The 230686-nt window shown below is 39.4% G+C and carries 212 protein-coding genes, 1 pseudogene, 1 CRISPR repeat array and 1 riboswitch (1 of these 215 cut by a window edge); of the genes and pseudogenes, 133 read left to right on the top strand and 80 right to left on the bottom strand.

The features are described 5' to 3' along the window. Nucleotides 1–991: alkyl hydroperoxide reductase subunit F (gene ahpF, locus IAE20_RS05655; protein WP_200529617.1), on the top strand; the 991-nt coding region annotated here is incomplete at its 5' end. 114 nt (nucleotides 992–1105) lie between these two features. On the opposite strand, the gene IAE20_RS05660 is transcribed toward ahpF, so the two are convergent. Together IAE20_RS05660 and yegQ are read right to left on the bottom strand one after the other, a co-directional pair. After that, on the bottom strand, nucleotides 1106–1360 hold the full coding sequence (locus tag IAE20_RS05660) for a YfhL family 4Fe-4S dicluster ferredoxin (RefSeq protein WP_200481817.1): 255 nt from the start codon (nucleotides 1358–1360) through the stop codon (nucleotides 1106–1108). A gap of 2 nt (nucleotides 1361–1362) precedes the next feature. Beyond that, the gene (gene yegQ, locus IAE20_RS05665; RefSeq protein ID WP_200481816.1) at nucleotides 1363–2730 is read right to left on the bottom strand and encodes a tRNA 5-hydroxyuridine modification protein YegQ; all 1368 of its coding nucleotides are present in this window, start codon (nucleotides 2728–2730) and stop codon (nucleotides 1363–1365) included. Between the two features lie 193 nt (nucleotides 2731–2923). Here yegQ and IAE20_RS05670 point away from each other — a divergent pair, with 193 nt between their 5' ends. Then, complete coding sequence (locus IAE20_RS05670; RefSeq protein WP_200459868.1) at nucleotides 2924–3745, top strand: DODA-type extradiol aromatic ring-opening family dioxygenase; 822 nt, start codon at nucleotides 2924–2926, stop codon at nucleotides 3743–3745. Between the two features lie 75 nt (nucleotides 3746–3820). Here the strand turns inward: IAE20_RS05670 and IAE20_RS05675 are convergent, their stop codons facing one another. Next, the gene (locus IAE20_RS05675; protein ID WP_004989772.1) at nucleotides 3821–4600 is read right to left on the bottom strand and encodes a ferredoxin--NADP reductase; all 780 of its coding nucleotides are present in this window, start codon (nucleotides 4598–4600) and stop codon (nucleotides 3821–3823) included. Between the two features lie 104 nt (nucleotides 4601–4704). On the opposite strand from IAE20_RS05675, the gene tsaA reads away from it, so the two are divergent. After that, complete coding sequence (gene tsaA, locus IAE20_RS05680) at nucleotides 4705–5427, top strand: tRNA (N6-threonylcarbamoyladenosine(37)-N6)-methyltransferase TrmO (RefSeq protein WP_200460267.1); 723 nt, start codon at nucleotides 4705–4707, stop codon at nucleotides 5425–5427. On the opposite strand, the gene IAE20_RS05685 is transcribed toward tsaA, so the two are convergent. Continuing rightward, nucleotides 5408–6367, bottom strand: a complete 960-nt coding sequence (locus IAE20_RS05685; RefSeq protein ID WP_200481815.1) for a sensor domain-containing diguanylate cyclase — start codon at nucleotides 6365–6367, stop codon at nucleotides 5408–5410. The genes tsaA and IAE20_RS05685 overlap by 20 nt on opposite strands. A gap of 146 nt (nucleotides 6368–6513) precedes the next feature. Between IAE20_RS05685 and IAE20_RS05690 the strand changes: the two genes are divergently transcribed. From IAE20_RS05690 to IAE20_RS05705, 4 genes are all read left to right on the top strand, one after another. Next, nucleotides 6514–8271: a GspE/PulE family protein gene (locus IAE20_RS05690; protein ID WP_200459870.1), complete on the top strand. Its 1758-nt coding sequence runs from the start codon at nucleotides 6514–6516 to the stop codon at nucleotides 8269–8271. Nucleotides 8272–8361: 90 nt separating this feature from the next. Further along, nucleotides 8362–8715 (top strand): NirD/YgiW/YdeI family stress tolerance protein, encoded by a 354-nt coding sequence (locus IAE20_RS05695; RefSeq protein WP_200459871.1) that lies wholly within the window; start codon nucleotides 8362–8364, stop codon nucleotides 8713–8715. 115 nt (nucleotides 8716–8830) lie between these two features. Continuing rightward, complete coding sequence (locus IAE20_RS05700) at nucleotides 8831–9487, top strand: response regulator transcription factor (RefSeq protein WP_200459872.1); 657 nt, start codon at nucleotides 8831–8833, stop codon at nucleotides 9485–9487. A gap of 3 nt (nucleotides 9488–9490) precedes the next feature. Next, complete coding sequence (locus IAE20_RS05705; RefSeq protein WP_200481814.1) at nucleotides 9491–10843, top strand: ATP-binding protein; 1353 nt, start codon at nucleotides 9491–9493, stop codon at nucleotides 10841–10843. 147 nt (nucleotides 10844–10990) lie between these two features. Here IAE20_RS05705 and hemP read toward each other — a convergent pair whose 3' ends face one another. Further along, a complete protein-coding gene (hemP, locus tag IAE20_RS05710) occupies nucleotides 10991–11161 on the bottom strand; it encodes a hemin uptake protein HemP (RefSeq protein WP_004989761.1) in 171 nt (56 codons plus the stop codon). Nucleotides 11162–11298: 137 nt separating this feature from the next. On the opposite strand from hemP, the gene IAE20_RS05715 reads away from it, so the two are divergent. After that, a complete protein-coding gene (locus tag IAE20_RS05715) occupies nucleotides 11299–12195 on the top strand; it encodes an NUDIX domain-containing protein (protein WP_200481813.1) in 897 nt (298 codons plus the stop codon). A 35-nt stretch (nucleotides 12196–12230) separates the two neighbouring features. On the opposite strand, the gene IAE20_RS05720 is transcribed toward IAE20_RS05715, so the two are convergent. The 3 genes from IAE20_RS05720 to IAE20_RS05730 form a co-directional block, all read right to left on the bottom strand. Beyond that, on the bottom strand, nucleotides 12231–12785 hold the full coding sequence (locus IAE20_RS05720; protein WP_200481812.1) for a tetratricopeptide repeat protein: 555 nt from the start codon (nucleotides 12783–12785) through the stop codon (nucleotides 12231–12233). Between the two features lie 29 nt (nucleotides 12786–12814). Beyond that, nucleotides 12815–15214, bottom strand: coding sequence for a penicillin-binding protein 1B (gene mrcB, locus IAE20_RS05725; RefSeq protein ID WP_200481811.1), 2400 nt, complete (start codon nucleotides 15212–15214; stop codon nucleotides 12815–12817). Between the two features lie 206 nt (nucleotides 15215–15420). After that, the gene (locus IAE20_RS05730; protein ID WP_200459877.1) at nucleotides 15421–16317 is read right to left on the bottom strand and encodes a LysR family transcriptional regulator; all 897 of its coding nucleotides are present in this window, start codon (nucleotides 16315–16317) and stop codon (nucleotides 15421–15423) included. Nucleotides 16318–16675: 358 nt separating this feature from the next. Between IAE20_RS05730 and IAE20_RS05735 the strand changes: the two genes are divergently transcribed. The 7 genes from IAE20_RS05735 (at nucleotide 16676) to IAE20_RS05765 (ending at nucleotide 23318) form a co-directional block, all read left to right on the top strand. Then, nucleotides 16676–17362 (top strand): hydrolase, encoded by a 687-nt coding sequence (locus IAE20_RS05735; RefSeq protein ID WP_200459878.1) that lies wholly within the window; start codon nucleotides 16676–16678, stop codon nucleotides 17360–17362. A gap of 68 nt (nucleotides 17363–17430) precedes the next feature. Continuing rightward, entirely contained in the window at nucleotides 17431–19305 is a 1875-nt protein-coding gene (locus IAE20_RS05740; protein ID WP_200459879.1) for an amidohydrolase, read from the top strand. Between the two features lie 50 nt (nucleotides 19306–19355). After that, the gene (locus IAE20_RS05745; protein WP_200459880.1) at nucleotides 19356–19520 is read left to right on the top strand and encodes a DUF1427 family protein; all 165 of its coding nucleotides are present in this window, start codon (nucleotides 19356–19358) and stop codon (nucleotides 19518–19520) included. Nucleotides 19521–19709: 189 nt separating this feature from the next. After that, nucleotides 19710–21062: a carbohydrate porin gene (locus IAE20_RS05750; RefSeq protein ID WP_200459881.1), complete on the top strand. Its 1353-nt coding sequence runs from the start codon at nucleotides 19710–19712 to the stop codon at nucleotides 21060–21062. 30 nt (nucleotides 21063–21092) lie between these two features. Further along, nucleotides 21093–21803, top strand: a complete 711-nt coding sequence (locus tag IAE20_RS05755) for a YoaK family protein (protein ID WP_200481810.1) — start codon at nucleotides 21093–21095, stop codon at nucleotides 21801–21803. A gap of 328 nt (nucleotides 21804–22131) precedes the next feature. Next, nucleotides 22132–23052 (top strand): NAD(+) kinase, encoded by a 921-nt coding sequence (locus tag IAE20_RS05760; RefSeq protein WP_200459883.1) that lies wholly within the window; start codon nucleotides 22132–22134, stop codon nucleotides 23050–23052. Then, nucleotides 23049–23318 carry a YeaC family protein gene (locus IAE20_RS05765; RefSeq protein WP_200459884.1) on the top strand — a complete coding sequence of 90 codons (270 nt, stop codon included), beginning with the start codon at nucleotides 23049–23051 and terminating at the stop codon, nucleotides 23316–23318. The genes IAE20_RS05760 and IAE20_RS05765 overlap by 4 nt, the downstream gene beginning before the upstream one ends. Before the next feature lie 21 nt (nucleotides 23319–23339). Here IAE20_RS05765 and IAE20_RS05770 read toward each other — a convergent pair whose 3' ends face one another. Continuing rightward, nucleotides 23340–24347, bottom strand: a complete 1008-nt coding sequence (locus IAE20_RS05770) for a glycosyl transferase family protein (protein WP_200481828.1) — start codon at nucleotides 24345–24347, stop codon at nucleotides 23340–23342. A gap of 442 nt (nucleotides 24348–24789) precedes the next feature. On the opposite strand from IAE20_RS05770, the gene IAE20_RS05775 reads away from it, so the two are divergent. Next, complete coding sequence (locus IAE20_RS05775; protein WP_200459885.1) at nucleotides 24790–26136, top strand: dicarboxylate/amino acid:cation symporter; 1347 nt, start codon at nucleotides 24790–24792, stop codon at nucleotides 26134–26136. A gap of 208 nt (nucleotides 26137–26344) precedes the next feature. On the opposite strand, the gene IAE20_RS05780 is transcribed toward IAE20_RS05775, so the two are convergent. After that, nucleotides 26345–27799: a SulP family inorganic anion transporter gene (locus IAE20_RS05780; RefSeq protein WP_200481809.1), complete on the bottom strand. Its 1455-nt coding sequence runs from the start codon at nucleotides 27797–27799 to the stop codon at nucleotides 26345–26347. Nucleotides 27800–28650: 851 nt separating this feature from the next. On the opposite strand from IAE20_RS05780, the gene IAE20_RS05785 reads away from it, so the two are divergent. The 4 genes from IAE20_RS05785 (at nucleotide 28651) to IAE20_RS05795 (ending at nucleotide 31647) form a co-directional block, all read left to right on the top strand. Beyond that, nucleotides 28651–28857 (top strand): hypothetical protein, encoded by a 207-nt coding sequence (locus IAE20_RS05785; protein WP_200459887.1) that lies wholly within the window; start codon nucleotides 28651–28653, stop codon nucleotides 28855–28857. A 250-nt stretch (nucleotides 28858–29107) separates the two neighbouring features. Further along, nucleotides 29108–29212 carry a hypothetical protein gene (locus IAE20_RS16915; protein WP_413784485.1) on the top strand — a complete coding sequence of 35 codons (105 nt, stop codon included), beginning with the start codon at nucleotides 29108–29110 and terminating at the stop codon, nucleotides 29210–29212. 54 nt (nucleotides 29213–29266) lie between these two features. After that, on the top strand, nucleotides 29267–30586 hold the full coding sequence (locus IAE20_RS05790; RefSeq protein WP_200481808.1) for an NCS2 family permease: 1320 nt from the start codon (nucleotides 29267–29269) through the stop codon (nucleotides 30584–30586). A gap of 62 nt (nucleotides 30587–30648) precedes the next feature. Next, a complete protein-coding gene (locus tag IAE20_RS05795) occupies nucleotides 30649–31647 on the top strand; it encodes an adenosine deaminase (protein WP_200459889.1) in 999 nt (332 codons plus the stop codon). A gap of 70 nt (nucleotides 31648–31717) precedes the next feature. Here IAE20_RS05795 and IAE20_RS05800 read toward each other — a convergent pair whose 3' ends face one another. Further along, nucleotides 31718–32272 carry a cytochrome b gene (locus IAE20_RS05800; protein ID WP_200459890.1) on the bottom strand — a complete coding sequence of 185 codons (555 nt, stop codon included), beginning with the start codon at nucleotides 32270–32272 and terminating at the stop codon, nucleotides 31718–31720. Between the two features lie 207 nt (nucleotides 32273–32479). Between IAE20_RS05800 and IAE20_RS05805 the strand changes: the two genes are divergently transcribed. Next, a complete protein-coding gene (locus IAE20_RS05805; protein ID WP_200459891.1) occupies nucleotides 32480–32869 on the top strand; it encodes a hypothetical protein in 390 nt (129 codons plus the stop codon). Between the two features lie 11 nt (nucleotides 32870–32880). Continuing rightward, on the top strand, nucleotides 32881–33450 hold the full coding sequence (gene rnhB / locus IAE20_RS05810; protein WP_200481807.1) for a ribonuclease HII: 570 nt from the start codon (nucleotides 32881–32883) through the stop codon (nucleotides 33448–33450). Between the two features lie 69 nt (nucleotides 33451–33519). On the opposite strand, the gene csrA is transcribed toward rnhB, so the two are convergent. From csrA to alaS, 3 genes are all read right to left on the bottom strand, one after another. Next, nucleotides 33520–33774, bottom strand: coding sequence for a carbon storage regulator CsrA (gene csrA, locus IAE20_RS05815; RefSeq protein WP_004989721.1), 255 nt, complete (start codon nucleotides 33772–33774; stop codon nucleotides 33520–33522). Nucleotides 33775–34021: 247 nt separating this feature from the next. Beyond that, complete coding sequence (locus tag IAE20_RS05820; RefSeq protein ID WP_200459893.1) at nucleotides 34022–35302, bottom strand: aspartate kinase; 1281 nt, start codon at nucleotides 35300–35302, stop codon at nucleotides 34022–34024. Between the two features lie 65 nt (nucleotides 35303–35367). After that, nucleotides 35368–38004 carry an alanine--tRNA ligase gene (gene alaS, locus IAE20_RS05825; protein WP_200481827.1) on the bottom strand — a complete coding sequence of 879 codons (2637 nt, stop codon included), beginning with the start codon at nucleotides 38002–38004 and terminating at the stop codon, nucleotides 35368–35370. A 410-nt stretch (nucleotides 38005–38414) separates the two neighbouring features. On the opposite strand from alaS, the gene IAE20_RS05830 reads away from it, so the two are divergent. The 6 genes from IAE20_RS05830 (at nucleotide 38415) to IAE20_RS05855 (ending at nucleotide 43902) form a co-directional block, all read left to right on the top strand. Then, nucleotides 38415–39440, top strand: a complete 1026-nt coding sequence (locus IAE20_RS05830; RefSeq protein WP_200459894.1) for a type I glyceraldehyde-3-phosphate dehydrogenase — start codon at nucleotides 38415–38417, stop codon at nucleotides 39438–39440. A gap of 122 nt (nucleotides 39441–39562) precedes the next feature. Next, the gene (locus IAE20_RS05835) at nucleotides 39563–39904 is read left to right on the top strand and encodes a hypothetical protein (RefSeq protein WP_200459895.1); all 342 of its coding nucleotides are present in this window, start codon (nucleotides 39563–39565) and stop codon (nucleotides 39902–39904) included. Nucleotides 39905–40056: 152 nt separating this feature from the next. Then, the gene (locus IAE20_RS05840; RefSeq protein WP_200459896.1) at nucleotides 40057–41223 is read left to right on the top strand and encodes an ATP phosphoribosyltransferase regulatory subunit; all 1167 of its coding nucleotides are present in this window, start codon (nucleotides 40057–40059) and stop codon (nucleotides 41221–41223) included. A gap of 69 nt (nucleotides 41224–41292) precedes the next feature. After that, nucleotides 41293–42612 (top strand): adenylosuccinate synthase, encoded by a 1320-nt coding sequence (locus IAE20_RS05845; RefSeq protein ID WP_200459897.1) that lies wholly within the window; start codon nucleotides 41293–41295, stop codon nucleotides 42610–42612. Nucleotides 42613–42706: 94 nt separating this feature from the next. After that, a complete protein-coding gene (locus IAE20_RS05850) occupies nucleotides 42707–43018 on the top strand; it encodes a hypothetical protein (protein WP_200459898.1) in 312 nt (103 codons plus the stop codon). A gap of 101 nt (nucleotides 43019–43119) precedes the next feature. Then, the gene (locus IAE20_RS05855) at nucleotides 43120–43902 is read left to right on the top strand and encodes a M48 family metallopeptidase (RefSeq protein ID WP_200481806.1); all 783 of its coding nucleotides are present in this window, start codon (nucleotides 43120–43122) and stop codon (nucleotides 43900–43902) included. Between the two features lie 60 nt (nucleotides 43903–43962). On the opposite strand, the gene IAE20_RS05860 is transcribed toward IAE20_RS05855, so the two are convergent. Continuing rightward, nucleotides 43963–45009, bottom strand: a complete 1047-nt coding sequence (locus IAE20_RS05860; RefSeq protein WP_200481805.1) for an NADP(H)-dependent aldo-keto reductase — start codon at nucleotides 45007–45009, stop codon at nucleotides 43963–43965. Nucleotides 45010–45157: 148 nt separating this feature from the next. Beyond that, a complete protein-coding gene (crp, locus tag IAE20_RS05865; protein WP_200459901.1) occupies nucleotides 45158–45865 on the bottom strand; it encodes a cAMP-activated global transcriptional regulator CRP in 708 nt (235 codons plus the stop codon). A 149-nt stretch (nucleotides 45866–46014) separates the two neighbouring features. On the opposite strand from crp, the gene IAE20_RS05870 reads away from it, so the two are divergent. After that, complete coding sequence (locus IAE20_RS05870; protein WP_200459902.1) at nucleotides 46015–46437, top strand: OsmC family protein; 423 nt, start codon at nucleotides 46015–46017, stop codon at nucleotides 46435–46437. Nucleotides 46438–46522: 85 nt separating this feature from the next. Then, nucleotides 46523–46966 carry a GNAT family N-acetyltransferase gene (locus IAE20_RS05875; protein ID WP_200481804.1) on the top strand — a complete coding sequence of 148 codons (444 nt, stop codon included), beginning with the start codon at nucleotides 46523–46525 and terminating at the stop codon, nucleotides 46964–46966. On the opposite strand, the gene IAE20_RS05880 is transcribed toward IAE20_RS05875, so the two are convergent. Continuing rightward, nucleotides 46952–47755: a peptidoglycan DD-metalloendopeptidase family protein gene (locus tag IAE20_RS05880; protein WP_200459904.1), complete on the bottom strand. Its 804-nt coding sequence runs from the start codon at nucleotides 47753–47755 to the stop codon at nucleotides 46952–46954. The two genes, IAE20_RS05875 and IAE20_RS05880, sit on opposite strands and share 15 nt — an antisense overlap. A gap of 309 nt (nucleotides 47756–48064) precedes the next feature. Here IAE20_RS05880 and clpB point away from each other — a divergent pair, with 309 nt between their 5' ends. Both clpB and IAE20_RS05890 read left to right on the top strand, forming a co-directional pair. Beyond that, on the top strand, nucleotides 48065–50644 hold the full coding sequence (gene clpB, locus IAE20_RS05885) for an ATP-dependent chaperone ClpB (protein ID WP_200459905.1): 2580 nt from the start codon (nucleotides 48065–48067) through the stop codon (nucleotides 50642–50644). 186 nt (nucleotides 50645–50830) lie between these two features. Then, nucleotides 50831–51274, top strand: a complete 444-nt coding sequence (locus tag IAE20_RS05890; RefSeq protein ID WP_200481826.1) for a hypothetical protein — start codon at nucleotides 50831–50833, stop codon at nucleotides 51272–51274. A gap of 59 nt (nucleotides 51275–51333) precedes the next feature. On the opposite strand, the gene rlmKL is transcribed toward IAE20_RS05890, so the two are convergent. Then, nucleotides 51334–53535, bottom strand: a complete 2202-nt coding sequence (gene rlmKL / locus IAE20_RS05895) for a bifunctional 23S rRNA (guanine(2069)-N(7))-methyltransferase RlmK/23S rRNA (guanine(2445)-N(2))-methyltransferase RlmL (RefSeq protein WP_200481803.1) — start codon at nucleotides 53533–53535, stop codon at nucleotides 51334–51336. A 143-nt stretch (nucleotides 53536–53678) separates the two neighbouring features. Here rlmKL and IAE20_RS05900 point away from each other — a divergent pair, with 143 nt between their 5' ends. Together IAE20_RS05900 and IAE20_RS05905 are read left to right on the top strand one after the other, a co-directional pair. Next, nucleotides 53679–54695 carry an aspartate carbamoyltransferase catalytic subunit gene (locus IAE20_RS05900; protein ID WP_200459907.1) on the top strand — a complete coding sequence of 339 codons (1017 nt, stop codon included), beginning with the start codon at nucleotides 53679–53681 and terminating at the stop codon, nucleotides 54693–54695. A 12-nt stretch (nucleotides 54696–54707) separates the two neighbouring features. Continuing rightward, nucleotides 54708–55943 carry a dihydroorotase gene (locus IAE20_RS05905; RefSeq protein WP_200459908.1) on the top strand — a complete coding sequence of 412 codons (1236 nt, stop codon included), beginning with the start codon at nucleotides 54708–54710 and terminating at the stop codon, nucleotides 55941–55943. Nucleotides 55944–56551: 608 nt separating this feature from the next. On the opposite strand, the gene IAE20_RS05910 is transcribed toward IAE20_RS05905, so the two are convergent. Next, complete coding sequence (locus IAE20_RS05910; RefSeq protein WP_227610871.1) at nucleotides 56552–56986, bottom strand: hypothetical protein; 435 nt, start codon at nucleotides 56984–56986, stop codon at nucleotides 56552–56554. A 229-nt stretch (nucleotides 56987–57215) separates the two neighbouring features. Between IAE20_RS05910 and IAE20_RS05915 the strand changes: the two genes are divergently transcribed. The 8 genes from IAE20_RS05915 to IAE20_RS05950 all read left to right on the top strand — a co-directional run bounded on the left by IAE20_RS05915 (nucleotide 57216) and on the right by IAE20_RS05950 (nucleotide 65659). After that, on the top strand, nucleotides 57216–58235 hold the full coding sequence (locus tag IAE20_RS05915; RefSeq protein ID WP_200459909.1) for a DUF1311 domain-containing protein: 1020 nt from the start codon (nucleotides 57216–57218) through the stop codon (nucleotides 58233–58235). Nucleotides 58236–58330: 95 nt separating this feature from the next. Continuing rightward, entirely contained in the window at nucleotides 58331–59113 is a 783-nt protein-coding gene (locus tag IAE20_RS05920; RefSeq protein ID WP_200481802.1) for a Rossmann-like and DUF2520 domain-containing protein, read from the top strand. A 23-nt stretch (nucleotides 59114–59136) separates the two neighbouring features. Further along, the gene (locus IAE20_RS05925; RefSeq protein WP_200481801.1) at nucleotides 59137–59811 is read left to right on the top strand and encodes a class I SAM-dependent methyltransferase; all 675 of its coding nucleotides are present in this window, start codon (nucleotides 59137–59139) and stop codon (nucleotides 59809–59811) included. A 228-nt stretch (nucleotides 59812–60039) separates the two neighbouring features. Continuing rightward, nucleotides 60040–60720, top strand: a complete 681-nt coding sequence (locus IAE20_RS05930; RefSeq protein WP_200481800.1) for a paraquat-inducible protein A — start codon at nucleotides 60040–60042, stop codon at nucleotides 60718–60720. After that, nucleotides 60717–61523 carry a paraquat-inducible protein A gene (locus tag IAE20_RS05935; protein WP_200481799.1) on the top strand — a complete coding sequence of 269 codons (807 nt, stop codon included), beginning with the start codon at nucleotides 60717–60719 and terminating at the stop codon, nucleotides 61521–61523. The genes IAE20_RS05930 and IAE20_RS05935 overlap by 4 nt, the downstream gene beginning before the upstream one ends. Nucleotides 61524–61537: 14 nt before the next feature. Continuing rightward, entirely contained in the window at nucleotides 61538–63190 is a 1653-nt protein-coding gene (locus tag IAE20_RS05940) for an intermembrane transport protein PqiB (RefSeq protein ID WP_200481825.1), read from the top strand. After that, on the top strand, nucleotides 63180–63878 hold the full coding sequence (locus tag IAE20_RS05945) for a membrane integrity-associated transporter subunit PqiC (RefSeq protein WP_200481798.1): 699 nt from the start codon (nucleotides 63180–63182) through the stop codon (nucleotides 63876–63878). Before IAE20_RS05940 ends, IAE20_RS05945 begins: the two co-directional genes overlap by 11 nt. Nucleotides 63879–64495: 617 nt before the next feature. Next, nucleotides 64496–65659, top strand: coding sequence for an acyl-CoA dehydrogenase family protein (locus IAE20_RS05950; RefSeq protein WP_200481797.1), 1164 nt, complete (start codon nucleotides 64496–64498; stop codon nucleotides 65657–65659). 59 nt (nucleotides 65660–65718) lie between these two features. On the opposite strand, the gene IAE20_RS05955 is transcribed toward IAE20_RS05950, so the two are convergent. From IAE20_RS05955 to IAE20_RS05970, 4 genes and pseudogenes are all read right to left on the bottom strand, one after another. Then, nucleotides 65719–66456 (bottom strand): hypothetical protein, encoded by a 738-nt coding sequence (locus IAE20_RS05955; RefSeq protein WP_200459916.1) that lies wholly within the window; start codon nucleotides 66454–66456, stop codon nucleotides 65719–65721. 17 nt (nucleotides 66457–66473) lie between these two features. Continuing rightward, nucleotides 66474–67091, bottom strand: coding sequence for a DUF6915 family protein (locus tag IAE20_RS05960; RefSeq protein WP_200481796.1), 618 nt, complete (start codon nucleotides 67089–67091; stop codon nucleotides 66474–66476). Between the two features lie 106 nt (nucleotides 67092–67197). Further along, nucleotides 67198–67430: pseudogene (locus IAE20_RS05965) on the bottom strand (GNAT family N-acetyltransferase); the annotation flags it as partial. Then, nucleotides 67427–68026: a TetR/AcrR family transcriptional regulator gene (locus tag IAE20_RS05970; RefSeq protein WP_200481795.1), complete on the bottom strand. Its 600-nt coding sequence runs from the start codon at nucleotides 68024–68026 to the stop codon at nucleotides 67427–67429. The pseudogene IAE20_RS05965 and the gene IAE20_RS05970, both read right to left, overlap by 4 nt. A 194-nt stretch (nucleotides 68027–68220) precedes the next feature. Here IAE20_RS05970 and IAE20_RS05975 point away from each other — a divergent pair, with 194 nt between their 5' ends. From IAE20_RS05975 to IAE20_RS06010, 9 genes are all read left to right on the top strand, one after another. Beyond that, nucleotides 68221–70026, top strand: coding sequence for an acyclic terpene utilization AtuA family protein (locus IAE20_RS05975; protein WP_200481794.1), 1806 nt, complete (start codon nucleotides 68221–68223; stop codon nucleotides 70024–70026). 15 nt (nucleotides 70027–70041) lie between these two features. Continuing rightward, the gene (locus tag IAE20_RS05980; RefSeq protein ID WP_200481793.1) at nucleotides 70042–70944 is read left to right on the top strand and encodes an SDR family oxidoreductase; all 903 of its coding nucleotides are present in this window, start codon (nucleotides 70042–70044) and stop codon (nucleotides 70942–70944) included. A 3-nt stretch (nucleotides 70945–70947) separates the two neighbouring features. Continuing rightward, nucleotides 70948–72561 (top strand): acyl-CoA carboxylase subunit beta, encoded by a 1614-nt coding sequence (locus IAE20_RS05985; RefSeq protein WP_200481792.1) that lies wholly within the window; start codon nucleotides 70948–70950, stop codon nucleotides 72559–72561. A 42-nt stretch (nucleotides 72562–72603) separates the two neighbouring features. Next, complete coding sequence (locus IAE20_RS05990; RefSeq protein ID WP_200481791.1) at nucleotides 72604–73761, top strand: acyl-CoA dehydrogenase family protein; 1158 nt, start codon at nucleotides 72604–72606, stop codon at nucleotides 73759–73761. A gap of 137 nt (nucleotides 73762–73898) precedes the next feature. Then, nucleotides 73899–74717, top strand: coding sequence for an enoyl-CoA hydratase/isomerase family protein (locus tag IAE20_RS05995; protein WP_200481790.1), 819 nt, complete (start codon nucleotides 73899–73901; stop codon nucleotides 74715–74717). After that, nucleotides 74717–76660, top strand: a complete 1944-nt coding sequence (locus IAE20_RS06000) for an acetyl/propionyl/methylcrotonyl-CoA carboxylase subunit alpha (protein WP_200481789.1) — start codon at nucleotides 74717–74719, stop codon at nucleotides 76658–76660. Before IAE20_RS05995 ends, IAE20_RS06000 begins: the two co-directional genes overlap by 1 nt. Before the next feature lie 389 nt (nucleotides 76661–77049). Further along, a complete protein-coding gene (purL, locus tag IAE20_RS06005; RefSeq protein ID WP_200481788.1) occupies nucleotides 77050–80886 on the top strand; it encodes a phosphoribosylformylglycinamidine synthase in 3837 nt (1278 codons plus the stop codon). Between the two features lie 289 nt (nucleotides 80887–81175). Further along, on the top strand, nucleotides 81176–81292 hold the full coding sequence (locus IAE20_RS16855) for a KGW motif small protein (protein WP_265092536.1): 117 nt from the start codon (nucleotides 81176–81178) through the stop codon (nucleotides 81290–81292). Between the two features lie 60 nt (nucleotides 81293–81352). Next, the gene (locus IAE20_RS06010) at nucleotides 81353–81673 is read left to right on the top strand and encodes an NGG1p interacting factor NIF3 (protein ID WP_200481787.1); all 321 of its coding nucleotides are present in this window, start codon (nucleotides 81353–81355) and stop codon (nucleotides 81671–81673) included. On the opposite strand, the gene IAE20_RS06015 is transcribed toward IAE20_RS06010, so the two are convergent. Both IAE20_RS06015 and IAE20_RS06020 read right to left on the bottom strand, forming a co-directional pair. Beyond that, complete coding sequence (locus IAE20_RS06015) at nucleotides 81670–82455, bottom strand: nitroreductase family protein (RefSeq protein ID WP_200481786.1); 786 nt, start codon at nucleotides 82453–82455, stop codon at nucleotides 81670–81672. The genes IAE20_RS06010 and IAE20_RS06015 overlap by 4 nt on opposite strands. 163 nt (nucleotides 82456–82618) lie before the next feature. Further along, nucleotides 82619–83419, bottom strand: coding sequence for an enoyl-CoA hydratase-related protein (locus IAE20_RS06020; protein WP_200459928.1), 801 nt, complete (start codon nucleotides 83417–83419; stop codon nucleotides 82619–82621). Nucleotides 83420–83521: 102 nt separating this feature from the next. Here IAE20_RS06020 and IAE20_RS06025 point away from each other — a divergent pair, with 102 nt between their 5' ends. Together IAE20_RS06025 and IAE20_RS06030 are read left to right on the top strand one after the other, a co-directional pair. Beyond that, nucleotides 83522–84088 (top strand): nicotinate-nicotinamide nucleotide adenylyltransferase, encoded by a 567-nt coding sequence (locus IAE20_RS06025; protein WP_200481785.1) that lies wholly within the window; start codon nucleotides 83522–83524, stop codon nucleotides 84086–84088. A 56-nt stretch (nucleotides 84089–84144) separates the two neighbouring features. Next, the gene (locus IAE20_RS06030) at nucleotides 84145–84717 is read left to right on the top strand and encodes a YceI family protein (protein ID WP_200481784.1); all 573 of its coding nucleotides are present in this window, start codon (nucleotides 84145–84147) and stop codon (nucleotides 84715–84717) included. Nucleotides 84718–84745: 28 nt separating this feature from the next. Here the strand turns inward: IAE20_RS06030 and IAE20_RS06035 are convergent, their stop codons facing one another. From IAE20_RS06035 to dapD, 5 genes are all read right to left on the bottom strand, one after another. Next, nucleotides 84746–85210, bottom strand: a complete 465-nt coding sequence (locus IAE20_RS06035; RefSeq protein ID WP_200481783.1) for a peroxiredoxin — start codon at nucleotides 85208–85210, stop codon at nucleotides 84746–84748. 68 nt (nucleotides 85211–85278) lie between these two features. Beyond that, entirely contained in the window at nucleotides 85279–85689 is a 411-nt protein-coding gene (locus IAE20_RS06040; protein WP_200459931.1) for a hypothetical protein, read from the bottom strand. A 16-nt stretch (nucleotides 85690–85705) separates the two neighbouring features. Further along, nucleotides 85706–86374 (bottom strand): 7-cyano-7-deazaguanine synthase QueC, encoded by a 669-nt coding sequence (gene queC / locus IAE20_RS06045; RefSeq protein WP_200481782.1) that lies wholly within the window; start codon nucleotides 86372–86374, stop codon nucleotides 85706–85708. 38 nt (nucleotides 86375–86412) lie between these two features. Continuing rightward, complete coding sequence (gene queE, locus IAE20_RS06050; RefSeq protein WP_200481781.1) at nucleotides 86413–87123, bottom strand: 7-carboxy-7-deazaguanine synthase QueE; 711 nt, start codon at nucleotides 87121–87123, stop codon at nucleotides 86413–86415. Nucleotides 87124–87220: 97 nt separating this feature from the next. Continuing rightward, nucleotides 87221–88042 (bottom strand): 2,3,4,5-tetrahydropyridine-2,6-dicarboxylate N-succinyltransferase, encoded by an 822-nt coding sequence (gene dapD / locus IAE20_RS06055; RefSeq protein WP_200481780.1) that lies wholly within the window; start codon nucleotides 88040–88042, stop codon nucleotides 87221–87223. A 278-nt stretch (nucleotides 88043–88320) separates the two neighbouring features. On the opposite strand from dapD, the gene carO reads away from it, so the two are divergent. Continuing rightward, nucleotides 88321–89073: an ornithine uptake porin CarO type 1 gene (gene carO / locus IAE20_RS06060; protein ID WP_200459935.1), complete on the top strand. Its 753-nt coding sequence runs from the start codon at nucleotides 88321–88323 to the stop codon at nucleotides 89071–89073. Between the two features lie 125 nt (nucleotides 89074–89198). Here the strand turns inward: carO and IAE20_RS06065 are convergent, their stop codons facing one another. From IAE20_RS06065 to epmB, 3 genes are read right to left on the bottom strand one after another with little or no spacing between them, the layout of a single operon-like run. Beyond that, entirely contained in the window at nucleotides 89199–91334 is a 2136-nt protein-coding gene (locus IAE20_RS06065) for an EAL domain-containing protein (RefSeq protein ID WP_200481779.1), read from the bottom strand. Continuing rightward, nucleotides 91316–93067, bottom strand: a complete 1752-nt coding sequence (locus IAE20_RS06070) for a GTPase (protein WP_200459937.1) — start codon at nucleotides 93065–93067, stop codon at nucleotides 91316–91318. The genes IAE20_RS06065 and IAE20_RS06070 overlap by 19 nt, the downstream gene beginning before the upstream one ends. Before the next feature lie 15 nt (nucleotides 93068–93082). After that, nucleotides 93083–94099, bottom strand: coding sequence for an EF-P beta-lysylation protein EpmB (gene epmB, locus IAE20_RS06075; protein ID WP_200481778.1), 1017 nt, complete (start codon nucleotides 94097–94099; stop codon nucleotides 93083–93085). A 70-nt stretch (nucleotides 94100–94169) separates the two neighbouring features. Here epmB and efp point away from each other — a divergent pair, with 70 nt between their 5' ends. From efp to IAE20_RS06125, 10 genes are all read left to right on the top strand, one after another. Then, complete coding sequence (efp, locus tag IAE20_RS06080; protein ID WP_200459939.1) at nucleotides 94170–94739, top strand: elongation factor P; 570 nt, start codon at nucleotides 94170–94172, stop codon at nucleotides 94737–94739. A gap of 166 nt (nucleotides 94740–94905) precedes the next feature. Then, nucleotides 94906–97017, top strand: a complete 2112-nt coding sequence (locus tag IAE20_RS06085; protein WP_200481777.1) for a carbon starvation CstA family protein — start codon at nucleotides 94906–94908, stop codon at nucleotides 97015–97017. Continuing rightward, nucleotides 97014–97313 (top strand): YbdD/YjiX family protein, encoded by a 300-nt coding sequence (locus IAE20_RS06090; protein ID WP_200459941.1) that lies wholly within the window; start codon nucleotides 97014–97016, stop codon nucleotides 97311–97313. The genes IAE20_RS06085 and IAE20_RS06090 overlap by 4 nt, the downstream gene beginning before the upstream one ends. Nucleotides 97314–97391: 78 nt before the next feature. Then, complete coding sequence (locus IAE20_RS06095) at nucleotides 97392–98351, top strand: AAA family ATPase (protein WP_200481776.1); 960 nt, start codon at nucleotides 97392–97394, stop codon at nucleotides 98349–98351. A 15-nt stretch (nucleotides 98352–98366) separates the two neighbouring features. Continuing rightward, complete coding sequence (locus IAE20_RS06100) at nucleotides 98367–99272, top strand: DUF58 domain-containing protein (RefSeq protein WP_200481775.1); 906 nt, start codon at nucleotides 98367–98369, stop codon at nucleotides 99270–99272. A gap of 551 nt (nucleotides 99273–99823) precedes the next feature. Further along, the gene (locus tag IAE20_RS06105) at nucleotides 99824–100810 is read left to right on the top strand and encodes an ABC transporter substrate-binding protein (RefSeq protein ID WP_200481774.1); all 987 of its coding nucleotides are present in this window, start codon (nucleotides 99824–99826) and stop codon (nucleotides 100808–100810) included. A gap of 49 nt (nucleotides 100811–100859) precedes the next feature. Next, nucleotides 100860–101681 (top strand): ABC transporter ATP-binding protein, encoded by an 822-nt coding sequence (locus IAE20_RS06110; RefSeq protein ID WP_200459945.1) that lies wholly within the window; start codon nucleotides 100860–100862, stop codon nucleotides 101679–101681. Then, on the top strand, nucleotides 101674–102468 hold the full coding sequence (locus IAE20_RS06115; protein ID WP_200481773.1) for an ABC transporter permease: 795 nt from the start codon (nucleotides 101674–101676) through the stop codon (nucleotides 102466–102468). Before IAE20_RS06110 ends, IAE20_RS06115 begins: the two co-directional genes overlap by 8 nt. After that, complete coding sequence (locus IAE20_RS06120; RefSeq protein WP_200481772.1) at nucleotides 102468–103904, top strand: amidohydrolase family protein; 1437 nt, start codon at nucleotides 102468–102470, stop codon at nucleotides 103902–103904. Before IAE20_RS06115 ends, IAE20_RS06120 begins: the two co-directional genes overlap by 1 nt. A 130-nt stretch (nucleotides 103905–104034) precedes the next feature. Next, the gene (locus IAE20_RS06125) at nucleotides 104035–104823 is read left to right on the top strand and encodes an alpha/beta fold hydrolase (RefSeq protein ID WP_200459948.1); all 789 of its coding nucleotides are present in this window, start codon (nucleotides 104035–104037) and stop codon (nucleotides 104821–104823) included. A gap of 62 nt (nucleotides 104824–104885) precedes the next feature. Here the strand turns inward: IAE20_RS06125 and IAE20_RS06130 are convergent, their stop codons facing one another. Continuing rightward, nucleotides 104886–105626, bottom strand: coding sequence for an SDR family NAD(P)-dependent oxidoreductase (locus IAE20_RS06130; RefSeq protein WP_200481771.1), 741 nt, complete (start codon nucleotides 105624–105626; stop codon nucleotides 104886–104888). A gap of 184 nt (nucleotides 105627–105810) precedes the next feature. Between IAE20_RS06130 and IAE20_RS06135 the strand changes: the two genes are divergently transcribed. The 5 genes from IAE20_RS06135 (at nucleotide 105811) to IAE20_RS06155 (ending at nucleotide 112014) form a co-directional block, all read left to right on the top strand. Next, nucleotides 105811–106617: an IclR family transcriptional regulator C-terminal domain-containing protein gene (locus IAE20_RS06135; protein ID WP_200459950.1), complete on the top strand. Its 807-nt coding sequence runs from the start codon at nucleotides 105811–105813 to the stop codon at nucleotides 106615–106617. 300 nt (nucleotides 106618–106917) lie between these two features. Beyond that, complete coding sequence (locus IAE20_RS06140; RefSeq protein WP_200481770.1) at nucleotides 106918–108702, top strand: FAD-dependent oxidoreductase; 1785 nt, start codon at nucleotides 106918–106920, stop codon at nucleotides 108700–108702. Then, nucleotides 108692–109024, top strand: a complete 333-nt coding sequence (locus tag IAE20_RS06145) for an NIPSNAP family protein (RefSeq protein ID WP_200481769.1) — start codon at nucleotides 108692–108694, stop codon at nucleotides 109022–109024. Before IAE20_RS06140 ends, IAE20_RS06145 begins: the two co-directional genes overlap by 11 nt. A 90-nt stretch (nucleotides 109025–109114) precedes the next feature. Continuing rightward, the gene (locus IAE20_RS06150; RefSeq protein WP_200481768.1) at nucleotides 109115–110479 is read left to right on the top strand and encodes an MFS transporter; all 1365 of its coding nucleotides are present in this window, start codon (nucleotides 109115–109117) and stop codon (nucleotides 110477–110479) included. Between the two features lie 188 nt (nucleotides 110480–110667). After that, complete coding sequence (locus tag IAE20_RS06155) at nucleotides 110668–112014, top strand: carbohydrate porin (protein ID WP_200481767.1); 1347 nt, start codon at nucleotides 110668–110670, stop codon at nucleotides 112012–112014. 47 nt (nucleotides 112015–112061) lie between these two features. On the opposite strand, the gene IAE20_RS06160 is transcribed toward IAE20_RS06155, so the two are convergent. Then, nucleotides 112062–112679 (bottom strand): TetR/AcrR family transcriptional regulator, encoded by a 618-nt coding sequence (locus IAE20_RS06160; protein ID WP_200481766.1) that lies wholly within the window; start codon nucleotides 112677–112679, stop codon nucleotides 112062–112064. Nucleotides 112680–112778: 99 nt separating this feature from the next. Here IAE20_RS06160 and IAE20_RS06165 point away from each other — a divergent pair, with 99 nt between their 5' ends. After that, the gene (locus tag IAE20_RS06165) at nucleotides 112779–113987 is read left to right on the top strand and encodes an MFS transporter (protein ID WP_200481765.1); all 1209 of its coding nucleotides are present in this window, start codon (nucleotides 112779–112781) and stop codon (nucleotides 113985–113987) included. Between the two features lie 99 nt (nucleotides 113988–114086). On the opposite strand, the gene IAE20_RS06170 is transcribed toward IAE20_RS06165, so the two are convergent. Further along, nucleotides 114087–114857: an IclR family transcriptional regulator gene (locus IAE20_RS06170; RefSeq protein WP_200459957.1), complete on the bottom strand. Its 771-nt coding sequence runs from the start codon at nucleotides 114855–114857 to the stop codon at nucleotides 114087–114089. 216 nt (nucleotides 114858–115073) lie between these two features. Between IAE20_RS06170 and IAE20_RS06175 the strand changes: the two genes are divergently transcribed. The 7 genes from IAE20_RS06175 to IAE20_RS06205 all read left to right on the top strand — a co-directional run bounded on the left by IAE20_RS06175 (nucleotide 115074) and on the right by IAE20_RS06205 (nucleotide 123293). Next, nucleotides 115074–116426 carry an MFS transporter gene (locus IAE20_RS06175; protein WP_200459958.1) on the top strand — a complete coding sequence of 451 codons (1353 nt, stop codon included), beginning with the start codon at nucleotides 115074–115076 and terminating at the stop codon, nucleotides 116424–116426. A gap of 61 nt (nucleotides 116427–116487) precedes the next feature. Then, nucleotides 116488–117303, top strand: coding sequence for a shikimate dehydrogenase family protein (locus IAE20_RS06180; protein ID WP_200459959.1), 816 nt, complete (start codon nucleotides 116488–116490; stop codon nucleotides 117301–117303). Then, nucleotides 117293–118120, top strand: coding sequence for a sugar phosphate isomerase/epimerase family protein (locus IAE20_RS06185; RefSeq protein ID WP_200459960.1), 828 nt, complete (start codon nucleotides 117293–117295; stop codon nucleotides 118118–118120). Before IAE20_RS06180 ends, IAE20_RS06185 begins: the two co-directional genes overlap by 11 nt. Nucleotides 118121–118126: 6 nt before the next feature. Continuing rightward, a complete protein-coding gene (locus IAE20_RS06190; RefSeq protein WP_200481764.1) occupies nucleotides 118127–119905 on the top strand; it encodes an FAD-dependent oxidoreductase in 1779 nt (592 codons plus the stop codon). Nucleotides 119906–119917: 12 nt separating this feature from the next. Beyond that, entirely contained in the window at nucleotides 119918–121654 is a 1737-nt protein-coding gene (locus IAE20_RS06195; protein ID WP_200459962.1) for an FAD-dependent oxidoreductase, read from the top strand. Continuing rightward, nucleotides 121651–122268, top strand: a complete 618-nt coding sequence (locus IAE20_RS06200; RefSeq protein WP_200481763.1) for an NIPSNAP family protein — start codon at nucleotides 121651–121653, stop codon at nucleotides 122266–122268. The genes IAE20_RS06195 and IAE20_RS06200 overlap by 4 nt, the downstream gene beginning before the upstream one ends. 86 nt (nucleotides 122269–122354) lie before the next feature. Continuing rightward, complete coding sequence (locus IAE20_RS06205) at nucleotides 122355–123293, top strand: aldo/keto reductase (RefSeq protein WP_265092537.1); 939 nt, start codon at nucleotides 122355–122357, stop codon at nucleotides 123291–123293. Nucleotides 123294–123374: 81 nt separating this feature from the next. Here the strand turns inward: IAE20_RS06205 and IAE20_RS06210 are convergent, their stop codons facing one another. From IAE20_RS06210 to IAE20_RS06220, 3 genes are all read right to left on the bottom strand, one after another. Continuing rightward, on the bottom strand, nucleotides 123375–124439 hold the full coding sequence (locus tag IAE20_RS06210) for a Gfo/Idh/MocA family protein (protein ID WP_200481762.1): 1065 nt from the start codon (nucleotides 124437–124439) through the stop codon (nucleotides 123375–123377). Beyond that, nucleotides 124440–125327, bottom strand: a complete 888-nt coding sequence (locus IAE20_RS06215; RefSeq protein ID WP_200481761.1) for a sugar phosphate isomerase/epimerase family protein — start codon at nucleotides 125325–125327, stop codon at nucleotides 124440–124442. Nucleotides 125328–125507: 180 nt separating this feature from the next. Then, entirely contained in the window at nucleotides 125508–126164 is a 657-nt protein-coding gene (locus IAE20_RS06220) for an epoxyqueuosine reductase QueH (protein WP_200481760.1), read from the bottom strand. A 398-nt stretch (nucleotides 126165–126562) separates the two neighbouring features. On the opposite strand from IAE20_RS06220, the gene IAE20_RS06225 reads away from it, so the two are divergent. Genes IAE20_RS06225 through IAE20_RS06235 form a run of 3 tightly spaced genes read left to right on the top strand, consistent with a single transcriptional unit; the run spans nucleotide 126563 to nucleotide 129068 of the window. Next, nucleotides 126563–126919, top strand: a complete 357-nt coding sequence (locus IAE20_RS06225; RefSeq protein ID WP_200481759.1) for a hypothetical protein — start codon at nucleotides 126563–126565, stop codon at nucleotides 126917–126919. Then, on the top strand, nucleotides 126919–128730 hold the full coding sequence (locus tag IAE20_RS06230) for a PepSY-associated TM helix domain-containing protein (RefSeq protein ID WP_200481758.1): 1812 nt from the start codon (nucleotides 126919–126921) through the stop codon (nucleotides 128728–128730). The genes IAE20_RS06225 and IAE20_RS06230 overlap by 1 nt, the downstream gene beginning before the upstream one ends. Then, a complete protein-coding gene (locus IAE20_RS06235; protein ID WP_200481757.1) occupies nucleotides 128730–129068 on the top strand; it encodes a DUF3325 domain-containing protein in 339 nt (112 codons plus the stop codon). Before IAE20_RS06230 ends, IAE20_RS06235 begins: the two co-directional genes overlap by 1 nt. A gap of 85 nt (nucleotides 129069–129153) precedes the next feature. Here the strand turns inward: IAE20_RS06235 and IAE20_RS06240 are convergent, their stop codons facing one another. Together IAE20_RS06240 and IAE20_RS06245 are read right to left on the bottom strand one after the other, a co-directional pair. Then, nucleotides 129154–129957: a DUF4198 domain-containing protein gene (locus IAE20_RS06240; RefSeq protein WP_200459970.1), complete on the bottom strand. Its 804-nt coding sequence runs from the start codon at nucleotides 129955–129957 to the stop codon at nucleotides 129154–129156. Nucleotides 129958–130106: 149 nt separating this feature from the next. Continuing rightward, nucleotides 130107–131333, bottom strand: a complete 1227-nt coding sequence (locus tag IAE20_RS06245) for a GGDEF domain-containing protein (RefSeq protein WP_200459971.1) — start codon at nucleotides 131331–131333, stop codon at nucleotides 130107–130109. A 658-nt stretch (nucleotides 131334–131991) separates the two neighbouring features. Here IAE20_RS06245 and IAE20_RS06250 point away from each other — a divergent pair. After that, a complete protein-coding gene (locus IAE20_RS06250) occupies nucleotides 131992–132729 on the top strand; it encodes a TenA family transcriptional regulator (RefSeq protein ID WP_200481756.1) in 738 nt (245 codons plus the stop codon). A 49-nt stretch (nucleotides 132730–132778) separates the two neighbouring features. Here the strand turns inward: IAE20_RS06250 and IAE20_RS06255 are convergent, their stop codons facing one another. The 7 genes from IAE20_RS06255 to IAE20_RS06285 form a co-directional block, all read right to left on the bottom strand. Then, nucleotides 132779–134788 carry an esterase/lipase family protein gene (locus IAE20_RS06255; protein ID WP_200481755.1) on the bottom strand — a complete coding sequence of 670 codons (2010 nt, stop codon included), beginning with the start codon at nucleotides 134786–134788 and terminating at the stop codon, nucleotides 132779–132781. A gap of 122 nt (nucleotides 134789–134910) precedes the next feature. After that, nucleotides 134911–135840, bottom strand: a complete 930-nt coding sequence (locus IAE20_RS06260) for an ABUW_2363 family tetratricopeptide repeat lipoprotein (protein ID WP_200459974.1) — start codon at nucleotides 135838–135840, stop codon at nucleotides 134911–134913. Nucleotides 135841–135951: 111 nt separating this feature from the next. Continuing rightward, a complete protein-coding gene (gene cysE / locus IAE20_RS06265) occupies nucleotides 135952–136767 on the bottom strand; it encodes a serine O-acetyltransferase (RefSeq protein ID WP_200481754.1) in 816 nt (271 codons plus the stop codon). Then, entirely contained in the window at nucleotides 136760–137620 is an 861-nt protein-coding gene (locus IAE20_RS06270; RefSeq protein WP_200459976.1) for an RNA methyltransferase, read from the bottom strand. The genes cysE and IAE20_RS06270 overlap by 8 nt, the downstream gene beginning before the upstream one ends. 21 nt (nucleotides 137621–137641) lie before the next feature. Next, complete coding sequence (gene dnaE / locus IAE20_RS06275) at nucleotides 137642–141205, bottom strand: DNA polymerase III subunit alpha (RefSeq protein ID WP_200481753.1); 3564 nt, start codon at nucleotides 141203–141205, stop codon at nucleotides 137642–137644. A gap of 186 nt (nucleotides 141206–141391) precedes the next feature. Next, nucleotides 141392–142459 (bottom strand): type II asparaginase, encoded by a 1068-nt coding sequence (locus IAE20_RS06280; RefSeq protein WP_200481752.1) that lies wholly within the window; start codon nucleotides 142457–142459, stop codon nucleotides 141392–141394. Between the two features lie 117 nt (nucleotides 142460–142576). Next, complete coding sequence (locus IAE20_RS06285) at nucleotides 142577–144007, bottom strand: pyridoxal phosphate-dependent aminotransferase (protein ID WP_200481751.1); 1431 nt, start codon at nucleotides 144005–144007, stop codon at nucleotides 142577–142579. A gap of 229 nt (nucleotides 144008–144236) precedes the next feature. On the opposite strand from IAE20_RS06285, the gene msrB reads away from it, so the two are divergent. From msrB to IAE20_RS06315, 6 genes are all read left to right on the top strand, one after another. Then, on the top strand, nucleotides 144237–144656 hold the full coding sequence (gene msrB / locus IAE20_RS06290) for a peptide-methionine (R)-S-oxide reductase MsrB (protein WP_200459980.1): 420 nt from the start codon (nucleotides 144237–144239) through the stop codon (nucleotides 144654–144656). Then, entirely contained in the window at nucleotides 144653–145138 is a 486-nt protein-coding gene (locus IAE20_RS06295) for a glutathione peroxidase (RefSeq protein ID WP_200481750.1), read from the top strand. The genes msrB and IAE20_RS06295 overlap by 4 nt, the downstream gene beginning before the upstream one ends. 20 nt (nucleotides 145139–145158) lie before the next feature. Further along, nucleotides 145159–145983, top strand: a complete 825-nt coding sequence (locus IAE20_RS06300; RefSeq protein ID WP_200481749.1) for an AraC family transcriptional regulator — start codon at nucleotides 145159–145161, stop codon at nucleotides 145981–145983. A 72-nt stretch (nucleotides 145984–146055) separates the two neighbouring features. Next, nucleotides 146056–146670 carry a LysE family translocator gene (locus tag IAE20_RS06305; RefSeq protein ID WP_200481748.1) on the top strand — a complete coding sequence of 205 codons (615 nt, stop codon included), beginning with the start codon at nucleotides 146056–146058 and terminating at the stop codon, nucleotides 146668–146670. A 226-nt stretch (nucleotides 146671–146896) separates the two neighbouring features. Next, nucleotides 146897–148201 (top strand): TonB-dependent siderophore receptor, encoded by a 1305-nt coding sequence (locus IAE20_RS06310; protein ID WP_200481747.1) that lies wholly within the window; start codon nucleotides 146897–146899, stop codon nucleotides 148199–148201. 151 nt (nucleotides 148202–148352) lie between these two features. Continuing rightward, on the top strand, nucleotides 148353–150575 hold the full coding sequence (locus tag IAE20_RS06315; RefSeq protein ID WP_200481746.1) for a TonB-dependent receptor: 2223 nt from the start codon (nucleotides 148353–148355) through the stop codon (nucleotides 150573–150575). A gap of 73 nt (nucleotides 150576–150648) precedes the next feature. Here the strand turns inward: IAE20_RS06315 and dapC are convergent, their stop codons facing one another. From dapC to purT, 3 genes are read right to left on the bottom strand one after another with little or no spacing between them, the layout of a single operon-like run. Continuing rightward, nucleotides 150649–151818: a succinyldiaminopimelate transaminase gene (dapC, locus tag IAE20_RS06320; RefSeq protein ID WP_200481745.1), complete on the bottom strand. Its 1170-nt coding sequence runs from the start codon at nucleotides 151816–151818 to the stop codon at nucleotides 150649–150651. A gap of 30 nt (nucleotides 151819–151848) precedes the next feature. Then, nucleotides 151849–154521 carry a [protein-PII] uridylyltransferase gene (glnD, locus tag IAE20_RS06325; protein ID WP_200459987.1) on the bottom strand — a complete coding sequence of 891 codons (2673 nt, stop codon included), beginning with the start codon at nucleotides 154519–154521 and terminating at the stop codon, nucleotides 151849–151851. Nucleotides 154522–154542: 21 nt separating this feature from the next. Next, on the bottom strand, nucleotides 154543–155760 hold the full coding sequence (gene purT, locus IAE20_RS06330) for a formate-dependent phosphoribosylglycinamide formyltransferase (RefSeq protein WP_200459988.1): 1218 nt from the start codon (nucleotides 155758–155760) through the stop codon (nucleotides 154543–154545). Nucleotides 155761–156044: 284 nt separating this feature from the next. On the opposite strand from purT, the gene IAE20_RS06335 reads away from it, so the two are divergent. Continuing rightward, nucleotides 156045–156518, top strand: coding sequence for a hypothetical protein (locus tag IAE20_RS06335; RefSeq protein WP_200459989.1), 474 nt, complete (start codon nucleotides 156045–156047; stop codon nucleotides 156516–156518). Between the two features lie 50 nt (nucleotides 156519–156568). On the opposite strand, the gene IAE20_RS06340 is transcribed toward IAE20_RS06335, so the two are convergent. From IAE20_RS06340 to IAE20_RS06380, 9 genes are all read right to left on the bottom strand, one after another. Then, nucleotides 156569–156856: a hypothetical protein gene (locus IAE20_RS06340; RefSeq protein WP_200481744.1), complete on the bottom strand. Its 288-nt coding sequence runs from the start codon at nucleotides 156854–156856 to the stop codon at nucleotides 156569–156571. 379 nt (nucleotides 156857–157235) lie between these two features. Next, nucleotides 157236–157847 (bottom strand): superoxide dismutase, encoded by a 612-nt coding sequence (locus tag IAE20_RS06345; protein ID WP_200481743.1) that lies wholly within the window; start codon nucleotides 157845–157847, stop codon nucleotides 157236–157238. Between the two features lie 174 nt (nucleotides 157848–158021). Next, a complete protein-coding gene (ychF, locus tag IAE20_RS06350) occupies nucleotides 158022–159113 on the bottom strand; it encodes a redox-regulated ATPase YchF (RefSeq protein ID WP_200459992.1) in 1092 nt (363 codons plus the stop codon). 98 nt (nucleotides 159114–159211) lie between these two features. After that, a complete protein-coding gene (locus IAE20_RS06355; protein WP_200481742.1) occupies nucleotides 159212–159871 on the bottom strand; it encodes a methionine ABC transporter permease in 660 nt (219 codons plus the stop codon). Beyond that, complete coding sequence (locus tag IAE20_RS06360) at nucleotides 159852–160922, bottom strand: methionine ABC transporter ATP-binding protein (RefSeq protein ID WP_200459994.1); 1071 nt, start codon at nucleotides 160920–160922, stop codon at nucleotides 159852–159854. Before IAE20_RS06360 ends, IAE20_RS06355 begins: the two co-directional genes overlap by 20 nt. 10 nt (nucleotides 160923–160932) lie before the next feature. Next, entirely contained in the window at nucleotides 160933–161781 is an 849-nt protein-coding gene (locus IAE20_RS06365) for a MetQ/NlpA family ABC transporter substrate-binding protein (protein WP_200481741.1), read from the bottom strand. A 15-nt stretch (nucleotides 161782–161796) separates the two neighbouring features. Then, nucleotides 161797–163209, bottom strand: a complete 1413-nt coding sequence (locus tag IAE20_RS06370) for an LLM class flavin-dependent oxidoreductase (RefSeq protein WP_200481740.1) — start codon at nucleotides 163207–163209, stop codon at nucleotides 161797–161799. Next, nucleotides 163209–164459 (bottom strand): SfnB family sulfur acquisition oxidoreductase, encoded by a 1251-nt coding sequence (locus tag IAE20_RS06375; RefSeq protein WP_227610868.1) that lies wholly within the window; start codon nucleotides 164457–164459, stop codon nucleotides 163209–163211. Before IAE20_RS06375 ends, IAE20_RS06370 begins: the two co-directional genes overlap by 1 nt. 12 nt (nucleotides 164460–164471) lie before the next feature. Continuing rightward, nucleotides 164472–165683: an SfnB family sulfur acquisition oxidoreductase gene (locus IAE20_RS06380; RefSeq protein WP_200481739.1), complete on the bottom strand. Its 1212-nt coding sequence runs from the start codon at nucleotides 165681–165683 to the stop codon at nucleotides 164472–164474. Between the two features lie 402 nt (nucleotides 165684–166085). On the opposite strand from IAE20_RS06380, the gene IAE20_RS06385 reads away from it, so the two are divergent. Together IAE20_RS06385 and IAE20_RS06390 are read left to right on the top strand one after the other, a co-directional pair. Further along, nucleotides 166086–166850, top strand: a complete 765-nt coding sequence (locus IAE20_RS06385) for a glutathione S-transferase family protein (protein ID WP_200459998.1) — start codon at nucleotides 166086–166088, stop codon at nucleotides 166848–166850. Nucleotides 166851–167193: 343 nt separating this feature from the next. Further along, nucleotides 167194–168564 (top strand): NAD-dependent succinate-semialdehyde dehydrogenase, encoded by a 1371-nt coding sequence (locus tag IAE20_RS06390; protein ID WP_200481738.1) that lies wholly within the window; start codon nucleotides 167194–167196, stop codon nucleotides 168562–168564. Between the two features lie 59 nt (nucleotides 168565–168623). On the opposite strand, the gene IAE20_RS06395 is transcribed toward IAE20_RS06390, so the two are convergent. Continuing rightward, the gene (locus IAE20_RS06395; RefSeq protein ID WP_200481737.1) at nucleotides 168624–170081 is read right to left on the bottom strand and encodes a DASS family sodium-coupled anion symporter; all 1458 of its coding nucleotides are present in this window, start codon (nucleotides 170079–170081) and stop codon (nucleotides 168624–168626) included. 241 nt (nucleotides 170082–170322) lie between these two features. Here IAE20_RS06395 and IAE20_RS06400 point away from each other — a divergent pair, with 241 nt between their 5' ends. Further along, on the top strand, nucleotides 170323–171309 hold the full coding sequence (locus tag IAE20_RS06400) for an ion transporter (RefSeq protein ID WP_200481823.1): 987 nt from the start codon (nucleotides 170323–170325) through the stop codon (nucleotides 171307–171309). Between the two features lie 33 nt (nucleotides 171310–171342). Here the strand turns inward: IAE20_RS06400 and IAE20_RS06405 are convergent, their stop codons facing one another. Next, on the bottom strand, nucleotides 171343–172539 hold the full coding sequence (locus tag IAE20_RS06405; protein ID WP_200481736.1) for an MFS transporter: 1197 nt from the start codon (nucleotides 172537–172539) through the stop codon (nucleotides 171343–171345). A 314-nt stretch (nucleotides 172540–172853) separates the two neighbouring features. Between IAE20_RS06405 and IAE20_RS06410 the strand changes: the two genes are divergently transcribed. Together IAE20_RS06410 and IAE20_RS06415 are read left to right on the top strand one after the other, a co-directional pair. Continuing rightward, nucleotides 172854–173774 carry a LysR family transcriptional regulator gene (locus IAE20_RS06410; RefSeq protein WP_200460002.1) on the top strand — a complete coding sequence of 307 codons (921 nt, stop codon included), beginning with the start codon at nucleotides 172854–172856 and terminating at the stop codon, nucleotides 173772–173774. A gap of 203 nt (nucleotides 173775–173977) precedes the next feature. Beyond that, nucleotides 173978–174973, top strand: a complete 996-nt coding sequence (locus IAE20_RS06415) for a sensor domain-containing diguanylate cyclase (protein ID WP_200481735.1) — start codon at nucleotides 173978–173980, stop codon at nucleotides 174971–174973. 31 nt (nucleotides 174974–175004) lie between these two features. Here IAE20_RS06415 and IAE20_RS06420 read toward each other — a convergent pair whose 3' ends face one another. Beyond that, on the bottom strand, nucleotides 175005–175460 hold the full coding sequence (locus IAE20_RS06420) for a DUF441 domain-containing protein (protein ID WP_200460277.1): 456 nt from the start codon (nucleotides 175458–175460) through the stop codon (nucleotides 175005–175007). A 258-nt stretch (nucleotides 175461–175718) separates the two neighbouring features. Next, nucleotides 175719–176708: a CRISPR direct-repeat array (repeat unit 28 nt; unit sequence CTTTACTACCGCATAGGTAGCTTAGAAA). Nucleotides 176709–176800: 92 nt separating this feature from the next. Between IAE20_RS06420 and IAE20_RS06425 the strand changes: the two genes are divergently transcribed. Further along, nucleotides 176801–177511, top strand: a complete 711-nt coding sequence (locus tag IAE20_RS06425; RefSeq protein ID WP_200481734.1) for a pseudouridine synthase — start codon at nucleotides 176801–176803, stop codon at nucleotides 177509–177511. Nucleotides 177512–177513: 2 nt separating this feature from the next. On the opposite strand, the gene IAE20_RS06430 is transcribed toward IAE20_RS06425, so the two are convergent. The 3 genes from IAE20_RS06430 to IAE20_RS06440 form a co-directional block, all read right to left on the bottom strand. Then, nucleotides 177514–177957, bottom strand: a complete 444-nt coding sequence (locus tag IAE20_RS06430; protein WP_200460005.1) for a GNAT family N-acetyltransferase — start codon at nucleotides 177955–177957, stop codon at nucleotides 177514–177516. A gap of 108 nt (nucleotides 177958–178065) precedes the next feature. Continuing rightward, complete coding sequence (locus IAE20_RS06435; protein WP_200481733.1) at nucleotides 178066–178374, bottom strand: type II toxin-antitoxin system RelB/DinJ family antitoxin; 309 nt, start codon at nucleotides 178372–178374, stop codon at nucleotides 178066–178068. Nucleotides 178375–178462: 88 nt separating this feature from the next. Then, nucleotides 178463–179395 (bottom strand): RluA family pseudouridine synthase, encoded by a 933-nt coding sequence (locus IAE20_RS06440; protein WP_200481732.1) that lies wholly within the window; start codon nucleotides 179393–179395, stop codon nucleotides 178463–178465. Nucleotides 179396–179521: 126 nt separating this feature from the next. Between IAE20_RS06440 and tsaE the strand changes: the two genes are divergently transcribed. The 4 genes from tsaE to hfq all read left to right on the top strand — a co-directional run bounded on the left by tsaE (nucleotide 179522) and on the right by hfq (nucleotide 183517). Then, entirely contained in the window at nucleotides 179522–179989 is a 468-nt protein-coding gene (gene tsaE / locus IAE20_RS06445) for a tRNA (adenosine(37)-N6)-threonylcarbamoyltransferase complex ATPase subunit type 1 TsaE (RefSeq protein WP_200481731.1), read from the top strand. A 2-nt stretch (nucleotides 179990–179991) separates the two neighbouring features. Continuing rightward, on the top strand, nucleotides 179992–181947 hold the full coding sequence (mutL, locus tag IAE20_RS06450; RefSeq protein WP_200481730.1) for a DNA mismatch repair endonuclease MutL: 1956 nt from the start codon (nucleotides 179992–179994) through the stop codon (nucleotides 181945–181947). Nucleotides 181948–181953: 6 nt separating this feature from the next. Beyond that, the gene (gene miaA, locus IAE20_RS06455; protein ID WP_200481729.1) at nucleotides 181954–182898 is read left to right on the top strand and encodes a tRNA (adenosine(37)-N6)-dimethylallyltransferase MiaA; all 945 of its coding nucleotides are present in this window, start codon (nucleotides 181954–181956) and stop codon (nucleotides 182896–182898) included. Nucleotides 182899–182989: 91 nt separating this feature from the next. Then, nucleotides 182990–183517, top strand: a complete 528-nt coding sequence (hfq, locus tag IAE20_RS06460; protein WP_200481728.1) for an RNA chaperone Hfq — start codon at nucleotides 182990–182992, stop codon at nucleotides 183515–183517. A gap of 121 nt (nucleotides 183518–183638) precedes the next feature. Here the strand turns inward: hfq and IAE20_RS06465 are convergent, their stop codons facing one another. Then, nucleotides 183639–184979 (bottom strand): peptidylprolyl isomerase, encoded by a 1341-nt coding sequence (locus IAE20_RS06465; RefSeq protein WP_200460012.1) that lies wholly within the window; start codon nucleotides 184977–184979, stop codon nucleotides 183639–183641. Next, nucleotides 184979–187438 (bottom strand): LPS-assembly protein LptD, encoded by a 2460-nt coding sequence (locus IAE20_RS06470; protein ID WP_200460013.1) that lies wholly within the window; start codon nucleotides 187436–187438, stop codon nucleotides 184979–184981. Before IAE20_RS06470 ends, IAE20_RS06465 begins: the two co-directional genes overlap by 1 nt. 119 nt (nucleotides 187439–187557) lie before the next feature. Here IAE20_RS06470 and IAE20_RS06475 point away from each other — a divergent pair, with 119 nt between their 5' ends. The 28 genes from IAE20_RS06475 to pyrF all read left to right on the top strand — a co-directional run bounded on the left by IAE20_RS06475 (nucleotide 187558) and on the right by pyrF (nucleotide 209730). Beyond that, nucleotides 187558–188571, top strand: a complete 1014-nt coding sequence (locus tag IAE20_RS06475) for an aminoglycoside phosphotransferase family protein (RefSeq protein WP_200481727.1) — start codon at nucleotides 187558–187560, stop codon at nucleotides 188569–188571. After that, complete coding sequence (gene murU, locus IAE20_RS06480) at nucleotides 188571–189260, top strand: N-acetylmuramate alpha-1-phosphate uridylyltransferase MurU (RefSeq protein ID WP_200460015.1); 690 nt, start codon at nucleotides 188571–188573, stop codon at nucleotides 189258–189260. The genes IAE20_RS06475 and murU overlap by 1 nt, the downstream gene beginning before the upstream one ends. 85 nt (nucleotides 189261–189345) lie before the next feature. Further along, nucleotides 189346–189984: a 16S rRNA (guanine(527)-N(7))-methyltransferase RsmG gene (gene rsmG, locus IAE20_RS06485; protein ID WP_200481726.1), complete on the top strand. Its 639-nt coding sequence runs from the start codon at nucleotides 189346–189348 to the stop codon at nucleotides 189982–189984. A gap of 12 nt (nucleotides 189985–189996) precedes the next feature. Then, on the top strand, nucleotides 189997–190773 hold the full coding sequence (locus tag IAE20_RS06490; RefSeq protein WP_200460017.1) for a ParA family protein: 777 nt from the start codon (nucleotides 189997–189999) through the stop codon (nucleotides 190771–190773). A gap of 3 nt (nucleotides 190774–190776) precedes the next feature. Then, entirely contained in the window at nucleotides 190777–191664 is an 888-nt protein-coding gene (locus IAE20_RS06495) for a ParB/RepB/Spo0J family partition protein (protein ID WP_200481725.1), read from the top strand. A 48-nt stretch (nucleotides 191665–191712) separates the two neighbouring features. Beyond that, nucleotides 191713–192351, top strand: coding sequence for a MotA/TolQ/ExbB proton channel family protein (locus tag IAE20_RS06500; protein ID WP_200460019.1), 639 nt, complete (start codon nucleotides 191713–191715; stop codon nucleotides 192349–192351). 10 nt (nucleotides 192352–192361) lie between these two features. Continuing rightward, entirely contained in the window at nucleotides 192362–192790 is a 429-nt protein-coding gene (locus tag IAE20_RS06505; protein ID WP_200460020.1) for an ExbD/TolR family protein, read from the top strand. After that, complete coding sequence (gene msbA / locus IAE20_RS06510; protein ID WP_200481724.1) at nucleotides 192787–194514, top strand: lipid A export permease/ATP-binding protein MsbA; 1728 nt, start codon at nucleotides 192787–192789, stop codon at nucleotides 194512–194514. Before IAE20_RS06505 ends, msbA begins: the two co-directional genes overlap by 4 nt. Before the next feature lie 5 nt (nucleotides 194515–194519). Next, nucleotides 194520–195539, top strand: a complete 1020-nt coding sequence (gene lpxK / locus IAE20_RS06515; RefSeq protein ID WP_200481723.1) for a tetraacyldisaccharide 4'-kinase — start codon at nucleotides 194520–194522, stop codon at nucleotides 195537–195539. After that, nucleotides 195540–196301 (top strand): 3-deoxy-manno-octulosonate cytidylyltransferase, encoded by a 762-nt coding sequence (kdsB, locus tag IAE20_RS06520; RefSeq protein WP_200481722.1) that lies wholly within the window; start codon nucleotides 195540–195542, stop codon nucleotides 196299–196301. Between the two features lie 14 nt (nucleotides 196302–196315). Then, nucleotides 196316–197284, top strand: coding sequence for a DNA polymerase III subunit delta' (locus IAE20_RS06525; protein WP_200481721.1), 969 nt, complete (start codon nucleotides 196316–196318; stop codon nucleotides 197282–197284). A gap of 10 nt (nucleotides 197285–197294) precedes the next feature. Next, nucleotides 197295–197636, top strand: a complete 342-nt coding sequence (locus IAE20_RS06530) for a PilZ domain-containing protein (RefSeq protein ID WP_200460025.1) — start codon at nucleotides 197295–197297, stop codon at nucleotides 197634–197636. Between the two features lie 15 nt (nucleotides 197637–197651). Beyond that, the gene (locus IAE20_RS06535; protein WP_200460026.1) at nucleotides 197652–198425 is read left to right on the top strand and encodes a TatD family hydrolase; all 774 of its coding nucleotides are present in this window, start codon (nucleotides 197652–197654) and stop codon (nucleotides 198423–198425) included. A gap of 43 nt (nucleotides 198426–198468) precedes the next feature. Further along, nucleotides 198469–199077 carry a TetR/AcrR family transcriptional regulator gene (locus IAE20_RS06540; protein ID WP_200481822.1) on the top strand — a complete coding sequence of 203 codons (609 nt, stop codon included), beginning with the start codon at nucleotides 198469–198471 and terminating at the stop codon, nucleotides 199075–199077. Then, nucleotides 199070–199609 (top strand): type II secretion system protein, encoded by a 540-nt coding sequence (locus tag IAE20_RS06545; protein WP_200481720.1) that lies wholly within the window; start codon nucleotides 199070–199072, stop codon nucleotides 199607–199609. Before IAE20_RS06540 ends, IAE20_RS06545 begins: the two co-directional genes overlap by 8 nt. 160 nt (nucleotides 199610–199769) lie before the next feature. After that, the gene (gene gspI / locus IAE20_RS06550; protein WP_227610883.1) at nucleotides 199770–200168 is read left to right on the top strand and encodes a type II secretion system minor pseudopilin GspI; all 399 of its coding nucleotides are present in this window, start codon (nucleotides 199770–199772) and stop codon (nucleotides 200166–200168) included. After that, on the top strand, nucleotides 200165–200998 hold the full coding sequence (locus tag IAE20_RS06555) for a type II secretion system protein GspJ (RefSeq protein ID WP_200481718.1): 834 nt from the start codon (nucleotides 200165–200167) through the stop codon (nucleotides 200996–200998). Before gspI ends, IAE20_RS06555 begins: the two co-directional genes overlap by 4 nt. A 5-nt stretch (nucleotides 200999–201003) precedes the next feature. Further along, nucleotides 201004–201969, top strand: a complete 966-nt coding sequence (gene gspK, locus IAE20_RS06560; protein ID WP_200481717.1) for a type II secretion system minor pseudopilin GspK — start codon at nucleotides 201004–201006, stop codon at nucleotides 201967–201969. A 151-nt stretch (nucleotides 201970–202120) separates the two neighbouring features. Continuing rightward, nucleotides 202121–202717, top strand: coding sequence for a 6-pyruvoyl trahydropterin synthase family protein (locus tag IAE20_RS06565; RefSeq protein ID WP_200460031.1), 597 nt, complete (start codon nucleotides 202121–202123; stop codon nucleotides 202715–202717). Between the two features lie 46 nt (nucleotides 202718–202763). Next, complete coding sequence (gene ung / locus IAE20_RS06570) at nucleotides 202764–203477, top strand: uracil-DNA glycosylase (protein ID WP_200481716.1); 714 nt, start codon at nucleotides 202764–202766, stop codon at nucleotides 203475–203477. Further along, the gene (locus IAE20_RS06575; RefSeq protein WP_200460033.1) at nucleotides 203474–204598 is read left to right on the top strand and encodes an enoyl-CoA hydratase/isomerase family protein; all 1125 of its coding nucleotides are present in this window, start codon (nucleotides 203474–203476) and stop codon (nucleotides 204596–204598) included. The genes ung and IAE20_RS06575 overlap by 4 nt, the downstream gene beginning before the upstream one ends. Before the next feature lie 4 nt (nucleotides 204599–204602). Further along, nucleotides 204603–205124, top strand: coding sequence for a tRNA adenosine(34) deaminase TadA (gene tadA / locus IAE20_RS06580; RefSeq protein WP_200460034.1), 522 nt, complete (start codon nucleotides 204603–204605; stop codon nucleotides 205122–205124). Between the two features lie 111 nt (nucleotides 205125–205235). Beyond that, nucleotides 205236–205673, top strand: a complete 438-nt coding sequence (locus IAE20_RS06585) for an SRPBCC family protein (RefSeq protein ID WP_200460279.1) — start codon at nucleotides 205236–205238, stop codon at nucleotides 205671–205673. A 10-nt stretch (nucleotides 205674–205683) separates the two neighbouring features. After that, entirely contained in the window at nucleotides 205684–206367 is a 684-nt protein-coding gene (gene cmk / locus IAE20_RS06590; RefSeq protein WP_200460035.1) for a (d)CMP kinase, read from the top strand. 113 nt (nucleotides 206368–206480) lie between these two features. Then, the gene (gene rpsA, locus IAE20_RS06595; protein WP_200460036.1) at nucleotides 206481–208160 is read left to right on the top strand and encodes a 30S ribosomal protein S1; all 1680 of its coding nucleotides are present in this window, start codon (nucleotides 206481–206483) and stop codon (nucleotides 208158–208160) included. Nucleotides 208161–208317: 157 nt separating this feature from the next. Next, entirely contained in the window at nucleotides 208318–208623 is a 306-nt protein-coding gene (locus IAE20_RS06600; RefSeq protein ID WP_200460037.1) for an integration host factor subunit beta, read from the top strand. Nucleotides 208624–208647: 24 nt separating this feature from the next. Then, a complete protein-coding gene (locus tag IAE20_RS06605) occupies nucleotides 208648–209013 on the top strand; it encodes a lipopolysaccharide assembly protein LapA domain-containing protein (RefSeq protein ID WP_200460038.1) in 366 nt (121 codons plus the stop codon). Between the two features lie 33 nt (nucleotides 209014–209046). Further along, on the top strand, nucleotides 209047–209730 hold the full coding sequence (gene pyrF / locus IAE20_RS06610) for an orotidine-5'-phosphate decarboxylase (protein ID WP_200460039.1): 684 nt from the start codon (nucleotides 209047–209049) through the stop codon (nucleotides 209728–209730). On the opposite strand, the gene IAE20_RS06615 is transcribed toward pyrF, so the two are convergent. Then, nucleotides 209727–210635 (bottom strand): lysine exporter LysO family protein, encoded by a 909-nt coding sequence (locus IAE20_RS06615; RefSeq protein WP_200481715.1) that lies wholly within the window; start codon nucleotides 210633–210635, stop codon nucleotides 209727–209729. The genes pyrF and IAE20_RS06615 overlap by 4 nt on opposite strands. 46 nt (nucleotides 210636–210681) lie before the next feature. Beyond that, entirely contained in the window at nucleotides 210682–212202 is a 1521-nt protein-coding gene (locus IAE20_RS06620; protein ID WP_200481714.1) for a flavin-containing monooxygenase, read from the bottom strand. Nucleotides 212203–212357: 155 nt separating this feature from the next. Here IAE20_RS06620 and IAE20_RS06625 point away from each other — a divergent pair, with 155 nt between their 5' ends. The 3 genes from IAE20_RS06625 to IAE20_RS06635 all read left to right on the top strand — a co-directional run bounded on the left by IAE20_RS06625 (nucleotide 212358) and on the right by IAE20_RS06635 (nucleotide 217133). Then, on the top strand, nucleotides 212358–213368 hold the full coding sequence (locus tag IAE20_RS06625; protein WP_200481713.1) for a helix-turn-helix domain-containing protein: 1011 nt from the start codon (nucleotides 212358–212360) through the stop codon (nucleotides 213366–213368). Nucleotides 213369–213454: 86 nt separating this feature from the next. Then, the gene (zapE, locus tag IAE20_RS06630) at nucleotides 213455–214600 is read left to right on the top strand and encodes a cell division protein ZapE (RefSeq protein ID WP_200460043.1); all 1146 of its coding nucleotides are present in this window, start codon (nucleotides 213455–213457) and stop codon (nucleotides 214598–214600) included. A gap of 367 nt (nucleotides 214601–214967) precedes the next feature. Beyond that, nucleotides 214968–217133 carry a malate synthase G gene (locus tag IAE20_RS06635; RefSeq protein WP_200481712.1) on the top strand — a complete coding sequence of 722 codons (2166 nt, stop codon included), beginning with the start codon at nucleotides 214968–214970 and terminating at the stop codon, nucleotides 217131–217133. A 68-nt stretch (nucleotides 217134–217201) separates the two neighbouring features. Here the strand turns inward: IAE20_RS06635 and IAE20_RS06640 are convergent, their stop codons facing one another. Beyond that, nucleotides 217202–217609 carry an RcnB family protein gene (locus IAE20_RS06640; RefSeq protein ID WP_200481711.1) on the bottom strand — a complete coding sequence of 136 codons (408 nt, stop codon included), beginning with the start codon at nucleotides 217607–217609 and terminating at the stop codon, nucleotides 217202–217204. Nucleotides 217610–217819: 210 nt separating this feature from the next. Here IAE20_RS06640 and IAE20_RS06645 point away from each other — a divergent pair, with 210 nt between their 5' ends. Next, nucleotides 217820–218479: an SOS response-associated peptidase gene (locus IAE20_RS06645; protein WP_200481821.1), complete on the top strand. Its 660-nt coding sequence runs from the start codon at nucleotides 217820–217822 to the stop codon at nucleotides 218477–218479. On the opposite strand, the gene IAE20_RS06650 is transcribed toward IAE20_RS06645, so the two are convergent. Next, nucleotides 218476–218940 (bottom strand): MarR family winged helix-turn-helix transcriptional regulator, encoded by a 465-nt coding sequence (locus IAE20_RS06650; protein WP_200460046.1) that lies wholly within the window; start codon nucleotides 218938–218940, stop codon nucleotides 218476–218478. The two genes, IAE20_RS06645 and IAE20_RS06650, sit on opposite strands and share 4 nt — an antisense overlap. Nucleotides 218941–219436: 496 nt before the next feature. Here IAE20_RS06650 and IAE20_RS06655 point away from each other — a divergent pair, with 496 nt between their 5' ends. Both IAE20_RS06655 and IAE20_RS06660 read left to right on the top strand, forming a co-directional pair. Next, nucleotides 219437–220969 carry a TerC family protein gene (locus tag IAE20_RS06655; protein ID WP_200460047.1) on the top strand — a complete coding sequence of 511 codons (1533 nt, stop codon included), beginning with the start codon at nucleotides 219437–219439 and terminating at the stop codon, nucleotides 220967–220969. A 124-nt stretch (nucleotides 220970–221093) separates the two neighbouring features. Next, a riboswitch (glycine riboswitch) is annotated at nucleotides 221094–221181 on the top strand. A 145-nt stretch (nucleotides 221182–221326) separates the two neighbouring features. Further along, entirely contained in the window at nucleotides 221327–222571 is a 1245-nt protein-coding gene (locus IAE20_RS06660) for a D-amino acid dehydrogenase (protein ID WP_200481710.1), read from the top strand. Between the two features lie 48 nt (nucleotides 222572–222619). Here the strand turns inward: IAE20_RS06660 and IAE20_RS06665 are convergent, their stop codons facing one another. Continuing rightward, nucleotides 222620–223273 carry a hypothetical protein gene (locus tag IAE20_RS06665; protein ID WP_200460049.1) on the bottom strand — a complete coding sequence of 218 codons (654 nt, stop codon included), beginning with the start codon at nucleotides 223271–223273 and terminating at the stop codon, nucleotides 222620–222622. Nucleotides 223274–223368: 95 nt separating this feature from the next. Here IAE20_RS06665 and ispF point away from each other — a divergent pair, with 95 nt between their 5' ends. Further along, on the top strand, nucleotides 223369–223860 hold the full coding sequence (ispF, locus tag IAE20_RS06670; RefSeq protein WP_200460050.1) for a 2-C-methyl-D-erythritol 2,4-cyclodiphosphate synthase: 492 nt from the start codon (nucleotides 223369–223371) through the stop codon (nucleotides 223858–223860). Here the strand turns inward: ispF and IAE20_RS06675 are convergent. From IAE20_RS06675 to IAE20_RS06705, 7 genes are all read right to left on the bottom strand, one after another. Further along, on the bottom strand, nucleotides 223848–224372 hold the full coding sequence (locus tag IAE20_RS06675) for a protein tyrosine phosphatase family protein (RefSeq protein WP_200460051.1): 525 nt from the start codon (nucleotides 224370–224372) through the stop codon (nucleotides 223848–223850). The genes ispF and IAE20_RS06675 overlap by 13 nt on opposite strands. 213 nt (nucleotides 224373–224585) lie before the next feature. Then, the gene (locus IAE20_RS06680) at nucleotides 224586–225677 is read right to left on the bottom strand and encodes a 3-deoxy-7-phosphoheptulonate synthase (RefSeq protein WP_200481709.1); all 1092 of its coding nucleotides are present in this window, start codon (nucleotides 225675–225677) and stop codon (nucleotides 224586–224588) included. Between the two features lie 126 nt (nucleotides 225678–225803). Then, nucleotides 225804–226685, bottom strand: coding sequence for a sulfite exporter TauE/SafE family protein (locus IAE20_RS06685; protein WP_200481820.1), 882 nt, complete (start codon nucleotides 226683–226685; stop codon nucleotides 225804–225806). Nucleotides 226686–226826: 141 nt separating this feature from the next. Beyond that, entirely contained in the window at nucleotides 226827–227144 is a 318-nt protein-coding gene (locus IAE20_RS06690) for a DUF1634 domain-containing protein (protein WP_200460053.1), read from the bottom strand. Next, complete coding sequence (locus tag IAE20_RS06695) at nucleotides 227141–228700, bottom strand: PepSY-associated TM helix domain-containing protein (protein ID WP_200460054.1); 1560 nt, start codon at nucleotides 228698–228700, stop codon at nucleotides 227141–227143. Before IAE20_RS06695 ends, IAE20_RS06690 begins: the two co-directional genes overlap by 4 nt. Before the next feature lie 3 nt (nucleotides 228701–228703). Then, nucleotides 228704–228997, bottom strand: coding sequence for a hypothetical protein (locus IAE20_RS06700; RefSeq protein ID WP_200460055.1), 294 nt, complete (start codon nucleotides 228995–228997; stop codon nucleotides 228704–228706). A 66-nt stretch (nucleotides 228998–229063) separates the two neighbouring features. After that, on the bottom strand, nucleotides 229064–230686 hold the 3' portion of the coding sequence (locus IAE20_RS06705; RefSeq protein WP_200481708.1) for a TonB-dependent siderophore receptor. Its footprint extends 540 nt past the window's final position; the window shows 1623 of its 2163 coding nt (coding positions 541–2163); its start codon lies off the right edge, out of view — the gene reads right to left on this strand; it ends in the stop codon at nucleotides 229064–229066.

The raw sequence follows: 230686 nt of genomic DNA on the forward strand, positions 1-230686 counted from the left end.
CGTGGCCAAACTGGACAGCAACTCGGCTGAAAAAGATGCAGCAGCAATCAGTGCTAAAGACGCGTTTGATGTATTGGTCGTGGGTGCTGGTCCTGCGGGCGGTACGGCAGCGATCTATGCGGCACGTAAAGGTATTCGTACGGGGATGATCGCAGAGCGTTTTGGTGGTCAGGTGATGGATACCATGGATATCGAAAACTTCACATCGGTACAAAAAACCATTGGTCCGAAGTTTGCTGCCGATATGGAAGCGCATATACGTGAATACGATGTAGATATAATGAATCTGCAACGTGTTCGTAAAATCACAGGAGCGGATCAAACGGCGACAGGTCGGGTTGAAGTTGAACTGGAAAATGGAGCAAAGGTTGAATCGAAAACCGTGATTTTATCGACGGGTGCACGCTGGAGAAAAATGGGGGTTCCTGGTGAACAAGAATATGCGACGCGTGGAGTCGCCTATTGCCCACACTGTGATGGTCCCTTATTTAAAGGCAAAAAAGTTGCGGTGATTGGCGGTGGTAACTCAGGTGTAGAAGCCGCGATTGATCTGGCAGGAATTGTAGAACATGTGACTTTGGTTGAGTTTAATACCAAATTACGTGCCGATCAAGTATTGCAGGATAAACTCAATAGTTTGCCAAATGCCACCATTATTACCCATGCTCTTTCAACGGAAGTGGTCGGTGATGGTCATCAGGTGACTGGTCTGAAATACAAAGATCGTGCTACGGATACAGAACAGACCCTTGAGCTGGCAGGAATCTTTGTCCAGATTGGTTTATTGCCTAATACAGATTTCTTAAAAGGTTCGGTTGAGTTAAGTGGACGTGGTGAGATCATCATTAACGAGCGGAATGAAACTAATGTCGCAGGTGTATTTGCGGCAGGTGACTGTACCACTGTACCTTATAAGCAGATTATTATTGCTACTGGTGAAGGTGCAAAGGCTTCTCTCTCTGCGTTTGATTATCTTATCCGGAATAGTTGATTCATAAAAAAGCAAAGGAATTTCGGTTCCTTTGCCTGCAAGTTTTGAAATGAGTTTATAGGAACTTGATCTTCTAACAGTCAGGTTCCTTTTTTTATGCGATGATTTATTGGTTTAACGACAAATGATATTGAGCTTTTCAAATTTATGCATTAACGTGACCTGATCTTCAATATGAGCTAAATCAAGTACAATACAGTTGATCGGACAGACAGCGATACAGGTCGGTTCAGGATAAAATCCCACGCATTCAGTACAACGATTTGGGTCAATTTCATAGACCTTTTTCCCTTCAAAAATGGCGCTATTAGGGCATTCAGGCAGACACATATCACAGTTGATACAATCTTTTGTAATGAGTAAGGCCATAATTACTCCGCAGTAAATGCCAATGCTGACGCAGAAAGTTGTTCAGTAGCATGGGGTAAATTACGAATGAGGAGGGCATATTCAACATTTATGGCAGGGTCAAGTGGAATGTCAACGATATGACCTGAGCCCTTGGCACTATTAATTTGATGGCCGTTACGATCCAGAATTTCATTCAGGATAAACGTAAAATTGCCTTGCGGAGTCATAAGTTCGAGTGAATCTCCTACATCAAAACGATTTTTTACATCAATTTTGATATAATCACCATTGCGTTCTAACACTTCACCACAAAACTGCTGATAATCAAAATGTGAAGAGCCATCATCATAGTTTTGATAGTCACTATGCACGTGACGACGCAGAAAACCTTCGGTATAACCACGATTAGCCAGCCCTTCGAGTAACTTCATTAAACTATTATCAAATGGTTTCCCCGCGATAGCATCATCAATGGCTTTACGATAAATTTGAGCAGTTCTAGCACAGTAAAAATAAGATTTAGTTCGACCTTCAATTTTTAAGGAACTGATTCCCATCTGGGTTAAGCGTTCCACATGTTGAACTGCTCTTAAATCTTTGGAGTTCATAAAATAAGTGCCGTGTTGATCTTCTTCGGCAGCAAACATACCTTCGTCATTGCGCTGTACTAAAACGGGTTGCATTCGCGGGATTTGAACATTTTGTGAATTACAACAGTTTTCCTTTTCATTAAATTGCTTAAGCGGAATAACTTCACCAGTCTCATTCTCAATCGCTTCATGAATTTTGTAATCCCAACGACAGGCATTTGTACACGCCCCTTGATTGGCATCGCGTTTATTCATATAACCAGAAAGCAGGCAACGCCCTGAATAGGCCATACATAATGCACCATGTACAAACACTTCAAGTTCAATATCTGGTACTTGTGTTTGTATTTCCGAAATTTCTTCAATAGAAAGTTCTCGTGAAAGAATGACACGTGTTAAGCCATAATCTTTCCAAAATTTGATTGTCGCCCAGTTAATCGCATTGGCTTGTACTGAAAGATGAATAGGCATCTCAGGAAAATGTTCGCGTACCAACATAATTAGACCAGGGTCAGACATGATTAAGGCATCGGGTCGCATTTTAATAATCGGGTGTAAGTCTGCAATAAAATTTTTTAGTTTGCTGTTATGTGGTTGAATATTGACGACCACATAAAATTTTTTCCCTAGAGTATGCGCTTCATTGATACCTATTTCTAAGTTGTCAGGATCGAATTCGTTATTACGCACGCGTAAACTATAACGTGGCTGGCCTGCATAAACCGCATCTGCGCCATAGGCAAAGGCATAACGCATATTTTTCAAGGATCCAGCAGGAGAGAGTAACTCAGTTTTCATAAAATATTATAAAGGCATAAAAAATATAAGTGATTATTTTAGTTTCTGTCCTGCTTTGGCTCAACCTAGTATTTTAGTCAGAATTGTCGTTCTAAAAATACGCAGATTTGTTCTATTTTTGCCCTTGTTGTTGCATCAGTAAATCTATTAAATAGAAAAATATTGCTAGAACACAGCATTTGAGGGGATTTTCATGACAACTGTTCATCAACGACAACCTGTTTTTTTTATTTCACATGGTGGGGGACCGTGGCCGTGGATGCCTGATTATCTCAATAGCGTTTATGCGAATCTGGCCCAGTCATTGCGTGGATTATTGAATACATTGCCTCAACGTCCAAAGGCCATTTTAATGATTTCGGCGCATTGGGAAGCTCCAGAATTTACAGTTCAAACAGCCTTGCAACCTGATATGATTTATGACTATGGAGGGTTCCCAGCGCATACGTATCAGGTGCATTATGAGTCCTCTGGTTCATTTGAATTGGCCAAACGTGTTGTGGAGCTATTGGAACAAGCGAACATTCAAGTCGCAACTGATGCACAGCGTGGCTACGATCATGGTATGTTTTCTCCTATGCAGGTCATCAATCCTGATGCGGATATTCCTGTAGTACAACTTTCTCTGAAAAAAGGACTTAATCCAGAGCAACATATTGCTTTAGGACGTGCCTTGGTAGCATTGCGTGATGAAAATATTTTGATCATTGGTAGTGGATTAAGCTATCACAATCTACGCATGTTTAATGCCCATGCTGCTGAACCATCACGTGCATTCGACCAATGGTTGTATGAAACTGTGGTTGAACATCAAGGCAATGAGCGTAATGAGCGCCTAAATAGGTGGGAACTTGCTCCTGCTGCACGTGTCGCACACCCACGTGAAGAACACTTATTACCCTTGATGGTTGCTGTTGGTGCGGCGGAAAATGAACAGGGGATTCGTAATTACCATGAAGATCACTTTATGGGTGGATTATCTGTTTCCAGTTTCGCATTGGGTGAAATAAATTAGAGGTTTAAAACGAAAAAGGTGCACTAAAGGCACCTTTTTGATTTATTGGGCTAACATTCGCTAGAGCAATTTTGATTATTTCTCAACAAAAGCACGTTCGATGACATAGTCACCTAAAACACCCATACGTGGAGATTCTTTCAAACCCGCTTTATCTAAAAGTGCAGCCACGTCAGTTAAGAAATGTGGGCTACCGCATAACATCGCACGGTCAGTTTCTGGATTAAATGGTGGTAAACCAATTTTTTCAAATAAAGCCCCCGTTTCAATTGCAGTTGTTACACGGCCTTCATTTTCAAATGGTTCACGGGTTACAGTTGGGTAATATATCAATTTATTTTTGATATCTAATTCTTCAAACCATTCATTATTTGGTAGTTCATTCAGAATTAAATCTTGATAAGCTAATTCGCTAATCCAGCGCGTACCATGCACTAAAATCACTTTTTCAAATTTTTCGTAAGTTTCAGGATCACGAATCAAAGATAAAAATGGTGCTAATCCTGTTCCTGAAGAAAGGAAATATAGGTTTTTACCCGGATTAATATCGTCATGAACCAAGGTGCCAGTAGGTTTTTTAGAAATCAGAATTTCATCACCAACTTGAACTTTTTGTAAAATAGACGTTAATGGACCGTCCTGAACTTTAATTGAGAAAAACTCTAGTTCTTCTTCGTAGTTGGCACTGGCAATCGAATAGGCGCGCATTAATGGTTTGCCATTGACCTCAAGCCCGATCATGACGAACTGACCATTTTTAAAACGTAGTGCGGTATCGCGTGTTGTTTTAAAACTAAAAAGAGTGTCATTCCAGTGGTGAACATGGGTGATGCGTTCAACATTAAAAGCAGCCATTAAAGATCTCAATCACGATCAAAAGAAAACAGGTTGCTATTCTAATCTAAAATCATTCTCGATAAACTGAATATATTTAATTGTGTTTATAAGAAAAAGTGATGATGACCTCTGTAAATTTGCCAATCATCGGCAGCATGCATTCACCTTATCGTGAAAAGTTTGGTATTCCACGCCAGCCTAATCTGGTACAGGTACAGTCTTATATTGAAATGTATGAACCGTACAATGTTAGATTGGCTTTTGATGGAATAGAGGAGTTTAGCCATTTATGGTTGATCTGGCAGTTTCATGAAAATAAAAACCAACATGAGACCGAAAAGTTTCGTCCGCAAGTGCGCCCACCGCGGTTGGGTGGAAATAAAAAAATAGGTGTGTTTGCAACGCGTAGTATGTATCGACCTGCACCTATTGGTTTATCTGTGGTGCAATTTAAATCTATTGAAAAAGTGGGCAAAGGACTTAGAATCTATGTCACAGGTAGTGATTTACTTGATGGAACTCCTATTTTGGATATTAAACCTTATATTCATTATTCGGATGCCATCGAAAATGCGCAAAGTGGCTATGCCCATCTTGAGCCTGAAAGAAAACAAGTATGTTGGAAGGCAGAGGCGTTACGACAGCAACAAATTTTTATGCAAACGCAGCAACTTACTCCGCAATTAATTGAGGAATTAGAGCAGGTTTTATCTTTGGATCCCCGTCCTGCTTATCAAGATGATATTTACCGAGTTTATAAGATGAAATTTGCTCAGTTTGATATCAGTTTTAGCGTAAATCAGGAATATATCGAAATTATCGATTTTAATCAGTTAGACCCTTAACTTGATTGGATTTTGCATGACGCTTATGAATATACATTTGCTGGTCGGCATCTTTACACGCGTGTTCCAGTCCGTGACTTGGGTGACGCAGGGCATAACCAATCGCAGCACTGATTTGAGCATTTGCCAAATGCTCAAGTAAGCGTTGTTTTAATTGTTCCAGATGCTCTTGATCATGACCGAGTATCAAGATTCCAAATTCATCGCCTCCTAAGCGGGCAAGTAAATCTTCCTGACGTAATGATTTTCTTAAAATAGACGCGGCCTGTTCAATAAAACGATCGCCCTCAGCGTGCCCTTGTTGATCATTAATTGCTTTTAATCCATTGAGATCAACGATCACAACGGCAGCAGGATGTCCATAGATTTTACAACGTTCTTCTTCAATGCAAATAAACTGATTCCAGCCGCGCCGATTATAGATACCTGTCATGGCATCAATTATGGCTTCATTTTGTAGGCGTTCATGCAAACGGATTTGTTCATTTTCACGAATCTCGCGTTGTAAAATATGGCTAAGTAAATTACCAAATAATTCGACTAATCCACCATCTTCAATAATCGCTTCAGATTTTGGTTCCGGATCAATCGCGCATAAGGTTCCAAAGAGAGTTCCATCTTCTTTAACCAAAGGTTGCCCAATATAGGATTTAATATTGACTTGTTGAGCAATGGGTGCAGAAGCATATAAAGGAATATCTTCTGAACGTGGTGCAATACGAGGAGCATGACCCAATACCATATGTGAACAGAATGAATCTGCCCAGTTAAAAACCCGCCCTGGTTTTACATCATAACCATGATCTTCAGATTGCAATACAATCCAGTCATTCCCCTCGACACGTGTGATCATCCATAAATCAAAACCAAATTTTTGATGTAAAAAATGCAGTACCGCATGTCCTGCGTCATGAAAGTTTTTAAATGCAATAGAACTCATTTAGCCGCCTATGATTTGGGTATTTTCCTGATACTGATGGCACTTTAAAACAAATTTTAGATGATGCATATCCCTAATTTCACGGACTAAAAAAATACATTGCAAATGAACTCTGCTATATTGGATAGAGTGTTTGGGGTAGAACAATGAAGTTTAATTTTGAAATCGATACGGTTTGGTGTTTAGAACAATTATTAAAAGACGGACGCATTACAGAGCGTGAAAAATTATTGATTCAAACGACACATCGACAAAAAGATCAATTGAAATGGCATCCTATTCAATGGATTGCGCAATTCAATCTGAAAGATCAGCAAGCGCCTGAGAAAATTTTAAATACCACTCGTTTGAGTCAGTGGCTTGCTGAAAAAGCAGGTTTGGCATTTTATGTGATTGATCCATTAAAAGCAGATGTAGGTAAACTGACATCGGTGATGTCACAGGAATTCGCTTTACGTAATAAAATCTTGGCTGTCGAAGTTAGGGCAGATTCGATTTTGATTGGAACCGATCAGCCGTTTATGACAGATTGGCAAGTCAATCTTGAGCGTAGTCTGAATCCAAAGAAAATTGAACGAGTGATTTTGAATCCCGAGCAATTGCATCGTTATCTGGTGGAATATTATCAGGTGAGTCGCGCGGTTAATTCATCGCAAAACTCAGGAAGTTATGAGCGGGAAAATAAAGGTGTGGAAGCACTTTTGCAACTCGGTGATACGCAAACGCCTGATGCCAATGACCAACATATCGTCAAGCTGGTCGATTGGGTGTTGCAGTTTGCCTTTGAACAGGGTGCAAGTGATATTCATCTTGAACCACGTAAGGATACAGGTAAGGTTCGTTTTCGTATTGATGGCGTGTTGCATACCATTTATAACATGCCGGCTAATACTTTAACCGCAGTGATCGCGCGTATTAAAATCTTGGGTCGGCTCAATGTTGCGGAAAAACGTAAACCACAAGACGGGCGCTTAAAAACTCGAACGCCTAAAGGACAAGAAACAGAACTGCGTCTATCGACTTTACCTACTGCATTTGGTGAAAAAATGGTGATGCGTATTTTTGATCCAGAAGTCTTGGTACGTAGTTTTCAGCAATTGGGTTTTGAAGGACGTTTACTCGATGACTGGAATACGCTGACGCAGCATAGTCATGGGATTATTTTGGTCACAGGCCCAACAGGTTCAGGTAAAACCACCACGCTCTATTCCTCTTTAAAGCAACTTGCTACCGAACAGGTCAATGTGTGTACTATTGAAGACCCGATTGAAATGCTAGAGCCTAGTTTTAACCAGATGCAAGTCAACCCAGCCATTGAGTTGGGTTTTGCCGATGGTGTTCGGGCTTTGATGCGTCAGGATCCAGACATTATTATGGTGGGTGAGGTACGTGATCAAGATACGGCCAATATGGCCATACAAGCCGCATTAACAGGTCATCTGGTGCTTTCTACTTTGCACACCAATGATGCACCATCAAGTTTGACCCGTTTACATGATCTAGGCGTTCAACCATTTTTAACGGCTGCCACCATCTTAGGGGTATTGGCACAGCGGCTAGTACGTAAGTTATGTCCACACTGCAAACAACAAACCCAGATTAATGAACAAGAATGGGAACATTTGACTTTTGACTATATTATGGATATGCCAGATACAGTATATCAGGCAGTTGGTTGTGAAGCCTGTCGTAATACAGGGTATAAAGGGCGAGTTGGCATTTATGAGTTTATGCCTGTGAGTACGGAAGTGAAGCATTTGATTAGTGCTCATGCCACCTTAAATGAATTACGTGCACAGACCAAGAAAGAAGGTGTAGAGCCACTACGGATTGCAGGTGCGCGTAAAGTGATAGAGGGTGTTACAACTTTGGAAGAAGTTCTGCGTGTAGTACCTTTAAGTTAAATCGCCTAATTATGTCTTTCCTAAGATTCACCTCATCTTGTTTGGTTAAATTATTTATAGCAAATAAACAACCTGAATGAGGGAATCAACATGATGCGTAATATCCTAATGGCAGCAGCTTTAATCACAACGGGTTATGTATCTGCTCAAGTGCCCGTAAATCAATCTGCTTTAGCACCTACAAAAATAAGTAGTGTAAAACAGGCTTTGAGTTTTAAAGATGATACCCCAGTTAAGCTCAAAGGGCAGGTCGTAAAATCTTTGGGAGATGAAAAATATCAATTCCGCGATTCGACAGGTACGATTACTATCGATGTCGATGATGAGTTATGGCAGGGACGTGCTATTTCTCCGACTACAACGGTAACTTTAATCGGAGAAGTGGATATTGATCATAAACCATTGAAACGGGTTGAAATTGATGTAGATGCGGTTGAATTTTAACTTTATATTTTAGGCAAATCTTCTTTTTCATAAACTGCATGTCTATTTGGATATGCAGTTTTTTATTTTATAGTGAAAAAAGACCCATTTACCTATTTCTTATTTGAGAAGCAGCATGCGTATATTAGTGGCAGAAGATGACCGTTCTCAGGCAGAGAGCATCCAATCGTGGTTAGAAATGGATGGTTATCATGTGGATTGGGTTGAGCGAGGAGATTACGCCATTGCAGCAATTGAACAGCACCAATATGACTGTATTTTGCTAGATCGGGGCTTACCTAACTCTACAGGCGATGAAGTGCTAATTGCTTTGCGTAAACACCAAGCTGCGACCCCTGTCATTTTTATTACCGCAAAAGATAGTATTCAGGATCGGGTTAAAGGACTTGATTTGGGAGCAAATGATTATTTGATTAAACCGTTTAGTCTGGAAGAGTTATCTGCCCGAATACGCGCCAAGTTGCGTACCCAACAACAGGTTAATAGCCATATTTTGGAGTGGAAGCAATTAACGCTAGATACAAAGGCCAAAACTGTACGCCGTGATCAAGATGTCATGGATTTAACGGCGAGGGAGTTTCAGATTTTATATAAATTGATGCAATATCCTGAGCGAATTGTAACGCGTGAGCAACTGGAAGAGTCACTTTATGCATGGGGTGAGGAAATCGAGAGTAATGCAATTGAAGTTTATATTTATCAGTTACGAAAAAAAATTGGTGCGACTTTAATTAAGACCATACGTGGTCTTGGTTATCGAATGGGCGAATAATTTATGAATCGACCAGTTTCTGTTTCGTTACAGTCAAAAATCATCAAAACAACCGTATGGAGTAGTGTTATCGCAGGCATAACTGCTTTTGCTTTGCTGATATTTCTAACGTGTTATCACAACATGAAAGTACAAGATGAAATCATGGATGAAGTGTCAGATATGTTGCTTCTTTCAGACCTACATTTACCTTCAGGTCAACAACTGGATGAATTAAGTGATGAATTTGATCTTCAATATGCGTTGTACTGGAATAATAAGCTGCTCACACAATCCAAAGAACATGATTCACTACCACTTCAGTGGAATTTTAAAACAGATTTTTCTCTGGTTTGGCAGGACGGACAGATTTGGCGTATTTATCGTCAGGACAAAACCCAAGCAGAACTTAAATCTGTCGTGATACAGCCGTTATCCACACGATTTGATGAAATTTGGCAAAGCCTAATGGGGTATTTTCTGGTTCTTATCGTTTTGTGGCTATTGCAATGGGGACTTATTCGTTGGGGGATTCGACGTGATTTAGCACCTTTACACCATTTATCTCATTCCATTGCGACAAAGTCTGCACATGATTTACAGCCAATTGGTATGATGCAAACTCCCTTAGAAATTGAACCTGTAATCGATTCTTTAAATCAATTATTGCAACGGCTGGAGCGGGCACTTTTGGCAGAGCAATCATTTACTGCTGATGCATCCCATGAATTACGTTCGCCTTTATCTGCAATACAAATGCGTTTACAGTTGATACAACGCAAATATAATGATAAACCTGCGCTGAAACAGGATTTGATCCAGATTCAAAATGATGTAAATCGAAGTACACAAGTTCTGGAAAATTTATTGCTTTTAGCGCGTCTTGACCCCGCCCAAGAACAAGGACTCACAACGCATCTGTTAATGCTGGATGAGATCATGCTTGAAGTGATAGAAGCATTATCTTTATTTGCACACGATAAAAATATTGAAATTATTTTGGATTGTAATGCGCAGCAAACACAGATAAAGGCAAATCATGAGCTTATATTTACCTGTCTACGCAATTTACTGGATAATGCGATTCGATATTCGCCTTATCACTCAAAAGTCTACATTCATCTGGAAAATGTGCAGCAGTATTCAGGAAAGCTATGTTTAAATATTCATAATGACGGTGAAAAAATTACTCCACAGGTTATGGAGCGTTTAGGCCAACGTTTTTTTAGAGGATTGGGAACAGGACAACAGGGGACAGGACTTGGACTTTCCATTACTCAAAAAATTGTGCTACTGCATCAGGCAAAGCTAAACTTCTATCCCAATCCAAATGGGGGACTCGAGGTTGAGTTAATTTTTGATATAGCAGAATGTTAAAGCTAATTTCTAAACAGCATAAATGATTTGGAAAATTTTATATCTCGAAATTCAGATCTAAGATTAAAGAAAAACAGTATGGTAAAACCATACTGTTTATATATTGTATTTGCCCACGAGTATTATTATTTTAGACGATTATTCTTATTATTTTGTCAAAATCAAACGGTTATTGCGGGTCAAACGTAAACGATATTCTTCACCTGCATGCATAATGCGAATTTCACGACCTAGGGCAAATAGATTGTTTGAATGCAACATTGGCAAAGATTGGGCTGTTTCGTTGCTACGGGTAAATAGGTTAAAAGGTGCGTTCATTTGTTGTGCTCCGTGGTGTTTTATTTAACGATTTAAATGATAATCATTATCGAATAGGCCTGTCAATCAAAATTTGAATATTTTATAAAAAATAAAATTTGCTTACACTTGAGTAAAATTAAGGAAGCTTTAAATCTATGTCAAAACCTGTGATCGACATCGCCATTGGATTACTACTGCATCATGGAAAAGTACTGGTGGGCTGGCGTGAAGCCAAACAACATCAGGGAAATAAATATGAATTTCCGGGTGGAAAGGTGGAATCAGGGGAAAGTCCTGAGGATGCGTGTCGTCGTGAGATTTATGAAGAAGTTGGAATTGGGATAAAGCAATGGTATGCCTTTGATCGTATTCAACATGAATATGAAGATATTATAGTTTGTCTCCATTTGTTTTATGCTTATGTTCCTGATGATTTACTTACTCTGATCCAGCAACCGTGGACATGGTATCATCGTGATCAACTCATGCAGCTCAATTTTCCTAAAGCCAATGATGCTATTCTTCAGCGTTTGTTTTGGTCACATTTTATCAAAATTGGCGATAAATTATCTGAATTTCAACTCCATACTGATTCACTTTTTTATTGGAGAGTGGATGAAGAGCAGTTTCAGGGGGATGTTTTACACACCTATTCAGCAGATGATTTAACAAAACTGATTTTAAATGATGAGCACTATCAGCAATTAAGTGACGATTTAAAGCCATTGATTAAAACGCTACATTTGAAGCAGCATCAACTTATGCAGTTTAAAAAAGGTGATTTAGAGTTAGGCAAACGTTATATTGCAGCCTGTCATGATTTAGTTGCCTTACAGCATGCTGAACAAATCGGCTGTGAAGCCGTGTTTGTGAGTCCGATTCAGCCAACACAAACCCATCCACATACTAAAGCACTTGGATGGACCCAGTTGGAAGAATGGAGCAAACAGAGCCAAGTATTGGTTTTTGCACTGGGCGGTTTACATCCCAATGATTTAGCTCAAGCACAGTTACATGGAGCTTATGGCATAGCAGGCATTCGAAATTTCTAATCATTGTAATAAGTAAGTTAAAGAACATCAGGGCCTTAAAGTGATTTTAAGGCCTGTTGAGCCTGTTGCACAGTTTGTGCATTATTTTGTTTTTGACCCGCGACTAAAATTGCCTGCCAAAGTTGCTTTTTCATTGGAGCAGATTGGGCATAACTTAAACCACGACGTGCCAGTGATTCAGCAGAATTATATTGTCCTTTTTGATTGGCAACTAAAGCCAGATACATAAAAGTTTCAGCCGCTTGAGGTGCTAAACGCTGAGCTTGTAAAGCAAAGCGCTCAGCATCATCCCATTTTATTTGGCTATAGGCTGTCTGGGTTTGCTGGATCAGATTTTTAAATGCAGGTAGTGATCGTCCATCATTAAATTGTTGTTTGGCCTTTTGTTCAGGAACTACGACTCGCATTTGCTTGCGTTTGATTTCTTCCTGCTCATAGGGGGTGATTTTAACGCCATCCGGAGTTTCTATGGTTTTTTTTGTGGGTTCAGCAGGCTTTGGCGGCACTTTCTTTGGTTCTTCATGTAAAGGGAATGTCGAGCATCCCACAAAAGAAACGACTGTTAATGCTAAAAAACCTTGCTTCCACATATCTTTAAAATCTCTTTGACCTATCCACATCATTGATTTGAATAACTACCACTTGAAATTACGCGATTATTCGAGAGATCATTTTGCATTTGATCTTCACTGTCACGAATATAGTTGTCGATGCTATCGTTTGATGATGGATTTGTATCACCATTTTCCGTATCAGAATTGTAAGCCGGTTCAACCTGATAATGCGGTAATCCACACATTGTTGCCTGACGAGGTACAGTATGGCGTAGCATAGGAATGTACATGGCACCTTCACATCCCTGAGCAGATAAGTTCCCCGTAGCTGAGTCAATCCATTGCCATTGCACATCATCCGTCTGACGTAAATTGACAGGTTGCTGACGCAATTGTTTCATGACATTGGTCCAGACAGGCAGGGCACCTGAGGAACCGGTTAAACCTGTGACTTTATTATCATCTAAACCTAACCAGACCACAGCAAGATGATTACCTGAATAGCCTGCAAACCATGAATCACGTGTATCATTGGTTGTGCCTGATTTACCTGCCAAATTTAGATCAGATGATAAGCTACTATAAGCTGCTTTACCTGTCCCAGAGCGCATAACTTGTTGTAAGCCGTAATTTAAAATATACGCAGCTGAAGGATCAATGGTTTGTTGAACATTTAAACCAAAACGTTCAAGGACATGACCGTTTGCATCGACTACTGAGCGAATGGCGCGGGTTGGATATTTAAAACCACCTGTCGCAAAGTTACCGTAAATACTCAACATTTCCATAGGCGACATATTTATAGCACCCAGAAATGCAGAAGGATAATTAGGAATATCTGAGGTTACGCCGAACTTTTTCAGATTATTAGTGAAAGCAGATAAACCAAATTCCTGACCTAAACGTACCGCCGAAAGGTTATACGAGTTCGCCAATGCCTGTTGTAAAGTGACTACGCCATGTTCGCCACCGCTATAATTTTTCGGTGTCCAGCTTTTATCACCGCCGACAGGGATATTGACGGCAGCATCCTGAATCTGACTGGCCCAATTATAACGTCCAGACTCAATCGCATTTAGATAAATTACAGGTTTAAGCAAAGAACCTACTTGTCGTTTTGCATCAACAGCACGGTTAAAACCCGTAAAGTCTTGGGTCGAACCTACAGCCGCAATCAGTTCTCCATTTTCAGGATGTTCCACCAAAACAGCGCCCTGTAGGTCTTTAAGACGTGCTGGATTACGTTTTGCAATTTGTTCAACACTGGATTTGAACGCATCCTGAATGCGCGTCTGTGCAATTGGATCAAGTGTGGTGAAAATGCGTAAGCCCTGATTGGTAAGGTCGTTTTCCTGATATTCTGAACGTAGCTGACGACGTACGATATCCAGAAAATCTGGAAATTTCGCTGGGCCAAGACTTGGTTTTGAAACCACGCCTAAAGGACGAGCACTCTCTTTTTTATATTGATCTTGAGTCAAATAGCCCATGACCAACATATTATTTAATACAATATTACGGCGTTTGAGTGCTGCCTCAGGATTACGCCAAGGATTATATAGAGATGGACCTTGTACCAGACCTACCAGATAGGCCTGTTGGGCAATATTTAGTTCACGTAATGGCAAACCAAAATAAAACTGTGAGGCCAGACCATACCCATTAATTGAGTAACTGCCATTTTGCCCGAGATTTACTTCGTTTAAATAAGCTTCCAAAATTTCATCTTTGCTATAATGTAACTCAAGCAACATCGCCATAAACGCTTCATTGGCTTTACGTTTTAGTGTGCGTTCAGGACTAAGATAGAAATTTTTAACCAATTGCTGGGTGAGGGTAGATCCGCCCTGACGTCTTCCGCCTGTTACGTTACTGACTAAAGCACGTGCAGTACCTCGTACAGAAATACCGTGGTGACTATAAAAATTACGATCTTCAGTTGCAACCAGTGCTTCAATTAATGTCTTTGGTACTTTGTCCAGTTTAATCAGTACCCGATCTTCATTATGTTGAGGATAGATTCCCCCAATTAATAACGGCTCAAGTCGAGCAATACCGGTGGAAGACGGTTTAGTTGCACGAATATCCGCAATTTGATCATTGGTGAATGACACCTGCAAAACTTGCTCAGGTTCAGTACTATCTCCAAAGTCAAAACCGCGCGTGTGAACATACATGGTATTGCCCTGAACCACGTAACTACCAGACTTGGTATAATTTTGGGCATTTTTATAGCCGAGTAATCCAAGTTCCTGACTAAAATCATTCTGGCTGACAGGGGCATTGGTATAAAGTTCTAAAGGCCGTGCAAAAACTTTGGCAGGGATATCCCAGCGTTGTCCTTCAAATTTATCGCGGATCACATTATCAAGGCGGATTAAATAGATACTAAAAGCTAAAAAAACACCAATAATGATGACTGAAAAAATAAGCGCAAAAAAGCCAATGCCACGTTCAAACTTCATAAATCTGTCATAAAAGCCAACAAAGTGTGCTAATCATGCGATAGCTTTCATATATTTTGCAATGATAAATCTGTGAATGAGCTAAAAAACTCATTATTTATGCAAAAGGCGATGATCTACTTCACTTTTTCAAAGACTTTACTCCAACTGGTGTGAAGATTTTAAAGATCGATTTTTAGCAGAATAACCACATTTTATTCATAAAGTTATTTTGGATAGTCTTCGAATTGGCTGGCTAGAAAATCTATAAAAAGTCGAACTTTTTTGGGAAGCAATTGTTGACTAGCAGGCCATAAAGCATGAAAACAAATGGGTTCACAGCTATAATCAAGGAAACAGCGAACTAATTGACCATTTTCCACATAAGATTGCACGATAAATTCGGGTAAAAAAGAAATTCCTTTATGCGCAAGACAGAGATCCAGTAAGAAATCGCCATTATTACAAATAAATGTAGGCAAGTATTCAACATTGATGTCCTGAGAATCTTTTTTAAATTTAAATTTGGGTAATTGTTCATTAATACTATAACTTAAAACTTTATGGTGCTTAAGATCTTCAATATGTGAGGGATAACCATAGGTTTTTAGATATTCGGGTGTGGCATAAAAGTATCGATCAATGGATAGAAAGTTTCTGCTTTTATATGAACTATCAATCTTTTCACTGATTCTCAAGGTTAAATCAAAATCGCCACTGGCCATATCCAGATGATGATCGGTCAGAGTTAAATTAATGCGTATTTCAGGATATTGATTTTGAAATTTGACAAATAAATCTTTTAAAATGAGATGACTAAACGAAAGCGGAGCATTAACTTTTAATTCTCCAGCGGGATATTGTTGGTTATAGGATAATTCGTATTTGACCCAATCCAGTTCGCTTATGATCACTTTACTATGTTTATATAAAGTTTCGCCCGATGGGGTAAGGCGCATCGTCCGGGTGGTGCGATGAAATAATGTTGCCTTTAAATTATTTTCAAGATAGGCGATGCGCTTGGCGACCATATCTCTGGATAGGTTCTGGTATTGGGCTGCTTTACTAAAATTGCCCTGTTCTACCACACTAACAAAGCTTAAAATACAATCGAGTCGGTCCATTTTAAAAATCTATAAAAGGCTAAAATAAAAACATTGAACGTACAAAAATTAAACATCATTCATAAGTAGGCAAATATAAATTATTTTACTTAGATACGGCGAATTTAAGTCTGCTGGTCAGTCTAATCAGATATCTGATGAATTAAATTGGCCGAGATTTGAGCGTGGCTAAAATAATTGAACAAAACTAACCTGCATTTGAACGTAAACATAAACTTAACAATGTCGCTAGATTACACCATAAATATATTTTGATTGTATGAGAAACAAATAAACACTTTCTTAAATTTGGACGTATGTTTTTACAGGTTTTTCTGAATTAATACACGTACAGAAACAATAACGGCGGTATAAACTGATGAATACATCTTTACTAGAACAACTTTCACCAAATAATTGTCAAGTTATTTTTATTGATCACCAGCCACAAATGGCTTTTGGCGTACAATCTATTGACCGTCAAGTTTTGAAAAATAATACCGTGGGTTTAGCTAAGGCTGTGAAAGTATTTAATATCCCAGTTACAATTACGACTGTAGAAACTGAAAGTTTTTCTGGGCACACTTATCCTGAATTACTGGATGTATTTCCAGATGCACCCCTATTAGAACGTACATCAATGAACTCGTGGGACGATCAGAAAGTTCGTGACTCACTTGCCAAAAATAATCGTAAAAAAATTGTGGTTTCTGGTTTATGGACAGAGGTGTGTAATAACACATTTGCTTTTGGTGCCATGCTTGAAGGGGGCTATGAAATTTATATGGTTGCAGATGCTTCAGGTGGCACATCTAAAGAAGCGCATGATTATTCAATGCAACGTATGATTCAGGCAGGTGTTGTCCCTGTGACTTGGCAACAAGTATTGCTTGAATGGCAACGTGACTGGGCACATCGTGATACTTATGATGCCGTTATGAATATTGTACGTGAGCATTCTGGTGCATATGGTATGGGTGTTGATTATGCTTATACAATGGTACATAAGACGCCTGAGCGCACTCAATCCAAGCATGAAGTACTTGCTCCAGTTCCTGCAAAATAATACGTTCCATATCAAATTAAGGGTAGAGTCGATCTACCCATTAAAATAAAAATGAACGGAGTACAGCGATGACTCAACTCGATTTAATCCTGAAAAATGGGAAAATTACCACTCTTAATACCCAACAACCAGAAGTTCAAGCCATTGGCATCGCTGACGGTAAAGTCATCATTACCGATAGCACCGATCAGGTAATGAAATTGGCAACAGCCAAGACGAAAGTCATTGATCTCAATGGAAGACGAGTGGTTCCAGGTTTAAATGACAGCCATTTGCATATTATTCGCGGTGGTCTAAATTATAATATGGAACTGCGTTGGGAAGGCGTACCTTCTGTTGCAGATGCTTTGAGATTACTTAAAGAACAAGCTGATCATACACCTGCACCGCAATGGGTGCGCGTAGTGGGTGGTTGGACAGAATTTCAGTTCGCCGAAAGACGATTGCCCACTTTAGAAGAAATTAATAAAGCTGCCCCAGATACGCCAGTTTTCGTATTACATTTATATGCCAGTGCTATGCTCAATCGGGCTGCACTGAATGTATTGGGTTTTAATAAAGACACCCAAGATCCACCTGGTGGCAAAATTGTTCGAGATGATAAAGGTGAGCCAACAGGATTATTATTGGCAACGCCTTCGGCGGCTATTTTATATTCTACTTTAGGTAAAGCACCAAAGTTACCAAAACAAGATCAGATCAATTCGACTCGTCACTTTATGCGGGAACTAAACCGTTTAGGTTTAACCTCTGCGATTGACGCTGGTGGTGGTGGTCAAAACTATCCTGATGATTATGAAGTCATTAAAGAGTTGCATGAAAATGAACAAATGACGGTCAGAATTGCCTATAACTTGTTTGCACAAAATGCTGGTTCTGAGCTAGAAGATTATAAAAAATGGACAGAAATGACCTTTCCAGGTGACGGTGATTCATTGTTTATGGTTAACGGAGCCGGCGAAAACCTGACATGGTCAGCAGGGGATTTTGAAGATTTCTATGAACCTCGACCAGATTTACCAGAAAAAATGGAAGCAGAGCTAGAAGCAATTGTTGAACTTTTAGCTGAGAAAAAATGGCCTTTTCGTTTGCATGCAACTTATGATGAAAGTATTGAACGCTTCCTGAATGTATTTGAGCGTGTAAATGCCAAGCAACCATTTCAAACCCGTTTTATTATTGACCATGCCGAGACAATTTCTGAGAAAAATATTGAGCGTATTGGGGCATTAGGCGGTGGTATTGCAATTCAGCATCGTATGGCTTATCAAGGTGAAATTTTTGTAAATCGCTATGGTGCAGAAGCAGCAAAATCGACTCCACCAGTGAAAAAAATGCTGGAATTGGGGGTTCCTGTGGGTGCTGGTACGGATGCTACACGGGTCGCTTCTTATAACCCTTGGGTATGTCTGGGTTGGTTAAGTACAGGGAAAACCGTAGGTGGTCTTTCTTTGTATGATGAAAAAGATTTACTTGATCGCCAGACAGCACTCAGACTATGGACTAAAGGATCGGCATGGTTTTCGGGTGAACAAAGTGATAAAGGTGCTTTGGTCGCAGGCGAACATGCAGATTTAGCCGTACTTTCAGATGATTATTTCAAAGTCGAAGGTGACGATATTCAGTGGATAGAATCTGTTCTGACAGTAATGAACGGTAATATCGTTTATGCAGGTGCAGAGTTTAAGCAGGAAGATCCACCATTACCGCCTGCTTCACCAGATTGGTCACCTGTAAAACGTTTCGGGGGACAGTGGCGACTGTCTGAAAATCGTAATGCACCATCTTTACAGCCACTTCAGTCAAATTCGACCATGTGTGCCTGCTCTAGCAGTTGTGGTATGCACGGACACAGTCATGCATGGATGCTAGATGTACCAGTCAATGACAAAGATAAAAAGTCATTTTGGGGTGCATTAGGTTGTTCATGTTTTGCATTCTAAACTGATGACGCGGGCTCTATCTTCTTCGGGATAGGGCCTTGAGATGAATTATGAAAGTGTATGTTTTATCTTTGGGCGTCGGTTTACTCGTGGGCGTACTTTATTATCTTTTAAATGTACGCTCGCCAGCACCTCCAATAGTTGCTCTTGTTGGGTTGCTTGGAATGGTTATTGGTGAAAAACTTATTCCGATGTTGAAAGCTTTTCTCAGTTAATCAACTGATATTTAACTCCAAATTTTAAGCTGTAATGAAGCAAATTTATATTGTTTGGCGTTCACCTACGATGATTTTGTAGGTGAGCTTTCAAAACATTTTAGGTCATATCGCAAATTTGCAAAATGACGATAAAAATAATTTTTAGATTGATACAGCCTGCATGTATTTTTTATTTTAGGTAGAACCATGATATCTGGTATTTCAACATTAGAATCTTACCTCGCTCGACAATGGATCATCATAGGTATCCTCTGCCTGTCAACACATACTTTTGCCAATGATGTTTTATCATCAGACCGTCAATATTTACTCGGTGACTGGAATGGTAAACGCACAGAACTTTCGGATAAAGGAATAGAGTTTAATGTTGCTTTTATTAATGAAGCTGCCACCAATTTGCATGGGGGGTATAACGATGATTCAGCTTTAAGAAGTGCTAATCAATGGACTTTTGGTTCAAGTTTTAACTTGGAAAAATTATGGGGCTGGGAAAATACTGTCGCAAAACTGGCAATATCAAAACGTGATGGACAAGGTCTTTCAGAAGATCGAATTGCAGATCCACGGGCAAAGCAATTTAGCAATGTACAAGAAATTAATGGTCGTGGGCAGGTTTGGCGCCTGAGTCAAATGTATTTACAAACATCTTCACTGGATAAGCATCTGGTTTTTAAAATAGGTCGTATGAACATGGGGGAAGATTTTAATTCGGCTCAATGCGAATTTCAGAATTTAACCTTATGCGGTGCGCAAGTGGGCAAAACAGTCGGCAATGTTTGGTATAATTGGCCCATTACAGTCTGGGCGACCAATATAAAATATAGTTTTAGTCCTGCATGGACATTAGGTATTGGGATATATGAGTCCAATGCAGAAAATACCAAAGAAAGTAAAGGGTTTAATTTAAGCACAGATGGGTCAAAAGGTGTCGTTATTCCTGTTGAATTGATCTGGAAAACCAAATTTAATGAGCTTGCTGGCACCTATCGTTTTGGTGGTTTTTATAGTACAGCAGATGCGAAAGATGTACTGACGGATAAAAATGGACAACTACAAACCATTGCCGCCAATCGAGAAATACATGATGGAAAATATAATCTGTGGTTAGTTGCTCAACAACAATTAACTCATCATGCTGGTGATGATCAACGTGGCTTAACCGCGTACCTGAGTTTAAATATGAATGATCAGGCGACGACTCAACTACGTGGTTCACAGCAGATTGCATTTATCTATAAAGGTGCATTTGATAGTCGTCCAAAAGATTCAATTGGTTTGGGCATTGCACGTAGTCAAATGAATAAACGTTTTCGAGAGCGTCAAAACGCATTGAATGAACAAAAACAGATTTTTAACTATGATGATCCTCAATTTACCCCTTTACAGTATAACGAAACCAATGTGGAGCTAAACTATACCTTGAATTGGTCCCCGAGCATTATGATTCGCCCAAATGTACAATTTGTTCATCAACCCGGCGGTGTTAAACAAGTGGATGATGCATGGGTACTCGGTTTAACAACCCGTTTTACTTTTTAAAATAGATTTAATTAAAACAATAGGTAAATTATGAATTTAACGACGACAAAAAATGAAGCAGAAGGGATTTGGAAAAGCTGTCGTGATCCAGTTATTTTAACGATTGTCGGTGGTGCGATTGATACGATTGGCTTTATTGCATTATTTGGTTTTTTTACTGCACATGTCACAGGTAACTTAGTGCTTGCTGGTGCGGCATGGGTGAAAGGTGGATCAGGAATCTGGATCAAGCTGGCAGCGATTCCACTTTTTATTCTGACAGTTGCGATAACCAAAGTCTTGATTGATCATAGTCAGAATAAAAGCAAAACTTTAGCTTTTCTATTTTATGGCGAAGCATTCTTTTTAACTGCTTTTATGGTGGCAGGTTTATATTTTGAACCCTTCAAAAACCCAGCAAGTATTACAGTTGCCATTACCGGTGGTTTAGGGCTAATTGCACTGGCGATTCGTAATACCTCTAGTAAAACCCTGATTAAGCATATCAGCCCAAGTACAATGATGACAGGTAACACGACACAACTTGGAATAGATCTGTCCGATTACATACGTAATAAAGGTGAAGCACATAAATTTTCATTAATTAAAAGTTTTTCGATCGTTTTAGGTTTTGTAATAGGTGCTTTTCTTGGCGCATTTTTATACGTTTACCTCAACTTTTGGAGTGTGGCTTTTTTTATATTGCCTATTATTTATCTGGGCTATTTAGCTTCTCAACATCGCTTTAAAGAACCTGAATAAAATTTGAAAAGATGACGGTGTAATAAGTTAGCAGGGTGAGTGCTGATTGAATGTTCACTATTTCGTCCAAAATAGATTGAAACCGTCGTGCATCAGAACGCACGATTTTAAATTTACTGTGTTATATTAGTTGCACAAATCGCATGTTATATGTTGATCTTAGAGTTCATCGTTATTTTGCTTTTCATGAGATTGATCTAAAGTCGATCTTTAAAAAGCGATAAATGCGTTGAAAGCGGGTCGCTTACATCCTGTGAAAATACATTGATAAAAGATGTGAGATAACTCACAGACCAACCCTATACTGGCTTTTACTTATAGGCATCCAATGCAGTCTGCAAATATTTCAGCCAAATCTTTTCGTAATATTGGTCTCATCGGCCGTCCTGATAAATCATCAGTGGTTGAAACTTTAAGTTTGATTCATGATCACCTTTTACATTTAGGCTTACATCCTATTTTCGATCAGGAAACAGCTGCGCTTGTACCTAACAACAATACACAAAGTGTAAGCCGTAGTTTACTTGGCGAAGTCGTCGATCTGGTTATTGTCGTTGGGGGAGATGGTTCCCTGCTACATGCTGCCCGTGCATTGGTTCGACATAATACGCCTGTGATTGGGGTAAACCGTGGACGTCTAGGATTTTTGACGGATATTACGCCATCTGAAGTTATCTTTAAGCTTGATCAGGTTTTGCAGGGACATTTTCAGCTTGATCGCCGTTTTTTACTGGAAATGGAAGTACGTTCAAAGGGTGAAACCATTTATGATGCAATTGCGTTGAATGATGTGGTTTTGCATTCAGGTCGGTCAGTTCATATGATCGATTTTGAACTCAATATTGATGGGCAATATGTCTATCGTCAGCATAGCGATGGCCTGATTGTGTCAACACCAACGGGTTCAACCGCTTATGCGTTATCTGGCGGCGGTCCAATTTTACATCCAGGAATGGACGCAATTGCACTGGTGCCTATGCACCCTCATACATTGTCTTCCCGCCCAATCGTCGTGAGTGGGCACAGTGAAATTAAACTCACAATTCGTGAAAATCGTGTTTTACCAATGGTCAGTGCGGATGGACAAAATAGTATTTCCCTCAATGTAGGTGATACGGTGCATATCCGAAAACATCCATTTAAGTTAAACTTATTACATCCACCCGGTTATGACTTTTATATGGCTTGCCGTACAAAGCTTGGCTGGAATCAGGATTTTGACTCATTTCAACAGCAGGATGACGCATGAATATTGAACAAATGCTTGCCGTTTTAGATCCAGATATCGTAGAGCGTTTAAAGACGGCAGTCGAAATTGGTAAATGGCCAAACGGTGTAGTATTAACTCCCGAACAACGTCAGATTTGTATGCAGGCAGTCATTGCATGGGAACACCAAAATGTCCCTGAAAAACAGCGTACAGGTTATATTGATAAAGGGCATAAAGAAGGGGATGAATGCGACACGCATGAACCCCAACATGATACAGAGTTTAAACCGATTCGTTTTATCTAAAAACGCAACGGATTTTTCTGGTTAAAGAGCTTTGTCGAATCGAGTATTCCAAAGTTCTTTGGCTTTTTGGATTGCCTGAGTGAAGTCATCGGCGGCCTTCATAGTATATAGAGCAATTCCCATAGTCTCAATAATCGCCATTTCACCATATTGATGATCAGTCTGGCCCAACCAGACTTTTTTAAACGTGTCTAAATCAAGTTCTTCTTCAATTGGACTACGTTCTGGTGTCAGTTTAGGGAGTTCATATTCATACATTTCGCCATTTTTAATTCCACAAATTAAAGTTTTGGCATCTGGATTACGTTCAAACTCACCTCCTTCACCTTTAATCACAGCACTGTTTTCATAGCCCAATTGATAAGCCGCTTGTTGATGTGAGCTTCGATAAGCAGGGTGAAAAATTGCCTGTAAAGTGGCTCTAGCATTAAAGGGATTAATTAAACGGGCTAAAGTATGAACGGGTGAACGTAGACCCATGACATTACGTAAAGAAATCATGTCGCTTAGTACAGGAGAAATAGCTTCTAGTGGCAAATAAGCAAAATGTTGTTGTTGTAATTGTTGTTTAACGTCTTGTTCAGACTCGCAAATGTGGTACCCCAAATATTCTAAGACTTGCTCGGTATAAACACGATTAATTGTATGACCAGCAGCACCATGCATGACGATATTATAACCATGTCTAGCGAGTGTTAATGCGGCCAATAAAAACCATGGATAATGTTTACGTTTACCTGCATAGGATGACCAATCCAAATCAACCTGCAAAGGTTGAAAGTCAAGTTGATCTTTAGTTGCCTGTACAAAACCTGTAAGTTCTTCAACAGACTCTTCCTTAACACGAAGCAACATTAAAAAAGCACCTAATTGAACGTCAAGTACCTCTCCCTTTAAAATCATGGTAAATGCTGCATAAGCTTCTTCATAACTTAGGGAACGTGAACCTGTTTTCCCTTTACCTAATATACGCACATATTGGGCAAACGGATGTTCACTGTCTTTATAGAGATTCTTTTTAGTGTTCATGTGCATTTAATATTTCGTGGAAAAATGAATATCATCACTATGACATAAAAATAAAATGAATGAATCAACCTTAAACATATTAGACTAATGTCTACACTATTTTTGATTAAAAAATAACCGAAAAATGGATTTTGTAACCGATAGAAAGTGGAATTGCAGTACACTCTCGACAGTTTTTAAACTGTTTAATTTTTATTAACGATTTATTCGTTGACTCCCATTTTTCTTTAAACAGATGAAGTTCCTCCTAATCGGAACGAGATAAGTCGTGAGACTATTTTTGAAAAACTTTTTGTTTTTCATCTTAAGGAATTTTTCTTTTAAGAAAACTTCCACCATGCGTCATTTAGACAAGTGGGCTAAAGGGCTGTCTATAAACTATTTATAGATATTTTTATGGATATATTTCTAAGGGCTTAGAAATATTTGTTGACGTAAAGTTATGGCTAAAAAACCGATTTATAAATCACTTTATTTTCAAGTGATCATTGCCATTATTGCGGGTGTCTTGGTCGGACATTTTTATCCGAGCACTACGCAAATCGTAGATGGTGTCAAAGAAAATATCCCAGGTTTAGGTGAGCAACTCAAACCATTAGGTGATGCATTCATTCGCCTGATTAAAATGATTATTGCGCCTGTTATTTTCTGTACTGTGGTCAGTGGTATCGCAGGCATGGAAAGTATGAAATCTGTTGGTAAGACAGGTGGGATTGCATTACTTTACTTTGAAATCGTTTCAACTATCGCCCTCATCGTGGGTCTTTTGGTCATTAATATTGCCAAACCTGGTGTGGGTATGAATGTTGATCCGGCGACACTCGATACAGCAGGGATTGCGAAATACGTTGCATCTGGTCAGTCCCAGTCTACTATCGAATTTTTCATGCATATCATTCCTGAAACGGTTGTAGGTGCATTTGCTAATGGTGAAATCTTACAGGTTTTACTATTTGCTATCTTGTTTGGCTTTGCACTTCATAAACTTGGAGATGCAGGGAAACCCGTTTTGAAACTAGTTGATCAGATTTCACATGTTTTCTTCAACATTGTGAATATGATTATGAAGCTGGCTCCGATTGGTGCTTTTGGCGCCATGGCATTTACCATTGGTAAATATGGTGTGGGTTCTTTGGTACAGTTAGGACAACTTATTCTGTGCTTCTATGTGACCTGTTTGCTCTTTATTTTCATCGTATTAGGTTCTATTAGTCGCTTCTGTGGTTTTAGCATTTTTAAAATGTTGCGCCTGATTCGTGAAGAGTTACTTATTGTCTTGGGGACATCGTCATCTGAATCGGTGTTGCCTCGTATGTTGAAGAAACTTGAAATTGCAGGTTGTGAAAAGTCTGTTGTTGGTTTAGTCATCCCTACAGGTTATTCATTTAATCTGGATGGCACATCAATTTACCTCACAATGGCGGCGATCTTTATTGCTCAGGCCACCAACACACAGCTTGATATTCAGCATCAGATTACTTTACTGGTCGTATTATTGATTTCATCGAAAGGTGCGGCAGGTGTAACGGGTTCTGGATTTATTGTAATGGCTGCAACTTTATCAGCAGTTGGGCATATTCCAGTCGCAGGCTTGGCACTGATTCTGGGTATTGATCGTTTCATGTCTGAAGCACGTGCTTTGACGAACCTTACGGGCAACAGTGTGGCAACTATAGTGGTTGCTAAATGGGTGGGGGCATTGGATATGCAAAAACTTCAAAATGCGCTCAATAACCCTGAAGACGTTGACCGCAAAATGCTGGAAGAGAATGAACGATCCGTTGCGTAATTAATCAAAGCGTGAAAAAAAGGGATGAACATTGTTCATCCCTTTTTTATTGTTATTACATTTTGCTTAAGCATATCTTATTAGAAATAAGCAAAATGAAGTGGAAGTATTATAGCAATCGTAAATAGTTCACTCTGATTTTGCTGTATTTTAACTTGAATGGATTTATAAAAACCCGTGCAAATCTACACGGGTTTTTATATGTAATTTAAATTTTGGCATGTTTACCATATTTATCAATCATGATAGAGCTAGCTTCATTTAACCCTTTCACCGTGACGTGTATTCCATTTTTCTGAAACTTTTCGACTATATGGTCTAGTGAAGCCACTGTCGTAACATCCCAAATATGAGAGTGGGTTAAGTTAATGATGATCTGCTCAACATTTTCCTGAAAATCAAAAGCGCGAGAAAAACGCTCTGAAGAGCTAAAAAACAACTGGCCACGTACATCATATACACGGGTATTGCCATGACGCGAAGTTTCTATGTGTACATCATTCTCAAGTTTTTGAGCTAGAAACAATGCAGAGAGCAAAACACCGACTAAAACACCTATGGCCAGATTGTGTGTAGCAACCACCACGATTACTGTGCTAATCATGACAATATTGCTACTTTGGGGATTGCGTTTAAAATTTTTAATAGATCCCCAGTCGAAGGTGCTAATTGAAACCATAATCATCACTGCTACAAGTGCAGCCATTGGTATCACACGTAACCAGTCGCTTATAAACACCACCAATATAAGCAAAAAAACGCCTGCCACTAATGTAGACAGGCGCTGACGAGCACCCGATTTCACATTAATCATGGATTGTCCAATCATGGCACAGCCCGCCATACCGCCCATAAAACCAGTCACGATATTGGCAAGACCTTGACCCTTACATTCACGATGTTTATCACTAGAGCTATCTGTAAGTTCATCTACAATCGTTGCAGTCATCATAGATTCTAATAATCCTACCGCTGCCAATGCACAAGAATAGGGCAAAATAATCCATAAGGTTTCAAGATTCCATGGGATATTTGGAATAAAAAAGTGGGGTAAGCTATTAGGCAAATGCCCCATATCGCCTACAGTCCTCACATTTGAACCTAAAAATAAAGCTAAAAATGTAATGACGATAATGCAGACCATAGGTGAGGGAATCAATTTTCCGACTTTTGGAATATAGGGAAAGAGATAGATAATCGCTAAACCTAAAATCACAAATAGATACACCTGAATAGATACATGGGTTAATTCAGGGAGTTGTGCCATAAAAATTAAAATCGCAAGTGCATTTACAAAACCAATCACAACTGATTTGGAAACAAAACGCATAAGCTTGGCGAGTTTCAGTTGACCCGCAATAATTTGAATAAAGCCAGTTAGAATCGTAGCTGCAAAAAGATAATCAAGACCATGTTCTTTTACAAGGGTGACCATAAGTAAAGCCATGGCACCTGTTGCAGCAGAAATCATGGCAGGGCGACCACCCATAAAGGCAATAATAACGGCCATAGAAAATGAAGCATATAATCCAACTTGGGGATCAACACCTGCAATAATGGAAAATGCAATTGCTTCTGGAATAAGGGCCAGTCCAACGACTAAACCGGCAAGAACATCTCCACGAATATTGGAAAACCATTCTTTGCGAATTTGCTGAAACATAAATAGCCTATAAAATTTATCTGTTATAAAAGGCTAGTGATGTGATATTTACACACACAACGACACCACATCACTAGACAGTGATGAATTGATATTTGAAAATAACTCAATTAATTAAGGTGGCGTGATCTGCATAAACTAAATAAATCTTGAAATGAGGCGCGAGCTTAACATTTTTACGCTTGAAAAACCATGTTTAGGCTGCTTAATTTCATGCCATAGGCCATTTGAAAAGCAAGTTTATCTTAAGATGAAGGATAATTTTTGCCAATCTTGAGAGGCATATAATTACATTGATAAAGATGTTGATTATTTATCATTTAATTGTGATAACAATGATAGAGTTCATCATTTTGTCATCAAAATACAATAGTTTATTTGCAAAATAACAAAAAAATAGACAGTGAATAGGTTCGTAGTTTTTGACTATAAATCTGAATAAAATTAATATTATGAGAGGTTTTTTTGCTCTCCAAAAATATCAAAAATGATATTTTTGATCCTTAAGTAACCTAACTGATACGAATATAATGGGTCATGAAACAATGTAGTGAAGTTTAGAAATGGTCTAAAGTCATTCAAGAGTCATTTGAATAGAACGATAGATTGATTCTGATGTTTTTAAATAATAATTTTTAAATCAATAACTTAACAATAATATGATAGGGTGAAATTTATTATTTTCCATATCATGGCGTGATGTAAAAAAGGGGCCAAAAATTTCAAAGAAGGCATAATCATTAATAGGTAAATGTTGTAAATACATGGTGCTATTAAGTGTTAAATATGTCGCATTTTTATTATTTTTGGTAAAATATATCACTTGTGGATGAATAACAAGAAAATCGTTTATGAGAAATATACTCGTTTTAGTTTTTGCGAGCTTAGTGATCCTGCTTGGTTATAGTATTTATCTTGATTCAAAGGTAAAGAAAAGAGAGCAAGTGAGTAAAGTGATCAATGACGCTGAGCATAGTCTTAAAGCCCTTGAAGCTAACCCGAATTACAATCAGCGTTCGTCGCTGTATCGGGTTCATCATCAAGATATTATTCAATAATCAGGAATTATTTATAGTAAAATTATGATTTTTATTCATTTTTCTTAGAACCACTATTTGCTTCTAAAAAGTAAAAGTAAAAAATATTATGTTATAATCCTCACAGGAGATGGCATTAAAAATATCAATTAATATTTTTAACATCATATTCCTTCAAGTATATGTAAAGCTGCATAGACCTATGCGGCTTTTTTGTGTTTTATCAGATGATTAAACCTTATCGCATATTACGTATAGTATTTATTTTGATATGGAGAAATGTCTTTTAATTGTGCTCATTGGCATAGTGATTGCTTTTTCTATTACAAAACCATATGCAGTCTTAAAAGTGTATTCAAATAAAAATTCACTTTAAGATTGTGTACAAATCGCAATATCGTATGCTCAAACTTTTTGTAGGGACTATGTTATGTCAACTCCTAACCCTTCAGCAGACTTGTTAGAGCGCTTATTTAAATTAAGCGAAAATAAGACAAGCTTTAGAACTGAAGTGCTTGCAGGTGTAACGACCTTTTTGACGATGTGTTATATCATCATTGTCAATCCACTTATTTTGTCTGAAACAGGCATGGATCATGGCGCTGTATTTGTAGCAACCTGTTTGGCTGCTGCGATAGGGTGTTTGGTCATGGGGCTGATTGCCAATTATCCGATTGCACTTGCGCCAGGTATGGGATTAAACGCCTATTTTACCTATTCAGTTTGTCTAGGCATGGGAGTGCCATGGCAAACCGCACTAGCCGCGGTTTTTATTTCAGGAATTATTTTCCTAGCGATTAGCTTTTTAAAAATTCGTGAAGCCATCGTAAATGCTATTCCGATGTCACTGAAGTTTGCGATTGGCGGGGGGATTGGTTTATTCCTTGCATTGGTGGCGCTCAAAAATTCAGGCATTATTGTGGCGAATCCTGCTACTTTAGTTGGACTGGGCGATATCAAGCAGCCTACAGTATTGTTATCTTTACTGGGTTTTTTAATGATTGTGGTGATGCATCATTTTAGAATTCGTGGTGCGATTATCATCAGTATTCTGGTAATCACAGCAATCGCGACTTTGATGGGGCTCAATCAATTTAAAGGTGTAGTCGGCGATATTCCATCTTTAGCCCCTACTTTTTTGCAAATGGATTTTGAAGGATTATTTACCGCAAGTTTGATTGGCGTAATTTTCGTTTTCTTTTTGGTCGATTTATTTGATAGTACAGGGACGTTGGTGGGAGTTTCCCATCGCGCTGGACTATTGGTCGATGGTAAATTGCCACGTTTGAAAAAAGCATTATTTGCGGATTCCACTGCTATTGTAGCGGGTGCAGCTTTAGGTACTTCATCAACTACTCCTTATATTGAGTCAGCTTCTGGTGTGGCCGCAGGTGGTCGTACTGGCTTAACTGCCGTAGTGGTGGCTTGCTTATTCCTTGCCTGTTTATTTTTGGCTCCGCTTGCTCAGTCTGTACCTGGTTTTGCAACTGCTCCAGCGCTTTTATTTGTTGGGGTGTTAATGATTCAGGGTATTACCAATATTGATTGGGAAGATATTACTGAAGCTGTTCCTGCATTTCTTACAATTGTATTCATGCCATTTGCTTATTCCATTGCGGACGGTATCGCGATGGGCTTTATTAGCTATGCCTTGATCAAGTTGTTTACAGGTAAGGCGAAGACTGTACCGTATATGGTCTGGATTGTAGCTGCGCTTTGGGCATTTAAGTTTGCTGTATTTGGCGGTTAATTTTTATTAAAGAAAAAGGGTGCAGATAGTGTTTCTGCACCCTTTATTATTTTGGAGTTGTTATGAACCAAGTTGAGTTAATTCGTGCTTTACCCAAAGCAGAGTTACATGTGCATATCGAAGGGACGTTTGAGCCTGAATTGATGTTTAAAATTGCACAGCGCAATCATATTCAGATTCCCTACCAGTCAATTGAAGAAATTAAGCAAGCTTATAATTTTCATAACTTGCAGTCTTTTCTAGACATTTATTATGCGGGTGCCAATGTGTTGGTGCATGAGCAGGATTTCTATGATTTGGCTTGGGCGTACTTTGAAAAATGTGCAGAAGATAAAGTGGTTCATACAGAAATGTTCTTCGATCCACAAACACATACTGAGCGTGGCGTTGAATTTGCGACCGTATTAAATGGCTTAAAACGCGCTTGTTTAGATGCAAAAGACCAATTGGGTATTAGCTCACAACTCATCATGTGCTTTTTGCGCCATTTAAGTGAAGAAGATGCATTTAAGACACTTGAGCAAGCTTTAGCTTTTAAAGACGATATTATTGCAGTTGGATTGGACTCGAGTGAAGTTGGACATCCGCCGTCCAAGTTTGAACGTGTTTTTGCAAAGGCACGTGAGGCAGGTTTTCTTATTGTAGCGCATGCTGGTGAAGAAGGCCCACCAGAATATGTATGGGAAGCGCTTGATTTACTTAAGGTTAACCGGGTTGATCATGGGGTTCGTTCAGATGAAGATCCAGATTTATTACAGCGTTTAATTGATGAAAAAATGCCTTTAACTGTATGTCCACTGAGTAATTTAAAGCTTTGTGTAGTGGATGATATGGCTGAACATAATATTCATCGTTTGCTTAAACAGGGTGTCCATGTCACTATTAATTCAGATGATCCCTCATATTTTGGTGGTTATATGAATGATAATTTTCTTGCAGTACACCATGCATTAAATTTATCGAATGATGAGCTTAAACAGTTGGCGATCAACTCATTTGAAGCCTCATTTATAGAGCAAGCTGAAAAACAAAAATGGATTGCTGCTATTCAGCAATTATAAATCTTCATGAAAAAACGCATCTAAATTTGATGCGTTTTTTTATAGGAAAATACTATTTTATGTCATAGAGCTATTTGGGTTGTCGACTCATGCTAATCAATACATGATCTTTATCAATAAAATGATGTTTCAATGCAGCTAGAATATGACCTAATACCAATAAGCCTGCAAACCATGACAGATAAATATGCAAGGGTTTAACTACAGCCATCACTTCAGGGTTTTCACCTATCAATTGCGGAATATTAAATAGATAAAGTACAGGGGCGGGATGTCCTGCGCTCCAGCTAAATAAACAGCCTGTAATTGGCAAAGCCAATAAAATAAAATACAGCGCTAAATGACCTGCATGTGCCAGTTTTTTCATGGAAGGTGACATGGTATCTGGTAGCTGAGGTGCGGGATGAGTGTAACGCCAAAAGATACGAATCATCACAAGGAAAATGATTGTTGTCGCAATATTTTTATGCAGGGTGATGACATCACCTTTAAAACTACCATCAGTCTCATAACTTAAAAAATTACCACTGTAGAAACCGATGATCCATGCAGTAATAAATATAAGAGCCATAATCCAGTGTAAATATTGTGCCGTTCTTGTGTAGTACTGGCTAGAACTAGACATGAAAAATGTCCTTTCAATTGCTAATTATCACGCGAGAATAGACTAGAAGAAGAACTTAAAAAATGGGGCTGTTGTAACGAAGCGTTTTTTAAATGAAACGATGTATGACCAGTAATTCGGCAAAATTCACCTATTTCTACAATTTACATATTTCATAGCAGTCTGGGTTTAGGCAAAATAGCGGAAAATTTTTAACAGGATAGATTCATGAATAAGTATTTTTTAAGCGCTGCTTTTTTAACACTTGGTTTGGCAGGTTGTGCTACAGATGGTTCAATGAACACCAATACAGCAAGTAGTACCACAGAACAGTTGGGGATGGCTGCTTTAAAAGTGGCAGTAAATGCAAAATGTGTCAATGAAATTAATACTATTCCTGCATGGCAAACAGCATCAAAATTGATGACGACTGAACAAAAGCAAAATATACAGACAGAAGTGTGTGGCTGCGTAAGTGAAAAAGCGCCTTATAGCGTGACGGCGGCAGATTTAGCGAATGCAACATTCGATCCGAATGCACGTGCAACCATGGTGGGGCAGGTCGTTTCTAAAACAGTGACAGCTTGTGTAAACGAAGCATTCAGCTCAAGTAAATAAAAGATATTAACATGATAATTGCTGGTGTAGATGAAGCTGGACGCGGGCCCTTGGTAGGCTCAGTGGTTGCGGCAGCTGTGATTTTGGATCCTGATAATCCAATCGATGGATTGAATGATTCAAAAAAGCTGACGGAAAAGAAACGTGAGAAATTGTTTGTTGAAATTCAGGAAAAAGCGTTGGCTTGGTCAATTGCAGAAGCGACGCATGTTGAAATCGATGAATTGAATATTTTGCAGGCTACTTTTCTCGCAATGAATCGTGCGGTAGAAAACCTGAAAATTCAACCCACTAAGGTTCTTGTCGATGGCAATCAGATTCCTAAAGGCATATGCATTAGCTGTGAGGCAATAGTGGGAGGCGATGCGACTCATGCACAAATCAGTGCTGCCAGTATCTTGGCAAAAGTCGCGCGAGATAGGCAAATGAAATTACTGGATGAAAAATATCCTGCATTTGGCTTTGCCAAGCATAAAGGTTATCCAACTAAGGCGCATTTTGAAGCAATTGCTCATCATGGGGTGATTGATGAACATCGACGCAGTTATGCACCCGTAAAAAAAGCATTAGGTCTGCTATAAAATAACGAAGACAGAAATATTTAAAGCGGCTTTGATAGCCGCTTTAATCATCAATACAATTATATATTCTTAACGATTAAAATTGTTTTGAGAGAAATTATCATCTTCAAATGAAGGCTGATAGTCTTGATCAAGATGCTGAAGGTGTTCATGCATGGCACGTTCGTGTTGAATACGCTGGTAGATTTCTTCACGGTGCACAGATACTTCTTTCGGTGCATTCACACCAATACGAACCTGATTACCTTTAACGCCAAGCACAGTTACACTGACTTGATCCCCAATCATTAATGTTTCTCCGACACGACGGGTCAGAATCAGCATGTTTATCTCCTTGCTAAAACGCTAAACCTGCGATAGTGGTTTAAGAAACCGAAATTACAACCTCAGAATTAGAGAAATGTTTAACAGAATCAATAAAAAAAGTGCTATATTTATTAAAACTGCTGAAATTTTCTAAATACATGGGTCTTAATATAACAGAGCCACTATAGAAAAAACTACAGTGGCTCTGCTTTTTTGACACAAATTGTTGAAAAGTGATCTATTTCACAGTTTGTTTGGTCAAAGTTTATGCGCGCGCACTACTTTCACCATGCTCACGATCCAAACCAAATGCAGTATGCAAAGTACGCACTGCAAGTTCTAAATAGTTCTCTTCAATCAATACTGAGATCTTGATTTCAGATGTTGAAATCATCAGGATATTGATGCCTTCATCTGCAAGTGCAATGAACATTTTGCTAGCAACACCTGCGTGTGAACGCATGCCTACACCCACAATGGATACTTTTACAATATCATCACGTGTTGCTACTTCACGTGCTCCAATGTTTGAAGCAGTTTCTTCAAGAATTTTCTTGGCTTTTACTAAATCTCCACGATTTACAGTAAAGGTGAAGTCAGTTGTACCATCTTCTTCGACATTCTGGATGATCATGTCGACTTCAATATTTGCGGCGCTAATTGGAGCTAAGATTTTGGCAGCAATACCTGGTTCATCAGGTACACCTAAAATAGTGAGTTTAGCTTCGTCACGGTTAAATGCGATACCAGAAATAATCGGTTGTTCCATGTCGTCTTCCGCCTCAGTGGTAATTAAAGTCCCAACGTTTTGTTTAAAGTCTTCATCAAATACGCCATCATTGTCATTATCAAAGCTTGATAATACGCGAAGCGGAACTTGATATTTTCCAGCAAATTCTACAGAACGAATCTGGAGGACTTTAGAACCCAGAGATGCCATTTCCAGCATTTCTTCAAATGAAATACGATCCACTTTTTTGGCTTTTGGTGCAACACGTGGGTCAGTGGTATAAACACCATCAACATCAGTATAGATCTGGCATTCATCCGCTTTTAAGGCTGCTGCAAGTGCCACGCCCGTGGTGTCAGAACCACCACGACCTAGTGTTGTGGTATTGCCGTGTTCATCTACACCCTGAAAACCGGCAACAACAAGTACACGACCTAAATCAAGGTCTGCACTCATAACATCGGTATCAATCGCTTCAATACGTGCCTTATTGTAGGCATTGTCAGTTCTAATTCCAACCTGACGACCTGTATAAGATTTAGCTTCTACACCAATTGAATTTAGTGCCATTGCTAACATTGAAATCGTTACCTGTTCACCTGTAGACACCATTTGGTCTAGTTCACGTGGATCAGGAGTTTCGGTAATGGCTTTAGCTAGTGCAAGTAAGCGGTTAGTTTCACCACTCATTGCTGAAACCACTACCACAACCTTGTGGCCATGATCATGCCAACGCTTCACACGACGAGCAACATTTAAAATGCGCTCGGGAGTCCCCATTGAGGTTCCGCCATATTTTTGAACGATTAATGCCATAGTTGTTCCATATAAGCCATGACCCTGAGAGGCTTATTCAAGGTCAGTTACACAAAAGTGAAGTCTTAGTGCTGTTCAAGCCAAGCAGGAAGGGCTGCCATCACTTGTTCAAACTTCTCGTTTAGTGGCGCGCCACCTTGTGCTAAGTCAGGTTTACCACCACCTTTACCACCAAGTTCGGTTGAAAGGTGTTTGATGATGTCACCTGCTTTTAGATGAGCTGTATATTGTTTTGCAACGGAAGCAATCAGGCTGACTTTGTCGCCCTCTATCCCTGCTAAAACAATAACCGCATCTTCTAATTTTGATTTCACACTGTCATGTAGGTTGCGAAGTGATTTTGCATCCATATTTTGAACAGTAGTGATCAGGGTAGAACGACCTGCAACGGTTTGAACTTGGCTTAGAAGTTCAGCCGCCTGAAAGTTCGCTAACTTTTGGTTAAGCTGCTCAATCTGCTTTTGCAATGCTGAAGTATGTTCTACTGCAGCCTGAACACGTTCTACGGTTTGATCTTTTTGTGCTTTTAACACGCTATTAATATGTTGAATATCAGTATCAGCTTTTTGGATCACTTCAAGTGCTTTTGTTCCAGTTACTGCTTCAATACGGCGAATACCCGCCGCAACGCCACCTTCGGAAGTAATCTTGAATAGACCAATATCACCCGTGCGCTGTACGTGAATACCACCACAAAGTTCAATGGAGAAATTACGCTCTTCAATTATTGAACCCATAGAAAGTACGCGAACTTCATCGCCATATTTTTCACCAAATAACATCATTGCGCCTTTGGCTTTGGCAGATTCAATATCCAGTACTTCAACACCAACTGACGTATTAGCAATGATTTCACGATTCACCAATTGCTCGACTTGTTGCAATTGTTCAAAGCTTACTGGCTGGTCATTGGCGAAGTCAAAACGCAAAATGTCACTGGCAACCAGTGAACCTTTTTGTTGAACATGTGTGCCTAGAATCTGACGCAGTGCTGCATGTAAAAGGTGAGTTGCAGAGTGATTACGGGCAGTCGCAGCACGAATGTCGGCTTTCACGATAGCTTCAACATTTTGTGTCGCTTTTAAGCTGCCCATGGTGACTATGCCTTGATGGACAAATGCACCACCCGATTTTTTGGTATCTTGAACTTCAAAAATACCTGTATCGTTTTTAAACAGACCCGTGTCACCAATCTGACCACCACTTTCTGCATAGAAAGGAGTTTGGTTAAGTACGATTAAGGCTTCATCACCTTCAACGACTTCTTCAACTTGTTCACCATCTTTATAGATCGCAACAATTTGACCTTGACCTGCAGTTGCATCGTAGCCATCAAATTGTGTTTCACCTTCAACTTTTACAATGCTGTTGTAATCGACTGCAAACTTTCCTGCATCACGAGCGCGGCGACGTTGAGCTTCCATTTCACGTTCAAAACCGATTTCATCGATTTCTAGATTACGCTCACGAGCAATATCAGCGGTCAAATCAGTAGGGAAACCATAAGTGTCATAGAGTTTAAATACGGTTTCGCCAGGAATGACTTTGCCTGAAAGTTGAGCAAGTTCGCCTTCAAGCAATTTTAGACCTTGCTCCAGAGTTTTAGCGAACTGTTCTTCTTCTTTGATTAAAGTAGCTTCAATACGTGCCTGATCATTTTTAAGTTCAGGATAGGCTTCGCCCATGACATCGATCAAAGGTTGGAGCATTTTATAGAAGAAAGTACCTGTTGCTCCAAGTTTATTGCCATGACGTACTGCACGACGAATAATACGACGTAATACATAGCCACGACCTTCATTGGAAGGATTTACACCGTCTGCGATCAAGAAGCAACAAGAACGGGCATGATCCGCCAAAACACGTAGCGAAGGTTGGCCTTCATCTTGAACACCAATAATTTCACATGCAGATTTGATAAGATGCTGAAACATGTCAATGTCATAGTTTGAATTGACATGTTGTAATACTGCGCTGATACGTTCTAAGCCCATGCCAGTATCCACTGAAGGGGCTGGAAGAGGATGCAATACACCGTCTGCGGTACGGTTAAATTGCATGAAAACGTTATTCCAGATTTCAATGAAACGGTCGCCATCTTCTTCAGGTGTACCCGGTAAGCCACCCCAGATATGGTCACCATGATCAAAGAAAATTTCAGAACAAGGGCCACAAGGACCAGTGTCACCCATTGCCCAGAAGTTATCCGATGCGTATTTCTCGCCTTTGTTGTCACCAATACGAATAATACGCTCAGGCGCTAAACCGATTTCTTTGTTCCAGATGTCGTATGCCTCGTCATCTGTATGGTAAACCGTGACATAAAGTTTATCTTTTGGTAAACCTAACCATTGTTCACTGGTTAAGAAATCCCATGCAAATTTAAGTGCATTTTGTTTGAAATAGTCGCCAAAAGAAAAATTACCCAGCATTTCAAAAAAAGTATGGTGACGTGCTGTATAGCCAACATTATCAAGATCGTTATGTTTACCGCCTGCACGGACGCACTTTTGTGATGAAACTGCGCGTACATAATCACGTTTTTCTAAACCAAGAAAACAGTCTTTGAACTGGTTCATGCCTGCATTGGTAAACAGCAAAGTAGGATCGTTGGCGGGTACAAGTGAACTCGACGCGACACGTGTGTGGCCTTGCGATTCAAAATAGCGCAAAAAAGCTTCACGAATTTCAGCAGATGTCATAAAACGAGTACTCACAACCAAGTCACTCCATAAATTCAATTAGGCTATATGCAGACAGCGATCGTTAAAACAAAAAACGATTTAGGATGAATGCGTGGCGTAGATTTCAAAAGTGCCAAATTATAACGGAAAAACCCCGTTCAACCAACGATTTTACCGAGAAATCATGACAATTCTATGCAATAGTGTTGTCAATGAATGGAGAGGCTTCATCAAAAAAGTAGTAATTTTACAGGAAGTCTATATTTGTAGAGGTACTCTGGGGTAAACCGATGAAAGTAGAAGGGCATTTATAAAGGATCTAATTGATCAAAAAATAACAAACTCGTCTAAACTCTCCATTCAATTGTATCATCGTGATAATCAATGTTTTAACATATAGTCAGATCGCTTCGATAAAAGGGTAAAGCATGCAACGTATCGCCATTAATGGATTTGGTCGGATTGGCCGAAATGTTTTACGTGCATGGTTTGAAAATCCAAAACAGTTTAACTTTGATATTGTGGCGATCAATGACATTGCTGATGTTGAGACGTTAGTGCATTTGTTTAAATATGATACGACACATGGTCGTTTTCATGGTGACGTGACGATCAATATCGAAAATGAACAGATTATCTTAACTATTCAAGCTTTTGGCCGTGAGCTTGCCGTACAGGTTTTTCGTGAAGAAGCGCCTGAAAACTTGCCGTGGAAAGCATTGAATATTGATGTGGTTTTAGAATGTACAGGATTATTCCGTTCGCATGCCGATGCAATTCGACACTTAGGGGCAGGCGCTAGACGTGTCATTATTGGCGCAGCACCATTTGATCAGGTGGATGCTGCTATTGTTTATGGTGTAAATCAGACTGAAGTTAAAGCTACAGACCGTATTATTTCAAGTGTATCGTGTACCACTCAGGCACTCGTTCCTTTAGTTAAAATTATTGATGATGCTTTTGGTATCGAAACAGCATTAATGACTGAAATTCATGCGGTAACTGCCGACCAATCGGTACTGGATCATGCGCATCGTGATTTGCGACGTGCTCGTGCTTCTGGTCAAAATATTATTCCGACTACATCCAGCGCATTAAATGCACTAAAAAGAGTCATGCCAAAAATGGAAAATCGAATCGATGGTTATTCGATTCGTGTTCCTACTATTAATGTCGCAGCCATTGATTTAAGTTTTGTTTCACAAAGTCCTATTCATCCACATCATTTAAATGAAGTGCTGATCAATGCTGCGAAATACGATTATTCAGAAATTATGTCTGTTACCGATGAGGCTTTGGTTTCTAGCGATTTTAATCATTCACCTTATTCATTGATTGTAGATTTGACCCAAACAATGGTGGTTGGGCGTCAAGCGAAAGTTTTTGCTTGGTATGACAATGAATGGGGATATGCAAATCGATTATTAGATTTATGCCAATCATTTAATCAATAAATTTTTAACCGTGTTACATTCATATTTTAAACATTGAAGTGGATAGTGTGTTAATAAAATAGAGACTTATATTTTAATATGCCTTTATAAACATAAATAACGTAAGAAATAAGGGGAACAAGATGCTCATGTGGCTATTTATCATTATTTTAATGATTGCAGTTTTAATTTTAATTGTCCTGCAATTTCGTAAAGAACAAAACTCGCTGCAAGAGGATAGCCAGCATCAGAAACTTGAAGAAAAAGTTATGACACTTGAAAGCAATCTCAAAAAAACCCTGGAAATTATGCAGGATTTAGCTAAGGGTGTTCAGGTTGATCGGGAATTGCTCAATCAAACAGTACAAAAATCAAAGCTTCTGGAGTTGCAAAATGCAGAGCTGATTGCTCTCATTAGTCAGTATGTGGGGCATGCCGAAGATTTTAAGCGTATTAATGAATTTGAAAAAGATGATCTAAAATAACAATGAAATGAACAGTAAAGTCATAAAATTAATTTTCGTAAAATTGTCAGGTGCATGGCAGCAACTATCGTGTTAGACTTGGAGAAATCGGGTGTGTTCCCGATTTTTTTATGCGGATTGATTCCGCCTTGAGCAAATTTTAGGTTTGAAACATGCCGATTTCAGAGACATGGTTGTTACCTGATGGGGTAGCAGATGTATTACCAGAACAAGCGCAAGTAGTAGAGACGCTTCGTCGACATGCACTGGATTTCCTCGCATCTCGGGGTTATCAGTTGGTGTACACACCTTTTATCGAATACATCGAATCGTTGTCTTTATTATCTGAATCAAATCATGATTTGGATCTAGTCACGTTTAAAGTTATTGATCAACTCTCTGGACGCTTACTTGGTGTCCGTGCAGATATGACTCCGCAGGTTGCTCGTATTGACGCACACGTTCGTTCTATCGAAGGTGTGGCACGTTATTGCTATGCAGGGACTGTTTTGCATACGAAACCCCAAAATTTTAACTCTTCCCGTGCACCGCTACAATTGGGTGCAGAGTTATATGGTCATGACAGTATCGAAGCAGATGTTGAAATGGTCGATGTAATGTTGGGCTTAATCAAACAAGCAAACGCACTGGATGGCGTCCATCTTGATTTGGGGCATGTTGGCTTGTTTCGTAGTCTGGTAGAACGTGCGGGTTTAAGCAAACAGACTGAGCAGGACTTATCTGATTTGTATCAGCGTAAGGCCTTGCCTGAGCTTGAAGAATTCACTCAAGACTTGTCTTTTGGATCAGATTTTTATGCACTGGGTCGTTATGCAAGTGATCTTGACGCACTACAAAGTCATTTAAGTGATGATGTGCTAAATGATATTGCATTCCAAAATGCATTAAATGCATTAAAAACTACGTTGATTCAAATACAGTCACGTTGGCCCGAGCTACATATTGGTATTGATGTCGTAGAACTACGCAGTTATCACTACCATACTGGTCTAATGTATGCCGTTTATGCCCCAAATCGTGCAGCACCACTGGCACAAGGTGGCCGTTACGATGGTATTGGCGAGCATTTTGGTCGTGCACGTCCTGCAACGGGATTTAGTTGTGATTTATATGCCCTTTGCGCAGGACAATTTAAACAGATTGAAACGGTTGTTGCGCCAAATAGTCAAGATGAAAGTCTACTTAAGGCGATTGATCATGCGCGTCAACAAGGTTTACCTGTGATTCAGTTATTAGGCAATGATGATTTAAGTTCTGTTCCTTACGCAACGCACCAAATGGTGAATGCAGACGGCAGATGGCAGATTGAAAAAATTTAAGGGTTTATTTGTCATACATGCATAGCAAATAAACATTCAATTTTAACAGCATGATGTAATGAGGCTATTATGGGCAAGAATGTTGTGGTACTTGGTACCCAATGGGGCGACGAAGGTAAAGGCAAAATCGTCGACCTGCTCACAGATCAGGCGGCAGCTGTAGTTCGCTATCAAGGCGGACACAATGCGGGGCATACTCTTGTCGTAGGTGGAAAGAAAACTGTTTTGCACCTCATTCCATCAGGTATTTTACGTGATAACGTATTGTGCTTAATTGGTAATGGTGTGGTGCTATCTCCAGCGGCTCTAATTGATGAAATGGATATTTTGGAAAAAGAAGGTGTTCCTGTAAAAGAACGTTTACGCATTTCCCCAAATTGTCCATTGATTTTGCCAAACCATATTGCACTGGATCAGGCGCGTGAGAAAAAACGTGGCAATGCCAAAATTGGTACAACTGGTCGTGGTATTGGCCCTGCTTACGAAGACAAAGTTGCACGTCGTGCAGTCCGTGTTGCAGATTTAGTCCGTGGTGGCGTTGCGCTTGAAGAAAAACTTCAGGAAATGCTTGAGTTACATAACTTCCAATTAACTCAATTTTATGGTGTAGAGGCTGTAAAATTTGAGGATGTTTTGGCACTTTGTAATCAATGGCGTGAAGTTCTGGCTCCATTAATCATTGATGTGACACAGGTTCTACATGACTATCGTAAAGATGGTAAAGCGATCATGTTTGAAGGCGCGCAAGGTTCTTTGCTCGACATCGATCATGGTACTTATCCATACGTTACTAGTTCAAATACCACTGCGGGTGGAGTAAGTTCTGGTTCTGGTATGGGGCCGTTGCATTTAGATTATGTGTTAGGAATTACCAAAGCCTACACTACACGTGTGGGTGCAGGTCCATTCCCAACCGAGTTGCACTATGATGCTTCTACTGATACAGGTGATGCGATTGGTCGCCATTTAGGTACAGTGGGTCATGAATTTGGCGCATCTACGGGCCGTCAACGTCGTTGTGGCTGGTTTGATGCTGAAATTTTACGTCGTTCAGTTGATGTAAACTCACTTTCAGGCATTTGCTTGACCAAACTGGATGTTTTAGACGGTTTGGAAGAAGTCAAAATTTGTGTAGGTTATGAAAATACTGACTCTGGTTGCATTGGTTCTTCAGACGCGATTTCATTTGAAAGCCTCAAACCAATTTATGAAAGCATGCCTGGCTGGAGTGATTCTACAGTGGGTCTGACCAGTGTTGATCAGCTTCCTGCAAATGCTTTGGCATACGTGAAACGTATCGAACAATTGATCGAATGTCCAATTGATATTATTTCAACAGGTCCAGATCGTGCTGAAACAATCGTGCTTCGTCATCCATTTTCAGCATAAACATTTAACTTTACGACTAAAGAGAGCACCTAAATAGGTGCTTTTCTTTTATCATTTATAAAATCCCGTATAAAAATAGTGAAATCAATTTGGCATGAAGCTTCAACCACAAATCGCACAAACGATTTTTTATTCTCTTTTGTTCGCCATGGGGGGTGCCCCAACCATCGCAATGTGGATTATTGTTTTACAAACGCAAGATCCAAATGTATTTATGGCGGCATTTATGGGCTTAACTGTAATTATAGCCTGTGTCATTGTGCCCATAATTTTGTTGCAAAATGCTTATTTATTATTTAAACGAAATGATTTAAATCTTGAAAATACAATCAAACCCTTGTTGCGGTTCTATTTTATTGTGAATGTAATTTGTTTAATTTCATGGATTTTATTTATTTTTAGATAGAATTACATAAATCTAATGATATTGATTTAATTTGTTTTTTACATTTATTTATAATGCACGTCAAAACAGCACGTTAAGTTGCTTTGAGAGGAGAGGTTTTGATGAATAAAAATATATTAATAAGTTTTTTGACCGCTAGTATGATTACACTTGGCGGCTGTGCAACATTTGCTGATATAGCGGGTGCGGACTCTGCAACTTTAAATGCAACAGCTGCTCAGGGCTTTAGTAAAATGACAACCGAAGCACAGCAAAAAGGGCAGTTGGATACATCTTCTGCGACTTATCGGCGTATTAATACCGTTATGCAGCGCTTAGTGCCTTATGCAAACCAAATGAACCAAACAGGTCAGCAGTTTCAGTGGCAACTTGCTGTAATCAAATCTGATACTGTCAATGCCTATGTTGCCCCCGGTGGTAAGGTTGTGTTTTACACAGGGATTGTCAATAAACTTAATTTAAGTGATGCAGAAATCGCTGCGGTCATGGGACATGAAATGACCCATGCTTTGGAAGAACATTCAAAAAGCAAGATTGGTGCAGAAGCCCTTACGGGTCTAGCGCTTAATATTGGTAAGGCGTATGCAGGTGACAGCATTGGTCAGTTGGGTTCTGCTGCTCTGGATCTAGGCAGTCAGGTGGGTGTAGGCTTGCCCTATTCACGTAGTCTGGAAAGTCGTGCGGATTATGGCGGTTTAATGTTAATGGCAAAAGCGGGTTATAACCCACAGGCCGCTATCACTCTATGGGAAAAAATGAATAAACTGGACGGTGCGGGTGCTGGGCCAGCTTTCCTGTCGACACATCCTTCAAATACGCAACGTATTAATGAAATGCGTAAAAACCTACCAGCAGCGATGGCAGTTTATAATAATCGTCGCTAATCTGGTTGAAATTGAATGAGATCAAACAGGATGCCCATTGGCATCCTGTTTTTTATTTCTTTAAGGAGCAGGGTTGGGCTGCTGGTTATGAATTTTTTCAATGCCTTGAAGTACAGCATCATTAAGAGTGATATCAAAGGCCTGAATGTCTTCTTTTAACTGATCCAAACTGGTAGCACCAATAATCGTACTGGTTACAAAAAATTGTTGCTTGATAAAGGCCAAAGCCATTTGAGTGAGCGTTAAACCATGTTGTTCAGCAAGTTGTGCATATTGCTCGGTTGCCCATTCACTTTGCGGATTGCTATAGCGGGTAAATCGTGAAAATAATGTCACTCGTGCATTGGCAGGTCGTGCGCCATGACGAAATTTACCTGTCAAATAACCAAAAGCGAGCGGTGAATAAGCCAACAAACCAATGCCTTCGTATTTGGCAATTTCGGACATGCCAATTTCATAGGTACGATTGAGTAGACTATAAGGGTTTTGCACACTTACAAATTTAGCAACACCTAGTTTCTGAGCGAGTTGCAAAAACTTCATGGTTCCCCATGGCGTTTCATTCGATAAACCAATATGGTGAATACGTCCACGATCAATTTCTTTTTGCAACGCTAATAATGTATTTTGCATGGCTTCAACTTCATAGTGAGTGGCAGCTTCAGCATTGCTGAATCCTAAACCCCCAAAGAAGTTAGTATGGCGTTCTGGCCAGTGCAATTGATAGAGATCAATATAATCGGTCTGTAATCGCTTTAAAGAGCTATCCAATGCTTGTTCGATGTGTTTGCCAAATTGGGTCTGACCCTCGCGAATATGGCTGCCACCAAAACCTGGTCCAGCGATTTTGGAAGCGAGAAACACTTTGTCACGCTGCCCATGTTGTGCAAACCAGTTGCCCAAAATAGTTTCGGTTGCGCCGTAGGTTTCAGGTTTTGGCGGAACAGAATACATTTCCGCTGTATCCCAAAAATGTAAGCCATTTTCAAGAGCATAGTTGAGTTGTTCAAATGCTTCTCGCTGGGAGTTTTGTTCTCCAAATGTCATGGTGCCTAAACAAATTTCAGGAACTTGAATGCCTGAATCACCCAATGCATGATATTGCATAACCTGATCCTTGATTTTGATTGAAAAGTGTCATTTCTGAACTTAAGTTATTTAGCATAAATGGTATGTATGTTTTTGTATCTTAAATATTTTTCATAAAAAAAAGCAAACTTTAAAGTTTGCTTTCCTTATAGAATAAAACGAAATCTTATTCTTCATCATCGAAATCAGTATCATTGAGAGATTTCTCTTCCAACGATGCGTCAAAAATAAGAATGGCTTTACCATCAGTTTCGATCATGCCTTGCTCTTCTAGGGTTTTAAGAACACGGCCCACCATTTCACGTGAACAGCCTACGATACGTCCAATTTCCTGACGGGTAATGCGGATCTGACGACCATTCGGCAAAATCATGGCTTCTGGTTGAGCAGATAAATCAATTAGACACCGTGCAATACGACCTGACACATCTATAAAAGCAAGATCTGTCACTTTACGGGTAGTATTTTTTAGGCGTCGTACCAGTTGGGCAAATACCGCATAGCTTAAATCTGGATATTGCTTGCTAAGTTCATGGAAATTGTCATATGAAATTTCAGCAATTTCACAGACATCACGCGTACGTACTTCTGCTGTACGTTGTGGATTTGCTTCAAAGAGACCCATTTCCCCAAAAAAGTCCCCAGGATTTAAGTAAGCAACCACGATTTCACGTTCATCATCTTCACGTAAAATAATTGAAACGGAGCCTTTCAAAATCAAATATAGTGATTTTGATTCAGTACCTGCGTCAACAATCGTCGTGCGTTTTGGATAGCGATTAATATGAGCACGTTTTAAAAGCGCCTTGACTGACTCTGGTAGTTGACCTGGAGACAAAGCATCGGTGCTGAGTTGTGAAAAGTTTGACGTCATGCTTAAGTTTTCCGATTAGGATATATAAAAAAGATCGCACAAGACCTAAATGAGCGTATTCACACACAAGAGATGAAATTCCTTATCAACTCATTTTATGCTAGTGTACAAGAACTATGTAAATTTATAATTTTTTTTGGGTAGTTGCAATGCAAACAAGTGTTCATTGGCTAGAGAATGTTGCTTTTGAAGCGAAATCTGAAAGTGGTCATCAAGTGGTGATGGATGGTTCTGCCGAGTATGGGGGTGAAAACCGTGGTCCACGTCCGATGGAACTGATTTTAATGGGACTTGGTGGGTGTGCTTCGTTCGATATTGTGACTATTTTAAAGAAAGCTCGTCAAGATGTGACCAATGTCGTATGTGAGCTAAAAGCAGATCGTGCAGATACGATTCCAGCAGTCTTTACCCACATCCATTTGCATTTTGTAGTGACTGGAAAAGCAGTAAAAGAAAAACAGGTGGCAAAGGCGGTTGAGCTTTCAGCAGAAAAATATTGTTCTGCCAGTAAAATGCTGTCGGATGGTGGTGTCAACATTACGCATGATTTTGAAATTATCGAAGCTGAATAATTTTGATGACCTGTAAAAGTTGAAGGCTGACGAAACGTCAGCCTTCAACTTTTACAGGTTTGAAAATTTAAATAGGAGGGTAAGGATGTTAAAAATACGTGAAGCAGAGCTCAAAGATGCTCAGATATTACAGGTGTTATTGGATCAATTGGGTTATGTTCAATCTGTTGAATTCATTATGAGCAAAATCAAAACATTTGCAGAAGATCCTCATCAATATATTTTTGTGGCTCAGATGGGTGCTGAAGTTGCAGGTTTTTTGTCTTTAAGCATGATTCCGCAAATTGCGGTAGCGGGTGATTTCGCTCGAGTCGCCTATTTGTGTGTGGAGAAAAAGTTTAGAGGACAAAAAGTTGGTCAGGCATTATTAGCCTATGCGGAAGAGATTGCACGACAGCGTGGCTGTGATCGGATGGAATTACATTCAAGTGATCATCGAAAGCTGGCGCATCAGTTTTACCTTGCTCAGGGATATGAAGATGCGCCAAAATATTTTCGTAAATTTCTTGATACCTCAGTGAAGAAATAACTGTGGATCTACGCGGGCATTATTCAAGCTCATTCCCCAATGTAAATGGGGGCCCGTCACTCGTCCAGTTTTTCCAACTAATCCTAGAACCTCTCCTTGGTGAATTTTCTGGCCTTGTTTTACTTCAATCTTACTTAAATGACAAAACATGCTGATTAAACCTTGCCCATGATCAATCAGTACCGTTTTCCCATTAAAAAAATAATCACCCATTTGCACCACTATGCCATCAGCAGGTGCGATAACTTTTTGCCCAATAGGTGCGGGAATATCTAGACCCGAATGCGGCGCACGTTCTTCACCATTAAAAAAACGTTTACGGCCAAAAGAATTACTAAATTGGCCTGAAGTAGGACGTATGAAGTGAGGCAGAGACTGCCATGTACTCGCTGTAAATGAATTATAGATATCATTTTGTGCTTTGGCTTCACTCGCATAACGTGTGAGTTGAGCTTCTGAAGGATTTACATAATCCTGATTTTTGACAGTAATACGCTGCTCTGCATATGCATAAGGTTGAATTTCTATTTGAATGGGTTGCTTATTGGTGTCTAGTTTTAGCAAACCTATTGGTGTATTTAAAGGAATACCTAAAATCGCATAACGTTGAGAGTTTTCCTGAGTAATGAGAACTTTTTCCTGATTAAAACGAACATATTCAATATCTGGACTGAGGGCAATAACAGCGATACCACCTGGACGTCGTGAGTCTTGAGGTAATTGCGCATACAAAACAGGAGATGCTAATAAAAATAAGGACAAAATAGAAAAAGTATACTTTTTAAACATGGAAATCAGTAATCAAGAAGATTTAGAACCATTTTTATCAGATGTGACATCGAAAATCTGTTGTTTTGATTTATGTATTTTAATTTGAATAGAGTGCCCATTACTTAATGCACGCTTATTAACAAAACTGCATACAGACTCACTTGAAAATGATTTGAAATGCACCCATATTAGAACTAAGTTTTATTTGCATAAATCTTATTATAACGCTATGAAAAATATGGTAAAAACTTATAAAAATATTTGAAATTTATAAAAGCGTTCCCATGTATTAAGCAAGTAACAAATTGATGATGAGGAATAACAATAATGCGTTTCGAAAAATTTACGAATCGATTGCAACAAGCTTTGTCAGATGCTCAATCATTGGCGACTGGCAAAGACCATACCGCTATTGATGGTATTCATATCCTTTCAGTTTTACTGGAAGAACCATCAAATTTAAGTCTGTTGCAGCAATCAGGTGCAAGATTACCCGAACTTAAACAAAAGCTAGAGCAGGCGATTAAAGATGCACCTACCATTTCCAATCCCACAGGTGATGTCAATCTGAACCCCGAGGCGGTTAAAGTTTTGAATCTGGCGGATCGTCATGCTCAAAAAGCGGGTGATGAGTTTCTATCAACAGATTGGGTGCTTCTGGCATTAACTGAAACTGGAAGTACCAAAAGTTTATTAAATAGCGTAGGCGTAACGACAGAGGCACTGCGTAAAGTTATTGAATCTATTCGAGGGGACGATAAAGTCATGAGTAATAATCACGAAGATCAACGTGACTCATTAAATAAATATACCATCGATTTAACCGAACGCGCGTTGGCAGGAAAACTTGATCCTGTCATTGGACGCGATGATGAAATTCGCCGGACGATTCAGGTGCTTTCACGTCGTACTAAAAACAATCCTGTTTTGATTGGTGAACCTGGTGTAGGTAAAACCGCAATTGTAGAGGGTCTGGCGCAACGTATCGTCAATGGTGAAGTACCAGAAAGTCTAAAAAATAAACGTGTATTGTCGCTAGATTTAGGTTCATTACTGGCTGGCGCGAAATATCGTGGTGAATTTGAAGAACGCCTAAAAGCGGTATTGAATGATTTGGCCAAACAAGATGGTAACGTCATTTTATTTATTGATGAATTACATACCTTAGTTGGCGCGGGTAAAACAGATGGTGCAATGGATGCCGGAAATATGTTGAAGCCTGCGTTGGCACGTGGTGAGTTACGTTGTGTAGGGGCAACCACACTCGATGAATATCGCCAGTATATTGAAAAAGATGCTGCACTTGAGCGTCGTTTCCAGAAAGTTCAGGTGGACGAACCTAGTGTTGAAGATACCATTGCGATTTTACGTGGATTAAAAGAGAAATATGCCGCGCATCATGGAGTACAAATCCTCGACTCCGCTATTATTGCGGCGGCAAAAATGTCGCATCGTTATATCACAGATCGCCAATTGCCTGATAAAGCCATTGACTTGATTGATGAAGCAGCATCACGTATCAAAATGGAGATTGATTCTAAACCAGAAGCTTTGGATCGTCTGGAACGTCGGATCATTCAACTCAAAATGCAGCTTGAAGCAGTAAAACGTGACGAAGATGCTGGAAGTAAAGCTGAAATTAATCACCTTGAAGAGCAGATTTCAATCATTGAGAAAGAATACAATGATATGGAAGAGATCTGGAAAGCCGAAAAAACATTGGTTGAAGGTGATAAAAAAGCTCAAATCGAACTTGACCAAGCTCGTATAGCTTTTGATAAGGCACAGCGTGAAGGCGATTTGGCAGAAGCTGCGCGATTACAATACGGTGTAATCCCAGAATTGCAAAAACGTCTTGAGCAAGCTGAGGTTGCCGAAGAAAATGAAGAGCCGAAACTGATTCGTACCAAAGTTACTGAAAATGAAATTGCAGAAGTGGTAAGTGCGGCAACTGGTATTCCTGTGGCGAAAATGCTGCAAGGCGAACGTGAAAAACTTCTAAATATGGAAGAATTTCTACATAACCGTGTGGTTGGTCAAAACGAAGCTGTGGTTGCAGTGTCTAATGCCGTTCGCCGTTCGCGTGCTGGTTTGTCCGATCCAAACCGTCCAAGTGGATCATTTCTATTCCTTGGGCCAACGGGGGTAGGTAAAACAGAGTTAACCAAAGCTTTGGCGAATTTCCTGTTTGATAGTGACGATGCCATGATTCGTATCGATATGAGTGAATTTATGGAGAAACATTCAGTCAGCCGTTTGGTTGGTGCACCTCCAGGTTATGTTGGTTACGAAGAAGGGGGTGTGCTTACAGAAGCTGTGCGTCGTAAGCCGTATAGTGTAGTGCTATTTGATGAAGTGGAAAAAGCACATCCAGATGTGTTTAATATCTTGCTACAGGTCTTGGATGATGGACGTTTAACGGATTCACAAGGTCGCGTAGTTGATTTTAAAAACACCGTGATTGTGATGACATCTAATCTTGGTTCGCAAGATGTGCGTGAATTGGGTGAAGGTGCGACAGATGATGAAGTTCGTGCCATAGTAATGGCTGCTGTAAGTCAACACTTCCGTCCTGAGTTTATTAACCGTATTGATGAACTGGTGGTATTCCATTCATTGCAGAAATCACAGATTCGTGGCATTGCCGATATTCAACTTGATCGTTTACGTTCACGTTTGGCAGATCGTGAAATTGGCTTGACCATTGATGATAGTGCCTTTGATATCTTGATTGATGCCGGATTTGATCCTGTTTATGGTGCGCGTCCGCTAAAACGTGCGATTCAGCAACAGGTGGAAAATACACTTGCTCAAAAAATTCTGGCAGGTGACTTTCAATCGGGAGACAACATTATTATCAAGGGCGACCATGGTCATTTGGTTTTTGATAAATTAAAACTCAGTTAATATTCGCTTGAATATTGATCCCATAAAGAGGACGTTTTAACAACGTCCTCTTTTTTTATCGCTAAATATGCTGAATCTAATCGACAGATTATCGGGAAGTTATTTCTAATCATTGCAGATTAAGCTAAATCTTGTTAGCGTCAAATCAAATAAGAAGAACTGATTGAATAAAGGAAGAATCACGTGATGGAATGTAAAGGATCTACACTTTCTACAATGTTTGTTTTGTTAGGAAGTTTGGGGTGTTCAGGCTACACCATTTCTGCCACTCCATTAAATGAAGGGGGATTGAGAAATGAAAGTGATTTACTGGAGCGTGTGACGCCACCCGTGGTGAAAGCTGTTGAACAGGATGTAAAAAAACCAGTTCCAGAGCAGAAAGATCTCAATCAAACGATTGCGAAGAAACATATCAAACAGCTCACGCAAGATAATTTGGATGCGAGCGTTTTGTCAGAACATGAAGAGCAAAAGAAAATCACCGAACCTACAAAAGTCAGTGTGTATTTGCAACAACAAATTCAGGAGCTACCACCTTACGAGGAAAAAATTCGTCTGGATAAACTGAATTTTAGTGGTCCTCAATTGGGAAATGCGAAGGGTGATGTCACGATTACCATTAATAAATAAAGCCTATTGAAATTTCAATAGGCTTTATTTAATCGATTACTCTTTTTCAAGGCATAATCTTAGTTCTGTAGATGTCGAATTTTCCATGCGCGATGAATTTTTTGATTCCGCTTAAAATCGGGTCCAATAGTGTCTTGGGTGATTTCTTGTGCATCAAATAAAGCGTCGATTTCTTCGTCTAGCTCGAAACCGCGATAGTTATTGGAAAAGTATAACGTTCCACCCGCGCTTAAACGATTCATAGCCCGTTTTAATAAAGAAACATGGTCGCGTTGAATGTCAAAAGTACCATAGAACTTTTTTGAGTTGGAGAAGGTTGGAGGATCAATAAAAATCAGATCATATTGTTCATGACCTTCTTTCAGCCATTCAAAGCAGTCACTGGCAAAAAACATATGTTGTTCATCTGCATGGTCAACAGTAAGACCATTTAAAACAAAGTTCTCTTTTGACCAGTTCAAATAAGTATTGGATAAATCTACGCTGGTCGTGCTGGCGGCACCGCCAAGTGCGGCATGTACGCTTGCCGTGGAGGTATAGCTGAATAGATTAAGGAAATGCTTGCCACGTGCTTCATTAGCAATACGCAAACGCATTTGACGATGATCTAAAAACAGACCTGTATCCAGATAGTCAGTCAAATTCACTAAAATTTTAGCTTGACCTTCCTGAACGATAAAACGTTTTGATACCGTACTTTGTTTGGTGTACTGACTTTTACCTTCTTGTCTTGCACGAGTCTTAATAAAAACTGCTTCACGAGGTAACCCCGTCACTGCACGAATGGCAGCTAAAGCCAGATTAAAACGTTTTTTGGCTTTTTCTGGATCAATTTTTTTCGGTGGTGCATATTCTTGCACATGCAATTTATCACCATACAAATCCACTGCGACATTAAAATCCGGTAAGTCTGCGTCATAAAGGCGTAGACAGAAAACTTGATCTTTAATTGCCCATTTCTTTAACGCCAGCATATTCTTTTGTAGGCGATTGGCAAAATCTTGTGCGCCTTCAATTTCAACAGGATCAGCATGCCAATGGGTCAAGAAAGGTTGATGATTCGTAATGGGTTTTACTTGACCAAAACGGATGTAAATCGGCAATTTACCATTCATCAAACGTAAGGTTTCAGGTTCACTGAATGCCAACACATCTGCCTGTTCAATTTGTGCGGCAATCACAGCAGCGTGTTGATTTGGAAAATGTTGTTGCAACAGGGCAGACAAACCTAAATATAAAGCACGATTTGAGGCTTTATCGCCTAGACGTTCACCATAAGGTGGATTAGTCACTACAAGTGCATTTTTATAAGTATTTTCAAAAGATGGCCAATCTGCAAGTGGGCGTTCCTCGATCTGAATCTGGTCGAGTAGTTTTTCAAAACCTGCTGCGATAATATTTTGACGAGTGGCTTTCACAGCTTCCCAGTCAGCATCGAATGCATAAAATTTTGGGAGTGGCTTTTCCAAAGCTGCTTCATGACGTTGCGCTGCTTCTGCTTTAAGCTCAAGCCATAATTCATGGTCATGGCCATGCCAACCATTAAATCCAAACCGACGAACAAGACCTGGAGCGCGATCCGTCAAAATCATTAAAGCTTCTATAATAAAAGTACCTGAACCACACATCGGATCAAGAATTAAATCAGGTTGCAATACTGACAATTTCGCTTTTTGTAAAATTGCAGCTGCCAGATTTTCCTTAATCGGTGCTTCAGTCATATAACGACGATAACCACGTTTATGTAGCGAATCGCCTGATAAATCTAGACAAAATGTATGTTCAGTTTTGCCTGCCAATACAAATAAAGTAATTTCGGGTTGTTTAGTATCAATACTCGGGCGACGACCAACAGCTTCCATAAAAGAATCTACTACGCCATCTTTGGCTCTAAGGGTAGCAAATTGAGTATTAACCTTGATATCACGTTCAACATGTAAACGAATGGCAAAAGTGCTTTGTGGAGCAAAAATAAGTGACCAGTCAAAGCTTAAAGCGCCCTCATATAGTTCTTCAGCCACATCCCGAGCATCGTGACTACGCTCTAGTTCATAGGTATGAATCGGCTTTAACACACGGGATGCCAAACGCGACCACATACAAATCCGATAAGCTTGCTCTAAAGTACCTTGAAAAATAAGACGACCCGCAAAACGTTCTGTCTGCTCAATACCTAAACCTTGTAATTCTTGTTGCAGTAAGGTTTCTAGTCCATCTGCACAGGTAACCCAATATGTAGAAAGACGTTGCGGTGAATTCATTCAATTTTCCAAGAGCAGCTAAAGCAATCGACTATTTTAACGTATTTTGAAGGGGAAAACTTGTTCATTTGCCTAAAACTTCAACTGCCCGATTGAGAAAAATATCTGTATAATGCGTTAACTTAACGTCTAAGGAATCTCTCATGCACTTGGCGGCATTGCATACACCGAGTCAGATTCAGCTCAATCAGCAGGGCAATTTAAAACACTTCCTGACCATCGAAGGTCTTTCTAAAGAAACGCTCATAAAAATTCTCGATACCGCACAATCTTTTATCAATGATCAAAATCAGTTGATCACAACGCCATTACTTGAAGGGCGTACCGTGATGAATTTATTTTTTGAAAATTCTACTCGTACTCGCACTACCTTTGAAGCTGCAGCGAAACGTCTGTCGGCCAATGTATTAAATATCGATATTGCGCGTTCGAGTACCTCTAAAGGAGAAACCTTACGGGATACTCTCTGGAACCTTGAGGCAATGGCAGCGGATATTTTTGTGGTACGCCATTCTTCTTCAGGCGCAGCACATTTCATTGCTAAAGATGTTTGCCCAAATCTAGCGATTATCAATGCAGGAGATGGTCGCCATGCGCACCCCACTCAGGCTATGCTGGATATGCTCACTATTCGTCGCGATACTCACAAACCATTTGAAGAACTCAGTGTGGCCATTATTGGGGATATTAAACATTCACGTGTTGCACGTTCTGATATTGCAGCTTTGCAAACGCTGGGCTGCAAAGATATTCGTGTCATTGCACCCAATACATTATTACCTGTCGGTTTTAGTGAATTTGGCGATCATGTCCGTTTGTTTAATAAAATGGATGAAGGAGTTCAGGATTGTGATGTGATTATTGCACTTCGGATTCAAAATGAACGGATTGATTCACCTGCTTTATCGTCTCAATCTGAATTTTATCGTATGTACGGATTAAATCAGGAACGTTTAGCTTTAGCCAAGCCCGACTGTATTGTGATGCATCCAGGCCCGATGAATCGAGGTGTTGAGATTGATTCCAGCATTGCCGATGGTCCTCGTTCTGTGATTTTACATCAGGTGACCAATGGCATTGCTGTGCGTATGGCAGTCTTGGCATTGACGATGCAAGGCCAGTTACAGGAACAAGGTTTAATCGAAGCAATTGCGGGATAAGAGATCGAAATCATGAGCAATGTAAAACTTGAAAATGTCCGTTTACTTGATCCTGTTGAGAAAATTGACCGCGTAACCACTGTTTTTTTACAAAATGGAAAAATGGTCAAATCACTTGATCAAATTGATCAGAGTATCGATGCACAAGGTAAATGGTTGATGCCAACCATGGTAGATTTGTGCGCGCGTGTAAGAGAGCCGGGACAACAACAGCATGGTACATTAAAGTCCGAAGGTCTGGCTGCACGTGAAAATGGCATTTTACATGTGATCACTCCACCTGATTCCAAACCAATTGTGCAGGATAACGGAGCTTTGATTCATGGCTTAATTGAAAAAGCATGGACCGATGGAAAGTTTCATTTGCATATTATTGGCGCACAGACTCAAGGGTTATGGGGTAAGCAACCTGCCAATATGGCAGCGTTGAAAAAGGGGGGATGTACTGCGGTTTCTAATGCCAATGCAGCCTTTGAAGACGATGATGTGGTCATTCGCACACTAGAATATGCAGCAGGTTTGGGTTTAACCGTGGTATTTTATCCAGAAGAGCCGCAAATTGCTAAAGATGGCTGTGTACATGAAGGGTTTATCGCTTCACGTCAGGGTTTGCCTATGATTCCTGCGATTGCAGAAACCATTGCGATTGCCAAATATTTAATTATGATTGAAGCTACGGGAGTGCGGGCACATTTTGGATTGTTGTCTTCTGGAAAATCAATTGAATTGATTGAAGCGGCTAAAGCCAAAGGTTTGCCAGTCACGGCTGACGTTGCGATGCATCAGTTACATTTAACAGAATCGTTGATTGATGGCTTTAATTCACTTGCCCATGTCCGTCCGCCCTTGCGTTCCGAGCAAGATAAAGAGCAATTACGTCAGGCTCTTAAGTCAGGCGTGATTGATGCAATTTGCACTCACCATGAGCCGTTGAGTAGTTCAGCGAAAATGATGCCATTTGCAGAAACCCTGCCGGGGATCAGTGCTTTTGATACTTATGTTGCATTAGGAGTACAACTGGTTAAAGAAGGTTTATTTGAACCACTTGAATGGGTTGAAAAAGTCACTTTAGCTCCTGCACAAGTGGCAAACATGCTGGAACGCTGGCAGGCAGAGAAAGGTTGGGTGCTAGTGGATCCTGATCTAGCATGGACAGTGGAAAAGAAAAGTATTCTTTCCAGTGGTAAAAATACGCCACTTTTAAACCAGAATTTGACTGGAAAAGTCATTCAAACTTTTCTAAGTTAAAAAATCTCCCCCACTGAGTTGGGGGGATTTATTTTAAATACATAAAAAAATTCATTATGAATTGTAATATATATTTTAATGAGATAGCTCAAGAACTAAAGATGTAATTTGATGTGTTAGTCTGGAGTCTTATTTTTTAGAGTAGTATGATGTCCTTTCAATAAGACAGAAAGACATATAAATAAAATATTTTATGAAAATTTAATTAAAAAACATGCAGTATCCATAAAAATTATACTAAGGATGCCAAAGAAGAATACAAAATATTGAATGTAAAAAAAGTATGGATTTTGGTGAAGTAGCTTATTTAACTGATGTTTTTCAATTTTATAATAAAACTCCTTTCCGTAAAGTTTTTAAATTTTGTTATTTTTTTATATTGAGTGTTTCACGCAAAAAAACTAAGGAAAGGGTACTTAGAAAATAAAAATCAAAATAATTTAAAGGCGGTTTGTAAAGGTCGTCATATTTAAACATAATTTTGCAAATTTCTTTTAGATTTTTGTTTATATCAATGTATTGAACTGCGAAAGAAAATAAATATAAAAAAGAGAAAACTATAGTCAAAAATACAAATGGCATAGTTTTTATAAATAATAAAAATTTATTCATGACATTTTATTAACTCTCAAAAAAAGATAACCTTTATCTGCTATTATTCTTGCTCCTTTACTAAATCCCCATCCTAATAAAGCCGAAGCCCCAGCAGCAAGACCGAGTAAAATTAGTGATGTCCCCCCAGTGGCTACTGTAAATACAATAAATGCTCTTACACTACCGCCAATTAAACCACCAACAATCTTTGAACTTTCAACAACAGTTGTTCTTGCTTTTTCTTCTTTTTTTGCATGAGCAATAGCCTCTTCTGCATTGTAAACATCCAAAGCAAGGAATAAATATCCTCCACCTTTTATATGTTTACCCATTTTTCCAAGTTCACTCATCTTTTTTACATATTCCTTTATTCCACTTTTGTAAACTTCTCCTCTTGCAAATGTAGATTGGCTAATGATACGTCTCATATTATCAGTCTTATTGGTCATGCACCTAACACTCATTAAGACTATTGTACGAAATATAATATAAAAAATTATTTAAAATTTTATTTGTGTAGAAGGTGTTTTGTACATAAAAATATAATGATTTTAATTCTTGTCATTAAATGACAAGTAAGTTTGTATTTAAAACAAAATAATTAAAATTCTTGATTAATAAATATGGGATTATTAAGATGTAGCTGATATAAATAATCAAAAGCGATTGTCTAAAAGCATGAAATTTCCCCCTATTTGTACCGTATTGTTAACTACAACTTTATTTGTTGGTTGTGACTACTTTAAAAATAAAAAAACTGAAAACAAAGCTCATAATATTTCAAATTTCAGTTGTACTGATCCTGATAATCTCAATAAAATTCAGATTAATTTAAAAGCTGAATATATAAAAGTCATTGAAAAAAATCTGCGTCAATCTTCTAGATATGATGAAGCTGACCAAAATCTGTTGGAAAAAATTAATAAAGGTTTGCGATTTGAAATTAAAACTATTCGTACATTGACTGAAGATATCAAGACTGCAAAAGAGCTTAATTGTGAAAGTCAAATGGTGGTATCTTTTCCAAAAGGTTTAATACAACGTGCAGAAAATGCTTATCAGGCTTATATTGAAAATGTTGAAGTAGAAGGATATCCAACGGTAAAAGATTATCTAGATGATAATGAATCAGGTTTGACGGTAACAGATGATGAGTTACGGGGTAACTTTTTATATAGCATCACCAAGACAGATAAAGAGGGTTTGAGTCTAAGTGTACAGAACCAAAAAGAAATATTAGAAGACGTTGCTTTTATTACAAAGCACGCGGTTCTTTTTGAAAGTTATGTCAAAAAAAATAAAGAATATCATTCCATAATGCAGGATAATGACCAGAAATACGCTGCACAATATAATCTGGCAAAACAGGCAATGGATATTCGTAAAAAAGAACTGGAAGCCGAAAAACAGAAACAGGTTGAACGGCTGAATCAGACATGGGATAACTTTACAGAAGAACAGCGTGAACGATTTAAACAGGATCAAGCGGATTGGTTTGAAAAAAGAGATATAGACTGTAAAGTCATTGCACAAAAGCCTGTCTATGAAATTCCTGAAAATGAAAGAGAAACTTATCAAAAACAATCTGACTATTGGGATGAGGTATTAAATGATCAAAATATCGAAGTGCAATATACAAAATGCTTTAATCAGCGGACAATTGAACGAGTGATATATTTAAATAATCTATTTAATTAAAATTGTTTGATAAAAATCTGATATTTGCAGAGGGCGATTGATTCGTCCTTTCTTTATTGGCATGCTTAAGCCTATTTGTGTAGATGGATTGGGGTATGCGGATCAGTTTTATAGGTTCTGGAAAAGTTGCAACACATTTAGCCCACGCATTTGCTCAACAGCATCAAATTGTACAGATTTTGAGTCGTCATTTGGGACATGCAGAAAAACTTGCTAGTCAGGTGGGTGCCCAAGCGATTAGTGAGTATGACCGAATCAATCCCAATATAGATTTATTGGTTCTTGCCGTAAGCGATCAGGCTATTTCGCAAGTAGTTCAATCTATTCATACACTTTTAGAGCATGTTTTGATTATCCATACGTCGGGGAGCACCGATCTTAAGGTTTTATCTGATTTCTATCCGAATGCCGGTGTGTTTTATCCACTTCAGACTTTTAGTTTTGAAAGTGAAATTAATTGGACCGAAACCCCTTTATTTATTGAGGCGATTCAAGAAAAAAGTGGTCGAATTTTAAATAATCTGGCCAATAGCCTAAGTAAACGTGTGTATTCTTATTCATCTGCTCAACGTTTAAGTTTGCATTTGGCTGCTGTTTTTGCCTGTAATTTTAGTAATTATTGTTATGATATGGCAAAACAAATTGTAGATCAGCAACATGTTGATTTTTCATTGCTTTATCCTTTGATGCTGGAAACGGCAAAAAAAGCAACTCAATATGATCCGATGCAGGTACAAACGGGGCCAGCTGCTCGACAAGATTATAATATTCTAAAAATGCATCAAAATTTGTTGCAAAAAGCTGATCGATCAGATCTCAAAGAAATTTATCAAATTCTGAGTCAGGCGATTATTCATCGACATCATCTTGAATCCTAAACAAATAAGAGGGTTAAAATAATATGGCAAAAGATTTTACGTCACAGCAGGTGGTTGATGGTTATGATCAACATATTCGTAAATTGATTCCAGGTTATGAAGTAGTTCATCAGCAAATACGGGCATTGCTGACAACATATTTACCTAAACGTGCCAATATCTTAGTCGTGGGTTGTGGAACAGGCTATGAGCTTCGTTATTTACTGCAAGCTTTTCCAGAATGGAGTTTTACTGCAACAGACTTATCTGCCACTATGTTGGATAAAGCAAAGGCAAGTGTTGAAGATGTCAATGCGCAACATCGGGTGTGTTTTATATTAGGTGATGTACCTACATTAGATGATATGAATCATTTTGATGCTGCGCTTTCTATATTAGTTACGCATTTTGTCCCGTTTAGCACGAAGTTGGTATTTTTAGATGCCATACGAAAGCGAATTAAAGCCGGTGGTCTATTCTTAACTTTTGACTTAACTGCCATGCAAACTGAACAAGAACAAGGTGCATTAAAAAATATTTGTGAAAGTAATGGATTAACAGAAGTGCAAACAAGTGCAATGTTGAAAAGACTTTCAGATGATTTTTATGCTTTATCCGATAATCAAACTTTTGATTTGCTTGAAAAGGCGGGTTTTAGTCCAGTCAGGCGTTTTACTCAAATTTTAAGTTATCAGGGTTTTTTGGCTTTCGTAAAATAACAAAATTTAGATTTCACTGAAACAGTTCAATGGTTGCTTGCCTATTTTTGTTGAGATATAAAATTATAGTCATCCCGACCATTTAAAAATGAGAAGACAATACCTTCATTCCTATTTGACAAAGGCTAACTGGCATTAAAGATACTGAAAATCTCGATCATTTTACAGAATCAGATAAGTTTTTTGGAATTAATGAATAAAGAAACAATAAAAGAGCATGACTATTTTATGAGCGAACCTAATGCAACGCATTCACCTTTAGCAGATTCTGATCAAAATTTGCGAAGTACAGTCAGTTATTTGTCACGGACAACATTATGCTGCTGTGAAGAATGCGATGCGCTTTATCGAAAAGTAAAGCTTGAACGGGGTGAGCGTGCGTACTGTCATTTTTGTGGTGCTGAGCTTTATCGGCAGGTTAAACCTTTCAATACATTGCTGGCGTTGGTCATTACTGCATTAATTATTTTTATTGTGGCCAATAGTTTTCCAATCGTTAGTGTAGAGCTCAATGGCAATATATCCCAGACAACACTGCTAGGTGCAGCTTTGACTATGTTTCATATTGATCGAGGGTTTGTTGGGGTTCTTATCTTAGTCACCACATTTATTGTTCCACTTACAGATTTATTACTATTAACTTATATCTTTGGATCGGTCAGTATTTTTAAAACACTGCCAAAGTATTTAACGCCTGCTTTAAGAACGATCTATGTATTCAGAACATGGGGGATGGTTGAAGTTTTTTTAATTGGTGTTTTGGTGACATTGGTTAAATTGATGGGAATGGTGGTAGTAATTCCGGGTATCGCTTTATGGGCATTTGCGATATTAAGCCTGTTACTGGTGTATATCGCTTCAGTCAAAGTTAAAGATATTTGGGATGAAGTTGATCGGTGCTTGTCATGAAAAAGATCAAACAAATTGGAAAGCAATTATATAACCAAGAGTATATTGCCGATGATGATGCTCGTACTAAACCCGTTATTCCACGAGCCATCGATCTTGCATTCGTTACTTGCCATTGTTGCGGTTTGCTTAATACACAAACAAATCAAATGGATCAGCATCAATATTGTAGTAGATGTCGAACAGCTTTGCATGTACGCAAAGACCATAGCCAAAGTCGAACCTTGGCATTGGTCATTGCTGCGACTATTTTGTATATACCCGCAAATCTACTGCCGATGACGATTACAGATTCATTATTAGGGCATCAGCAAGATACGATTATGAGCGGTGTAATCTATTTTTGGCAAAGTGGTGATTACTTTGTTGCAGCGGTGATTTTTACTGCCAGTATATTTATCCCGATGGTAAAATTGCTGATTTTATACTTTTTAGTGTTTATGGTGCGAATGCAATCCTCAGCACAATGGAATATGTTACCTTCACATTGCAGCGTGTTATATCGTATTGTTGAGTTTGTTGGACGCTGGTCCATGATTGATGTTTTTGTCGTAGCGTTATTGACGGCACTTATACAGATTCAATCATTAGCAACTATTTTGGCAGGGCCGGGTGCTGTTGCCTTTGGGGCAGTTGTCGTGCTGACTATGTTTGCCTCATTAAGTTTTGACCCACGTATCATTTGGGATAATTATTATGCGTCTCAAAATAGATTACAAAAGCAACCTAATTCTACGAAAAAGACCATGATTAATCAGATAAATCATTTACCATCGAAGAATGATTTTTTTCAGCCTCGTTAAAAAGAACATGAATGATGACGGAAAATAATACAACGAATAGCAATCCAGATCATGATCTGAATCAGGCAGTTGAAACTTTGCCACCCCCCGAGAAAAAAAAGGGTAAGTGGAGACCTGCACTGATTTGGTTGATTCCTTTTATTGCATTATTAATTGCACTTTCTTTAGCCATAAAATCTATTTTGGCGATCGGACCTACTATTCATGTGTCATTCCGAACGGCTGAAGGATTAGTTGCTGGAAAAACGACTGTAAAATATCGACAGGTTGATATTGGTTTGGTCCGTGAAATAGTACTTTCAGATGATCGCTCCCATGTGATTGCTAAAATTGAGTTACGTAAGGATGCAAGTAATTTTGCTGCAAAAGATTCACGTTTCTGGGTGGTTCGTCCACGAGTGGGCACCAGTGGAGTTTCTGGAATTGATACGCTGTTTTCAGGGTCTTATATCGAGGTTGATGGCGGCAAATCAGATGAGAAAAAAGAAGACTTTAATGGACTGGAAGTTCCTCCGGTAGTGACCTCAGATGTGCCAGGAAAAAGATTTTTCTTAAAGGCTAAAGATTTAGGTTCACTGGATATTGGTTCTCCAATTTATTATCGGCGAATTAATGTGGGTCAGATTACCGCTTATAACTTGGCTAATGATGGTAAATATGTGGAACTCCAGACGTTCATCCGTTCACCTTATGACAAGTTTGTGACTCAGGATGCTCGTTTTTGGCAAGCCAGTGGCGTAGATGTAACCTTAAATGCTTCTGGATTTAATCTAGATACGCAATCATTAGCCAGTATTGTGGCGGGTGGTATTGCCTTTGGATATCCTGAAAATTCAAATGCACAAATTGCCCAGAATTTAAGTCATTTTAATTTATGGGATTCAAAAGCTGAGGCTTTAAAAGATCCTGACGGCAAACCAATTAGCGTAGAGATGTATTTTGACCAATCATTACGAGGATTGACCGCAGGTGCTCCGATTGATTTTATGGGTATTGAAGTAGGAAATATCAAATCAATCAATGCTGAGTTTGATCGTAATTACAGTCGTGTTCGTATGCGAGCAGAAGGTACTATTTATCCATCGCGTTTAGCACATGGTCAGGATATGGATCCGAATGGCGAGATTTTTAAACGCTTTGTCCAAAATGGTTGGCGAGCACAAATGCGAACAGGTAATTTACTGACAGGCCAAAATTATATTGCTTTTGATCTTTTCCCTAAAGCCAAGCCCGCGTTTATAAAAGTATTACAGAGCGGTACTTTTGAAGTGCCAACAATGCCATCTGAGTTAAAAGGATTGCAGGCTCAGGTTTCCCAGATCGCGGATAAATTGACAAAATTCCCGTTGGTTGAAATTGGGCAAGATATGCGTAAAACATTGGGTAATATGAATACTGCCATTGATTCAACTAATCAGTTGGTTCAACAGCTCGATGGTAAAGTTGCGCCAGAATTACAGTCTACCTTAAATGATGTACGTGGTACTTTACGGTCTACCGAATCCATTTTATCCAGTGATGCGCCGTTGCAACGTGATGTGCGCCGTGCCTTACAGCAAATGACTCGTGCAGCAGCATCCTTACAATTAATGTCAGACTATATTGAACAGCATCCAGAATCCTTGATTCGAGGTAAAACCCCTGAGGTTGATCGAAATGAAAAATAAAAATTATTTTAGACTAGGACTGGTAGCAACAGTGATATTTGTCAGTGCTTGCTCTAGTTCACCAACGCCTAACTATTATACTTTGCAAGCCAAAGTGACCCCGATACAGAACTCGGGTGTAAATGTTATCGAAGTATTGCCTGTAGGATTGCCAGATCGTCTAGATCGAGCATCCATTGTTCTACAGGATAATCAGGGTAAGTCAAAAGTGCTGGACAATGATCGCTGGACATCGACTTTAAGTACACAATTACGCGATGGTTTATCGGCTGGATTGCAACAAAAATTGGGTGCTGTTGATCGTTATAATAGTGGAATGACGGCAGGGCAGGTGTCATATCGTATTGCGACGGATTTTTCAAATTTTGATGTCATTGACGGTTTAAACCGTTCGGCTTTTACAGATTCTAATGATCATTATATAAATGTCATGGTGACATGGATTGTAAAACCTGATATTTCCGCTGTGCAGAACTCAGCCGCTTTAGCTCAAAGAAATCTAGCAAATCGTTCACTGAGTTGTAGAACCAGTTTTACCGTGCCTATTCAGGGTGAAAGTAGGAATATCCACAATATTGTGGTCGCATCTACACAATCACTAAACCGAATCATTGACAATATTGCTAGCTCTGTTGTCATGTTAAATGCGAACAAAATGGTGAATGTGAATGGAGTCACGTGTTCCTAATTTTAATTCACATAAGATAACGGAATATTTAATATCTGATGGCTTAATTTTCTGAATAGTTTTCCCTCAAGACTTATTATCGCCATCAGATCAAACTAAATAATGAAGATAAAGTAAAAAATGCAATATCAGAGAACTTGTCAATGCAGAAAAATATCATGTATGTGTAAGATAAATTAATTGCAGCATTCTTATATAACCATTTAATTTAAAAGAATAAATAATCTTTAATTGGCTTTTAGTAATTAATTTAATCAATTCAATATTCTTATTCATGAGAATGCTTTATCGACTGATCAATGATGGAGTCAGAGCTGGCAAACTACTGACTAAAGAGCAATCTCAATAACTACAGTCCATTGAATATTTTGATTTAAAAACATATCACTGAATGAAAATACCATAAAACATGCACGAGAAGACTGGTATTCAATCATATTCGGTTAGGCCTGAATTTTATGGTCGCTTAAACATACAGTCGTTTGTTCTAAGATCATTTTAAGCATTTATCTAAATTTTAATTTTGCCAAGCGCTTGCTTGGTTTTTATGGTTTTGCTACTTTAGTGTTCATTCAATATTTGAAAAACAATGACCCATAATTGCTAGGAAGCAGAATATGCATCTTAATCCTGTGTACTATAATGAGCAGCATCTTGAATTTGCCAAGAGTATTAGACGCTTTGTGGAAAAAGAGATTTCACCCTTTATTAATGAATGGGATGAGAGCGAAACCTTTCCGCGAGAACTTTATAAAAAAGCAGCTGATATTGGTTTATTGGGGCTCGGTTTTGAAGAACAATATGGTGGAATCGCAGGAACAGATGCATTTTATACGTTGTTAGCTTCGATTGAGCTGGCAAAATGTGCCTCGGGTGGTTTAGCTGCGTCCTTACTTTCACATACGATTGGCGCGCCACCGATCCAGCATTTTGCAAACGAAGAAGTCAAAGCTCAAGTCCTCCCGCAAATTTTATCAGGTGAAAAGATCTCTGCATTAGCCATTACTGAACCCGGTGGTGGCTCGGATGTGGCCGCTCTTAAAACAAAAGCTGTGCGCGAGGGAGAGTATTTTCTGGTAAGTGGTGAAAAGACGTTTATCACTTCAGGAATGCGGGCTGATTATTATTCAGTTGCGGTTCGTACCGATCCGAATGCGAAAGGCGCAAATGGTATTTCAATGCTTTTAATTGACGCACACAGTGACGGAATTAGTAAAATTAAACTGGATAAAATGGGTTGGTGGGCTTCAGATACGGCACATTTGCATTTTGACAACGTCAAAGTGCCAGCCAGCCATTTATTAGGCCCTGAAAATATGGGCTTTCTGGTGATTATGAATAACTTTAATATGGAGCGTTTTTTCCTTGCAGCAAGTAGTTATGGCTTTGCTTTGACTTGCTATGAAGAGGCGCTGGATTGGGCTCGGCAGCGTCAAACCTTTGGCAAGCGTTTGGTTGATCATCAAGTCATGCGTCATAAGTTGGTGGATATGGCAACTCGTCTGACAGCAACCCGTGCTTTATTGGAAGATACTGCTTATCGCTTGGGTAAGCCAGAATTGCAGGGCAGTGAATTAATTGCCCAGATTTGTATGCTTAAGAATGTTGCTACTCAAACCATGCAATTCTGTGCAGATGCTGCGGTGCAGACGCTTGGGGGTATGGGCTTTATGCGTGGTACTAAATCCGAACGTATTTATCGTGAAGTGAAGGTGAATATGATTGGTGGGGGTGCAGAAGAGATTATGAAGGACCTAGTTAGTAAGCAATTGGGGTATTAAACTTATTTGCTAGCTCATTAAAAGTGCGGTTAAAACACCGCACTTTTTCATTTTGAAATTTATTCTAGTTCAGCTAATTCTTCTAAAGAAATTTGACGGATTTCAAAGATGGGTTGTTTTAGAAATGAATTCAGTGCTTTGATATCAATAAATTTTATGCTGTCTAGTGCAATACCTTCGATGCTATCTTTTTCAGAATCATAGCGAATATCTGAAGTCTGCTCGATAAATTGTTTGAATAGCAATGGACTATCACTTAAGTCAGCAAGTGGCTTGTCCATCAAGGCTTCAAACTCATAGTCCATCGCATAAATATTGGATTCCCACGTAACATCACTAAAGTTTTCATCTTGGCTCGAAATAATGCTGCCAGTTTCATAGCCAGAAAAATAGTCTTCTTCTGAATTAATCCAGAGGACATAGCAAGGTTGTGTCGCATCGACTTCTATGAGTTGATACCAGACAATACCCGAAATTTTGGCAAATTCGAAAGCATCATCTTCATTGAGCTTTGGAATTTCACCATCTTCGATATCAAATTTTTTGCCTGTTTTTTCTAATACTAAAGCTTCAAGTTTCTCGTAGATTTCATCATCTACTTCGCCATTGCCGATATCATAGTTACAAAGCTCATCATAATATAAGCCTTCAACGACTAGGGTTTTATATGCCTTTTCCGCCTCAGCTTTATCTGTATAAATCTGTTTGATTGCCCCAGTTGAAACGCAGTTGGTCAGATGCCATTCGTCATTGTAAGCAAAGTCATTTTGACGAATCACGTATTGGATATTACTCATTTTTATTTCCCCTTAAGTTAAGCAATTTTAGTTTTTAATTCTTGCAATTTTGCTGCACTAGGTGGCACAGCCATGCCATTGTCCATCCAGAGTTCAAAACGCATCGGATTGAAAAAGAAATCAGGAGGAATATCAAAATCCATAAATTTGGCTTCACCTTTTCCCATCATGGGAAGAATAGTATTGATAAACCAACTATTGTGGGTGATCAGTAATGACTTTAATTGTCCTGTCACCGATAACGGCGAGAGCAAAGTTGCTGATAGCTTTGGGTCATCAATCACATCAGCGTGGAATTTCTCTAGGCGTTTCGCCAGTCCATCTGTAGGGATATCCTGCATCGCGGCAACAAAATCGCCAATGGTTGGAATAAAGCGGTGATGAAAATCAACCAACAGATGGTCTTTTTCACACAGGTCTTTCACCTCAATGCTTTTGCCTGCACTATTTTCGAAATGATGCCCAAAGATCGGAATAATCACTTCTTGAACACCCCAAAAGGTATGCAAGATACGATGGCGATTGTCGGTACACAACATTTTGGTGCTGTCGATTAGCGCATGAATATCAATATAATCTTCAAGCTCGCCCCCACGACGTTTCACCGAAATATTGGCATGTTGTACTGGATTCATTTTTACTAATTCTTATAATCGCTTGATGTTTAATAACAATAACAGCTTTCTAATACAACGAATATAGATAAATTGACGTGAGCGATAAGCTGTGTCGTGCTTAAAGGGGCAGATCGTCTGGTTGGATATTGGCTTCTAGTCGATGCAAGTTCAGAGTTTGAAATACTTGTTTAAAACTAATTGCAGTCTTCGCCTCATATGGCCATGACTGGTATAAGGATCAAAGGTTTCATAACCTAAATAGGCAGAATGGAAGTAGCTACGAATAATATTCGAGTAAGCATGTTTGATTTGCGTTAAATCACTGAGTTGAGGCTTACGCAAATAGACTGGCCTCATTTCACCGCCATTTCCAAAACCATTTCGGTGAGTTCATCAAGACTAATTTTTCCTTCAGGTTTATACCACGTTACTGTCCACGAAATAGCCCCGCCCATTAAACGACGCCAGATAAAAGCATCATGTTTAACTTTACCTTGAACGCATAATTTTTCAATGACATCTAGCCAAACTTGCTCATATTCATTACGCATTTTAAGTATGTATGCTTGTTTTTCTTTGGAAAGCGACGCCCATTCATGTACCAGTACAGCCATTGCTGCACCTGTATCACCTGTAATTGAAACTAATTCAGCTTTAATGAGATGGCGTAACTGCTGTTCAGGATCAGCTGAGCGTTCAGCCGCTTCTTTTAAACGTGCAAAGTTATAAATAATGGTTTGTTCCATTACCGTGGCTAGAATGTCATCTTTGCTTTTAAAATGATGAAACAAACTTCCAGATTGAATCCCAATGAATTCACCAAGTTGGCGTACCGTAGTTTTGTCATAGCCTTGCTTGTAAAATAAATAGGCGGCACCTTGCAATAAACGCCCGCGTGGACTGTCATCAAAACAAACAATTTTGGGTATTTGCTCAATTGAAGTTGCGATCATGCTTATCCGTCTATCCTATTGATCCGAGAGGTATTGTAACAAAATTCATTTTATGAATTGTCTTATCTTTTTATAACAAGCATTTGCTTGAATTTGACTGTTTTTGCCAATACAGCATAGCATTATGCACTTTACAAACCAAGCACTTGCTTGGTAATGTTAAAGCGTTTTTTGCAAGAACAATGAGAAAGCGCATGACGAGTGTCAAACAGGATGACCAAAAAATAGTAAAAATCGGCTGTGCATCAGGATTCTGGGGCGATACTAATACAGCTGCTTTTCAGTTGGTACATCTGAGTGATATTGATTATTTAGTCTTTGATTATCTCTCAGAAATCACCATGTCGATCATGGCAAAAGCGATGATGATGGAACCAAGTCATGGTTATGCACTTGATTTTGTCAGTCGAGTTATGTCGCCATTGATCAATAAAATTGCTGAGAAAAAAATTAAAGTGATTAGTAATGCAGGCGGGGTAAATCCACTGGCTTGTCGTGATGCGTTACAAAAAATCATTGATGAAAAGGGACTGAATTTAAAAGTCGCGGTGGTATTGGGGGATGATGTACTACCAAAGCATACGGAATTATTAACGCAAAATATTCAGGAAATGTTTAACGGCGATGCCTTGCCTGCACATGTTGCCAGTAGTAATGCCTATCTCGGTGCTGTTGCGATCCGTGATGCCTTGGATTTGGGTGCGGATATTGTGATTACTGGTCGTGTGGTCGATTCGGCTGTAGTGCTCGCACCTTTATTGCACGAATATAAATGGTCACTTGAAGACTATGACAAACTGGCACAGGGTTCATTGGCAGGGCATGTGATTGAATGCGGCGCACAGTGTACCGGTGGAAATTTTACTGATTGGCGTCTGGTTCAGGGCTTTGACAATATGGGCTTTCCCGTTGTGGAAGTGAGTGCGGATGCATCTTTCATCGTAACCAAGCCTCAAGGAACAGGTGGTTTAGTTTCAACGGCGACGGTAGCCGAACAAATCGTTTATGAAATCGGCAATCCACAAGCCTACCTTTTACCTGATGTGATCGCAGACTTTAGCCAAGTCCATTTAGAACAGGTGGGTGAAAATCGCGTCAAAGTGATAGGTGCAAAAGGTCGTGCACCAACTCAGCAATATAAAGTCAGTGCTACCTATGCCGATGGCTACCGAGTTTTAGTCAGTTTCTTAATTGCTGGTCGTGAAGCACCAGAAAAAGCCCAAGCGATTGCCGATGCTATTCTGAGTAAATGTGAACGGGTATTGGCGTTGCGTTCAGTTCCGCCATTTAGTGAAAAATCGGTGGAAATCTTGGGGATTGAAAGTACCTATGGTCCACATTCAAGAATTAAAGATAGCCGTGAAGTGGTGGTCAAAATCGCGGTCAAACATCTGTTTAAAGAAGCTTGTATGTTCTTTGCTTCTGAAATTGCTCAAGCTTCAACAGGGATGGCACCCGCATTGGCAGGGATTGTCGGAGGTCGCCCTAAAGCCTCAGCAGTGGTGAAATTATTTTCATTCTTGATTGATAAAGATCAATTAAACGTAGAAGTCGATTTTGAGGGGCAGCGTCATCCTGTTCAGATTCCTACTGGGCAAAAGGCACTAGATGTTGAGCTACATCCCGTTGGTGAAATCGCCACCTATCAAGGCGATGAGATTGAAGTGCCTTTAATTCAGGTAGCGCACGCGCGTAGTGGAGATAAGGGCAATCACAGCAATATCGGGGTGATTGCGCGTAAGGCCGAATACTTACCGTGGATTCGTGCAGCTCTGACGGAAGCCAATGTTGCTAGCTATATGCAGCATGTTTTAGACCCAGACAAATCCAAGGTAATTCGTTATGAATTGCCTGAAATGCATGCGCTGAATTTCATTTTGGAAAATGCATTAGGCGGAGGCGGTATTGCTAGCTTGCGGATCGATCCACAAGGTAAAGCCTTTGCACAGCAAGTATTGGATATGCCAGTGAAGTTACCACCACAACTGTTAGAAAAATAAGTAAGGGATATAAACATGGGTTATCAATCAATTTTCAGGGCAGATGCATTTGCTGACAAAGTGATTATCGTGACAGGCGGTGGCTCTGGTATTGGCCGTTGTACTGCACATGAATTGGCATCCTTGGGTGCGCAAGTCGTGATCACGGGACGTAAAGTTGAAAAATTAGAGAAAGTCAGTCAGGAAATTCTGGAAGATGGTGGCAAAGTTCATTTCATCGTCTGTGACAACCGTGATGAAGAACAAGTTAAAAACATGATTGCCGAAGTTATTGAAAAATTTGGCAAACTTGATGGATTAGTGAATAACGCAGGTGGACAATTTCCATCTGCGCTTGAAAATATTTCTGCCAATGGTTTTGATGCAGTGGTACGCAATAATTTGCATTCAACCTTTTATCTGATGCGTGAAGCTTATAATCAATGGATGGCAAAACATGGTGGCAGCATTGTCAACATGACCGCAGATATGTGGGGTGGCATGCCAGGTATGGGGCATTCAGGTGCAGCACGTTCAGGTGTTGATAATTTGACTAAAACCGCATCGGTGGAATGGGGGCATTCAGGTGTGCGTGTCAATGCAGTTGCACCGGGGTGGATTATTTCTTCGGGCATGGACAACTATAGTGGTGATTTTGCCAAAGTCATTATTCCAAGTTTGGCGGGTAATGTCCCCTTAAAACGTATGGGCACCGAGTCCGAAATCTCCTCCGCTATTTGCTATTTGCTTTCAAATGCTGCCGCTTTTGTTTCAGGTGTGACTTTAAGAATTGATGGTGCAGCTTCACAAGGAACGCGAATGTATCCATTGGCTGATGCGACCAATAGCCAGTCTTTTAATGGTTTTCACCGTGCTTTTATTCCTGATGTATTAAAAGATCAGATTGAAAAAGCAGCACCAGATGAAAGCAAGGATTAAGCCATGACTATTCTTCAATCTGAAATTGTAGTAGGGAATGAACAATACCTGCAAAACAAAGAGGCATTGCTGGCACAACTCGCTGAAGTTCGTGCGGTGCAGCAAAAAAGTATTGATAAGTCCTATGCGGCAAAACCCAAGTTTGATAAGAAAGGCAAAATCTTGCCACATGAACGCATTCGTCTATTGTTAGATGCGGATTCGCCTTTTATAGAATTATGCGGGCTAGTTGGCTATAACATGCATGATGATAAGGATGGTTCTGAAGCTGGCGGGGGTATTATTGCGGGAATTGGTTTTGTCAGTGGAGTCCGTGCGCTGGTTTCTGCCAGTAACAGCGCGATCAAAGGTGGCACCATGTCACCGATGGGTGTTCATAAAACTTTACGTCTGCAAAAAATCGCATTAGAACAAAAATTGCCGGTGGTTACATTGACTGAAAGTGGCGGTGCTAACCTGAACTATGCGGCTGAAGTATTTACGTACGGTGGCATGACTTTTGCCAATCAAGCGCAAATGTCAGCGGCAGGGATTCCACAAATCGCAGTGGTGCATGGTAATGCCACCGCTGGTGGAGCTTATCAACCTGGTTTATCTGATTATGTGATTGCAGTACGTAAACAGACTGAAATGCTATTGGCAGGCCCACCATTATTATTGGCTGCGACAGGTGAAGTGGCGACTGCGGAGGAATTGGGCGGTGCGGAAATGCATACTCAAACCTCAGGTGTCGCGGAATATCTAGCTGAAAATGACGCAGATGGTATTCGTCTGGCACGTGAGATTTTTGAGCACCTCAACTGGAAAGAACAAACTGAGCAATCCAATCAGAATTATAAAGAACCGCGTTATGCTGCAGAGGAGTTATTAGGGATTATTCCTCAGGATCCCAAGCAACCTTTTGATATGAAAGAGATCGTTGCACGGATAATTGATGATTCAGATTTTCTGGAATTTAAACAGGAATATGATGCTTTGACGGTCTGCGGCTGGGCCAAAATGGGTGGTCTGCATGTGGGCATCATTACCAATAATGGTCCCATTACGCCGCAAGGTGCGGTTAAAGCTGCACAGTTTATTCATTTGTGTGAGCAAACTCAGCGTCCACTCTTATTTCTGCACAACACCACAGGCTTTATGGTGGGAACGGATGCAGAGCAGAATGGCATTATCAAACATGGTTCCAAACTGATTCAGGCAGTGGCGAATACAACGGTGCCAAAAATCTCAATCGTGGTGGCAGGTTCTTACGGGGCGGGTAACTATGCCATGTGCGGACGTAGTTTGTCTCCACAGTTTATCTTTGCATGGCCAAATTCTCATGTCGCAGTAATGGGCGCAGCACAGGCAGGTAAGGTTTTACGGATTGTGGCTGAGGGTAAACAAAAAGCCTCTGGTATGGAGCCAAATCCGCAAATGCTAGATTTTCTTGAACAAAGTACTTCAGTGAAACTAGAACAACAATCTACAGCCCTATTTAACACAGCCATGTTGCATGATGATGGCATTATCGACCCAAGAGATACTCGTAAACTATTGATTTTCTTATTGCAGACTATTAATGAAGCACAGCATCGAAAGTTAAATCCTACACGCTTTGGTGTTTCACGTTTCTAATTTAAACAAAATTTAGGCAATAAAAATACTTAGGACAACACTATGAAATTTACCGCAGAGCATGAAGCTTTACGTCGTACCGCACGTCAGTTTGTAGAAAATGAACTTAATCCATTTATTCCTGAATGGGAAGAAACAGGGCGTTTCCCAATTCATGATGTCTTTAAAAAAATGGCAGATTTGGGCTTACTTGGAATTTGTAAACCAGAAGAAAACGGGGGGCTGGGCTTAGATTACTCGTATAACCTTGTAGTAGCAGAAGAACTGGGGCGTGCAGCTTGTGGCGGTGTACCCTTGGCAATTGGGGTACAGACGGATATGGCCACACCAGCACTTGCTCGTTTTGGCAGTAAAGAACTTCGGGATGAATTTTTGAATCCTGCGATTCGTGGTGAATATGTCGCGTCAATTGCAGTGTCAGAAGTTCATGCAGGTTCAGATGTGGCAGCAATCAAAACTACAGCCAAAAAAGAGGGCGATGATTATGTCATTAATGGCAGCAAGATGTGGATTACCAACTCACTACAAGCAGATTTTTTCTGCCTACTTGCCAATACGTCCGATGATAAACCGCATGTCAATAAATCCATGATTATTGTCCCGGCAAAAACCGCAGGGATTAGCTTTTCAGCACCACTTAATAAATTGGGAATGCGTTCAACTACAACCGCTCAAGTCTACTTTGACCATGTTCGCGTACCACAGCGTAATCTAGTGGGAGCGGAGGGGATGGGCTTTATGATGCAAATGATGCAGTTTCAGGAAGAACGAATGTGGGCCTGTGCCAATGCAATTGGTGGCTTGGAAAATGTGATTAAACAAACCATTGACTACACTAAAGAGCGTACCACCTTTGGACAGCCACTCATTAATAACCAATATATACATTTCCGTTTCGCTGAACTGATGACCGAAGTTGAGGCTCTAAAAGCATTGACTTATCAAGCCTGTGAGCAACATATAGCGGGTGAAAATGTCACTATGATGGCCTCTATGGCAAAACTCAAAGCAGGACGTTTAACCCGTGAAGTGGCAGATAGCTGTCTACAATATTGGGGTGGCAATGGCTTTATGTGGGATAACCCAGCTTCTCAGCTCTATCGCGATGGTCGTTTAGGTTCGATTGGTGGTGGTGCAGATGAAATCATGTTAGGCATCATCTGTAAGCTTATGGATATCCTGCCTAAAAAGAAAAACTAGCTTAGTGGCTCCTGCTTCGTGGAAAACTGCTGAAAAATGCTTGGATATATTGAATATTTGGCACTTTTTACCAATTTGTACCTTGCAAGAGCTGCCTGTTATACATTTTTCTTGGTTTGACGATAAGGATAAGAATTGTGTTAGATGATTTAAAAATAGATGACAGCATTCAACTAGAACAACAGGGCAGTATTTTGACTATCTGGCTAAATCGACCTGAAAGTCGTAATGCCATGAGTCTCAACATGGTCAATGCCATTCAACAGGTTTTTACTCATATTGCTGAGGATACTTCAATCCGTGCTGTAATCCTACGTGGAAAAGGGGGGCATTTCTGTGCGGGAGGAGATATTAAGGATATGGCAGCATTGCGGGTAGCCGCTACCCATACAGGCAGCCTACAACCTTATGTTGATTTTAACCGCCGATTTGGTGCCATGATTGAACAGGTTGATCAAGCTCCGCAAACCGTTGTTGTGATTTTAGAGGGAGCGGTGTTGGGAGGAGGTTTTGGTTTGGTCTGTGTTTCTGACGTTGCGATCAGCCGTGATAACGCTCAGTTCGGTTTACCAGAAACAGGTTTAGGGGTATTGCCCGCTCAAATTGCACCATTTGTGGTGAAACGGATTGGACTGACTCAAGCTCGTCGTTTGGCGCTGTTAGGTTCACGCTTTAATGCTGAGACTGCGCAGAAGTTAGGTGTGATACATGATGTTGTATGTAATGACACTGAGCTTGAGCAATTACTTAGTGAAACCATTCAACAGATTAAACGTGCTGCGCCATTGGCATCTCGAAATACCAAAGCATTGCTACATCGGACTTTAAATGAGCCTTTAGATTCTTTACTTGATGCTGCTGCGCAAGAGTTTGCTCAAGCGGTTGCTGGTATAGAAGGTCAGGAAGGCACACTAGCATTTATCCAAAAACGTTTACCAAATTGGGCTGAAGAATAATGAAATTTTCAAAAATTTTAGTCGCAAATCGTGGCGAAATAGCAGTTCGAGTGATGCAAACGGCTAAAGCACTGGGCTACCAAACTGTTGCTGTATATTCTGATGCTGATGCCAATGCACGTCATGTTCAAGTTGCCGATGAAGCAGTGTATATCGGGCCATCCAAAGTTTCAGAATCTTACTTAGCTATTCCTCATATTATTGACGCATGTAAAAAGACCGGTGCAGATGCAGTTCATCCTGGATATGGTTTTCTGTCTGAAAATACTGAATTTGCCCAAGCGTGTATGGACCATAATATTACTTTTATTGGGCCGACTGCATCTGCAATTGAATTAATGGGCAGTAAGCGCTTATCTAAAATTGCCATGATTAAAGCAGGCGTACCATGTGTACCTGGCTACGAAGGTGATCAACAAAATATTGAATATTTGGCTCAGCAAGCAAAGAACATTGGTTTTCCTTTGATGGTTAAGGCATCTGCTGGAGGTGGTGGACGTGGTATGCGTTTGGTGCATCAGCCATCTGAATTGCTAGAAGCCTTAGAAACTGCACGTTCAGAAGCAGAAAATGCGTTTGGTTCGGGTGAGCTCATTATTGAAAAAGCGGTAATCGCGCCTCGTCACGTAGAAATCCAAGTATTTGGTGATACTCACGGTCATTATGTTTATTTATTTGAACGAGATTGTTCGATTCAACGTCGTCACCAAAAAGTGGTGGAAGAAGCGCCATGCCCTGTAATGACACCAGAATTACGGCAAAAAATGGGTGAGGCGGCCGTTGCAGCAGCTCAAGCTTGTGATTATGTTGGTGCGGGAACGGTTGAATTTTTGCTGGATCAATCTGGAGCATTTTATTTCCTTGAAATGAATACCCGTTTGCAAGTTGAGCATCCTGTCACTGAAATGATTACAGGACTTGATCTAGTTGAGTGGCAATTACGAGTAGCAAATGGTGAGGTTTTACCCTTAGAGCAGCACCAGCTGACTTTCAATGGACATGCGATTGAAGTGCGTTTATATGCAGAAGATCCACGTCAGAATTTTTTGCCGCAAACGGGCAAAGTATTACGTTGGCAGCCTGCCGAGTTACCGAATGTTCGTATTGATCATGGTATGTTGGAACAGGGTGAAATTAGTCCATTCTATGATCCAATGGTTGCTAAAGTAATTGCTTATGGTAAAACCCGTCAGGATGCGATTCGTCTACTTGCGCGAGCGGTGGATGATTGCGTATTGCTTGGTGTAAATAGTAATAAACAGTTTTTGGTGAATTTATTGCGTCATCCGATTATTGTCGCTGGAGATACCAATACTGCTTTTATTCAGCAACACTTTCAGGAAGATGTCAGTTTACATCCACAAGTTCCAGCAATTGAAAGTTTGGTGATTGCAGCAACATTGTTTGCACAACATAAAACGTCAAAAGACGCATTGCAAACAGGTATTGCCATACCTTTGCCATTAAAGTTGAAATGTGCAGATCAACAATTTTCACTACAAGTAGAAAGAAATCATCAGCAAATTACAATTCAATTATGTGATCAGCAATCTACGATTCATGTTTTAGACATGAGTCCTACTCAGATCATTTATAGCGCGGAAGGAGTGCGCCGTAAGCTGAATTATGTGCTTGATCAAAATCAGCTTTATTTAGATACAGCCAATGGCAATTTACTGATTGAAAATATGACCTATGCAGCCCCAGAAGCAGCAGAAGTAGTGGGTGATGGAAAAATTCGTGCGCCAATGGATGGTGCAATTGTCAATTTACTAGTCAATGTTGGTGATCAAGTGGTAAAAGGACAGACCCTATTAATTTTGGAAGCCATGAAGATTCAGCAACAGATCAAGTCAGATGTCGATGGTGTGGTTGAGCAACTGATTGGGCAAGTAGGACAGCAGGTGAAAAAACGGCAGCATTTATTAAATATCCAGCTATAAAAAAGGGATTCAAACATCCATGATGATTACAAACAAATCCCCAGAACAAGTCATTTTAAAATGGTTCTGGGGATTTGGGTTTTGTGGTATTTCTTTAAAACACAGTAAAAAGCTGAGATTTTTAATTTTCTGAAATAAGTCACATTTGGATACATCTAAAAAAAGAAATTTCGCACATCTAAAATGGTCTATTTTTGCTCACCTTAGAGAAGAACTGGGTGTGATAAAGCTAGTTAACACTATATAAGTGGGGCTAATTATAGAATAACATGAGAGAAATCCATGTTCTCCATCTAGCTGATTTTGCCTTTTCACAGTAGAATATGCGCTCTCTCTAAAGTCACATTGCGGTAAAGTCCAAAAGACTTGCCCGTGGAGCCAAAATCAACATGTTTATCGTGGCCGGTGCACCAGCACATTCTTCATTCAAGAAAGCTCAACTATTAACACGTTTATCTTCAATCAGTTCTGTCCAAACCTTTGACAGCCAATGGGTTTACCTGTTTGATCAAGCGCTCGACGAGCAGCAGCATCAATCTGCATTGCAACTTTTAAATGATGGGTCGTCATTTGAGTTGCGCCAAGTGGCCAATGATGAAATACAAGTCTTAGTGACCCCACGTATTGGAACGATCTCACCGTGGTCATCTAAAGCAACGGATATCTTTAAAAACTGTAATACTCCAATCCATCGTCTGGAACGCGGTATTTTATTTACTTTAAAAGGTGTTTCTGAACTCAGCAATGAGGTAAAACAGGCTCTGCATGACCGCATGACTGAAACAGTTTTCAGCCAGATTGAAGATGCGCATCGTTTATTTTTAGAAACGGCACCAAAACCTTTAAACTCGATTGATATTTTAGGTGAGGGAAAACCAGCACTTGTAAAAGCCAATAATGAATTTGGTTTTGCGCTGTCTGAACAAGAAATTGATTATTTGACCCAAGCGTTTACTGACTTGGGACGTAATCCAAACGATATCGAATTGATGATGTTTGCTCAAGCTAACTCTGAGCATTGTCGTCATAAAATCTTTGGATCAGAGTGGACAATTGATGGTGAAAAACAACCATTATCTTTGTTCCAGATGATTAAAAATACTTATAAAGAATCACCAAATGAAGTTTTGTCGGCATATAAAGACAATGCTTCAGTGATCGTGGGTTATGACACTCAGCGTTTTTATCCTAAGAAAGATAATGAAACGGGTCACTTTGTTTATAAATATAAAAGCCAAGCTGCTCATATCTTAATGAAGGTAGAAACCCATAACCACCCGACAGCAATTTCTCCTTTTGCGGGTGCCGCAACTGGTTCGGGCGGTGAAATCCGTGATGAAGGGGCAACCGGTCGCGGTGGTAAACCAAAAGCAGGTTTAACAGGCTTTACCGTTTCTAACCTGAATATTCCTGGCTTTGAGCAGCCTTGGGAGGATAATTACGGCAAACCTTCACGTATGGCATCACCATTGCAAATTATGATTGAAGGGCCATTGGGTGGCGCAGCGTTTAATAACGAATTTGGTCGTCCTAACTTAAACGGTTATTTCCGTACCTTTGAACAAAATGTTAATGGTGAAGTCAAAGGTTTCCATAAGCCAATTATGATAGCAGGTGGTTATGGAAACATTCGTCCTGACCACGTTGAAAAGGATGCTATACAACCGGGTGATTTACTGATTGTACTGGGTGGCCCAGCCATGCTAATCGGTTTAGGCGGTGGTGCGGCATCTTCTGTAGATAGCGGTACGATGGGTGAAAACCTTGACTTTGCTTCAGTACAGCGTGAAAACCCTGAAATGGAACGCCGTTGTCAGGAAGTGATTGATACTTGCTGGCGTATGGAAGATTTTAACCCTGTCGTATCGATTCATGATGTGGGCGCAGGTGGTTTATCCAATGCCATGCCTGAACTGGTGAATGATCACGAGTTGGGTGCGATTTTAAATCTGCGTAAGATTCCATCGCTTGAACGTGGCATGAGCCCAATGGAAATTTGGTCAAATGAAGCGCAAGAGCGTTATGTCTTAGCGATTCGCCCAGAATCATTAGAATTATTTGAAGAAATCTGTGCACGTGAACGTTGCCCATTCGCTGTATTGGGTGAAGCGACCGAAGCACGTCATTTAACGGTAGAAGATCCATTATTTGACAATAAAGCAGTTGATATTCCAATGCAGGTCATGCTTGGTGGAACACCACGTATGCAACGTTCATATGAAACAATTGAACGTCAGGGCACTGAGTTTGATACCTCAAAAATTGATCTAAACGATGCGATTTTCCGTGTTTTGAAGAATCCAACGGTAGCATCTAAATCATTCCTGATTACCATTGGCGACCGTTCAATTACGGGTATGGTTGCTCGTGATCAAATGGTTGGACCTTGGCAGGTCCCTGTAGCTGATGCCGCAGTAACCACGACTAGCTTACAGGGTTACACAGGTGAAGCAATGGCGATGGGTGAACGTCCGCCAGTTGCACTGTTAAACCCTGCTGCTTCTGCACGATTGGCTGTTGCTGAAGCATTGACCAATATTGCCTCTGCAAATATTGAGCAGTTGGGTGATATTAAACTTTCTGCAAACTGGATGGCAGCAGCGGGTCAAAAAGGTGAAGATCAAGCCTTATTTGAGGGTGTCAAAGCCATCGGTATGGAAATGTGTCCAGCACTAGGAATTGCGATTCCAGTGGGTAAGGACTCACTTTCTATGCGTACCACATGGAATGATGAGGGTATCGAAAAAGCGGTAACTTCACCTATGTCTGGGGTGATTACTGCATTTGCTCCCGTGAGTGATGTGCGTAAAACCTTAACGCCTGAGTTGAAAAAGTTAGATGATTCATGCTTAGTACGGATTGATTTATCGAAAGGCCAATTCCGTATTGGCGCATCAATTTTGACACAAGTTTATAAAGCTATTGGGACTGTGACTCCAGACGTAGATAGCTTTGAAGATTTAAAAGATTTCTTTAATCTAGTACAGGACTGGAACAATCGTGGTCTAGTTCAAGCTTATCATGACATTGGTGATGGTGGTTTATTGGCTACTGTGGCTGAAATGATGTTTGCATCACGTTTAGGTGTAGCTTTAGAGCCACAAAGTATTGAAAGTCTGTTTGCAGAAGAAATTGGTACAGTTTTACAAATTAAGACTGCTGATTGGGATGCATTACAAGCAGAAGTTGAAAGCTCGAACTTAAAAGATGCTATTACACGGGTTGGACGTGTGAATAACACTGATCAACTCACTGTAAATGGTCTAAGTTTAGAACGTACTAAACTGCAACAAGCATGGGCAGAAGTTTCCCATCAGATTCAGCGTTTACGTGACAACGTAGAAACTGCGGATCAGGAATTTGCTCTGATTGCGGATCAAAATCATAAAGGTCTAATCGCACACGCAACTTTCGACCTAAACGAACCTGTTGAAGCGCCATTCATTGCAACACGCCGTCCCAACATGGTGATTTTGCGTGAGCAGGGTGTTAATGGTCATGTAGAAATGGCAGCAGCATTTGACAAGGTTGGCTTCAATACTGTCGATGTACATATGAGTGACTTACTGGCAGGTCGCGTTGATTTACAGGATTTTGAAGGTCTAGTCGCTTGTGGCGGGTTCTCTTATGGCGACGTGCTTGGTGCAGGTGGTGGCTGGGCAAAATCAGTATTATTCAATCCAAAATTACGCGATCAGTTTGAAAGCTTCTTCAACCGTGAAAATACGTTTAGTCTCGGGATTTGTAATGGCTGTCAGATGTTGTCACAACTTGCACCCTTGATTCCAGGTGCAGAAAACTGGCCGCGTTTCCATCGTAACGTCTCTGAAGTTTTTGAAGCACGTGCAGTCAATGTACGCGTAGAAAAATCCGTGTCTGTACTGCTACAAGATATGCAGGGCTCTCTTCTCCCGATTGCAGTGGCACATGGTGAAGGGCGAGTTGTAGCGAACAATGAAAACTTGGCAAGCTTAAATGTCAATAATCAGGTGACCTTGCGTTATGTAGACAGTTTGGGTCAGCCGACTCAGCACTATCCATTGAACCCAAATGGTTCACCAGAAGCAATTACTGGTGTGACATCTACAGATGGTCGTGCCACCATTATGATGCCGCATCCAGAGCGTAACTTCCGCGCTTTACAGCATTCATGGAAACCTGAAGACTGGACAGAGGATGGTGCATGGTTACGCATGTTCCGTAATGCACGTAGGTTTATTGGTTAATAAGATCAGTTCACTAAATTTAACCATCTTTGATTGATTCAATCGAAGATGGTTTTTTTATTGAGTTTATAATGATTAAAAAGTTGTCTCTATTCTCATAAGGCAAAAGTGCAGACTTTAGAAATATTGGCTTTGGCATTTCTCTTAATTCATAAGGCATTTGAAAAATCAGAATTTATTAATTAAGTTAGCCTAAATGAAATATTTTTAAAGCTTACATTAATTCGAGTTGGTATAAGTTTTGCTTTTATTTCATATAACAAAATTAAGATTAAATCGGAGTATATCAATGGAAAAAAATAAACAAATGATATCTCGAAAACGTAAAGGCTGGATGTGGTTTGGTGCAGTGATTACCGCTGAATTGCTATGGATTTTAGGAAATTATATTGTTTTACAATCATAACGCTTAAATCCTGCAACGAATTGGTTAAGATAATGACATGTTTTTAACAACAAATTAAGTATGCTTAAGCTCATTTACTATGTGCCAGAATCTCATCTGGAATCAACCAAACAAGCTATTTTTGCAGCTGAGGCGGGTGGCATTGGCAATTATCAACATTGTGCATGGCAAGTGAAGGGCATCGGCCAGTTCAAACCTGTTCAAGGAGCCAATCCATTTTTAGGAAACCTGAATGAACTGGAACGGCTTGAGGAATGGCGCGTCGAGACGATTGTTTCAGAGCAACATGCCAGCGCTGTCGCAAAAGCATTAAAGGCAAGCCACCCTTATGAGGAGCCTGCCTTTGAATTTATTCAGATAGTTGATATTCACGAAATTTAAACTTTTTGAATAAATAAATCGCGCTCAAAACGATATTGTGGGAAGAAGACGCCATCTTCAGCACGTTCACCGGCACCAATCACCATAACAGGAAATTGTTGATCATTGAGCTTTAAAATTTTACGTACCATGGGTTCATCAAAACCTTCCATCATGCAACTATCAAAACCATAAGCACGCAATGCGAGCACTAGATTTTCGCACGCTAGGGCTGTACTTTTGGTTGCCCAAAGTTTGGCGTCAGCAGGGTTAAATGCAGTCACAGGCAGCTGCTTGTCTAAACTTCTTGCCACTTTAAAGGCAACTTTTTTAAAGTTGCCTAATGCATTTAAATAACCAGTTTTGTAGTTATACGGGATAAAGCGGTAATACTTTTTAACTGTTTCAGGAGCTTCAGGAAATGGAAACTCAGAAATATTCTTTTTTGCCATTTCATCAACTCGATCTGTACGAGCGATACAAACAATGAGTTCTGCCGCAGTTTTTGCGGCTAATTGCCCCAAACAGGCTTTAACTAATTGTTTCTTTTTTGTGGGTTGCTGTACAACGTAAAATGTCCATGGCTGCAAATTAGATGAGTTCGGCGCAAGCAAAGCTAAATCTAAACAGGCATCAAGAGTTTCAACTGGAATTGGTTTTTCAGTAAATTTTCGTACTGAACGACGACTTTCGATGACTTTCCGAAAATTTTCAACATCAATATCTTGCGGCGCAGGTTCAAAATAACGTTTTTTATCAGAACCTTGTTGAGTGTTTTTAGGGAGTTTTTCTGAATTTGCCATAGCTGTTCAAATATTTAGTGATTAATGATCATGAGTGAGCATATCACTCAATTATTCTATCCAAGTAAAAAAGTGTAGTTCCTGAGATTTTTGCTGTGACTCACAACTAAATGATGCGACGCAGAAATTTATTCTCAGGAAGCTCTTTTAATTCCTTTTAGTCTTAGTCAAACTGGGAAAAATCTGGTTTCCGTTTTTCCATAAAAGCTTGAACAGCCTCTTTCATTTCAGGTGAGCGTACCCGCTGCATAAAAATCTCAGCCTCATCATCGACGCACTGTATAATTTCAGCCAAATCTTGTTTCATCAAGGCTTTGGACTGTTTAATGGACGCAAGTGGCAGGGCAGCCAATTGTTGAGCAGTTTGTTCAGCTAATCCGTAAACATCGTCATTGATTTGATTAACTAGACCTGCTTTTTCAGCTACTTCAGCGTTGAATTTTTTTGCAGTAAATAAAAGCTCTGCGGCACGATGATAACCTGCCTGCTTTACGAGTAAGCGACTTGCAGCCCCTTCAGGAGATAAGCCCAAACTTACAAACGGAATCTGGAACAAAGCAGTTTGATCTGCATAAACAATATCAGCATGCAATAAAATAGTTACCCCAATACCAATCGCAACACCTTTAATTGCAACGATAAGCGGTTTAGAAAGTTGGGCTGCGGATTTAAGCAAAACAAAAGGTGGTTGATCCCCAGCTTTACCTGCATGTGGTTTTTGAATAAAACCCATGAAATCTTTCATGTCATTACCCGCCGAAAAATCTGCATCGGCGCCACGTAAAACGACGACGCGAACTTGATTAGATTGATCTGCGTCATCAAGTGCCTGTGCAATCCATAAATACAATTCACCATATAAAGCATTTTTTGCTTCAGGACGATTAATGGCTAATGTCAGGATGCCATTTTCAAGTTTTGCATTTAAATGTTGATGAGGTTGTTGAATACAGCGAAGTGTCATCGTACTATCCTTGCTTTCAATCTTGGGTTTATGTTTGCCATTATGTCGTAAATTTGATTGTAAATGACTACTGGTGAGTTCATAAAAAAATTAAGTTGGCTTATGTACACATTTGATTATCTCGTTTTTATTGGTCGGTTTCAGCCATTTCATCTGGCTCATATGCAAACAGTTGAAATTGCATTACAACAAAGCCAAAACATTATATTGGCTTTGGGTTCTGCACAGCTTGAACGCAATATTAAAAATCCTTTTTTGGCGGTAGAACGTGAAGAAATGATTTTATCTAATTTTTCAGAAAATGAGCAAAAACGGATTCATTTTGTACATGTAGTTGATGTTTATAATGACCAAAAATGGGTTAATCAAGTCAAAATGCTGGTGAAGCAGATTACGCCTTCTCATGCCAAAATTGGTTTGATTGGACACTTTAAAGACGAGTCTTCGTACTATTTAAAACTTTTCCCAAAGTGGACTATGGTTGAGTTGGATAGCTTGAAGGAATCGATGTCTGCAACACCAGTACGAGAAGCTTATTACCGTGGTGAAATCCAGAAACAGGCATTTCCGCAGGGAACTTTACATTTTTTACAAGAGTTTCAGAAGACCCCTATTTATCAACAATTGCAGAACAAATACCGTAATGAGGATTCTTCCAATCTTGAATAAACTGATTGTCAATTGAGTAATAATAGGGAAGTGCGATATTTAATCGACCAAAAGTTATGAAAAATAAGATAATGCATTTTGGAAAGTTATCTGCCTTAGTGGTTTTATCCATATTAACTGCCCATACGCAGGCAGCGAACTGGAGTTTAAATGGTAAACCGAATATTGGATTTTATATTCAGCATTTAGGCTTAAAAACCATAGATGCTACCTTTAATCAGGTAAATTCCAATTTTCAGTTTAACCCAGATGAACTACAGCAGTCTAAAGCGACATTTGTGATGGATGCTAAAAGTTTATCTCTGACTCAACCTGCATTAAAAAACACGGTACTTGGACCTGATTTTTTTAATATAGAAAAATATCCAGAAGCTACCTTCAAAAGTACACATTTTCAGGCAAATGGTCATTCAAAATATGCCATTGAAGGTAATTTGACCTTGAGAGGTATGACTAGGCCTGTAGTTTTTGTTGCGATTATCCAACCCACACAAAACCCTGAGGTAATGAATATTTCGGCTTCAACTGAAATTAGACGAAGTGATTTTGGGATGAAACCTGCTCTTGGTGGAATGGGTGAAATTGTTCATATCCATATGAATGGCACGCTTAAAATCGCATCCTTATAAATAGAAAAAAGACCTTTTCAGGCCTTTTTTACACTTGTTGCAAAGCTTTTACATCCTCAAGCACTTGCTCAGCATGTCCAGCCGCTTTAACTTTCCGATAACTTTTAACCAATTGTTTGTTATGGAAAATAAAAGTTGAGCGCTCAATGCCCATTACTTTTTTCCCATACATGTTTTTTTCTTTGATCACATCAAAATGTTGGCACAGAATTTCTTCTTTATCGCTAATTAAATCAATAGTCAACGCTTGTTTTTCAGTAAAGTTTTGATGCGCTTTAACTGAATCACGAGATATGCCAATTACAGTTGCACCCAATGCATCAAATTGATCTTTCAAGCATGAAAATCCGACTGCTTGAGTGGTACAACCGGGTGTTGAGTCTTTAGGGTAAAAGTAAATGATCAACCATTCAGCAGGAACATCCGCTAAATTAATTTCACTTTGCGTTGTAGGGAATGTTTGATTGGGTAATGAAATATTTTCGCTGCTCATCATTGTTCTCCATATTCTCCATAAAAAACTAGCCACATAAAGTGGCCAGTCAATCAAATCATTGCTGCTTATTTTTTGCTTTGAGCAGACTTCATTGCTTCTTCAGTTAAGCCTTTTAGCTTGCCAGTCAGTTGTGGACCAAAACATGCTTGAAGGTCTTTATTTTGCTGTTGTACAAACGCTAAAGAACTTGGGCTTTTCTTAGCATTAATGGCACTTTGCACTTCCCACTTCTGTGCATTTGTCATTTTACCATCAGCTTCTACAGCACAAGTACAATATTTATTGACTTCAGCAGCAGTCAATTTATTGCCTTTCCCCGTTTCATCTTTACAAAGGTTAATTAAAGCACCTTTAACATTTGTGCTTTTGTAAGCCTGTTGTAGCTTATTTTCATCCGCAGCATGAGTAACCGTTGCTGTAAATGCAGCAGCAGCCATAAGTGAAGAAAGGATAAGTTTAGTGTTGAATAATTTCATAAATAGTACCTGATTATTATGGTATATAGCGTGTGGGATCTGCGATGCCAGCTTCAATAAACCCTTGTTTACGTAAACGACAGCTATCACATTTTCCACATGCGCGACCTTCAGCATCCGCTTGATAGCATGAGACAGTTTGACTATAGTCTACGCCATGTTCAATACCTAAGCGTATAATATTCGCTTTGGATAAATGTAACAAAGGTGTTTCAAATGTAAGAGGTTTTCCTTCTACCCCTGCTTTTGTTGCCAATCGTGCCATATTTGTAAATGCATCAATATATTCTGGACGGCAATCTGGATAACCCGAATAATCGACCGCGTTAATGCCAATCACAATAGCCTCAGCCCCAAATACTTCCGCAGCGGCAAGCGCATAAGATAAAAAGATAGTATTGCGCGCTGGTACATAGGTGATAGGAATACCTTCTTGTTCATGATCTGGGACATCGATATTATGATCGGTGAGGGCTGATCCACCTAAATTACCCAAATCAATATTAATAATACGATGTTCAACTTCTGCCCGTTGAGCAAGTGCTTTGGCTGCATCCAGTTCAGTGGTGGAACGTTGTCCGTACATGAAACTGAGCGCCATACATTCATAGCGCGCTTGTGCCCAAGCTAGGCAAGTTGTCGAGTCTAAGCCGCCTGATAATAAAACAATGGCACGAGGGCGCATATGATATTCTCCAAAAATAAATAACAAGATAAAGTGGATTAACGACCTGTTTCATCGTTCCAAAGCAATTTATGTAATTGCAATTGAAAACGCACTGGGAGATGGTCTTCTAAAATCCATTGCGCCATATCACGCGCTAACTGAGGTAGTTTAACTGAACCTTTTTCAACTGCAAATGCTGGAGAAAACCAGACTGTACTTACTTTTTGATCCAGTTTATATAGGTGAAATTGCTGTTTTGACCATTCATAATCTTCACGATTACAAATCACAAATTTAATTTGGTCATGAGGGGTCAAATAATCTAGATTACTTAAAAGATTACGTTTTTCTTCACCAGAAGTTGGCGTTTTTAAATCTAATACTTTAGATACGCGAGGATCAACTTTGGATACATCCAGTGCTCCACTTGTTTCTAAAGATACCTGACAGCCCAAATCTGAAAGACGTGTTAATAAATGCAAACAATTGGGTTGTGCAAGTGGTTCACCGCCCGTCACACAAATATAAGGTGTTTTAAACGATAAAGCCGTTTCAATAATCTGATCCAGAGACTGCCGCTCGCCACCCTCAAAAGAGTAAGTAGTATCACAATAAGTGCAGCGTAAGGGGCATCCTGTTAAACGAATAAAAACAGTGGGCAAACCTGCGGTATTGGCTTCTCCCTGCAAGGAATAAAAAATTTCCGTAATACGAAGACCCGCTGCAGGATCTGATACCGGAATAGTCGTTGAGCGTAGAGAAGTCATTGCAGAAATACCACATCGTAGAAAACAAAAATCTCTACGATCAGACTTGAGCGTAGAGATAGGGAACCGCAAAAGTTCCGCAACAATAGATTATAGCTTAGTCAGCACGTAATAAATCATTCAAACTAGTTTTAGCACGAGTTTGTGCATCCACTTTTTTGACAATAATTGCTGCATACAGGCTATAAGTTCCATCTTTTGAAGGAAGGTTACCTGGTACGACTACAGAACCAGCGGGTACACGACCATAATGGATTTCACCAGTTTCACGATCATAAATACGTGTAGACTGACCAATATAAACGCCCATTGAAATCACAGAGCCTTCTTCAACTATCACACCTTCTACGATTTCAGAACGCGCACCGATGAAGCAGTTATCTTCAATAATAGTTGGATTTGCCTGTAATGGTTCTAAAACGCCACCAATCCCTACACCGCCAGATAAATGAACATTTTTACCAATTTGCGCACAAGAACCTACAGTTGCCCAAGTGTCCACCATTGTGCCTTCATCGACATATGCGCCGATATTGACATAAGAGGGCATTAACACCACATTTTTTGCCTGAAAGCTACCACGACGTGCTACAGCAGGAGGTACAACACGTACACCCGCGGCTTTGAACTGTTCTTCGGTCCAGCCTGCATGCTTCGTATCTACTTTGTCATAAAAACGTAAATCACAAGATTCAATTGGCTTGTTATCATTCAATTTAAAAGATAACAATACTGCTTTTTTAAGCCATTGATGAACAACCCAATCACCATCGATTTTTTCAGCAACACGTAATGTACCGTTATCTAAGCCTGAAATCGCTTGCTCAACAGCATCACGAATTTCTGCTGGACAATCCGTTGCAGAGTAATTTGCACGATCTTCAAATGCTTGCTCAATGATTGTAGAAAGCTGAGACATGTTCTTCCTTCCGAAAAAATTTGAACAATTTTACACTAAATAGCCTGAATAATCTTGCGAAAGAAAAGATTCATTAAAAAAATACTATTTTTAAATTTTGATAAAAAAGATTACGAATAATTGCTTTAAAAACAATAACCAAACTCATTTGTATCAAAACTTAACAGAAAATGATCAATTCTTGTATAAAACCCATCCAATCTTTCTCATAAGATACCTCTACACAAAAAAATTCATTTTAGATGAAAGTTTGAGAAAAATCTTTTGAGGAGATAGCAATGAAAACATTAAAACTAATTGCAGTTGCTAGTGCTTTAGCTGCTGTAGCAGGCACCACAATGGCGGATGATACTGTTGTACAGGATCATTATGCATTTGATCAAAAACAACTTTTACCAGTTGGTGTTCGTGCTGAAGTTGGGACAACAGGTTATGGTGGTGCTTTGCTGTGGCAAGCGAATCCATATGTAGGTTTGGCTTTGGGTTATAACGGTGGTGACATTTCTTGGACAGATGATGTCTCGGTAAATGGCACGAAGTATGACCTTGATATGGATAACAACAATATCTATTTAAATGCTGAAATTCGTCCTTGGGGCGCAAGTGCTAATCCGTGGGCTCAAGGGTTATATGTTGCAGCAGGTGCAGCGTATTTAGATAATGATTATGATCTTGCGAAGCGTATTGGTAATGGCGATACGTTGTCTATTGATGGTAAGAATTATCAACAGGCAGTTGCAGGACAAGAAGGCGGTGTTCGTGGGAAAATGAGCTACGAAAACAATATTTCTCCATATTTAGGTTTTGGTTTTGCACCAAAATTTAATAAAAATTGGGGGGTGTTTGCAGAAGTCGGGGCGTATTATACAGGAAATCCGAAAGTTGAATTAGCTCAATACAATCTTGCTCCAGTAACAGGCAACACTACAGGTGCTCAAGAAGCTGTGGATAACGAAGAAAACAAAATCCGTAACGATGATAAGTACCAATGGTTACCAGTTGGTAAAGTTGGTGTAAACTTCTATTGGTAAGATTATTCTGACTTAATCAAATACAATAAAAAGGAACCGCAATTGCGGTTCTTTTTATTTGAGATAAGCATAAAAATGTAAAAGAACAATAAATCCTTTATGGGTTCTTTATTATGTCCTATTGGCTATTGATCTTGCACATCCGTCAATCGATCTAATTTCTTTTGGAAATAATTACCTTGTAAGTAACGGGCTTCAATGTTCCATGCATTTGCAAACATCGTCATATCATTTAAATCCCGTGCTAAAATTTCAACAGGCTTGATATGATGAAAGTTTTCCAGCTTTTGTTGAAGTTGAGGGAGATCTTTATCTGAACTTAGCATTTTACATAAGTTGTGATGCAAGCTTAGGGAATCAAGATCAATCTGACTTAGAATAGATTCGCTATATATTGACATACCAAAATCACGCACAGAGATTTCAACTTCATTTTGCTTTAATTTAGCAAATTGTTGTTGAGCTAAGGGTAAATTTTGACTGATTGATTCTTCAGAAAATTGCAAAGTTAGAGGAGCTTTTGCTCGACTACCGACAATGGTCAAAAGTTTGCTCATTAACTCAGGCAATTGCTTATCATTTAAAAGAATGTGACGATTTAAGTTAATAATGAGTCTAGCAGTTGGGTATTGCGTTAAAAAATTATGTAACTGCTTGCATGCTTCAACAAGAATCCAGCGATCAACCTTGATGGAAAGTTCGGGGTCATCCCGCAAATCGGGTAACTGATTAATGTCTTGCCAGCTATTATCATAAATAAAACCACTGGTTACTTCATAAGTATAGAGATCACTATCCTGTTTATCATAAAGTTGCTGATATTTTAAATGAATATCACTCGCATCCAGTTTTTGCTGAAGTGCTTGAAGAATTGATTGTTGTACTTTAGGAATATTCTCTGTGCTGATACTGAGTTCTTTTAGACCTGTTACCTGACCTAAGTCACGTTGAGACAAACTTTGTTCCATATTTGGCAAACGTTGAGCAAATGCCTGTTCTAACAAATGATCAAAACTTTTTTCATCTTTAATGTTTGGTTGATTTAAAACCAGATAGCCTAAATGTAAATGGAGAGCGAGTGTGGAACTTCCAACACTTAATAATTGAGGCTTTTCCAAAGATTTTAGACTAATTAATTGAGATTTTAAGACTTGATCAGATTCTGCCTGAAATAGGGCTACGTATAAAACTGGATTAATCTTAAAAACAGAAACATTTACCTGCTCTTTTATAAATCCATAAATGCTGGAAAAATAGGTTTTGATCGTTTCTAGCGTGTACTTAAACGCATCGTCTGGACAGCTTGAAAGAGTGATAACGACTAATGCATTGGCATCCGCAGGTTGTTTGTTTAGCTGGCGATTAATGGCATTAAACGCATTAATCGTCGGAGAAAGTTTGTCTGATTCAATAGATTGAGAAGGGATAGACGTTTGAGGAGCAGTGGAAATGTTATTTTCTTCACATTCAATAGTGAGTTGCACCGCGTCTTCTTCATCATCGCAAGGTAAAAACTCGATTTTTAATGGGTTTGAAACGGTTATAGCTGGATTTCTAGATACGATATCAAGACTTGATTGATCAAATATGCCTTGAGAAACGCGTTTGAATTTTTGTTTAAAATGATTCAGATCTGTTGGCTGTAAAATATCCAGAATCGGTAATCCAATTAACTCATTCTCACTTTTTAAACCAAAAATTGCTAAATATTCTGAGTTAGCCTTGGTATGAATCCCTTCTTGAAGAGTAGCAACGGCTTTATTACTTTCTTTTATTTTGGACTGAACATGCGAATGCGCAGTATCTAGTTCTTCCAGTAAACGCTGTTCATTTTGTTGCAGGCGGCTATAAGATAAGGCTCTGACAATTGCAATATATACTTGTTCAGGCAAGTTAAGGTCAATAATTTCATAGACGCCTTTTTGAATATAACTGAGATATTCATTTGAAGCATATTGATCTGGAGTCAACAAAAGAACGGGCAAATTAGGTTGAGATGAAGCTTGAATCAGGGAAAGCACCTGTTCAATCTTCAAGTCATAAGCACGTCCAAAAATGACGATGTCCCAGCCAATATTCAATTGCTTTTCAAATGTATTTAGATCATCAAGCAAAGTAGCTTGAACCTGATGATTTTTGGATTCAAACAGTTCAATAATTTGATTATAACGAAGCTGGTTATCATCAATAATGAGTAAACGTGTTTTGCTTAATTTTAACTTTTTAGAAAGTAACGAGTTTCTCACTTTAAAGCTTCCCATAAATCTTGATTATCTGAATCTTTGACCTGCTTAAACATAAAGTCTTTCAGGCTATTCTGTTGCTGCTCATCTAAAAGTTCATAGTCAAATTGTACAAAGCTTTGAGTAATAAGCTGTGCTTTGAGCAAATAAACTTTGAACTCTTCTTTTTCTAACCTTAAATGAATGCCTTGTTGTTCTCTAAAAATTTGTGAACCTGGTAAGATGAGTGTGGTTTTGACCTGATCAAGATTTTGACTTTGCATGAGTAGGGCAGGGTAATAATTATTGCTATGACGGTCTGCCTGTACGCGAACCGCACATGGAAAAATATCTTGAGCAAGAATTTCCAGACCAATTTCCAGACTTTTTTCAGCAGACTGTTTAATCCAGCGAATTACCCCACCACGCCATTGGCTATGCGTATTTTCTTTAACCAGTATAAATTCACCCGTTCTTAAATTTTTGGGAGCTTCTTCAGTCCATTTAATCCGATAACCATTTACACTGATATCTAGAACTTCAGTTTGATAAATCAGTTTAGCTTCACGGTTTAATCGCTGATTATTAGGTACATGAGCTGATGATTCTTGTTGGGTTAAGCCAGATGCAGTTTTTGAACTATTTTGAAACCCATAATGACTATCAAGCTGCAAAGTTTCATTAAAATTTTTGGCTTTGGATAAATAAAAATGTGCTGTCAGTAAACCAAAACAAATTTGTAACTGCGCTGAATATTCGTAACGTTCATGTTGCCGTTCAGCAATTGTGCCTAGAATATTTTGTACATGAAACTTAAGTGCTGGACTTAAATAGATTTTCTCAGTTTGGGAAAGATAATCGGCATTACGATGCAAAGTCGCAGTAATATGTTCAAGTAAATCCTGTATCACCACATACACAGAGGGTGTAAATCCTGAATTTTGATGTTTGTTATAGACAGGAGGGTGATCTTTTTTTGTATCAATAACATATTTTGATAGAGTGGTTTCTTTGGGATAAATCTGTATTTTTTTTGCCCAATCATAACTACATTGATATAAAGCTTGTATCTCAGCCTGACGAATCTGATTGGTGTTTAAAATATCCAGTAAGATTAGTTGTGCGTAGGCTTGCGTAATATTATTAAGTTGGTTTTGAGTACCTTGTAATTGATTGATATTGATCAAATGTACATGAGACTTCATTGCAATTTCATACAGATAATGTGCGATTAACCATTGTCCAGCCATTGGTTCACTATAAAGCATATGTTCCTGATACAACAACTCAGTAAGTTGTTGCAGGCCATAAAATATCGCTAGAGTTCGTGCCGTTTGCAGATTTTTTTTCTTATGTAATGCAAAGACAGAAAATTTATTTTGATCGAGTTGTTCCGTGCTACGTCTGACGATATCAATATAAATGCCTGCAAAATGTTTGCGTAACAAGATTGCCAGCTCAATAATATGCTCGTTTCGATCTGTATTTATAAGACCTTGATTAAAAAAATGTTTTTCAAAACTTGCTAACACATTTTCAAGCACGGGATGCATGGTTTGTAGTAGATCAAAACGCAATGTTTCAGAGCAATTTAGTTCAGATAATTCAATTAATGCCGAAAATAAAGCTCGAGAAGTATCCCCTAATTGCATAATGGATAATGATGAAACCCAGTCCGAAACTGCTTTAACATTTGACTCACTAAAGCTTAATTCATCTCGACTTAACGCTGTAGATGTTTCAAAAATATCCGTAAAAGTTTGATTCATCATAGTTTATTATTCAACTCAAAATGTTGAAACCCCAAATAGCGGTGTTTTATTTTTTTCGCCCGCGATTTCCCTAACCAGCTTAGGAACCAGATAACCCGGTAAATTCGCTAAGACTTCCTGATATATATGGTCAATTTTTGATGATACAACATCAAAGTGCTGTGCACCTTTCACTTTATCTAAAACATGTAAGTAATAGGGCATAACACGAGCTTCAAACAATCGATGACTGAGGTCAATCAGTGTTTGTGCATTATCATTCACACCCTTAAGTAAAACTGCCTGATTTAACACAGTTATTTGCTCAAATGATAACGCAGCAAGCTTGTTACAGGTATATTCATCAAGCTCTGAAGCATGATTTGAGTGTACCACCACTATAATGCGTAGCCTACTGTTTTTTAATAGAGAAATGAGCTCTTCATCGACACGGTTGGGAATAACAATCGGAACTCGTGAATGAATTCTCAAAATTTTTATCTGTGGGAGTGATTCAATTCTTTCTAGCCAGAGTTGTAATTTACGATTGGACAGCGTGAGAGGGTCGCCGCCACTCAAAATGACTTCATGAATAGCCGGATGACTTTCTATATAGTTTTTAATATTTAGCCAGTCTTCATTTTTTGGCAAATTTTCCTGATAAGGAAAATGTCTGCGAAAACAATAACGACAATGAACTGCACAAGCACCAGTCAAGGTAAGTAAAAATCTGGAGCTATATTTATGTAACACCCCTGGAAGTTGATTGGCCGCTTCTTCTCTCAGCGGATCTGAGACGAATTCAGGATGTTCCTTAAGCTCAAGATGGTGCGGTAAAATTTGTAAAAGCAGGGGATCAAGAGGATTTCCCAGTTGCATTTTTTCTACAAAAGCACGAGGTACACGTAATTTAAAATCCTTTGAAGCAAGAATAGCACCAGATAACAATTGTTCTTTAGACAGTTGTAATACATTTAACAGCTCTAACGGATCAATGATTAGATCATTGAGTTGTTTTTGCCAGTTTTGCTCTTGATACAAATAGTTTATCATGCGACACGGAAAAAATAATGCTAGTCTAGCATTAATACATTTAAGTTAGTAAGTTTGGAGTGTGCCAGTCATGGCCAGTTATTCTACAAATGAATTCAAGCAAGGCCTTAAAGTCATGCTTGACGGTAACCCATGTTCAATCATGGAAAACGAATATGTTAAACCTGGTAAAGGTCAGGCATTCAACCGTGTAAAACTTCGTAACCTTAAAACAGGTAAAGTTTTAGAAAAAACGTTTAAGTCTGGTGATTCATTGGAAGCTGCTGATATTGTAGAAGTAGAAATGGACTACTTATATAATGATGGTGAGCTTTGGAACTTTATGGATCCTGTAACCTTCGAGCAAATCGCTGCAGATAAAGTTGCCATGGGTGATGCTGCTAAATGGTTAAAAGATGACTCGAATGAAAAATGCAGTATTATGTTATTTAATGGCGTACCATTAAATGTCAGCGCACCAAACTTCGTGGTTTTAAAAATTGTTGAAACTGATCCAGGTGTTCGTGGTGATACATCGGGTGGTGGTGGTAAACCTGCGAAACTTGAAACTGGTGCTGTAGTTCGCGTACCGTTATTTGTTCAGCAGGAAGAAAGCGTTCGTGTAGATACCCGTACTGGTGAATATTTAGAGCGTGCATAATGGTTTAAAAATAGACTATTATGAAAGGGATGATCACAATCATCCCTTTTTTTATGCCAAAGTATTAGATGAAAATAACAAGATGAGGAGTAAAGTCACAAGGAAATTCTCTATAAAAGATGGAACTGAATTTTAGGGCAGTTAATCATAAATAATGAGGTCATGAATGGATACAATTCAAAGGAAATCTACACTCCCCTCAAAATTACTCTGGAGTCTAGTCGCGATTATTGGTGCCGTTTCTTTTGGGATTTTGGCAATTAGTCGTGGTGAACATGTCAATGCAGTCTGGATGGTTTTAGCTGCAGTTTGTGTTTATAGCATTGCTTATCGGTTTTATAGTCTATTTATTGCCACTCGTGTATTTGAACTTAATTCGAGACGTTTAACACCCGCACATCGTTTGGCGGATGGTCTGGATTATGTACCTACAAATAAATACGTTTTATTTGGGCATCACTTCGCCGCTATTGCAGGAGCAGGGCCTTTAGTCGGTCCAATTCTCGCAGCGCAAATGGGTTATTTACCAGGAACAATCTGGCTGTTAGTCGGTGTGGTCTTGGCTGGTGCAGTTCAAGACTTTCTGGTTTTGTTTATTTCTACACGACGTGATGGAAAGTCGCTGGGTGAAATGGCAAAACAGGAACTTGGCTCATTTGCGGGTGTCGTGGTGATGCTCGGTGCGCTCGGTGTGATGATCATCATTCTGGCTGTATTGGCACTGGTGGTAGTAAAAGCACTTGCGCACAGTCCGTGGGGCGTATTCAGTATTGCTGCAACGATTCCAATTGCATTGTTGATGGGGGTATATATGCGTTATATACGTCCCGGAAAAATTGCAGAAGTTTCAATTATTGGTTTTGTACTGATGATGCTGGCGATCGTTTACGGTGGTCATATCGCGGCTGATCCATACTGGGGGCCATTTTTTACTTTAACTGGAACGCAATTAACATGGTGTCTGATCATTTATGGTTTTATTGCCTCCGTTTTACCTGTCTGGTTATTACTTGCGCCGCGTGACTATTTATCGACTTTCCTTAAGATTGGGGTAATTGTCGGTTTAGCAATCGGTATTGTTGTTGCATTACCTGAGCTAAAAATGCCAGCAGTCACTCACTTTATTGACGGCACGGGCCCAGTTTTTGCTGGTAGTTTATTTCCATTCTTATTTATTACGATTGCTTGTGGTGCAATTTCAGGTTTCCATGCATTAGTATCAAGTGGTACTACACCAAAACTGATCGAAAACGAAAAAGATATCCGTGTGATTGGTTATGGTGGCATGCTGATGGAATCATTTGTTGCTATTATGGCGATGATCTGTGCCACTGTGCTTGATCCTGGTGTTTATTTTGCCATTAATGCGCCAGCCGCAGTATTAGGTACTACTGTTGAAAGTGCATCAGAAGCTGTGCGTAATATTGGCTTTGTAGTAACACCTGAAATGTTGACTTTACTTGCTCAGGAAGTAGGCGAGTCTACCATCTTATCGCGTACAGGCGGTGCACCAACTTTCGCCATTGGTATGGCGCATATCATTTCTGAAATTTTTAATAATCGCTCAATGATGGCTTTCTGGTATCACTTTGCTATTTTGTTTGAAGCATTATTTATTTTAACTGCGGTCGATGCGGGTACGCGTGCTTGCCGTTTTATGGTGCAAGATACAGTGGGTATTGTTATTCCTGCGATTAAAAAGTCAGGATCATTTATTGGCAATGTGATTGGTACTGCTGTCGCAGTCGGCGGTTGGGGTTTCTTCGTTTATCAGGGCGTAGTCGACCCGTTAGGTGGAATTAACTCATTATGGCCTTTATTTGGTATTGGTAACCAAATGCTGGCAGCGATGGCCCTTATTCTTGGTACAGTGATTTTATTTAAAATGAAGAAAGAAAAATATGTTTGGGTCACGATTGTCCCAACGATTTTCTTGTTAATCACCTGTATGACTGCGGGCTGGCAAAAGATTTTTCATGAAAATCCGAAAATTGGTTTCCTTGCACAAGCAAATCGTTTTTCAGATGCGATGGGTCGCGGTGAAATGTTGGCTCCAGCTAAAACTGTGGCTGAAATGCAAACTGTGGTGCTTTCCAATCAAATTAATGCCGTACTTTGTGCTTTCTTTATGATTGTGGCAGTGGTGATGGTAATTGCATCTATTGGAGTGATTCGTCGTGCTTTGGCTAGCCGTGAACCAACGACTCATGAAGCTCCAGCGGTGTATGCAGATCCTGAAACAGGCGTACCTGCTTCAACACGAGGTGAAGGCTCATGAATCTGAAAATAGCTCATAATGGTCGTGCAGTGATTGTTAAAATCATTAAAATGACTATTCTGTCGCAGAAAGACGTATTGCTTTCTCCAAAGAACTGGTCACGTATTGCCACATTGTTTAAACGGTTACAGCAAAGTTTTCGTTTAATGGTAGGTGTCCCTGATTATGACACTTACCTTGAACATATGCGAAAACATCATGCTGATCTGGAACCAATGGATGCCAAGACATTTTATCGGCATTGTGTGGATTCACGTTATCCGTCCAACGGGAACTTAAAAAAGTGCCCATGTTGATATCTGTTTAATTTCTTTAGAAAAAAACAAAAAAGGTGTATGTTAATTCATACACCTTTTTTATTAAGGAAGTTTGTGATGTGGGGCATGGAAAAACTAAAAAAACCTGAACTGAATCGGGGAAATTTAGAGATTAACCAGAAAATTGTGCTCTATAGCCCCAAGATTGACCAATTTTTAGATGAAGTTAATCAACTTATTTTGGATAAATCAAAACAAACTCAACTGGCTTTAGCCTGTTTGTTGGCAGGTGGCCATATTTTATTTGAAGATTTGCCTGGTTTAGGAAAAACGACATTGGCTAGTGCTTTAGCTCGATTGGCTGGACTGGATTTTGGACGCATTCAGTTTACCAATGATATGCTAGCCAGTGATGTTATTGGGATTAATATGTTTAATCAAAAAGAACATGTTTTTGAGTTTAAACACGGTCCAATTTTCACTCAGATTCTTTTGGCAGATGAAATTAATCGCTGTAGTCCAAAGACCCAAAGTGCTTTACTTGAAGCGATGGAGGAGGGTGCAGTTACTGTGGACAGCTTGCGCTATGATTTACCACAACCATTCTGGGTGGTGGCCACACAAAACCCTTTGTTTCAGAGCGGAACTTATGCATTACCTGAATCACAACTTGATCGTTTTTTAATGCGACTGTCACTGGGTTATCCCTCTCGGAATGCGGAAAAATTATTATTACAACAAGCTTCCAGACAAGATCTGGTGGCCCAAATCCAGCCAGTTTTCAGTGCAAATGAGATCCTTGAATTGCAAAATATGGTCAAGCAAGTTTATTTAAGTGAGGCCGTGCTGGAATATTTACTAGATTTGGCAGAACAAACCCGTAAATCTCGACATGGATTATCAACGCGTGGAGTTTTAGCCTTGAAGTTAGCAGCTCAGGCCCATGCCTTAATTGAAAAACGCGCTTATGTCATTGCAGATGATATACAGGCAGTTTTTGTTGCAGTGACTGCCCATCGAATGAATATGACTGAATATGAAGCTCTTCAGTGTCTGGAACTTGTAGATGCCCTATAAATGGAAGGATCAACCATGTTATCTGGTTTTCAGGATTGGTTTGCCAAGCGTTTTCGGATCGATCAATTCAAGACACTAAAACAAAGTGAAATATTGGTTTTCATTTATCAGCAAGGTTTTTTATATTTGGCTTTGATTGTGATTACCTTTATCGCAGGCATTAATTATGCAAATAATCTGATTCTCGGTTTTTGTTTTCTGATTAGTGCTGTGCTATGCATGAGTTTTTATCTCACTTTCAAACAGCTTCATCAGTTAAATATTGAGGTTATCTATTCTGAAGTGGGTCAAGTTGGTCATCCATTGATTCTTAAGTTACATTGTAAACAGAAAAAACCAACAGCCCGATTTATTAAAATAAAAATAGAAGCACAAGAGCATGTTGTTCTTATCGATCAAATAAGTCAGGAAATTGAGCTTTTATTTTCGCCTATAAATCGAGGTAAATTTGAGTTTCCTGCGATACAAATTTTTTCAACTTATCCGTTTGGTTTAGTACGGGCTTGGACCTATTTATATTTACAACGTGAAATATGGGTTGCCCCGCAAAGTTTGGATCTGGAACTTGAATATAAACAGCAATATCAGTTGAATCAGCATGATTTAGAAGAATTTCGTGAACTTCGTAATTTTAGGGAAGGAGACTCATTTCAGGCAATTTCATGGAAACAAGTCGCTCGAGGACAAGGCTTATTTGTCAAAATGTTTGAAAATGAATCGGATCAGCATCAGTTTGAAATTGATTATCATCAGATTCCGTGTCAGGGGCATGAACAAAAACTGAGTTGGATGATGGCTCTGATTGAACTTTGTGAGCAACGACAAATTTTTTATAGCTTACATTTACCGACTCAACAGCTTGAACATGGGGCTGGTGAAAATCATGCTATAGAAGCTCGTAAGCTATTGGCGCAGGCTTGAACTGATTTGCAAGTCTTGGTTCTTTTCTGACTTGTTATATTGCCGAAAATAAATTTTGCACATAAAAGATGCAACTTCATTTGTTTTATCTTTATTAGAATGATCGTGGTGTATGAATGGCCTGAAAATGGGTAGATAGGCATCAATAAATTTTGATGAAACAATAAATCTGGTCGAAGGCTTACCCCGCGAATCAAGTTCATCATGAGATCACGTTTTTAATTAATACGTTAATAAATAAATTAAGATTAATTTTGTTGGATTAAAATATTTAAATTTCATAATAGCCTTATATCGGTTTATTTATATCTCGATGCTAGGGTCATTTTGGCACATCCCTTGCTACTTTATAATTGAGTATAAGCGGTTAGTGCGTTCAGTCGCATGGGACATTGCTCTACAGCGCAAGCTGTTCCTCTTAGGGGGACAAGGCTTTTTATGTTTCACATAAAAGTTTTGAGAGTTCGTCAAAAATAAATTGACTACTAGACTCAGTTCCTCCTTTGAATGAATAGCAAAAGCTTTCACCTATTCATCAGGGGTTTTTTATTATGAAAATTTATCACCGTTTAGGCAAAACGCGTTTGGCTGTGGTTGCCGCATCATTACTTTTCACTAGTTTGGCCCAAGCCAATGACAAACTTGTTCTTCAAACCACATGGTATGCACAGGCTGAACAGGGGGGATATTATCAAGCACTGGCTGAAGGCATTTATAAAAAACATGGCTTGGATGTCACCATCAAAATTGGTGGCCCTCAAATTAATAATATGACATTGCTATTGGCGAAACGCGCAGATGTCATTATTAATTATGATTTACAAGTACTAAAAGGGATAGAAAGCGGTTTTCCGATCAAAGCAATCGCGGCACCTTTTCAGTTTGATCCACAGGGGGTCATTACTCATAGTGATGTGAAATCATTGGCTGATCTAAAAGGTAAAACTGTTCTGGTTTCAACCAGTGGGCAGGCAAGCTGGTGGCCGTGGTTACGTGCTAAATATAAATTAGACAATTCTCAGGCACGTCCTTATACCTTTAATATGCAGCCGTTTTTAGCAGGTAAAAATGTCGTGCAACAGGCTTATGCAACGTCAGAAGTCTTTCAGGCCAAAAAAGCAGAACCTTCCAGTAAATTTTTCTTATTTGCCAACGACGGCTATCCCGCTTATGGCGGTATTTTGGTCACCCGAAATGATCTTCTACAAAGTAAGCCAGATGTGATGCGTCGTTTTGTACAAGCCTCTATGGAGGGCTGGAAAAGCTATCTTAAAAATCCTGCTGCGGGTAATGCCATTATTAAAAAAGAAAATCCAAATATGGATGATCCACTTTTAGCATTTGCCGTTTCACAAATGAAGCAGTTGGGTCTAATTGATGGAGGGGATGCCAAGATGATGGGGATTGGTGTAATGACAGATGCTCGTTGGAAGAAAACGCGTGATTTTATGGTTCAGGCCAAATTACTCGATAACAAAGTTGACTGGAAATCTGCATATACCACTCAGTTTGTAAAACCTGTAGCCAAGAAAAATTAAGCTGGGGGATTAGGTCGTAAACACGCTAATGCAAGAGGGGAACCTAATTATGAATTCAGCAGTATCAATTTCGGCTCAAACTGAAATCAATCAAAATCCAGTCAGTCCTATGTTGATGGTTCGTGGCGTAGAAAAAATTTATCCAAATGGCACACATGCGTTGCAACGTTTTGATCTGGATATTCAACGCGGTGAAATTATTTCACTGCTTGGGCCATCGGGTTGCGGTAAAAGTACTTTGCTAAAAATGTTTGCTGATCTGGAACAACCATCTGCCGGACAAGTGCGTTGGAATGGTAAAACAGATATGCAATCACAATGCAAAATGGCAATGGTATTTCAGGAGGCAACCTTAATGCCTTGGGCAAATATTCAGGATAATGTGCGGTTGCCGCTGGATTTACGCCATGTATCTAAAAGTGTGAGCAATGAAAAAGTTGCATCTGCTTTGACGTCAGTTGGTTTAGGGAAATTTGGAAATTCTTATCCTAAAGAACTTTCTGGTGGAATGCAGATGCGCGCATCACTTGCCCGCGCTTTAGTAACTGAACCAGATTTATTGCTGATGGATGAACCATTTGGTGCGCTGGATGAGTTTACTCGACATCGCTTGGATAGTGATATTCGAACGTTGTGGTCTGAGCGTGATTTAACCGTGGTCTTTGTTACACACAGTATTTATGAAGCAGTCTTTTTATCGTCGCGGGTTATTGTCATGGGCGCGCGTCCGGGGCGCGTAGTGGCTGATATTCAAATTGAAGGCCCTGAACATCGTGATGAACATTTTAGAAATTCGGATGTTTTCATGAAGCAATGTGCGCATTTATCTGAAGTTTTGGAACATGCCAGTGGAGGCGAACATCATGGTTAAGCCGTTAATGAGTCATCCTAAATTTCGTCGTATTGCAGCACCTTTGGGGCTAGGTGTAATTTTGTTGTTGATTTGGCAAATTAGTTTGCAACAACTCAATGTACCGGTTTATTTGATTCCAAAACCGACAGATATTGCTCATGCATTGACATCTCAATCAGGGTTGCTTTTTGGAAGTCTATGGGTGACTTTAAAAGTGACATTGCTGGCTTTCATGTGCGCGGTTGTGATTGGAACCCTGATCGCTTTTTTATTTGTACAAAGTCGCGTGATCGAAGCATGCTTTATGCCGTATGCAATTTTGTTTCAGGTTACACCGATCGTCGCAATTGCACCCTTAGTAATTATCTGGATTCAAAACACAACTCTGGCTTTAGTGGTATGTGCCATGTTGGTTGCTATTTTCCCCATTTTAACCAATACCACGCTGGGTTTACGTAGTGTAAATGCTGGATTATTGAATTTATTCCGCATTAACAAAGCCAGTCGTTGGCAGGAATTAATGCACTTGCGTGTGCCGAACGCATTGCCTTATTTCTTTGGTGGACTGCGCATTTCTAGTGGATTGGCCTTAATTGGTGCGGTTGTGTCTGAGTTTGTTGCAGGGACTGGGGGAAGTAGTGCTGGATTGGCGTATCAGATTTTGCAGGCGGGTTTTCAACTTGATTTACCACTCATGTTTGCCGCACTATTTTTAATCACTTGTACCGGTCTGGTTTTATTCGTTGTGATGTCAATGTTAAGTCAAATGTTTTTAAACAAATGGCATGAAAGTGAGCAAGCCTAATGGATTATTTGATCAAGAATGCACATGCGATTTTAACGGGTCTGGCAGGGGATGCTGCGCGTACAAATGCAGATAGTCTCCGAATTGAAAATGGAATCATTACCGATATAGGCGCGTCACTTAGCGTACAGGCCAATGAAACAGTTATTGATGCACGAGATTGTGTAATTTATCCTGCTTGGGTGAATACTCACCATCATTTATTTCAATCTCTTTTGAAAGGTGAACCGCAAGGGCTGAATCAGAGTTTAACGCCGTGGCTGGCTGCTACACCTTATCGTTTTCGGGGGGCTTTTGATGAAGAAACTTTTCGATTGGCAGCACGTATCGGTTTGATCGAATTATTGCGTTCAGGCTGTGGCACCGTGGCAGACCATCATTATTTATATTGGCCTAATATGCCTTTTGATGGCGCAGAAGTTCTATTTGATGAAGCAGAACAATTGGGTTTGCGTTTTATCTTGTGTCGGGGTGGAGGCACTTTAACGCGTGGATTAGAAGCAGAGCTTCCACAAGCTTTACGTCCAGAAAAATTTGAAGATGTAATGATGGATGTTGAACGGTTGGTCGGTCTTTATCATGACAATAACGCCAATGCATTCAAGCGGATTGTTATGGCTCCTACCACAGCCTTGCATTCTACGACTCCTCAGCAATTACGTGAAATGGCACAGCTGGCGCGTCATTTAGGAATTCGCCTACATAGTCATTTGTCTGAAACTGTTGATTATCTGGATGCAGCTCGCGCCAAATTTGGAATGACTCCTGTTCAGTTTTGTGCTGAACATGACTGGGTTGGGGATGATGTCTGGTTTGCGCATCTGGTCAAACTCTTACCTGAAGAAATTCAGCTTTTAGGGCAGACCAAGACGGGGATTGCACATTGTCCACAAAGTAACGCACGTTTGGGTAGTGGTATTGCTGATCTGGTTACGTTGGAGCAAGCAGGAATGAATATCTCAATTGGTGTAGATGGAGCAGCTTCAAATGAAGCGGCAGATATGTTGTCTGAAGCTCATGCAACATGGATGTTACAACGCGCTCGCAAGGGCATGTTTGCCCAACCAAAATATGATGGCGGACGTTTTGAAGGAGGGGCTGATGCAGCTACAGTGGAAGACGTGATTCGTTGGGGGACTCAAGGCGGCGCTCAGATTCTTGGCTTATCTGATATTGGTACGCTTGAGGTCGGTCAGCAGGCCGATTTGGTAGTTTATCAACTGGATGATCCACGTTATATGGGATTACATGATATGGCAATTGGACCTGTAGCCAGCGGAGGACAGGCAAAAATCAAACATATGCTGATAGGTGGCAAGACGGTTATTGAAAATAATCACATTCCACATTTGGATATGCAAGAGTTAGCCGTACAGGCACGGGATGCAGTAAAAAAACTTCAGCAACGGGCTGAAAAGATAGCGTTAGCTTCCTAGATTTGCACTAAAATTAGACAGCTCTCAATCGAGAGCTTTTTATTTGCTACTAAAATGTATTTGTCGCTTGAATCAAGCTATCAAGCCGAGCTAGTCTAGTAATAGAGCAAATAAATACAGGGAAATCCTTATGATACTTAATACTCATATCGTCGAATCAGATCATGCGACCAGTAACAAACCAGTGGTTTTATTACATGGTTTATTTGGTAGTTTGTCGAATCTGGGTGTTATTGCTCGTGCCTTAAGTACCAATCATAAAATAATTCAAATTGATTTGCGTAATCATGGTTTATCACCTCATAGTGATGAAATGAATTATGAAATTATGGCGCAGGATGTTATCGATACTTTAGATGAGCTTGGTATTCAACAATTCAGCCTAATTGGTCATTCAATGGGTGGAAAAACTTCCATGAAAATCGCAGGATTATATCCGAATCGTGTTGATAAACTGATGGTACTGGATGTCAGTCCAGTAGCTTATCAAGGACATCGTCATCGCGATATTTTGGATGCAATCAATGCAGTACGCGCAGAGCCACATGAACTGAGTCGTAAGCAAGCCACTGAAATTATGAAGCAATATATTGCGCAAGATGGCGTTATTATGTTTTTACTCAAGTCTTTTAATCAAGGACATTGGTTGTTTAATGTAGATGCCATTGAAAAACAATACGCTCATATTACTGGGTGGAATGACATTGAGCCGTGGAATAAGCCATGTTTATTTATACAGGGGGCAAAATCTGAATATATTCAAGCTGAATATGAAACAGATATTCGTCAACAATTTCCTTTAGCAGAAATTAAAACAGTTCAGGGTGCAGGGCACTGGTTACATGCAGAAAAACCTGAAGAAGTGATCAGAATCATTCAAGATTTTTTACATGATCAAGGTGAATCACGTGCTTATTAATTAAGCTTTAACACATGATACTTAGGCCCCAGTTCAACTTTAAATTGAACTGGGGTTTTTATTTAAACGATGGTATAACCCCCATCAATGGTAATGCATGAACCATTCATAAAACGTGCTTCATCCGATGCCAAGAAAATAGCTAACTCGGCAACTTCTGATGCCTCACCAAAACGATCTAATGGAATCTTGTCGGTTGGGCGGGTTTCCAGCATTTTTGCGGTCATAGGCGTACGAATAGTGCCAGGGCAGATGGCATTAATTTTGATACCATGTTTGGCATACACAGCAGCCAAATGCTTGGTGTAACCAATAACTGCATGCTTGGAGGCGGTATAGGATGCGCCACCCATTTGAGCAACTAGACCTGCAACAGATGCAATATTAATAATGGCGCCTGAGCCTTGTTCAATCATTTTTGGTAAAACAAGATTGCTTAAACGAAATATAGCTTTTACATTAATCTCAAACATTGCGTCCCAGAGTTCTTCGCTGGTGTCTAGACTATTGGTATATTTATCAAAAATACCTGCATTATTGAGTAAGACATCAATACGTCCAAACTTTTCGACGGTAAATTCGATCAGATGATGTAATTGTTCAAGCTCAGTTACATTTACTTGATAGGCAAATGCTTCGCCACCAGCATTAACAATCTGTTGTGCAACCTGATTGGCTTGTTCGAGATTTAAATCTGCAATAATTAATCTGGCACCTTGTTGTGCAAAAGCTAGTGCTTCTGATTCTCCCATTCCCGAAGCTGCGCCAGTGATAATACAGACTTTATTTTCTAGTCTAGACATAATACGATTCCTTGATCCGAAATTCTGAATTCAGCGATGTTGACGGCATAGCGCTTGAAGTCTGATGTTTTCCTTTATTTAACTTACGTGTTTACTTATTCTGGCTAAAGATCGTGGCTGGGATTTTAGACGATATTCATACATACTGAGCGAACATCGGACAGGGAATGACAGGGGAAAATGGATGAGAGATCAAATTATTCAACACGAGCTCTCACAAGAGACTATTAAATATGATGATTACATCGCAGGTTTGGCAAAAGGCCTGAGTATATTGGAAGCGTTTGGAACGGATCGTCAGCGTCTAAATGTGACACAAGTTGCAGAGCGTACAGCTATTACTCGAACTGCGGCGCGCCGTTATTTAAAGACTCTCAAGTTTCTGGGTTATCTAGACAGTGATGATTACTTTTATTGGCTTACGCATAAAGTCTTAAAGTTCTCAGGAGCTTTTCTAAGTACCGCACATCTTCCCAAAGTCGCGCAATCAGTTTTGAATCATTTATCTGAAAAAACTGCGCTGGTATTTTCAGTCGTGGTTCAGGATAGTTATGAGGTTGTTCCGATCGCGCGAAGTGTCCCGCAAAATGCAAATTTTCGGGTGAGTCCTTTTGGGATTCATTTAGGCAATCGTATTCCAGCACATGCCTCATCCACAGGTAAAGTTCTACTGGCACATAAATTACTTGAAGAGCAGAAAAACTGGATCAGATTATATGGCCTAAAGCGATTTACCGCGTATACCTACACCGAGGAAGAGGCCTTTTTAGGTGCTTTAGATGACATTAAAATGAAGGGCTACTGTATTTCTGCTGAAGAATATGAATTAGGCGTCACTGCTATAGCAATTCCCATTGTCAATCAAACAGGCGATATTGTAGCAAGTCTAAATGCAGTAGCACCAATGAGTAAGGTGAACGATCACTATCTGGTCAATACGGTTTTGCCTATGTTACGTGAGGCTGCCAAAGAAATCAGAGATATGATTTAACTCTGGCCAAAGCTATGAAGGCGTTCTTAAAGAACGCTTTTTTTATCTATAAATTTTAATTTATTGTTTCTAAAAAATATTTAATAAAAAAGAGAGTGAGCTGGTGTTTTTATAAACAATGCACGATATAAGGTCGATTTGCGCGATGATCGCCTGAATTAGAACAAAGTGATCTGGTCGGAATAGTGTTTGCTCAGTAGTTTAATAAAAAGAAAAGACGTTCTGGATATCACAGTTGGATTGTGAAGCCTTCATCGCTCAGGCGAATGAACGTATGCAACTGTCGCAAGGAGTGACACTATGAATACACCATTACCCGAACAGCTTGAATGTGATTTAATTGTTGTCGGTGCAGGCGCAGGAGGTTTATCAACTGCCATTACTGCCAGAAAAAAAGGCTTAAATGTAATTGTACTCGAAAAAGATCAGGTCTTTGGTGGTACAACGGCTTTTTCTGGTGGCGTACTCTGGATTCCTGGAAATCATCATGCCAAACAAAATGGTATACAGGATAGTCGCGAGGCTGCACTTGAGTATTTAAAGCACGAAACTAAACAGTTTTTTAATGCCGACGCGGTAAATGCATTTCTGGATTATGCCCCTGAAATGTTAAAGTTTTTTGAACAAGAAACTACGGTTAAATTTATTCCAACTTTATATCCCGATTATCATCCTGATGCTCCAGGCGGGGTGGATATTGGCCGTTCAGTGTTGGCTGCACCTTATGATATTCGTGGTTTGGGTGAACATATGCAACGCCTGCGTCCGCCACTCAAAACTATTACATTTATTGGAATGATGTTTAATTCATCCAATGCAGATTTGAAGCATTTCTTTAATGCAACCAAGTCTTTTACTTCATTTATGTACGTGGCAAAGCGGTTGGCGATTCATTTAAAAGAATTGGCACGTTATGGTCGTGGCACCAATGTCACTAGTGGAAATGCTTTAGCTGCGCGTTTGGCAAAATCTGCATTAGATCTGGACATTCCTATTTATACCGATGCTGCTGTTCAGGCGTTAATTTCTGAAAATGGCAAAGTGACAGGTATAAAAGTTAAATCCCAACAACAATCTTCTAAAATCAAATCCCGATATGGAGTGGTGTTGGCTTGTGGCGGTTTTTCACATGATATTGCTCGCTTAAAACAAGCATATCCACATTTGAGACGTGGTGGTGAACATATTTCACCTGTCCCCAAAACCAATACTGGTGATGGCTGTCGTTTAGCTGAATCTGTTGGAGGAATCGTCGATATTCAATATAAGGACACCTCTGCATGGATGCCTGTTTCTAAAGTTCCTTATTCTGATGGCTTCGGCGTTTTTCCACATCTATTGGATCGTTATAAACCCGGTATCATCGGCGTGTTAAAAAACGGCAAGCGTTTTACCAATGAATCAAATTCATACCATGATGTCGGCGCAGATTTAGTGCGTGCTTGCGAAGAGTTCAATGAAACTGCTATGTGGTTGATTTGTGACCAAAAAACCATAAGTAAATATGGTTTGGGGTATGCCAAACCTGCGCCTATGCCATTAACCCCATTAATCAAAAAAGGGTATTTGATTAAAGGCAATCGTTTGGAGGACTTAGCTCAACAAGCAGGCATTGACGCCAAGACACTCGTCAAAACTGTAGAGCGCTACAACGTAGATGCTGTCAAGGGTGAAGATCCTGAATTTCATCGTGGATCTACTTCATTTAACCGTTATCTTGCAGACGCAGAACATAAGCCTAATCCATGTGTAGCGCCCATTACACAAGGCCCATTTTATGCTGTCAAAGTGTTTATGGGCGATTTGGGAACTTTTGATGGAATACGTACGGCCGTAACAGGCGAAGTGCTCGATCAATCCAATCAAAAAATCGCTGGCTTATATGCTGTCGGGAATGATCGCGCCAGTATTATGGGAGGGAATTATCCTGGGGCAGGCATTACTCTTGGGCCAATTATGACTTTTGGTTATATTACGGGTTCACATATTGCAGATTTGGCAAAGGGTGGTCAGGGCTTACGCTGTTTTCAGAAGAGTCAGACCTTAAATGAACAGTCAGATCAGGAAATACGTCATGTTTCATAAACCGATTGTAGATCATCGAATCTATAACATTACACCTCGTTGTATGCCCAAATTTCTGGAAGTATTTAATCAACTAGCCATGCCTGTTTTAAAAAGGCATTTAGGTGAACCACTTGGGTTTTATGTTAGCAGTATTGGAACACTGAATCAGGTAGTGCATTTATGGGGCTATGACAGTTTAGATGATTATGAAAAACGGAGTTATGCTCGAGATACTGACCCTGAATTTCAGATTTATCTAAAAGCATCACAAGGATTGGTGATGTCACAAGTCAATCAAATTGTTAGGCCTGTACAGTTAGCCGCTTTGAACAAGTCATAACATAACCATTTATTTAAAAAACGCCCTTCAGGAACGGTATTTTGAGAAAAATACCGAAGGGTCACTTCGTGCTTTTCTCAGGAGAATCTAATGAGCACAAGTCAGATGCAAAGGAAGGATGTAAAAACAATACTCAACGAAAATAAAATGGGTAAAGTTCAAAAGCTAATTTTATTTTTCTGTTTTGCGATTATTGCACTAGATGGTCTGGATGTGGTGGTCATGGGATTGATCGCTCCGCAGATTATTCAGGAGTGGGGCGTCAGTGCACAGGAACTCGCGCCTGTTTTAAGTGCAGCTTTAGTTGGGCTTGCAGTGGGAGCATTAGTTTCTGGCCCTTTGTCAGATAAATTTGGACGTAAACCTGTTTTAATTTTCAGTGTATTGGCCTTTGGCATTTTTACCTTATTAACTGCTTTCTCAACCGACATTAATCATTTAATTATTTATCGTTTTCTAACTGGATTAGGCGCAGGTGCTGCTGCACCCAACGCAGCTACATTAGCCTCTGAATATGCTCCAGATCATCGCCGTTCTTTTTCAGTAACCGTGGCGTATTGTGGTTTTTCATTAGGCGCTGCCGCTGGTGGCTTTCTAGCTGCATGGATGATTCCAGAGTTCGGTTGGCGCAGTATGCTTATTCTGGGTGGAATATTGCCGCTCATTTTAGTGCCATTTCTATATGGGAAAATGCCTGAATCTATTACCTATTTGGTTAAACATTCAAAGTCTCAGCATAGAATACAGGCCATCTTAAAACAGCTTTTTCCACAGCAGTCTTATGCTGGACAACTGATTTATTTAAATGAAGTTCAAACTGAAAAATCTGGTTTAAGCCTAATCCTCTCTAGCAAGTATCGCTATGGCACAATTATGCTCTGGATGAGCTATTTTATGGCGCTATTCCTTATTTATTTGTGCAGTAGCTGGTTGCCAACTTTAATTAAGGCAAATCATTTCACTATTTCTCAAGCTGCTATTGTTACTTCATTCTTCCAGATTGGTGGGCCAATTGGCAGTATTACACTTGGTTGGTGCATGGATCGCTTTCGTCCACGTCTGGTGTTGTTTATTGCGATGATGATCGGCGCACTAGCAACTTTTGGACTTGGTCATTTCAATCAGGATATGTTTTTAATGTGTATCTTTGCATGGATTCTTGGTTTCACTTTTAATGGTGGTTCGGTCGGACTCAGTGCCTTGGCAACAGGCTATTATCCAACGTCGGCACGGGCAACAGGGGCAAGCTGGATGAACGGGATTGGGCGATTTGGTGCGATTCTAAGTGCATTTGCTGGTGCAGCCATGATTGGTTCGGGTATGCCATTTTCAACCATGTTTACATTACTCATGATTCCTGCGGTACTTTCTGGCATTGCAGTTTTAGTTCAGGGGTTAAAAGCCCGACGAGCGAAACCTGTTGGTAATTCCTGTTTAAGTTTGGATCAACAATAACACTCCAGATTGAGGATCATAAGGGTTTGATCCTCAGATCTCTCTTTTTTAAAAAATTATCAATTGGCTTGATCAGTATTTTGATCAGGTAAGGAGCAGTGCATGGCTCTGATTTGGTCAAGATCTTACGGTTACAGATATTCAAGTCAATGAAATTTACAACAATCGTATGCTAAGGACCAGCATTCATGAAATTTTCAGTAAAACCATTGGTCATGATTTTGGCCGCAACATTTACCAGTAATACAGTTTTGGCTTTTCAACCATTTGACCAAGATCAAAAATGGATTTTGGGTGACTGGAAGGGAAAACGAAATGAGTTAGCCCAACAAGGCTATCAATTTACTGTGGCATTTCAAAACGAAAGCGCAATCAACTTGCAGGGTGGTTATAACGATTCACAAAGATTATTCAATGCAAACCAATGGGCATTTGCAACCTTATTAGATTTAGAGAAAATCGCAAGTTGGAACAATACTCAAGCCAATATCACCATAACCAAACGTGATGGTCAGTCTTTATCTAATGATCGAATAAGTGATCCAAGAGACGTTCAGTTCAGTAGTACACAAGAGATTTATGGTCGGGGACAGTCATGGCGTTTAAGCAACGCATGGATCAAAAAAGGTTTTTCAGAAAATCGCCTACAAATTAAGTTTGGTCGTATGGGACTGTCCGATGATTTTAATGCCTCGCATTGTGAGTTCCAGAACTTGATGCTATGTGGCGGACAATTAGGTAAAACGGTGGGTGACATTTGGTTTAATAGTCCAGTGAGTCAATGGGGAATCAATGCTAAATATCAATTTTTACCGACATGGTGGATTGGTGCAGGCATTTATGAGGTGAATCCTGAAAATGCATTAGAGAAACATGGCTTTAATCTAGATATGGAACAAAGCAAAGGAGCTTTGATTCCAATGGAACTGATCTGGAAGCCTAAACTGGATGTGTTTCATGGCCTAGCGGGTGAATATAAAATAGGCGCATTCATTTCGACGGCAGAAGCCCGAGATGTCAAAAAAGATGAAAACGGTGAAATACAGGCTAAAGTTGCAAATCGTAAATGGCATGATAGCAAACACAGCATTTGGTTGAATGCACAACAACAATTAATTGCACATAGCAATGATCCCAAGCGTGGTTTATTTGTGTCTGCAAATTTTACCTTTAACGACAAAGCCACAACTGTAGTTGAAACTAGCCAACAACTTGCGTTTTGGTACAAAGGCGCTTTTGATCAACGTCCAAATGATAGCATTGGTTTGGGTTTTGCTCATTTTGATGTTAATGAGCGAGTTCGAGAGCGCCAAAATGCGACCAATCAGTTATTGGGGTTAATTCCAGAAGATTATAGGAATCCCCAATATAGTCCACTTCAACACAATGAACTCAATATCGAGCTCAACTACAATTTTCAATGGTCGCCAGCCATCTCACTGCGTCCAAATATTCAATATGTATATCAACCTAGTGGTGTTAAAGAGGTTAATAATGCTTGGGTGGCGGGTCTGACCATGAAACTTAATTTTTAAATATTGATCTAAACAGGAAAAATATAAATTACTTTTTCCTGTTTTTATTATTGAGCAAATAATATTTTGAGATTTTCCTTAAAAATCTCCATCATGGGCAATATTTCATCGGGATTTAAAATACCGTTATGAATCATACTCATCCACATTGGACTAACAATGAGCAATGCAAATTGTTGAGGGGTAATCCTAATGGTTAGCTCACCACGTTGTAGAGCGAGATGGATTAATTGTTCAAGTTCACGCTGAATAGGTAAAAAAATCTTATTTACATAGGTTTGACGAATATGTGGAAAATTATTACCCTCACGCAAAATTAAACGTGCAATATCGGCACGACCTGTTGATTCAAGTGTTAAAACACTAGGCACAATTTTTGTGCAAATAAAATCATAAACGGTTTCGTTCTGCGTAATTTCCGATGCTCGAATAGGGCGAAAAGAATCATTGATCAATGCATCAATAACACCCTCAAATAGCTGTTCTTTGGTTTCAAAGTAAGAATAAATCGTACCTTTGCCCAATTCAGCTCTTTTAGCAATTTCTGAGATTTTAGCGCGAGCAAAACCGACTTCGATAAAATCCTGTAAAGCTGAATCAACAATTTTTTTCCGTGTTTCTTGTGTCTTTTCAAGACTAGGACCGCGTGTTTTGGGCTTTTTCATATCAAATGAAGTTTCCTGTTCCTGATCTTAGCTTAACATAAATTGACCTTTGGGTCATATTTGATTAAAATTGACTTAAAAGTCATTTTTGGTTAAGCCATGCAGCCACCAAAATCAAGTATTCAATACAGTATTATTAGCTTTGCATTATGCCTTGCTGCTTTAAGCACGGCATTGGCCAGCCCGCTCTATGCACTTTATGAACAGCAATGGGGTATTTCAACCTCGCAAGTTGGATATATTTTTATTGCATACATGTTTGGCGTCGTTTTTTCATTACTTTTTTTAAATAAATTAAATGCGATTTATCACTATAAACATGTGATTCTAGTAAGTTTAGCCATTACGATTTTAGGTTTGATATTGTCTGCACTTGCAGAGTCAGTGTGGTTATTGGGTTTTTCCCGATTTTTGATTGGAATAGCTTCGGGCTTGATCACTACCGCTGCAATGGTCGGTTTAAAAGATCAATATCCATTTCGTAATCAAGCACTGGCTGAAAAACTGACTTCTATAATTACTGTGCTAGGTTTTGGACTAGGGCCTTTGCTGGGTGGGTTTTTTGCAGATCACACGCCACGACCATTGGCTGATCCTTACTGGATCATTGTCATCTTCTCAACTTTGATTTTTATAAGCGTTTTCTGGGTCAAACCCCGATTAAACATTGAGAAAAAATATCACTGGACGGCGTTATTAAAGTTGCAAGGATTGGCATTACCTCAAGTCACTTTACGAAAACTTTTTTGGGTATGTAGCGTGTCTGCACTCTGTAGCTTTGGTGCTTTTAGTTTATATGCGGCTTTAGCGGGTACATTTATTCAGGAATTACCCATCAAGTCTTCTGCGACACTGACTGGTGTATCGATTTCAATCATTTTATTTGTCTCAGTGTTGAGTCAACTAATGTGCAAATCTTTAAAAGAGTTACATGTATTGTATACAGGTTTGGCAGCTTTGTTGTTTGGGACTCTTAGTTTGGTGATGGCAGAGGTTATACACAATATCTGGTTGTTATTGGTCAGTATTTTATTGACAGGTATCGGGCATGGTTTTTCTTTAAGTGCGGTGTATTACTTTATTGGCAATATGATGGAGCAGGAAAAAAATCCACTGATTTTCTCAAGTTATTTGTTGATTGCTTATCAGGGTACCATTTGGCCTGTTATTTTTTCAAGTTATCTAATTGAGTATGTTGGCGTTGTGATCACGTTGGCACTGATTGCTGTGTTATTAATGCTAACCATTATTTGGTTAATTTATCAGCTTAAATTCAGACTTGAACCAAGCTTGGTCTGCCATACATGACGATGCTTAAACGACTTTTAAGGAGCATCACAACATAGGAAGAAAGAAAATAGAGGCAATTGAATAATGATCTCTCAACTGCCAAAAGAGCAAGAACGATTAAATATGGATCAAATTGATAATGGACGCAATTTTGTCTGAGGTTGCAATAAGTGCAGGAGCCAGTTCTTCAATCCGTTGTGGGCTTAAGCGCACCGATGGCCCTGCGATACTGACTGTGCCAAAAGGTTGACCTGTTTGCGGATTGATAATGATTTTAGCCATCGCCGACATGCCCAGTTCATAGGTGTCACTTATGACACCGTAACCACGCTGTTTCGAGGCCGAGATCATTTGTTCTAGTTCGCTCAGATTTTTAGGTGAGTTGGGGCCAAAGTTTTGAGATTTTTCAAAACCTTCACGTTCTACAAGACGCGTAAAGTCATTTTGATTAAGGGTCGACAAATAAGCCAAACCACAGGCAGATGCAGGGAGATAGGCAACATTGCCTGAATCCGGATCGTATTTAAGACCTGATTTGGCACCTTGAGCTTTACCAATCCAGATGATTTTTTCATCTTCAATCAATCCAAGACGGACCAGTTCAGACGAAGTTTTGGCTAGTTCATCCAGATACGGTTGGAAAGTTTCTGTAATAGAGCGTGAAGATAGATAATTTAAGCCCATTGAGGCAATTTTGAGGGTGAGTTTGTAGTGTTGAGTGATGTCATCCTGATAGATATAACCCATATCTTTCATCGCGGTCAAAATACGATGCATAGCAGATTTGGGAATATCGAGTTCAACAGAAAGTTGACTAAGCGCACATCCATTCACTTCTTTTAATAGTGCTTCGAGGATGAGTAAAGAGCGATCGGTATTACTAAGCATAAAAATCCTGATATTTTTTTGGAACAGTGTTCCAAAAATTTAAAAAACAGATTATAGTACTTTTAGATTCTATCTTAAATGTCGATGAGATGAATCGTTTTAAATTGGGATGACGGTTTCCTCAATTTCTAAATATTTATTCGATGAAGAGACAATAAAACTAGCCATGCGATGGAACAGTGCATATTTGCTGGTAAACACTAATGGAGTAAGTGTATGACTCAACAAGTGAATTTAAGGGAGTTTATCGATGAAAATCGGGTTTCCTTTCTGCAAAAAATAGTCATCTTTTTATGTTTGATGATTGTAGTTGTTGATGGTATCGATATTTCAATTATGGGGTTTGTTGCTCCCGTAATTAAACAGGAATGGGGTATTAGCACGACTGATCTTGCACCTGTAATGAGTGCGGCACTGGTTGGTCTAGCTTTGGGCGCAGTGGTTTCGGGACCTTTAGCAGATAAATTTGGTCGTAAAAAATTATTAATCATCAATCTTTTGGGTTTTGGCTTATTTACTTTATTGGCTGCACTTTCAGGTGATGTAACCGAGCTGATGATGTTTCGCTTTATTGCAGGGTTGTTCATGGGTGGTGTCATGCCACAGGCAGTCACTCTGGTCACTGATTACTCACCAATGCGTCTAAATGGGCGGATGGTGACCATTATTTTAAGTGGTTTTACTATCGGTGCGGCGATAGGCGGTTTTTTGGCAGCTTGGGTGATTCCACATTATAACTGGCACGCCATGATGATTATTGGCGGGGTATTGCCTATTATTCTTGCGATAATTGCAGTTTTCGCCTTACCAGAATCAATTGGTTATAAGGTGTTAAAACACCATCCTAAACAAGAAATTGATGCCATTATCCATAAAATGGCGCCTGATTTTGATACACGCAATAAAGAGTTTGTATTGCCGAAAGCTAAAACCAGCACGACTAATCCAGTCAAAACTGTGCTGAGTCCTTTCTATGTAGTGGGAAGCTTTCTGTTGTGGTGGAGCTACGCATCTGGTCTATTTGTGGTGTATTTGCTTGGTAGCTGGTTGCCGATGATGAGTCATGAATTTGGATTTAGCATTAGTGAAGCTTCTTTGATTACTGCGATTTATCAGTTGGGTGGCCCGATTGGATGCATTGCCTGTGGTTATTTGATGGATAAAATTAATCCACATATTGGTTTGGTGATTGCCTATGTGATCGCGATTGTGTTCATGATATTTGTGGGTGAAGTGGGGCATAACTTTGTGATGTATAGCGTGATGTGCTTCTTCATCGGAATGTGGATGAATGGTGCAAATGCGGGTCTTAATAGTGTCTCAAGTGCTTTTTATCCAGTATTTGCGCGTGCCACAGGTAATAGTTGGATGCATGGAATTGGACGTTTAGGTGCAGTGGCAAGTGCTTTCGCGGGTGCATACTTTCTCAGTTTAGGTTGGCCAGCCAGTAAAATTTTCTTGATCCTATGTTTGCCTGCCTTTGGCATTATTCTGGCACTTTTAATCATGAAGTTCTTATATTCATCAAAAAAGTTACGTCAGCAAGAACTGAATAATGTTCAAGTCTAGCATTCAGATTTAATACACGTACTAAATTTTCTAAGCTTAAGATTTTTAAGGAGATTGAATAATGGATATTCAATTGAATGGTTCGACTCGTCTCTACTTTGTGGTAGGACACCCGATTGTTCAAGTTAAATCGCCTGAGGGCGTAACTTTGGAGCTAATAAAAAAGGGATTGAATGCAATTGTCGCCCCTGCTGATGTTGCTCCTGAACATTTTCCAAACTTTATTCAGCAAAACCTGTATTTGAACAATACCGATGGTTTGATTGTGACGGTACCGCATAAAATTTCGGCTTTGTCTTGTTGCCAAAAATTGACCGCTCGCGCTCAGTTTATAGGCGCAGTGAATACCATTCGGCGCTGTGATGAGGGTTGGCAGGGCGATATGCTGGATGGTAAAGGCATGGTTCAGGCAATTCGTAATAAAAATATTGAATTGAAAAATAAACGCGTAATTTTGGCAGGTGCAGGTGGCGCGGGCAAGGCGATTGCCTATGAGTTACTTCTGGCTGAAGTCCGTGAATTAGCCATTTTTGAGGTTGATCAAAATCGTCAGCAACAATTGGTCGAACAGCTTCAGCAGTTACATTTGGGTAAAGTCATTGCGCATGACAATAACCCAAAAGGCTTCGATGTGGCGGTAAATGCAACGCCGATGGGCATGAATGGTGATCCATCCGCTGCATTTCAACTTGAGCAATTAACTCCAGGCATGTCGATTGCGGATGTGGTTACCAGTCCAGAAAACACACCGTTTGTGCAGCATGCAACAGCATTAGGCTGTAATGTGGTCAAAGGTACGGACATGTTTGTACAGGTACGAGACCTGATGGTGACGTATTTATTAAAAGAGGATAAGGAGCAGCAAGATGCAGCGTAAGTATTCTCTTTCATTTTTGACGGTTGCTGATGTTAGCCCTGTAGAAGCAGTAAAAATTGCAGCTGAATGTGGTTATGCGGCAGTGGGCTTACGCTTGCTGCCAGCAGCACCCAATGAAGCGGATTACCCTATTCTCATAGATCCAGCTTTGCTCAAAGAAACCAAAGCAGCACTTCAAGATACTGATGTTCAAGTTGCAGATGTCGAGATTATTCGTATCGAGCCAGAGTTTGAACCAAAAAAATATTTGCAATTTTTGGATGTGGCGCAGCAATTAGGGGCTAAACATATTTTGATTGCGGGCAATGATCCTGAACATGGCCGCTTAATTCAAAATTTTGCGCAGTTTTGTGAGTTAAGTAAACAATATGGGTTGAGCTGTGATCTGGAATTTATGCCATGGACAGACGTAAAAAATTTGCTTCAGGCAGAACAAATTGTGAAAGCTTCAGGACAAGACAACGCAGCGATTTTAATCGATTCACTACATTTCGATCGTTCAGATTCAACGCTGGAACAAATCAAGGCACTTAATCCTCAATATCTGAACTATGTGCAATTGTGTGATGGTTTTGCGAAATACGATCCGAGTGATACAGGTTTGATCAAAATTGCACGTTCAAACCGATTAGTGCCAGGTCAAGGTGAAATTGATCTAATCAGTCTGATTCGTGCCTTGCCTGAGAATATTACCTTAGCGGCGGAAGTACCCAATTTAATTTTGGCAGAACGACCTGCACTGGAACGGGCGCAAATTAATTTAAATGCAATGAAACAGCTTGTTGCCGAGGCTCAGCAGAATGCTGTCACGGGGTAAACATTTATGAATGCAACTATCCAATATCCATTTTCGCCCGCAGCGATGCCAATCCGAAAATCGTATGATTGCGATGTATTGGTAATTGGTTCGGGGGCAGGCGGGCTTTCGAGTGCAGTTACGGCAGCGCACCAAGGGCTTAATGTCATCGTTGCGGAAAAAGCCTCTGTTTTGGGTGGCACCACGGCTGTATCAGGAGGCTGGTTATGGATTCCTAATACGCCACATGCACAGCGTGAAGGACAGGGAGAATCGATTGATGTTCCAAAGCAGTATTTAAAAAATATTCTGGGCGAACAATACGATGAACAAAAAATTCATACTTATTTAACCAAAGCGCCTGAAATGGTGGATTTTTTTGAAACTCACACTGAAGTCAAATTCAATATTGGTAGGTCAGTCCCTGATTTTTTTCATGTCAGTGGTTCACGGGTTGGATGGCGTTCGATCGTTGCAGCACCGTATGATGGGCGTCAATTAGGCAATCAATTGCATTTATTGCGTCCCGCGATTCCTGAAACAACGTTATGGGGCATGGGAATTGCGTCGGGCGCAGACATGAAGCATTTTATCAATACGTTTTGTGCCGTTTCATCTTTTATCTACGCAACCAAGCGAGTATTGCGTCATTTTGCAGATTTACTGTTAAGAAAACGTTCTACCCAGATTGTGAATGGTAATGCATTGGTGGCTCGATTATTAAAATCTTTACTCAATCAGCAAGTTAAAATCTTAACTCATCATGCCATGATCGAATTATTACACAAAAATGGCGAGGTCACTGGTGCATTATTCAAAACACCAGCAGGACTGGTCAAGATCAAAGCCAAACATGGCGTGATATTGGCAACTGGAGGATTTCCTCATGATGAAAACCGTAAAGAGGTTTTATTTCAACATGTTGCAGAAGGCACACCACATCATTCTGCTGCACCAGAAACCAATACAGGGGATGGCTTAAAGGCAGCCGAAGCTTTAGGGGCTGTTGTTGACCAAAATTTACCTTGGGCAGGTGCATGGGCGCCAGTTTCATTGATGCCACGTCTAGATGGCACTTTGGGGCGTTTTCCGCATCTGGTAGAGCGTGGAAAACCAGGACTCATTGCTGTACTGGAAAATGGTCGCCGTTTTACCAATGAAGGCGACTCATATCCTGCTTTTGTTAAAGATTTATTTAAACATACTCTAAAAGGTCAGCAAGCTCATTGTTGGCTGATTTGTGATCATAAATTTATTCGGCGTTATGGTTTAGGTGCCGTCAAACCTTTTCCCATTTCAATGCAATCCTGGCTTGATAATGGCTATTTGAAATCAGCCAAAACTTTGCAAGATCTGGCGGTTACTTGTGGAATTGATGCATTACAGTTTCAAAAAACTGTTCAATCCTACAATCAATTTGCTGCAAAAGGTCAAGACCCAGAGTTCCATCGAGGCACGACCCCTTATCAAAAAGCACAGGGTGATGCTGAACATCAACCGAACCCCTGTATTGCTCCCCTTGAGCAGGGGCCATTTTATGCAGTGGAAGTTATGCCAGGAAGTCTGGGAACTTTTGCAGGCTTAATTACAGATGAACATGCCAACGTCTTAAATAAGCAAACAGGTCAACCCATTCGTGGCTTATACGCGGCGGGCAATGATTTGAACAGCCTTATGGGTGGGCAATATCCAAGTGGTGGGATTACCCTCGGGCCAGCCATGACCTTTGGCTATATCGCAGCAAATCATATCGCACAACAGGCAAGTGTGAGTAGCCATTCTGCTGCATTGTCTAAGCTGGTGTAAGGAGAAATTAACATGGATCAACAAGTTGATTTACTGGTAATTGGTGCGGGAGCGGCAGGTATGTCAGCAGCTCTTTTTGCCAAACTTAATGGACTAGATGTTCTACTTTGCGAAAAAGCAGCACATGTCGGGGGCACTTCCGCCACCTCTGGCGGTACTATCTGGGCTCCGGGATCACATTTAAGTTTTAAAGCGGGTGTACCAGATGATATTGAACAGGCACGTATTTTCCTTAAGTCAGTAGTAGGTGAACGTGGTGGAGAGGAATTACGTGAAGCCTTTTTGGCTTCAAGCGCTGACATGATTCGCGAATTGGATGAAAAAACCACAGTAAAGTTAAATGTCTGTCTGGCACATCCTGACTATATCAAGAATCAACCTGGCGAAGCTTTTGGTGGTCGTGCGCTTGCACCCGCCGAGTTTGATGGTAGTGTCTTGGGTGCAGATTTTAAATATGTACGTCCTCCGCGTCCTGAGTTTATGGGGCTGGGCGGAATGATGGTAAATCGTAATGAATTAAATGCTTTGCTGAATCCTGTACAAAGTTTTCAGAACTTTATGACCACCTTAAAAGTGGTATTGCCGTATTTGTTTTCACGCTTACGCTTTAATCGTGGTACACGTTTAGTCATGGGCAATGCGCTAGTGGGAAGTCTTTTTCATAATTTGAGGCAACAACACGTTCCAGTCTGGTTAAATTCTCCATTGCAAGAATTACTCATCGAAAACGGTAAAGTGATTGGTGCAAAAATTCAGACTGAAACAGGTACTCAAGTCATTTATGCACGTAAAGGTGTTGTTCTGGCAACGGGAGGCGTGGGCTGGAATGAACCACTCAGACAACAATTATTTCCAAAAGGTCTTATTGCTGATTCTTTATCGCCACTTTCCAATACGGGCGATGGTTTAATCCAGGCGATACAAAAAGGCGCAAAGCTTGACCCATCGGTAGATAGTAGCGTGTTGTATTTTCCTTGTTCCATTCATACACATGCGAATGGCTATAAAGCAATCTGGCCGCATATTATTTTAGATCGTTCTAAACCGGGTGTCATTGCGGTCAATGACAATGGCAAACGCTTTGTGAACGAATCTGACTCCTATCATGACTTTTGTATGGCCCAGATTAAAAGTAATGCGGGCAAAGCAAAAATTCAGTCTTATCTAATTTGTGATCATACTGCGATTGAAAAGTATGGCTTAGGTTTCGTTTTACCTGGAGCAAAAAAGCTAGATTATTACCTAAAAGCCAATTATTTATTTGCTGCAAATACACTTGAGCAACTTGCCCAAAAAACAGGTATTGATGCACAAAGTTTGGTGAACACGGTTCAGCATTTTAATCAAATGGTTGAGCAGGGTGTAGACACTGACTTTGGCAAAGGTACAGGCGCCATGAATCGCTTTAATGGTGATCCTGAGGTCAAGCCAAATCCATGTCTGGGGAAAATTGAAACTGGACCTTATTACGCGTTGCCTGTTATCCCAATGGATTGTGCCAGTAGTGGCGGTTTGGCTGGAGATATTTATGGCCGTGTTTTAGATCAAAACAATCAGGTGATTTCAGGGCTTTTTGCTTGTGGCAATGATTTAGCTTCTATTTTCAAAGGCACTTATCCAGGGCCAGGCACCACGCTTGGGCCAGGGATGGTCTTTGCATGGCGTATTGCTCAATTCGCTGCCGGCAAACTCACTGAACAATTCAATCAACAAACGATTCAAGCAACGCAACAACGGAGATCTGCATGAAACTTTATCAATTAATTAACATCACCATTAAAATGGGAACAACTGGAGCCGTTGCTCAAGGGATTCAACGTTTTTATCAGGAGCAGGCTGCAAAAGGAAAATTACTTGGTGTTTTTTTCTCGGATATAGGTCAGCTTAATCAAGTTGTGGTGTTACGCAGTTATGCATCTCAGCAAGAGTTAGATACAGAAAATGCACGTTTGGCGACTCAGGAAAATCTATTTGATGCGGCCGAAAATATTATCAAATACTCAGTGGAGAACTTTGCGGGTTTTGATTTTTTGCCAGAAGTAGAGTTGGGTGAGTTTGGCCCTGTGTACGAAATTCGTACTTATGAACTCAAGCATGGCGGTGTTCCCCATGTCCTTGAAGCATGGAAAAATGCAGTTCCAACTCGTACCCAATATTCAAAATTAACCATTGCTATGTATGCGTTAGACGGTACACCTCGCATTGTTAGCATTTGGCCCTATGCCTCATTAAATGAACGTTCAGAAGTACGGGCTAAAGCAGTAGCTGATGGGATCTGGCCTCCAAAAGGTGGTCCACAATGGTTAACGCATGAAATGCAATCGATGATTGCGTTGCCAACAGCAATTTCACCTTTGAAATAAATCCAACAATGTTTTGATCAGTAAAGAGCTAGTCTGTAGGACTGGCTTTTTCTGTCTTTATACCCAGCATAAACAGCATAGAGGACATGATGAATCAATCTCTACAATTTTCTAAAATCATTTTTGGCGGTAATGTATTTGGCTGGACAGTAGACCAGCAGCAATCCTTTAAGTTACTGGATTATGCGCTGGAACATGGTATTAATACCATCGATACAGCAGATATGTATTCGACTTGGGTTGAAGGGCATCAGGGCGGTGAATCAGAAACTGTAATAGGACAATGGTTACAACAAACACCTTCTAATCGCGATAAAATCACCCTGATTACCAAAGTCGGTGCACCGCTTACTGAAGAAAAAAAAGGACTGTCTAAAAAATATATTAAACAAGCAGTTGAAGCGTCCCTCAAACGTTTAAATACTGACTATCTAGATGTGTATCTAAGCCATTATCCTGATGAAAATACACCTATAGAGGAAACCCTATCAGCCTATGCTGATCTCATTGCTGAAGGTAAAGTGTTAAAAATTGGTGCGTCTAATTATTCGGGTGAACAATTACAACAGGCATTGTCGGTAAGTACAGCGCAAGGTTTACCCAAATATGAAATCTTTCAGCCAGGTTATAGTCTGGTTGAACGTGAACAATACGAAACAGAGTATTTAGCGATTTGCGAAGCGAATCAGTTAAACGTAATCACCTATTTTAGTTTGGCGGCAGGTTTTTTATCTGGAAAATATCGCCATCTGGAACAGCTTGAACATTCAGCTCGTAAGCGTCAGTTAGAACGCTATTTTAATAACCGTGGTCTGAATATTTTAACTACTATGGATCAATTAAAAGAAAAATATCAGGCTGAATTGTCTGAGATTGCTTTAGCTTGGACCATAGCACAGCCGACTATTACTGCGCCCATTGCATCTGCGACTTCAACGGCACAACTGGATTCTTTTGTAAACGCAATGAAGTTGCAACTGGATTCCGCGGATATCGAATGGCTGACGCAGGTAAGTCAATATTAAAAAGGCTCTTTCAATGCTATAGAAAGGGAAAAGTAAAAAATAAATAAAAAGGTCAAACCATATGTTTGACCTTTTTATAAATTAGGCAGATTTGGCCACTAAGTTTAAAGGCTTTAGATGAATAGTGCGCTGTTCCTTGGCGGCTTGTTCAATACATTCTAAAAGCTGAATATTTTTAATGGCATCTTGCGGTGAAGAAATAGGCTGAGCGGTACCATCAATCACTTCAAGAAAATGTGAAAGTTGCGAGATATAGACATCCTCTTCTTTATTTGGTTCAATTTTGTTTTTGATTAAAGTTGTCGCCCAACTTTTTGGCGTTTCTTGTGGATAGTTCCAGTATTCCAGATTGGGTACACTGAGTGCTCCTTGCGTACCACTGATAAAATAGCAGTTCTGATCGGGCGACGTGGCAAAGCTGGTTTTATTTTCTTCAGAATTCTGATCCCAACCCCACGGCGAGACCGCAGCGTCAGAAGCCATGAGTGAACCTAAAGCGCCATTTTTAAAACGCACTAAAATCGAAATAGTATCTTCTACGTCGAGCTGACGATTTTGATACGATGTCATGGCTTGAACAGATTCAATTTCACCATTCAAATAACGCATCAGATCTAGATCATGCACCAAATTTATGGCTAATACACCAGCACCTACTTTACGATGCCATTCAATATCAAAATATGTATCTGGTTTATATACCGACCATAAAGCATTAAATGTATTTATTTGACCCAGTGTGCCTTTTTGAATAAGTTCGTATGCCTGCTGAATAATTTTATTATGGCGACGATGATGTCCAACCAAAATCGGAACCTGATAATGCTGTTGTTGCTCAATCAAATACAAGGCCTCTTCAGTGTTTAAAGCCAGTGGCTTTTCTAGCAGGCTGCTAACTCCTGCCTGCATACATTGAATAGCGGTACTGACATGAAAACGATTTGGATTGGCAATGACTACTCCATCGGGTTGTACTTGAGTTAAAAGCGCATCGAGATCTTTAAAATTTGGTATTTGATAGGCTTGAGCTAGCGCATCTGAAAATGGATCACATATCGCAACTAACTCGGTTTTAGGATGTTTTTGAATGGTTTGAGCATGTTTCTTACCCATAACCCCCGCGCCAATAATCGCAATTTTTTTCATTTATGCAGCTCCTTGCTGTTGCTGTAGAGATGTCCGTAATTGTTTTAAATAGTGAATACTGTCTTGAATTGCCTGATGTTCGGCGCCTTTTTGCATGTAGTCAGGATGCAAATAATCAATTTCCAGTGCCAACAAACCCTGATAATGATGTTCAGCTAACCATTTTAATGTTTTTTCCAGAGGAATCAGCCCCTTTCCAGCAGGTACACTTGGCCAAAATGCAAAGGTTTTTGGATCACCCTCATAGGCCGTAATATCCTTAATATGCGTGGCTCTGGCAAAAGGAAGCATCTTTTCAATGGCCTGCCACGGGTCTTCCAACATGCGCAGATTATTGGCAGTATCCAAACAAATGCCGAGATAAGGGGAGTCAATAGTTTGAATCAAATCAACAATTTCATCGGCATAAAAGTCGACATGATTTTCTAGTGCTAAAACCAGATGATATTGTTCAGCATAGGCAACGGCTTCTTTGAGCAAAGGCACTAAGGCATTTTTATGGTTTTGCCAATCCGTCTTTGGACGCGTAGTTCGTCCCCCAGCACAGATGCGCATAACTTTGGCGTCAAGCAAGTGTGCAATTTCGATGTGTTTATACATATCTTGCAGCATTTCAGGTTTCTGGCCCGAATATAAACCTGACGGATGCCCCCAAGCCCAGACTAATTCAAGTTGATATTGATCTAACAGCTGTTTCAACTGTTGAATGTCCTGTGGAGAGGGTTGATCGAACATAAAGCTTTCGATGGAAATTCCTTCAATTCCAAAATCTATACATGTTTGCACACAGTCTAAGAGGTTTATGTTTTGTGAGGGTGATTGTTCGAGATTGGGATAAACCTCCCCAAAATAACGATGAAAGCAATAACTATCTATGGCAATTTTCATATCGATGTGAGCTGATGTCCGTTTTATATTTTATTGATGAAATGTTGTTCATCATGTCCCTGTATGCTCGATACTAACAAAGATAATTAAATATTGGAACAGCGTTCCATAAATTTTTATAAGATTAATGCAAAAAAAAACGACTCAAAAAGTCGCTATTTATTTAAAAAATTAACTGCTTTATTCTGGATCTGTCGCTGAATAAAATTTCACTCCAAGTTTAATCCGATCTCGACCTTGACTCGTACGCCAGCGATTACTGTCACGCAAAGAATAGACACAGCCGCAATATTCCTGTTGATAAAACTCTTCACGTTTACTGATTTCGAGCATGCGAGTCGCACCGCCATTTTTGCGCCAGTTATAATCCCAGTACTCTACATCTGGATAATGCGATGCTGCACGTGTTCCACAGTCATTAATTTGTTGCATATTTTTCCAGCGTGAAATACCTAAAGAACTGCTAAATACTTTAAAACCATGTTCATGAGCATAAAGTGCTGCACGTTCAAAACGCATATCAAAACACATGGTACAACGAATACCTTTCTCTGGTTCATTCTCCATGCCTTTAGCACGTTCAAACCAATGATCTGTATCATAGTCACAATCAATAAAAGGAATATTATGTTTCTCGGCAAAACGAATATTTTCTTCCTTACGAATTAAATATTCCTTAACAGGATGAATATTTGGATTATAAAAAAAGATGGAATAATCGATTTCAGAATATAACAAAGTTTCCATGACTTCACCTGAGCAAGGTGCACAGCATGAATGAAGTAATAATTTATCTGCCTGTTCTGGAAGTGCGAGTTTAATACGGGGTTTGCTCATTAAAAACAACGTAAACAAATAAAATAGGTCTTTAATTTATCTCAAATAATATGAATAAACCTGAAAGTTATTCATGCAAAGTTGAGTGATATTCATTTTTTTCGTAAATGGTTGATATTAAATTGTTATTTTAAAATAGAACATTTGTACATAAAAAATTAAGGCTAAAATTGAGGTATTCATTAGATAAGCTTACTTGATACTCAAGCCAGATTAGAGAAATACAAACCCTATTGATTTGGATTTAAAAGGCTGTGTCGTGTTTTTTTGCTTTGAACATTTACTACTTGCAGAAAATATCCACAAAGTCTCCATAATTCTAATATACTATAACAACTAATAATGATTCTTGTTATTATTTATATTTTTTATTTCAGACATATCAGGGGATATTGCATATGTCTAGTTCTGAGTTAACACAGCAGCCGTCTGTTCAAGTTCAACAGGTTCGGCAATCTAAACGTGCATCTAAAACGACGCCCATTTCGTATCGTATTCAAATTTTTATACGCTTTGCTATTGCATTATTGGGTGGTTATGCACTATCTGCCTTATTAGCAGTAGTGGTGAGTTTAGCTTTTAAAGATACGCCCACCAGCGCAGTTATGACCGCAACCATGCTAGCTTTTATTTGTCATGTTTGCGTTTTTATTTGGGTGTTTTTGCAACATTCTTTTATTAAATCTATTGTGGGGGTAATTATACCTTTGCTGATTTTGACTGTGCTCTATCTGGGCTTGGGAGGCAGCTTCTAATGCGTGTGGATGGAAAGGCCGAAGGCCCACGACAGTCAATGTCATGGTTGCATACTTGGTCAAGCTTGATTTTGGGTTGGTTACTATATGCGATCTTTTTAACTGGAACCTTGAGTTTTTTTCAGAGTGAAATGACGGTCTGGATGAAACCAGAGTTGCATCAATCTTTGCCTCCTCAGTCGCAAGTCCAGCAAGTACAAACTGCATTGCATGTTTTACAAGCTAAAGCACCCAATGCCAGCGCTTGGAATATCAATTTGCCTTCGACACGTCAAACGACGACCGAGCTTAATGTTCGAGGTGAAAACGAAGATCCAAGAGCACGTCGTGGTGGCGAGCGTATCACTATAGATTCGAGTACAGGAGAAGAAATCAAGGCGCGTGAAACTCGTGGTGGAAGTTTTCTCTATCGTTTTCATTTTGAACTATATGGAATGCCTCGAATATGGGCGCGCTGGATTGTGGGTATTGCTACCTTAATGATGTTTGTCGCGATTATTAGTGGTGTGATTACCCATAAGAAAATTTTTAAGGATTTTTTTACTTTTCGTGCGGGTAAAGGACAACGTTCATGGTTGGATGCCCATAATGCTACTGCGGTTTTAGCATTGCCATTTCATATTATGATCACCTTTAGTGGGTTATTATTGCTCATGTATGTATTGATGCCTTGGGGTATTTCTTCAGTTTATACCGATGGTCGTGGTGAATTTTTACAGGCACAACGTGCTGAAATGCTGGGTGAATCAGCAACACCACAAAACCGGGAAGGTGGCAATAGAGAAGGGCGTGGCGAACAAAATCAGGTTCAGGGCAACCGTAATATGATGGTGAGTTCAGAAACTCGCCCTCAGACTATGCAGCGTGGTGAAAGATCAGCGCCACAATCTGACCAGCAACGTGGCGGTGGTACACACGTGGGAGGTCGAGAGCGCCGAAATTCAACCGTGCAAGCTGCTGCACTGACTGACCTTACGCCGCTGATATTAGATGCGCAGAAGCAATGGCCCGATAATCCGATTGGAACAGTAAGTATTATTCGTCCCAATACAACAGCCAGTGAAATTGAGATAAAGGCGTTATACGCTGAGAGTGTTTTGCATCGTAATGTCGTGCCTACATTAGTTTTTAATGGCGTAACTGGAGAGCTGGTTTCAGCAGTAAAACCTGTTTACATCTCAATACCTACAGGAATCTACAATGCGGTGACCGTATTGCATGAAGGTCGAGGAATGGATCTGGGCTTAAGATGGTTACTTTTTATATCTGGTGTCGTGGGTACACTTATGGTTGCGACAGGTTTGATATTGTGGTGCGTTAAACGAGCCCCACAGCAGGAAAAACAAGGGTTTAAAAGTTTTGGTTTTCGTCTGGTAGAAAATTTAAACATTGCTGCGATTATTGGTTTACCTATTGCAATTGCCTGTTATTTCTATGCCAATCGCCTGATTCCAGCTCAAATGGAGAGTCGTTCTGACTTAGAAATTAAAGTATTTTTCTGTATGTGGTTGTTAACATTGATCTATGCTGCATTGCGTCCTGCACGTCAAGCTTGGTTAGAGCTTCTGACATTGGCTACGTTAATGTATTTATGTATTCCACTTTTAAATGGCTTAACAGACGGTCGTGCCTTATGGAGTAGTATTTATCAACAGCAATGGATGGTGGCAAGTTTTGATCTGGTGTGTCTGTTTTTAGCCTTATTATTTATGTTTAGCTTTTTAAAACTCAAAGCTCATAAAGGAACCAGTAAAGCTAAGAAGATTCACAAACCCGCACAAGCTTTAAAAGAAACTGTGGGGGAAGCTTGATGATTTTCTTCATACTTTATCTTTTGTGTCTGTGGGGTTTTGTTGCACTCGCATCGTATCTAGATAAGCATCAAAATCAGATCTATCAAAAGACCTTATCTCCTCAGAAAACAAAACTGGCGTTATATATGGGTTATACGCTCATTATTATCGCCTTGATGTTAGCAATCAAGCTATTAAAACCATCAATTGGAATGAGTTATTGGTTCGGTATTTTGACTCTGGCCGCCCTCACGGTCGGTTGGACATTATCCTATCAGGCATTGCGTTTTTTTAGGGTTATGGGCGGGGTAAGCGTGTTGAGTTTTATTGGAATATTGGTGTTGGCAATCGCCTAACCGAGAAAAGATAAGCGAAAATATAATAAAAAACCCTCGAATTTATTTGAGGGTTTTTTATGTAATTTAAATAATGATTAATTGATTACTGAGCTGCTTGTACCGCTACACTAATAATCGTGTAGTATTGATTTTGTGGTTTTTGAGTCGGATCGACACTTTCAGTCACTTCGAGTAGATATTCGCCTGCATGAGGAAAAGTAATTGCAACAGTGCCTTGTTCATTGGCTTTAAATTGAGTTGCTTGTTTATCCGATGCGCCTTTTGCACGAACATTAACTTCAGCATGTTTAAGGGGCTGTTGTGATTTGCTGATTTTCAAGCTTTCAGGTTGATTGGCTTTGAGTTGTGTTGGATGATGACTAAATATTACTTGAATAGGCGCTGTACCTGCTGTAGTCACAGGGCTGGCCTCATCTTTAGTGATATAACTTTGCAATGTCCATTCACGTGTAATTTTCTCAGATTGATATTTTTTATTTTTGAAATCATCTGGAATCAAGTATTCACGTTTTGCTTTTTCGCCGGCTTTATCTGCTGGAACTTCAAATAACATTTTCCATTGTTTTTGATCTTTGGCAAAAGTTAAAGGAAACTGAGTTTTAGTTTCCACTAAATACGTTCCAGCAACGGGTAAAGCTAAATCTGCCACACTGACTGATTTCAACGTGCTTGTGACTTCAATTTGAGAACTTTCTTGTTTTGGGTTAGTAACAGTGATTTTGGCATCCTTAAGAGCATGTTCACTATTTAATGCTTCTTCTGCATAACCGGCAATTAAAGGAATTTGTGTATTTTCAGTATGATAACTAAGAGGGGCTAAATAGGGTTCATGCGCGAAAGCAGAACTAGTCAGCATTAAACAGGCTAGAAGTTTTAATTGGTTCATTGGGATAACCCTGTCAGAGCAAAAAGAAATTTTAAAACACGTCATTATAACTAATAATCATTATCGTTAAATGCTTTTTGCGATTTAAATCCATTAAATCATTAAAATAAGCTTAAAAAATTTCAATTAAATACGATGAAGAAACCAAATCAAATCATTTCAACGGTGAAACTCATCTTCGCAACCTGAAATTGATTACGACCACTACTTTTTGCCAGATACAAGGCGTGATCCGCTTTAGCTATGAATTGGGAGATATCACTATCTTTTTCTGGGATAATAGTGGCTACTCCTGCACTAATGGTGACATGAGGAGATACTTGACTACAAGGATGCAATATTTCAATATTTTTGATTGTATCCATCAAACGTTTGACGTGTAAGATGGCTTCAGATTCATCTGTCATTGGAAATAGCAATAGAAACTCTTCACCGCCATAACGCGCAGCAATTTCACCGCTACGTGACACGAGTGAAGCAATAGAAGTGGCAATTTTCCTTAAACACTGGTCGCCTTGAATATGTCCTAGAGAATCGTTGTAGCTTTTAAAAAAATCGATATCCACCATCATGACGGTAATAGGGGTTTGGTAATGTATTGCACGATCCCACTCGGTCGATAAAACTTCATCCAGATAACGTCGATTAGCGAGTCCTGTTAAGGCATCTTGTTGTGACAGTTCAGATAATTTTTGCGCTTGTTGCACTAACTCCAACCGATTATGTTCAATAATACAATCTTGTAGATAATTTTCACGGTGTTGTCGGTCTGTGGCATAAGCCAGCGCCATTCCCAAAAAGCTGCTAAATGTGTAGGTTCGATTTAATAAAGTCCAGTCAATAGAACCATTGAGAGAGTTACTGATAACAATGCCAATAAAACCACCTAACCATCCTGCAATAATAGCAGTGTAAAAACGCATGCCTACAAAGCCATAGATAATGACAACGGCATACATCATGGCTGCATGGTACAAAATACTGCTCTGACCATGTTCTAATACACTGATCATGCTAAATGTAATGGCAACAGCAGCGCACGAACCTACACACACATAATATTCAAAATAACGATTCAGTTTTTTGACAAAAGACAGGAGCCATGCAACAAAAACAATAACACCGACCCAGCCATAATACGAAAACCACTGATATACTTGTCCTTCAGGAAGAGTCTGATAAATACCAAAGCACAAAAAAGCGTATAAACCTAGAATAATAGGAGCTCGAAAGCGAAACTCATGCGCTGCTTCAGTTTGATATTGCTCACGATAAGAGGTTTCAAGTTGTTTTGGGAACCAGACAACATTTAACCCACGTGCAATCAACTGATCGATTTGTTCACGGGTTAATATGTTTGAACCATGTAATCTCATCGCTTATCTCACTGTCCTTGCGATTGCTAAAATTTTTATCTTTCATCTGATCCTATATTTCTTTTACTCTTTTTAATCAAAAAATAAAAGCGTGATATGAATAGTTAATAATATATTTTTTGATGAAAATGATTTTTTAAAATAAATAATTTAAATATTATAATAATATAGTGATTTAAAAATACAAATAAAATTTTTAAAAATAAATTATTACAAAAATTTATAAATCCTTATAAAAATAAAAAGTTATGGCTAATTGAGATAAGTTTATAAGTCTTTTAAGAAATAAATAAATATATTGAAAAGAGTTCTAAAACTTTAAGGTTAATACTTACTTAAATTGTCACATTATGCCCAAATTTAAATAAAATGTTCAAATAAGCAAAATAATTAAAAATATTTTGAATTGATCTATTTTTATTGTTGATAATGAGATTTATTTCACATTGCTTTTTTGTAGCAAAAGCTGATCAATAACCTTAGAAATATATTTTCTATTGTGCAAATAATAGGTAATATATTTTTTGAAATGAGTTACAGATATTGAAATTAAAAGTGACTCCTAGAAAATAAAGAAAAGGTTTAGATTTCGCATCTGAAGACGAGAAATTGTATTCAGTGGATTACTTACGGTTGATCAGATAAAGGGAAGACAACTATGGGAGCTCTTACGCAGGGATTAACACTTGAGATCACGCCGCATTCGACTTGGGCTCAACAGTTCTGGGATCATCTTATTCCCGTGAAAGAACGTGTAAGCAAGCATCCTTTATTTATTGAGATGGCAAATGGTCAGCTTAGCTTGGAGTGTTTTCGTCAAGCGCTACTTAATTTTTATCCTTTAGTTGCACATTTTCCTTCCTATATGGCTCTAGCTTTATCAAAGGCAACTGATTTTACCCAACCCGGTGTCACTGAAAGCAGGGACTGGCTGATTCAAAACATTAAAATAGAAGAGCGGCATTTGAATTGGTATCGGGATTGGGCCGTTGGTTTTGGGTTAACTATTGATGAATTGGATCGTGTACAGCCGCCTGTAGCGATGAATGCGGTGAATCATTTTTTATGGAATACGAATTACCGAGGCTCATTGGCAGAATGTCTGGCCGCAACGAATCTGGCGATTGAATGGGCCACAGGAGACTGGTCAATTCAGGTTTATAAAGGGATTAATGCTTATATTGATCATGCTGAGGTGAACATAAATAAAAGATCGTTGGCTTGGTTACGTGCGCATGCACATTATGATGATATGCATCCTTATGAAGCCATGGAGCTTATCAAAAGATTGTGTGATCATCAGCCAGAGCTACAAAAAAGTGCCTTTAAGGCTGCCTTAGCAGGACTTGAGTATTATGAACTGGCTTTAGATTATTGTTATAAACAATACGCTTAAATGTATTATTTAAAAAAAGCTCCGTTTGTTTATAACGGAGCTTTTTTAGTTATTTGATATTGTGATCAATTAAATGTTGACGAAGAATGCGCCTTAGTTCAAGAACCGCTTCTGGGGTTTCCTGAATAGAATGTCCACCTTTAATAATTTTTTCAGATGTTGCTCCATCAAGATGTGCGCTTTTATAAGGAACAATTCCATCTGTGATGACATTCGGATCATCACTACTGGTTTTATTTCCAATAATTGAATGGAAGACAAACCCTTTTGGTGGATTGATATTTTCTGTTAAGGTCATAAATTTAGATTTATGACTTAGATCACTTGGCCCGTTTTGAATAAGTCCTTTGTCGATCTGAGTTAATAAATCTTTAGCATCAATATCCTGATTGGTAATAGTGTCTGTGACAGCCCCTAAAAATGCACCGGGTAGCTTAATAATTTTGCGTGCAGCACGGGTAAACCATAGATCTGCAAAATCGGTCCCACGATGAGGCGAAGACATGAAAATAGCTCGATCAAAATTGGTGATTGGTTGAATTTTCAAACGCTCTGACACAATAGGATGTTTTCTCAATCTGGCCTGTTGATATGAACTCATCATGGATAATGCTTGTGTTGAAATATCATCATTGCTGACCAATAATCGACTAATAATTCCACCCATACTATGCCCGATTAGAACGGCATCTTTATCAGCAGAATCATGAGGGTTAAGGGTTCCAAATGCTTGTTTCAGCAAAGCGTAAATCTGAAAACGGCTCTCAAGAATGGGCATGTTGGTTGAGTAAAATACTTGCCAAACCTGATAATGTTCGCGTAATACGCTATCTCCCATAATATCATTGGTCAGTGCGATCCATGCTTCAGGACTACTGGCCAGTCCATGCACCAATACAATTACTTTTTTATTTGGATTGTAGGGTTCGAGCATATATAGATGTGGCATGGTCAATCGTTCTTCACGATCAATCAATGTTAAATAAGCAGCAACACCTAGATTATTTTCTGCCAGCCATAAACCATACGGTGCGGAGAAATTGGCAGCTAACGGGTAGCTTTTGCCTGCCACATCTACGTTTTCGATACGATAGGGATCATAAACCTGCACCATAAAATTGGGTGAGTTAATAATTTCATCTACAGTATCTGCTTTTGATGGCCGCGCAACAATGGTGGCAGATAAATAGCGTGCTTTATGAATATTGGGGTTCACACCGCTTTGATAAGAGAAATTGAGAGGGTCTAGAATGTATTTGTTATTTATTTTTTGATTAGATGTGGATTCAGGGAAGACAGCGACAAATTCTGAACCAAAACCATCGCGACGGTTAATAGTGCGTAAGCCTGAAAAATTGAGGTTATAGCTAGAGATAAAACGTTCTAGTTCTTTATTTTTTAATAATGGATAGTTATCCAGATTAATACTGTAAGTACTCGTTCCAATCTTTATACTGTCAGTGGCTTTTTTTGTCGTTGAACGCTGCGAACTGAGAGTGACTAGTTTTGCAATCGCCTGATTATAAAAGTCACGAATCTGAACTTGGCGGTTATCAAAAATACGATCTACAGGCTTACGTTTGGTTTTAAACAAGTACGCGTAACTATAACGGATACTTTTATCCAGCATTTCGAGTTGTTGAATCTGACATTCATCATAAGATTTTTGGACTTGTTGTTGATGTTCTTCTGAGCGATGTTTGGTTAAGGTACTGACTGTACATGCAGAGGATTTATCCAGTTGCATGGCTTTTGCCAAATAAAGCTCACTTGCGGTTGAGAGAAATTGTTCATCTACAATTTCTGGAATCATCTTTAATTCATTCACGCAAGACGTAGGGTTGTCCATACAGACTTTAGCTTCACGCCCTGACATTGAGAGAACATTGAGGCTGGCTTCACTCAATTTATCCTGCATCAGGATGCTATTACGCTCATTGGAAATAGTCACGTTAAGTGCTTGTTGTTTAACACTTACGACTTGGCAACCACTCAGTAAAGTAACAGAAAAGGTTGCGACCAGAATTAAAAAGGTATTTTTTTTTCTGCAATTGATCATGGGCAGGAGGTAAAAATTGATTTGAAATTAGCCCGATCATACGTGATCTGAAGTAATTTTCAATTCGCTTAAAAAAAATTATAAAAAAAGGCTGTAACAACAGCCTTTTTCATACGATAAGCTTACGAAGCAGGTTTAGCTGCAATCGCTGGATTATTTAAAACTTGCCAAACATTCCAACGCCCTTGTTTTTCAATTTCAGTGAGCAGGCGATCAGCAACTTCCGCCTCATCTGGATATTTGAGTTTGTAGTTTTTTAGGGTTTGAATCGCATTTTTCTTTTGTTCCATCGCAATGTAGTTATTTACTGAAGCTAAATAGGCTTCCTGTACACCACCTTGCATGGCTTTATTTAAATAGGGGATTGCTTCACTTTGACCGCCACCTTCAGATAGACCGAAACCAAACCAGAAGTTTGCTTCAGGATCATCCGAGTTAATTTTAAGCAAACGTTGAGCATAAGTTAATGATTTTGTGGTATAGGCAGAACCTAAGTCCAGATTGCGTCCCATTACACTTGCCTTAAATGCACGAATCAAGACATCAAATGAGGCATTAGGATTAGTTGCTAATGTATCTAAATGCTGTGAAACTTCTTTTAACTTACTTTCGTAGCCTTTGCGTTCCTGACGATCTGTAAAGCGTGGTGGATAATGACGGGCCTTACCTTCAACCAGTTGTAAAAAATCATCGATATCAGTGACATCAAGTTCATTTTCACCTGCAAGCACTGCGTATTTCATTGCTCGTGTATTGCTATTGATGGTGGGGATAATGAGTTTATTGACATCGAGTGTAATCGTTTTTGATGGATCACTTGGATCAGTCACCGCCATTTTAGTCACAGGCTGCGCAGCTGCCGCTTTTAGCTCAAGCTCAAATGGCGGCGGAGCGTCATAATTAAATGGATTAAGTGCGTAAAATGGAGGGGAAACGTCAGGTTCTGTAAAAACAAAAGGTTCAGGCGCATTATTTTTCTTGACAGCAACTGGACTACACGCGGTTAAAACTGAAGCTGCGAGTAGTGTATATGCCAAAGGCTTAAGCATCATAGAAACGTCCATTCTTTGTTGTTTAAAGTTAAAAAGATGTTTGTCGAGCCAGTCTAAAAAAAGCCAGACAAACATGCAATGAGAGACGTGTTACAGTATTAAACCAATTGTTCACGCTTTAGACGAATTACTTTGTGCTTCGCATTCGCGTCGAACTTCTTCAATAATTTTGAGTTCTTCTTCACTAAATGGCTGTTCATCCTGATTCTGTTTTTTAAAAGTCGGATCCAGAAGGGATAGCCGTTGGCACAAAGTATTCATGCGCGCTTCATTGTTTTGAATACGATCAAGTAGTACACGCATCCCTTCAAGCATAGGATCAGTTTGATCATTTGTGGTCGCATAAGGCTGAAAACCAATGCTTTCTGCATAATTACGGCGACGTTGTTCCTGCTCATTTTCTACTTTATCTTTATCCTTGTAGATAAAACGGGCAGGGTTGCCAACGGCTGTTATACCCGCGGGAACTTCTTTGGTGACGACCGCATTAGAACCAACTTTGGCACCTTTACCTACAGTAAATGGTCCTAAAATTTTGGCTCCAGCACCTACAATGACACCATCTTCAAGTGTAGGATGGCGTTTGCCTTTGTTCCATGTCGTGCCCCCTAAAGTCACGCCATGATAAAGGGTTACATCATCACCAATTTCAGCAGTTTCACCGATAACCACGCCCATACCATGATCGATAAAGAAACGTTTACCGATTTTAGCACCTGGATGAATCTCAATACCTGTTGCAAAACGACTAAAGGTGGATAACAACCGTGCGGTACTTTTACAGTCTTTTTCCCAAAGTTTATGAGCGACCCGATGCATGATCAGTGCATGAATACCGGGATAGTTGGTAATGACTTCTAAAGTATTGCGAGCTGCTGGATCACGCGCAAATACAGCCTGAATATCTTCTTTGAGCTGCTTAAGCATTGGATTGATCCTCTTTATCCATTGATGTTTTTTTCCATGTGCCCTGACTTAAGGCTTGGACACGACTAAATATGCCACGAAGTAAATGATATTCCATACGATCTAATTGTATACGTCCAAATAAGCGACGCAAGCGCAAAGGCAATAAACGTGGATTATTAGGATCTAAAAACTCAATATCGACCAACATTTTTTCTAAATGTGGATAGAACTCTTCCATTTGTTTGTGAGTAACTAATGGTTCATCCCAATCCATTGTTGTATTTTGTGTGACAGGCATTTGTTCAGCATGATTTTCCGATGCCTGATTAGTTTTTTGGGCCAGTTGTTGCAAGGTTGCCATACGCATTTCATAACATACGACTTGAATAGCTTGCGCAACATTCAGTACGCCATAATCTGTATTGACAGGAATGGTCAGATGATAATTTGCCAATGCCAGTTCTTCATTGGTTAAACCACGGTCTTCACGACCAAATACAATCGCAACTTCTTGTTGCTCTTTTAATACTGCTTGCATGGAAAGTTCGGCGGCTGGACGTACATCAAGTAATGGCCACGGAATGGTGCGACTACGTGCACTGGTTCCAAATACAATGTGACAGTCCTGAATGGCCTGTTCCAGTGTTTCTACGATTTCAATTTGCTCAACCAAATCCTGTGCACCTGCGGCCAGTGCATCAATATCTGGGTGAGGATAAGTTTTGGGTTTAACTAGAACCAGTTTACTTAATCCCATTGTTTTCATTGCCCTCAATGCACTTCCAATGTTGGCAGGCAAAGTGGTATTGACCATGACAATTCTTACATGCGACAGAGATTGTGAAACTGACGCATTGTCAGATATATTCATAAATAATCCAGATCTAAAATTTTAAGAATATTGAGAGGCTTCGGCTTGATATAAATCCATGGCTTCATCCATAGACATATCCGCAGGCGGTGAAGCTAATGGAGCAATGCGTGCTGGTTCGGCTGCTTTTGCTGCTTTGGATTTCACCTGATACTCAATATGAATGGATTCTTTACCAAAATAGTCACGTAGCTTGGATAGTAGCTCATCCTGAGGTGCGACTTTCCAGTTTTGTCCCAGATATAATTCTGCTGTCGCATAATCTTGTTCAATGACAATCTGAATAGGAATGTGCTGGCACATATCGATATTACAAAATGGTAAGATTATGTGTTGTAAATCATGAGCTAAAGCAGTCGTGGTTAAATCTTTAGAAGGTTGAATCCGAATATGATTGGCTCGTTTTTGTCGAATTTCGTTTAAACTGAAGGCTTTACTTAAACGTGCCATTGGACGGTCAAAGCCTTCACGTTCATAAATATCGCCTTCAATGACCACTACTCTTTCAACTTGAACAATCTCTTTAAAGCGTTGAAATCGCTCATGATTACAACTGACTTCGATCCGTGCCGTTCCATCATCCAGTGTAATCATCATTCGATTCGGGAAATTCGCAACATCAACCACTAATCCAGCAAATACAGTAGGTTGTCCACGGCGTGTCGGACTTAACTCACTAATTTTAGCAGGAATAAAAGCCTTTAATTCCGAACGATATACATCGATAGGATGACCCGTTAAATACAATCCCAGTGTATCTTTTTCGCCTTTTAGACGAACTTCATCTGACCATGGTTTTACGGGTTTGGCTGGCTTGCGTTGAACCTCTTCAACCTCACCAAATAAATCCATAATCCCGGTTTCACGGTTACTACGTGCCTGTTCCGCCGCCTGTACTGCTTCTGGCAGTTGTGCCATTAAGCTAGAGCGTTCAATACCCAGACAATCTAGCGCACCCGCACGGATTAAGGCTTCAAGTGTACGTTTATTGATTTTTTTGAGGTCAATACGATGACAAAAATCGAATAGGTCGGTATAAGGTCCATCTTTTTCACGTGAGTCAATCACGGATTGCATAGCCTGTTCACCTACGCCTTTAATCGCCCCTAACCCATAAACCACGGTTTTTTCATCACTCGCATGGAAACGATAAATGGACATATTCACCGAGGGCGGTAAAACTTCTAAGCCATTACTACGACAATCATCAATCAAAAAGACCACATTGTCTGTATTTTGCATTTCCGATGACATCACCGCTGCCATAAATTCAGCAGGGTAATGTGCTTTAAGCCATGCTGTATGGTAGGCGACCAGAGCATAGGCCGCGGCGTGTGATTTGTTAAAACCGTAACCTGCAAACTTTTCCATATAGTCAAAGATATGGTTAGCTGTAGCTTCATCAATCTCTTTTTCAGCAGCACCCGTAATAAAGATCTGACGCTGTTTTACCATTTCCTCGGGTTTCTTTTTCCCCATGGCGCGACGTAGTAAGTCTGCACCCCCAAGCGTATAACCTGCACAGAACTGTGCAGCCTGCATGACCTGTTCCTGATACACCATAATGCCATAGGTAGGTTCCAGTACACTTTCAAGTAATGGGTGAAGATATTCAAACTCGCCGCCATGCATACGATGGATAAAGTCAGGAATAAGATCCATTGGGCCAGGGCGATACAAGGATACAAATGCGATAATTTCTTCAAATTTGCTTGGACGCGCTTCTTTCAACATGCGTTTCATACCCACGGATTCAAACTGGAATACCGCTGTAGTATTTGCATCTGCGAAGACTTTATAGGCATCTACATCATCGAGTGGAACATGGGTAATTACTAAAGGCTCTTTGACATCAGCGCGTTTATTAATGTTCTGGATCGCATCTTCAATCACGGTTAGATTTCGTAGACCCAAAAAGTCAAACTTGACCAGACCTGCAGCTTCAACGTCATCTTTATCGTATTGCGCCACACGGTTGGTTCCATCTGCATCACACAGAACCGCGGAATAATCAGTAATTTTACCCGGGGCAATCACCACGCCACCCGCATGTTTACCTGTGTTGCGGGTAATCCCTTCTAATTTGAGTGCCATTTCCCAGATTTCACTGGCATCATCATTATCAGGGTTAGATGGATTCGTGACAATATCTTTAAGTTGAGGTTCCATCTCGATGGCAGTCGCGAGATCAACCCCAAGCGGTTTAGTCGGTACCATTTTAGAGATACGATCAGCCAAACCATATGATTTTCCTAATACTCGTGCCACATCTCGGATTGCACCTTTAGCTGCCATCGTACCAAACGTTGCAATCTGAGATACAGCTTCACGACCATAAGTTCGTGATACATAATCGATGACGCGGTCACGCCCGGCAATACAAAAGTCGACGTCAAAGTCAGGCATTGAAACCCGTTCGGGGTTTAAAAAACGTTCAAACAGCAGATCGTAGCGTAATGGATCAAGATCGGTAATTTTTAAGCTATAGGCAACAAGTGAACCTGCACCAGACCCACGTCCTGGGCCGACAGGTACGCCGTTATTCTTGGCCCATTGAATAAAGTCCATGACGATGAGGAAGTAGCCTGGGAAACCCATTTTCAAAATAATATCAACTTCATATTTGATACGATCATCGTAGGGCTTACGAATCTCTGGCCAATCTTCATCACGTTCCTCAACGGGATAAAGCAATTCCAGACGCTCTTCCAAACCTTCTTTGGACAAATGTTCAAAATAGGTATCAATGGTAAAGCCTTCTGGAATGGGGTAATCAGGCAAGAAGTAAGTGCCAAGTTGTAAACTCACATTACAACGTTGAGCAATGTAATAGGTATTTTCTAATGCACTCGGAATATCTGAGAATAATTCAGACATTTCTTCGGCAGTTTTAAAATATTGTTCTGGGCTATAGTGGCGCGGTCGACGATCATCTGCCAGAACGTAACCATCTGCGATACATACGCGTGCTTCATGGGCTTCAAAGTCATCACGTTCGACAAAGTGCACATCATTATGCGCTACGACCCCAACATTATATTTGGCTGCGAGTTTGACCGCTTCCTGAACATAATCTTCTTCGCCAGCACGATCAGTACGGGTTAATGCAAGATACACGCGATTGCCGAATTTTTCCTGCCACGCTTGCAGGAGTGGTTCAGCTTTTTGAGGATTGGAAGAACACAGCATCCTACCTACATCACTCTGCTGTCCCAATAATACAATAATGTCTTGATGTTGTTCTAAAATCCATTCTTTTTGTACACAAGGAATACTAAGTTGTTGCCCTTCAATAAAACCACGCGAGACAATTTCAGTCAGACTTCGCCAGCCATCATTGGTCATGGCAAGTAAGGTTACCCGATGTTCAGCATCATTTAGGCGTATTTGACTGCCTAAAATAGGTTTAATTCCTTTAGAGAGGCAACTCTCATAAAATTTGACGGCAGCATGTAAATTGGAAAGATCCGTCAACGCTAAAGCAGGCATGCTTTCGCTTACCGCAGCTTTGATGAGATCAGGTATCCGCACAATCGATTCGGTAATCGAGAACTCTGTATGAATACCAAGATGAACAAACTGCATAAAACGATCCTGACCAAGTCCGTCGATGATTATAAGGTATCATTAGTTTAACATGCTCTGCCTTGAGCCGTTGTCTATTATTTTTCCAATAAAACCATAATTTTTTTTATAAAAAAGACAATGTCCAATAGAACCCAATGATGAACATTGGGTCACTACATAAAGATTTGAAGCATGAAGAGCAGATTAATATTGCCAGAACATCCGTTGGATCTCTTTAGCATCATTGGTTTTTGTTAAAGCAAGTGCTGCCAGAAGACGTGCTTTTTGTGGATTTAGATCGTGTGCAACAATCCAGCCATATTGATCATCAGGTTGTTCTGCATTGCGGAGTACAAAGCCTTGAGGGACTCGTGATGAGCGAATAATTTGAATACCTTGTTCATCATGCAATTGTCTTACAACAGGTACAATATAATTTGCCATCGAACCATTGCCTGTCCCTGCATGAATAATCGATTTAGCGCCCGCCTTGGCATAAGCTAAATATGCATCAGGTAGCATAGAATCTGAACCGTAAACGATCTGCACCAATGGCAATTGATCACCTTTGATATTTTCGATATTAAATTCAGAGGTGTTATTAAAACGTTTAACCGAATTTCTAAACCAATACGGTTTACCTTCCACTAGCGTTCCTAAAGCGCCCCATTGGCTAGCAAATGCATTGGTATGAATGTTAATAGTTTTGGTGACATCTCGTGCAGCAAAGATTGAGTCATTCATTAGCACCATCACGCCTTTATTTTTAGCTTCATCTGAAGCAGCAAGGGCGACTGCACTATATAAATTCAATGGGCCATCGGCTGAAAGTGCAGTTGATGGACGCATTGAACCGACCACTACAATAGGTTTGTCCGTATGAATCACCAGATTTAAAAAGAATGCTGTTTCTTCTAAGGTGTCTGTGCCATGCGTAATAACGATACCATTCACCGATGGCTTTTTGACTAACTCATTGACCTGACGAGCAAGAGAAAGCAACTCTTTATCCGTAATACTTTCTGAAGCAATTTGCAGGGCTTGAACGCCACTGACATTGGCTAAGTCTTTGACTTGTGGAACGGCATTGATTAACGCATCAACTGGAACTTTGGCAGCTGTATAGGTTGCGCTGTTGGTTGAGCTTGCTCCTGCACCAGCGATTGTTCCACCTGTTGCAACCACCACCACGTTATTCTTTGCATATAAAGATACAGAAGCAGCAAGTAAGGTAACCGCAAGCGCACATGATTTAAAAGTTTTACTTATCATTAACCGTTTTCCTAGTTGTTAAAATTCCATTAAAAAAGCAATGTCTGTGCCAGACATTGCTTTAATTTAAGGTTTTTTTTACAACTAAGTCATTGGCAAATTATTATGTAGTCATAATTAACGTTTTGTGGCTAAGAAACGACCTAAACGGGTAATGGCTTCACGTAATTCATTCTCCGCAGGTAAGAAAACCAATCGGAAATGATCCGGAGTGGGCCAGTTAAAACCAGTTCCTTGCACCAAAAGTACTTTCTCTGCACGTAAAAAGTCCAGCATAAGTTGTTCATCATCTTCAACCTGATAAATAGTGGGATCAAGTTTAGGAAAACAGTACATCGCACCTTCAGGCTTGACACAGCTTACTCCCGGAATTTCATTCAACATTTCCCATGCAATATTACGTTGTTCATATAAACGGCCATTGGGGCGAATTAAATCATTAATTGATTGATAGCCCCCTAATGCTGTTTGAATCGCATATTGTGCCTGATGATTGGCACATAAACGCATAGAAGCCAACATATCCAGACCTTCAATATAATCTTTGGCACGGGATTTATCGCCTGTAATAGCCATCCAACCTGAACGATAACCCGCAATACGATATGATTTAGATAGCCCGTTAAAGGAAATACAAAGTTGATCACCGGCTAAAGCAGCTAACGCAACATGTTCAATACCGTCGTAAATGATTTTGTCGTAGATTTCATCTGCAAATAAAATCAGGTCATACTTTTTTGCTAAAGTTACAATTTGTTCTAAGACATGACGTGGATACACAGAACCTGTTGGATTGTTTGGATTAATTACCACAATACCGCGTGTATTAGGCGTAATCTTACTTTCCATATCGACAATATCAGGATACCAGCTATTTTCTTCATCACATTTATAGTGAATTGCTGTGCCACCAGACAAGTTTACCGCTGCTGTCCATAAAGGGTAGTCAGGCATTGGTACTAGCATTTCGTCGCCATCGTCCAGCAACCCTTGCATTGCCATGACAATCAGTTCAGATACGCCATTTCCGACATACACATCATTGACATGCATATCACGAATCCCTTTTTGCTGATAATACTGGCAAATTGCTTTACGGGCAGGAAAGATACCTTTTGAGTCAGTATAACCAATGGCATTGGGTAAATTTAGCGCGACGTCATTAATGATTTCTTGTGGGGCTTCAAAACCGAACGGGGCGGGGTTTCCAATATTTAGTTTAATAATTTTGTGGCCTTGTTCTTCCATTTCATTGGCCGCTCGTAACACAGGTCCACGAATGTCGTAGCAAACATGCTCGAGCTTAGAAGATTTTTTAATTTCTCGTGGCGTTTGATGTGTTGTGTTCATTTTAGGGCTCTCGAAAGGAGTGGGGGTCACTTTTGCATAACGATATAAATAGCTTTTAAAAGTTTCAGTTGTTACCAGATCAAGGTCGTGTTGATCCTTAAGTAAGACAACAATTTTTTCATGCGTAAATCCTGCCTGTTGATATTGTTTAATCACAGGTAGTAGGTTTTTAAAAATAACGCTTTTTTTCTGCGACATTTTTTAATCCTGAGCAAGAATAGACATAAGCCTAACATTATTTTTGCTCACACAAAAGCATCTTTAAAATAAAAATGCTTACCTTGATATTTATTTTTGCTTACTTTTTGCTTTTGATTGAATTATAAGTGTTTTGTAAATTGTTCAGTAAACACTAGAAATTTTTAAATGAATAACGTAAATATAGGATTATCCTATTTTAAACAGCAAAATAGACAGGGAAAGAATCATGGGAAAACTCAATAAAACAGAACGAGAATGGCAAAGAGAGTTATCACCAGAAGAGTACCGAATTACACGACAAAAAGGCACTGAACCTGCTTTTACTGGACAATACTGGAACACCAAGCAGCAAGGAACTTATGTTTGTCGTTGTTGTGGTACTGAGCTTTTTACATCAGACACTAAATATGACAGCGGTAGTGGCTGGCCTAGCTTTTATAGACCAGTGACTTCGGGAGTGATTGATGAACTGGAAGACTCAACACATGGTATGACACGTACGGAAATTATCTGTCATAATTGCGATGCTCATTTGGGGCATGTCTTTGAAGATGGACCGCAGCCGACAGGACTACGCTATTGCGTAAATTCGGCTTCATTACAATTAAAAACTAACGAAAAAAATGATGAGGAAACTTATCCATGACGAGCCTTTATCAGTTTGAAGCTGAATTATTAGAGGGTGATATCAAGCAACTTGCCGACTATGAGGGAAAAGTGCTTTTGATTGTCAATACTGCCAGTAAATGTGGTTTCACTCCACAGTTTGCTGGATTAGAAAAAATATACGAAAAATATAAGGATCAAGGGTTCGAAGTATTAGGCTTTCCTTGTAATCAATTTGGGGGACAGGATCCTGGATCAAATGATGAAATAGGGGCTTTTTGTCAACGGAACTATGGAGTTAATTTTCCTATGTTTGCTAAAGTTGATGTCAAAGGGCCTGAAGCACACGCGATTTTTCGTTATTTGACGCGTGAAGCCAAAGGAATTTTAGGCAGCGAAAGCATTAAATGGAATTTTACGAAATTCCTTGTCAGCAAAGAAGGTAAAGTATTGAATCGTTATGCACCGACCACAAAGCCAGAAAGTATAGAGGATGATATTGAGAAAGCGTTGGGTAAATAATATTCACATTGAAAATACTTATGGATAGTCCAGATGTAGCATTTTGGAGTGATCCGCGGATGCCTTATGTAGAAACACGTAAGGCATGTCAAAGTCGCATTTGCTATAAAGCACATAGCCATGCGACTTTTTCAATTGGGGCGGTGGATCAGGGACAGAGCCGTTTTAGTAGTTATTTACATACTGCTGTAAATATTGAGTCAGGTTCAATTGTCAGTATTCCTGCTTATATTGAGCATTCGTGTAATCCATTGCCCGATCAAGCGTGGAGTTATCAAATGATGCATTTGAGTCTGGATTGGTTAACTCAATTATTTGAAGAGTCGATTGCAGATCGTATTTCTAGCTCAATACCTGAATTAAGACCAGAAATTATTAAAGATCCTGAGATTTATCAATATTTTTGTCAGTTGAATAACATGTTGTTTGATACACAGCGAACGATATTAGAAAAAGAGCAATATCTGGTTGAAATATTAAATCTGGTTATTTTTCCGTCATTGCAATTAAAGCCTTTAGATGAAAAATCATATCTGCAACAGCATTTACGGGATCTGGTAGATATTCTTTTTCAGCATGAAAGTTTTCTTTCACTTGAGCAATTATCGAATCAGAGTGGGATTAGTCGTTACGCGATTATTCGTTTATTTAAACGAAATTTTGGTCTGACCCCTCATGCATTCCAACTCAACCTAAGAGTTAATCAGGCACGTGAATTACTGAAAAAAGGGAAAGCTGTCGTAGATATTGCTTATGATTTGGGTTTTACTGATCAAAGTCATTTTCATCGAGTCTTTAAGAGTTTAACAGGAGTTACTCCTAGGCAGTACCAAAACGGGTTCTAAACGCAATTTTATACAAGAACAAAATGCCATGTTTCCTTAATCTGCTGTTTTTATTTTATCAAATAGCGGTTTATGGAACTTTTTTTGGCAATTGCTATCACTCATTTTATTGCTTTACTTTCACCTGGACCAGATTTCTTTTTGATTTTAACGACTTTACTTGCGCGAAATAAAATAGCAGCGAAACAGGTGTGTTTGGGGATTGCACTGGGCAATGCCATTATTTTATTAGCAGTTTTTTCAAGTTGGTATTTGATTGGAAAAATGGATGTTTTGACTTTGACATATTTAAAATGGAGTGGGGTGGGTTATTTGCTCTATCTATCTTTTTTATGTTTTCGTTATGCAAATTCTAAAATTGAAATAATTCAAGTTCAACCCTCGCTATCACACTTTCGAGGTTTAAAGCAGATTTTACTTGGACTGCAATCTAGTTTACTCAATCCAAAAAATATTCTTTTTTATAGCAGTCTGACTTTGCTTGTTGCAGAAAAATTTAATGTTTATCAAAAAATTATTGTTTCTGTCTGGATGGTTATGGTGGTTCTGCTTTGGAATTTATTTTTGGTAAGATTACTTTCGTTTGATCAATGGCAAACTTTTTTAAGTAGTCATTCAAAATGGATCTATTATGTTTCAGGCATATGTTTTGTGATATTTGCAGTGTTTATGATGGTAATTATTTGAATTTATATATTTTTTATTTTAAGAGTTTGTCTATATAAAATTGTTTAAATCATTTTTGTTCTCAGTAACTATTCGTAAATATTAATCAAAAAAAAGGAATAGAAATGATTAAATTAAAACCGTTAGTTTTGATGATGGCAGCAATGTCATGTTTGGGGGCTAGTGTTTTATATGCGGAGGATAGTGTCGAAAAAACAGAGACCTCCGAACAGGATACTAAGGTTTTATGTCAGGGTACGGTTCGTTGATTGATACGCCTTATGGCAAAATAGGTAAGCATACGAATTTTGGCGAACCTTCACTCGATCATTTGAAAGTAGATGAATATTCTGCTGGCTACGAGTTTTCACATGAATTTGAAAATGGCCTGATATTTATGCAGAACTATCGTTGGGGCAGAATGGATAATGACCTATTAAGCACATTTGCATGGAGTTCTGATAATGATCGTTCAGCTTATCGTGGTTATAGTTTCACTGATGGTGTATCTAAAACAAATAGTATTGATAACCGCTTAATTAAAAACTTTACTTTTGGTGATGTTCAAAACAAAGTGATGCTAGGTGTGGATTATTATAAGAATGAAACGGATGGCGTAAATAATGGCTTTGGCTATGCACCACCAATGGATCTTTTTAATCCTGTACATAACCCAAATATTGCAGTTACGGCATTGCCTTATCATATTGAAACTGAACAATTAGGTTTTTATCTATCGAATCAATTCAGCTATGCAGAACTTGTTGATCTTAACTTAGGGATTCGTCAGGATAAGGCAAAAGGAAGTGCGACTCAAAGTGGATCTACAGCACACGATTATGATGTAAATAAAACAACATATACGGCAGGTTTGATGTATCACTGCCCTTATGGTCTTTCACCTTATTTAAGTTACTCGACTTCTTTTAGACCTGTGACAGGGATTGATGGCTACAATAATGCCTATAAACCCTATGAAGGCAAACAATATGAGGTGGGCATTAAGTATGTCCCTGAGGGGTTGAGAGGCGATATTACACTCGCATATTTTGATCTGACTGAAAAGAATGCTTTGATTGCTGATCGTTCAAATATTCAGGTACAGGCTGGAAAAAGAACGAATAAAGGAATTGAGTTGCAGGCAAACTTAAATCTTACGGATAATCTGGCGGCGCAGTTTGCATATACACATAATAATTCTGATCAAGAGGTTTCAGCAGTACAAACGATTCGTACACTTGCGATTCCTAACGATCAAATTTCAGGAAAACTAAATTATAGATTTATTAATGATTACTTCTTTAATGGATTGCGTCTAGGAGCAGGTGTTCGTTACGTTGGCAGTAGTAACGATGAAAAGACTTATCCAGGTTATAAAGTTGATTCGTATACATTGGTTGATTTAATGGCAAGCTATCCATTAAACGAACAATTAGACGTACAGGTCAATGCAACAAATCTCGAAAATAAAAAATATGTCAGTGCTTGTGATTTCTATTGTTACTATGGCGCAGAGCGTTCAGTGGATATGCGTGTAACTTATAAGTGGTAATCTCTTTTATGCCCTTAAATGGATATAGCTTCATAAGCTGATTGTGAAGTTATATTCATAAAAATACGTTATATTCTTAAAAACTATTTAAATAGTTTCTATTCTCATTTAGTATCATCACAATTTTATAAACTGTAATCATGGAATTGTGATGGTCAAGATAAAACCGCTTGTACTTATGATGGCTTGCGCATCAGGCTATGTAATCTCACATGCAGACGATCAAACCTCTCCAAACGATATAAATAATACTACAGGTGGGCCTGTCACTGCTTTGCAAACCATTCGCGTTGTTGCTAGTGCGGATGCTTCTGCAACAGGACTTATGGAGGCTTACGCAGGCGGACAGGTAGCAAGTGGTGGTCGTGTTGGTATTTTTGGTAATCAGAAAAATCTGGATACGCCATTTAATTTGACCAGTTATACCAATCAATATATTCAAGAGCGTCAGGCGAAAAGTGTTGGGGATGTTTTAAAGGCTGATCCAAGTGTACGAGTTGGGCGAGGCTATGGTAATTTTCAGGAAAATTATTATATCCGTGGATTCAATTTAGGTTCAGATGATACGGCTTATAATGGATTGTATTCTATTTTACCGCGTCAATATATTCCAACGGAGCTCTTTGAACGTGTAGAAGTGCTTAAAGGTGCTTCTTCATTTTTAAATGGTGCGATGCCAAGTAGCGGGGGTATTGGAGGTGCAATTAACCTTCTGCCGAAACGTGCAGGTAATGAACCTCTCAACCGTGTGACCGTTGGTACGGATTTTAATGGCGGCTATATTTCAAATGATATTTCGCGCCGTTTTGGAGAGGATCAACAATTTGGGGTACGAGTTAATACCGCTTATCACGGTGGTGATACTGCTGTTGATGATGAAGAAAAATCTCTAGGTCTGGCTTCAATTGCCTTGGATTATCGAGGGGATCGGTTGCGTTTGTCAGGTGATATGGGATATAGCAACAACCGGTTGACAGCAACACGTCCGAGTGTGACTTTAGGGGCGGCGATAACTTCAATTCCAACCCCTGTAGACGGTTCTAGTAATTATGCACAAAAATGGTCGTATTCAAACGAAGAAGATTATTTTGGTAGCTATCGTGCTGAATATGATTTAAATGATGCCATTACCGCTTATGCTGCTTACGGTTTCCGTCATGGAGAAGAGCAAAATAGTTTGGGCAATGTGACTTTAACCAATGCTACAACGGGTGCTAGTACCTTCTATCGTTTCGATAATGCTCGTGTAGATATGGTTAATACGGGTGAAGTGGGTATTCGTGGTAAATTTGATACGGGTTCCGTTCAACATAATCTAGTGCTTTCCGCCTCTGCTTTTCAACAAAATACCCGTAATGCATATTTTATGGATTGGGGTAATCAGTTGACTACAAATATTTATGATCCCGTTCAATATAATCAGCCAGAAGCATTAACTCCGTTGTTCCATGGTAATAACATGGATTCACCAAAGCTTACTACTCGAACCAGACTTAGAAGTATTGCGATTGGAGATGACTTAAAAGCCTTTGATGATAAATTAATAGTTATGCTGGGTGGTCGTTATCAGACCATTATTCAGGATACCTATCAATACGATAATAAAGGTAAAGATCCATCATATGATGAAAGTAAATTTACTCCCGCGTTAGGCTTAACTTATAAAATTACGCCAGAAATTTCAGTTTATGGTAACTATATTGAATCTTTGGCTAAAGGTTTAAGTAATACAACGAATAATGTCACTACGACTTTAAAGCCTTTTGTTGCTAAGCAAAAAGAAATAGGCGCTAAGTACGAAAATGGAACTATTGGAGCAACATTAAGTTTATTTGATATCAATAAACAACGTGCGATTATCCAAAATTCTGTGTTTGGGGATGGTGGTGAATATGTACATCGTGGTATCGAGCTAAACACATACGGTAAATTAACGGATGACATCACTGTATTGGGTGGCGCAACATGGATGCATGCTAAACAAAATGATACTGGATCTGCTGTATATGATGGTAATTATGAGGTAGGTGTTCCAAAATTTCAGGCTAATTTAGGTGCTGACTGGAAATTACCTATTGCACAGGATATTTCCCTAAATGCGCAATTGATTTATACGGGTTCAACTTATGCAAGTCTGGATAACAACTTAAAAGTTAATGATTGGACCACTCTTGATTTGGGTGCAACCTATAAAACCCAAATCGGACAAACTCCAACAACATTCAACTTTTCGGTGAATAATGTATTTGATAAGGACTATTGGGGTGCAGTCGGTCTTTATGACAATATCAATAGTACAGGTAATACCAATAATGGTTATTTGGTTGCAGGTCAACCACGTACCTTTATGTTAAGTGCCAGTTTTGATTTTTAATTCATTATTGACTTAGTAAGAAATAAACAAAGCCTCCATCTGGAGGCTTTGTTTATTTCTTACACTTAAAAAATTAAAGAATTTGCTTTAAACGTTGTACAACTTGTTCACATTGGGCCAAATCTGCAACCAACGCCATTCGCACATGGTTTTGTCCAGGATTACCTTGTTCAGTTTCACGAGATAGGTATCGTCCTGGTAGCACCTGAATATGTGCTTTTTCCATTAACATTTTTGCAAAAGTTTCATCATTATCGACTTGTAACCAATAATAAAATCCAGCATCAGGCTTTTTAAGAGGTAATAAAGAACCAAGTTCAGACTGAAATAAGTTAAATTTGGCACGATATTGCTGACGATTTTCTTCAACATGGGCTTCGTCATTCCATGCCGCAATGGACGCCAATTGATGTTGAACAGGCATGGCAGCGCCATGATAAGTACGAAACTTTAAATAAGGTTTTAATAATTCAGCATCACCTGCTACAAAACCTGAACGCATACCTGGCAAGTTTGAACGTTTAGACAGAGAATGAAAAACGATGCAATTTTTGTAGTCATTGCGTCCCATTTCGGCACACACTTCTAATAACCCTACAGGAGCTTCATCGAACCAGAGTTCGGAATAGCATTCGTCAGATGCAATCACGAAATTATATTGATCAGACAGTTGAATCAGTTTTTTAAATTGTTCTTTGGACAGTACCGCACCCGTAGGATTACCCGGTGTACACACAAATAATAATGCTGTTTTTTCCCAGACTTCGGCTGGAACCGCATCAAAGTCACCAAGATAATCGTTTTCGGGGGTACAGTTGATAAAATAAGGTTTTGCGCCTGCAAGTAATGCAGCCCCTTCATAGATCTGATAAAAAGGATTAGGCATCACCACATATGGCGTATCGTCGCGATTAATTAGAGCTTGAACAAAAGAGAAAATCCCTTCACGCGTACCTGTTACAGGTAGAATCTGATCCTCAGCATTAATGCTATTTAATTTAAAACGCTGAGTAAGCCAATTGGCAATGCTTTGGCGTAATTCTGGTAGGCCTTTACTATTTGGATAAGTAGATAAATGCTGAAAGTTATCAATAATTGCCTGTTTTACAAACTCAGGAGCAGGGTGCTTTGGTTCCCCTATAGAAAGTGGAATCAGCGGTAAATCTGCTGGAGTAATTTCTTTAAAAAGTGCATTTAACTTTTCAAATGGATAAGGATGTAATAAAGACAAACTGGAGTTCATTAAACAGTTACCGATTCGTAAAAAACTGAGTTAGTGTTGACTAACCACTTGATTGGATGCTTCGTCTAGTGCTGATTTTAACTGTACAGCAAAGAGTTTGGCTTCTTCAATATTCATGGGATGACCGTCTTTTTTTGTCACAAAGAAAATATCTTCTGCACGTTCACCCAATGTTGCAATTTTAGCTGAATGAATATCCAGACCTTGCATCATAAATAATCCACCGACTCGAGCCAGTAAACCCGGCTGATCCAGTGTTGATATTTCAACCATATTTTGCTGAAGAGCGGGGTTAAGCGTGATATCAACCGTATTTTCTACATCAAAATGACGGAGTTGGCGTGGAATGCGGCGTTGCATGAGTCCTGGGTATTTATCCGATTGACTAAGTGCTTTTACTAAAGCTTCTTTCACTGTGGCTTGGCGTTCAGGATCAGTCAGTAATGTTCCAAATCGGTCTAGTACTACATAAGTATCCAGACTAAATGCTTTCGTCGCTGTAATAATTCGTGCATCTTGTACATCTAGATTCATGCGGTCCAAGATTGCCACAGTAGTTGCAAATAAATTGGGTTTATCCTGCGTATAGATAAAGATTTGAATGGCATCTTGTGCCTGTGTTGACTGACGATGCGCACGAAATAAAACCAAGGGCGCGGGATTGTCACCATGCTGTAAAATTGCACGGGTATGCCAAGCAATCTCATCTGCTGATTCTTTAAGGAAGTATTCATCGCCAAGTTCTTGCCAGACTTTCTCGACAGCATCTAGTGAAAATTCATTGACTAATTTTTCACTGGCAGTAAATTTAGTATCTTCAATCAACATCTGATAATCGACAGGACGTCCCAAACCTGAACGAATGACATCTCTGGAATAGGTATAAAGCTGACGCATTAATGAAGCACGCCATGTATTCCAGAGTTTTGGATTGGTTGCATTGATATCTGCAACTGTCAAACTGTACAGATAATCTAGATGTTCCATATCCCCAAGTTTTTCAGCAAATTCTTTAATGACATCGGGGTCAGAAATATCTTTTTTCTGTGCTGTGAGGGACATAAGTAGATGGTTTTGAATGAGCCACGCGACCAGTTTGCACTCACGTTCGGTAAAACCATGTTTACGGCAAAATTCAATGGCATCTTCTGCACCCAACTCACTATGGTCACCCCCACGACCTTTGGCAATATCATGAAAGATCGCAGCAAGATAAACAATATCGCGACGCGCCAAACGTTGGAAGACTGAACTGACAACTGGAAAGTGCTGGGCAAATTCGGGTTCTTTAAAGCGGTTTAGATTACGAATAAGCAATAAAGTATGCGCATCCACCGTATAAATATGGAATAGATCATATTGCATCAGTCCCATAATTTGACCAAATGCAGGAATATAATTACCCAGAATTCCATAGCGCTTCATATCTACCAGCGTGTCATATAGACGATGCGGGGAGCGAATAATCGCCATAAATAGAGCTTGATGCACCGGATTATTGCGAAATTCTTGATCAATTCGCTTTGCAGCCATAATCAACAAACGCAGGGTTCTAGCACGAATCCCCTCGATTTCAGGTCGATTAGCCAATAAATAGAAAAGCTCTAAAATGGCACTTGGATGTTCAGCAAATATTTTATGATGTTGAACAGCAAGTTTGCCATCAACTAATTTGAAATTTTCATTGATTTCTTCAATTTTACGCTCATAGTTCGGCAAGCGCGGCGTAATAACCGATTCATTAAAATATGCAAGTAGCATTTCATTTAAGGTAGAGACCTGCTGCGCAGTACGATAGTAACGTTTCATAAACTGTTCTATCGCATAATTAGCTGATTTACCTTCTTCTTGTACATAACCAAATTTGGATGCAATATCACGTTGATAGTCAAATAGAAGTCGATTCTCATCACGCTTGGTCAAACGATGTAAGTGATGGCGAATTTCCCACAAAAAGCTTTCGGCTTCCTCAAGTACGCTTAATTCAAACTCCGAAATAAAACCAAGGTGAACCAGATCGTAAATACGATTGACACGGAAATGTCGCTTCGCAATCCAACCGATTTGATTCATATCCCGAATGCCACCAGGTGCATTTTTTATATCAGGTTCAAGATTGCTTTCTGTATTGTTATGTTGAGCATGGCGTTTTTCCTGCTCTTCCATTTTTGCATCAAAAAAAGTTTTATCAGTCCATGTTTGAGATACGATGCGGCGCGGCCATTTGGCCAGATGTGGATTTCCTGTGATAAGGCGCGCTTCAATTAACGTCGTTGCAACCGTTAAATCATTGGTGGCTTCTTCAAAACAGTTACGAATAGTGCGTACACTGATACCCGGTTTAAAGTTTCCAACATCCCAAAGCGAAGAAACGAAAGTCGAAATCTGTTTTTCCTGTTCAGGCGTGATGTGATGTTCGGATAAAATCATGATATCTACATCTGAATAGGGCAGCATCTCTCGGCGGCCATAACCACCGACAGCAAATAGTCCTAAATCTGTTTGATTCAATCCTGCATGATTCCAGAGAAATATCAGAGCTTCATCAATAAAGTTGGATCGTGCTAAAACAATATTTCGTATGGGTTGGCCATTTTCATAAAACTCCTGTAGCTGCTGTTCAACGTCATTACGCCATTGATTAATTGCCTGAATGTCATGATGACTGGTGACATAACTCAGCAGCGGAGAAGTATTGATCATAAAAATAGACCTACCTTAAACTTATGAATGGGTTTGAACTTGAACGAGTGAGGCAGCTTGAGCAGCAAGCTCACGTGCTTGATCTGTATCTTCCGCCCGTGCAGTAGCAACTCCCATACGACGACGTTTGAAGCCTTCTGGTTTTCCAAATAGACGCAAATCGGTATCTGGGTGTGCTAAAGCTAGGTTTAGATTGCTGTAGCTTAAATTATTGGCATCCACACCTGCATAAATTACCGCACTGGCTGCTACGCTATGACGCAGCGTATTCACTGGTAGTCCTAGAATAGCCCGTGCATGTAACTCAAATTCGCTTTGAAACTGGGAAGCCAAAGTTACTAGACCTGTATCGTGTGGACGAGGAGAGACTTCGCTAAACCAGACTTTGTCGCCTTTAACAAAGAGTTCTACCCCGAAAATACCGCAACCGCCAAGCGCGGTCGTGACTTTATGAGCAATTCTTTTGGATTCGATTAGTGCGGCTTCGGTCATTGGCTGAGGTTGCCAGCTTTCGACATAGTCTCCCGAATCTTGACGGTGCCCAATTGGATCACAATATTGAGTTTCGATTTCACCTGTTTCTGGATGTTTTGCCCGAACAGTCAAGAGCGTAATTTCAAAGTCAAAATCAATTTGCGATTCAACAATAACTTTGCCTTGATTTACTCGGCCGCCAGTTTGCGCATATTCCCATGCAGCATCCACTTCTTCAAAACTTTTAACACGAGATTGACCTTTGCCCGATGAAGACATAACAGGTTTAACAAAGTTCGGATAGCCAATATCGTCACAAGCGGCACGGAAGCTTTCCAATGAATCTGCAAAGCGATAAGCTGAAGTTGGTAATCCTAATTCTTCGGCGGCTAAACGGCGAATCCCTTCACGATTCATCGTCAAGTTGACTGCCTTGGCAGAAGGAATAACAGTAGCATCCGCACTATTTTCAATTTCAACCAGAACCTCAGTCGCAATTGCTTCAATTTCTGGCACGATCAAATTCGGTTTTATTTTTTCAATAAGCTGATGTAATTCATCAGCATCAGCCATATTGAGGGTATAAGAAAAATGCGCAACTTGCATCGCTGGAGCATGATCATAACGATCAGCGGCATGGACCTCAACTCCTAAACGCTGTAAAGAAATAACGACTTCTTTACCGAGTTCTCCTGAACCTAACAGCAACACCTTAAAGGCAGAAGATTGAAGGGGAGTACCAATAGTCACGCTCATGCGAATCATCCGTGCAAAAGTTGGGTATTAAGCATAGCAGAACTAGAACATGAATTAAGCCTTGTTTCACATAAAAATATATAGTTTTGTTCGACAAAAAATATCAAATTTAAAAATTTAAGAATTTAAATAAAATGAAATGCTTGTTTTAGATATGTGTAGTAATTTATCTACATTTCACCGTAAATTCAGCAACGTTATTTTATGGTTTTCAAAAAACAAATCTGTAAATATTGAGTATTGTTCCAGAATTCACTAGCATAGTGCCGAAATGTTGAGACAGGTAATCGTTGATGATCACTTCAACACCAAAATTTTTGTTTTTTACTCCCATACTTTTAGTTGTAGCTCTGATTTCTGGCTGTAATCAAAATGACCCTAACAAGGCAGATAAAGTTGAAATTAAAGCGGCGCCTACTTTAACCAATGATGCAACGACTTATGCGCATAAAGCGTGGGGGTTAATCAATGAAATTGATCCTGTTGTATATACCAAACAGATTGATCAAATTGATGAGCAAGTAAGAAAGCCATTGCGTCAATTAAGTACAGACTGGCGTATTAATGTCAAAATGACAGATTCAGTCACCGAAGGTAAATATGCCTTATGCCGTAAAGCATTAACTTCTCTGGATACATGGGCCAGAGAAACCAAAGATAATAGTAAAACGGTAACTCAAAAACAGGCTGACTATGAGCGTGATAAATCGCAATGTAAGGATGCGATTGATAATCCAGTTTTGGGTAATACTGATCCAAAACGCTAAATTAAAAAAGCGAGATTCAAACGATTCTCGCTTTTTTAATGCAAATAGAATTAATGCTGTTGGTGACTCATCGTGGTTGAAGTTGTCGTGGTGGTTGCTGGTGTTTTCGCTTTTTCAGGTTTGGTGGTTTTTACTTCTGTCGTTTTTACAGTTTTTGTGGTTTTTGACGCTTCAGCTTTTGCTGGTTTTACTTTTGTACCGGATACCGCGACACATTTTCCACCTTTATGATTGGGGCCTGTTCCACCTTGTAATGATGTTCCTTTTGGGCAGGCAAAGGCGGTTGCACTAAGTAATGCTAAGGTGCTACTAAGAAGAATTACAGAAATCTTTTTCATAGTGTTCTGATGAATATAAGGCATTAGTACCTTATTGAAAAATAGAAGATCGCATCCTGATCAAAAAGAACAGTTTTGTGTTGTATTTGCTTAAAAATATTAGAATTTATAGTGATAATTTTATTTTTAATTCAGATTTAAGTTTTGTACGTTTAATCGGCAAAGGAATAAGACAGCAAAAACAAGCCCTATTGTAAATAAAACAATAGAGCCCGGGTCGCTACTTTGACAAATATACAATAATGTGAGGTTTAGATTTGAAAAAAATGGCGGAAAAACACCATTAAACCTCCACACAAAATTAAAATACCAATCATATAACGCAATAATGCAGGAAAGGACATGTCATAAGAACCTGTGTACAAAATAGCTGAACCTCTTATTGGATCGCTGATTGATAACGGCGATTGACTTCATTCCAGTCCACTACATTATAAAATGCAGCAATATATTCAGGACGACGGTTTTGATATTTCAAATAATAGGCATGTTCCCAGACATCCAAACCTAAAATTGGAGTATTACCATTCATAAGAGGCGAATCCTGATTTCCGCTACTTTCAACAACTAGTTTTTTCTCTGGAGTGACACTTAACCATGCCCAACCACTACCGAAGCGACTAATGGCTGCTTTGGTAAAGGCTTCTTTAAATGCATCAAAGCCGCCCAATTCTTTATCAATGGCATCTCCAACAGCTCCTGTTGGATTTCCGCCACCTTGAGGACTCATCACTGTCCAGAAAAGAGAATGGTTGGCATGCCCGCCACCGTTATTAATGACGACATTTTTAATATCGGCAGGCACCTCATTAACTTTAGCTACAAGCTCCTCCACAGGCAATTTTTCCCACTCAGTACCTTCAATGGCGGCATTGATATTATTAATATAAGTTTGATGATGCTTGGTGTGGTGAATTTCCATTGTTTTTGCATCAATATTGGGTTCAAGTGCATCGTATGCGTAAGGCAAAGTAGGTAGGGTGTACGCCATGAGAATTATCCTTTTTTAAAATCAAAGTGTTTCAATCAGGTTTAGTTTAGGGGATGTTGAGTTTTATGTAAATATAATGATAATTATTATCGTTGTATTTATTGTTTATAAATTTATGCAGCCAATAAAAAAACCAGCAAGTGCTGGTTTTATAGTTTTGATTAAATAAGTTGATTACACGTTAAAACGGAAGTGCAATACATCGCCATCTTGTACGATATAGGTTTTACCTTCCAGACGCCATTTGCCAGCTTCTTTGGCACCAGCTTCACCGTTATATTGTACGAAGTCATCATAAGCGATACATTCAGCACGGATAAAGCCTTTTTCAAAGTCAGTGTGGATCACGCCAGCTGCCTGTGGTGCTGTCGCGCCAACTTTGACTGTCCATGCGCGAACTTCTTGCACACCCGCAGTAAAGTAAGTCTGTAAACCTAATAGAGCATAACCTGCACGAATGACGACATTTAATCCCGGTTCCTGCATGCCCATTGCTTCTAAAAATTCGGCACGATCTTCATCTTCAAGCAGTGAAATTTCTGCTTCAATTTGGTTGCATAAAGGAACCACAATCGCATTTTCTTCTGCCGCTAGTTTTTTAACAGCATCGAGGTGTGGATTATTTTCAAAGCCATCTTCGGCAACGTTGGCAATATACATGGTTGGTTTTAAAGTCATTAAACCAAAACCACGAATAAGTTTACGCTCATCATCATTCAAATCAGCTGCACGAGCGGGTTTACCTTCATCTAGCAAAGGTTGAATTTTCTCTAAAACTGCTTTAGTCGCGATGGCTTCTTTATCGCCCCCTTTTGCAGATTTAGTAAGACGTAATAATGCTTTTGCTACAGTTTCAAGATCTGCCAATGCGAGTTCTGTATTAATCGTAGCAATATCATCGAGTGGATCAATTTTACCATTTACGTGAATGACGTTTTCGTCTTCAAAACAACGTACTACATGAGCAATCGCATCAGTTTCACGAATATTTGCTAAAAATTGGTTGCCCAGACCTTCACCTTTTGATGCGCCTGCAACTAGACCGGCAATATCCACAAACTCCATTGTCGTCGGTAGGATACGTTGTGGTTTTACAATTGCTGCGAGTTTATCGAGACGCGCATCTGGAACAGGCACAATACCTGTATTTGGTTCAATGGTACAAAACGGAAAGTTTTCTGCGGCAATCGCAGCCTTGGTTAATGCATTAAAAAGTGTTGATTTACCAACGTTTGGCAGGCCCACAATACCGCAATTAAAACCCATGAGAGGACTCACAAAATATGTAAACTAAAAATTGAGGCTGATTTTACATGAAAGCCATGACAAAGTCAGGTCATGGCGAAGTGTGAATTATTACAAGCTTAAATTTTACGTTTATCTAATTGTTGAGAAAGCGCATCTCCTGTGGCTTGAATCAGCATGACCAATACAATAAGCACTAAAATCACTGCAAACATAATGGTTAAATCAAAACGCTGATAACCATATCGATATGCAATATCTCCCAATCCCCCTGCACCAATAGCGCCAGCAATTGCAGAGGAGTTAATCATGGTTACAATGGTAACGGTAAAACCTGCCACGATCCCTGGTAGGGCTTCTGGTAAAAGTACATGCCAGATAATCTGTTGACGATTACAGCCCATGGCTTGTGCTGCTTCTATGAGCCCCTGATCCACTTCCCTTAAACTGACTTCTGCGATACGAGCAAAAAAGGGAATGGCTGCCAGAGTTAAAGGCACAACAGCCGCCCAAACCCCATAACTGGTACCGACGATCCAGCGGGTAATCGGAATCAGTGCGACCATTAAAATTAAAAAAGGAATGGAGCGAGTGATATTAATAATCCAGCCAATAGGCTGATTAATTTTTTGTGAAGAATAAATGCCATTCTCTGAGGTACTTACTAAAATTACGGCGAGCGGTAAGCCAATCAGAAATGCAAATAAGGCGGAAACGCCAACCATAATTAAGGTGTCTAATGTTCCTGCGAGTAAGAAATCAATGAGTTGGTCGTGCATAACCGATCACCTCCACACGCTGAATAAAAGGAGACAGCCGGATTTTTAAATTTTCCAGATTAAGATTGAGTTGTGAAACTCCAACGATCAAAGATCCGATTAAATGCTGCTGAATTGTATCGATATGACTCTGATATAAATAAAGCGGCGCATTAAAACTGGTTAAAATTTGATTCAGGTCAGGGGCATTTTTGACTTCACTCTGATATTGCAATTTGATAATAATTTGGGTCGAATCAATTTGGGGTTGTGAAAAATATTGAAAGGGCAAATCCAGTTGCTCCAGATTTAATAACTCTTGTGTAATCGGCTGCACAGGATTGGAAAAAACTGACCAGACTTGTCCCGACTCCACAATTTCGCCGTGTTCAATTACCACCACCTGATCACAAATGTCACGAATCACTTGCATTTCATGAGTAATCAAAACAATGGTAATCCCTAATTCCCGATTAATTTTTTTAAGTAAGGAAAGAATCACTGACGTGCTTTCAGGGTCTAAAGCTGAAGTGGCTTCATCACAGAGTAAAATTTCTGGATGGTGTACCAGCGCACGAGCAATTCCTACACGCTGTTTTTGTCCCCCTGAAAGTTGTGATGGATATTGCCCAGCTTTATGACTTAATCCCACCAATGATAAAACTTCATCAACACGACTTTTGATCTCTGATTTAGCATAGCCTGAGATTTTTAGCGGGAGTGCTACATTTTCCCATACAGTTTTGGCTGACATTAAATTAAAATGTTGGAAAATCATGCCAATCCGCTGACGCAGTTTGATTAAACGAGGATGATCCAGTGTGGTTAATTCCTCTTGGTGAATCTTGATTGAACCTGAACTAGGGTGTTCAAGTCCATTCAGTGTACGCAATAAAGAAGATTTACCCGCGCCACTTTTACCAATGATTCCAAGAATTTTACCTTCAGGGATATCCAGATGAATATCTTTTAAGGCATGAACTTGTTGGCCCTGACTGTGATAAATTTTATTCAATGATCGAATTTGAATATGAGGTAATGCAAAATTAACAGGGGAGCCGAAACTGACCATATTGAACTCCTTATACCCAGCCTGGAAACCAGAGTTTTGATCCTAAATCTTCATTAAGTGCAGCTTTAACAGCAGGCGAAGTTTGATAAATCTCTACAAACTTTTTCAATTTATCGCCTTTATCCTGATAATCATCACGAACTACAAATAAAATGGCATAGCGTTTATTTGAAGTATTATCCAAAACAAGAGCACTTTCTGGATCAGCAGTTTTTGCCAATCGTAAATAATGTGGATAGCCAAAAGCTAAATCAACATCATCAATGGCACGAGCTGTTTGTGGGCCTTCGACTTCAATAAACTGTAAGTTTTTTGGGTTTGATGAAATATCACTAAGTTTAGATAAATAATTATTTGTATCTTTGAGCTGAATCAATTTGGCTTGCTGTAATAGTAATAATGCGCGTCCTTGATTGACCGGATCGTTTGGAATGACCACCCGTGCATTTTGTGGTAAATCATCCAGACTTTTATATTTTTTGGAGTATAGTCCGACATGCGAAGCAGCCCCGACGCCGAAGGCTTTGAGTTTATAACCAGTTTCCTTAATCGCATTGTTTAAAAAAGGTTGATGCTGAAAAAAGTTGGCATCAATATCACCATTATTTAAAGTGATATTAGGTGTGTTCCAGTCGGAAAACTCGACTAATTTGACATGAATGCCTTGTTTCTCTGCTTCTTTAGCCGCAGCCTGTAATGGATGGGCAAAAGGGGGGCTGATGCCGATGACTAACTCTTCGTTCTGAGTTTGGCGTTGTTTATTCCAGATGAATAAACCAATAATCAGAATGACAAAAATTGCACCGAATATAATCAGTTTTTTGTTCGATGAACGAGATGTTGAGGATGATTGACTCATCTGAGACTCCAAAATTTAAGCTGTAATTTGTTGTGAAATGGCGGATATTTTTTCTTGTTTTAAAGGATGACATCGGAAGGCATTGGCGGGGTGGGAGGTCGCTAAACGATCACCTTGTTGATGTAATTTACGTCGTAAGGAACCTGCTGCATATTCAGTTTTATAACGTTCGCGCTGTTGTAATTCAGGAATCACTAAACGGATAAAATCTTGATGCGATTCTGGCGCTACAGTACGGGTTAAATTAAATCCATCAATGCCTGTTTCATCAAGCAACTGAATCAGTTGTTCAGCGACATGACTGCCACTACCTACAATCAGAGGATAACGACCACCCAATACATGCTGATTTTTCAAATCATTTTTAGTAATTTGCTGAGTTTTGAATTTTTCATTTACAGACGCGATGCTGTTACTTTTTTGGTAAGGAATCACTTCATCATCCTTAAATCTGGATAAATCAATACCAACTGAACTGGCATAGTGAGCGATTCCAGCTTCTGGGCTGGCATACTGACGATACTCTGCGAGTTTTTCCTGAGCAATTTGTTCAGTTTCTCCAGTCACCACAGTAATGCCAAGGAAAATTTTGATGTCATTTGCCTGACGACCATGTAGCACCGCTTGCTCACGAATTTTAATGACTTGTTGGCGAATTTTTTCGGGTTGATCCCCTCCAATGAAAATACATTCGGCATGTGCAGTTGCAAATTGTAAGCCGCGTGACGATGCGCCTGCCTGAAATAAAACAGGCGTACGTTGTATTGACGGCGCAACCTGAAATACACCCTGACTTTGGTAGAAACGTCCTTGATGCTGGATTTCATGGACTTTGGTAGGATCGGTGAAAATACGATGAATTTTATCTTTTTTTAATGCATCGTCTTCCCATGAGCCTTCCCAATATTGATAGCAAAGCTGTAAAAATTCTTCGGCTTGTTCGTAGCGTAAATCATGATCTTTGAGCCCCGAATGACCGATAAGTCGTTCTGCGCTATCCAAATAGCCAGTGACAATATTCCAGCCAATACGACCATGGGTTAGATGATCCAACGAAGCAAAACGCCTTGCAAATTGATAGGGTGTTTCGTAACTTAAATTGACAGTAATGCCAAAACCTAAATGTTGAGTAACCGCAGCCATAGCAGAAACCAAAGTACTCGGATCATGGCTTGGCAGCTGGATCGATTCGCGTAATGTTAGGTCAATGTTATTTTGATAGACATCATAGACACCGGTAATATCGGCAATAAATAAACCATCAAACAGGCCAGTTTCTAAAGTTTTAGCTAGATCAGTCCAGTAGCTTAACTCATTAAAACGGTGAGACTGATCGCGTGGATGAGTCCAGAGTCCATGATTGATATGGCCTACGCTATTCATGTCAAAAGCATTGATTAAGATCTTTTTTTGTGATGTTTTTGTCATTACAATGTCCCTCTGCGTGGAGGAAGAATGCCATTTAAGACATAATGACCAATAAAATAATATTTCCAGCGTGCAGCGTCATGTAAGGTATGAACTCGCGCATTGCGCCAATAACGATCTAGGCCATCTTCGGCCTGACTGCCACGGCTTCCTGCAAGTTCAATCAGTTTGGATGAGGCTTTGAGTGCGGTCTCACTACTATGCGCACGAACTTTTGCCACATCGATTGAAGCTTTGGCTATTGTTTCAGCAGTGGTGTGTAATTTTGCAGCATCAATGGATTTTGCAGCTTGTTTAAGTAAGACTTCACTAGCGCGAACATCCGCGGCAATTCTACCAATTTCAAAAATAGTTAGAGGATCTTGTGCCGCGGTCTCAACATTTGAATCAATCCAAGGTCGAGCCTGATGTACTCGATTAAGTGTTTCTTCAAAAGCAGCGCGGGCAATCCCCACCTCAATAGCAGCATGCATAATTTGTGCAAAAGGTCCAACCAGTGTTGGTTGTGCAAAAGCAGTATCAAATGGAATCACGTCCTCAGAAGCGACATAAACTTGATGAAATCTGACACTGCCACTTCCCGTAACGCGTTGACCAAAACCTGTCCAGTTATCGATTAAACTTAGCCCTTCGCTTTTGCGTTGAACAAAAGCCAGATATTCCCGACCTTCGGCATTCACCACTAAGGTTGGAATACGATGGGCGAATAAGCTACCCGTACAGTAAAATTTTTCGCCATTGATCAGGTAGCCATTTTCTTCAAAGGGGATAAGAGCAGTTTGTTTTAAACTTGCGTTTTTCGGTTTAAATTCTGCCAAAGCATTACCAAAACGTGCTCCATTAAGCACTTCCTGATATAACCGTTTTTGTTGTTGTTCAGTTCCCGTATTTCTTAGCACTTCCAGTGCATAAAAATGGTTTTGTGGAATCTGCCCAATTGATCCATCTACTCCGCTAAAAAGTGCAATAATTTTGGCGACAGTAAGGCTTGAGACTTCCGCACCACCATAGCGTTTAGGTACAGTAATGGCCCACAATCCAGATTGACTAAAAGCTTCGATTTCATCAAAAGGTAAGATGCGCTGCGCATCACGTTCAATACTTTGAGCTTTGAATTGCTGGGCAAGGGCTTGTGCTACTTCAAGAGCTTCAGCGTCATCTTGGATCACGCGTATTGTTGAATAATGTTGCGTGCTAGGATGATTGATAAGATCATTTTCTGCCTGATGAATGGCTTGATAAGAGGTCATTTTATTATCTCCTTAGATCCATGCATGGCGAGCAGGCAAAGTACCATTAAGGTAATAGTTACCAATGGCATGTATTTTCCAGCGCACGGGATCGTGCAAGGTATGTACTCGCGCATTACGCCAGTGTTGATCGAGATTAAATTGACTTAAACTGGCTCGACTGCCGCCAAGTTCCAGTAATTTTTCTGAGATTTGTAAAGCAGCATCATTTGCATAGACCTTAGCTTCGGCTACTAGAATCGAGGCTTTGGCTGCTTGTTGTTCTGTGACTTGATTGAGCTGGTCCAGTTCATCCAGATATTCCGCTGCTTCATCTAACAGTAAAATTGCAGCATTTAGAAGAATATCCAGCTTGCCTGTTTCTTGTAGCGTATAAAGTTCTAAACTAGCTTTGTCGACTTGCGCATCGATAATAGGACGTGCTTTTTTTACAGCCGAAATGAGATCAGCAAAAGCAGCTTCGGCAATGCCTACATCAATTGCTACTTGTAATAGCTGTGAATAAGCACCTCGATAAGTCGGTGCCTGAGTTAACATGCGCTCGTCAAAAATTAAATTGGGATCAACTTTAACTTGATTCAATTTCACTGTGCCGCTTGCGGTGGTTCGTTGTCCGAAACCGTTCCAATTATTAATGACCTCAACTCCATCACTGTGTCGATTCACAATAACAAGCACCACGTGGCCTTCTGGATGGATGGCTTTGATCGCGAGCCAATGCGCAAAAATACTTCCAGTAGAGTAAAATTTTTCACCGTCTAAATAGTATTGGGCATTCTGAAAAGTTAAGCGGGTATTTAATGTTTTTGAATCTTTGGTCGTACGCTCAGGCCCACCATTGGCAAGGCGTTTACCCGCTAAAATTTCATTAAAAATAAATTCTTTTTGTGATTCTGTTCCCATGATCTCAATCAAATTAAGCAAGCTGATTTGATTTTGTGGAATTTGCCCAACACTTGAATCAGCTTTATTAATAATACGAAATACCTGAGCCAGTGTTGTATTCGAGACAAAAGCACCGCCGTAACGCTTAGGAATGCGAATGCCTCCTAAACCTTTTAGGCTAAATTGCTCAATTTCTTCAAATGGTAAAATACGTTTTTGATCACGTTGATTTCGACCTTCTAAAGCAAAATCGGCGACTTGGTAAGCAGCATTAATCGCTTGTTGATCATTTTGAATAACTTGAACTGATCGGGAAGGATAAAAATTTAACTCTGACATAATGATACCCACTATAGATAGCAGTACCTTAGAAAAATTATACCTAATGGTTAAACGAAGTATTTCGCGTAGTTTATGAAAAAAAATGCTTAATCATTTTTAGTCTAAATTAATTGATTTTATTGATAAAATGAAAATTATAATAATCAATGTATTATATTTTTTTTGCTAGATAAAAATGAACATAGAGGTGCAGGATTTATTTGTTCCAGAGATATATACCGCAAAAAAACATATAACCCATTTGAGTTGGAATTGAAGAATATCATTAGACAATAGATGATTTAGACGAATGTTTGGCACAAAAAGTACATTGTTTTCATTATTAGTTACTTTTAAAGTAAGCAAAACAAGAGGTTGTTTTTTACATTTGGTCGACTAAAAAAATAAATTGGAGTTTTTATGCGGGTTTTATACCAGTTTCCTTTATCTCATTATTGTGAAAAAGCTCGCTGGTTGCTTGATCATAAGGAATTGGATTATGTTGCACATAACTTGATCCCTGGGTTCCATCGTGCTTTTGCCCAGTTAAAAACAGGTCAAAATAAATTACCAATTTTAAAAGATGATAAAAGATGGATCGCAGAATCTACACAAATTGCGCTGTATTTGGATGATCATTATCCTGAACATTCATTATTACGTCGTGACCCGCATTTACGAGCGCTGTCCATTGAAATCGATAAAATTGCAGATGAACTTGGTGTGCATGTTCGTCGCTGGAGTTTGGGTCATGCATTAACTCATGGCGATGAGCCGCTTGAAATTATGATGGGTGAACAAGGATATTTACGTCAATTCGAAAAATTCTCCAAACCGATCCTTAAAACCTTGGTGACGAAAAGTTATGAACTCAAGGATGAGAAAATTGCTCAATCCAAACTGCGTATGGATGAATTGGTTCTGGTATTGAATGAACGCCTGATTGATAATTTTGGACGCTATTTAGTAGGAGACCGTTTGGGGCTGGCCGACATTGCGGTTTGTTCAATGCTTGCACCTATTCTAGAACTTTCTGGGACGCCTTGGGAACGTGAAAATAATGAAGTTAGTTCACCTGAGTTACGCCAGTATAAAGATTATTTATTGAGCTTACCTTTGGGGCAATATGTACAGCGTATCTACGAAACTGAACGCAATGCGCGCGTTGATTGGCGTGGAATATAATTTAAATTTATCGAAAGTTCTAAAAACCTTATTTATAAGCTAAATAGGGTTTAAGCTATTTCTTTTCGCTGATTTTCTACATACAAAAATAAAGAATTTACTTACTTAAAAACTATCTTAAATGCGCTTTTGTATCAATAAGTGAGGCTTTGAAGGCGTTTTGCTGCAAAGTCTATTCAATGCTTTCAACTACCTTTAATGTGGATGGGTAGTCAAATGATGCTTTATTTTGAATCGTGATTTGAAAACTGAGTCTCTCAACAAAATACAAGTTCTCTAGTCTTGACTGAGTATTGTGAAAAATGAAATTTAGTTTTAATAAACATAATTATTGGAGATTTCCATGAGTTACCAGTCGCTTAATCCTTATAACGGTCAAATACTTAAAACCTATGCATTTCATGATCAAACCAAAATTGATGAAAGTTTGGATCATGCTGAAAAGTTATTAAAATCAGATTGGTCTCGTAAGGATTTGGAAAAACGCTTTGCATTATTAAATAAAGTCGCAGCTAATTTGAGAGATCAAAAAGAACAACTGGCACAGCTTATGTCCAAAGAAATGGGGAAATTGATTAAGCAAAGTCTTGGGGAGGTTGAGCTTTGTGCAAATATTGCAGAGTATTATGCTAAACATGCGGCCGAATTTTTACGCCCCCAGAACTATCCAAGCTCAATAGGTGAAGCATGGGTTGAACAACATCCATTGGGCGTCATCATGGCGGTTGAACCTTGGAATTTTCCTTTTTATCAGCTCATGAGAGTATTTGCACCAAACTGTGCCATCGGCAATCCAGTTTTGGCTAAACATGCCAGTATTGTGCCCCAATGCGCAGAGGCATTTGAAAAAATTATTCATGAATCTGGTGCACCCGCAGGCGTTTGGACAAATTTATTTATTTCAACAGATCAAGTTGCTGAGATTATTAAAGATCCGCGAGTCCAAGGTGTAGCACTAACAGGTTCAGAAGGTGCGGGAAGTAGTGTGGCTGAGCAAGCAGGTAAATACGTTAAAAAATCTACTCTTGAGCTAGGAGGAAATGACGTTTTTATCGTACTTGATGATGCTGATTTGGAACGTGCAATTAAAATTGGCTGTCAGGCACGTATCAACAATGCAGGGCAAGTATGTACTGCTGCTAAACGCTTTATTTTGCATGAAAAAATTGCGGAACAATTTAAGCATGGCATGGTTGAATTATTTAAAAATCTGAAAACAGGCGATCCTCTAGATGAATCTACTAGTTTGGGACCTTTATCATCAGCTTCCGCTGTAGAAAAACTGCATAAGCAGGTTGATCAAGCAGTAAGCTCCGGTGCAACACTGGTTTTAGGTGGTAAGCCCATTCAAGGCGCTGGCAATTTTTTTGAAGCAACCATTCTTGAGAATATTCAAGAAAGTAATCCTGCATGGTATGAGGAATTTTTTGGTCCAGTTGCGCAATTATATGTGGCCAAAGATGATGATGAAATTGTGAAAATTGCGAACCAGTCGCACTATGGTTTGGGTGGTGCTATTCACTCTCAAGATATCGAAAGAGCCAAGAAATTAGCATCGCGTGTCGAAACGGGCATGATCTGGATCAATAGCCTGACCCAAACTGCACCAGAATTACCTTTTGGTGGAATCAAGCGTTCAGGCTATGGACATGAATTGTCTGAACTCGGTTTTAATGAATTTGTACAAAAGAAACTTGTGGTAATTCCTGCGTAATATGAAAAAGAAGCCTGTCATAAAAAATCATGACAGGCTTTTTTATGGATAAATTATAGTTACCAGTAATTTAGGAACTTCCACCAGATTCCCCCAACTACAATAAAAATGACAATATTGACAATGCTCATGACGAAACCGGCTTTCCACCATTCCCCTAAAGTGGTATAGCCTGAACCATAGATAATGGGAGAAGTTCCTGTTGCATAATGGGTAAGTGTCATCATGATGCTTGAAGCAGCCGCCATCATGAGAGCAAACAACATGGGAGGAGCACCTAGCGCAATACCAGCTGTATAAAAGGCGGCAAACATGGCCGTAATATGAGCGGTAGTACTTGCAAACATATAATGAGCGTACATATAAGTCAGCATCAAAAGTAAACTGGCAAATATCCAGTTTAGCCCGAGGTGAGCAATATTGGTTTCAAGAACGCCTGAAAACCATGTGATTAGTCCCAGTTTGTTGAGATAAGTTGCCATCATGACCAAAGCTGCAAACCACGTAACGGTATCCCAAGCGCTTTTTTGAGTCAGAATATCATCCCAGGTTAATACTCCGGTCAAAAGCAACAAACTCAAACCAATGAATGCAGTGGTGGTAGCATCAACAGACCAAGCGGGACCAAAAACCATAGCAGGAATACCTGCCCATAAGAACAGCATAATGCCAAAAATGAATAGCATAATAATTTCATGTACGCTCACAGCCCCCATTTCTTTAAGGCGCTCTTTTGCAAACTGAGCCGCATTTGGCGTGCGCTTAACTTCAGGCGGATACATCCAGTAGATCACCATCGGCATGATGATTAATGCAATTATGCCCGGAACTAACATAGCAATTGCCCACGTACTCCAGCTCAATGTCACCTGTGATCCTGTCGCTTTGGCAACAAGATCAACCACGAGAGGATTTGGAGCCGTGGCGGTGACAAACATCGCAGAAGTAATTGGATTGGCGTGATAATTCACCAAAGCCAGATATTTCCCCATACGACCTTCGGTGCCTTTGGCCGGATCAGAATCATAACTTGTAGCAATTGCACGGACAATGGGGTGAATAATACCACCGCCACGTGCGGTATTACTTGGTGTAACAGGGGCCAAAATAAGTTCGGACAGTACCATGCTATAACCGATGCCAATAGTACGTTTGCCCCAGACTGCAATAAATAGATAGCCTAAACGCGCTCCCAACCCTGTTTTTTGTAATCCTTTGGAAATCATAATTGACACACCAATCAACCAGATTAAGGGATTTGCAAAACTGCTCAAGGCATCTTTAATAGCTTCACTCGGTGTAGGGTTGGTTACTCCAGTGAGAGCAACCAGTGTAATCGCAATCAGGGCAATCGCGCCAATGGGAAGTGCTTTCCCGATAATTGCGGCGATCACGCCGACAAACATTGCCAGCAAATGCCATGCTTCGGGTGTAACGCCTTGCGGGACAGGAATAACAAACCAGATGATGAGCGTTAATGCACAGGCTATTGCAGCTGGAATTGGTTTAAAGCCCATAAAAACCGCCTTATTATGGATAGATTAACGTTATAATTTATATATTTAGCATTATTAAGTTGAAATTTAATGCTTTATAGTTTGTGGTTTTATTATGAAAGAATCTTAACTTATTACCAAATAAAGAATTGTTGACAGTCTGTTAATACATTTTCTGAACAAGGCTATAAACTCTTACACAAATAGTTAGAGCATGATAAATTGAACCAAGGACTCAGCATAATTATAAGTTTTGTTTATGATGGCTAAATTTTCGTTACGTCATTTACGTCGTTTTGTTTTTAATAATCTCCATAATCACGAGTATGAAAGTAACTTAAGCCGCATACTTAACTTCTTTTTAATTTTTTTGATTGTCGCTAATGTCTTGGCTGTGATGCTGGAATCAATCGATTCAATTTATTTTGCCCACAAAAAAATTTTTGATTTATTTGAAACGGTGTCGATAGGTCTGTTTACTATTGAGTATTTGTTACGTTTATGGTGTGTGGCAGAGGAACATCTTGATCAGCCTGCATGGAAAACACGATTAAAATGGTTCACCAGTGGAGGTGCGATTATTGACTTATTGGCAATTTTACCTGCCTATCTCAATTTTATTGTACCTATTGATCTACGCTTTCTCAGAATCTTAAGATTGTTGCGACTACTAAAGTTAACTCGCTATTTTGTTTCGCTCCAGATATTGCTGGCGGTTATTGAACGTGAAAAAGGTTCATTTCAGGCTGTTGTATTTATTTTATTAATCATGATAGTGATGGCTGCGGGGGGGATTTATGTCGTTGAGAATAAAGCGCAGCCGGGTATATTTAGTTCAATTCCAGAAGCTATGTGGTGGGCGGTGGTTACATTAACTACAGTTGGATATGGAGATGTTACGCCAGTCACCAATATTGGTAAATTATTGGGCGCTGTAATTACAATTTTGGGGGTGGGTTTAGCTGCGTTACCCGCAGGTATTTTAGCGACAGGGCTAGCTAATGAATTGAATTTGCGGAATCAAAAACTTGCTCAGGAGTTTAGAAACCTGCTTCTTTCGAATCAGATAGATTATTTGAATGAAACTAAAGAAATTGAGCGGATACGCAAAAAAATAGGTTTAGGCAAAGAGCAAACCCATGAAGTGATTATGCAACTGATTCGTGAAAAAGACTTGGAAGAACAGGAACAACAAAAAAAGGCATTTAAATATTGTCCACATTGTGGTGAAAAGCTTCCTGAGGCATGAGACGGAGTATTAAGTGCGTCTCATGCCGATCAATTATTTTTTATATTTTTCTACGGCAAAAGCAATCAGTAAAATTACTAATCCACCTAAACTTAGCACAAACCCAACCCAGATTGGAGCGATCCATCCCATTTGATGACTTAAAACCCATCCGCCCAAAAAAGCCCCTAGTGCATTGGCTAGATTAAATGCGGAATGGTTCAGCGATGCAGCCAGTCCTTGAGCTTCACCTGCAACATCCATCAAACGCATTTGCAAGGTTCCGCCCAAACCCATCACAGTCAGTCCAATCAAGAATAAAGCCAGAATGGCAGTATAAAGCTGACTCATCATGAAACTGGCAAAAACGAAAGCAAGAGCAGAGCTAATCAAAACCCCAACGATCGTTTTATTTAAGTTTCGATCTGCTAACCAACCAGCGAGTAACCCCCCAATCACCATACCCACACCCCAGATTGCCAAAGCAATCGGAACAATATCAATACTGACTTTGGTATATTCGGTCAGAATAGGTGATACATAACTATATACCGAAAACATCCCACCAAAACCAATAGCGCCTACAGCAAGAGTCAGCCACATATGAATATTTTTTAGCCCTGCTAATTCGGTTTTTATACTTGCTGTCGCGCGTACAGGAATTTGAGGCACAAAAAAAGCGATTGCCAATAATGTAACAAAAGCAATGATCGAAGAAAATTCAAAACCAGACCGCCAACCAAACTGTTGACCCAACCATGTTGCCAATGGAACACCAAATACAGTAGCAACGGTTAATCCCATCATGACTTGTGCGACGGCTGAAGCGCGTTTTTTAGGACCAGCCAATTCTGCTGCAACCAAAGCACCTACACCAAAATAAGCACCATGAGGAAACCCAGCAATAAAACGGGAGATTAAAACCGTTTCAGGAGTATTTGCCAGTGCTGTTAATGCATTGGCAATTCCATAAAACAACATTAACCCAAGTAATAAAGACTTACGAGGAATCCGTGCACCTAAAATGGCAATAACAGGCGCACCAATGACCACACCTAACGCATAAGCACTAATAAAATGTCCTGCATCGGGAACACTAATATGGAGATCTGTGGCAATTTCTTGAATCAACCCCATTGCGACAAATTCAGTGGTTCCAATACAAAAGCCACCAATAGCCAGAGCTAAAATGACCCAGAATAGAGAATATTGTTGAGGTAAACCAACAGATGTATTCGATGTAGAAGACATAAATTTTTTTTGGAGGGAGAATAAATAAAGGAGAATTATAGTTGAAAATGATCGAAATAGTTAAGTGATTTACTCGGAATTCAAGAACCTAAGGCTTCGTATCATCTACAATAATAATCAAAAAAATTTATATATACTCTAGTTGAATGGCACATTAACTAATTTAAAAAGCTTGAAAAGCGGATTAAAATTCTCCATGACTATATCTTAAACTAAGCGCCAAATAGTGATGAAATAAAATTAATGTTGAGACAAATTAATGATCATTGTGATATAGTGAATATTATTCATGATGAGCTTGATTGGATCTATACGTGCTGGAAATTCGTCATCTTAAAACTTTATTAGCTTTACGCGAGCACGGTTCGTTGGTCGCTGCAGCAAATGACTTATGTTTAACTCCTTCAGCGATTTCGCATCAGTTGAAAGAACTTGATCACTGGTATGGGGTGGAAGTGGTTAATCGTCGGAGTCGACCTGTGACATTTTCAAATGTTGGTCAACGTTTATTAAAACTAGCCGATGATGTTTTACCACAGATTCAAATTGCGCAAAGTGATATCACACGCATTGTTCATGGGCAAACTGGGCGCATTATTTTTTCATCAGAATGTCATAGCTGTTTTGACTGGTTGATGCCGTTGTTGAATCAATATCGTCAACAATATCCTGATGTTGATTTAGATTTTGCTTCCGGTTTTGAAGCTAATCCTCATGAACTTTTGCAAACTGGAGAATTTGATTTACTTATTACTGCAGATCCAATTGCGTTAAAAGGTATCGAATATTTTCCAATTTTTGAATATGAATCGCGATTGGTATTATCCAATACGCATCCATTGGTTCGTAGTGAAAAAATTACTGTACAGGATCTGGCTGAAGAAACACTGATTACTTATCCTGTCGATAAGCATCGTCTGGACATTATGGCGCATCTGTTTATACCCGCGAATATTCAGCCTAAAGCAATCCGAACCACAGACCTTACTCAAATGTTGATTCAACTGGTGGCGAGTGGTCGTGGTATTTCAGCTTTACCTGATTGGGTTGTCAATGAATATGAGCAAAAGGGCTGGGTGACTAGTCGCCGTTTAAATTGTGTTGCACCGCAGGGCTTACGCCGTACTTTATATGCGGGTTATCGGATTGATGAAAAAGAGAAAAGTTACTTTGAAGGTTTTTTAAAACAACTCGAAAAGTTTTCTCAGAAACGTACTTATTATTATTCATCTTAAAAATTTATATAGCAGGTTACCTTTTTAACTCATAAAAGTAGCCTGTTACTCATCAGATTAAAAAAACGCCCCTTTTTGGCTCCATGAGTCTGTTTATTTTCTATGCATTTTTCATAAGAAGTCGTAAAATTCCCTACAATCATTTCCTTATTATTTTAATAGTAAAAAAATTAATCATTTTTAAGTACGGTTTAGGGGTTAGAATGTCAGGTAAATATCAACCGACAGTCGAACAGTTGCTTTCAGTTATTAAAACGCAGACTGCAATTGTAAAATTGGGACTGGATTTGAACTCCGTGATGACGGTTGTTGCTCAGCAGGCAAAGACCATTATTGAAGCGGATGGCGCTATTATTGAGCTGTTAGAAGCAGATGAAATGGTTGTTCATTCGGTTTCTGATAGTAACTTAAGTTTACTTGGCCATCGAATAAAAATTAAGAACAGCTTATCTGGACGTTGCATTGAAGAAAAAGAAATTTTATATAGTCAGAATACAGAAATAGATCCACGAGTAGATGTAATCGCGTGTCGTTATGTGGGACTTCGCTCAATGGCTGTCGTTCCACTGATCCATTGTGATGAACCATTAGGGGTATTAAAAATCTATTCTCATAAAGTAAAGGCATTTGCAACAGGTGATTTACAACTGCTTGAATTAATGTCGGAACTGATTGCCGCCGCGATGTATCACGCGACACGATTTGGTACGCAAGAATTATATCGTATGGCGACTCAAGATGGTCTTACTGAACTGTCTAATAGAAGTCAATTCTTGGATCATTTTAGAAGATGTCTTGCTTCAGCTCAATCAACTCAAAACTATTTTGCTTTATTAATGATTGACATGGATGGGTTAAAACCGATTAATGATCAATATGGGCACCGGGTAGGCGATGCAGCTTTAAAAGAATTTGCACAAAGATTAAAAATGGTGATTCGTACTCAGGATCATATTGCACGTATTGGGGGAGATGAATTTGCAATTATTCTTACTCAATTAGCCGATCCTGAGCAAAGCTTAACCGTGGTCGATCGAATTAATGATACCTGTGAACTGGATTTTATATTTGAAAATAAAAATCTAAGCATTCGAGCCAGCACAGGAATTGCGATTTATCCAACCCACGCAACAACCGTTGAAGAATTGCTTGAATATGCAGATCAGCAAATGTATTTATCTAAAAGATCAAAAAAATAATATGAAATGGCGGATGCTGTTTGTCAGCCTATTATTGATAACTAATCAACAAAGACAAAATGCCTGCTGCAATTAAAGGGCCGACAGGAACACCTCGGAGTACAGCAACACCAGCTACAGTGCCAATGAGTAAACCTGCAACTACATCTGGTTGATTAGTCATGAGCTTTACTCCACGCCCCCCCAGCCATGCCACCAATAAGCCGATTGCAATGGCTAAGATAGATTTATAACTCAAAAATGATTTTAGGATTGTATCGCCGCTTAATTTTCCACTGGCGATGGGAGTGAGAACACCGATAGTTAAGATAATAATGCCAATATTTAAACCGTGTTGTTGCAAATAAGGGAAAAATTGATTGAGAGGAGTCAATTTGAAAAAGATGAGAACACCAGCGGCAATAGTGACTGCGGCATTTTGACTGAAGATACCACAAGCCAGTAAAACGAGTAAAACCAACAGATTGACATCAAGCTGGGACATGATCATGGTAATAAAAGCGTGTATGTAGGGAGTACTGTATTGTATAACGTTTTTTTATTTTACCAATGGTTGAAAAATATCATTTTTCTTTTTAAATATTTATAATGAAGAACTATATTAGCTTTATATACCTAAATATAGTTAGACTCTTTAATAACTGAATAAATTCAATAGATTAGATTTTGGTTGAAAAACTTTGGGTAAAACGCTGTTTTATAGCTAACTTGTTATTGGATAATTTATTTTTTATGCTAACTTACTCTTTACTACCGCATAGGTAGCTTAGAAATACTGGTAAGGGTCGAACTCTTGTTATTGGTACTTTACTACCGCATAGGTAGCTTAGAAAAAGATCAAACAGCTAAAGCCAAAAGATAAACCCTTTACTACCGCATAGGTAGCTTAGAAAGTTAAAAGGATTACGGCATTTATTGATGATTGCTTTACTACCGCATAGGTAGCTTAGAAATATTAGTCTAATCCCCGCCATATCAGCATACACTTTACTACCGCATAGGTAGCTTAGAAATCCAGATTCTTCAATTGATGATGCATGTTCAACTTTACTACCGCATAGGTAGCTTAGAAAAAATTGATGGCGTGTAATTGAAACGGCCTTTTCTTTACTACCGCATAGGTAGCTTAGAAAAGTTGATGGAGCAGGGTCTTTACAGGTCACTCCTTTACTACCGCATAGGTAGCTTAGAAATGACAAGTCGCGAGTGTCTGTGTTGGTGACTGCTTTACTACCGCATAGGTAGCTTAGAAATTAAAGATTTTCTCTGGCGTTTGTGGGTCATCCTTTACTACCGCATAGGTAGCTTAGAAAATTCGAGCCTGCACCCGCGGCAGAAGCTGTATCTTTACTACCGCATAGGTAGCTTAGAAAAAAAAGCGATGAGTATGTTAAGTTTTTACGCTTCTTTACTACCGCATAGGTAGCTTAGAAAGAGAACATTACGCAGGCAGTAGCCCGTGACGTCTTTACTACCGCATAGGTAGCTTAGAAAAATCACATGGCCAAGAAAGGTAAAAGGTTTGGTCTTTACTACCGCATAGGTAGCTTAGAAACGTTTCTGATTCAATGTTGAGTCGAGCATCATCTTTACTACCGCATAGGTAGCTTAGAAAAATCATAAATTAAAGGTCGCGAGTAGGGAATTCTTTACTACCGCATAGGTAGCTTAGAAAAGTTAATGCTTAAGTTGTGGTTTAGAGATGGTCTTTACTACCGCATAGGTAGCTTATTTATATCCGAAATGAATATCTACAAGATGTTTTATTCAAGGTGTTAAATTCATAAAATCGGTTAAACTATCGTATCGATTAATTTGGATGTTGTTATGCTCTTGGAAAAAATGTTGCAGTCACAAGGGTTTGGTTCCCGTAAACACTGTCAGCAACTGATTAAAAATGGAGCAATAACAGTTCAGGGCGAGGTACAAACAGATTTAAAATTTCGTGTTGATGTGAAAAATCTAAATTTTTCAGTATTTGGTCAAACTTATGTTTATCGCGAAAAAATCTATATCGCCCTTAATAAACCGCAGGGTTTTGAATGTTCACATCATCCGCAGCATCATCAGAGTGTATTCGATTTGTTCCCTGACATTTTAAGAGAACGTGGACTGGCGGCAGTAGGGCGGCTAGACCAAGATACAACTGGATTATTATTACTCACCGATGACGGCAAATTTTTACATGCGCTTACTCATCCCAAACGACATGTTCCTAAAGTTTATCATGTCACTACTCTCGATACCGTTTCTCCAAATCAATTGATTACTTTGGAAAAAGGGGTGGAATTGCACAATGAAAAAGGAATTTTTGCTGCAACAAATGTGCATTTACTAGATGAATATCAGCTCAGTTTGACGATTCATCAAGGTGTTTATCATCAGGTCAAACGAATGCTTGCTGCCGTTGGTAATAAAGTTCAGGCTTTACATCGTCAACAAATTGGTGAGTTGGTGCTGCCTGGGCTTGAATTGGGCGAATGGATTTACTTAAATGAAGATCAAATTCACGCAGCACAGCAGTCACGTTCACCTTGAAATTATTTAAGAAAACAATGATAGGTAAGGAATTCATCATCCTGAATAAATCCCATCGACTCATAAAGTCGTTGTGATTCGACATTGGTTCTTTGAGTTTCCAGACTAATTCTTAAGGCGCTTTCATGACGTGCAAACAAAATTGCGGTGTCAATGAGTTGTCTTGCAGAACCCTGACGACGATAAACTGGAGTAACATACACATCATCCAAAATATAATACTTGGAGCAGGCAACAGAAGAAAACCCTAAATAAAGTAAAACGAAACCCGTAAATACATCATCTTTGACATGAATAAAAATGACACTTTCTTTATTTTCGAAGCGTTGTTTTAGAAAATCATAGGATTGTTTTAGGTTAGATGAAGCCCCATAAAACTGGCGATATTCATCAAATAACACGGCAAGCTGATTTAAATCTTCTAAGGTCGCTCGTCTTACAATCATCTGATTTCTCCATATATTTTATTAATTATCCTAAACATGGAGAGCATAACGAAAAAATGGAAATAAGAACGTTAAAACTTGTTTATATTTATAAATAACAATGGATATTTAAAGCTGATCACTCTCACCCAAAAGTGCATTTAATTCTTCAAAAAAGGCATCATCATCTAGTTCTGTGTCAGCACCATTATGAGTGATCTGAGCTGAAGAGGATTTCATTTTGCGCAGTTTGAGTAACTGTTCCATATTGATATTTTGATTTTCAATAGCAAAAGGGATAGATTTCGTCAATACGACTTGTTTGAAGAATAGACGAACTGCTTGGGCTGGGGTAATTCCCAGTTGTTTAAAAACAGCAAAAGCCTGTTTCTTTTCTTGTGAGTCAAGGCGAACCTGATAGACTTCTGTTTTTCGCATGAATAATAACCGAATGATTTTTTAATTTTAAAAAATTCATTGTAAACCAAGAAATTGTAATTTCAATATTTTGCACACAAAAAATCGCTTATTTGTCATTACTTTGGTATGACAAATCTAGATCAAACGTTGATTGAATGCTAATTTTTTGACCATCGATCGGATCTGTAAATTGAATATGTTTGGCTAAAAGCTGTAAAGGCGCAGAAAAATCATTCTCTTTTTTATGTTGAACAGTCGGATAAAACGGATCATCTTTGATTGGAATTCCTAAATAGTTCAGATGGACTCGAAGCTGATGCTGTTTGCCTGTATGGGGTTTTAATTGATATTTGGCCCATGTTTTATTATGTTCCAGACAGTCAATCCATGTTTCACTATTTGGTTCACCCGTAGGGTTAATCCGCATGGTGTAAAAAGGCTGTCCTTTTTCCATACACAAATTTAAAGTCTGGGGAAAGCATAATGCTGGATGATAAGGTGCAATCGCATGGTAAGTTTTTTGTATTTGACGTTTGGCAAAAAGCGTCTGATAGGCGTGCCTAACCTCGGTTTTTTTACTCAACAGTACGATTCCTGCTGTTTCTCGATCTAGCCGATGAACAGGACTTAATTGCTCGATTCCTGTCTGATTTTTTAAGCGAACCAATAACGTTTCCTGAACGTATTGACCAGTTGGACTCATCGTTAAAAAATGAGGTTTATCGACGATAAGTAAATGTTCATTTTCAAACAAAATTCGGTGTTCAAACGGAATATGGGTTTCCTGAGCCAAAAAACGATAATAAAAAATATGAGTGTTGGGTCGGTATAAACTATGAATTGTAAGAACTTGTCCAGTTGAGTCATAGACTAAACCATTTGCAAAACGCTGCTGCCATTCTTGTTCTAAGATATGGGGAAAGTGTTTGCAAACATATTCAAAGACCGTTTGGATGACTTGATCTTTATCAGCAGGCAAGAATGCTTTACTAGCACTTACACCATGTAGCATGGGCGGGGTGAAATCAATTTTGTTCATTAAATGTGATGAAAATAAAAATGAAGAATTACTTGCCTTAAAATAAAACAAGCATTTGCCTGAAATAGGCTTTTAAAGCCTGAAAATGCTATCATATTCCGTTCTTCGATTCATGTCGTGTGTGTTATGCAATATTCCTTATCGTTACAATTAAATAGTGAAGATGATACCCAGAAATTTGCGCAACATTTAGCAAAGCATGTCCAATCTGGTGTGATTTATTTGATTGGGGATTTGGGAGCTGGTAAAACTACGTTTACACGTTATTTATTGCAGCAATTAGGGCATCAGGGGGCGGTAAAAAGTCCAACTTATACGTTGGTTGAGCCGTATAAAATTAACCACAAAGAGGTTTTTCATTTTGACCTTTATCGTTTAAATGATCCTTATGAATTGGAGCTGATGGGAATCCGCGACTATCTGGAAGTACCTGATGCTTTATTTTTGTTTGAATGGCCATCTAAAGGGGACGGTGAAATTCCTCAGCCAGATATTGTTATCGATATTGAAAAATCAGACGATGATCTTCAGCGGTTTGTTACCTTATCTTTAAATGATGAAAACCTTCATCAGGTATTAAAGGACCTATTGTAATCATGAGTGATTCAATCAGTTTGCGCCGTATTCACGCATTAAATCCAGCTTTAGCTAACCAGATTGCAGCAGGTGAAGTGATTGAACGTCCTTCATCTGTAGTGAAAGAACTTTTGGAAAATTCGATTGATGCGGGTGCAACTGAGCTGATTATTCGTGTGGCACAAGGTGGTGCAACGCTGATTGAAATTATTGACAATGGTAATGGGATCCATCCCGATGATTTGGCGCTAGCGGTGATGCGTCATGCAACCAGTAAAATCCAAACTGCTGAAGATTTACATGCTATTGTCAGTTTAGGCTTTCGTGGGGAGGCTTTGGCTTCAATCGCCGCAGTTTCACGTTTGACCCTGATTAGTAGCCAAAATGAAGAAGGCATTGGTTATCAGGTTGAAGTTAATGGTACGGCTTTTGAGCATCAGCAAGTTCAGGCTGTCGCAGCACAAAAGGGTACACATATTCGTGTGCAGGATTTATTTTTTAATGTCCCTGCACGCCGTAAATTTTTAAAAAAACCGGGTACTGAATTTGGGCATATTGAAGAAATTGTTCGACGCTTGGCTTTAACCCATTTTGATATTCGTTTTGTACTTGAGCATAACGACCAGATTCGTTTAAATCTGCCTATAGCGGATAGTGGCGCTTTACGTTTTCAGCGGGTACAGCAATTATTGGGTCAACAATTTACTGAAAATGCCTATTGGCTCGACAGTGAAAGCATCAATATGCGCTTGTCTGGTTGGCTAGGACACCCATCTGATGCGAGAGCACAGGCTGATTTACAATACGTTTATGTGAATGGTCGTATTGTAAAAGATAAAACTATTTCTCATGCGCTACGGATGGCCTATGATGGCATTTTACATGGTCATCAACATGCGGGCTATTTATTGTTTTTAGAAGTTGATCCTGAGCAAATTGATGTTAATGTGCATCCTACCAAGCATGAAATCCGATTTCTGAATCAACGCGAAGTCCATGAGTTTGTAAGACATTATGCTAAAGAAACTTTGGCGCAATTTCAAACAGCGAGTACCGATTTGGCTCAGGCCATGAAAGTCGATGAACAGAGAGAAACGTCTGTAAACTCTGTTATTCAACCGCGTTATCAGGAGCAGTTTGCATTACATAAAAGTATGGATGCACCAAGCTCAATTGTTTCTGAGACAAATTCTTACCCTAACTCAGCATTATCAACAGAGTTACTAACTGATTTTAATGCCAGCCATCCACAGACCGTCCAATATTCACCCCAAACTCGCTATAACGGCTCTACACAGCTGAATAATGCGCTTAAAACCTATTTGTCACCTCTGAGAGAAAATTTGGATGTCGAATCTGAAACACAAACATCCTCTCTGCCAGTGGATGAGTTTCCTTTAGGCATTGCGATTGCACAATTACATGGCATTTATATATTGGCGCAAAATACAGAGGGATTGATTATCGTCGATATGCATGCAGCACATGAACGTATTTTGCTTCAACAAATGAAAAGTGCATGGGATAGGCCTGAATTTTGGACCTCACAGCAGCTGTTGATTCCAAAGATCATTTCCATTAGCCGCATGCAGACCATACGCATAGATGATTTAAAAGATCAGTTAGGACGTCTGGGACTTGAAATTGATCAGTATGGCGATGAACAAGTGATTGTGCGTGGTGTGCCCGCTATCTTACAAAAAGGTGATTTTGAAAAGCTAATTCCAGAATTACTTCATGATTTAGATCCAAATGATGAAGCTCAAGCCTTAATGCAGAAACGAGATCAGATTTTAGCAGGCATGGCTTGTCATGGTGCAGTACGTGCTCACCGCATGCTCAGCCTCTCTGAAATGAATGCATTACTACGTCAGATGGAACAAACTGAATTTGCCAGTCAATGTAATCATGGCCGACCAACATGGCGCGCTTTTCCCCTCAGTCAACTTGATAAACTTTTTGCTCGCGGAGAATAACCTTAAATGTCATCAAACTTGCCTGTGATTAACCTAATGGGACCGACTGCAAGCGGAAAGACTGCGTTGGCATGTGATTTATATGAACGTGGACAGTTTGAAATCATTTCTGTGGATTCAGCACTGGTTTATCGGGATATGGATATTGGTACGGCTAAACCTACAAAACAGGAGCAGGCGCAATATCCACATCATCTGATTGATATTATCTCGCCTTTAGACGTTTATTCTGCTGCTCAGTTTGTAGAGGATGCTTGTCTATTGATCGATGAAATTCATGCAAGAGGTAAAACTCCGATTTTAGTAGGGGGAACGATGCTGTATTTTAAAGCGCTGCTTGAAGGGCTTTCAGATCATTTACCTAACGCGGATGCACAAATCAGAGCAGAAATAGAGCACAAAGCAAATGAGCAAGGCTGGCAGGCTATTTATGATGAATTGGTAAACGTAGATCCTTTGGCAGGGCAGAAGTTCAAAGTATCTGACAAACAAAGAATTATCCGAGCACTTGAGGTATTTAAAATTACGGGTAAGCCCATTACACAATTACAAGCCGAACAACCTAAAAACTTACCATATCGCTACATATTTCATAATTATGCGTTGCTCCCAGATCGAGTAGAATTACATAAGCGAATCGAGCAAAGATTGCGAAGTATGTGGAATATCGGTTTTTTAAATGAAGTTGAGAGCTTGATTGAAAAATACGATATTTGTGACGATTTGCCCTCAATGCGCTGTGTTGGCTATCGCCAAGCGCTCGATTTTTTGATAAAAAGTGATAGAAGTCACAAAAATAAGATGGAGATGGAAGATAAAGCATTATTTTCGACACGACAACTTGCAAAACGTCAATATACTTGGTTACGTTCTTTGCAAGAAACACACTGTTTTAAAACGTATTTAACGATAAAGCAAGCTCAAGAAGACTTGCGAAACTCTTATGGATAAAGCAAAATTTACATACTGTCTTTTTTATAATTTTTAATTGAAAACTAAAGACGGTTTTTTGCGCTGATTTTTAATTTTTTGGAGTTATAACATGTCTAAAGGTCAAACTTTACAAGATCCGTTCTTAAATTCTCTCCGTAAAGAGCGTATTCCTGTTTCCATTTTCCTTGTGAACGGTATTAAGCTACAAGGTCATATTGAATCTTTTGACCAATACGTTGTCCTGTTAAAAAACACAGTAAGCCAAATGGTTTATAAGCACGCAATTTCTACAGTTGTGCCTGCTCGTAATCCACGTCCAGCTGGTGCTCCTGCGACAGGTGGTCAGAGTGGTGGCTTTGGTGCTCAGGGTAGCGGGTTTGGCGGTCAAGGTGGCGGCTTCGGTGGTCAAGGTGGTGGCTTCGGTGGTCAGGGCGGTGGCTTTGGTGGTCAAGGCGGTGGCTTTGGTGGTCAAGGTGGTGGCTTCGGTGGTCAAGGTGGTGGCTTCGGTGGTCAAGGTGGCGGCTTCGGTGGTCAAGGCGGTGGTTTTGGCGGTCAAGGCGGTTTTGGCGGTCAATCATCAGGTTTTGATGGCGAGACAAAATTTGAAGATAATCAAGAAGACGAAAATAATCGTTAATCGATGATCTTAAAGAAAAGCCCCGATATGATCGGGGTTTTTTTGATTAGAATTTGGATTAATTTATCAATTGAACAAAAAAATAGCCCGCAAATGCGAGCTACTTTTACTCATGTATATTTTATGATTTGGCCTTATTTTGTTCTTGAAGGACTTTTTTATCCAAATTTGGATCTTTGATTTCAACATAAGCGTTAGACCGTACTTCACGTAACCAGCTGTCCACTTCTGTATCAAATTGACGTTCACCTAAAATTTGACGCGCCATACGTTCTTGATACTCATGTGTCATATCCTGTTTGCGCGCATCTTGTACCTGCAAAATATGCCACCCAAACTGAGTTTGAAATGGTTCGCTAATTTGCCCAACAGGTGTATTCTTCATTTTTTCATCAAACTCAGGAACCATCATACCAGGCGTTACCCAGCCCAGACTACCTCCATCACGTGCAGAACCCGGATCGTTAGAGAAAGTGGCTGCCAAAGTAGCAAAATCTTCACCTGCTTTTAAACGATTATAAAGGCTTGTAATCATTTGCTTAGCATTTTCAGGGCTAACGACTTCAGAAGGCTGAATTAGAATATGACGAGTTTTATATTGTTCAACCATTGCTTTCTGATCACTAGTTTTGCGATCAAGTAATTTTAAAACATGGATCCCATCGCGTACATTAATTAATTCAGTAGTTTGTCCTGTTTGTAATGCGCTCACTCGTGCTGCAAGTTCGGCTGGAATATCTGCTAAGTCACGATAGCCCATATCTGCCCCTTCAACCTTAATATCCTTGGTTGAATACGTTTTACCAATACTCGCAATATCATCACTACTATTGAGCGCAGTTTTGACTTCTTGAGCAACCTGATTAAGTTGTTCTGGATCAGCACTGGTACTTGAAATACGAGCATGTAAGACGTGTACTTGACTGCCTAACATTGCCTGACCCTGAGGGGATTTTAAAAAGTTAGCAACGTCTTGATCACTAATTTTAATACGTGACATCACTTGTTGCTGACGTAGACGGCTAATCGCAAGATCTTCGCCAATACGATCACGTAACGATGCATAAGTACCTGGAGCAATTGCATCAAGCTTTTGCTGAAAAGCCTCAAGTGATTTACTGCCAGACTGATTGGCTACTTTGAGTACGGCTTCATTCAGGGCTTTTTCATCTGGTTTGATGCCATAACGTTTCACTTGTTCAAGTTGCGCTTCACGCAAGATAAGCTGGTCTAAAACTTGGAGTTGTAAATATTGTTCTGGTGGAACCTGTTTTTTTTGTGCTTGTAACTGATGTTCGGCTTCGGTAACACCTTGCTCTAAATCGCTTTTTAAGATGACACTATTGTCCACAATTGCAATGACTTCATCAGAAGGAGTTGCAGCAAAACTATGCATTGATGAAGAAACAACCGCTGCGAGGGCAGTTGCTTTAAATAACTGTTTTAAATACTTTGTCTTCATTAACGTTGTGTCCAAGATTGATTAGTTTCTTTAAAGCCTAAAACTCGATTTTCCATAATAGATGCAAGTTTATTATTTACACCACCTAAGCCTTTCAGGGTAAGTTCGACCATGACTGCTTTTTTCACATTAACATTCGGATCGTTTGGATCATCAAGGTCATTGTAGTAAGAGCGACCATAGACTGAAACGCCCCAACAGCATGATTCGTAATTTACACCAAGTAAATATTCACGTGCGACACTATTATCAAGGTCGTATTGAACATGTCCCATAATACGCCAATTGTTATGAATAGGTTGTATAAAGGATGCAACAACCTGATCATAGGTGTTTTGACGATCTGGAATATCTTTACGATAGAAATAGCCTAAGTTATACAGATTTCCTTTATCACCTGTGTAGTACATTTGAAAATCGCGCTGCGAATTTGTCCCATTAGACATCCAGGCCGAGTTTGCGCCAATGGTAAAGTGCTGAGACAACTGGCTAGATAAACTAACCACAGGCCCCGTATTTTTTTCTGTATCGATCTGATCATTGTTGACTAAAGTGACACGTCTATCTTCAAAATAGTAGCTCTGTCCTACACTGGCGCGCAGTCGCTCTAAACCTTCAGGATCAAATAAACTATAGCTCACCCCCAAAGACATGAAATTATTGTCTTCTAAACGGTCATGCCCATAGAAACGATACGGGTTAAATAACTGATCATAGTTAATCGAAGCAGTCGTCGTATCAAAGTTTGGATAATCAGTCTGGTTTTTGTAAGGGGCATAAGCATAGAAGGCGCGAGGTGTAATCGTTTGTAGATATTTGCCGTCTTTTTCAAAGGTTAAACCTGTATCCAGACTAAATTGTGGGACAACCACTGATTTATTTTTATCGTTTGCAGTCGCACCACCTTCAGGGTACAACGCATTAATGGTGTTTTCATCATAGAACGTATTAATACTACGCACGGATACTTCTGGAATTGCAAAAGCATAGGTGTTTCTGAAGTTATAACGTGCTGCCAATTGGTTATAGATACGTGTACCACTAGGCTGAGTGCTATAGTTGGTTGTATCACTAATATCTTTCTTGAAATAAGCAGTATCGTTGTTAAATTCGTATTGTAAACCTAGTGGGTTGCCTGTGACATAATTCAATAAAAACTGTGGCAGGCGGGCATAAGGACGATCAACATCAGATACCGTTTTATCCAGAGTTTGGAAGTCTTCGACTTTTAATTGGGCTTTTAAACCAGGAATTTGATCTTTGTAGTTCAGCACCCAAGCACGACGTAAGTTCAAGTCTGTTTTCGAATCAGGGCTCGAATTTAAGTCTGCGGTAAAATCTTTATCGGAGGCATAACTGTATTCTAGATTGGTTGACCAGTAATCATTGATATCCCAGTTATGTAGAAACTTTAAATCTTTACGGTCTTTGTTGTCATATTTTTTATCGTCAGGTAAATAAGCACCTGAGATTTTACCTTCACCAAAATTTTCGGTCATATATCTGAATTGACCTTCTAACATTGTTCCACGATCTGCATAGTAACGCGGGGTTACGGTTGCATCGTAATTAGGAGCTAGATTCAGATAAACAGGAACAGCTAGTTCAAAACCACCATCATTGGAGAAGCCAAATGTTGGATTTAAAATCCCGGTTGTTCTACGGTCATCAATCGGGAAATTAAAATAAGGTACAGCCAGAACAGGTACGTCTTTTACATAAAGTTTCGTTCCTTTAGTTACACCGCGACCGCTGTCCTGATCCAGCTTGATTTCTTTGGCCTTAATTTGCCACGTTGGCTTTTCTTCAGGAGGGCAAGTGGTGTAAGTGGCATCATGCAATACCATTGTTGTTGGCGAAGTTCGATTGATCTGCTGCGCATGACCATGTGCGTGTTGTTGCTCAGAGATATAAAAACTGTTATTTAAGTCGCCAGTTTGAGTTTTTAAATTGTAATTGATCTTATCGCTTTGAGACAGAAGACCACTTTGAGCAAGCTGTACATGACCCTCAGCATTCGCATACGTTTGTGTCTGATCAATGATGACTTTATCGGCACGGATTGATCTACCTTCCTGATCAATAACCACATTGCCGCTTAACTCGGAGTCGCCTTTAGGATTGTAATGTCCATAGTCTGCGGTTACCACTGAAGTCGCTTGGGCAGGGTCAGAAGCCTGAGCAGTCGGGCTAATTGGCGTAATCCAGGTTCCTTTACAAAATGCAGAACTTAATGATTTTGTATCCCTAATCTGTGCTTCAGGGGCAGATTTATCCACATAATATTGTTCAAAAAATTCCTGACCAGGGTAGGCTTTTTGAATACTTTCTTTGAGCTGTTTGTTATCGATGCTAGAAATCGCACTGTCCGACTCAGCATAACTTGATTGTATGGAGCCGCCACATAAAAGTGTCAAGATAGCGGTCGCTAAAGGATTAAATTTAAACTGATGCTTCATTGTTTCATTAACCAAGTATGCTAATTCGCAATTAATTATTGTCGCATCATAGAGAAAAAGTTTATAAGTGGCTACACTTATGACTTCAAAATCTCAGCTAGTTTTAGATTTTATTGCAAATGAATACACAACGTGAACAATTGATACAATCATGGATTGCCTCGGCTTTGAATACTGAAGATTTTCAGGTTCACTTTTTAGCTGGAGATGCGAGTTTCCGACGCTATGCACGCGTCACTTACCAAAATAATACCTATATGTTGATGGATGCGCCACCTGAAAAAGAAGATTGTCGTCCCTTTGTGACGATTGACGAATTTTTTGATCAACATGGTGTTCGTGTACCACATATTATTGCCAAGGATTTAGAACAAGGGTTCTTGTTACTTGAAGATTTTGGTGATGTATTATTATCGACTTTATTGAATGATATTACCGTTGATCATTATTACTTACAAAGCTTTAAACAGTTGATTCAGTTGCAATCGATTCGAGGTGATGCTCATTTTCCTGCTTATTCATATGAAAAGTTAATGATGGAAATGAAGCTTCTAACCGATTGGTTATTGCCTTCATTGAATATCAATCCGACTGAGCAACAACAAACAGTCATTGAGCAGACATTCGATTTATTGGCGCATACAGCGCTTGCGCAGCCGCAGGTTATTGTCCATCGAGATTTTCATAGTCGTAATTTGATGAAAATTCAGGGGGAAGAACAGCTTGGCGTTATTGATTTTCAGGATGCAGTAATTGGCGCGGACACCTATGATCTAATTTCCATTACACGGGATGCGTATGTACAGTGGAATGCTGATCGGGTTTATCGCTGGTTCCAACTTTTTTATGATTTATTAGCAGATGAAGCGAAAAACAATCGAAGTTTTGAGCAATTTAAAAAAGAAGCGGATTTTATGGCGATTCAGCGTCATATTAAGATTTTAGGTATTTTTGTCCGTTTATTTGAGCGCGATGGAAAATCGGGTTATCTCAAAGATTTGCCGCGTGTGATGTGGTATTTATTAGAAGAAAGTAAGGCTTATCCGGAACTAGATGCGTTCATGCAATTCATTCATCAAGTTGTAATGCCTAAATTTATTGAAAAATATGGTAATTATGAGGTGGCCGCTTGATGAAAGCCATGATTTTAGCCGCTGGATTGGGCAATCGTATGCGCCCATTAACCTTACACACCCCAAAACCATTGTTACAGGTGGGAGGGAAGCCACTTATTGTCTGGCATATTGAAAAATTAAAAAAAATCGGTGTGACTGAGATTGTCATCAACAGTGCATGGTTGGCAGATAAACTGGTTGAAGCCTTGGGGGATGGTTCGGCTCTGGGCGTGAAGGTTCTATGGTCACATGAGGGTGAAGGGCTTGAAACTGCGGGTGGTATCATCAATGCTTTACCACTTTTGGGGGATGATCCTTTTATTTTAGTCAATGGCGATGTCTGGACAACGATGGATTTTTCATCGCTTTTAAATATTAAATTGGCTAACGATTTAGCACATTTGGTCTTTGTTCCTAATCCAGTGCAACATCCAAATGGCGATTTTATTTTGTCAAATCATAAAGCATATACTTTTGAACAGCAGCAAAAAGGTGAAGCTTTAACTTATAGCGGTGTGGCTGTTTTGTCGCCAAAATTGTTTGCAAATCTGGATCAGGGTAAACGACCACTCGCACCCTTGCTAAAACAGGCAATGTTAAATCAACAGGTCAGTGCTGAAAAAATGCAGGGAATTTGGGTGGATGTAGGTACACCTGAACGATTAAATGAGCTAGATCAACAAATTAAAGCAGGTTTGTACATTTAACTGTGTAAACGCTAAGCGCTGACCACTATTTTTGAGTATAGAAATAGGTATACTGCAACTAACTTTTTAGAGATGTTCCACGGATATGCATCCTTTTTTCCACGAATTAAAACAGGGTAGTCAGGCACTGGGGTTAAATCTCAATGATGAAGCGTTGAATCTGTTGTTGAAATATCAAGATGCGTTGGTGCTCTGGAACAAAGCCTATAACCTGACGGCGATACGTGATCCTAAAGAAATGCTGGTGAAGCATTTGTTGGATAGTCTTAGTATTCTTAAGGATTTACCAGAAGGGCGTTTGCTGGACGTGGGTACAGGTGGCGGCATGCCGGGGATGATCATTGCATTATGTCAACCTGAACGTGTTTGTGTACTGTTGGATTCAAATGGTAAAAAGATCCGATTCTTAAAACAGTTTATTGCAGATTTAAAATTAAAAAATGTGATGGCTGTACAGACTCGTGTGGAAAATGAAGATTCAATCGGTGAATTGGGTCAGTTTGATGTCATTACCAGTCGTGCATTTGCTTCTCTCACTGATTTTGTAAATGCTGCGCGTCCTTATATGCACCCAAACAGTATTATTGCAGCGATGAAAGGTTTAGTTCCAGCCGAAGAAATGCAGCAATTAGAAAATGAATTTTCTTGTCAGGTGATTGAGTTGCAAGTACCACGACTAGACGAACAGCGTCATTTACTTTTACTTGAACAAAAACAAGCTTAAATTGGGGTAACTATGGCTCAGATTATTGCAATAGCCAATCAGAAAGGTGGCGTGGGTAAAACGACGACAGCTGTGAATCTGGCTGCCTCTTTGGCTGTATTAAAAAAACGCGTGCTTTTGGTGGATATGGATTCACAAGGCAATGCTACGATGGGTTCAGGGGTGCAAAAAAATGATTTACTGTACTCTATTACCGATGTTTTGTTGGGTGAGGTTCCTGTGGAAACCGCGATCACAAAATCTGAAGTCGGTTATAAGGTGTTGGGTTCAAATCGTGAGCTCTCAGGTGTGGAACTTGCAATTGCGGATCAAGACGGACGTGAGTTTATTCTAAAAAAAGCACTGGATAGCGTTCGTGATTCTTTTGATTATATTATCATTGACTGTGCACCAAGTCTGAGTCTGATTACTGTCAATGCACTTGCGGCTGTAGATGGCGTAATGATTCCAATGCAATGTGAATATTATGCGTTAGAAGGTTTAGCAGATTTAACTCAGACTATTGATCGTATTCAACAAGCGTTAAATCCTGATCTGCAAATTATTGGTGTATTACGTACGATGTACGATGCCCGTAACGCATTGACCCGCGATGTCTCTGCCGAGCTAGAGCAGTTTTTTGGTAAAAAGCTTTATGATACGGTCGTTCCACGAAATGTTCGTCTTGCTGAAGCGCCTGCACACGGTTTACCGATTATTTATTTTGAGAAAAGTTCAAAAGGTGCTGTGGCTTATTTAAATCTAGCTGCCGAAATGTTGAAAAAGAGTAAAGTGAAAAAAGGAAATTAAGGCATGACCACAAAAAAACGCGGATTGGCAAAAGGTCGTGGTCTAGATGCACTACTAGGCTCCATTCAAAAAGAAAAGTTACAAATTGAAGCACAGGCAATTGATCATGGTCAGTTGAAACAAGTTGATGTCAATGTACTGAAACGTGGTGAATATCAACCGCGTCGCTTTATACAGGAACAGGATTTAAAAGAACTGGCAGCTTCCATTGAAAAACATGGTGTAATGCAGCCGATTGTGATTCGTCCAATTGATGATGAACAATATCCGTATGAAATCATTGCTGGTGAACGTCGCTGGCGTGCGGCACAACTTGCCGGTCTGAAAGAAATTCCTGCAATTGTCCGTGATTTGAATGATCAAGTTGCTATTGCACTGGCCTTAATTGAAAATATTCAACGTCAGGATTTAAATCCAATTGATCAGGCGTTGGCATTACAGCGTTTTCATGATGAATTTGGTTTAAGTCATCAGGAAATTGCAGAAACGGTGGGTAAAGCTCGTACCACGGTCAGCAACTTATTGCGTTTACTCAGTCTCGATGATGCCATCAAAGATCTGATGCAGGAAGGCCAGCTAGATATGGGGCATGCGCGTGCGATTTTGGCGCTCAAAGCCAAAGACCAAATTGCGGTTGCCAACATTGTTATTGAGAAAAGTCTTTCTGTCCGTCAAACAGAACAACTGGTTCGTGAATGGAATGAGCCCAAACAGGGTAAAGCGAGAGCAGAAATTTCGCCCGATATTGAACAATTGACACAAAAACTTTCTGAACGTTTTGGTGCAAATGTGAAAATTGATCACAATAAGCAAGGAAAAGGCAAACTAGTCATTCACTATCATTCACTAGATGAGTTAGATGGTATTTTAAATATTTGCTTAACCGATTAGTCTATGCTGACCTTTTAAATTTTTTTGTGGTTATTGGGGATTATCAGCATGTGGGAATTGGTTAAAGCTGGGGGCTGGTTGATGCTGCCCCTTATTTTGTGTTCTATTTTTACGGTTGCGATTAGTATTGAGCGTTTTGTTCGGCTTAAACGATCCTTAGTTTTGCCTAATGCATTGATGTCTTCAAGTTCTCATTCGGTTGATCAGGTGATTGATCAACTGGAACAAAATGAACCCTTACAAAAAAGTCCTTTGGGCCGTATTTTAAAAGCAGGTATGGATAATCAGGCGTTGGGTGAACAATTTGCTAAAGCGCAAATGGAAGTAACAGCGTCTCAAGAAATTGGTTATTTGGAACGTAATATTAACTTTTTGGGAACCATGAGTGCAGTTGCACCACTGTTGGGGCTTCTAGGAACTGTAATTGGAATCATCGAATCTTTTCTGGTAATTGATATTGGATCGAGTAGTAGTCCAACCTTAATGATTCCTGGTATTTCCAAAGCCTTGATAACCACAGCTATAGGAATGTTGATAGCGATTCCAGCCTTGATCGCTTATCGTTATTTTCAACGTTTGGTACATGAATATATTGCAGAGCTTGAGCAACAGGCTACTCTTTTTCATGCCGCACTTTTTTTCAAGACACAACCACAAAATACATTTGAGCAACGCCGTGTAGGTTAGGGTGAACACTATGAAATTCAAACGCCCGCAAGTTGAAGATATTCATATTAACCTAACCCCGATGATTGATTGTCTATTATTTATTCTTGTGTTTCTGTTGCTTTCTACGACATTTGCACAAAATAGTCGTATTAATCTGACATTACCTGATGCGCAAGGTGTTCCACCAAAACAATACGATCAAAAGGTTGAGGTCATGGTAGACTCTACCGGACATTACATGGTGAATGGTCAAGCTATTTCTAGTCAAAGTAGTTCTGATTTAAGTAGTGCGATTAAACAGGTTGCACATGACCGTCGCGATTTAATGTTTGTGATTGCTGCTGATGCGAAAGCAACGCATCAGGATGTGATTCGCGTGATGGATGTGGCAGGGCAGCTTGGTTTTGTTAACATTAACATTAGTACAAAAGTTCCTTCCAGAGGTTTTACTGAGTGAATCAAGATTTTAAGGTTTATCTTCGTCTTCTATCCTATTTAAAACCCTATTGGGGTATCGCATTATTAGTATTGCTTGGTTTTGGTATAAATGCAGCAACTGAGGTTTCCGTTGCCAAGTTATTAAAATATATTATCGATGCAATTCAGGAAAGTAGTCGATCAAATCTTGATTGGTTCCCCGCGCTGATTGTATTACTCGTTTTCTTTCGTGGTCTTGGCCTGTTTATGGGCAGTTATTTTACTGCTGTCATCTCACGGAGTTTGATCTTTAGTATCCGTCAGGATGTCTATGCAAAGTTACTATGTTTACCCTCGCAATATTATCTGGATAACTCCTCTGGGCATATTACTGCCAAGATTATGTATAACGTCGAGCAATTAACAGCAGCCTCCTCAGAATCATTAACAACTATTGTAAAAGAAGGCTTTATTACGATTGGTTTACTGGGCTACCTTTTTTATTCCAACTGGCGTTTGACTTTGTGTATTTTAATCTTTATGCCTTTAATTGGTCTGCTGGTACGAAAAGCTTCGAAACGTATGCGCAAACTTTCCATACAAGTGCAAAATACCATGGGAGATGTGAACCATGTGGTGCAGGAAAGTATCAATGGAAATTCTGTCGTTAAAACCTTTAATGGTGAGACCTCTGAGCAACTACGTTTTTATAAGTCTTCTCAGGAAAACTTAAAACGTGGTTTGAAAATGGTGGTTGTACAGAATATGAACTCGCCGCTAGTTCAACTGGTGATGGCATTTGCCTTGAGTTTGATCGTCTGGTTGGCATTACGGCCACAAATTTTGGGAAATACCACTGCGGGTGAGTTTGTTGCTTATATCACTGCTGCAGGTTTATTGGCAAAGCCTGTAAAAAACTTGACCGATGTCAATGAAAAATTGCAACGTGGTATTGCTGCTGCCTATTCTGTTTTTGAGTTGTTGGACCTACCTGAAGAAAAAAATACAGGGACATTAAAACCTGAATTGAAGGGCAATATCCGTTTTGAGCACGTTGAACTTGTGTATAAATCGGATGTTCATGCCATACAGGACTTTACTTTAAATATTAAATCAGGCGAAACCATCGCTTTAGTTGGGCGCTCAGGAGCAGGGAAAAGTTCTTTAGTGAATTTGCTGGTTCGTTTTCAGGAAGTTAGCCGCGGTCAGATTTATCTAGATGATCTTCGTATAGAAGATATAGACTTGGCGACTTTGCGCCGTCAAGTGGCTATGGTCAATCAGCAAGTGGTGTTATTTAATCGTTCTGTGCGCGAAAATATTGCTTATGGGCAACTTGAAGGTGCAAGTGAAGATGCGATTATTGCTGCGGCAAAAGCAGCGTATGCACACGATTTCATTATGAATCTGCCACAGGGATATGAGACTGTTCTAGGTGCTCAGGGCTTGAATTTGTCTGGTGGCCAACGCCAACGTATCGCCATTGCTCGAGCAATTTTAAAAGATGCACCAATTTTAATTCTTGATGAAGCGACAAGTGCGCTGGATAATGAATCTGAACATTTCATTCAAAAAGCCTTTGATCAAGCCATGCAACAAGACCGTACAACGATCGTAATTGCCCATCGTTTATCGACAATTGAAAATGCAGATCGAATTGTAGTGATGGATAAAGGTCGAATTGTGGAGCAGGGTACACATTCAGAATTACTTGTTAAACAAGGTGCTTACTATCAATTACATCAACGTAATTTTGAGGAATAAGCGGCATGTCTTTTGCCCAAATTATTCAGGATGCTTGGAATAAACAGGCGAAATGGCTGATTTTATTACGACCATTATCTTGTTTATATGGGCTAGGAGCAAGTTTAAATCACCAACTTTACCAGATGGGAGTTAAATCGGTTTATACGGCTCCTGTCCCTGTGATGGTGATTGGAAATATTACGGTGGGTGGTAGTGGTAAAACACCTTTATTAATTCAGCTCATTAAATTTCTGACTCAGCGGCAGGTTAAAGTCGGTGTGATTAGTCGTGGTTATGGTAGCCAGGGGCCATTTCCTGCAATGGCGAATTTAGATTCCAGGCCTGAACAAGTTGGCGATGAACCCTGTTTGATTGTGCAATCTACGGGGGTGCCGATGGCGGTTGGTCCAGACCGTAAGGCAGCCATAGAGTTACTTTTAAGTCAACATGAGCTTGATCTCATTATCAGTGACGACGGTTTGCAGCACTGGGCGCTAGCTCGACAAATTGAATGGATTGTACTGGACTTAAATCGTGGTTTAGGTAATGAAAAACTTTTACCTGAAGGATATTTGCGTGAATCTAAATCTCGTTTAGAAACGGGAACCGTTATTGAACATGGTTTACAGCCGCATTCAACATTAAATATGCATCTGCAGGCGGGTCAACCGTATCTATTGAATCCATCAGAAAATATCTCAACATTGTTTAATCAACAAGATGAATTTTATGCAGTTGTGGGTATCGGATTTCCACAACGTTTTTATAAAACGCTTGAGTCCATTGGCATTAAAGAGTTTCAGTGTCATGAATTTCCAGACCATCATGATTATGAAATTGCAGACTTGCAGTTCGATGATCAAAATCCCATTATTACCACCGAAAAAGATGCAGTAAAAATTTTACCTCTACTTAAACAATATCCGGATTTTTCGGTTGAAATTTGGGTGGTGCCTGTAGAGGCTATTCTCTCTGAAGACTGCTATCAGTTACTTGAAACTCAATTAAAGCAATTGGGTGTTTCTTTGTCTCAGGAAATTTAAATGAAACATATTGTCATTCCTGCTCGTTTTGCTAGTTCACGGTTACCAGGAAAACCACTTTTACAGATTCATGGTCGTGCGATGATTTTGCGTGTTGTTGATCAGGCAAAAAAAGTACAGGGTTTTGATGATTTGTGCGTTGCAACAGATGATGAGAGTATTGCTAATATCTGTCGCGCGGAAAATATTGATGTAGTCATGACCAGTGCTGAACATCCTTCTGGTACGGATCGTCTAAGTGAAGTCGCACGGGTTAAAGGTTGGGCAAGCGACGATATTATTGTCAATGTACAGGGGGATGAACCTTTATTGCCAGCTAAATTAGTGCAACAGGTGAGTCAACTATTGGTTGCAAAACCAAATTGTTCTATGTCGACCTTATGCGAGCCTATTCATCTTTTAGAGGAATTTCAGCGTAATAGTATTGTCAAAGTAGTAATGTCTAAACAAAACGAAGCACTATATTTTAGTCGCGCTACGATTCCGTATGATCGTGATGCTGTGCAACACAATACCCAACAGTTACACGCGCATGCTTATCGTCATTTGGGTTTATATGGCTATCGAGTGAGTTTGTTGCAGGAATATGTGAAATGGGAGCAGGGAACATTGGAAAAGCTTGAAAGTCTTGAACAGTTGCGTGTTCTTGAAAATGGTCACCGTATTGCCATTGCCATTGCGGAAGCCAATCTGCCTCCAGGTGTGGATACGCTTGCCGATTTGGAGCGATTAAACGCTTTACCTGTTTCAAGTTTTCAGTAATTTAGGATAATTTGATGCAAACAGTTTACCCGTGGCAACAAAACATTTGGGAAACGCTGACAAGCCGTTTCCCCGAAGTCGGTCACGGACTCTTATTCTATGGAAAAAATGGTTGTGGAAAACATGAATTTGCACAACATTTTTTGGCATGGGTATTATGTTCTAATAAACAGGCACAAGCAGCTTGTGGCGAATGCATGAGTTGTCAGTGGTTAAAATCTGATACACATCCAAATTATGTGCATATTACGACAGACGAAGAAAATAAAAAACAAAATGCCAAGATAAAAATCGAAAAAATACGAGATTTATTACCATTTGTGCAACAAACTGTTGATGGTTGGCGCGTGATTGTGATTGAGCCTGCTGAAGCCTTGAATATGGCATCGTCGAATGCATTATTAAAAACATTGGAAGAACCTGGCGATCGTATAATTTTAATTTTATTGGCAGATCATTACCTTAAATTACCTGCCACGATCCGCAGTCGTTTACAACATTTTGCTCTTGATCGTGTTTCACCAGAACAGTCGCAGCACTATATTCAAACTGAGCAACCTGAGCTTTCAGAAAGCCAAGTTAATTTATTATTGAATCTGTCTGGTGCAATGCCCTTGAGCGCTTTGCAATTGGCTCAAAGTGAATGGCTGAACAAACGTGCGGATTTTTTGATGGATTGGACGAACTTAGTCACACAAAAAAATAAACCTATGCTGCTTGCAACAAAATGGTCAAAAGAGATGGGCTTTAATGATTTTATTCCCATGGTGGAATACTTGTTGGGTGATCTAATTTGTGTCAAGCTAAATCAGTCACTCAAAAATATTGACCTGTCTTTCGATCAAATCGTTCAAGCTTATACACTTGAGCAATTGTTTGAAATTTATACACAAATACAACATGCCAAGCAATTGGTTGAGCAAAACGTACAAACCAATCTGATCTTGGATCAACTTTTTATAAAACTAATGAACGTTGAATAGGGGAAATAAAATGGAACCACGTATGATGGGCGGTATTATTCAGTTAAATATTCCTGATCGTGCAACTCTACAGGCCAGTTACATGAGCTTTGTACAGGGTGGTGGTTTATTTATTCCTTCTAAACAGACCGTAAAGTTGGGTGAGGAGGTGTTTGTACTTGCCACCTTGCCTGAACAGTCACAAAAGATACCTTTAACTGGAAAAGTGATCTGGATATCACGTAAACAAACGGGTGTTAAACCGCATGGCTTTGCGATTCAACTCAGCGGCGAAAAGGGAGTGTACTACAAAAATGAGGCCGAAAAGCTTCTGGCGGGTAGTGCTTCTGATCGTCCTAATTTCACCATGTAAAAATAGGAAAGCTCTGTGTTTGTAGATACTCATTGTCATCTCACGATGTTGGATTTGACTCCCTATGAGGGAGATCTGGATCAGGCTTTGGCGCAGGCACGTCAGGCAGGAGTATCCAAGTTTATGAGTATTTCTGTTGATCTGGATGATCATTTGCAACTTGCTCAAATTGCTGCCCGACATGACGATGTTGGGTATAGTGTTGGCGTTCATCCCTGTGAAGATGCTGCAACTATGGCGCGAGCGACCACTGAATTTCTGGTTGAGTTGGCGCAAAATGATAAAGTTTGGGCATTAGGTGAGACTGGACTGGATTATTATCACAGTACTGAATTTGTGGAAGAACAAAAGCAATGTTTTGCCCGACATATTGCTGCATCCAAAATTGTAAAAAAACCAGTCGTGGTGCATACCCGTTCGGCTAAACACGATACGATTGATATTATTCGCGCTGAACAATCTACTCATGGCATTTTGCATTGCTTTACTGAAGATTGGGATACAGCAAAAGCAGCGTTGGATTGTGGTTATTACATTTCTTTTTCGGGCATTCTCTCTTTTAAAAATGCGCAGGATTTACGAGATGTTGCCAAACAGGTTCCCTTAGATCGTGTCTTAATTGAAACGGATAGTCCCTATCTTGCGCCTGTACCTTATCGTGGTAAATCAAATGAACCAAAATATGTGCCCTTTGTAGCCAAAGCTTTAAGTGATGTATATGATAAGTCTGTAGAAGAAATGGCAGATATTACTCGCCAAAACTTTGAAAATCTTCTCAATATGAAATAGTTGAATCTAACAAAAGCTAAAGTAAGAGAGTTATCGCGTGAAGATGGATCGTCAGGCTCAGTTTCGAGCAAGAGAAGTATTGATATTTCAGGTTGCAGAACAACTCCTATTGGAAAATGGCGAAGCAGGAATGACACTGGATGCCTTGGCTGCAGAGCTTGATCTGGCTAAAGGCACCCTCTATAAACATTTTCAAAGCAAAGACGAGTTGTATATATTGCTAATTATTCGCAATGAAAAAATGCTGCTCGAAATGGTTCAGGATACACAAAAAACTTTTCAGGAACATTTGGCTTTTTTTATGTTGCATCATTTACATCATCCTGAACGTACGGTCATGTTTCACCAGATCGAGGAACGTTTATCTACAACAGGGCAAGGAATTCAGCAACTTTTCCAAGAGCTTTATCAGATTCGTAAAAAACGACTGCGTATTATTATTGGTATGACGGATAATTATCTTGAATCTATTCATAGTCTGATGACCACACGTGATTACCTAGCTGGGATTTGGTCGCTTACTCACGGTGCAGCAGCTATTTTAAATTCAAGTTTTTATCAGCGCTATCTTGGATCGCGAGATACTTTGCGTATTGCCTATATTGATCAGGCTTTGGCCATGCCTAAATATGCCCAAGAACAATATGCCTAATCATCGCTGTTCAGGATTTACACTGATTGAATTGATGGTGGTGATCGTCATCGTTGGAATTTTGGCTTCACTTATTTTATTAAATATCAGTGGTGTAGATCAGCGTAAAGCCATGCAGGCGCGAGAAGTTTTTATTCTGGATTTAAAGAAAATTAATAAAGAATCAACTGATCAATCGCGTATTTTTGCCTTATCCACTCATAATGCGACAGATGTTGCGCCTTTTAATTATGAGTTAATAGAATATCAGGATCAAAGCGATCAAACGATTATTCAGGAAGATAAAAAATGGCAAAAATATCCAGAATTCCCTGTTAGGATTTTGCCAGAACGCGTTGCTTTTAGTATTGAATCGGTCGATCAAAACTATCAAAATGCTACCAAACAAGATCTTATCAATAATCAGGCACCAAAACTCATTTGGCTAGGAAATGGTGAGGTAAAGCCAGTACAAATCCAGTTTTATTTTGAACAAAACCCAGTTGGCGATCCAATTGAGGTTGATCATCTGGGTAATATTAATGAAAATTAAACCACCCGATTTTGGATTCTGGTCTTGCCTAGTTGCAAAACGAAGCTTTGCTTATGCTCAAACTTTAAACAATGTTTTCAGCTTTGTGCTAAGACCGAGCATTACTCGATTTAACCCTCACAACTTAAAGCATAATTTTTCGTATTGCGCTCGGACAAAGCTGCACTTTGTTAATCCTCGCTCAGGATTTACATTGTTAGAGGTGATGGTGGCTTTGGCTATTTTTGCCGCAGCAGCAATTGCCTTGACTAAAGTAGGCATGCAATATACTCAATCCACAGCAAATGCTATTTTAAGAACGAAAGCCCAGTTTGTTGCTATGAATGAAGCAGCTCAAATGGAAATTAATAAGCAATGGTTGACGGGAACCGAGTCTAAACAAATCACCTCGCAGGGTGAGACGTGGCAAATTGATAAACGATCTGAATCGACAATTAGCCCTAATGTGCAACGGGTTGAGATACAAGTCAGTTTATTCAACAATGAGCAAGGCAAAGTTGAATCTGGCATTACGAATGTTGTGTTTTTTAATTATCCCCAACAAGTAAAAACGCAATGAAAAATCAAAAAAATAAGCAGGATGTATTTTATTCTAAGAAAGGGAAGCCAGTTTCTAACGCCATCTGTCAGCCTTTTAATGAAACTTCTTTATTCAATTTGAACACTGCTCGAATTAAACCTCGTCACTCGAAGCATCATTATTCAGGATTTACATTAATTGAATTGCTTGTAGCCATAGCAATATTTGCAGTATTGTCTGCATTGGGGTGGAAAGTCTTTGATTATCTTCTAAAAACCAAAGAGCGAAATACTCAGCATGAAGCGCAACTATTCATTTTACAAGATGGTTATCAGCAACTTTTAAGAGATAGTCTGCAGATTATTCCAGTCACGGCGAATATGGGCGGGCAACTGCGACCTGCATTATCACTGAATAATAATGTACTGCAGTTTAGCAAAGCTGGGGTTACTGATCCACTAGGACAAGGGGTATCGCCTTATGAGCGAATCGAGTATCGTTATGATGCCGCACAAAAAGTGGTATATCGATTAAAATATTCAGATTTGAATCTTCCTAACAGCGCTCAGCCGCAATCGAGTATCTTGCTAAAAAATGTTGAGCAGTTTCAAGTGAATGTATTAAACCCTCAAGCGGTGAATCAATGGCCAGATGCGAGTTTTGATCCGAATCAAACTGCCAGTTTAAAACTTCTACCAGCAGGTTTAAAAATCAATCTAACCATTGCGGGGACTGAATATGAGTGGATTTACAGTTTATTGGATAGCAAACCGCTTGCTTTAAATCAGCAACAGGGTGGTGTATCGGGAAATAATAATTCAACCAATAATTCTAATAACAGCTCCACTCACTCGGCGGGTCAAAATTAATAATCATGATGGGAAATAAAATAAAGAAACAAAAAGGCATTGCGTTGATCACTATTCTTGTCATGGTGGCATTGGCCACAATTTTGGCAGCAACCATTGCAAAACGACAAAGTAATACGGCTGAAAATACAGCGTATTTGATCCGACAAGATCAATCTTTATTGTATGCCAAAAGTGCTGAAGCATTCTTTTCAGAACTGCTGGTACAAGATGCGCAAGATAGTGCCCAAGCTGATCATATGGGCGAAACATGGGCAAAACCAATGCCAGCTTTTCCTGTCGAAGATGGCTACGTTTCAGGTTATTTACAGGATGAGTCTGGCAAATTTAATCTTAATAATTTGGTTAAAGCAGATGGAACACCTGACGATAATGTCCGCCAATGGTTTGAAAAACTACTAGTAAGAGTAGGACTGCCAGCAGAATTGAGTCAGGCTGTGATTGACTGGCAAGATCCAGATGACCAAACCACCGGCGCAATGGGGGCAGAAAGTTCTTATTATCAAGGTTTGCAACGACCTTATCTTGCAGCAAATGCTAAGTTTAATAGTATTGACGAATTAAAAATGGTACGTGGTTTTGAAGGAAAAAATTTTGATTTGATCAAGCCCTATATTAGTGCATTACCCTCTGCTCAAGCCACTAAAATTAATATCAATACGGCGCCAGCATTGGTTTTAGCAAGTATTGATGAAAAACTGGATCAAAATGCGATTGATGATCAACTCAAAGCAAAATTTGCCAAAATGGAATATTTTAATACTGTAAATGATCTTTGGTCGCTGGATGCTTTTAAAAATATCGATCCAGAAAATAAACAAAGGGTATTGTCTTTACTTGATGTGAAATCCAATTTTTTTCAGGCGCGTATTGAAGTGATGCTCAGTGAACGTAAACGTCAGTTTAGCAGTAGTTTAATGCGAAAAGATAAACAGGTATTTGTATACTCACGAAGCTTAGCTCCTTTTTAAAAGCCAGCTTTAAGGATTTAATGCTGAAAAATTAGCCCAAAAATAAGGCTCCTGATACTTTTTGACTATTGCTATTAACGTTAAAATAAATGTAAAGCTCACAATTTTCCTTTATAATTAGAATCTATTGATCATTATTTTTATTTGGCGCATGTTAATCCGAAAGTTATTTAAGTTTGAAAATGCTCATATTGTGCGAAATTGTACATCGGATCGCTGTAAACGTTCGATTCACGGTCATAGCTATAAAGTTGAGTTAATACTTAAAGCTTCTAAGCTTGATCATGGGCAAATGGTGTATGATTTTGGTCTGCTTAAAGGCATGATTAAAGAGTTGTTTGATAGTTTTGATCATGCGATTTGTTTCTGGCAGGACGATAGTCCTGAGTATATACAAGCATGTAAGACCTTTAGTGCACGTTGGGTGGCATTGCCTGTTTCGCCATCAGCAGAACAATTTTCACGTATTTTCTTTTATTTGGCGCAACAAGTTCTAAAATCAACTGAAACTCAGAATGGAGAGGGAGATGTTGAGGTTTACTCTGTAATTGTGCATGAAACAGATACAGGTTATGCACAAAGCTTTCTGGAAGATATTGAAAATGCCCAAATGGGTAAGCTTGATTTGGACAGTATCGAATTTTCAGAACAAGTGCGATCAGAATGGTCTGATCCAGAGATGTATGAACAATTAAAACGTGGTTTTACGTTTCAAAACCCAAAAGTAGAATTACAAGTTACAATTTAAGTAGCTAAAGATTAAAAAGGTAATCGATTGTTTTCAGGATGGAATAATGCAATTAACTGAGCAACAGCAGGATAAACTGGGTAAGGTTCAGTTAGAACAAAGTTGGAAATATTCACTGGCGGATTTTTTGTTAAGCCCGCTTATGGATCAACTGCGTAATTTTCTCATGCAAGAAAAGCAGGATCAAAAAATTGTTTATCCACCGAGTAAGCAGATTTTTAATGCGCTGAATACTACACCGTTAGATCAGGTAAAGGTCGTGATTTTGGGTCAGGATCCTTATCATGGACCTAATCAGGCCAATGGATTAAGTTTTTCTGTTCAACGTGGCATTGCTTTACCTCCATCTTTGCGTAATATTTTTCATGAGTTGCAGACAGATTTAGGTGTGCCTATGTCAAATCATGGTGATCTGACCAAGTGGGCAAATCAAGGTGTTTTGCTTTTAAACAGTGTGCTTACTGTTGAAGCTGGACAACCCACATCGCATCAGAAACGTGGTTGGGAAGAGTTTACGGATCATGTTATTGATGTATTAAATGAGCGGCGGGAGCATGTGGTTTTCATTTTATGGGGAGCTTATGCACAACGTAAAGGACAACGTATTGATCGACAAAAACATCTAGTGCTCACCGCAGCACATCCATCGCCACTCGCAGCAAATCGTGGCGGTTTTTTTGGTTGTAAAGTCTTTTCTAAGACGAATAATTATTTGAAACAAAATGGCATTGAGCCTATAGATTGGCAGTTGGACGCATGACAAATTCTCCCGATGTAACCCGTTATCACCCAGATCTTATTGTTGAAGAGGCAAAAAATGGTTGGCGAATTGTTCGCCTGAATCGCCCAAAATCTTTACATGCTTTAGATGAGTCGATTGCGACTGCCTTGTTGCATGTGTTTGAAGATTTTCACAAGGACGACCAAGTTAAGGCAATTTGGCTTGATTCTACTACTCCTAAAGCATTTTGTGCGGGTGGAGATGTTCGTAAACTTCGCCAATTGGTCATAAATAATGAGGTCGAAACAGCCAATCAGTTTTTTGAGCAGGAATACGCATTAGACTTATTACTTCATAACTATGCCAAACCTGTTATTGTTTGGGGTGAAGGTTATGTAATGGGTGGTGGCTTAGGTTTGTTTATGGCAGCCCCATTTCGTTTGGTGACACCATATTCGCGTTTAGCAATGCCAGAAATTAATATTGGTTTGTATCCCGATGTAGGTGCAAGTCGTTTTCTAGCAGATCGTGGCCCAATTGGTTTATTTACAGGGCTGACAGGTTCAATCATGACGGCGGCTGGTGCTTATAGTATTGGTTGGGCAACCCATATTTGTGATGCACAACGTGATAACGTACTTAAAAAAGTGATTGAGATTGACTGGAGTCATTATCCAGCAGGTGACTTTAGAGCTATTGATGATACCTTGAATAGTCTGCATCGGCCTGTTGCAGCGGGTCCATTACAAAATTCACTAGATGTGATCCACAGTGTCTGTCGTGGAGTAAGTTTTGAGCAAGACTATCAGGCGATTATTGGTTTGAATGAAGCCCGTAGTGATTGGTTGCGCCAAGCCAGTGAAAACCTGCAAAAAGGTTCTCCAAGTACTGCAGCAATTACCTGGCTGCTATGGCAGTGGGGTAAACAAGTTCATGCTTGGGATGAAGTTTTTAAGCTTGAAGCACAAATTTCCGACTGGAAAATTCGCCATCCTGATTTTGTGGAAGGGGTTCGTGCGCGTCTCGTAGATAAAGATTTATCACCTGCATGGAAAGACACTCAGGATTTCACTTTGAAAGGTATTTTAGGTGATCATCCGCCTGTGACCAATATTGAAAGTTGGAACCAATTACTTAAACATTATGGTGTAATCAGCTAAAACTATGTCTGAACAGGTTTATTCTGATGAATACTGGATGCAGCTTGCTTTTGAGCAGGCTGCATTCGCAGCATCGGAAGGAGAAATTCCCGTTGGCGCAATTATTGTCAGTCAAAATAAAGTAATAGGTACAGGGTATAATGCCCCCATTTCTTTAAATGATCCCACTGCACATGCTGAGATTCGAGCCATACGTATGGCGTGTGAATCTATTCACAATTATCGTTTACCTGCTGATGCAACTTTATATGTTACGCTCGAACCATGCACCATGTGTGTCGGCGCATTAATACATTCACGCATCTATCGCGTAGTTTTTGCAACAAAAGAGCCAAAGGCTGGATCTTTAATAAGTGCGCGTCAACTATTGGATTCAGGTTATTATAATCATAAATTTGTGGTGGATTATGGTTGTATGCAACAACAATGCTCGGAGCAACTGAGTCTTTTTTTTAAACAACGCAGAGAACAAAAGCGTAGCGCACGTATTCTCAGTTTCAATCACATAGAACATAATCCAAAATAAATTTTATTTGCTTAATTGACAAAAAACATTCATTAACTATCTCTTGATTCCTGCGATCCGTTTAGATAGTGTGCTTTGACAATATAAATTGTCATTGCCATCTTGAGGGATATTATGAATAGCATCACGATAAAAAAAGAATTCAATGCACCGATTGAACAGGTTTTTGATCTTTTGTCAAAACACGCCACTTATAATCAAGCTTTTGCACCAATTCAGGTGGTGAGAGTCAAAGATTCGGCCGACCCCCAACGTCCTGATGGTCTTGGTTCAGTGCGCCGTATGGGATTTGGTCCATTTAAACCATTAAAAGAAGAAATTACGCTGCTTGAAGAAAATAAACGTATCGAATATAAACTAATCGACAATCCTTTGATCAAACATCATATCGGTCGAATTGATTTTCAAGAAGTTGCGCCAAATAAAACATTCGTGACTTATACCATCGAATTAACCGCAAAAATTCCATTCGTGAGCAAATTAATTCTTGCACAACTTAAAGCAGCCATTACACTAGGCTTTTCAAAATTAGCAAAATCGATCGCTTAGTAGGATTTTAATGGCAGTTCATATTATTACAATCGACGGGCCAAGTGGATCAGGTAAAGGTACACTCGCTGCAAAACTGGCACAACATTATGGTTTTCATCTGCTAGATTCAGGTGCTTTATATCGATTGCTTGGGCTGTCTTTACATCAAAAAAATTTACTGGATGCCTTAGTTACACGCTTAAATGAATGTGTAGAGATAGCAACGCATCTCAATATTAAATTTGAAACAAAAGATGATGGAACCGCTATTATTCTGGATGGTGAGGATGTTACTCAAACCATCCGTACTGAACGTGTAGGTGAGTTTGCGTCACAGGTTGCGGCAGTGCCTGAGCTACGCAAAGCCTTATTTGATCGGCAGCGTGCGTTTATTCAGACACCAGGGTTGGTTGCTGACGGCCGTGATATGGCAACGTCTATTTTTCCTGAAGCGCAGGCCAAAATCTATTTGACTGCTTCTGCTGAGTCGCGCGCAGAGCGTCGAGTAAAGCAGTTGCAGGGGATGGGGCTAGATGTTAAAATAAGCGACATTTTGGCTAATATACAGTCGCGTGATCAACGTGATATGCAGCGAACAGTTGCGCCATTACGTCCAGCTGAAGATGCTTATCAGATTGATAGTTCAAATTTGGATATCGATCAAGTATTTCAGTTAATGACGAATTACATTGATCAACGTATAAAAGCCTAACCGATTTATTTAATCAGTTAAAGCATAGCTAGATCAGTTTATTACGGACTATGTAGAGACTTAACTAAACCGGCCTTGTCTGATCCAAGACCGCTGACTTTATCAGGTATATCATGACCGAATCTTTTGCAGCCCTCTTTGAAGAAAGTGAATTAAACCTCAACGTTGAAAAGGGTGCAGTCATCCAAGGTGTTGTTGTTAGCATCGATAGTGACTGGGTAACTGTTGACACTGGCCTTAAATCTGAAGGCGTAGTTGACCGTGCTGAATTTTTAAATGAACAACGTGAACTTGAAGTTCAAGTTGGTGATACTGTTGATGTCGTTGTAGAAGCGCTTGACAACGGTATGGGTCAAACTGTTTTATCACGTGAAAAAGCAAAACGTGCTGAAACTTGGACTAAACTTGAAAAAATCTTTGAAGATGGCGAAATCGTTACTGGTGTTATTTCTGGTAAAGTTAAAGGCGGTTTCACTGTTGACATCGGTCCAGTTCGTGCGTTTCTACCAGGTTCACTTGTAGATACTCGTCCGATTCGTGATACAACTCACCTTGAAGGTAAAGAGTTAGAGTTCAAAGTTATCAAACTTGATGCTAAACGTAACAACGTTGTTGTATCTCGTCGTGCTGTTATGGAAGCTGAGTCTTCTGCTGACCGTGAAGCGCTTCTTGCTCAGCTTGAAGAAGGTCAAACAGTTACAGGTACAATCAAGAACCTTACTGATTACGGTGCATTCGTTGACCTTGGTGGTATCGATGGTCTTCTTCACATTACAGATATGGCTTGGAAACGCATCAAGCATCCATCTGAAGTGGTTGAAGTTGGTCAAGAAGTTACTGTTAAAGTACTTAAGTTTGACCGTGAGCGTAACCGTGTTTCTCTAGGTCTTAAACAACTTGGTGAAGATCCATGGTTAGCGATCATGAACCGTTACCCTAAAGGTTCTATCGTTAAAGCACGTGTAACTAATTTAACGGACTACGGTTGTTTCGCTGAAATCGCTGAAGGCGTTGAAGGTCTTGTTCACGTTTCTGAAATGGATCACACTAACAAAAACATCCACCCATCTAAAGTTGTTCAGATTGGTGATGAAGTTGATGTTATGGTTCTTGAAGTTGATGAAGAACGTCGTCGTATTTCTCTTGGTATCAAACAAACTCGTGCTAACCCATGGGAAGAGTTTGCTAAAGCGCACGAGAAAGGCGAAAAAGTTTCTGGTACGATCAAGTCAATCACTGATTTCGGTATTTTCATCGGTTTACCAGGCGGTATCGACGGTCTAGTACACTTGTCTGATATTTCTTGGAACGAACAAGGTGAAGATGCAATTCGTCGTTACAAGAAAGGTGATACTGTTGAAGCGGTTATCTTATCTGTAGACGCTGAAGGCAACCGTATCAGTCTTGGTATCAAACAATTAAATAGCGATCCATTCAATGACTTCTTGGCAGCGAATGAGCGTGGTGCATTGGTTAAAGGTACTGTAACTGCTGTTGACGCGAAAGGCGCAACTGTTAAGTTGGCTGACGAAGTTGAAGCAACGTTGAAAGCATCTGAAATCAACCGCGATCGCGTTGAAGATGCGACTAAGTTCCTAGAAGTTGGTCAAGAAGTTGAAGCGAAAATCATCAACGTTGATCGTAAGTCTCGCTCTATCAACTTGTCTATCAAAGCGAAAGACGAAGCTGAAGAGAAAGAAGCTGTTGCGAATCTTCGTACTACAACAACTTCAACTTCTCAAGACAACGGTCCTAAGACGATTGGTGACTTGATCAAAGCACAAATGAAGTAATTTTAAATAAAAATTACGGTTAGTGTAACTAATTCGTACTTTTTATACGATTTACTGTAAACGGTAGCGTAGTATTGGTGTACTGCGCTACCGTTTTGTATTTAAACAGGTTATTATAAAAGTCATTGAAAACGAGTAAGAAATAAAGAGGTCATCAATGACGACTGAAGCACTTAATAAATCTGACTTAATTGAGCGTATTGCTTTAAAGAATCCTCATTTGGCAGAACCCTTGGTAGAAGAAGCTGTAAAGATCATGATTGATCAAATGATCGAAGCTTTATCGACTGATAATCGTATCGAAATTCGTGGTTTTGGTAGTTTTGCATTGCATCACCGTGACCCTCGTGTAGGACGTAATCCTAAAACGGGCAGATCTGTAGAAGTTGCTGCAAAAGCTGTACCTCACTTTAAACCAGGTAAGGCACTTCGTGATGCTGTAAATGAAGTTGTTGCAAAATAACAATTAAGAAAATTTGAGGTGATTATGCGTTATATTCTTATCGCATTACTTGTTGTTTTGTTTGGTTATTCTTTGGCATTGGTTTTGCAAAATCCAACAGAATTACCGGTCGATTTATTATTTACTCAAGTTCCAGCCATGCGTCTGGGATTATTGTTGCTGATTACTGTAGTTTTAGGTGTTGTAATTGGCCTATTGCTTGGCGTATTAGTATTTAAAGTGATTCAAAAGGGTTGGGAAATTAAGCGTCTTAGGAAAGATATTGATTATCTTCGTAAAGAACAGATTCAAATGGCGCAAGTCGCTGCTGCACAAGTTGCTGCCAATACCAAACATGAAAAAACAGTATTGGATGTTAATACTAACAATGAAAATAAAAGCCCATTATAATATGGGCTTTATTTTTACTGGAAGAAAAGTCTCTTGAGTATCATTGTTGCCCTGGATGCCAAAAGCCAAAAAGACGCCCTTGCAATTGTTGATCAACTTGATCCAGCTTTGTGTCGTGTGAAAGTTGGTAAAGAGCTTTTTACTCATGATGGTCCACAAACGGTCAGAATTTTGCAAGATCGTGGGTTTGAACTATTTCTAGATCTTAAATTCCATGATATCCCTAATACGACTGCACAAGCAGTTTGCGCTGCGGCTGATCTTGGTGTATGGATGGTCAATGTGCATGCTTCTGGTGGTCGTAAGATGATGGAAACTTGTGTAGAGCGTTTAAAAGCAGGGAATTATCAAACACAACTGATTGCCGTCACTGTCCTAACCTCAATGGAAAGAGAGGATTTACGTGATATTGGTTTGGATATTGAACCTTTTGAACAGGTAAAGCGTTTAGCACAATTGACGAAAAATAGTGGTTTGGATGGGGTGGTATGTTCTGCTCAAGAGGCCAAAATGTTACGTCAATTATTGGGTTCAGAATTTTCTTTAGTGACGCCGGGTATTCGTCCTGAGGGTTCAAGTGCAGATGATCAAAAACGAATTGTGACACCAAAACAAGCGATGTTGGATGGGGCTACTCATTTGGTCATTGGTCGGCCTATTACTAAAGCTGAAAACCCAAATGAAATGTTAAAAAGTATTTTGGCTTCTTTGGCTTAAATCATTAAAAAGAAACTGATGAGGAGTGGGGCCAGTAAACTCAGGATGATTCCACTCATCATCGCGTGTGGTACATAATGTGTGCCACACGATTGTTTCACCATTGCGAGTGTTACATCCATAGACGTTGCACCTGCGCTTGAAATTGCAGAGCGTGGAAAACGCCAGCCCAAACAATACATTAAAAGAATCGCAAAAATTTCTCTAAATAAATCAGTTAATAAGGCAATTCCACCAAGTTCTGTTGAATGAAGTTTAGTAAATAAGATACCTGACATAGAATACCAGCCATAGCCTTGCGATAAAGCAATGACTTCATTCAAAGTATAGCCCGTTAATAGCGCGAAACAGAAAATTGCTGCAATAAGCGAACCCAATATGGCAGCAACAGGTACAATCAGAATTTTCCAGCTGACCCATGAACGATCAAAATGAGTATAGGCAAGTTCAATGCCGATAAATCCAATAAAAATTAAAAGTAAATACCAACTATTGAAAGTGACATTGATTTGAAAGTGATGAACAATAAATCCTAACATGGCGCCAAAACCAAGTGCAATAAAGGCATAACTTATATTTTTAAGTGCATTTAGAAATAAATGTAGAGAAATATTGCCTTGAACACTGTCTTTATCCAAGAATTTGTAGGCAACTAAACACACAAAGAAGGACGTAATTGAGGTGGAAAATGCGATTAAAAGTGCCGTAGGCAAAATTCGGTCTGGATGTTCAAGGTGTACTAACGCTTGTGCGAATTCAAAAGCAACAGCAATTAAAAGTAAATAGGAAAAATAGGGCAGTGTTTTAAATATAAATTGGCGAACTGATAAATTTAACTTTGGGGCAATGAAATAACCTAAGCTAATAGCAATAAAAATTTGGAAAATTAGAACAAGGGATTGCATAAAATAAGTAGATTGGATTCAACCTACTTATTATGAAGATAAAAGATTAGGCAGCAAGCCGTTTTTTATCTTTTGTGTTGCTTTGTCCTAGAAACACATAGTCAGAAGGATTAACTTTGCGGGTCTCTAACCAATATTTCCAAGTATAAGTTGGCCATAAAGCGAAGTTTTTACCGTCGGCAGCCTGATACCAACTAGCACATCCACCGGCTTGCCAAACTGTGCCTTCTAGTTTTTGCTGTACTTCGGCATTGTACTGATCCTGTACTTCAGTTTTAACTTCGGCAGCCAGAGTCTGGGTTTTATCCACCAATTGAATCATTTGAAGAATATAATTCACTTGTGATTCAATCATAAAAATAACGGAGTTATGTCCTAAAACTGTATTTGGGCCAAGTAATTGAAATAGATTTGGAAAACCTTTGGTACTCATCCCATAGTAACTTTCAGGTGCATCTTTCCACACTTGTTTGAGCTCTTGTTTGTTCGTTCCGATACAGTCAAAGTGTTTCAAGTAAATACGAGGATCAGTAATAAAGCCTGTGCCGTAAATGAGGCAATCAATTTTGCGTTCCTGACCATCTTTGGTCTTGATACCATTTTCGGTTAACTCTGAAATGCCATTTGTAATTAATTCTACGTTTTTACGGTTAAACGTTGGAAAATACTTATTAGAAATTAATATTCGTTTACAGCCCATCACATAATCAGGTGTAAGTTTCTTTGCGATGTTTTTGTCTTTGACTTGAAATCGAATAAAACTCTCCGCCAATTTTTGGCCGTATTTCATTATTTGGGGTTGCACAATGGGTACTACACGGGATTCATTGCTCCAATACAATCGTGCACGATGAATCTTGCGAAATATATCAGACTGTTTAAATAATAATTTACTTAAACCTGAGTAGGGACGTTCATCACGTGGAATCACCCAAGCTGCCGTGCGTTGAAACACATAGAGTTGTTTTACTTGTTTGGCAATTTCAGGAATGTATTGAATGGCACTCCCACCTGTACCAATTGAGGCGATATTTTTGTCGGTTAAATCATATTGATGATCCCAATGCGATGAATGAAACACTTTGCCCTTAAAGTTTTCAATGCCTTTTATATGAGGGATCTGTGGAACATGTAAGGGTCCAGAAGCAAAAATTACAAATTGTGCTTCAAGGGGAGCATGTTCTTTAAAAGAAAGGGTCCAGACAAAACGGTGTTCATCGTACACAGCGCGTGTGACTTCATGTCCAAATTGGCAATATTTTTTAAGTTGAAATTGCTCAGTAATATCCTGAATATAGGAAAAAATTTCACCGGCTTCGGCATAGCGTTTTGACCAGTCTGTTTTAGGTGCAAATGAGAGAGAATACATATGTGATTGTACGTCACAGGCTGCACCTGGATATTGGTTTTCACGCCAGGTTCCTCCCACATCACTGGCTTTTTCTAAAATAACAAAATCATGGATATTATGTTGGAGCAAGCGAATAGCCATCGCTAAGCCACCAAATCCAGCACCAATAATTGCTATTTTAGTTTTTTGAATCGCATTTATTGTTGACTCATGCATGATCTTTATCCTGTGTTTAAACAATGAACATAAGATTAATCAATTTTTATTCAAGCAAACATGATTGCAACGACATAAAAATTGATAGAATCGGCAATTAATTTTTAAACAGCTTTGTAGTACAAAAACGAAGTAATGGAAAAACAGACGGAATAATGAAGCGATCAATACTTGGACTCATGTATTTAATACAAGGAATGCGTAATTCTGGTATTGATGTGGATACACGCCTAGCCAATATTGGGATACGAGTGGATGCATTAAATCCTAACTCTATCATTCATGATAGTCTGGAGTGGGATATTCAGCATATTATCAGTAAGGATGTACCTTCTGAGCAGGGTTTATATATCGGACAGCATTACGCACTAGCGGGTTATGGTCCGTTGTTGATGTTATTGGTCACTGCCGATACCATTTGTAATGCGATATATAAAGGTATTCAATATCAAAGTCTCACGCATTTGTTTGGCAAATTAAGTTTGACTCAGCAGGATGGTTACGCTTCTTTAATTTATTCTCCTATTGATTTAAATACAGAAATGGGATTATTAAGAGCGCAGTGTGAAATATCAGGAACCTATAAATTTATTTTAGATATTTATAGAATGATGGGATTGGATGCTCCTGAAATTCGAGTGGATTTGCCATTTCCCCAACCACAAAATTTAAATATGCTAGCGCAGTATCAGCATTATTATGGCAATAATTTGCATTTTAATGCAGATCATGCAGTTTTTAGTTTGAATGAAACGGTTTTAGATGTAAAAATCCCATCTGCGGATTTAATCACACATCGTGTATATGAAGTAAAATGTCTGGATGAAATTAAGCGTTTAAATGATGAACAAACGCAGGAATCTGATCTAGTGCAACGAGTACATGATTATCTTGAACTACAACAGGGCGTTATTCCTACCATGGCGGAAACTGCAATTGCATTACATATTCCAGAACGGACCCTGAGACATCAATTGCAACAACTGAATACGAGTTATAAACAAATTCGTGAGCAGTTAATTAAAAATAAGGCCTTAAAGCTTATGGAATATAAGGAATATTCAATTGAAGTCATTGCAGAATTACTCGGTTACTCAGAGCCTGCTGCATTTAATCACGCATTCAAACGCTGGTTTGGGCAAAGTCCAAGACAGTATGGAAAATAGCTGAGATTGCTATAGCCTAAAGTTTTACTTTAAATCATCCAATGTTCGATATACTTTTCTCACAATACTGAAAGCACTTAAATAATATGGCAAACTTTAACTCTCCTCACGGTACAGCATTTACTCCCTTATCTCCGGCAGAGCGTTATGCACAAGCGTTATCTTCAGGACAATTTATGCCAGACGAAGCTCAGGCACTGGCTGTACATGAGTTAGAACGAGTTTGGCAGGATTTAATTAGCCGCTATAAAGCGTCTAAAAAAGCATTTCGTCGTTTTCGTCGCCAAACTGCACCACGTGGCGTCTATATGTGGGGAGGTGTAGGGCGTGGTAAAACATGGTTAATGGATCAATTTTTTGATTCGGTTCCCTTTCGCCGTAAAACTCGTATGCACTTTCACCATTTCATGCAGCATGTGCATCGTGAGCTAAACCGCTTATCTGGGCAGCGTAATCCACTAGATTTAGTTGCTGATCAAATTTATAAAGATGCGGTCGTTATCTGCTTTGATGAGTTTTTTGTTTCCAACGTCACGGATGCGATGATTTTAAGTGACTTATTCCAAAAGTTGTTTGCACGTGGCATTACCTTAATTGCAACTTCTAATATTGCACCCGATGGCTTATACAAAAACGGTATCCACCGTGATCGTTTCTTACCCGCGATTGAACTGGTGAAAAAGAATTGTATGGTTTTGAATGTGGATGCAGGCGTAGATTATCGTTTACGTGTATTGAAACAAGCGCAATTATTTAAGCATCCACTGACAGACGATACCAAAATCTGGATGGCACAGCGTTTCAAAGCAATTACTCAGACACAAAGTTATTCTGATGAATCTATTACCATTAACAATCGTGTAGTAGAGACTTTAGGGCATACCGAAGACGTATTATGGTGTGAGTTTTCAGAATTGTGCTTTAAACCACGTAGTCCTGCTGACTTTATTGAAATTGCAAACTTATACAATACAGTGTTGGTGAGTAATGTACCGCATTTAACGGATACTTTATCTGAAGGAGTTCGTCGTTTTATTTATTTAGTCGATGAGTTTTATGATCGTGGAGTGAAGCTGCTTCTAACATCACAGGATTCTATCATCGATTTGTATCAGGGTGAAAAGTTAGCTTTTGAAATAGAACGAACACGATCTCGGTTACTGGAGATGCAGTCTGATGAATATTTACATTCTGAGCATCGCCAAATTCATCAAACCTTAGAGAATAACTAACCTGAAGGCGTTCAAAATGAACGCCTTTTTATTTAGCTTAAAATCATTATAAAAAGAATGTACAAATTTCTTTGAGCCTATGCTTTCAATGCCATATTTTTTTGTTATAACTATGGTTCATTATGAAAAAGGAGTCGAATAGACTGGGCTGAACTTTAGTCTAATTTCGACATTTTTAAAATTTTATAAACTGTAATTGAGCACTCATATTGCTGAATCGGATGTTTAACCCTGTTAGAAAACTAAAAACGAGATAGTTTGTTTTTGAAATGCTTGTTATTTAGCAGCGTGATATTACTATTCAGCAAAGTATAAATCAGTATACTTGAAGCTCTTGTTATAAAAAGTAGCAACATCAGGAAAGACAATGACGGCACGTATTCAAAAAGGCAAGTTAGCGATTGCTAAAGAACTTTACGACTTTATCGAAAATGAAGCTTTACCCGTTTCAGGTTTAGATAGTGAAACTTACTGGAAAAACTTTGAGCAAGTCGTTGTTGATCTTAGTCCTAAAAACACGACGCTTTTAGCAAAGCGTGATGAGTTACAGGCTAAAATTGACGAGTGGCACCGTAATAATAAATTTGAATTAGAAGCTTACAAAGCTTTCCTTAAAGAAATTGGCTACTTATTACCAGAAGTAGAGGATTTCCAGATCACCACGGAAAATGTAGACGAAGAAATTGCATTACTTGCAGGCGCTCAATTGGTTGTGCCAGTGCGTAATGCACGTTATAGCCTAAATGCTGCCAATGCGCGTTGGGGTTCTTTGTATGATGCGCTTTATGGATTCGATGTGATTCCAGAAACGGATGGTGCAGAAAAAGGCAAGGGCTATAATCCTGTCCGCGGCGAAAAAGTAATTGCATTTGCTAAAAATTTCCTTGATCAAACATTCCCTCTAGTACAAGGCTCACATGCTGATGCAACCAAATATACGGTTGAAAATAAAGTGCTAGTTGTGACGCTAAAAGATGGCTCTCAAACTAAATTAAAACAAGAGTCGGCATTTGTGGGGTATAACGGTGAAGAAGCGCATCCTTCTGAAATCGTTTTATTGAATAATGGCTTACACGTTATTATTGAAATTGATGCAAATAGTCCGATTGGTAAAACAGATGCTGCTGGTGTCAAAGATTTAGTTCTTGAAGCTGCAGTGACGACGATTCAGGATTTGGAAGACTCTGTTGCGGCTGTAGATGCTGAAGAAAAAGTTGAAGGTTACCGCAACTGGTTAGGTCTCATGAAGGGGGATCTAACTGAATCTATTGAGAAAAATGGCAAAACGGTTACTCGTAAACTCAGCGAAGACCGAACTGTGAAAAACCTGATCGGCGGTACCACTACCTTACATGGTCGTTCACTGATGCTTCTTCGTAACGTGGGTCATTTGATGACAAATCCTGCGATTTTAGTGGATGGTAAAGAAATTTATGAAGGCATCATGGATGCTTTAGTAACACCTTTACTCTCGATTCCAGATATTCGTGGTGAAAATACATTAAAGAACTCACGTAAAGGCTCCATGTATATCGTGAAGCCAAAAATGCATGGTCCAGAAGAAGTTGCCTTTACGGTTGAACTTTTTGAACGTGTAGAGCAAGCACTTGGCTTACCCGCTAAATCGCTTAAAGTCGGTATCATGGATGAAGAGCGTCGTACTTCTGTTAACCTGAAAAATTGTATTGCTCAGGCGAAAGATCGTACTATCTTTATTAATACTGGCTTTATGGATCGTACAGGTGATGAAATTCATACCTTTATGGAAGCTGGCGCATTCGTTCGTAAAGGCGAAATTAAAGGCCAAAAATGGTTCCCTGCATACGAAAACCGTAATGTAATGATTGGTTTACAAACAGGTCTACGTGGTAAAGCACAAATCGGTAAAGGCATGTGGCCAAAACCAGATATGTTGCTTGATATGTACAAAACCAAAATTGAACATCCAGAAGCAGGCGCAAGCTGTGCATGGGTTCCATCTCCATCAGGTGCGGTTATTCACGCGATTCATTATCATCAATGCAATGTGTCTGAACGTCAAAAAGAGTTATTAAATGCTCAAGCTTTACCACTTGATGATTTGCTGACTCCGCCTTTGGCTGAAAATACAGATTGGACCGCAGACGAAATTACCAAAGAGCTTGAAAACAATTGCCAAGGTATTTTAGGTTACGTGGTTCGTTGGGTAGACTTAGGTGTGGGCTGTTCTAAAGTTCCAGATATTAATGACGTTGGATTGATGGAAGACCGTGCTACACTGCGTATTTCATCGCAACATGTTGCGAACTGGTTACGTCACGGTATTGTGACTAAAGAACAAGTGGAGGAAGTTTTGGAGCGTATGGCCAAAGTGGTTGATGGTCAAAATGCACATGATCCAGAATACACGCCAATGGCACCAAAGTTTGTTAATGACATTGCATTTAAAGCTGCTTCTGATCTCATCTTTAAAGGTGCGGAACAACCTTCTGGTTATACTGAGCCTTTGCTACACGCAGCTCGTTTAAAACTAAAAGGCTATACAGGTGATTAATCTGATCGCTTGAAACAAAAAACCGTTCAATATTGAACGGTTTTTTTATAATTTATTTTGGTTGGAGATTAATGACCACCCAAAAGAATTTGACTAATAACTCCTGTTGCAATAGCTACAAGCACATAATCTCCATTGATTCTTAACCAACGATGGCCAGATGGCGGTGCAGGAAGTTCTCGTGAGCGCCAATCATTTACATAATAAGGTTTACCACGGTATTGTTGTGGAACGCGATCACCTTTGTTCCAATTCTGATGAGGACGTGGCATGTCTGAGCGATAAGCTTGACGATCTTGTTGGTAACGAGGAGGCTGATTTTGATGTGAGTTTTGATTTGGCTTTTGGGTGTTTGGGCGTTGTTCCTGATGAGGAGCATTTGGACGGTGATCATTATCATTTGGGGGCGCTGCAAAAGTGGTTCCCACGATTGAGAAAGTGACTAAACCCACAAGAGCAGTTTTTGTTAATTTCATTATTTTTTCCTTCAACTAAATATACACCTTCACTATAAATACAAAATAAGCATAAAAAGTGGAGTAAATGTTGCACATCACTATATTTTAAGATCTTTTATATAGAACTAGTTTGATTAAGTTTGGAACGGGTAAATCTGTATGTTAAATCTACGAAGCAATGTTATGCTATAAGCATGATGAAAAATGGTGGATCTTTCTAACTCAGATATGTGTGCTAATTTTAAACCTTTGACTATTCACCAACTGCATGCTTTGGGATTGCCTCCGATCTCATTTGAATACGTTGAAGAAGCCTATCCAAGTTATCCTATTCCTTTGCTTTTTAAATCAGAAAAGGGGCTGGAGTGGCGACAGGTTTTGTTCGGTTTGGTCCCTAAATGGGCCACTGACTTATCTGTAGCTAAAAAGACTTACAACGCGCGAAGTGAAACACTGTTACAGCGTTCAAGTTTTTTTGAAGCTGCTAGTAAATGTAATTTTGGAGTTATCCCTGTAACTGAGTTTTATGAAGCTAAATATGTTGATGGAAAGCCACAGCGCTGGTGTGTACGTCGTAAAGATGGACAGGCTTTTTTCATTGCCGCTATTTATGAAATCTGCCGAATAGATGGCGACATTGTTCGTTCAGCGTCTATGCTAACTATGGACGCGATTGACCATCCGATGATGAAAGAATTTCATGAACCAGGTGATGTAAAACGCTCGGTAATCGTCATTCCTCATGAACGTCTGCATGAATGGCTGGATCTAACAACACCCGACATACACAGCTTTGTGGAGGGTTTTCCAACTGACGAATTTGAATGTGAGCATGTACCGCGCCAGCTCACTCCAAAAGTATCACCTCAGTTAAACTTTTTTGACTAATGTGATAGATTTTTATAGAGAACTTTTAGGCTTTCAATGGTTTTTTCAAGCTGCAGTGGAGTCAAGCCATCAAAAGATTGTTCTAACACCACACTCGTAATATCATTAATTTTGAAAATCATTTCTTTCCCTTTTTCTGTCAGTTCTACTCGAGTAATACGAGCATCTTCAGGACAGGAAAACGTGTTGACGAGACCTTCATCTTTTAATCGGTAAACGATTTTGGTGGTCGTCGACATTTTTGAGATGATCATTTCTGACAAATCAGAAACACTGGCTTTAGGTTTTGAATCCAACGCTAACAGAATTCTACGGCGAGAATTATCCAAACCATATTTTTTCAGGACATTGTCAATATTGAGGACATAACGAGCATGAACTTGTGAGATCCAGTAATATGGAAACTCATTAAAATCGAAAGACTCTGCGGTAGGTAAAAACCGTGTATATTTTTTACTCATTTCAGAATTCCCAAGTTGGTTGATACGTAATTATTGTTGCTATACGGTATTGTTCTAAAGTAATTGTGTTATCGATTTAATCATAGTATTTTGTGACGGAGTTGGCAAGAAATTTATATTTTTAAATTTTTTGCCAATACAATGTGAACTGCACAGGGTTTATATAATAATTTATATGAGTCTTTATCTTTCTGTAAAGTAATCATATTTTAATAAAATTTATCAAGTTCACCTTTTGATTTAATTGTGTGTTGTATTTGGTTAAATTATTAGATAAAAGAATTGTCTGCTTTACTTTTTTTCATATAAAAGTATATAGAATTATCAAAACTTAATAAAAACTTAAAAAATTGGCTAAATATACAAAAAAATAATTACAAGTGGAAAAAGTTATGCATAATAAATTATGTTCATTGAAAAGGTATCCCTGAATGGATCCATCGCCGTATAGGTCTTGTTTACTGATTGTTTCCCAAGTATTTGAGGGGATCTAAATATGGAATTTTTATTAGATCCAAGTATTTGGGTGGGGTTACTTACCCTTATTGTATTAGAAATTGTTCTAGGGATTGATAATCTTGTTTTTATTGCCATTTTGGCAGATAAACTTCCTCCTGAGCAACGCGATAAAGCGCGTGTTATTGGTTTATCCCTTGCGCTTATTATGCGCTTGGCACTTCTTTCTGTTATTTCATGGTTAGTTACACTGACTAAACCTTTAGTTGAAGTTGCAGGAATGACATTCTCGGGACGAGATCTAATTCTTTTATTTGGAGGATTATTTCTAGTCTATAAAGCCGTGACCGAACTACATGAAAAGATGGAAGGTAAGCCGGAAATTAAAACTGCTTCCTCAGTGGCTTATGCTAGTTTCTGGGCTGTTGTTGCACAAATTATCGTACTTGATGCTGTCTTCTCATTAGACTCTGTAATTACCGCCATCGGTATGGTGGATAATATCTATGTCATGATGACCGCAGTGACCATTGCCGTCATTGTCATGTTAATTGCGTCTAAACCATTGACTGCGTTTGTTAATAGACATCCAACCGTTGTGATTTTGTGTTTGAGTTTCCTGCTCTTAATTGGGGTTAGTCTGATTGCCGAGGGAATGGGTTTTCATATTCCAAAAGGTTATATCTATTCGGGTATCGGTATTGCGATCCTTATTGAAGCCTTTAACCAGTTTTCACAGCGTAATGTGGAAAAGAATCAGTCAAAGATTCCATTACGTCATCGTACAGCCAATGCTATTTTTAAGATGATGGGTGAAAAAGACAGAATTGCCGCTGTTGATGAAAGCTCAGAATCTCACGCTTTATTTGTCAATGACGAGCGATACATGATTGGTGGGGTGCTCACACTTGCTGAACGTAATGTGACTTCGATTATGACGCCACGTTCACAGATTTCATGGGTCAACCTTGATGATGATCCTGAACAAATTCGCCAGCAAATATTATCCGTACCACACAGTTTATTCCCTGTATGTCGCGGTAGTCTGGATAAAGTCATTACCGTTGCTCGTGCTAAAGATTTAATCGATGCGCTCGATCATCCCGATAATGTAAAAGTATTGCTTAAACGTCAACGACCCATTTTTATTTTTGAACGAATGAAGGTCATTGATGCGATTAATACTTTACGTTCGTCTAAAGGTTCACTGGTTTTGGTCAGTGATGAATTTGGCACAGTACAAGGTCTTATCTCGCCCCTAGATGTATTTGAAGCAATTGCTGGGGAATTTCCAGATGCTGACGAACAACCAGAATTGGTGAAAATTGATGAGCGGACATGGCAGGCAACTGGGCTTTTAGATTTGTATCAGCTTGAGCTTGAGCTTGGCATGATTGAATTAATGCCTGAAGACGGTGAATATATCAGTGTTTCTGGCCTGATCATGGATAAGTCTCATGAGATCGTACAGGTTGGAACAACCATCGAACATGAAGGCATTCGTTTTGAAGTGCTAGAGATGGATGAAAACAGAATCAGGACGGTAAAGATTACTTACCCAATTGATGATTAACATTCTCGTAAAATTTTAATTTTAAATAAGCCTCATCTGTGGAAAATAGATGAGGTTTTTCATATCACTACAAAATAAAATTGGATTTTTTAAAACTGGCATGTACATTGCTTTTATAACAATATGAATTATTGCAGGAGAGATGTTCCTGTGAACACGCCGAAGGAGCAACGACCCCGGAAACTCTCAGGCAAAAGGACTGTAATAATCGGCATTAATCTGGAGAGAAGTATTATAAAAATACTCACCGAAGGGGATGGTTAAAATAATTAATAGGAATTATTGAAAACCGAAGCTCTCAGGTACATAGACAGATGGGGCATTTTTTGAAATGAATTTTCATTTCAGGGAGCTTATATGTCTCATGTTATTGTAGTGGGTTCGGGAATCACCGGTGTCACTTCTGCTTATGAACTAGCTTTATTAGGTTATGACGTCACGGTGATCGATCGGCATTTATTTCCAGCGATGGAAACTTCATTTGCTAACGGTGGACAGTTGTCTGCCTGTAATGCAGAGGTTTGGAACCAAAAATCGACAATCCTTAAAGGCATGAAATGGATGTCTAAAAAAGATGCCCCATTATTGCTCAATCCTTCTTTTGACGTTCATAAATATAGCTGGTTATTTGAATTTCTGACCAGTATTAAACATTATGAAAGCAATACAATTGAAACTGTACGCTTAGCTTTATTGGCCCGTAAACGTCTTTTTGAAATAGCCGAAAAAGAAGAGATCGATTTTAATCTGGAAAAACGTGGAATTTTACATATTTATCATACCGAGGCAGATTATAGCGTTGCCAAAAGTGTAAATGACATGTTGTGTAGAGGGACGTTGGTACGTCATGCGGTAACCCCCGATGAAATTAAGCACATTGAACCTACACTCTCAGGTGATTATTTTGGGGGTTATTACACGCCAGATGATGCGACTGGTGATATTCATAAATTTACGGTTGGACTGGCTGAAAGAACCAAAAAATATGGAGTTAAATACCGTTTTGGACTTGATATGCATCATGTACAACTATTGGAAAATAAAGTGATAGTTTCCTGTCAGCCAAGTTCAGAAAATATGATTAATCCCAAAGATCAGCCGATTACTTTAGAAGCAGATGCCATTTTAATATGTGGTGGTGTTGGCAGTTATCAACTTGCAGATATGTTGGGTGATCGTGTCAATGTCTATCCCGTGAAAGGTTACTCGATCACAGTACATTTAAAGGATCAGAAAAGCATTAAAAATGCACCTTGGGTTAGCCTACTGGATGAAAGTGCCAAAATTGTTACCTCACGTTTAGGCGAAGACCGTTTTCGTGTAGCAGGAACGGCTGAATTTAATGGTTACAATCGTGATATCCGTGCAGACCGTATTCAGCCACTTATTAACTGGGTCAATGCAAACTTTGATATATCAACAGAACATGCTGTTCCCTGGGCTGGTCTTAGACCCATGATGCCCAATATGATGCCTGTGATTAAACAAGGAAAGCATCCACGTGTTTTTTATAATACTGGACATGGTCACCTAGGCTGGACACTTTCAACTGCGACAGCGTCTATTATCAGTCAAGAAATCTCCATGAAATTATCTGCCTAATTTTACAACGGTTGTATCGATTAAGTGAGGGGACATTCTCCTCATTTTTTAATCATAAAGGCGATAAATACCACTAAAACGTTCACAACCTTTCTGTTCTGTCTTCACCACTAAAATACTTTTTTGAAAATTAAAGCTATATTTACAATCATGTTCATTGTCAAAAATCTGATCTTTTTTATCAGGGGCGGTATAGGCTAAAAAGGGAATCGTTTGACTATCTGTACGATTGTTTGGATTACGATAGGCAATACCTTCAATTTTAATTTTGTCTTTAGTTAGCTGATGAACTTGCAAATGAATTGGTTGGCTGGCAATTTTACCCTGCTCAAATTTTAAGAAATGTTGGGTCAAGCTCTGGTTTAGAGAGGTATAAAAATTAAGATCATCTTCACGTATTGAAAATTGCTGCTCAATACAATTTTGGGTTTTACATTGTTGCAAACGATTGAACCAAAGTGAATGTGTATCGTATAAAAGTTTAATCGGTGCATCTGACACTAGATAGGCAACTAAAAATTTATTATTTAATTCATGACGGGTTTCATGAAAACTTTCAGAACAAATTTTTTTGTTAATAAATGAAGACTTGCTTTTGGTACAGTTAAATTGATCTGTCGCATAGGCTGAGGAAAAGCAAAAACTGATCGTGAATGCACAAACTACGTTTTTTAAAGGAAATCTATCTGTACGAAACGTCATGATCGCTTATACTTCCATTTCAGTGGCTAGACGTACTATAGCGAAACCAAAAGCCAGAATACAAGCTGTGTGATTTGTTTTATAAAGGAAAATAAATGATATTACCAATTCGCATCGGTCAGGGCATGGATGTTCATGCTTTTGAAGATGGAAATCATGTGACTTTAGCAGGCATTCAAATTCCTCATACGCATGGTTTAAAGGCTCATTCTGATGGAGATGTGGTATTACATGCCTTATCAGATGCTTTGCTGGGCGCTTTGGCTTTGGGTGATATTGGCCAGCATTTTCCAGATACAGATCCTGAGTTTAAGGGGGCAGATAGCCGTGTGTTGCTTAAACAGGTTTATCAGCTCATTTTGGATCGTGGTTATGTTTTAAATAATGCCGATATTACTGTGGCTTGTGAACGGCCTAAACTTGCAAAATACAATTTGGAAATGCGTCAGAGCATCGCCGATGTCTTAGAACTGGATATTACCCAGATTAGTATTAAAGCGACAACGACAGAAAAATTAGGTTTCACAGGCCGTCAGGAGGGAATTCTCTCAACGGCAACAGTATTGGTGACACATCAAGTGAATTGATTTGGATCAATTAACGATTGTTGCAAATCTTGTGTTGCCATGCGACCCTGAAGTTGTAAGGCAACACTGTGCATTAACCCTGTCCATGTTTCATTCGGTTCCCAGATTTGATGCAATATTTCCTGAGCTGATCCAATATCCATTCCCATGAAGTATTGCCGATAAAGTGCCATTAAGCAGCTTACACGGTAATTCTTTGCGCAATGTATCCAGACAATTTCATTGCTAACCAAATGATCGACTAAATCAAGAACCAATAGACTCTGATCGCATGCTGGCATCTCCCATAAAATAGGTAGATGGATGTAGTTTAATCCAAGCTCAAGACAGATTCGGTCTTCATTCTCAAGATGTGGATCTGCATCATTCAAAGCAAGGTTAATCACGGTACTGCAACCATATTCTTTAATATGTTGTAATTGAGTGGCTGTAGGTTGTCCTGAACTCAATAGATGTTCATGTACAGGGGAAAAGTTCAGAATTTCTGAGAGGGATTGTTCTAAAGTGGTCATAAGAATACTAATGTATCGTTAGAATATGATAAAGCTGTCGTGCCTAATTGCAAAGAAGACAGATCTGCCTATCCATCTTAGCTTTAAATTCCCTATAAAATCTACTGGATTCTGAGAAGAAAACGTGAATGCTCAATTTTTTCTAGCTAAAACCTTTCCTTAAAATAAAAAACCCTTATTAAATAAGGGTTTTTTATTTTATGAACATAGTGCTTAGCGTTGGGTTAACATGTCTTTAAGCTTTTCATGCATTTCAAGCAATGTTTGTTCTGTAGTTTCCCAATCGATACAACCATCGGTCACAGATTGACCATATTCCAAATCAGCTAAGTTGTCAGGAATATCCTGACGACCCCCTTTTAAGTGGCTTTCTACCATTACACCTACAATAGACTTATTACCCTCAGCAATTTGTTCAACGACATTGCGTAATACCAATGGTTGTAAGTAAGGATCTTTATTTGAGTTAGCATGACTTGCATCAATCATGATTTTATTGCTGACCTTGGCTTTGGCTAAAGCAGCTTCAGCTTCAGCTACAGAGCCAGCATCATAATTTGGTTTTCCGTTACCACCACGTAATACCACGTGAGCGTATGGGTTTCCACTGGTACGAATGACAGAAACTTGCCCATTTTCATTTAAACCAAGGAAACTATGGCCATGTTTAACCGATTGCATCGCGTTGGTTGCCACAGTTAGGCCGCCATCTGTACCATTTTTAAATCCTACAGGAGACGATAAACCAGAGGACATTTCACGGTGTGTCTGGCTTTCGGTCGTACGTGCGCCAATGGCAGACCACGAGATCAAATCCTGATAATATTGTGGTGAGTTTGGATCAAGTGCTTCAGTAGCACATGGCAGACCCTTTTGGTTTAACTCAAGTAATAGTTTACGACCAATACGTAGACCTTTTTCGATATTAAAAGAATCGTTCATATCTGGGTCATTAATCAGACCTTTCCAACCCACAGTGGTACGCGGTTTTTCAAAATAAACACGCATGACAATATAAAGAGAATCTTTTACTTTTTCACTTAAAGCTTTTAAACGATCAGCATATTCATGGGCCGCTTTCGGGTCATGAATAGAACAAGGGCCAATCACAACAAAAACACGCTTGTCTGTACCATCAAGAATATTACGAATGGTTTCACGACCTTTGAGAACGGTTTGATAAGCATCTTCAGTCAATGGCAATTCAGACTTTAATTCTGCTGGTGTTACAAGAGGATGGATGCTTTTAATATTAACGTCGTCGATATCTGGTTGAGAGACTGGATTAGACTGTAGAGTATTCATTGCTGTCACTGATTCGATTATTGCTTAGGGGTATCTGTTGAATGAATATACCATGAAATAAGAGATATCTGACTATATTTGCAACGAATTAATCATTTAAAAAAAACGATTAATCCGTTAGATAGCTTATTTTGTGGTTGTTTTTTCATCAGAAATGGTTTGAGTGATGGCTGGCTTTTCAACAGGTTTAGCTTTGACAGGGTGAATAATAAAGTTCACACCAAGTGCAAATAGGGTTATACCCAATACTTTACGGATAATTTTCTCTGGTAAGCGTGAACTAATTAAAGTTCCAATTACAATAGCTGGAATTGAACCGACTAATAACCACATCAATAGGTGGAAATCGACATTACCTGCGCTCATATGACTTAAGCCAGCTACAAAAGTCAAAAGTACTGCATGTACAACGTCCGAGCCAATGATCCGAATCATAGGTAGATTAGGAAACATGATAATCAGTGCCATAATGCCAAAAGCACCTGCACCCACAGATGACAAGGTGACAAAAACACCTAAAATAATTCCCATAATCACAATGTAGACACGTTTAGTCTCAGAAATATTGTCCTGCGGAATGTGATCTACTTTTTCCTGTTTTTTACGCAAGCCCATAAAAAAATTTTCAATAGTGGCACGAAAAATAATGGAAATACCCGTTAGAGTTAACATGAAACCCAGAACTATGGTTAATACCATTTTGTAATGAGAGGATTGGCTTAAATAATGTTCAAGTACCCACGCTGTAGCAAAAGACGCTGGGATACTGCCTATTGCTAGCCAAAGCACGATGGGCCACACAATATTGAGTTTTTTGGCATGTACTAGAGAACCGCAAAACTTGGAAATAGCGGCATAGAGTAGATCTGTACCAATCGCAATATGAGGTTCAATTCTAAATAAACTGATCAAAATTGGGGTCATCAAAGATCCCCCACCAACGCCCGTAATACCGACACAAAAGCCAACTAATACGCCTGCTAATATAAACTCAAAAGGACCAAACATTAACAAATCAGCCAATTATAAAAAACCTGCATATCTTATGACTTTTTGAGATAAAGGATTGTGAATAATAATGCTTTGCTTATGCAAAAAAACGCTAAAGAAGTCTTTAGCGTTACGCAAATAAAAAAAGACACGTTTAATCTATACTCTATGGGATCTAGAGGGCTTATGTCGATTGTCAGCTTTAGGTTTTAAATCATTGATATACAATATGATGCCAAAAACTAAAGGTGTCGCAAAAATCCACCAACTTATAAATCCGATTGAGGAACCATAAGCCGCAATAAAAAAAAGTCCAGCAATCAAAAAGAGAATAAATGCAAAAATACGCATAATTTTGACATTATGGGCAAGAAATTGAAGTTTAGATTTCTTGGTTTTTTCTAATTGTTTGCTGCTCAGAACATATAAAATATACATTCCCATTACAATCAAAACGATGCCAAAAATAATACTCATGAGGCATTTACCTCGGTATTAGTGACGCGCAGCTTCTTTTCAAGTTTTTCTCTGGATTTGGTTTGAATAGGATGAATATTCTTGAGAATAAAATAACCAAGACCTGCAAAAAGAAGAAAGAAAATATCGACTCTAAAAAATAACCAATAACTTCTAATGTCTGAAATTAAACTATTTTGGATAAGATAAACAAGATTGAAAAATGGCAATGCAATTGCGACAAGCACAAAAACACTGAGCTGTGAACGCCATAACCATTGTTTTTTAGTCGCTAACGCAAGTATAAAACTGAGTAACCAGATCATGAAAAAAGTATAAATTTCATAGTTAGGCATATCCGATTTTAGTTCGACAAAACGATTGCTGTACATATAAGCCAGCATTGCAATAGGTAAGCCCACAAAAGTCGAAACGTTAAGTCGATCAACAAGATAATGTCCAAAATGAAAGGTGTCGCTTTTATTTTGTATCTGGCGTTTTAAACTCCACAGTAAAAGACCTGATGCAATCATAAAGCAGCCTAAAATGCCTGAAAAGAAGAAAGCAAGGCGTAAGAGGGGTTGGGCGAAAGTGGCCATGTGTAGACCATAAACCCCAAAACTCAATGTGGCGATGGAACTATCATTTCGGGTGGCAGCGAGTTGCTTTCCTGTGGTTGCGTCAAATGTAATCTGTGGTTTATTACCCGTAATGGTATGATCTTCGGCCTGACTAATGGTAATCTGCGCCTGATTGGTATTGGGTTTGTCCGCTGTAATCGAGTCAATTTCCTTATTTCCCCATTGAGTTTGTGCTTTTGCCAGCAAGACTTCGAGAGGTAAATTCTGCATTTCTTTTACGGGTGTTTTGTTATCTACTACCTGAGTACGAATTTCTTTAAAAAACTGAAAGCGATCTTCAGGATAAAGTTTTTGGATTCCCCAAGGCAAATAGATATAAAAGAAAATAGCAAGCCCAGTAAAGGTGATCATTAAGAAAAATGGCAACGCAATCACGGAGGAAACATTATGAAAATCCAGCCATGAACGCTGGGATTTAAATGTACGTAGAGTAAAGAAGTCAGTAATAATTTTTTTATGAGTAATAATGCCTGAAATAAGCGCAATAAACATAATAAATGCGGCGATACAAACAATTATGCGACCAATCATGACTGGAAAACCAAACAGTTGGTAATGGAATGTATAAAAGAAATCGCCGCCTTGTGTCGCGGAAAGACTTAATTCCTTACCAGTATTTGCATCCAGTGTTTTACTTTCATAGCCACCTTCTGTTTTTTGCCAATAGATATTGGTGACAGGGGATTGCTTGGAGGCAACGCCGATATACCAGCTTTTCGCACCAGTTGCATGTTCTTGTAAATATTGATAAGCCGTTTTAATGGCAGTTTCCTGATTTACATCGTATTGGGCGAGTTTGGGTTGCATCCACAAATTAACTTCATGGCGATAATAAGAAGCCGTGCCCATAATAAAAATGGCAAACAGCAACCACCCTAACAGTAAACCTGTCCAAGAGTGTAACCATGCCATCGACTGACGAATACTCTTATGCATGATTTAACCCAGTCCTATCGTCAAAAAAACACAAATACCAGAAATCACAATGCTATAGATTGTAAGTTTTAGCAGGGATTGAACACAAAATGCCAAGATGACAAATAAGGCATAAAATAAAATAGCGCAAAATGCCGCTAGATAAACAGATTCAGCTTTGGGAAATGTCAGGTGAAATAAATAACTTAAAGCAACACTTAAGAATGCAGTGCAAATAAAACCGACAATAAACGCAATAACGAAGCGATAGAACACCGCAAATCTGTAAGCTATAGAAAGAGAATGTGTTTTACTCATATTGGCTTGCTTCTTTTAAAATACTTAAGCCAAGCCTTGTGCTCAAGACTTGGCTTAATCGATTAATTAGTATTTAAATTTTACAGCTACGCTGTAGTTAGCTGGTTCTCCATAAAAAGCTTGTCCATCTGGAAAACTATTTAGATATTTCTTATCTGTAATATTATTCCCATTTGCCTGTAAGCTAATATGCTCATTTACATCATAACTTGCCATTACGTCCACCAATGCATAAGCATCCTGTTTGATCAGATTCGAATTACCTAGACTAACATCGTCAAGTTTGATCGAATCTTGCCATCGTAAACCAGCTCCAATTTTTAATTTTGGTAAAATAGGAACAGTATAAGTTGCAAGTAAATTTAAAGTCTGGGTTGGGTTGTAGGTACGTGCTTGCCCTCCATTCTTTTTATCTTTAATACTGAACTGAGCATAACCAAATGACAAATTAAAATTATCTGTAAGTTGTCCTGCTAAACCAAGTTCAACTCCTTGTGATTCTAAGTCACTAGTCAAAACTTTACGATTCAGAGGATTACCATCTGAACTTCTTAAAGGATAATTGTTTTGTTCAGTTTTAAAGATAGCAAGTGTTCCTGTTAACTTATTATCTAGCCATAAACTCTTCAAACCTACTTCGTAGCTCTTACCTTCTACAGCTTTAAGTGATTGATTTGTGCTTTCATCAATACCAGTTTGTGGTCGAAAAATAGAGGTATAACTTGCATAACCTGTGTATTCAGGAGTGAAATTATAAGTGATGCCTGCATATGGAGAGAACTTGTCTTTATCATAAGACATGTCTGAATCATAACTATCACCCTTACTAGTTGCTTGAACATAATTCCCGCCGAGTAATAATTTTAAATCATCACTTATGTGCAGTCGTGTAGCAGCATAATAAGAATCAATTTTTTGTTTATAATTTGCGGCTTCAGAAAAGTCTGACCAAGTAACTGATTGAGGTGTCCAGCTTGCCCAATTTGTTGTAAGTTGACGTAAATATCCTAATGAATAATCATCAATAATATTTGTATCGTTTATGTAACCGCTGGTTTGCCTGTCATGCTGTTTATTTTCTATATGGCTATAACCAAATGCAGCTTCGTGTTCTTTACCGAAAAGAGAATAAGTTCCTTGTAGATCAAAATTAACTAAATTTTGTTCATTTCTTTCTTTACCTCCCCAAGCTGTCAAGGAAACATCTTCACCTTGAGTAGTGGGGTTACCATAATAATAGAGTAATCTGCTTTCATGATCAGTTTTAGTATAATTATAAGTCAGCTTTGCGGACCATTTTTCACCAAGCTTTTGTTTAAGCTCCGCAAAGGCTTCCTGAGTTTTATGATCCCAATGTGCCCAATCGGGATTTGGATTATACGAACGACTATAAGAAATTTGTTGGCCATTATTATTTAAAAGAGGTAAAGCCCCCCAGTTATTAGCATTCGGATTGTTTTGTTGTTCACTATAACCAACTGTGATGGTTGTAGTGTCAGTTAAGTCCGCATCCAAAATACCTGCAAATCCATTTTTTTCTGATGAATAATGATCAAGGTAAGAATCTCCAGTTTGTTCAAAACCCATGATTCTGCCCCGAACGCGTCCATCTTTTGTGAGTGAACCTGAAATATCTGCTTCATAACGTTGAGTATCCCAAGAACCGTAACTAATACCCGCATTTGCCTG

This window comes from Acinetobacter sp. S54, from assembly GCF_016624945.1.
GTDB lineage: Bacteria > Pseudomonadota > Gammaproteobacteria > Pseudomonadales > Moraxellaceae > Acinetobacter.

What these genes read in the sequence shown, in the direction of transcription:
- IAE20_RS05660 (WP_200481817.1), bottom strand. Translation starts at nt 1,360, where the DNA reads ATGGCCTTACTCATTACAAAAGATTGTATCAACTGTGATATGTGTCTG.
- yegQ (WP_200481816.1), bottom strand. Translation starts at nt 2,730, where the DNA reads ATGAAAACTGAGTTACTCTCTCCTGCTGGATCCTTGAAAAATATGCGT.
- IAE20_RS05670 (WP_200459868.1), top strand. Translation starts at nt 2,924, where the DNA reads ATGACAACTGTTCATCAACGACAACCTGTTTTTTTTATTTCACATGGT.
- IAE20_RS05675 (WP_004989772.1), bottom strand. Translation starts at nt 4,600, where the DNA reads ATGGCTGCTTTTAATGTTGAACGCATCACCCATGTTCACCACTGGAAT.
- tsaA (WP_200460267.1), top strand. Translation starts at nt 4,705, where the DNA reads ATGACCTCTGTAAATTTGCCAATCATCGGCAGCATGCATTCACCTTAT.
- IAE20_RS05685 (WP_200481815.1), bottom strand. Translation starts at nt 6,367, where the DNA reads ATGAGTTCTATTGCATTTAAAAACTTTCATGACGCAGGACATGCGGTA.
- IAE20_RS05690 (WP_200459870.1), top strand. Translation starts at nt 6,514, where the DNA reads ATGAAGTTTAATTTTGAAATCGATACGGTTTGGTGTTTAGAACAATTA.
- IAE20_RS05695 (WP_200459871.1), top strand. Translation starts at nt 8,362, where the DNA reads ATGATGCGTAATATCCTAATGGCAGCAGCTTTAATCACAACGGGTTAT.
- IAE20_RS05700 (WP_200459872.1), top strand. Translation starts at nt 8,831, where the DNA reads ATGCGTATATTAGTGGCAGAAGATGACCGTTCTCAGGCAGAGAGCATC.
- IAE20_RS05705 (WP_200481814.1), top strand. Translation starts at nt 9,491, where the DNA reads ATGAATCGACCAGTTTCTGTTTCGTTACAGTCAAAAATCATCAAAACA.
- hemP (WP_004989761.1), bottom strand. Translation starts at nt 11,161, where the DNA reads ATGAACGCACCTTTTAACCTATTTACCCGTAGCAACGAAACAGCCCAA.
- IAE20_RS05715 (WP_200481813.1), top strand. Translation starts at nt 11,299, where the DNA reads ATGTCAAAACCTGTGATCGACATCGCCATTGGATTACTACTGCATCAT.
- IAE20_RS05720 (WP_200481812.1), bottom strand. Translation starts at nt 12,785, where the DNA reads ATGTGGAAGCAAGGTTTTTTAGCATTAACAGTCGTTTCTTTTGTGGGA.
- mrcB (WP_200481811.1), bottom strand. Translation starts at nt 15,214, where the DNA reads ATGAAGTTTGAACGTGGCATTGGCTTTTTTGCGCTTATTTTTTCAGTC.
- IAE20_RS05730 (WP_200459877.1), bottom strand. Translation starts at nt 16,317, where the DNA reads ATGGACCGACTCGATTGTATTTTAAGCTTTGTTAGTGTGGTAGAACAG.
- IAE20_RS05735 (WP_200459878.1), top strand. Translation starts at nt 16,676, where the DNA reads ATGAATACATCTTTACTAGAACAACTTTCACCAAATAATTGTCAAGTT.
- IAE20_RS05740 (WP_200459879.1), top strand. Translation starts at nt 17,431, where the DNA reads ATGACTCAACTCGATTTAATCCTGAAAAATGGGAAAATTACCACTCTT.
- IAE20_RS05745 (WP_200459880.1), top strand. Translation starts at nt 19,356, where the DNA reads ATGAAAGTGTATGTTTTATCTTTGGGCGTCGGTTTACTCGTGGGCGTA.
- IAE20_RS05750 (WP_200459881.1), top strand. Translation starts at nt 19,710, where the DNA reads ATGATATCTGGTATTTCAACATTAGAATCTTACCTCGCTCGACAATGG.
- IAE20_RS05755 (WP_200481810.1), top strand. Translation starts at nt 21,093, where the DNA reads ATGAATTTAACGACGACAAAAAATGAAGCAGAAGGGATTTGGAAAAGC.
- IAE20_RS05760 (WP_200459883.1), top strand. Translation starts at nt 22,132, where the DNA reads ATGCAGTCTGCAAATATTTCAGCCAAATCTTTTCGTAATATTGGTCTC.
- IAE20_RS05765 (WP_200459884.1), top strand. Translation starts at nt 23,049, where the DNA reads ATGAATATTGAACAAATGCTTGCCGTTTTAGATCCAGATATCGTAGAG.
- IAE20_RS05770 (WP_200481828.1), bottom strand. Translation starts at nt 24,347, where the DNA reads ATGAACACTAAAAAGAATCTCTATAAAGACAGTGAACATCCGTTTGCC.
- IAE20_RS05775 (WP_200459885.1), top strand. Translation starts at nt 24,790, where the DNA reads ATGGCTAAAAAACCGATTTATAAATCACTTTATTTTCAAGTGATCATT.
- IAE20_RS05780 (WP_200481809.1), bottom strand. Translation starts at nt 27,799, where the DNA reads ATGTTTCAGCAAATTCGCAAAGAATGGTTTTCCAATATTCGTGGAGAT.
- IAE20_RS05785 (WP_200459887.1), top strand. Translation starts at nt 28,651, where the DNA reads ATGAGAAATATACTCGTTTTAGTTTTTGCGAGCTTAGTGATCCTGCTT.
- IAE20_RS16915 (WP_413784485.1), top strand. Translation starts at nt 29,108, where the DNA reads ATGGAGAAATGTCTTTTAATTGTGCTCATTGGCATAGTGATTGCTTTT.
- IAE20_RS05790 (WP_200481808.1), top strand. Translation starts at nt 29,267, where the DNA reads ATGTCAACTCCTAACCCTTCAGCAGACTTGTTAGAGCGCTTATTTAAA.
- IAE20_RS05795 (WP_200459889.1), top strand. Translation starts at nt 30,649, where the DNA reads ATGAACCAAGTTGAGTTAATTCGTGCTTTACCCAAAGCAGAGTTACAT.
- IAE20_RS05800 (WP_200459890.1), bottom strand. Translation starts at nt 32,272, where the DNA reads ATGTCTAGTTCTAGCCAGTACTACACAAGAACGGCACAATATTTACAC.
- IAE20_RS05805 (WP_200459891.1), top strand. Translation starts at nt 32,480, where the DNA reads ATGAATAAGTATTTTTTAAGCGCTGCTTTTTTAACACTTGGTTTGGCA.
- rnhB (WP_200481807.1), top strand. Translation starts at nt 32,881, where the DNA reads ATGATAATTGCTGGTGTAGATGAAGCTGGACGCGGGCCCTTGGTAGGC.
- csrA (WP_004989721.1), bottom strand. Translation starts at nt 33,774, where the DNA reads ATGCTGATTCTGACCCGTCGTGTCGGAGAAACATTAATGATTGGGGAT.
- IAE20_RS05820 (WP_200459893.1), bottom strand. Translation starts at nt 35,302, where the DNA reads ATGGCATTAATCGTTCAAAAATATGGCGGAACCTCAATGGGGACTCCC.
- alaS (WP_200481827.1), bottom strand. Translation starts at nt 38,004, where the DNA reads ATGACATCTGCTGAAATTCGTGAAGCTTTTTTGCGCTATTTTGAATCG.
- IAE20_RS05830 (WP_200459894.1), top strand. Translation starts at nt 38,415, where the DNA reads ATGCAACGTATCGCCATTAATGGATTTGGTCGGATTGGCCGAAATGTT.
- IAE20_RS05835 (WP_200459895.1), top strand. Translation starts at nt 39,563, where the DNA reads ATGCTCATGTGGCTATTTATCATTATTTTAATGATTGCAGTTTTAATT.
- IAE20_RS05840 (WP_200459896.1), top strand. Translation starts at nt 40,057, where the DNA reads ATGCCGATTTCAGAGACATGGTTGTTACCTGATGGGGTAGCAGATGTA.
- IAE20_RS05845 (WP_200459897.1), top strand. Translation starts at nt 41,293, where the DNA reads ATGGGCAAGAATGTTGTGGTACTTGGTACCCAATGGGGCGACGAAGGT.
- IAE20_RS05850 (WP_200459898.1), top strand. Translation starts at nt 42,707, where the DNA reads ATGAAGCTTCAACCACAAATCGCACAAACGATTTTTTATTCTCTTTTG.
- IAE20_RS05855 (WP_200481806.1), top strand. Translation starts at nt 43,120, where the DNA reads ATGAATAAAAATATATTAATAAGTTTTTTGACCGCTAGTATGATTACA.
- IAE20_RS05860 (WP_200481805.1), bottom strand. Translation starts at nt 45,009, where the DNA reads ATGCAATATCATGCATTGGGTGATTCAGGCATTCAAGTTCCTGAAATT.
- crp (WP_200459901.1), bottom strand. Translation starts at nt 45,865, where the DNA reads ATGACGTCAAACTTTTCACAACTCAGCACCGATGCTTTGTCTCCAGGT.
- IAE20_RS05870 (WP_200459902.1), top strand. Translation starts at nt 46,015, where the DNA reads ATGCAAACAAGTGTTCATTGGCTAGAGAATGTTGCTTTTGAAGCGAAA.
- IAE20_RS05875 (WP_200481804.1), top strand. Translation starts at nt 46,523, where the DNA reads ATGTTAAAAATACGTGAAGCAGAGCTCAAAGATGCTCAGATATTACAG.
- IAE20_RS05880 (WP_200459904.1), bottom strand. Translation starts at nt 47,755, where the DNA reads ATGTTTAAAAAGTATACTTTTTCTATTTTGTCCTTATTTTTATTAGCA.
- clpB (WP_200459905.1), top strand. Translation starts at nt 48,065, where the DNA reads ATGCGTTTCGAAAAATTTACGAATCGATTGCAACAAGCTTTGTCAGAT.
- IAE20_RS05890 (WP_200481826.1), top strand. Translation starts at nt 50,831, where the DNA reads ATGGAATGTAAAGGATCTACACTTTCTACAATGTTTGTTTTGTTAGGA.
- rlmKL (WP_200481803.1), bottom strand. Translation starts at nt 53,535, where the DNA reads ATGAATTCACCGCAACGTCTTTCTACATATTGGGTTACCTGTGCAGAT.
- IAE20_RS05900 (WP_200459907.1), top strand. Translation starts at nt 53,679, where the DNA reads ATGCACTTGGCGGCATTGCATACACCGAGTCAGATTCAGCTCAATCAG.
- IAE20_RS05905 (WP_200459908.1), top strand. Translation starts at nt 54,708, where the DNA reads ATGAGCAATGTAAAACTTGAAAATGTCCGTTTACTTGATCCTGTTGAG.
- IAE20_RS05910 (WP_227610871.1), bottom strand. Translation starts at nt 56,986, where the DNA reads ATGACCAATAAGACTGATAATATGAGACGTATCATTAGCCAATCTACA.
- IAE20_RS05915 (WP_200459909.1), top strand. Translation starts at nt 57,216, where the DNA reads ATGAAATTTCCCCCTATTTGTACCGTATTGTTAACTACAACTTTATTT.
- IAE20_RS05920 (WP_200481802.1), top strand. Translation starts at nt 58,331, where the DNA reads ATGCGGATCAGTTTTATAGGTTCTGGAAAAGTTGCAACACATTTAGCC.
- IAE20_RS05925 (WP_200481801.1), top strand. Translation starts at nt 59,137, where the DNA reads ATGGCAAAAGATTTTACGTCACAGCAGGTGGTTGATGGTTATGATCAA.
- IAE20_RS05930 (WP_200481800.1), top strand. Translation starts at nt 60,040, where the DNA reads ATGAGCGAACCTAATGCAACGCATTCACCTTTAGCAGATTCTGATCAA.
- IAE20_RS05935 (WP_200481799.1), top strand. Translation starts at nt 60,717, where the DNA reads ATGAAAAAGATCAAACAAATTGGAAAGCAATTATATAACCAAGAGTAT.
- IAE20_RS05940 (WP_200481825.1), top strand. Translation starts at nt 61,538, where the DNA reads ATGACGGAAAATAATACAACGAATAGCAATCCAGATCATGATCTGAAT.
- IAE20_RS05945 (WP_200481798.1), top strand. Translation starts at nt 63,180, where the DNA reads ATGAAAAATAAAAATTATTTTAGACTAGGACTGGTAGCAACAGTGATA.
- IAE20_RS05950 (WP_200481797.1), top strand. Translation starts at nt 64,496, where the DNA reads ATGCATCTTAATCCTGTGTACTATAATGAGCAGCATCTTGAATTTGCC.
- IAE20_RS05955 (WP_200459916.1), bottom strand. Translation starts at nt 66,456, where the DNA reads ATGAGTAATATCCAATACGTGATTCGTCAAAATGACTTTGCTTACAAT.
- IAE20_RS05960 (WP_200481796.1), bottom strand. Translation starts at nt 67,091, where the DNA reads ATGAATCCAGTACAACATGCCAATATTTCGGTGAAACGTCGTGGGGGC.
- IAE20_RS05970 (WP_200481795.1), bottom strand. Translation starts at nt 68,026, where the DNA reads ATGATCGCAACTTCAATTGAGCAAATACCCAAAATTGTTTGTTTTGAT.
- IAE20_RS05975 (WP_200481794.1), top strand. Translation starts at nt 68,221, where the DNA reads ATGACGAGTGTCAAACAGGATGACCAAAAAATAGTAAAAATCGGCTGT.
- IAE20_RS05980 (WP_200481793.1), top strand. Translation starts at nt 70,042, where the DNA reads ATGGGTTATCAATCAATTTTCAGGGCAGATGCATTTGCTGACAAAGTG.
- IAE20_RS05985 (WP_200481792.1), top strand. Translation starts at nt 70,948, where the DNA reads ATGACTATTCTTCAATCTGAAATTGTAGTAGGGAATGAACAATACCTG.
- IAE20_RS05990 (WP_200481791.1), top strand. Translation starts at nt 72,604, where the DNA reads ATGAAATTTACCGCAGAGCATGAAGCTTTACGTCGTACCGCACGTCAG.
- IAE20_RS06000 (WP_200481789.1), top strand. Translation starts at nt 74,717, where the DNA reads ATGAAATTTTCAAAAATTTTAGTCGCAAATCGTGGCGAAATAGCAGTT.
- purL (WP_200481788.1), top strand. Translation starts at nt 77,050, where the DNA reads ATGTTTATCGTGGCCGGTGCACCAGCACATTCTTCATTCAAGAAAGCT.
- IAE20_RS16855 (WP_265092536.1), top strand. Translation starts at nt 81,176, where the DNA reads ATGGAAAAAAATAAACAAATGATATCTCGAAAACGTAAAGGCTGGATG.
- IAE20_RS06010 (WP_200481787.1), top strand. Translation starts at nt 81,353, where the DNA reads ATGCTTAAGCTCATTTACTATGTGCCAGAATCTCATCTGGAATCAACC.
- IAE20_RS06015 (WP_200481786.1), bottom strand. Translation starts at nt 82,455, where the DNA reads ATGGCAAATTCAGAAAAACTCCCTAAAAACACTCAACAAGGTTCTGAT.
- IAE20_RS06020 (WP_200459928.1), bottom strand. Translation starts at nt 83,419, where the DNA reads ATGACACTTCGCTGTATTCAACAACCTCATCAACATTTAAATGCAAAA.
- IAE20_RS06025 (WP_200481785.1), top strand. Translation starts at nt 83,522, where the DNA reads ATGTACACATTTGATTATCTCGTTTTTATTGGTCGGTTTCAGCCATTT.
- IAE20_RS06030 (WP_200481784.1), top strand. Translation starts at nt 84,145, where the DNA reads ATGAAAAATAAGATAATGCATTTTGGAAAGTTATCTGCCTTAGTGGTT.
- IAE20_RS06035 (WP_200481783.1), bottom strand. Translation starts at nt 85,210, where the DNA reads ATGAGCAGCGAAAATATTTCATTACCCAATCAAACATTCCCTACAACG.
- IAE20_RS06040 (WP_200459931.1), bottom strand. Translation starts at nt 85,689, where the DNA reads ATGAAATTATTCAACACTAAACTTATCCTTTCTTCACTTATGGCTGCT.
- queC (WP_200481782.1), bottom strand. Translation starts at nt 86,374, where the DNA reads ATGCGCCCTCGTGCCATTGTTTTATTATCAGGCGGCTTAGACTCGACA.
- queE (WP_200481781.1), bottom strand. Translation starts at nt 87,123, where the DNA reads ATGACTTCTCTACGCTCAACGACTATTCCGGTATCAGATCCTGCAGCG.
- dapD (WP_200481780.1), bottom strand. Translation starts at nt 88,042, where the DNA reads ATGTCTCAGCTTTCTACAATCATTGAGCAAGCATTTGAAGATCGTGCA.
- carO (WP_200459935.1), top strand. Translation starts at nt 88,321, where the DNA reads ATGAAAACATTAAAACTAATTGCAGTTGCTAGTGCTTTAGCTGCTGTA.
- IAE20_RS06065 (WP_200481779.1), bottom strand. Translation starts at nt 91,334, where the DNA reads ATGGGAAGCTTTAAAGTGAGAAACTCGTTACTTTCTAAAAAGTTAAAA.
- IAE20_RS06070 (WP_200459937.1), bottom strand. Translation starts at nt 93,067, where the DNA reads ATGATGAATCAAACTTTTACGGATATTTTTGAAACATCTACAGCGTTA.
- epmB (WP_200481778.1), bottom strand. Translation starts at nt 94,099, where the DNA reads ATGATAAACTATTTGTATCAAGAGCAAAACTGGCAAAAACAACTCAAT.
- efp (WP_200459939.1), top strand. Translation starts at nt 94,170, where the DNA reads ATGGCCAGTTATTCTACAAATGAATTCAAGCAAGGCCTTAAAGTCATG.
- IAE20_RS06085 (WP_200481777.1), top strand. Translation starts at nt 94,906, where the DNA reads ATGGATACAATTCAAAGGAAATCTACACTCCCCTCAAAATTACTCTGG.
- IAE20_RS06090 (WP_200459941.1), top strand. Translation starts at nt 97,014, where the DNA reads ATGAATCTGAAAATAGCTCATAATGGTCGTGCAGTGATTGTTAAAATC.
- IAE20_RS06095 (WP_200481776.1), top strand. Translation starts at nt 97,392, where the DNA reads ATGTGGGGCATGGAAAAACTAAAAAAACCTGAACTGAATCGGGGAAAT.
- IAE20_RS06100 (WP_200481775.1), top strand. Translation starts at nt 98,367, where the DNA reads ATGTTATCTGGTTTTCAGGATTGGTTTGCCAAGCGTTTTCGGATCGAT.
- IAE20_RS06105 (WP_200481774.1), top strand. Translation starts at nt 99,824, where the DNA reads ATGAAAATTTATCACCGTTTAGGCAAAACGCGTTTGGCTGTGGTTGCC.
- IAE20_RS06110 (WP_200459945.1), top strand. Translation starts at nt 100,860, where the DNA reads ATGAATTCAGCAGTATCAATTTCGGCTCAAACTGAAATCAATCAAAAT.
- IAE20_RS06115 (WP_200481773.1), top strand. Translation starts at nt 101,674, where the DNA reads ATGGTTAAGCCGTTAATGAGTCATCCTAAATTTCGTCGTATTGCAGCA.
- IAE20_RS06120 (WP_200481772.1), top strand. Translation starts at nt 102,468, where the DNA reads ATGGATTATTTGATCAAGAATGCACATGCGATTTTAACGGGTCTGGCA.
- IAE20_RS06125 (WP_200459948.1), top strand. Translation starts at nt 104,035, where the DNA reads ATGATACTTAATACTCATATCGTCGAATCAGATCATGCGACCAGTAAC.
- IAE20_RS06130 (WP_200481771.1), bottom strand. Translation starts at nt 105,626, where the DNA reads ATGTCTAGACTAGAAAATAAAGTCTGTATTATCACTGGCGCAGCTTCG.
- IAE20_RS06135 (WP_200459950.1), top strand. Translation starts at nt 105,811, where the DNA reads ATGAGAGATCAAATTATTCAACACGAGCTCTCACAAGAGACTATTAAA.
- IAE20_RS06140 (WP_200481770.1), top strand. Translation starts at nt 106,918, where the DNA reads ATGAATACACCATTACCCGAACAGCTTGAATGTGATTTAATTGTTGTC.
- IAE20_RS06145 (WP_200481769.1), top strand. Translation starts at nt 108,692, where the DNA reads ATGTTTCATAAACCGATTGTAGATCATCGAATCTATAACATTACACCT.
- IAE20_RS06150 (WP_200481768.1), top strand. Translation starts at nt 109,115, where the DNA reads ATGAGCACAAGTCAGATGCAAAGGAAGGATGTAAAAACAATACTCAAC.
- IAE20_RS06155 (WP_200481767.1), top strand. Translation starts at nt 110,668, where the DNA reads ATGAAATTTTCAGTAAAACCATTGGTCATGATTTTGGCCGCAACATTT.
- IAE20_RS06160 (WP_200481766.1), bottom strand. Translation starts at nt 112,679, where the DNA reads ATGAAAAAGCCCAAAACACGCGGTCCTAGTCTTGAAAAGACACAAGAA.
- IAE20_RS06165 (WP_200481765.1), top strand. Translation starts at nt 112,779, where the DNA reads ATGCAGCCACCAAAATCAAGTATTCAATACAGTATTATTAGCTTTGCA.
- IAE20_RS06170 (WP_200459957.1), bottom strand. Translation starts at nt 114,857, where the DNA reads ATGCTTAGTAATACCGATCGCTCTTTACTCATCCTCGAAGCACTATTA.
- IAE20_RS06175 (WP_200459958.1), top strand. Translation starts at nt 115,074, where the DNA reads ATGACTCAACAAGTGAATTTAAGGGAGTTTATCGATGAAAATCGGGTT.
- IAE20_RS06180 (WP_200459959.1), top strand. Translation starts at nt 116,488, where the DNA reads ATGGATATTCAATTGAATGGTTCGACTCGTCTCTACTTTGTGGTAGGA.
- IAE20_RS06185 (WP_200459960.1), top strand. Translation starts at nt 117,293, where the DNA reads ATGCAGCGTAAGTATTCTCTTTCATTTTTGACGGTTGCTGATGTTAGC.
- IAE20_RS06190 (WP_200481764.1), top strand. Translation starts at nt 118,127, where the DNA reads ATGAATGCAACTATCCAATATCCATTTTCGCCCGCAGCGATGCCAATC.
- IAE20_RS06195 (WP_200459962.1), top strand. Translation starts at nt 119,918, where the DNA reads ATGGATCAACAAGTTGATTTACTGGTAATTGGTGCGGGAGCGGCAGGT.
- IAE20_RS06200 (WP_200481763.1), top strand. Translation starts at nt 121,651, where the DNA reads ATGAAACTTTATCAATTAATTAACATCACCATTAAAATGGGAACAACT.
- IAE20_RS06205 (WP_265092537.1), top strand. Translation starts at nt 122,355, where the DNA reads ATGATGAATCAATCTCTACAATTTTCTAAAATCATTTTTGGCGGTAAT.
- IAE20_RS06210 (WP_200481762.1), bottom strand. Translation starts at nt 124,439, where the DNA reads ATGAAAAAAATTGCGATTATTGGCGCGGGGGTTATGGGTAAGAAACAT.
- IAE20_RS06215 (WP_200481761.1), bottom strand. Translation starts at nt 125,327, where the DNA reads ATGAAAATTGCCATAGATAGTTATTGCTTTCATCGTTATTTTGGGGAG.
- IAE20_RS06220 (WP_200481760.1), bottom strand. Translation starts at nt 126,164, where the DNA reads ATGAGCAAACCCCGTATTAAACTCGCACTTCCAGAACAGGCAGATAAA.
- IAE20_RS06225 (WP_200481759.1), top strand. Translation starts at nt 126,563, where the DNA reads ATGTCTAGTTCTGAGTTAACACAGCAGCCGTCTGTTCAAGTTCAACAG.
- IAE20_RS06230 (WP_200481758.1), top strand. Translation starts at nt 126,919, where the DNA reads ATGCGTGTGGATGGAAAGGCCGAAGGCCCACGACAGTCAATGTCATGG.
- IAE20_RS06235 (WP_200481757.1), top strand. Translation starts at nt 128,730, where the DNA reads ATGATTTTCTTCATACTTTATCTTTTGTGTCTGTGGGGTTTTGTTGCA.
- IAE20_RS06240 (WP_200459970.1), bottom strand. Translation starts at nt 129,957, where the DNA reads ATGAACCAATTAAAACTTCTAGCCTGTTTAATGCTGACTAGTTCTGCT.
- IAE20_RS06245 (WP_200459971.1), bottom strand. Translation starts at nt 131,333, where the DNA reads ATGAGATTACATGGTTCAAACATATTAACCCGTGAACAAATCGATCAG.
- IAE20_RS06250 (WP_200481756.1), top strand. Translation starts at nt 131,992, where the DNA reads ATGGGAGCTCTTACGCAGGGATTAACACTTGAGATCACGCCGCATTCG.
- IAE20_RS06255 (WP_200481755.1), bottom strand. Translation starts at nt 134,788, where the DNA reads ATGATCAATTGCAGAAAAAAAAATACCTTTTTAATTCTGGTCGCAACC.
- IAE20_RS06260 (WP_200459974.1), bottom strand. Translation starts at nt 135,840, where the DNA reads ATGATGCTTAAGCCTTTGGCATATACACTACTCGCAGCTTCAGTTTTA.
- cysE (WP_200481754.1), bottom strand. Translation starts at nt 136,767, where the DNA reads ATGCTTAAGCAGCTCAAAGAAGATATTCAGGCTGTATTTGCGCGTGAT.
- IAE20_RS06270 (WP_200459976.1), bottom strand. Translation starts at nt 137,620, where the DNA reads ATGAATATATCTGACAATGCGTCAGTTTCACAATCTCTGTCGCATGTA.
- dnaE (WP_200481753.1), bottom strand. Translation starts at nt 141,205, where the DNA reads ATGCAGTTTGTTCATCTTGGTATTCATACAGAGTTCTCGATTACCGAA.
- IAE20_RS06280 (WP_200481752.1), bottom strand. Translation starts at nt 142,459, where the DNA reads ATGATAAGTAAAACTTTTAAATCATGTGCGCTTGCGGTTACCTTACTT.
- IAE20_RS06285 (WP_200481751.1), bottom strand. Translation starts at nt 144,007, where the DNA reads ATGTCGCAGAAAAAAAGCGTTATTTTTAAAAACCTACTACCTGTGATT.
- msrB (WP_200459980.1), top strand. Translation starts at nt 144,237, where the DNA reads ATGGGAAAACTCAATAAAACAGAACGAGAATGGCAAAGAGAGTTATCA.
- IAE20_RS06295 (WP_200481750.1), top strand. Translation starts at nt 144,653, where the DNA reads ATGACGAGCCTTTATCAGTTTGAAGCTGAATTATTAGAGGGTGATATC.
- IAE20_RS06300 (WP_200481749.1), top strand. Translation starts at nt 145,159, where the DNA reads ATGGATAGTCCAGATGTAGCATTTTGGAGTGATCCGCGGATGCCTTAT.
- IAE20_RS06305 (WP_200481748.1), top strand. Translation starts at nt 146,056, where the DNA reads ATGGAACTTTTTTTGGCAATTGCTATCACTCATTTTATTGCTTTACTT.
- IAE20_RS06310 (WP_200481747.1), top strand. Translation starts at nt 146,897, where the DNA reads ATGTCAGGGTACGGTTCGTTGATTGATACGCCTTATGGCAAAATAGGT.
- IAE20_RS06315 (WP_200481746.1), top strand. Translation starts at nt 148,353, where the DNA reads ATGGTCAAGATAAAACCGCTTGTACTTATGATGGCTTGCGCATCAGGC.
- dapC (WP_200481745.1), bottom strand. Translation starts at nt 151,818, where the DNA reads ATGAACTCCAGTTTGTCTTTATTACATCCTTATCCATTTGAAAAGTTA.
- glnD (WP_200459987.1), bottom strand. Translation starts at nt 154,521, where the DNA reads ATGATCAATACTTCTCCGCTGCTGAGTTATGTCACCAGTCATCATGAC.
- purT (WP_200459988.1), bottom strand. Translation starts at nt 155,760, where the DNA reads ATGATTCGCATGAGCGTGACTATTGGTACTCCCCTTCAATCTTCTGCC.
- IAE20_RS06335 (WP_200459989.1), top strand. Translation starts at nt 156,045, where the DNA reads ATGATCACTTCAACACCAAAATTTTTGTTTTTTACTCCCATACTTTTA.
- IAE20_RS06340 (WP_200481744.1), bottom strand. Translation starts at nt 156,856, where the DNA reads ATGAAAAAGATTTCTGTAATTCTTCTTAGTAGCACCTTAGCATTACTT.
- IAE20_RS06345 (WP_200481743.1), bottom strand. Translation starts at nt 157,847, where the DNA reads ATGGCGTACACCCTACCTACTTTGCCTTACGCATACGATGCACTTGAA.
- ychF (WP_200459992.1), bottom strand. Translation starts at nt 159,113, where the DNA reads ATGGGTTTTAATTGCGGTATTGTGGGCCTGCCAAACGTTGGTAAATCA.
- IAE20_RS06355 (WP_200481742.1), bottom strand. Translation starts at nt 159,871, where the DNA reads ATGCACGACCAACTCATTGATTTCTTACTCGCAGGAACATTAGACACC.
- IAE20_RS06360 (WP_200459994.1), bottom strand. Translation starts at nt 160,922, where the DNA reads ATGGTCAGTTTCGGCTCCCCTGTTAATTTTGCATTACCTCATATTCAA.
- IAE20_RS06365 (WP_200481741.1), bottom strand. Translation starts at nt 161,781, where the DNA reads ATGAGTCAATCATCCTCAACATCTCGTTCATCGAACAAAAAACTGATT.
- IAE20_RS06370 (WP_200481740.1), bottom strand. Translation starts at nt 163,209, where the DNA reads ATGACAAAAACATCACAAAAAAAGATCTTAATCAATGCTTTTGACATG.
- IAE20_RS06375 (WP_227610868.1), bottom strand. Translation starts at nt 164,459, where the DNA reads ATGACCTCTTATCAAGCCATTCATCAGGCAGAAAATGATCTTATCAAT.
- IAE20_RS06380 (WP_200481739.1), bottom strand. Translation starts at nt 165,683, where the DNA reads ATGTCAGAGTTAAATTTTTATCCTTCCCGATCAGTTCAAGTTATTCAA.
- IAE20_RS06385 (WP_200459998.1), top strand. Translation starts at nt 166,086, where the DNA reads ATGCGGGTTTTATACCAGTTTCCTTTATCTCATTATTGTGAAAAAGCT.
- IAE20_RS06390 (WP_200481738.1), top strand. Translation starts at nt 167,194, where the DNA reads ATGAGTTACCAGTCGCTTAATCCTTATAACGGTCAAATACTTAAAACC.
- IAE20_RS06395 (WP_200481737.1), bottom strand. Translation starts at nt 170,081, where the DNA reads ATGGGCTTTAAACCAATTCCAGCTGCAATAGCCTGTGCATTAACGCTC.
- IAE20_RS06400 (WP_200481823.1), top strand. Translation starts at nt 170,323, where the DNA reads ATGGCTAAATTTTCGTTACGTCATTTACGTCGTTTTGTTTTTAATAAT.
- IAE20_RS06405 (WP_200481736.1), bottom strand. Translation starts at nt 172,539, where the DNA reads ATGTCTTCTACATCGAATACATCTGTTGGTTTACCTCAACAATATTCT.
- IAE20_RS06415 (WP_200481735.1), top strand. Translation starts at nt 173,978, where the DNA reads ATGTCAGGTAAATATCAACCGACAGTCGAACAGTTGCTTTCAGTTATT.
- IAE20_RS06425 (WP_200481734.1), top strand. Translation starts at nt 176,801, where the DNA reads ATGCTCTTGGAAAAAATGTTGCAGTCACAAGGGTTTGGTTCCCGTAAA.
- IAE20_RS06430 (WP_200460005.1), bottom strand. Translation starts at nt 177,957, where the DNA reads ATGATTGTAAGACGAGCGACCTTAGAAGATTTAAATCAGCTTGCCGTG.
- IAE20_RS06435 (WP_200481733.1), bottom strand. Translation starts at nt 178,374, where the DNA reads ATGCGAAAAACAGAAGTCTATCAGGTTCGCCTTGACTCACAAGAAAAG.
- IAE20_RS06440 (WP_200481732.1), bottom strand. Translation starts at nt 179,395, where the DNA reads ATGAACAAAATTGATTTCACCCCGCCCATGCTACATGGTGTAAGTGCT.
- tsaE (WP_200481731.1), top strand. Translation starts at nt 179,522, where the DNA reads ATGCAATATTCCTTATCGTTACAATTAAATAGTGAAGATGATACCCAG.
- mutL (WP_200481730.1), top strand. Translation starts at nt 179,992, where the DNA reads ATGAGTGATTCAATCAGTTTGCGCCGTATTCACGCATTAAATCCAGCT.
- miaA (WP_200481729.1), top strand. Translation starts at nt 181,954, where the DNA reads ATGTCATCAAACTTGCCTGTGATTAACCTAATGGGACCGACTGCAAGC.
- hfq (WP_200481728.1), top strand. Translation starts at nt 182,990, where the DNA reads ATGTCTAAAGGTCAAACTTTACAAGATCCGTTCTTAAATTCTCTCCGT.
- IAE20_RS06465 (WP_200460012.1), bottom strand. Translation starts at nt 184,979, where the DNA reads ATGAAGACAAAGTATTTAAAACAGTTATTTAAAGCAACTGCCCTCGCA.
- IAE20_RS06470 (WP_200460013.1), bottom strand. Translation starts at nt 187,438, where the DNA reads ATGAAGCATCAGTTTAAATTTAATCCTTTAGCGACCGCTATCTTGACA.
- IAE20_RS06475 (WP_200481727.1), top strand. Translation starts at nt 187,558, where the DNA reads ATGAATACACAACGTGAACAATTGATACAATCATGGATTGCCTCGGCT.
- murU (WP_200460015.1), top strand. Translation starts at nt 188,571, where the DNA reads ATGAAAGCCATGATTTTAGCCGCTGGATTGGGCAATCGTATGCGCCCA.
- rsmG (WP_200481726.1), top strand. Translation starts at nt 189,346, where the DNA reads ATGCATCCTTTTTTCCACGAATTAAAACAGGGTAGTCAGGCACTGGGG.
- IAE20_RS06490 (WP_200460017.1), top strand. Translation starts at nt 189,997, where the DNA reads ATGGCTCAGATTATTGCAATAGCCAATCAGAAAGGTGGCGTGGGTAAA.
- IAE20_RS06495 (WP_200481725.1), top strand. Translation starts at nt 190,777, where the DNA reads ATGACCACAAAAAAACGCGGATTGGCAAAAGGTCGTGGTCTAGATGCA.
- IAE20_RS06500 (WP_200460019.1), top strand. Translation starts at nt 191,713, where the DNA reads ATGTGGGAATTGGTTAAAGCTGGGGGCTGGTTGATGCTGCCCCTTATT.
- IAE20_RS06505 (WP_200460020.1), top strand. Translation starts at nt 192,362, where the DNA reads ATGAAATTCAAACGCCCGCAAGTTGAAGATATTCATATTAACCTAACC.
- lpxK (WP_200481723.1), top strand. Translation starts at nt 194,520, where the DNA reads ATGTCTTTTGCCCAAATTATTCAGGATGCTTGGAATAAACAGGCGAAA.
- kdsB (WP_200481722.1), top strand. Translation starts at nt 195,540, where the DNA reads ATGAAACATATTGTCATTCCTGCTCGTTTTGCTAGTTCACGGTTACCA.
- IAE20_RS06525 (WP_200481721.1), top strand. Translation starts at nt 196,316, where the DNA reads ATGCAAACAGTTTACCCGTGGCAACAAAACATTTGGGAAACGCTGACA.
- IAE20_RS06530 (WP_200460025.1), top strand. Translation starts at nt 197,295, where the DNA reads ATGGAACCACGTATGATGGGCGGTATTATTCAGTTAAATATTCCTGAT.
- IAE20_RS06540 (WP_200481822.1), top strand. Translation starts at nt 198,469, where the DNA reads ATGGATCGTCAGGCTCAGTTTCGAGCAAGAGAAGTATTGATATTTCAG.
- IAE20_RS06545 (WP_200481720.1), top strand. Translation starts at nt 199,070, where the DNA reads ATGCCTAATCATCGCTGTTCAGGATTTACACTGATTGAATTGATGGTG.
- IAE20_RS06555 (WP_200481718.1), top strand. Translation starts at nt 200,165, where the DNA reads ATGAAAAATCAAAAAAATAAGCAGGATGTATTTTATTCTAAGAAAGGG.
- gspK (WP_200481717.1), top strand. Translation starts at nt 201,004, where the DNA reads ATGATGGGAAATAAAATAAAGAAACAAAAAGGCATTGCGTTGATCACT.
- IAE20_RS06565 (WP_200460031.1), top strand. Translation starts at nt 202,121, where the DNA reads ATGTTAATCCGAAAGTTATTTAAGTTTGAAAATGCTCATATTGTGCGA.
- ung (WP_200481716.1), top strand. Translation starts at nt 202,764, where the DNA reads ATGCAATTAACTGAGCAACAGCAGGATAAACTGGGTAAGGTTCAGTTA.
- IAE20_RS06575 (WP_200460033.1), top strand. Translation starts at nt 203,474, where the DNA reads ATGACAAATTCTCCCGATGTAACCCGTTATCACCCAGATCTTATTGTT.
- tadA (WP_200460034.1), top strand. Translation starts at nt 204,603, where the DNA reads ATGTCTGAACAGGTTTATTCTGATGAATACTGGATGCAGCTTGCTTTT.
- cmk (WP_200460035.1), top strand. Translation starts at nt 205,684, where the DNA reads ATGGCAGTTCATATTATTACAATCGACGGGCCAAGTGGATCAGGTAAA.
- rpsA (WP_200460036.1), top strand. Translation starts at nt 206,481, where the DNA reads ATGACCGAATCTTTTGCAGCCCTCTTTGAAGAAAGTGAATTAAACCTC.
- IAE20_RS06600 (WP_200460037.1), top strand. Translation starts at nt 208,318, where the DNA reads ATGACGACTGAAGCACTTAATAAATCTGACTTAATTGAGCGTATTGCT.
- IAE20_RS06605 (WP_200460038.1), top strand. Translation starts at nt 208,648, where the DNA reads ATGCGTTATATTCTTATCGCATTACTTGTTGTTTTGTTTGGTTATTCT.
- IAE20_RS06615 (WP_200481715.1), bottom strand. Translation starts at nt 210,635, where the DNA reads ATGCAATCCCTTGTTCTAATTTTCCAAATTTTTATTGCTATTAGCTTA.
- IAE20_RS06620 (WP_200481714.1), bottom strand. Translation starts at nt 212,202, where the DNA reads ATGCATGAGTCAACAATAAATGCGATTCAAAAAACTAAAATAGCAATT.
- IAE20_RS06625 (WP_200481713.1), top strand. Translation starts at nt 212,358, where the DNA reads ATGAAGCGATCAATACTTGGACTCATGTATTTAATACAAGGAATGCGT.
- zapE (WP_200460043.1), top strand. Translation starts at nt 213,455, where the DNA reads ATGGCAAACTTTAACTCTCCTCACGGTACAGCATTTACTCCCTTATCT.
- IAE20_RS06635 (WP_200481712.1), top strand. Translation starts at nt 214,968, where the DNA reads ATGACGGCACGTATTCAAAAAGGCAAGTTAGCGATTGCTAAAGAACTT.
- IAE20_RS06640 (WP_200481711.1), bottom strand. Translation starts at nt 217,609, where the DNA reads ATGAAATTAACAAAAACTGCTCTTGTGGGTTTAGTCACTTTCTCAATC.
- IAE20_RS06645 (WP_200481821.1), top strand. Translation starts at nt 217,820, where the DNA reads ATGTGTGCTAATTTTAAACCTTTGACTATTCACCAACTGCATGCTTTG.
- IAE20_RS06650 (WP_200460046.1), bottom strand. Translation starts at nt 218,940, where the DNA reads ATGAGTAAAAAATATACACGGTTTTTACCTACCGCAGAGTCTTTCGAT.
- IAE20_RS06655 (WP_200460047.1), top strand. Translation starts at nt 219,437, where the DNA reads ATGGAATTTTTATTAGATCCAAGTATTTGGGTGGGGTTACTTACCCTT.
- IAE20_RS06660 (WP_200481710.1), top strand. Translation starts at nt 221,327, where the DNA reads ATGTCTCATGTTATTGTAGTGGGTTCGGGAATCACCGGTGTCACTTCT.
- IAE20_RS06665 (WP_200460049.1), bottom strand. Translation starts at nt 223,273, where the DNA reads ATGACGTTTCGTACAGATAGATTTCCTTTAAAAAACGTAGTTTGTGCA.
- ispF (WP_200460050.1), top strand. Translation starts at nt 223,369, where the DNA reads ATGATATTACCAATTCGCATCGGTCAGGGCATGGATGTTCATGCTTTT.
- IAE20_RS06675 (WP_200460051.1), bottom strand. Translation starts at nt 224,372, where the DNA reads ATGACCACTTTAGAACAATCCCTCTCAGAAATTCTGAACTTTTCCCCT.
- IAE20_RS06680 (WP_200481709.1), bottom strand. Translation starts at nt 225,677, where the DNA reads ATGAATACTCTACAGTCTAATCCAGTCTCTCAACCAGATATCGACGAC.
- IAE20_RS06685 (WP_200481820.1), bottom strand. Translation starts at nt 226,685, where the DNA reads ATGTTTGGTCCTTTTGAGTTTATATTAGCAGGCGTATTAGTTGGCTTT.
- IAE20_RS06690 (WP_200460053.1), bottom strand. Translation starts at nt 227,144, where the DNA reads ATGAGTATTATTTTTGGCATCGTTTTGATTGTAATGGGAATGTATATT.
- IAE20_RS06695 (WP_200460054.1), bottom strand. Translation starts at nt 228,700, where the DNA reads ATGCATAAGAGTATTCGTCAGTCGATGGCATGGTTACACTCTTGGACA.
- IAE20_RS06700 (WP_200460055.1), bottom strand. Translation starts at nt 228,997, where the DNA reads ATGAGTAAAACACATTCTCTTTCTATAGCTTACAGATTTGCGGTGTTC.